This window comes from Micromonospora sp. TSRI0369 (assembly GCF_001905625.1).
In the GTDB taxonomy this organism is placed as follows: domain Bacteria; phylum Actinomycetota; class Actinomycetes; order Mycobacteriales; family Micromonosporaceae; genus Micromonospora; species Micromonospora echinospora_A.
On record NZ_LIVU01000003.1, the window covers coordinates 550,852 to 750,775 of the forward strand.

Here is a 199,924-nt window from a genome sequence, read left to right on the forward strand (position 1 = left end):
GCCAGCCACTCACTACCCGCCGGTACGCGCTACGGCGCCGGACCCGTGCGGGTCCGGCGCCGTGACGTGCCTGCGGTGCGGGCTCAGCCCGGGATGTCCCGGGGGTCGCGCTCGCGGGGGTACGTGTTCTTCTCGCCGATGGTGCCGTCCTGCTTCTTGATGACGTGCTCGGTGCCGCGCTCGACCGCCATCTCCCGGCCGGCCGCCTCCGCCTCCGCCTTGGTGTCGTGGCGGCTGCTCGCGCGCTCGTTGCCCTCCGGGCGGTTCTTCCACTGCCCGTCCTGCTGGTAGGTGTCGATGTCGCCCTTCGCCATGCCGTCAGCTCCCTGGGTCGCGTGACTGATGACAAATGTCTGCCCACGGGCGGGGTGCGCTAATCCTGCGATCGTTCATTGGTTTGCCGGAACGGCAAGGTTCCTTGCTGCCCGGCGGGGTGCGGCGCACGATGGTGGGGCCCGGGCGGGGAGACGCCCGGCAGCGAGGAGGCGGACATGACGGGGCACCACCACGAACACCCGGCGGCGGACACCGACCCGGCCCGGTTCTGGGACGAGCGGTACGGCCAGCGGGACCGGATCTGGAGCGGCCGGGTGAACCCGGTCCTGGCCGAGGTGGCCGCCGCGCTGCCCCCGGGCACCGTGCTCGACCTGGGCAGCGGCGAGGGCGGCGACGCGGTCTGGCTGGCGTCGCAGGGATGGCGGGTCACCGCCGTGGACATCTCGTCCGTCGCGCTGGACCGCCTCGCCGTCGAGGCCGAGCGGGCCGGGGTGGCCGACCGGATCACCACCGTCCGGCACGACCTCACCCAGGGCTTCCCGCCCGGCCGGTACGACCTGGTGTCCGCGCAGTTCTTCCAGTCGCCGCTCGTCCTGCCCCGGGAGAAGGTGCTGCCCCCGGCCGCCGAAGCGGTCGCGCCCGGCGGCCGGCTGCTCGTCGTCGAGCACGGCGCGCCGCCGCCCTGGGCCGGACCCGACACCGGCCACCACCGGTTCGCCGAACCGGAGGAGATCCTGGCCGCGATGAGCCTCGACCCGGACGGCTGGGACACCGAGCGGCTGGGCGCGGCGCGCCGTACCGCCACCGGCCCGGACGGCCGGACCGGCGAGCTGATCGACCACGTGGTGCTGGTGCGGCGGCGCTGACCGCCGCGCCGGTCAGGCCCGCGCGGACGGCCGGGTCAGCAGCAGCACCAGCAGCCCGGTCGCGCACAGCGCGGTGCTCATGCCGTACGCCCACCGGTAGCCGACCTGCGCGGAGAGCCCGAGCAGCGGCCCGGCGAGCATGGCGCCGATCGGGAACGTGTTGGTGAACAGCGTGGTGGCCCGGCCCGGCTCGCCCGGCAGCAGATCCTGCACGTAGGCGATGCCGACGCCGGACACCGCGGCGATGAACAGCGCGTTCACCGGCTGCGCGAACAGCAGGAACGGCACGCTCGGCGCCAGCGCGGCGCTCGCGTAGTAGGCGACCCCGCAGGCGCCGCCGACCAGGATCAGCGGCCGCAGCCGGACCCGCGCGGTCAGCACGCCCAGCCCGAGGATCAGCGGGATCTCCAACGCCGCGCACAGGCCCAGCACCAGCCCGGCGCGGGAGGGGTCGTCGTTCAGTTCGGTGTCGATGAACAGCGGCATCGCCTGCACGCCGACCGTCAGCGGGCACTGGAGCAGCACGAACGTGAGCGCCGTCAGCGCCAGCCGCAGCCGGGACGCGCCGCGCGGGCCGGGCGCGGCGCCGCCCGGATCGGCCGCGACCGGCCGCGCCGGCAGCGGCAGCTCCTCCAGCCGGAACGCGGCCACCAGCGCGGCCAGCGCGTACATGACGGCGGCCATGCCGTAGACCAGGCGGAAGCCGCCGACGTCGAGCAGCACCGCGGCCAGCGCCGGCCCGGCCACCCAGGCGAACGAGAACACGGTACGCATGAGGCTGACGCCGAACGCGGCCCGCGCCGGATCGTCCCTGTCGAACAGCGCCCGGGTGTACGCGAACGACTGCGGGAACAGCGAGTTCGCCAGTGCCGTGGCGGTCGCGGTCAGCCCCAGCAGGATCCAGTAGTCGCGGACGTACGCGGTCAGGCCCGCGCCCACCACGCCGGCCAGCGCGGCGCCGACCAGCAGCGCGCGCCGGATCGGCCGGCGGTCCGACAGCCGGCCGATCAGCGCGGAGGCGATCACCCCGGACAGCGGGGCGACGACCAGGAACACGGTCACCCGTATCGGACTGGCGTGGACCTCGCGGTCGAGGAACAGCGACAGGAACGGCAGCACCACGGCGGTGGACAGACCGACGGTCAGGAACACCACACCCAGCGGGAGCAGCCGGAATCGGCCGGCACGCACCGCCGGCCTGGTGTCCACAGCCATGCGGCGGACTGTACGCCGCGGCGGTGCGACGGCCGACCGAGTTTCCGCCGCCGGGACGGTCCCCGGCGCTCAGCCCGCCGGCCGGGGCGGTACGCCCGCCCGCTCACACGCCTCCCGGTACATGCGCACCACCTCCCGGCGGATCTGCGCCCGTTCGGTGAGCCGGTGGGCGAACGGGACGCGCACCGGGACGTCGGTGCCGCCGACGGTGACGGTGAAGTCGATGCCGTCGGCGTCCAGGCCGGTGGTACGGGCCGCTGTGGCGTCCGGCCGGCCGCCGAGCGTACGGCAGATCAGCAGCGAGTCCCCGGCGTGGTCGTCGTTCATGTGCCGGGCGACGGCGGCGACCACCTCCGGCGGGAAACCGGCGCTCACGCGGCGCCCTCCCGGCCGCTCGCCGCCAGCAGGCGGCCCAGGTCGGTGAAGACCGCGATGTTGTGCTCGTACGCCACCAGCACCTCGTCGCGCAGCGCGGTGCGGCCGGCCTCGTCCAGCGCGAGCGCGTCCAGTCTCGCCCGGTAGGCGTCCTTGTACGCCTTCGGCTCGGTGATGCGCGGGAAGCGGTAGAACGACGCCCCGGCGTCCGCTGTCACCCCGTAGTACCGGGTCACGCAGCGCCCGATGTGCCGCCCGCCGGACAGGTCGCCGAGGTAGCGGATGTAGTGGTGCGCGATGAACCGCTCGGGCGAACCGGCGCAGGCCGAGGCGATCCGCGCGGCGTACGCGGACGCGGCCGGAACCGGCTCCACCGCCTCCGGCCACCGCGGGCCGAGCAGGAACCGCAGGTCGGCGTCGAGCGCGGGCAGCCGGGTCAGCGCGTCGTCGACGAACGGGCCGGCCAGCGGGTCGTGGCGCATCGTCTCCGCGACGCCCTCCAGCGCCGCGTAGATGGCGTGGTGCGCGACGACGAGCGCGGTGTAGCCGGCCACGTCGAGTTGACCCGAGGTGAGCGCGGAGACGTACCGCTGGGACTCGGCGCTCTGGTGCGCGTCGCGGGTCTCGGCACGCAGCCGGGCCGCGAACGTCTGTGTATGCATCTGCTATCTCTCCTCGTCGACTGACGATCTGTCGGGCCGGCCGCGTCGGGGAACGATCAGCGGCAACGCGTCACGGGGGTGGGGGACGACCTCGATGTCGTACCGGTAGACCTCGCTGAGCAGCGGGGCGGTGAGCACCTCGCGCGGTGCCCCGGCGGCGCGGACGCGTCCGTCGCCGAGCAGGGTCACGGTGTCCGCGTACGCACCGGTCAGCGTCAGGTCGTGCAGCACCACGACCACGGCGTCCCCGGCGCGGGCCCGCTCCCGCGCGATGCGCATGACCAGTTCCTGGTGGCGCAGGTCGAGCGCGGCGGTCGGCTCGTCGAGCAGCAGCGTGGTGGCGCGCTGCGCCAGGACCCGGGCCAGCGCGGCGCGGGCCTGCTCGCCGCCGGAGAGCGCGGGATACGGCCGGGCCGCGAAGCGGGCGATGTCGCAGCGGTCGAGCACGTCGGCGACGACGGCGTCGTCCTGGTCCCGCTCGGGCCGCCCGGCCCACGGCGCCCGGCCCATCCGCACCACCTCCCCGACCGTGAACGGGAAACTCAGCGTGTTGCGCTGGGTGAGGACGGCCCGGCGCCAGGCCAGTTCCACCGGGCTCCACGACTCGCGGGGCAGCCCGTCGACCTCGATCCGGCCGGCGGCGGCCGGCACGTCCCCGCTGATCGCGCCGAGCAGCGTCGACTTCCCGGCGCCGTTCGGCCCGACCAGGGCGTGCACCTCACCGGCGCGTACCCGGAGGTCGATCCCGTCCAGCACGGTCCGGCCGGCGCGCTCGACGCGCAGCCCGGTTACCCGGATCCTCAGGTGCCCGGCGGGCGTCGTCTCCGGTGGGCGGGCCGCGGCGAACCGGCGCGGCGGACGCAGGCGGCTCATCCCCAGCCTCCGGCCCGGTCGCGGGTGCGGCGCAGCAGCCAGAAGAACGCCGGACCGCCGATGACCGCGGTGAGCACGCCGAGGGGCAGCTCCTGGTGCTCGACGAGGGTACGTGCCGCGAGGTCGGCGCCGACCACCACGACGGCCCCGCCGAGCGCGCTGGCGATCAGCAGCACCCGGTGGCCCGGACCGGCGACCATCCGGATCAGGTGGGGCACGACCAGTCCGACGAAGCTGATGATGCCGGTGAACGCCACAGCGGCGGCGCCGAGCAGCGCGGTGACCACGATCAGCCGCAGCCGCAGGCGTTCGACGTTGACGCCCAGGTGCCGGGCGGCGGGTTCGCCGAGGGCGAGCAGGTCGAGCCGGCGCGCGTCGGCGCAGGCGACGGCGAGGCCGACGAGCAGGCACGGCGCGGCGAGACCGACGGCCGTCCAACTGGCCTGGGCGAGGCTGCCGAGGTTCCAGAAGGCGATGGCCTGTACGCCGGACTGGTCGGTGACGAACATGAGCAGCCCGATCACCGATCCGGCGACCGCGTTGACCGCGACGCCGGTCAGCACCAGCGTCACCACCTCGGTCCGGCCGCCGGAGCGGGCCAGCGCGTACACCAGGTAGGTGGTGGCGAGGCCGCCGGCGAAGGCGGCGAGCGGCACTGTCCATCCGCCCAGGACGGTGACGCCGGTGACGATGGCCAGCGCGGCGCCGACGGCCGCGCCGGCCGACACCCCGATGACGCCGGGCTCGGCGAGCGGGTTGCCGAAGACGCCCTGCATCACCGCGCCCGCGCAGCCGAGGGCGGCGCCGACGACGGCCGCCAGCAGCACCCGCGGGAAGCGGACGATCCAGAGCGCGTTCTCGCCCTGCGCCGCCGACGGCAGCGGACCGAGGTCCAGGCCGAGGCGGTGCAGCACGGAGCCGAGCACCTCGGCGGGGGAGATCGCCACCTGGCCGCGCCCGGCCGCCAGCAGGGCGACGAGCACCAGGGCGACGCCGAGTCCGGCCAGCAGTACGGTGCCCCGCCGGCCGGGGGACCGGGGCGTGCCGGGCACGGGCGTCGGGTCGGCGGCGGGCGCGGGCCGCTTCCGTAGCGTGGTCACGACGGGTCCTCGCACGAGTAGACGGCGCGGGCCAGGGCCTGGACGACCCGGCCGGAGCGGACGCCGAAGGTGAGCAGCGTGCCGTCGGCCATGTCGACGACGCGCCGGTTCGCCCCGGCCGGCGTCTGCGCCACGCCGGGCAGCTTCACCAGCCCGTCCACGCCGCCGACGGAGGCGAGCCCGGCGCTCATCACCAGGATCACGTCGGGCGCGGCGTTGATGAGGCCCTCGCTGGTCAGCGGACGGAACTTGGACAGCCCGGCGGCGCTGCCGGCGTCGACGCCGCCGATCGCCTCGATCATCGCGTCGGACCCGGCGCCCCGGCCGCCGATCAGGTACACCCCGGCGGTGCCGCGCAGGTAGAGGAACGCGATCCGTGGCGCCCGGCCCGCCGGGGCCGCGCGCCGGGCGTCGGCGGTCTCGCTCTGCACGCGGGTCACCAGCCGCTCCCCGGCCTCGGGTACGCCGAGCGCCGCGGCGATCGCGCGGATGTGCGCCGGTACGCCGTCGAGGGTCGGCTCGGCCCGTACCCGCACGACCGGGATGCCCGCGGCGCCCAGCTGGCGCAGCACCTCGGGCGGCCCGACGCCGTCGTCGACGAGCACGACGCTCGGGTCGAGGTCGAGCACCGCCTCGGCGGAGAGGTCGTGCCCGCCCGGGGTGACCACCGGCAGGTGCGCGGCGGCGGGGAACGTGGTCGAGGTGTCCCGTCCGATGACGTTGCCGCCCAGGCCCAGGCCGAAGACGATCTCGGCGATCGAGCCGTGCAGGTTCACCGGGAGGATGCGGCTGACGTCGTCGACGGTGACCGTCGCGCCGTCGCCGGAGCGTACGGTGGCCGGCAGCGCGGGCGCGGGCGCCGGGCGGATCGGGTCGACGTCGGCGTCGTCCACTGTGGCGGTGACCGGCCCGCAGCCGGCGGCGGACGGCGTACCCGATCCGCCCGGCGCGGCGCATCCGGTCGCCGCCATGGTGGCCGCGAGCAGAGCGATCAGCGGTCCCCGGCGTGGCCGCCGGGGCCGGTGCGGGCGGCTCACCGGCCGGCACCGCGACGGCGCCGCCACCGGCCGAGGCCGATCAGGGCGACCAGGGCCAGCCCGACGGCGACGACCCCGACGGTCCATCCGCGTCCGGCCCCGGCGGTGTCGCTGACCCGGGTGACGTGGAGGTCGCCGGCCGCGGCCTGCGACGGCGCGGCGGCACCGGTCGCGGCGGGCGCCGCACCCGGTGCGGCGGGCGTGCTGCCGGAGGCGACCGGTGCCGGCGCGCCCTGGCGGGTGGTGGCCCGGGGCGCGGCTGCGGCGGGCGTGGTCGCCCTCGGCGCCGGGTCGGCCTTCGCCGGGGCGCTCGTGGCGCCGGCGGCGAAGGTGACCGGCACCCGCACGTCCTGGGACCGGTCGGAGGCCCGGGTGTGGTCGGCGCGGGTGACGACAGCGCAGCGCCGGACGGTGCAGTCGACATCGCCGATGGTGGGGGTCACCTTGACCGTCACCGAGAACGAGCCGCCGGGCCCGTACGGCTTGGGCAGGCCCTCGGCGTAGCTGGGCGGGTTCGACGAGATCCACTGCGAGGCGCCGAGGCTGCCGCTGGTGTCGGCGCCGCCGCCGCACGAGGTGGCCGGCACGCCCGGTCCGTTGTCGACGCAGTACGCGACGTAGATGCCCTTGTCGACGTCGTAGCCGCGCCCGGAGACGGACACGGTGGCGCCGGAGCGGCTCAGGCCGGTGCTCGGGGTGACTGTGAGCTTCTGACCGCCGCTGCCGGTGGCGGTGCCGGCGTGGGCCGGCGCGGGCGTGGCGGCGACGACGGCAACGGTGAGCAGAACGGTGGTCGGGATGGTGCGGCGCCGTGCTCGCATCGGGCTCCTCACACGACAGGTACGGCCGGGTCCCGGCCGGATGGCTACTTAGGTTTGGCTAACCTAAGCGGCAAATCAGCAGGTCGCAAGGGGTCCGTTTGGTTGAAGATCTTGGGACGGTTCGCGGATCACACGATCATCTTAGGTTTGCCTAACCTAATGCCTTCGCTTCCCCTCCCGAGAGGAACAGCATGTTCAGATCCAGAGCCGGAGCCCTCCGGTCGATGCGCTGGGCGGCGGTGCTCGCCCTCGGCGTGTCGAGCGCGCTCGTGGGCGCCGGACCCGCCTCGGCGGCCGAGGCCGAGATCACCAGCGGCAGTCTGACCTGGGGTTTCAAGGCCAGCTTCCGCAACTACGTCAAGGCCGGCAACGGGAACCCGCCGATCGCGGTCAGCAACGGCGCCGCTGTCAACGCCGACGGCACGTTCACGTTCCCGTCGACCGGCGGCACGCACGACGCCGCCGCCGGTACGACGAACGCCACCTACGGCGGCACGGTGCTCTTCTCCTACCCGGCGCACCTGCTGACCATCACGCTGGCCAACCCGACTGTCGCCGTCTCCGGCGGCACCGCCTCGCTGAAGGCGGACGTCGACCTGGCCACCACGATGACCGAGCCGGTCTCGGTCAAGCAGGCCACCATCGCCACCCTCACCGGCAGTCCCGCCACCAGCGGGAACACGGTGACGGGCAGCAACCTCGCCGCGGCGCTCACCAGCGCGGGAGCCGGCGCGTTCAACGGCTTCTACGTCGCCGGCGAGGCGCTGGACCCGGTGTCGTTCACGTTCGCCACCGGCGGCGGCACCGCGCCCGCCACCCCGGCGGTGACGGTCGACCCGGCCCAGGGCCTCGACCCGGCCGGCGCCACGGTCACCGTCCGCGGCACCGGCTTCGACCCGGACTTCAACAACGGCGCGGGCATCTACGTCTCGTTCGGACCGAAGGTCGACGAGCACTGGGCCAACGCCGGCGTGCTCCAGGTCACCAAGTGGGTGAACAAGACCAACGAGCCGACCGACGCCCGGGACCGGATGGCCGCCGACGGCAGCTTCACCACGACGCTGCCGATCAGCGCCGTCTACACCGACCGCAACGGCGACGAGGTGGACTGCACCGAGGTGCAGTGCTACGTCGTCACCTTCGCCGCCCGCGGTTCGGCCGACCGCCGCCAGGACACGTTCACCCCGATCACCTTCACCCGTACCGGCGCGGGTGGGAACTCGGCCCAGCAGCGGATCACCAGCACCGTGACCGACGGCCCGCTCAGCCTGAGCGTGGCCGGCGCGAACGTCGCCCTGCCGCCGGCCGGCAAGGGCGAGTACGCCCGGGCGCCGCTGAACACGGCCACGGTGGCCGACCTGCGCGGCGCCGGCACCGGCTGGAGCCTGGTCGGACAGGTCTCCGACTTCACCTCCGCCGCCGGTGGCGTCATCGCCGGGAACTACCTCGGCTGGGCGCCGACGGCGAACGTGGTGGACGACCCGCTGGGCGGCACCACCGGCGCCGTCACCCCGGGCGCGGTGGCCGCTCCCGGCGCCGGTCTCGGTGCGGCCCGTGCCCTGTGCACGGCCGGAGCCGGGACCAGCAACGGCGTCTTCGCCTGCGGCGCCGAACTCAACCTCGGTGTCCCGGCGTCCGCCGCGGCGGGCGACTACGTCGCCACGCTCACCCTGACCCTCTCCTGATTCACCGACCGGGTCGGACCTGGTGGGGCGCGGGCACGTCGCCCGCGCCCCACCAGCGGCGTCCGCCCGGCGACCACCTCGCAGCGGAGCACGGTATGCCCCTCCTCACGCCCTCCACCCGCATCCCGGCCGCCCGGATCGGCGCCGCGCTCGCCGCCGTGCTGCTCGCGGTGCTGCTCGGGCCACCGTCGCGCGGCGAGGCCGCCCCCCGGCCCGCGCCGTCCGCCGACCCCGGCGTCGTCCGCTGGGCGGTCCAGCCGTCCGGGTCCGGCGGGCCGACCGGGCGCAACTACTTCACGTACGACCTGGCGCCCGGCGACAGCGTCACCGACCACGTCGGCGTCACGAATCTCGGTGACCGGCCGCTCACCTTCGCGGTGTACGGCACCGACGCGTACACCACCACCGACGGCGCCTTCGCGCTGCTGCCCTCGGACCGGGCCGCCACCGACGTCGGCGCCTGGATCGGCGTCGACCGGCGAAGCTGGACCGTCCAGCCCGGGAAGCGCGCGGACATCCCGTTCCGCCTCACCGTGCCGCGCAACGCCACGCCCGGCGACCACACCGGCGGCGTGATCGCCGCGGTCGCCCAGGACGGCGTCACCGCCGACGGGCAGCGGGTCCGGCTCGACCAGCGGATCGCCGCCCGGGTCTACCTCCGTGTGGCCGGCGAGGTCCGCCCCGCCGTGACAGTCGAATCGGTACGCGTCGACTACGACACCCCGCTCAACCCGATCGGCCGCGCCGACCTCACAGTCACCTACCGGATCCGCAACAGCGGCAACGTCCGCGTCGGCGGCACCGGCGCGGTGGTCGTCGACGGCCCGGCCGGCTGGACGCTGTCCCGGACCAGTCCGGTCGACCTGCCCGAGCTGCTGCCGGGCGCCGAGTTCACGGTGACCGAGCGGGTCACCGGGGTACCGCCCGCGTTGCGGCTGACCGCGACCGTCGACCTCGCACCCACCACCGTCGACACCGCGCTGCCCCCGGTGCAGCGCACCGCGAGCGTGTGGGCGCTGCCCTGGCTGCTCCTCGCCGCGCTGGCGGTGACCGGAGCCTGGCTCTATCTGCGCCGACGTCGCCGCTCCACCGCGGCCGCGCCGCCGGCCGGGCCCTCGGCCGCGTCCGCCGGGCCGGGGGAGACGTCCGGAACGTCCGGCGCCGAGACGGCCGGGCCCTCGGCGGCCGGTGAGGTGGCGGGCGGCGCCGCGCCCCGCGTCCGGTGACGCCGTTCCTGCCCGCCGCCGCCGCCATCCTCGCGCTGGCCGTGCCGGCGCCGGTCCCGGCGCCGTCGTCCGCGTGGACCAATGTCGCGATGCTCGCGCAGGCCGCGCCGTCGCCGTCGCCGTCGTCCGCGGCCACGCGGCCTGCGATCGTCGTGCCGTCCGGGCCGCTGACGGTCGGACAGCGGGTCACCGTCACGCTGCGCGGCTGGCCGGCCGGGCCGGTCCACCTGACCGTCTGCGGCAACGACGCCCGCCGGGGCGCGCTCGACTGCGCCCACGAACAGGCCACCACCGTCCAGGTGCAGGCGGACACGGCGGCGGCGCCGATCCTGCTGGCGGCGCCGCCGGTCGCCTGTCCCTGCGTGCTGCGGGCCCATGCCCTGACCGGCGCCACGCAAACCACCGCCGCGCTGCCGCTGAGCGGCGTGACCGCCGTCCCGGCACCCGTGCCGGCCGCCGCGCCGCGCCTGCACCTCGACGAGCTGCGCGTCGCCGGCCGCGGCCCGCTACGGGCATGGTTCGGGCTGCCCGAGACGCTCACCGTACGCGTCGCGCTGCGCAACCCCGGCCCGGCCGACGTGGTCGATCCGCCGTTCACGCTGCTGTTCGGCCGGCCCGGACGGGCGCACACCATCGTCGCCGCCCCGCCTCTGGGCACCATCGGCGCCGGACAGGTCCGGACGTACGAGATCCCGGTGCCGGTGGACGTCGCGGTGCTCGGGAAGCACGAACTGCACGGCCGCGTCGACGTACCGGAACAGCCGGTGGCCTTCGTGGTCGAGACCCGCCGTCACCCCTGGGGACTGCTCGGCGCGGCGGCCGTCCTGGTGGTCGCGCCGATCGTGCTCCGCCCGCCGCGCCGCCGGGGGCGGCACCGCACCGCCGAGGGGACCGGCTAGCCGACGGCGGTGGGGGAGGGCGGCGCGCTGCCGCCCTGCGGGGCCTCGGCCGTCATCAGCCGGACGATCTCCGCCCGGTCCGCTGCCGACGGCATCCCCCACTCCGGCCGGTAGCCGAACGCCCGGTCCAGCGGGATCGACGAGGTCCGGCCGTCGAGGATCTCGACCGAGTCGGTGCCGATCAGCCCGGGATGCTCGACGCCGCACGCCTCGGCCACCTTGACCAGGTCGCGGCGCAGCGTACGGATGTAGTTCGCGGCCCGCACCGACTTGCGGGCCGGGTCCAGACCCCGGGCCAGCCAGGCGTTCTGCGTGGCGACGCCGGTCGGGCAGGTGTCGGTGTGGCACTTCTGCGCCTGGATGCAGCCGATCGCCAGCATCGCCTCCCGCCCGACGTTGACCATATCGGCGCCGAGCGCGAACGCCACCACCGCGTTGTCCGGCAGCCCCAGCTTGCCGGCGCCGACGAACACCACCTGTTCGTGCAGGTCCCGTTCGGCGAACGTCCGGTAGACCCGGGAGAAGCCCTGCTGGAACGGCAGCGAGACCGAGTCGCTGAAGATCAGCGGCGCGGCGCCGGTGCCGCCCTCGCCGCCGTCGATCGTCACGAAGTCCACGCCGCGCCCGGTGTCGCGCATCAGCGTGGTCAGCTCCTCCCAGAACCCGAGGTCGCCGACAGCGGACTTGATGCCGACCGGCAGGCCGGTCTCGGCGGCGAGCAGCTCCACCCAGTCCAGCAGGCTGTCGCAGTCGGAGAACTCGGCGTGCCGGGACGGGCTGACGCAGTCGAGCCCGGCCGGGATGCCCCGGGTGGCGGCGATCTCGGCGGAGACCTTCGCCGCCGGCAGCAGGCCGCCCAGGCTCGGCTTGGCGCCCTGGCTCAGCTTGATCTCCAGCGCCCGTACCGGCTCGGCCGCGACGAGGTCCTTGAGCCGCTCCAGGCTGAACCGGCCGCGCTCGTCCCGGCAGCCGAAGTACGCGGTGCCGAGCTGGAAGACCAGCTCACCGCCGTTGCGGTGGTACGGCGACAGCCCGCCCTCACCGGTGTTGTGCAGGCATCCGGCCAGCGCGGCGCCCCGGTTGAGCGCCTCCACCGCGTTGCCGGACAGCGAGCCGAAGCTCATCCCGGAGATGTTCACCACCGACTGCGGGCGGAACGCCCGCGCCCGGCCGCGCGCCGCGCCGAGCACCTTGGCGCAGGGCAGCGTCACGTCGTGCCCGGCGGTCGGCGTCGACGGTGGCACCGCCCGGCCGAACGTGCGGTGCTTGATGATCGGATAGCCGGAGGTGTGCTCGATGTCGTTGTCGGTGCCGAAACCGAAGTAGTTGTTCTCCTGCTTGGCCGAGGCGTACACCCAGCGCCGCTGGTCGCGGGTGAACGGCCGCTCCTCGTCGTTGCCGGCCACGATGTACTGCCGCAGCTCCGGGCCGATCGACTCGATCAGGTACCGGGCCCGGCCCAGCACCGGGAAGTTGCGGCGCAGCGCGTGGTCGCGTTGCAGCAGGTCCCGCGCCGCCAGCGCGGCGACGGCGGCGACGGCTGCGGGTACGGCTCTTCTCGCCCAGCTCATCCCGCCACTCTTTCCGGCACGGTCACCGGTCAAACGCCTGATGGAACCCGGCCGCCGCGGGCGGTGTCATGGAGGCGGACCGACGGCGGAGGTTGCCCTGGACGACGACGAGCTCGTCACCCGCGTACGCGCCGGCGACCGGGAGGCGTACGACACCCTGGTCGCCCGGCACACCGCGTCCGCGTACCGGACGGCGGTGCTGCTGGGCGCCGGGCCGGACGCCGAGGACGTGGTGCAGGAGGCGTTCGTCAAGGCGTACCGGAAACTGTCCCGCTACCGGGCCGAGGCGTCGTTCCGGTCCTGGCTGCTCGCGATCGTCGCCAACGAGACCCGGAACCTGCACCGGACGCGCAGCCGGCGCGACGGCCTGGTGTTGCGCGCGGCGGCGGCGGACCCGGTCGGGGCGAGTGGCGCCGGCGACGGGCTCGACGCGGTGCTGGCGGCCGAGCGCCGGGCCGAGCTGGTGGGGGCGCTGCGGCGGCTGCCCGCCCGCGACCGCGAGGCGATCGTCTGCCGCTACCTGCTGGACCTCGGCGAGGACGAGACGGCCACGGTGCTGGGGCTGCCCCGGGGCACTGTGAAGTCGCGGACCCACCGGGCGCTGGCGAAGCTGCGCGCCCTGCTGGACCGGGAGGTGGCGCGTCGTGGATGACCTGGAGCGGGAGCTGCGTGACCTGACCGGCTGGCTGGAGCCGGCGCGGACGCCGGACGTCACCGCGCGGGTCCGCGCCCGGCTCGACGCGCCGGTGCCGCGCCGCCGCCGGCGGTACGTGCTGGCCGCCGTGCTCGCCGCGCTGCTCGTGGCGGCGCTGCCGCCGGGCCGGGCCGCGCTCGCCGACGCGGTGACCGGGCTGCTGCGGTTCTCCGGTGTCGTCGTCGACTCCGCGCCCGCCCCGCCGCTGACCGGCACGCCCTCGCCGTTGCCGGCGCAGCGTCACGTCGCCCTGGCCGAGGCGCAACGCCAGGTCCGCTTCCCGATCCGGGTGCCGTCCCGCCTCGGCGTGCCGGAACTGGTCCTGGTGGCCGACCCGGACGGCACCGGCGGCCACCGGGTCGTCAGCCTGCTCTACCGGGGCGGCACGGTGCGCCTGGACGCGTTCGACGGCTCGCTCGACATCGTGTTCCACAAGCGGACCGCCGGCGCGGACGTGACGCTCACCCAGGTCGGCGGCGAGTTCGCGGTCTGGGTCGGCGGGCCGCACGCGCTGGCGTACGTGGACCGGTCGGGGACGGAACGGGTGGCGACCGCGCGGTTGTCCGCCGCCACGCTGATCTGGGAGCGGGCCGGGGTGAGCTACCGGCTGGAGGGCGACCTGACCCGCGAGCAGGCGCTGGACGTCGCGTCCTCACTGCAGTGAGCGCGGTGGAACCTCGGCGCGCCGGGCGGTGTCGGAGATGACGAGAGTCGTCGACGGGGGAGGGCGGATGTCCGTTCGGAGAAGAGTTCTGCTGGCGCCGGTCCTGCTGCTGGCCGGTTGCACCGGCCCGGTCACGGTCCCGGCCACCGGCCCGGCCACCACGCAGACCACGGTCCCGGCCGCCGGGCCGTCCGTGCCGCCGGCGTGCGCCGAACGGGTGGAGACCGGCCGGCTGCCGGACTGGGCGGACGCCGGGTTCACCGGCGACACGAGGGTGCGGCACGTCTTCGGCACCGGGGGCGAGATCGTGGCGATCCTGTTCGCGTACCCGCTCGTGCACGACCGCGGTGACGGCGCGAACAACAAGATCCTCTGGGTGGCCCGCGCCGAGGCCGGCCGGTCCGAACCGGCGCCACGGACGCCTCTGGTGATCACCGCGACGCGGGACGGGACGGGCGCCCCGGTCGTCCGCGAGGTGGAGGGCGGGCCCGGGCCGTCCATCGTTGACCTGCCGGCCGCCGGGTGCTGGCGGCTGCGGCTGGACTGGTCGGGCCGCACCGACACGATGGATCTGGTCTACCGGCCGGCGTCCGGCTGACCGGCATGGCCGCCGCCGGCGCGGGTAACGCTGCGTCATGGCGAAGTACACCGAGCCGGAACTGCGCGAGCGCCTCAAGGCCGAGATCCGCGCCTCCGACAAGGGCGGACGGCCGGGGCAGTGGTCGGCGCGGAAGTCGCAGCTGCTGACGAACGAGTACAAGAAGGCCGGCGGGGGATTCGAGGGCCCGAAGGACGCACGGCAGCGCTCCCTGCAACGCTGGGGCGGCGAGCAGTGGCAGACCCGCAGCGGTGACACGCGCGCCCGCAACGGCGGCGAGACCCGTCGTTACCTGCCCAAACAGGCGTGGGAGGAGCTGTCGGAGGCCGAGCGGCGCGACACCGACACCCGCAAGCGTCGCGCGTCGCGCTCCGGCCGCCAGTACGTGCCGAACACCGGCCCGGCCAGGCGGGCCCGCCGGGACGCCACCGCCGCCGAGCAGCTCGACGAGTTGCCGGTGACCGAGGCGGTCAAGCTGATCCGCGACCTCGACACCCGCCAGCTCGACGCGGCGCTGCGCCGGGAACGGCGCGGCAAGGCCCGCAAGACGCTCATCGGACGGCTGGAGTCGGAACTGGGCCGCCGCCGGGCGGCGTGAGCGCGGACCGGCCGCGCACAGGCGGCGGGGCCGGTCACCGGACCGGCCCCGCCGTGGTGCGCCAGTCGCCTAGCGGCGTGGCTGCTGGGGGATGCGCGGGAGCACGTAGGGCGGACCCGAGAAGATCAGGTCGGCCTTGAGCTCGTGGTAGGCGAGCTTGGGCTGGTAGTTCTCGTCGTACACGGTGGCCAGGCCCTCCGGCGGGTCGGAGAACGCGCCGGGCACCCAGGAGTGCTTGTCGGTGAAGCCCCAGAGGGTGAACGACAGGCAGTGCCGCTCGGCCAGGCAGGCCTGCATCAGCACGCTGAAGTTCGCCGCGGACGCCTGCAGGCGCGGGTTGATCTCGGCCGAGTCGCCCGCTTCCACCCCGTCGGTGATCTGGCTGCGCACGTCCACCTCGGTGAGCGCCGTGGCCAGCCCCAGCCCGGCGAACTTGCGCAGGGCCGCGACCACCTGGAGCGTGCTGAAGTTGCCGTACTGGGTGCCCAGGTGACCCTGCGCGCCCACGCCGTCGATCGGCACACCCTTGGCCCGCAGGTCACGGACCATGTTGTAGACGAACTGCGTCTTGTCGTCGGCCGGGTTGCCGGAGCCGAACGCCTCGATGTTGTAGTCGTTGTAGAACAGCAGCGCCTTCGGGTCGGCGGCGCGGGCCCAGCGGAACGCGTCGGCGAGGTAGCCGGGCCCGAGGTTCTGCGCCCAGAACCCCTTGTAGTGCAGGGTGGACGGGGTGTCCCAGGGGTCGCTGACCGCCTCGTTCACCACGTCCCACTGCCAGATCTTGCCCTTGAAGTGGGTGACCACGGCGGTGATGTGGTTGCGCAGGATCTGGCGCAGCTCGGCCTTGCTGATCGAGCCGTCCGCGACGCCGCTGGTCAGCCACGCCGGCAGCTGGTTGTGCCAGACCAGCACGTGGCCGCGGACCCGCTGGTTGTTCTTGCGGGCGAACTCGATCAGCTCGTCGGCCGGACCCCAGTTGTAGGTGCCACGGGTGGGCTCCAGGCTCTCCCACTTCATCACGTTCTCGGCGGTGACTGTGGAGAACTCGGACGCGGTGATCTGGCGGTACTGCGGTTCGGTGGCGTCGTTGAGCGCGGCCATGTCCACCGCGGTGCCCACGTACAGGCCGTGGCGCTTGGCCAGCTCGCGCAGGCTCTGCGCGGCCGGGTCGTACGGGCGTCCCGCCGTCGCGGGGACGACGTTGAGGGCGGTGGCGGTCACGACGGCGACCGCGCCGGCGGCGAGCCAGCGTCTCAGCTTCATCTCGTTCCTTCCGGGGAGGTGCGCTCGGCCCGAGGGCCGGCGGTGGCGGTGCCGGGGCTGCCGCGGCGTGGAACGGAGCGGCGGGTTGCCCGGGCGGGCGGTGCGCTTCCGAAACTTCCGGGGGATGTTCCGGAAGTAGCCCGAAACCTTACGGACCTCGATAGCCGCCCGTCAATCACCGTTCGGGAAGGAGCGCCCGGCCGGGCCGGACGCGGAGCGCGTCAGCGCAGGGGCCGGCAGGAGGCCCGGACGACCAGCTCGGTGGGCAGCTGGATGTGGGTGTCCCGCTCGACGCCGGCGATCAGGTCGATCAGCAGCCGCAGGGACTCGGCGCCCATGCGTTGCAGCGGCTGCCGGATCGTGGTGAGTGGAGGGTCGACGAGCGCCGACTCGGGGATGTTGTCGAAGCCGATGACCGACAGGTCGTCCGGTACGCGCAGGCCGAGGCCGCGGGCGACGTCCAGGGTGGAGATCGCCGACAGGTCGTTGCCGGCGAAGATCGCGGTCGGCCGGTCGGGGAGCGCGAGCAGCTCGGCGGCCGTGCTGGCGGCGGTCTCGGCGCGGAAGCCGCCCACCCGCACGAGCCGCTCGTCCACCGGCGCGCCCGCGTCGGCCATCGCCTTGCGGAACCCGGCCTCGCGCAGGCGGGCCGACTCCAGGTCGGGGCGGCCGCTGATGTGCGCGATCCGGCGGTGGCCCAGCGACAGCAGGTGGTCGGTGGCCAGCACGGCGCCGGCGAAGTTGTCGGAGTCCACTGTGGGCAGGCCGGACGGGCCGGTGTGCGGGTCGACGGCCACCACGTGGAAGCCGTGCTTGGTCTCGACCACCGTCGGCGTCACGATCACCGCGCCGTCGATGAGCGTGCCGGAGAGCCGCGCCAGCGAGCGCCGCTCCCACCCGATGGCCGCGCCCTCGCCGTCCCCGCTGGAGTAGGCGAGCAGCTGGTAGCCGCTGCCGGCGACCTCGCGGGACGCGCCCTTGAGCAGCTCGGTGGAGAACGGCTCGAACTCGGCGACCAGGATGCCCAGCACGTTCGTGCGGTGGCTGCGCAGGCTCTGCGCCCCCAGGCTCGCCTCGTAGCCGAGTTCGTGGATCACCTGCTGGACGCGCTCGACGGTGGCCTGTGCAACGCCGTACCGACCATTGACAACCTTCGATACAGTTGCCACCGAGACGCCGGCCGTACGTGCCACGTCCGACATCTTGACGCGCTGCGGGAACACCACGCCGACGATGATAGAGGGCCCTTCCGGGTGGATCGAAGACGATGTCGAAAACGTTATCGATACCGATTGACTTCACGTTACGGCCCTGTAAAACTCCCCGGCAGGTAACCCGGCTAAGTGGTCGAGGAGACATCTATGGCGATGAAGCGCCGTGCTGGTGCCGTCCTGGCACTGTTTGTGACAAGCGCTCTGCTGGCCTCCGCGTGCACCAGCGGTGGCGACGACGAGAAGGCCGCCGAGGGCGAGCTGTTCAAGAACCCGGTGACGCTGACCTGGTGGCACAACGCCTCGCAGGACGGCCCCGGCAAGACGTACTGGGAGAAGGTCGCCAAGGACTTCTCCGCGGCCCACCCGACGGTCAAGATCGAGATCGAGGCGATCGAGACGAACCAGCTCCAGCGCACCCGGCTGCCCGCCGCGCTGCTGAGCAACGACCCGCCGGACATCTTCCAGGCGTGGGGCGGCGGCGAGATGCGCGAGCAGGTCGAGGCCGACTACCTCAAGGACATCACCGACCAGGTGAAGAGCGAGGTGGCCGACATCGGCAGCGCCTCGGAGATCTGGCAGGTGGAGGGCAAGCAGTACGGCCTGCCGTTCCGGATGGGCATCGAGGGCATCTGGTACAACAAGGACATGTTCGCGAAGGCGGGCATCTCGGCGCCGCCGACCACCTTCGAGGAACTCAACGCCGCGGTCACCAAGCTCAAGGCCATCAACGTCGTTCCGATCGCCCTCGGCGCCGGCGACAAGTGGCCGGCCGCGCACTGGTGGTACAACTTCGCGCTGCGCGCCTGCTCGGTCGACACGCTGAAGAAGGCCTCCACGGACCGGACGTTCGACGACCCGTGCTTCGTCAAGGCCGGTCAGGACCTGAAGACCTTCATCGACACCAAGCCGTTCCAGAACAACTTCATCGCCACGCCGGGCCAGAACGACCCGACCAGCGCCAACGGCCTGCTCGCCAACGGCAAGGCGGCGATGGAGCTGATGGGCGAGTGGAACCGCGGCACCCTGGACACCGTTGCCACCGACAAGGCGGCCCTGGGCAAGTTCCTCGGCTGGTTCCCGGTGCCGGCGATCTCCGGCTCCGCCGGTGACCCGAAGGCGGCCCTCGGCGGCGGTGACGGCTTCGCCTGCTCCAAGAACGCCCCGGCCGAGTGCGTCGAGTTCCTCAAGTACATCGTCAGCCCCGAGGTGCAGAAGGGCTACGCCGCCACCGGCACCGGCCTGCCGGCCGTCAAGAGCGCTGCTGACGGCGTCACCGACCCGGCGCTGAAGTCCATCCTGGAGTCCACCGCGTCGGCCACCTACATTCAGCTCTGGCTCGACACGGCCTTCGGCAGCACCGTCGGCACCGCGATGAACGACGCGATCGTCGCGATCTTCGCCGGCAACGGGACACCTGAGAAGGTCGTCTCGGCCATGAAGGCGGCCGCAAGCAAGTGACGTCCGCATCGCAGACCCGTATGCCCGCCGACGGCGCTCTCGCGCCGCCGGCGGGCCTCCGGCCCGGCGCACGAGCCGCCTCACGCCGCGCCGAGACCCGCCGCAAGTGGTACGAGATCATCGGGCTGACCACGCCGGCGGTCCTCATCTACGTGCTGTTCGTGCTGGTGCCGATGGGCTTCGCGTTCTACTACAGCCTGTTCCGCTGGCGCGGGGTCGGGCCGCCCACCGAGTACGTCGGCTTCCGCAACTACACCCTCGCGTTCCAGGACCCGATCTTCCTCGACGCGCTGCGCAACAACGCCATCATCGTCTTCGGGTCGCTGCTCATCCAGGGCCCCGTCGCGCTCGGCATCGCCCTGCTGCTCAACCGCCGCTTCCGCGGGCGCTCCGCGTTCCGCCTCCTGGTCTTCGTGCCGTACGTGCTCGCCGAGGTCACCGTCGGCATCATGTGGAAGCTGATCCTGACCGACGGCGGCTCGCTCGACGCGCTGCTGCGGTCGTTGGGGCTGGGCGGGCTGGTGCAGGCGTGGCTGGCCGACCTCGACGTGGTGATCTGGACGCTGCTGTTCGTCCTTACCTGGAAGTACGTCGGCTTCGCCATCATCCTGCTGCTCGCCGGCCTGTCGAACGTGCCGCCTGAACTGAACGAGGCCGCCGAGATCGACGGCGCGAGCTGGTGGCAGATCCAGCGTCACGTCACGTTGCCGCTGCTCGGCCCCACCATCCGGATCTGGATGTTCCTGTCGATGATCGGCTCGTTGCAGGTCTTCGACATGGTCTGGGTGACCTCCGTGCCCGCGGTGCGCTCGCTCGGCGCCTCGGCCACCATGGCGACGTACATGGTGGACAACGGCTTCTTCGCTCGGCTGTGGGGCTACGGCAACGCGGTCGCCGTGATCCTGTTCGTCATCTCCTTCGTGGCGGCGCTGCTGTTCCAGCGGTTCCTGCTCAGCCGTGACATCGAGGGCGCCATCACCCGGAAGGGGAAGTGACAGTGGCCGTGAACTCCGCACCCGCCCCCTCGGCCGGGCGCCGCCCGGTGCAGTGGAGCTCGCCGCTGACGTACGCGATCGCGCTCGCGGTCGCGGCCGTGTCGATCGCCCCGGTCGTCTACGTCGTCGTCGGTGGCTTCCGGACCACGCCGCAGATCGTGAACGATCCGGCCGGCCTGCCCGACCCGTGGGTCTGGGACAACTACTACCGGGTGCTGACGCAGAGCGACTTCTGGCGGCAGGCGTTCAACAGCGCGGTGATCGCTCTCGGCACCACGCTCGGCGTGGTGGTGCTCGGCATGGCCGCCGCGTTCGTGCTCGCCCGGTACTCGTTCCGGGGACGTGAGTGGCTCTACACCTTCTTCACGCTCGGTCTGCTCTTCCCGGCCGGGGCGGCGATCCTGCCGCTCTACCTCCTGCTGCGTGACCTGAGCCTGATCAACTCCTACTACGCGGTGATCCTCCCGCAGGTGGCGTTCTCGCTGCCGCTCACCATCGTCATCCTGCGGCCGTTCCTGTCGGCCATCCCGCGGGAACTGGAGGACGCGGCCGCCATCGACGGCGCCGGCCGGCTCGGCTTCCTCTGGCGGATCGTGCTGCCGCTGTCGCGGCCCGCGATCGTCACCGTCGGCATCCTCGCGTTCGTGGCGAGCTGGAACGCGTTCCTCCTGCCGCTGCTCGTCCTCGGGGACGTCAACCTGCACACCCTGCCGCTGGGCGTGCAGAACTTCTCCAGCCAGTACACCACCGACACCGCCGGCGTCCTCGCCTTCACGTCGCTGGCGATGTTGCCGGCGCTGCTGTTCTTCACCCTCGCGGAGAAGCAGATCGTCGGGGGCCTCCAGGGCGCGGTCAAGGGCTGAGCGGCAGCGGTACCAGCACAACCAGTGGAAAGGCACACCATGACAGAGGTCCATGCGGTGGTGGACGGCCCGGCGCCGGCTCAGGCGGGTCCGGACCACGACCGGCCGGACGGGCACGACCCCGACGCGCGCGTACGGGAACTCCTCGCTCGCATGACGATCGAGGAGAAGGTCGCGCAGATCGTCGGGTTCTGGGAGAAGGAGGACGGTGAGGCGGTCGCGCCCCTGCAGGGCGAGTTCGCCGACACCGGCCGGCTGGACGACTTCTCCCGGCACGGTCTGGGCCACCTGACCCGCGCCTACGGCACCCGCCCGGTCGACGCGGCGGCCCGCGCGGCCTGGCTGTGGAGGTTCCAGCGGGAGCTGGTGACCGGCACGCGGCTGGGCATCCCGGCGATCGTGCACGAGGAGTGCCTGACCGGCCTGTCGGCGTGGAAGGCGGCCACCTTCCCGACGCCGCTGGCCTGGGGCGCCGCGTTCGACCCCGACCTCGTCACCGAGATGGCGGCGGCCATCGGGGCCTCGATGCGCGCGCTCGGTATCCACCAGGGACTGTCCCCGGTGCTCGACGTGATCCGGGACCCGCGCTGGGGCCGGGTCGACGAGTGCATCGCCGAGGACCCGTACCTCGTCGGCACCATCGGCACCTCGTACGTGCGTGGACTCCAGTCGCAAGGCGTGCTCGCGACGCTGAAGCACTTCGCCGGCTACTCGGCCTCACGGGCCGGGCGCAACTTCGGCCCGGTGCACGCAGGTCCCCGGGAACTCGCCGACGTGCTGCTGCCGCCGTTCGAGATGGCGATCCGCGACGGCGACGCGCGCAGCGTCATGCACTCGTACGCCGAGATCGACGGCGTGCCGGTGGCCGCCGACCCGACCATGCTCACCGACCTGCTGCGGGAGCGGTGGGGCTTCGACGGCACGGTGGTGGCCGACTACTACGGTGTCGCCTTCCTCAACCTGCTGCACCACGTCGCGGCCGACAACGCGGACGCGGCGGCGCAGGCGCTGGCCGCGGGCCTGGACATCGAACTGCCCACCGGCGACGCCTTCCTGACCCTGACCGAGTCGGTGCGGGCCGGCACTGTCGACGAGGCGCTGGTGGACCGGGCGGTGCTGCGCGTCCTGCGCCAGAAGCAGGAACTCGGACTGCTCGACGCCACGTTCGACGACGAGCCGCCGGGCGCTGTCGACCTCGACTCGCCGGAGCACCGGTCGATCGCGCGCCGGCTCGCCGAGGAGTCGGTCGTCCTGGTCGCGAACGAGGGCGTGCTGCCGCTGCCGGCGGGCCGCCGCGTGGCGGTGGTCGGCCCGAACGCCGACCGGCAGGGCGCGTTGTTCGGCTGCTACTCGTTCCTCAACCACGTGCTGGCCCACCACCCGGGCGTGGAGACCGGGATCGAGGTGCCGACCGTCCTCGAAGCGGTGCGCGCCGAGTTCGGCGCCGACCGGGTCACCTTCGCGGCCGGCTGCGAGGTGGACTCGGCGGACCGCTCCGGCTTCGACGAGGCGGTCGCCGCCGCGTCCGCCGCCGACGTGGCCGTCCTCGTGGTCGGCGACCACGCCAGCCTGTTCGGCCGCGGCACCGTGGGCGAGGGCTGCGACCGGGACGACCTGGAGCTGCCCGGTGTGCAGCGCCAGCTCGTCGAGGCGGTGCTGGACACCGGCACCCCTGTCGTCCTGGTGCTGCTCACCGGCCGCCCGTACGCGCTGGGCTGGGCGCTGTCCCGGTGCGCCGCGGTGGTGCAGACGTTCTTCCCGGGTGAGGAGGGCGCCGGCGCGATCGCGGGTGTGCTCTCCGGGCGGGTCAACCCGTCCGGCCGGCTGCCGGTCACCCTGCCCGGCTCGGCCGGCGCGCAGCCGTACTCGTACCTGCACCCGGAGCTGGGGGAGGGCATGAACGGCACCAACCTGCCGGCGACGCCGGTGGCGCCGTTCGGTCACGGGCTGTCCTACACCACGTTCGCGTACAGCGACCTGACCGTGCCGGCCGAGGCGCCGGTCGACGGGGCGCTGCGGGTGTCGGTGCGGGTGACGAACACCGGCGCGGTCGCCGGTGACGACGTGGTGCAGCTCTACGGCCGCGACCTGGTCGCCTCGGTGACCCGGCCGGTGGCGCAGCTGCTCGGCTACCGGCGGGTGCGTCTGGAGCCGGGCGCCTCGGTCACCGTCGAGCTGACCGTGCCGACCACGCGGCTGGCCTTCACCGACCGCGCGCTCAACCGTGTGGTGGAGCCCGGGGAGGTCGACGTCTGGGTGGGCACGAGCGCCCGGCGCGACGTCCAGGCGCGGACGACGCTGACCGGCGACACCGTCGAGATCACCGCCGCCTCGCCCCGCTGGACGACCACCGACGTCCGCTGAGTCGGGGTCCGCCGGTCGTCCACGGGGCGGGCGGCGGACCCTTTCATCTGATATTGGCGTTATGTCGGTTTTGGCTCAGTAGGCTCCAGGATGTCATCCAGCCCTGGCTGGATCCCGGTCGCCGGCACCCACAGGGATGCGTGAGTCACGATGATGGACGCGGACACCATGGTCCTGCCCCGGATCGGGGATGCCGCGATCGAGGACCCGTGGGGCGAGGACCGTCCGCGCCGCCTGACCGCCCGCGCCGCGACCGCCGCCGTGACGCGGTGGCGGATCGCGGCGTGGCTGTTGCCGGCGGCACTGGCCGGCGCGCTCGGCGCCGCCCGGATCACGACGTCGGGACTGAGCGCCGCAGAGCTGGCGGCCCGCCGGGCGGCGACGTCGCCCCGGCAGGGGATCGGGCTCACCGGCGACGACGTCGCGCTCGGGCCGTACCACCTGCTCCTGCGCGGCTGGGCGGAGCTGTTCGGCTCGGCGGACCTCGCGCTGCGCGTACCGTCGCTGCTGGCCATGGTGGGAGCCGCGGCGCTCGTCGGCGCGCTCGCCGCCCGGATCGCCACGCCCGCCGCCGGCCTGCTCGCCGGCATGATCTTCGCGGTGCTGCCGACCTCGATCCGGTACGCGCAGGAGGCGCAGCCGTACGCCCTGGCGGTGTTCGCCGCAGTGCTCGCCACCTGGCTGCTGGTGCCCGCGCTCGACCGGCCGGGCCCGCGGCGGCTCGTGCCCTACGCGGGCGCGGTGCTGCTGCTCGGCCTGTGCCAGCCGGTGGCGTTGCTGCTGCTCGCCGCGCACGGCTGGGTCGTGCTGGCGTTCCGTCGCCGCGCCGCCGTCCGGTGGCTGGCCGCCGTGGCCCTCGGGCTGCTCCCGGTCGCCGCGCTGCTCGGCGCGGGTCTGCGCGGCGGCGGGCACCTGGCGTCCGGTGTGGGACCGGGCGCCGCCGTGCTGGCGGCCACGCCCGGCGAGCTGTTCGGCGTCGCCGCGCTCGGTGGCGTGCTGGCCGGGCTGGCCCTGTTCAGCCTGCCGCTCCGGTACGCCGCCGCGATCTGCACCGCCTGGGCGCTGGTGCCGGCGCTCGCGCTGCTGGCGCTGGCGCAGGCCGTGCCGGTCTGGTCGGCGGTGAACCTGCTGTTCACGGCACCGGCCTGGGCGGTGCTCGGCGGGGTCGCCCTGTCCCGGGCGCGTGCCGCCGTCGCCGTCGCCGTGCTGGCGCTCGTCGTGTTGCTCGGGGTGGCGGCGCAGCTTCCGTGGTGACCGGTCGACGAACGGGCGATCTCTGCCTGATTCGCTCCTTTTGCGGTTGTTTGTCGGCTTAGCATTCGGGCGGCTCCTGAGCCGGATGCAGACCATGGGGGAAACGTGGCCGTCGCCGCCGATACACGCCTGTCCCGCGCCACGACGGCCGGGACGCCGGGCGACCGCCCGAGCGCGCCCGTCCCGCCCGGGGCACCCGCCGACCCGGACCGCCGGCAGCGCAACGTCAGCGCCCGCCTGGCGTACGCCCGGTGCGGCGCCGTCGCCGGTCCGCTACGCCCGCCTCGCGGCCCGGACGCGGCGGTCGAGTTCCGCCCCACCGCCTCGGTCGCCGCGCGGGTGATGCTGACGCTGCTGGTGCTCGTCAACAGCGCCGCCGGGCTGGTCTTCGTCGGCTGGCTGCTGCTGCCGCAGCACGTGCCCGGCCCCGGCGTCGTCGGGCTCGGCGGCTGGCAGACCGCCGCCGCCCGGCTCGCGTTCTGCGTCGTCGTCGGCGTCGAGCTGATCCGCCTGGCACAGAACGTGGTGGTGTGGGTCTTCGCCTTCCACGCCCGGGACCCGGTGCCGGTCGACCCGCCGGTCGGCCTGCGGGTCGCGCTGCTCACCACCATCGTGCCGAGCAAGGAGCCGCTGGACGTCGCGGAGCGCACGCTGCGCCGGCTCCGGGAGATCGTCTACTGCGGGCACGTCGACGTGTGGATCCTCGACGAGGGCGACGACCCGGCGGTGCGGGCGATGGCCGACCGGCTGGGCGTACGCCACTTCACCCGCAAGGGCCGGCCCGAGTACAACCAGCCCGGCGGCGAGTTCCGGGCCCGGACCAAGTCCGGCAACCACAACGCCTGGCGGGCCGAGCACGAGCACCGTTACGACGTGGTCGCGAACGTGGACCCGGACCACGTGCCGCTGCCGAACTTCCTGGAACGCACACTCGGCTACTTCCGCGACCCGGACGTGGCGTTCGTGGTGACGCCCCAGGTGTACGGCAACATGCACCAGAACTTCGTCGCCCACGGCGCCTCGGTGCAGCAGTACCTCTACAACGGCCTGATCGCCCGGGGCGGCAACGGCCTGGACGCGCCGCTGCTCACCGGCACCGGGCACCTCTACCGCCCGGCGGCCTGGCGGACCATCGGCGGCTACCAGGACTCGATCATCGAGGACCACCTCACCAGCATCCGGGTGCACGCCGCCGTCAACCCGGCCACCGGGCGCCGCTGGAAGGGCGTCTACACCCCCGACGTGGTGGCGCTCGGTGAGGGGCCGACCTCCTGGGCGGACTACTTCAACCAGCAGAAGCGCTGGGCCGCCGGCATCTGCGAGATCCTGCTCCGGCGCGAGATGCGTACGCCGCGTACGCTGCCCGGCCGCCGTCGCTGGCAGTACCGCCTGCTCCAGTTCTACTACCCGAGCGTCGCGGTGAGCCTGCTGCTGGGCAACGCCGCCACCGCGCTCTACCTGCTGACCGGCGTGGACGCCGGCCGGCTCGACCCGCAGGTGTGGGCGACGCTGTGGGGCACCACCGTCGGCACCTGGTTCCTGCTCTGGCTCTGGCTGCGCCGCTTCAACATCGCCCCGCACGAACGCGAGGAGGTGGGCATGGCCGGCATGGCGCTCGCACTGTTCGCCGGGCCGGTCTACGTGGCCGCGGCGGCCGGCGCGCTGCTGCGCCGCCGGCTCGGTTTCGTGGTGACCGCCAAGGGGGCGCTGCGCACCGTCGAGTCCCTGCGCACGTTCCGGCTGCACCTGTGCTGGGCGCTCGCCGCGGCCGGGCTGCTCGCGGTGAGCTTCGCGCTCGGTCACGACTACCCGCTGCTGCGGGTCTGGCCGGCGCTGACGATGCTGACCGGCCTCGCCCCGCCGCTGATCTCCTGGGCGGAGAGCCTGCGGGCCCGCCGGCACCGCTCGGCGGAGGCGGCGCGAACGCAGCCGGCGGCGGCGCGGGCGGCGGCTGAGGGCGGTGTCCCGTGCTGAGGCCGACCGCGCCCCGGGTGGGCCTCGCGCTGGCCGGGTTGCTGCTGCTCGCGTACGCCTTCGTGGTGGCGCCCGGCGCGTGGCGCGACCCGGGCACGGGCGCCGCGGCGCACGGTCGCGTCCCGGCGACACCGCAGGCGAGCGCCGACGCGCCGGGTGGCGGCCTGTTCCCCCCGGCCGGACAGGCGTTCTTCGGGGTGATGACCGACAAGGGACCGCACGACTTCGCGACTGTCGACCGGTTCGTCGAGGCGGCCGGGCGGTCGCCGCAGGTGATGCTCTTCGGCGCCGACTGGGTGTCGGCCGAGTTCGACCGGAGCCTGTTCGACCGGATCGCCGACCGGGGCATGATGCCCATGCTCGGCTGGGAGCCGTGGGATTACAGCATCGACCTGGCGGCCCGGCGCACCGGCCTGGCGGTCCGGCAGATCGACCGGCTCCGGGCCACCCAGCCGGACTACCGGCTGGACCGGATCGCGCGCGGCGACTTCGACGCCCACCTGCGGTCCTGGGCCGAGGGGGTCCGGTCGCTCGGCTACCCGGTCGCGATCCGCTTCGCGCACGAGATGAACGGCGACTGGTATCCGTGGTGCGAGCGGGCCAACGGCAACCGCCCCGGCGACTACGTGCGGGCCTGGCGGCACGTGCACGACCTGTTCGCCCGGGCCGGGGCCACGAACGTCACCTGGGTGTGGAGCCCGAACGCCCGCTGGGACAAGACGACCGCCGGGCTGACCGGGCTCTACCCGGGTGACGACTACGTCGACTGGGTCGGCGTCACCGGCTACTACGGCACCGGCGCGTTCACCAAGACGTACTGGTCGTTCGACCAGATCTTCGGTCCGACGATCGCCGAGATCCGCAAGGTCACCCGCAAGCCGCTGGTGGTCACCGAGACCGGCGCCGCCGACACCGCCGGACGCAAGGCCCGGTGGATCCGGGAGACGTTCGGCTCCCTGCCCCGGTACCCGGACCTGATCGGGCTGATCTGGTTCGAGGTGGACAAGGAGCAGGACTGGCGCATCGCCGGGTCGCCCGCCGCGGCGACCGCGTTCGCCGAGTCGGTGGCCGGCGAGCGCTACGACGTGACCTGGTCGGCGGCGTCGAGGCCGCGCGCCGGGCCGTGACCCCGTCCCGCGCCGGGCACACTCCATGTCGGACGGTGGAGCTACCCTCCACGATCATGAACGAGAGAGATCAATTCCGGCGGGCGGCGATCGAGCAGGGCGTGCCCGAGGACGAGGTGGCCCGCTTCGCGGAGCTGATCCGGTTCCAGCTCCACGCCTGTCCGCGCGAGGACGGCGTGCACGCCGGGCGGCGGGGCGGGCGGCCGCGGCTGCCGGCGGGCATGCCGTGGCCCACATGCTCGGAGGGTTTCCCGTTGCCGTTCCTGCTCCGGCTCGACTGCGCGGCGCTGCCCCGGGTTCCCGACCTCGCCCTGCCGGCCGACGGCACGCTGCTGTTCTTCCTCGACCAGGAGAGCGCACTGGACGCCTGCGGCATCGAGGCCGAGCAGGAGTTCGCACGGGTCGTGTACGTCCCGGCCGGCGCCGAGACGATGGACGGTGAGTACCTCGTACCGACCGGAACCGATCTGGAACCGTTCCTCGCCCCCGAGCACGAGATGTACGCCGGTCTCCAGGCGGAACTGCCGGACTGGCTCGACCGCTCGGAGAACTGGCTGAGCGCCACCCAGATCCAGCTCCTGCGCGACATGCCGCACCGCAAGGAGATGAGCGCGCTGCTCGAGCAGCTCTGGCCGGAGCGCCAGTGGTCCCTGCCGGAGGACGTCTTCGTCGGCGGCTACACCATCTCGGCGCAGGATCCGCCAGAGGTGATCATGATGGACAAGGAACGGCGGCGGCAGGCGAGGTCCCTGCCCCGCGCGGAGCGGATGGTGGCCCAGTACGAGGAACAGCAGCGGGTGATGCGCGAATGGGTGCCGCTGGCCCAGTTCGGCGTACCGGACGAGGAGTACGTCAACGCGCGGTTCCTGATCCGCCACGACGACCTCGCCGCCCGGCGGTTCGACAGGGTGCTGTCCTTCTGCGAGTTCACCGAGTGACAGCCGGGCCGGCTCACACCAGCGTGCGGACCGCCCGCAGCGCCGCCTCCACGTCCTGCTCGCCGTTGGCGATGGTCGCGCCGAAGCGCAGATAGGACGGCCGGTAGGGGGTGCTGCTGGCGACCACCCCGGCCGACCGGAGCCGGCCCACCGCCTCGCCCACCGGCACGCCCGGCACCTCGCAGCAGACCACACCGGCGGACAGGTCGGCGGTGCGCGGGGTGACCAGCCGTACGCCCCGGATGCCCGCGAGACCCTCCTTGAGGCGGTCGGCCAGCTCCCGGGTGCGTTCGGCGACCCGGGCCGGGCCGATCCGGCTGTGGAAACCGAACGCGTCGGCGAGCGCCCACCGGTGCTCGAAGCTGTGGTAGCCGCCGGGCGTGTGCGCCGCGCCCGGCGGCACGAGCGCCGCGCCGGTCCCGCCGGCGAGCCAGCGCCCGATGCTGCGTCCGTCGAAGCTGGGGATCACCGGTGTCATCCGCGCCCACGCGCGTTCGGCGGCCCAGACCAGGCCGGTGCCGCGCGGCCCGAGCAGCCACTTGTGGCAGCCGGAGATCAGCACGTCGCAGCCGAGTTGCTCCGGTGTTGACGCGTCGGCGCCGAAGCCGTGCACCGCGTCGAGGCAGAGCAACGCCTCCGGGCTGCGTTCGCGTACCACATCGACCAGGCGGCGCACCGGCAGCTTCACGCCGGTGCTGGAGTGCACCCAGGTCAGCGCCACCACGCGGGTGCGCGGGGTGAGCGCCCCGGCGAGACCGGCCACCATCTCGTCCACGCCGGCGGTGGCGGCGTCCCGGTAGAGGCGGGCCCGGCGCACCGTCACGCCGTCGCGGTCGGCGCGCAGCCGCAGCGACTCGTGCGTGGCGTAGAAGTCGTGCTCGGTGGTCAGCACCTCGTCGCCCGGCCGCAGCCGGATCGCGCTGTAGACGAGGCCGAGGCCCATGGTGGTGGAGTCGGTGAGCGCGATCTGGTCCGGCTTCGTGCCGAGGTGCCCGGCAGCCGCGTCGAGCACCGCGCGGTCCAGCCGTTCCTCGTTTGCCAGCAGGTAACCCGAGGCGTCCCGGTCCAGGCCGTCGCGGTGGGTGGCCACGGCGGCGCGTACCGGGGCGGGGTGCGGCGCGAACACGAAGGTGGCCAGGTGTGCCCGGGAGCGGTCCAGCGCGAACTGGGCGCGGACGCTGTCCCAGCTGCCCGGATCCAGGGCGGGCGGGTCGTCCGCCGCACCGTCCTGCGCCGCCGGGCGCTCCGGCTCGCAGCCGGTGGCCAGGCCGGTGACACCGGCCGCCGCGGTCGCGCCGAGCAGGTGCCGTCGGGTCAGGTGCATGAGGTCATCGTCCGCCGTGCATGTCACGGCCGGGTCACCACCGTCCGCGCGGACCGGTGATTTCACCGATGCGCGGCGCGCCGTAGCCATCGATGCTGACGCATGTCGATGTAATTCCGGCGCAAGGAGTGACCGACGTGCCCACCACCATCCGTTCCCGTACCCCCATCCGTGCCCTGGCCCGGTTCGCCGTGGCGGCGCTGCTCGCCACGGGCGGCGCCCTCGCCGTCCCGGCCGCGGCGAACGCGGCCAGCCCCTACGAGCGCGGCCCGGCGCCCACGAGCGCCATCCTGGAGGCCAGCCGCGGCCCGTTCGCCACCTCGTCGATCAACGTCTCCTCGTTGAGCGTGACCGGCTTCGGCGGCGGCGTCATCTACTACCCGACCAGCACCGCCGAGGGCACCTTCGGCGCGGTCGCCATCTCGCCCGGCTACACCGCCTCGTGGTCCAGCCTGAGCTGGCTCGGACCGCGGATCGCCTCGCACGGCTTCGTGGTGATCGGCATCGAGACCAACACCCGGCTGGACCAGCCGGACAGCCGGGGCCGCCAGCTCCTGGCCGCGCTGGACTACCTGACCGAGCGCAGCTCCGTGCGGGGCCGGATCGACTCCTCCCGGCTCGCCGTGGCCGGGCACTCGATGGGTGGCGGCGGCAGCCTGGAGGCCGCGGCGGCCCGGCCGTCGTTGCAGGCCGCCGTCCCGCTCGCGCCGTGGAACCTGGACAAGACCTGGTCCGAGGTGCGGGTGCCGACGCTCATCATCGGCGGCGAGACCGACAGCGTCGCGCCGGTGGCGACCCACTCGATCCCGTTCTACAACAGCATCCCGGCGTCGTCGGAGAAGGCGTACCTGGAGCTGGACGGCGCGAGTCACTTCTTCCCGCAGACGACGAACACGCCGACGGCGAAGCAGATGGTGGCCTGGCTGAAGCGGTTCGTCGACGACGACACCCGCTACGAGCAGTTCATCTGCCCCGGCCCGAGCGGCTCGGCGATCCAGGAGTACCGCAACACCTGCCCCAGCGCCTGAGCCCGTCCGCTGCCGGGGTGGTCGTCGCGACGACCACCCCGGCAGCATGTCTGCCTCTTTTCCGACGGGTTGCCCATCTGTGACACTGCACGCATGCTTTCTGCATCGACAGTGCATATAGACCTCCGTGGCCGGGACGACGAGTGCGACGCGATCCGCCGGCTCCTCGACCGGGACTCCGGCGGCGCGCTGCTGTTCCACGGGCCGCCCGGCGCCGGGCGCAGCGCCCTGCTGGCGTACGCCCGCCGGTGGGCCACGGGACGCACGGTGCTCACCGGCGCCGGCCTGGCCGACGAGGCGACGCTGCCCTACGCCGGGCTGCACCGCCTGCTCGACCCGGTGCTGGACGCGGACACCGCGCTGCCGGTGCGGCAGCGGCGGCTGCTGCGCCGCGTGCTCGGCGGCGACGGCTGCCCGGCCGACCAGCGGCTGGCCCTCGCCGCGGCGGTCCGCTCCCTGCTCGCCGCCGTGGCCGGGGACCGGCCGCTGCTGTGCACGGTGGACGACCTCGACATCGGCGACCGGCAGAGCGCCTGGACGCTCGCCGTGGTGGCGCGCCGGCTGCGCCGGCTGCCGGTGGCGGTGCTGCTGACCGCTACCGCCCCGGCCACGGTCGACGGGGTGCCGGCGCACCGGCTGCGCCCGCTGGACGCCGACGAGTGCCACGCGATGCTCGCCGACCGCGGCCACCGGCCACCCGCGCCGGTGACCGCCGCGCTGGCTGAGCTGAGCGGCGGCAGCCCGGCGGCGCTGGCCGACCTGGCCGGCGCGCTCACCCCGGCGCAGTGGCGCGGCGAGGCGCCGTTGCCCGCGACGCCGCCGGTGGACGGCGCGCTCGCCGCCGCGTACCGGGCCCGCCTCGACCGGCTGCCGGCGCCGACCCGGCGGATGGTGCTGCTCGCCGCGCTCGACCACGGCGACGACCCGGGCACGCTGGTGCGCGCCGCCTGGTCCGCCGGTCTGACGGTGGAGGCGCTCGCCCCGGCCGAGGCGGCCGGGCTGCTGCGGACCGGGCCCGGCGGGGTGACGTTCCCGCACCCGCTCGCCCGCACGATGATCACCGCCGTCGCGCCGCTGGCCGACCTGCGCGCGGCGCACCTGCTGCTGGCCGGCACGCTCGCCGGCGGCCCGCTGGGCCGCGCGCTGCGCCACGCCACCGCCTCCGACTGCCCGGCCGACGTGCTCGCCGCCGAACTGGCGGCGGCCGTGGACGGGGCGTCCGACCGCGCCGCCGCGGCCGCCGCGCTGCGCCGCGCCGCCGAGCTGACCGCCGATCCCGGGCGGGCGGCCGAGCTGACCGTGGCGGCGGCCCGCTGCGCCTGGACCGCCGGCGACCCGGACCAGGCCCGGGGGCTGCTGCGGCGCCTGACCGGCGGACCGGCGCACGGTCCGGCCGAACTGGTACGGGGCGACATGCAGCTACGGTGCGACGCGCCGGCCGACGCGGTCGCCACGCTGCTGGCCGCCGCCGACGCGGTCGCGCCGGCCGACCGCCGCTCCGCCCTGCTCGCGCTGGTCCGCGCCGGCGAGGCCATCTGCGTCACCGGCGATCAGTTCCGCTACGCCGAGGTGGCGCGCCGCGCCGAGGCGCTGCGGCGGCCCGGCGACCCGCCCGACCTGGACCTGCTGGCCACCTTCGCGGTGGGCGTCGGGGCGACCCTGCGCGGCGACCACGCCCGTGGCGGTCCGGCCCTGCGCCGGGTCGTCGTCCTCGGCGGCCGGCTGTCCGGGCCCGCGCTCACTCCGGGCGCGCTGGTCTGCGCCGCCGCGGCGGCGTTGCTGGTGGCGGTCGACGGCCCCGCGCACCGCCTCGCCGGCCGGGCGGTCGAGGAGGCCCGCACGCGCGGCGAGCTGTCCCTGCTGCCCCGGTCGCTGGAGCTGCGGGCCGTCGCCGAGTACTGGCTGGGCCGGCACGAGGCCGCGGCGGAGACCGCCCGCGAGGGCGTGCGCGCCGCCCGCGCAACCGGCCAGCACGCCTGCGCCCAGGTGCACCTCGGCATCCTCGCGGTGCTGGCCGCGGTACGCGCCGACCGGGCCGGCGCGCTGGCCCGGATCGCCGAGATCGGCGACGGGGCCGCGCCCGGGAGCCGGCCGGACGCGTACGCCAGGTGGGCGCTCGGCGTGCTGGACCTCATCGACGGCCGGTACGCCGACGCGGTCGCCCGGCTGTCCACGCTGGCCCGTACCGGCACCGGCCGGGGGCAGGTGCTGGTGCAGGTGATGGCCACGCCGTACCTGGTGGAGGCCGCCGCCCACGACGGCGGGCGCCCGGCCGCCGCGCTCGCCGTGTTCGACCACTGGGCCAGCAGCACGGCGAGCCCGTCGCGGCGGGCCCTGGCGGCGCGCTGCCGCGCGCTGCTCGCGCCCCGGGGCGGCCCGGAGGCCGAACGGGAGTTCCACACGGCGCTGCGGCTGCACCCGGCCGACACCGACCGGTTCGAGCGCGCCCGCACCGAGCTGCTGTTCGGCCGCGAGCTGCGCCGCCGGCGCCGCCCGCGCGACGCCCGGGCCCACCTGCACCGCGCGCGGGAGACGTTCACGCTGCTCGGCGCGACCGTCTGGGCCGACCGGGCGGGCGAGGAGCTGCGCGCGGCGGGGGAGTCGGTCGGGCCGGTGCCGGGCGGCCCGGAGCAGTTGCTGACCGGGCAGCAGCTGCACATCGCCCGGTTGGTCGCGCAGGGGGCGACCAACCGGGAGATCGCCACCCGGATGTCCCTGTCCACCCGGACCGTCGATCACCACCTGCGCAACGTCTTCCACCGGCTGGGCGTGCGCTCCCGCACCGAGCTGGCCCGCCTGCTGGCCTGACCACCCGCCGGGCGTGGGCCACCGCCCCCCGGGCAGGGCGCGCCGCCGGGCTCAGCGCAGCGCGGCCACCGCGGCGTCCCCGCCGCCCCGCCAGAGCACGCCGGCCTCGGCGAAGCCGGCCGCGCGCAGCGCGTCCAGGTGCCACGCGGCGGGTGGGCTCCACTCCGGGCTGTGACCGGTCGGGTAGATCTGCCGCCGCTTCTCCACCAGCGGGCCGAGCACCGGGTCGTCTGCCGCCCGCGCCCACCAGTCCGGCCAGGACAGCGCCGCGCCGGCCCGGTACCGGGCGTCCCGGCGCGCCCTCGCCCGTGCGCCGAGCCGCGCGGTGAGCGTCGGCATCGCGTCGTCGGGCATGTGGTCGGCGTTGACGAACACGCCGCCGGGACGCAGCACGTCGCGGATCTCGCGGTAGAGCTGCGCCAGGCGCGGGCCGTCCACCCAGTGCAGGGCGGTGGCGGTGAGCACTGCGTCGTAGTCGCGGTGCGGCAGCGCGGCGGCCCAGCCGGAGCTGTTGAGGTCGGCGGTGACCACTGTGGCCCGCCCGGCCAGCGCCGCCTCGGCGAGGGTGAGCAGCACCGGGTCGAGGTCGAGCACCGTCACCTCGGCGTCGGGCCGGCGGGCCAGCGTCCGCAGGCTGATCGAGCCGGTGCCGCCTGCGAGGTCGAGCACGCGCGGCGGCCGGTCGTCCGCGACCGCCTCGACGGCGTCGAGCATCGCGGTGAAGCGGTGCTCCCGGTCCGGCATGAATGCCTCCTGCTGCCGGTCCCAGCTCTCCTGCCAGGCGCGTACGTCCAAGTCGTAAGGAGTCATGCCGCTGACGATAGTTACCGACGGAGCACCTGTCGAGGCTTGTTGCCATACTTTTGCAACAACTGCTGAGCGTCGCGGCGGCGTCACCGGGACCGGACGTGCGACCGGGCGACGGTGACGACCGGGTGACGCGGGCTGCGGCAGGGTCGCGGCACGACGACGGCACGTTCGAGGGGGCTGCATGATCAGGACGATGCTCCGGCTGCGCGCGCGTCCGGGGTGCGAACCCGCCGTCGGGCCCGCCTTCGAGACCGTCGCCGGGCAGCTCGGCGCGCTGGCCGGCAACCTCCGGCACGAGCTGCTCCGCGACGCCCTGGACCCGCGCGGCTTCGTCGTCGTCACCGAATGGGCCGACGAGGCGGCGCTGCGCGCGTACCGGCGCGGGCCGGTGGCGGCCCGCCTGGCCGGCCTGCTCCAGCCGCTCACCGAACCGGTGGATGGGCCAAGCTATCCGCCGCTGCGCGAGACCGGCCACGGCGAGGGCCCGGTCTACGTGGACGTCGAGCTGACCGTGCCGCGCGACCGGCTCGCCGAGTTCCACAGGGGCTACCCCGAGGTGGTACGGCGGATGAGCGCGATACCCGGCTACCGCCGCGAGCAGCTGCTACGCGAACCCGGCTCAGACATCCACCACATCTTCGCCGAGTGGGACGGAGCCGCTCCGTTCCTCGCCTGGATCCGCGACCCGGCCCACGCCTCGGCGCAGGCCGGACCGATCGCACCGTTCCTTCTCGACATCCGGCGCCGCCTGTTCCACGTCGTGCCCGACGCGGACGGCCGCCGTCACGCCACCACGGGCTGGGAGGCCGACGTGCACAGGACAACAGACGTACTCGTCGTCGGGGCGGGGCCCACCGGGCTGACCGCCGCCGTCGAGCTGGCCCGGCGGGGCATCGACTGCCTGGTGATCGACAAGCAGGCCACCCCGCCCGGCCACGCCGACAAGGCGATCGGCGTGCACTGCCGCACCATGGAGATCTGGGAGGAGCAAGGCGTCGTCCGGGAGGCCATGGACGCCGGCATCTGGCTCACCGGCAACACGGTCTTCGTCAACGGCGCGCAGACCCACCGGATGAGCTGGGAGCTGCCCGGCCTGCCGTACGACCACCTCGGCCTGCCGCAGTACGAGACCGAGCGCATCCTCACCGACCGCCTGGCCACCCTCGGGGTGCGCCCGCAGCGCGGCGCCGAACTCGTCGACTTCACCCAGGACGCCGACGGCGTGACCGCCACCGTCCGCACCGCCGACGGCGGCACCGAGACGGTACGCGCGGCGTACCTGGTCGGCGCCGACGGCGCGCACAGCCGGGTGCGGGAGCGGCTCGGGCTCACCTTCACCGGCGGGCTGGGCCGGTTCCCGCAGCTGTTCATGCTGGTGGACGTCGACGTCGACTGGGACATGCCGGACGGGCACCTGCTGCGGTTCCTGCACGTGACCGACGGGCAGATGGACGGGATGCTCGTCTGCGTACCGCTGCGCGGCGAGCACCGCTACCGCATCGCCACCCTGGCCCCGCCCCGGTTCTTCGCCCAGACCGGCGGGCGCGACGCCCCGCCCGGGTTCAGTGAGGAACTCGACGAGCCGACGATCGAGGACGTGCAGGCCGCGCTGGACCGCCTCGCGCCACCCGGCACCCGGGCGAGCAACCTGCGCTGGTCGTCGGTGTTCCGGATCAGCCACGGCATCGTCGACCGCTACCGCGACGGCCGGATCTTCGTCGCCGGGGACGCCGCCCACCTGCACCCGCCCGCCGGGGGCCAGGGCATGAACACCGGCATCCAGGACGCCTGGAACCTGGCCTGGAAACTCGCGCTGGCGGTACGCGGGCTCGCCGCGCCCGGGCTGCTGGACAGCTACGAGACCGAGCGGCGGCCGGAGGGCGAGGAGATCGTCGGCCGGGCGGTACGGATGGCCGGCACCGAGGAGGTCGACCGCGCCGACCTGGAACGGCAGTTCCTCCAGGAGATGTCCATGCTGCTCAGTTACGCGAGCAGCCCGCTGGTCGGGGAGACCGTCGCCGACCCGGCCGCGCTCGGTGACGCGCCCCGCCCTGGCGACCGCGCGCCGGACGTCGACGGGCTGCTCCGGCGCGGCGTCGGCCACCCGCTGCGGCTGCGCGACCTGACCCGGGGTACCCGGCACACGCTGCTGCTCTACGCCGACGGCACGGCGGACGCGGCGGAGCTGGCCGCGTTCACCGGCCTGTGCGCCGACGCGCGCCGGCTGGCCGGCGGGGAACTCGACGCGTACCTGCTGCTCGACCCGGACGCCGACGAGCCGCGCCTGCTCGACCCACCGGTGGTGCGCGACGCCGAGCGCCGGTTCCGCGCCGGATACGGCCTGACCGGCACCGGCCTGTACCTGATCCGCCCGGACGGGCACATCGGGTTCCGGGGCGCGCCGGTCGACCCGGACGCACTGCGCAAGCACCTGCACCTGGTGTTCGGGGGCGCACGGTGAGCCGGGTCCGGACCGTGCTGGCGATGCGGACCCGGGAGGGCTGCGAGGAGCGCTTCGAGGCCGAGTGGCTCAGCGCCGCCGAGGAGATCCGCACGCTGGACGGCTGCCTGCACCAGGACCTGGTCCGCGACGCCGACGACCCGCGCAGCTACCTGGTCATCAGCGACTGGGCCGACCGCGAGCGGCTGGACGCGTTCGGCCGCAGCACGCACCGCGACCGGCTGCTGCGCGTGATCCGGGAGCTGCGCGAGTCCGCCGACCGGCACACCTACCAGGTGCTGCACAGCGTGGCCGGCGAGCCGGGGGAGGGGCGATGAGCGACGACGTGATGCCGGCGAGCGAGCTGTACACCGACGCGTTCGCTGCTGACCCGTACCCCGCGCTGGCGCGGCTGCGCGCCGAGCGGCCGGTCTGCCCGGTCGGCTCGCCGCGCTTCGACTCGTGGCTGATCACCCGCTTCGACGACGCCCGCACCGCGTTGACCGACCCGCGCCTGTCCAAGGACCTGTACGGCCCGGAGCAGCACTACCTGAAGATTTTCGGCCCGAACTCCGAGGGTCTGAACCGCAACATGCTCAACTCCGACCCGCCGGAGCACACCCGGCTGCGCCGGGTCGTGTCGCAGGCGTTCGCGCCCCGGCGGATCGAGGCGTTGCGCCCCCGGGTGGCGTCGATCGTCGACCAGCTCATCGACAAGATGGCGCCGCACGGCGAGGCGGACCTGATGCACGACTTCGCCATCCCGCTGCCGATGACAGTCATCTGTGAACTGCTCGGCGTGCCGCCGGCCGACCACGACCGGGTGCTCGACTGGACCCAGGTCATCCGCACCTCCGGCTCCACCAGCCGGCCGCCGGCGCAGGAACGGGCGGCGGTGCAGGAGGCCCAGCTGCGCCTGCACCAGTACCTCGCAGGCCTGGTCCGCGCCAAGCGCGACGACCCGGCCGACGACATCATCGGCGCACTGATCAAGGCCGTCGACCAGGACGGGACGCTGTCCGAGGCGGAACTGGTCACCACCACGTTCCTGCTGCTGTTCGCCGGGCACCAGACCACCGCCGACTTCCTCGGCAACGCCGTGCTGGCCCTGCTGACGCATCCCGAACAGATGGAACTGCTGCGTGCCACGCCCCGCCTGCTGCCCGCCGCCATCGAGGAGCTGCTCCGGTTCGACGGGCCGCTGCCGGTGGCCAGCCCGCGCATCGCCACCGAGGACGTCGACTACCAGGGCGTACGCATCCCGCGCGGCGCGATCGTCGGCGTCGCGATAAACGCGGCCAACCACGACCCGGCGCACTTCGCCGACCCGGACCGGCTGGACCTGCGCCGGGTCCGGGGCCCGCACCTCGGGTTCGGTCACGGCGTCCACTACTGCCTGGGCGTCTCGCTGGCCCGGATGGAGGCCGAGCTCGCGCTCGGCGCGCTCCTGCGCCGGCTGCCCGGACTGCGCCTGGGCGTGCCGCTCGCCGAGGTGCGCCGGCTCCCCGCCGCCTCACCGTTCCGCGGCCTGCTGGAACTGCCTGTCACCTTCACCGCCTGACGGCGCCGCCGCCTCGCGCCGCCGCCCCCGTCGCAATCATCAAGGAGCAGTCATGGTCTTCCGCAACGTGATCGTCTGTCACATGGTCCCCGGCAGCGAGCAGATCGTCGGCGATGTGTTCGGCCACTACGACCAGGCCACCCGGCCGCAGGACCTGGGCGTCATCGGCCGGTACCTGCTGTCGCACCACGACCTCTACCTCCACGTGATCGAGCGGGAGCAGGACCCGCGGATCTCCGGGCAGACCCGTGGCCTGCCCGCGTTCCAGAAGATCGCCGAGGAGATCGGCCCGTACGTCACCCCGTACCCGCGCTACTGGAAGAACCCGTCGGACTCGGTGGCCAAGGAGTTCTACCACTGGGCGCCCGAGGGCGAGCCGCCCGCCGACACCACGCTCACCGTCATCGTCGGGCGGATCAAGCCCGGCGCCGAGCCGGACGTGGCGCGGGTCTTCACCGAGTCCGACGCCGGGTCGCTCCCCACCGACCTCGGGGTCACCGGGCGCTGGCTCTACTCGATCGACGACGTCTACGTCCACCTGCTCGAACAGGAGTCGTCGGCGGCCGAGGCCACCCGGGACCAGCACGGCGACAAGCCCGCCTTCGGCAAGGTGATGCAGGACCTGGGCCCGTACATCGAGCCGTACCGGCCGGACCGGTGGCAGGGTCCGCAGGACTCGGTGGCCACCGTCTTCTACCGCTGGCAGGCGCAGGACTGAGCACGCCTCCGCGCTCCCGCCCTCCGGGTGGCGGGAGCGCGGAAACGCCGTCCCCGCCACCGGCCGTACGCGAGGCTGGTGCGGGGGTGCCGGGTGCCGACGAAGGAGATCGTCCAGCACGTCGGGGCGCTGCTGGACCTGGCCGGGGTGCTGGTGATCGCGGTCGGCGTCGCGGTCGCCACGGCGGTGTTCGTGGTGCGCTGCGCCCGGACCCGGCAGGTGGTGGCGCACTACCGCGCGTACCGGCAGGGGGTGGGCCGGGCCATCCTGCTCGGCCTGGAGTTCCTGGTCGGCGGCGACATCATCCGGACCGTCGCGGTGTCGCCCACGTTCACCAGCGTCGGCGTGCTGGCGCTGATCGTGCTGGTCCGCACGTTCCTCAGCTTCTCGCTGGAGGTGGAGCTGGACGGCCGCTGGCCCTGGCAGGGCCGCCCTCCGGCGGACCGGCCGAGCGTGGGCGCCCGACCGCAGCGCTGATCACCCGCCGCAGTATTACCCCCAGGGGGTATGGTGGTCGGCGGAGGTGACGCCCGATGGAACACTCACCCGGTCACCACGGCGGCCACGGCACCGAACACGACACCGGCCATGGCGCGCACGCCGGGCACGACCCGGAGCAGTTCCGCCGCCGGTTCTGGCTGAGCCTGGCGCTGACCGTGCCGATCGTCGTCACCAGTCACATGGTGATGGACTGGTTCGGCTACTCCCTGGACTTTCCCGGCGTGAGCTGGGTCGGGCCGGTGCTCGGCACCGTGGTGTTCGCGTACGGCGGCTGGCCGTTCCTCACCGGCGGGCTGCGGGAGCTGCGCGAGCGTACCCCCGGCATGATGCTGCTGATCTCGATGGCGATAGTGGTCGCCTACCTCGCGTCCGCCGCCACCAGCCTCGGCCTGTTCGACCTGGACTTCTGGTGGGAGCTGGCCGCGCTGGTCACCATCATGCTGCTCGGTCACTGGCAGGAGATGCGGGCGGTCGGGCAGGCGCGCGGCGCGCTCGGTGCCCTCGCGGCGCTGCTGCCCGACGACGCCGAGCGCCTGGACGACGCCGGGCGGCCGCATCCGGTGCCGGTCGCCGACCTGCGGGTGGACGACCTGGTGCTGGTGCGCCCCGGCGGGCGGGTGCCGGCGGACGGGCGGATCGTCGAGGGCGCCGCCGAACTGGACGAGTCGATGATCACGGGGGAGTCGCGGCCGGTGGCCCGCGCCGCCGGGGACCGGGTGGTCGCCGGCACCGTGGCCACCGACTCCACCCTCCGGGTACGCGTCGAGGCGGTCGGCGCGGACACCGCGCTGGCAGGTATCGGGCGGCTCGTGGCGCAGGCGCAGGCCTCCGGCGGGCGCGCCCAGGTGCTCGCCGACCGGTTCGCCGCGTTGCTGTTCTACCTGGCGGCGTTCGCCGGCCTTGCCACGTTCGCGGTCTGGGCGCTGCTCGGCGACCCCGACCAGGCGGTGGTACGCACCGTCACCGTGCTGGTGATCGCCTGCCCGCACGCGCTCGGACTGGCGATCCCGCTGGTGGTGGCGCTGTCCACAGCGCTGTCGGCGCGCGCCGGCATCCTGGTCAAGGACCGGCTCGCGCTGGAGCGGATGCGTACCGTCGACACCGTCCTGTTCGACAAGACCGGCACGCTCACCACCGGCCGGCACACGGTGACCGGCGTGGCCGCCACCGGCGGGCTGGACTCCGACACCGCTCTGGCATTGGCGGGCGCGGTGGAGGCCGACAGCGAACACCCGCTGGCCCGGGCGCTCGTGTCCGCCGCCGACTCCCGGGGCGCGCGTCCGGTCGCGCGCGGCTTCCGGGCGCTGGCCGGCCGTGGCGTGCGGGCCACCGTGGACGGCGTGGACTGGGCGGTCGGCGGCCCGGCCCTGCTGCGTGAGCTGGACGCCCCGGTGCCGGACGACCTGCGCCGCGCGGCGCAGGAGTGGTCGGGCCGGGGCGCCGCTGTGCTGCACCTGGTCCGGCTGCCCGAGGGCCGCCCGCCGGAGGTGACCGCCGCGTTCGCGATGGAGGACCAGGTCCGCCCGGAGGCGCGGGCCGCCGTGGCCGAGCTGCGCGACCTCGGTGTACGCAAGATCGTGATGATCACCGGCGACGCGCGTCCGGTGGCCGAGGCGGTCGCCGCCGACCTCGGGTTCCGGCCCGGCGTCGACGAGGTCTTCGCCGAGGTGCTTCCCGCCGACAAGGACAAGGCGGTGGCCGAGTTGCGCGATCGAGGGCTCACAGTGGCGATGGTCGGCGACGGCGTGAACGACGCCCCGGCGCTCGCTCGCGCCGACGTCGGGCTGGCCATCGGCGCGGGCACCGACGTGGCGATCGAGTCCGCCGGGGTGGTGCTGGCCGGCTCCGACCCGCGCGGCGTGGGCGGCGTGATCCGGCTGTCCCGCGCCTCGTACCGGAAGATGCGGCAGAACCTCGCCTGGGCGGCCGGCTACAACGTGGTCGCGATCCCGCTCGCCGCCGGTGTGCTGGCCTGGGCCGGGATCGCGCTCAGCCCGGCCCTGGGCGCGGTGCTGATGTCCGCCTCCACCATCGTCGTGGCGCTCAACGCCCAACTGCTGCGCCGGGTGCGGATCGCGCCGGCTGACTGATCCGCATTTCCCGGCCCTGCCCCGCCGGTCGGCTCGCGGGTGCGAGCGGATACGCCCCTTCCTGCTCGCACCTGCGCACCGCTAAGGTGAGCCGGTGACGGAGTTCCGGATCGGCGAGGCCGCCGAACTGCTCGGGGTCAGCGCGGACACGGTCCGCCGCTGGATCGACGCCGGCAGACTGCCGGCCACCCGCGACGAGCACGGCCACCGGGTGCTCGACGGCGCCGACCTGGCCGCGTTCGTCCGCGCCCCCGGCCACCCCGAACTGTCCTCGGCCCGCAACCGGCTGCGCGGCATCGTTACCGCCGTCGTCAAAGACACCGTGATGGCCCAGGTGGACATCCAGGCCGGGCCGTTCCGGGTGGTGTCGCTGATGAGCCGCGAGGCCGTCGACGACCTCGACCTCCAGGTCGGCTCCGTCGCCGTCGCCGTGATCAAGTCGACCACCGTCGTGGTCGAGCGAGCCACCCCCAGGGGAAGGACCAGCCCGTGACCGTACGGTGGATCCGCGCCGCCCTGGCCGCCGCGCTGGTGGCGGCGCTCGGCCTGACCGGCTGCGGCGGCGCGGACGAACCGGCCGGGCCCGACGGCGCCGGCCCGGTGACAGTGTTCGCCGCCGCCTCGCTCACCGAGTCGTTCACGAAGCTCGGCAAGGACTACGAGGCCGCCCACCCGGACCGCACCGTCAGGTTCAACTTCGGCGGCAGCTCCGGCCTGGCCACCCAGATCACCCAGGGCGCGCCCGCCGACGTGTTCGCCGCCGCCTCCCCGGCCACCATGAAGACGGTCACCGACGCCGGTGACGCGGCCGGCGAGCCGACCGTGCTGGTCCGCAACCAGCTCGTCGTCGCCGTACCCCCTGGCAACCCGGCCCGGGTCGGCGGCCTGGCCGACCTCGCCCGCCCCGGCGTCAAGGTGGCGCTCTGCGCCGAGCAGGTGCCCTGCGGCGCCGCCGCGCGCACCGCGCTGGACGCCGCCGGCGTGCGGCTCACCCCCGCCACGCTCGAACAGGACGTCAAGGGCGCGCTGGCCAAGCTGCGCCTCGGCGAGGTCGACGCCGCGCTCGTCTACCGGACCGACGTACGCGCCGCGCCCGGGCTCGACGCGGTCGAGTTCCCCGAGTCGGCGCGTGCGGTGAACGACTATCCGATCGTGGTGCTGCGCGGCGCCGCCAACCCGGCCGGCGCCCGCGCCTTCGTCGACTTCGTCCGCTCCGACGCCGGGCTCGCCGTGCTCACCGCCGCCGGGTTCCAGGCCCCGTCGGGCAGATGAGCCGCACCGTACGCCGGCAACGGGTGCCGATCGCGCTGCTCGTGCCCGCCGGGCTCGGGCTGGCCTTCCTCGTCCTGCCGCTGGCCGGCCTGCTGCTCCGGACGCCCTGGACCACACTGCCCCGGCGGCTGACCGAACCGGGCGTGCTCACCGCGCTGCGGCTGTCGCTGGAGACCGCCACCATCGCCACGCTGCTCTGCGTGGCGCTCGGCGTACCCCTGGCGTGGCTGCTGGCCCGCGTCGAGTTCCCCGGCCGGCGGCTCGTCCGCGCGCTGGTCACGGTGCCGCTGGTGCTGCCGCCGGTGGTCGGCGGCGTGGCGCTGCTGCTGGTCTTCGGCCGGCGCGGGCTGATCGGTTCCTGGCTGGACGAGACGTTCGGGGTGACGTTGCCTTTCACCACCGCCGGGGTGGTGCTGGCCGAGGCGTTCGTGGCCATGCCGTTCCTGGTCATCGCCGTCGAGGGCGCGCTGCGCGGCGCCGACCCCCGGTACGAGGAGGCCGCCGCCACGCTCGGCGCCGGACGGTTCACCACCTTCACCCGGGTCACGCTGCCGCTCGTCGCCCCGGGCGTGGCGGCCGGGGCGGTGCTCTGCTGGGCGCGCGCGCTCGGCGAGTTCGGGGCCACCATCACGTTCGCCGGCAACTATCCCGGCCGTACGCAGACCATGCCGCTGGCGGTCTACCTGGCGCTGGAGACCGACCTGCAGGCCGCGATCGTGCTCAGCCTGATGCTGCTCACCGTCTCCGTGGTCATCCTCGCCGCGATGCGCGACCGCTGGGTCGGAACGACATGAGTGGGCTGGACGCGCACCTGGTGGCGGACCGGGACGGGTTCGCCCTGGACGTGCGGCTGCGCATCGCCGCAGGTGAGGTGGTGGCGCTGCTCGGCCCCAACGGCGCCGGCAAGACCACAGCGCTGCGGGTGCTCGCCGGGCTGCACCCGCTCACCGCCGGGCACCTCACGCTCGACGGCGCCGACCTGGACCGGCCGGACCGCCGGGTGTGGACGCCGCCGGAACGGCGGCCGGTCGGCGTCGTGTTCCAGGACTACCTGCTGTTCCCGCACCTCAGCGCGCTGGACAACGTGGCGTTCGGGCCGCGCCGCCGGGGCGCCGACAAGCGCGCCGCCCGCGCCCGCGCCCAGACGTGGCTGGACCGGGTCGGCCTCGGCGACCAGGCCCGGCGCCGGCCCCGGCAGCTCTCCGGCGGGCAGGCGCAGCGGGTCGCGCTGGCCCGCGCGCTCGCCGTCGACCCGGCCCTGCTGCTGCTCGACGAGCCCCTGGCCGCGCTCGACGCGCGGACCCGGCTGGACACCCGCGCCGAACTCCAGCGCCACCTCGGCGCGCACCCCGGCGCGACACTGCTCGTCACCCACGATCCCCTCGACGCGCTGGTGCTCGCCGACCGGCTGGTCATCGTGGAGCACGGCCGGGTGGTGCAGGAGGGCGACGCGGCCACCGTCACGGCGCGGCCCCGCACCGACTACGTGGCCCGCTTGGTCGGGCTCAACCTGCACCGTGGACGCGCCGACGGCCACACCGTCACCGTCGGTGAGCTGACGCTCACCACCGCTGACACCGTCCACGGTGACGCGTTCGTCGCGTACCCGCCGGCCGCTGTCGCGCTGCATCCGTCCCGGCCCGAGGGCAGCCCACGTAACGTGTGGGCGGCCACGGTGACCGGAGTGCAACGACACGGTGACAACCTGCGCGTGCAGCTCGCCGGGCCGGTGGAGGTGGCCGCCGACGTCACGCCCGCCGCCGCGGCGCACCTCGGACTGACCCCCGGCCGACCGGTCTGGGCGGCGGTCAAGGCAGCCGAGACGCGCGCCTATCCGGCGTGACGAACACCGCTGGTCAGGACATGTGCGCAGGTGAGAGGTTTGACGTGCGCTCTACCGGTCACTGGGACGGTAGCGACGACGCAAAGGGGAACACGGTGCCCGACACGATGCGGATCAGGTCCAGTCAGGACGCCGCCCTGCCACGGGGCGTCACCGACCCGTTGCTGTGGCGTGCCGCCTACGACGTGGCCGCCGCGCACCAGCCGGACGACTCGGGCCGGTGCGAGAGCCTGCTGTGCGACGGACGGCCCGCGCCGTGCGACGCGCTGACCGCCGCCCACCGCGCCATGCGCCTGGCCGGGGACCTCGACGCCGAGCACGACGAGCCCGCGACCTGGCGTACGGAGGAGCGGCGGCGCGCTGCCTGAGATCACGTCGCGGGCGGTTCGAACCGTTGACGTCCCGCTTCCGTGTTTATGATCGACAACTCGGTCGGAATGCGGGGAAGAGGAGAGTTCGTGACGGTAGACGCCCACGCGTTCTGGCTCCGCGCCCCCGGCGAGGGTGAAATCCGGCCGGTCCGCCTCGCCCCGCCCGGCCCGGGTGAGGTGCTCGTGCGTACCCGCTTCTCCGGCGTCAGCCGGGGCACCGAGACGCTCGTGTTCACCGGCCGTGTCCCGGCTGACCAGCACGCCGCGATGCGCGCGCCGTTCCAGGAGGGCGACTTCCCCGCGCCGGTCAAGTACGGCTACCTCAGCGTCGGCACTGTCGAGGCGGGCGACGAGCGGCTGCTCGGCCGTACCGTCTTCTGCCTCTACCCGCACCAGAGCGCGTACGTGGTCCCGGTCGACGCCGTGACCGTCGTGCCGGACGGCGTGCCGGCGCAGCGCGCGGTGCTGGCCGGCACCGTGGAGACCGCGGTGAACGCGATGTGGGACGCCGCGCCGCTGGTCGGCGACCGGGTCACTGTCATCGGCGGCGGAATGGTCGGTTGCGCGGTCACCGCGCTGCTGGCCCGCTTCCCCGGCGTCCGGGTCGAACTGGTCGACGCCGACGCGGCCCGCGCCGAGGTGGCAGCCGCGCTCGGCGCCGACTTCGCCACGCCCGCCGACGCGGCCGGCGAGCGCGACCTGGTGGTGCACGCCAGCACCACCGCCGACGGGCTGCAGCGCGGCCTGGAGCTGCTGCGTCCCGAGGGCACCGTGCTGGAGCTGAGCTGGTACGGCGACCGGCCGGTCACGCTCGCGCTCGGCGGCGCTTTCCACTCGCGACGGCTGGGCATCCGCAGCAGCCAGGTCGGCACGGTGTCGCCCCGGCGGGCCGACCGCAGCTACGCTGACCGGCTCGCCCTGGCCCTGGACCTGCTCGCCGACCCGGCGTTCGACGCGCTGCTCACCGGCCGGTCCCACTTCGACGACCTGCCCGACGTGCTGGACCGGCTCGCCTCGGGCCGTCTGCCGGCGCTGTGTCATCTCATCACCTACGGCGAGGAGTGAACGTGTTCAGCGTGACCGTCCGGGACCACATCATGGTCGCCCACAGCTTCCGCGGCGAGGTCTTCGGCCCGGCCCAGCGGCTGCACGGCGCGACGTTCGTCGTCGACGCCACGTTCCGCCGCCCGGAATTGGACGACGACGGGATCGTGGTCGACATCGGGCTGGCCATCGAGCAGCTCAAGGCCGTGCTCGGCGAGCTGAACTACCGCAATCTCGACGACGAGTCCGCCTTCACCGGGGTGAACACCACCACCGAGGTGCTGGCCCGTACGGTGGCCGACCGGCTCGCCGACGCGGTGGCGGCCGGCCGGCTGGGGGAGGGCGCGCGCGGCCTGACCGGGATCACCGTCACCCTGCACGAGTCACACATCGCCTGGGCGAGCTACGAGCGGTCGCTCTGACCGGATGACAGTCGTCCACGTGGTGCTGCCGGGTGACATCGACGACCCGGCGGACCCCAGCGGCGGCAACGCCTACGACCGTCACGTCTGCCGTGGCCTGGCCGAACGTGGCTGGACGGTCCGGGAACACCAGGTGCCCGGCGGCTGGCCGCACCCGGGGTCACGGGAGCGCGCCGACCTGGCCGGACTGCTCGGCGGCCTGCCCGACGGCGCGACGGTGCTGCTCGACGGCCTGGTCGCCTCCACCGTGCCGGACGTGCTCGCCCCGCACGCCGCGCGGCTGCGCCTGGTCGTCCTGGTGCACCTGCCGATCGAGGGCGAGCCCGAGGCGCGGTCGCTGGCCGCGGCCACCGCCGTGGTCGCCACAAGCGAGTGGACCCGGCGCCGCCTGCTCGACCGGTACGCGCTGCCACAACGGGTGACTGTCGCCCCACCCGGCGTCGACCCGGCGCCGGTCGCCACCGGCACGCCCGGTGGGGGACGGCTGCTCTGCGTCGCAGCCGTCACGCCCGTCAAGGGCCACGACGTGCTCGCCGCCGCGCTCGCCGAGGTGGCGGACCTGAACTGGAGCTGCGACTGGGTGGGACCGCTGGACCGGGACCCGGGGTTCGCCGACCGGCTGCGCGGGCGGCTCGCCGCCACCGGTCTGGGTGGCCGGGTCCGGCTCACCGGCCCGCGTACCGGGCCCGACCTGGCCGCCACGTACGCCGCCGCCGATCTGCTGGTCCAGCCCTCACGGCGGGAGACGTACGGCATGGTGGTGACCGAGGCGCTGGCCCGGGGCGTACCGGTGCTGGCGAGCGACACCGGCGGCCTGCCGGCCACGCTCGGGCACGCCCCCGGCGGTGAGCGGCCCGGCCTGCTGGTGCCACCGGACGATCCGGGCGCGACCGCCGCGGCGCTGCGCCGCTGGCTCACCGATCCCGGCCTGCGGGACCGGCTGCGCCGCGCCGCCCGGCAGCGGCGGCACACCCTCACCGGCTGGCCGGTCACCGTGGACCGGCTGGCGACGGCGCTGAAGGAGGCGACAGCGGCATGACCACCTCACTCCCGCCCGGATTCGCGGACTGGCTGCGGCTGCGTGAGCCCGCCGATGCGGCGGCCCGCAGCGCCGAGCTGGCCGACGCGGTCCGCGACCGGTTGCCTGCCGGCCGGCCGCTCGTCGTGCACGACCTGGGCAGCGGCACCGGCTCGATGGCCCGCTGGCTGGCCCCCCGGCTGCCCGGCCCGCAACGCTGGGTGCTGCACGAACGCGACCGGGACCTGCTGGCGCTGGCCCGCTCGGCGCGGCTCACCGCCGCCGACGGGGCCGAGGTCAGCGTGACGGCGCTCGACTCGGACATCACCCGGCTGACCGCCGCCGACCTGGCCGACGCGCACCTGGTCACCGCGTCGGCGCTGCTGGACATGCTCACCGCCGAGGAGGTCGAGCGGATGGCGGCGGCCTGCGCCGGCCACCCGACGCTGTTCGCGCTCACCGTGACCGGGCGGGCCGAGTTCACCCCACCGGACCCGCTCGACGCCGAGCTGACCGCCGCGTTCAACGCCCACCAGCGGCGCACCGTCGACGGGCGGGCGCTGCTCGGGCCGGACGCCGTGGACGCCGCCGTGGCCGCGTTCTCCCGTCACGGCGTCGAGGTCGTGGCGCGCCCCACCCCGTGGCGGCTCGGCCCGGAGCAGGCGGAGCTGGCCGCGGAGTGGCTCACCGGCTGGGTCGGCGCGGCAGTCGAGGAACAACCGCATCTGTCCGGGCCCGCCCGGACGTATCAGAAGTGGCGGCTCGCCGAGGCCGCCGCCGGCCGGCTCGAGGTGGTGCTGCACCACGCCGACCTGCTCGCCGGCTGAACCGTACCGGCCGCCGGCGCGTGACAACCGGTGGGAACAAGGAGGACCGTTTGTCACACGTCGCCGTCGCCGGGCCCGTACCCGCCGTCACGTCCGCGCCGCCCCGGCCACGCCGGACCCAAACGGGTCGAGCGTGGTTGAGCCGGGCCTGGGTACGTCCGCTGCTCGGCCTGGCCGTGCTGGCCGTGCTCGTCGCGTCGGTGGGCACCGGCCCGTTCCTGGCCGGGCTGCGCCTGATCGACGCGCCGGCGCTGGCCGCCGCGCTCGGCATCGGCGTGGTCACCACCGTCTGCTGCGCCTGGCGCTGGTCGCTGGTCGCCGGCGGGCTGGGCGTACGGCTGCCGATGCGGGCCGCGGTGGCGCACTGCTACCGGGCGATCTTCCTCAACTCCACACTGCCCGGCGGTGTGCTCGGCGACGTGCACCGGGCGGTACGGCACGGCCGCGACGCCGGGGACGTGGCCCGGGGCGTACGGGCGGTGGTCTGGGAGCGCACCGCCGGGCAGGTGGTGCAGGTGGTCATCGCGGTGGCGTTGCTTGCCGCGTTCCCGTCGCCGGTGCGCCGGTACCTGCCGTGGCTGGCGGTCGGCCTGGCCGTGGTGGCGCTGGCGCTGGTGCTCGCCGCCCGCGCGGTGCCCCGCTCCGGGGCGTCCCGCTGGGCGCGGGCGGCCCGGACCGTGGTCGCCGACGTGCGCTCCGGCGTGCTGGGCCGCCGGACCTGGGCCGGTGTGGTGATCGCCTCGACAGTGGTGTTCGCCGGCCACCTGGCCACGTTCGTGGTGGCCGCCCGCACCGCCGGGACGGACGCCCCGCTGTCCCGCCTGCTGCCGTTGACGCTGCTCGCCCTGCTCGCCATGGCGGTGCCGCTCAACGTGGGTGGGTTCGGCCCGCGCGAGGGGGTCGCCGCGTGGGCGTTCGCCTCGGCCGGGCTGACCGCGGCGCAGGGTGTGGCGACCGGCACGGTGTACGGCGCGCTGGTGCTGGTGGCCAGCCTGCCCGGCGCGGCGGTGCTGCTGGCGCGGCGGCTGCCCCGGCGGGAGCCCGGCAACTGTCGGTGATCCCGCCTACGGTGGGGGAGCGAGGTGTGCGTCGCCGGGTCCGCCCGGCGACCGGACGACAGGAGAACCATGGACGAAACCCTGCCCACCGCGACGGTCCGGACCCGCGTGACGGTCCCGCTACGGTTCCCCGACGGATACGTGACCACCGCGCGCGTGCACACCTTCCACGGTCTCGTCGACGGACGCGAGCACCTGGCGTTCGGGCTCGGTGAACACGTCGACGCCGACCCGCCGCTGGTCCGCCCGCACAGCGAGTGCCTCACCGGGGACGTGTTCGGCAGCCAGCGCTGCGACTGCGGGCCGCAGTTGCGCGAGGCGGTCGAGCGGATCGCCGAGGCCGGTGGCTACCTGCTCTACCTGCGGCAGGAGGGGCGGGGCATCGGCCTGTACGCCAAGCTCGACGCGTACGCCCTGCAGGACGACGGCCTCGACACGTACGAGGCGAACCTGGCGCTCGGGCGCGGCGCGGACGAGCGCGACTACACGGTGGCCGCGCAGATGCTCGGCGCGCTGGGCGTGGACCGGGTGGCCCTGCTCAGCAACAACCCGGACAAGGCGGCCCAGCTCGAGCGGCTGGGCGTCACGGTGGCCGACCGGGTGTCCACGGGCGTGCACCTGTCGCCGGCCAACGCCGGTTACCTCGCGGCCAAGGTGACCCGCGCCGACCACGCCCTCGACCTGCCGTTCGTGCCGTGACCACCCGCCCGTACGTGCTGCTCAGCTGCGCGATGTCGATCGACGGCTACATCGACGACGCGACCACCGACCGGCTGCTGTTGTCCAACGACGACGACCTGGACCGGGTCGACGCGATCCGGGCAGGGTGCGACGCGATCCTGGTGGGCGCGGCGACAGTGCGCCGCGACGACCCCCGCCTGCTGGTGCGCAGCGAGCGGCGGCGCGCCGAGCGGGTGGCGCGCGGCCTGCCCCCGTCGCCGGTGAAGGTGACGGTGACCGGCAGTGGCGACCTCGATCCGGGGGCGCGGTTCTTCACCATGGGCGACGGGCTCAAGCTGGTGTACTGCCCGAGCGGCGTGGTGGAAAAGGCCCACGAGCAGGTCGGCGCGGTGTCCACGGTGGTCGACGCGGGCGATCCGGCCACCCCGGAGGCGCTGGTGGCCGACCTGGCCGGGCGCGGGGTGACGCGCCTGATGGTGGAGGGCGGCGGCTCGATGCACCGCCAGTTCCTCACCGCCGGCCTGGCCGACGAGCTGCACCTGGTGGTCGCCCCCTTCTTCGTGGGGGACCGGCGGGCGCCGCGCTTCGTCGGGGACGGCCGCTTCCCGTGGCACCCGGGCCGCCGGGCCCGCGTGGTCGAGGTACGCCAGATCGGCGACGTGGTCCTCACCCGCTACGCGCTGTCCGAGCGCTGCCCGGCCTGACCCGTCGTCCCGCCCGGTCCACCCTTGTGCAAGCTCACGGTCGTGATTAGTTTGTTGACCATCCATACGAACTAATCCACTGCGCATCCCTTCCCGAAGGGGGACCGATGACCGCGCACCACCCCGACCCGGGCTCCTCCCGCCGTCGCTTCCTCGGCCTGGTCGGCCTCGGCGTGGCCGCCACCACCGCCGGCCCGCTGCTCGCCGGCTGCTCCGAGAAGCCGGCCGGCTCCGGCGCCGCCCAGAACCTCGACGCCGTCTCCGGCGTGCTGCCCACCCACAAGGACCTGCCCGGCGGCGTCAAGCCCGACATCGTGGGCACCCGCCCGGTGCCCGACGGCTACACCCGCTACCCGGCCAGCCTCGTCGACGCCGTCACCGACAAGCCCGGCACCAGCGGCAAGCAGGTCACCGCGATGACCCCGGCCTGGGGTCCGGCGCCGCCCGGCGTCGCGCAGAGCGCCTACCTCCAGGCGGTGAACGCCGAGCTGGGCACCCCTGTCAACTTCACCATCCAGGACGGCAACACGTACGCCGACAAGCTCAACGCGATGCTCGGCGCGCGCGACGTGCCGGACCTGCTGTGCGTGCCGGGGTGGGAGGTGGAGAAGATCCCGCGCTTCGCCGACGCCATCAAGGTGCTCTTCGAGGACCTGACCGACCACCTCAGCGGCGACGCCGCCGCCGCGTACCCGATGCTGGCGAGCTTCCCCACCGGGGCCTGGCGGCGGGCGGTGTGGAACGAGCGGCTCATGTCCGTGCCCAACCCCACCGACGGGCCGTTCCCGTGGGCGCTGTTCACCCGCAAGGACGTGCTCGACGCGCGCGGCCTGGCCGTGCCGGCGAACCTGGACGACCTGCTCGCCGTGGCCAAGCAGGTGACCGACCCGGCGCGCAAGGTGTGGGCGTTCAACGACGTCTTCGCCATGATCCAGATGTTCCACAAGGTGCCGGGCCACAAGGGCGGATGGCGGGTCAAGTCCGACGGCACCCCCGAGTTCAAGTACGAGACCCCGGAGTTCCGCCGCGCGCTGGAGGTGATGGCCAAGATCTACGCCGACGGCCTGGTCCACCCGGACATCGTGGCCAGCAGGGGCGCGGACGCGAAGCAGCTGTTCGCCAAGAACGGCGCGATCGTGTTCCTCCAGGACGGCGTCGGCTTCTGGCAGGGCGCCCAGGCCGAGCACCAGAAGACCAACCCCAAGCTGAACATCCAGCCGGTGCCGATCTTCTCCGCCACCGGCGGCGACCCGCTGGTCTGGGGCGACGACGAGCCGATCTCCTACACGTTCGTCAAGAAGGGCCTCGGCAAGGACCGGGTCCAGGAGCTGCTGCGGATCATCAACTGGTGCTCCGCGCCGCTGGGCAGCCAGGAGGCGCAGCTGCGGGACTTCGGCGTCGCGGGCAAGCACCACAACCCGTCGCCGAACGGGCCGGTCAAGACCGACCTGGCGTTCAAGGAGATCGCCAACCAGTACTTCTTCATCAGCGGCCGCAACCCCACCATCGGGCCGTTCCCGGACACTCCGCGCTTCGTGCCGGACGTGCTCGCGTACTCCAACGAGATGGTCAAGCACATGCAGCCCAACCCCTGGGCCGGGGTGAAGCTGGAGATGCCCGCCGCCTACAAGGCCAACCAGGTGCCCACCGAGGACAAGTTCACCGACGTGCTGCGCGGCCGCCGCCCGCTGGGCGACGTGGAGGCCATCGTCGCGGAGTGGAAGGCGAACGGCGGCGAGGAGGCCCGCAAGCTGCTCGCCGACTCGCTGCCCAAGGCGGGCCGATGAGCGAGCCGGCCGTCCTGGCCGGGCCCGAGCGGGCCCGGCCGGACGCCCCGGCCCCACCGCCCCGCCGTCGTCCGTCCCGCAGCCGGGTGCCGCTGCGCACCCGGCTGCGCCGGGACTGGCAACTGCTCGCGATGGTGGCGCCCGGCTTCGGAATCCTGCTGGTCTTCAGTTACCTGCCGATCGCCGGCAACGTGATCGCGTTCCAGGACTACAACCCCTACCTGGGCGACAACCCGTGGCAGGCGTTCGTGCACAGCGACTGGATCGGCTTCGGTCAGTTCCAGTTGCTGTTCTCCGACCCGGCGTTCTGGGACGCGTTCCGCAACACGCTGGCGATCACCGCGTTCCAGCTCGTCTTCTTCTTCCCGCTGCCGATCCTGCTGGCCATCGCGCTGCACAACCTGCTGTCCAGCCGGCTGCGCGGGCTCATCCAGACCATCGTCTACCTGCCGCACTTCTTCAGCTGGGTGCTGGTGGTCACGTTCTTCGTGGCGATGCTCGGCGGCGCGGGGCTGCTCGCCCAGACCATGCGCGACGCCGGGATGCAGCCGTGGAACGTGATGACCAACCCGGACACGTTCATCGTGCTGGTCACCGTCGAGGCGGTGTGGAAGGACGTCGGCTGGGGCACCATCGTCTTCCTGGCCGCGCTGTCCACCATCGACCAGAACCTCTACGAGGCCGCCGCCGCCGACGGCGCCGGCCGGTGGCGGCGGCTGTGGCACATCACGCTGCCCGGCCTGCGGCCGGTGATCGTGCTGCTGCTCATCCTGCGCCTGGGCGACGCGCTCTCGGTCGGCTTCGAACAGTTCCTGCTGCAACGCGACGCCGTCGGCCGGCAGGCCGCCGAGGTGCTCGACACCTTCGTCTACCACTTCTCCATCGCCACCGGGAACTACGGGTACGGCGCCGCGGCCGGGCTGTTCAAGGCCGTCATCGGGCTGGTGCTGATCCTGGCCGCCAACCGGGTGGCGCACATGCTCGGCGAACGAGGGATCTACTCGAAGTCATGACCACGCTGATCCGCCGGGTCGCCGGCGACCGATCCCGCCGGCCGGTGTGGCAGGAGCCGCCCACCCCGGTCGGGCAGGGGCTCAAGGCCGTCGCGCTCACCGTGCTGGTGGCGGGCGTGCTGTTCCCGCTCTGGGTGATCCTGGTGACCAGCCTGTCGTCCCGGGAGACCATCGCCCGGGCCGGCGGCATGGTGGTCGTGCCCCGGGGCATCGACACGTCCGCCTACGAGACCATCTTCGCCGGTGGCGCTGTGACCCGGGCGCTGTGGATCAGCACGCTCGTCACAGTGATCGGCACCGCCATCGCGCTGACGGTCACCGTGCTCGCCGCGTACGGGCTGTCCCGGCCCGGCTCGCTGGGGCACCGCTGGCTGCTCGCGTACTTCCTGATCCCGTTCCTGGTCTACCCGCCGCTGGTGCCCCGCTACCTGGTGGTCACCGGCCTGGGTCTGAAGGACACCATCTGGGCGCTGGTGCTGCCGCCGGCGATCAGCGTGTTCAACCTGGTCGTGGTGCGCGGGTTCTTCCAGGGCATCCCGTCGGAGCTGCTGGACAGCGCCCGCATCGACGGCGCGAGCGACTTCCGTACGCTCGCGCGCATCGTGCTGCCGCTGTCCCGCGCGGTGATCGCCGTGGTCGGCCTGTTCTACGCGGTCAGCTACTGGAACGTCTGGTTCGACGCGCTGCTGTTCATCGACCGCAACGACATGTACCCGATCCAGCGGGTGCTCCAGAGCTACCTGCTGGCCGGGCAGGCCCCGCACACCTCCGGCAGCAGCAGCGGGGTGACCATGCCGCCGACCGAGGCGGTCAAGATGGCGGTCGTGGTGCTGACCGTCGCGCCGATCGTCGCTGTCTATCCGTTCATCCAGCGGCACTTCGTCAAGGGCGTGCTGATCGGCGCGGTGAAGGGCTGAGGCGGCGCGCCGATCTTTCCGCGCGTCAGAGCACCTGGGACAGGAAGCGCCGCAACCGCGGGTGCTCCGGCGCCTCGAACACCGCCTCCGGCGGGCCGGACTCCAGCACCACCCCGGCGTCCATGAACGCCACCGTGTCGGCGACGCTGCGCGCGAACCCCATCTCGTGCGTCACCACGACCATCGTCATGCCGGCCGCGGCCAGGTCCGCCATCACCGCGAGCACGCCCTTGACCAGCTCCGGGTCCAGCGCGCTGGTCGCCTCGTCGAAGAGCATCACCTGCGGGCGCAGCGCGAGCGCCCGCGCGATCGCCACACGCTGCTGCTGACCGCCGGACAGCTGCGCCGGCCGCGAATCGGCCTTGCCGGCCAGGCCGACCAGGTCGAGCTGGGCGCGGGCGAGCGCCACCGCCTCGTCCTCGTCGAGCTTCTTTAGCTTGCGCAGCGCCAGCGTGACGTTGCGCAGCACGCTCAGGTGCGGGAAGAGGTTGAACTGCTGGAACACCATGCCGACGCGCTGGCGCAGCGCGTCCGGGTCGTCGCGCAGCACGCTGCGGCCGTCCAGCAGCACGTCGCCCCGGTCCGGCTCGATCAGCCGGTTGATCGTGCGCAGCAGCGTCGACTTGCCGGAGCCGGACGGGCCGATCACGCAGGCGGCGCCGCCGCGCGCCACGTCCAGGTCCGCGCCGCGCAGCACGCGGTGCGCGCCGAAGGCCAGGTGCACGTCGCGGACGGCCAGGCTGACCGAGGTGGTGGTGGTCATCGCGGGTCCTTCCCGGACGGGGTGAGGTCGACCGGCTCGGCATCGGGCTCCGGCTCGGGCGGTGCGGCCGGGCGGCCCTGCCGCAGCCGCCGGTCCAGCCAGTTGACCGCGTGCGTCAGCGGCACGGTCAGCGTCAGGTAGAACAGCCCGGCCAGCAGCAGCGCGGACTGGTTGCCGGTGTTCGCCGCGTAGTCCTGCCCGACCCGGAACAGCTCCCGCTGGCTGGCCAGCAGGCCGAGGAAGTAGACCAGGCTGGAGTCCTTGATCAGCGAGATGAGCTGGTTGACCCAGGCGGGCAGCACCCGGCGTACGCCCTGCGGGATGATCACCAGGCGCATCGCCTCGCCCCAGGAGAAGCCGAGCGCCCGCGCGCCCTCCAGCTGGGCGGCCTCCACGCTCTGGATGCCGGCCCGGAAGATCTCGCCGAGGTAGGCGGCGGCGATCAGGGACAGCGCCAGCACGCCCAGCGGATAGGGGTTCGGGCCCCAGACCTGCATGCCCAGCGGCGCCAGGCCGACGCCGATGAGCAGGATGGTCGCCGCGGCCGGCAGGCCGCGGAACACGTCGGTGTAGATCCGCGCCGGCCACCGCAACCATCGGGTACGCGAGATGCCGGCGACGGCCAGCAGCATGCCCAGCACCGAGCCGAGCAGGGCGGCGGAGACCGCCAGGGTGAGCGTGTTGGGCAGCCCGACGGTCAGCATCTCGGGCAGCGCCTCGCGCATCGACTCCCAGTCGAAGAACGTCTCCCAGAGGGTGCTCAGTGGGTCCATGTCCGCTCCGTCCGCCCTGCTCGTGCTCGGTTACCGGCTCAGGAGGCGGCCGACGGCGCCGGCGCCGCCACCGACCCGCTGCCGGGCTTGAAGTCGGCCGGGATCGGCCGTCCCGGGTAGTACTCGGCCTGCAGACGGGTCCACGTGCCGTCGGCGATGACCTCGTCGAGGCCCTTGTTCAGCGCCTCGCGCAGCTTGTCGTTGCCCTTCGCCACGGCGAACGCGGTCGGGGTGGGGCTGAGCTGCTTCGCCGCGACCTTGATCTTGCCGTTGCTGTCCTCGGCGGACTTGTCGCCGATCTCCGCCGGGGCGATCCAGGCGTCCGCGGTGCCGGCCTTGAGCTGGTTGATCGCGCTGTTGTAGTCGGGCACGCGCACCGGGTCGAGGTTCTGCTTGGTGGCGTAGTCGTCCTGCACGGTGCCCTGCACCACCACCACGCGCTTGCCGGCGAGCTGGTCGAAACCGGTGAGCGCGGAGCCGGCCGGCACGTCCAGGCCGAAGTAGCCGAAGTCGTAGCCGTTGCCGAAGTCCACAGTCTTCTTCCGGGCCTCGGTGATCGTGATCGAGGAGCTGCCCACGTCGAACTTGCCGCTGTTGACCTGGGAGAGCAGGGCGGAGAAGTCGGTGCCGACGAATTCCACCTTCAGGCCGACCTTGCCGGCCACGGCACGCAGCAGCTCGTTGTCGAAGCCGGTGAACTTCCCGTCCTTGAGGAAGACGTTCGGCGGGGCGTCGGTGAGCGTGCCGGCGCGGATCACGCCGGGCTGCAGCAGGCCGTACGGGTTGTCGGCCGCGTCGGTGTCGTCGCCGCCGCAGGCGGTGAGCGCGGTGACGGCGAGCAGGGCCGCCGCGCCGACGGCGACGGCACGGGTCAGGACGGTACGGAAACGCACGATGTCTCTCCAGAGTGGATGGACGCGCGGGGTGCGCGTCGGCGCAGGCCCGCCGGACAGACGGCCGGGCCGGAGAAGGGTGGATCGGGAAGAGGGGGGTGGCGCTCGCTCAGCGCGCGAGGCGACAGGCGTCGCTGCACACCCGCATCAGGTCGACGTGGCGGCGCTTGACCAGCGCGAAGCGGGCCGGGTACGCGGCGACGTCGCCGGAGGGGGTGGAAGGTGGTACGGACATCGGTCTCCCTGGTCTGGTGCTGACCTGGGTGCCAGGCCACGCTTGCACCGGCGGCTGCCGGTGCCTGGTCTTCACCCGGGGCACCCCACCGCGGAGGAGGGTTGCCGGCCAGCGAGCCGGGGCTTGACGCTGGCGCTCATGACCTGCCCAGAAGGCTAGCAGCACCGCCGTGGCGCCCGTCCAGCGGTTATGACCACCCTCACGCCCAGTGCCTTACCGCCGGGCCGGGACGACCGGCGCGTCACGGCCGGTGCCGTGCCGCGACGGCCTGCGCTGCTCGTGGTAGTCCTGCTCCACGTTGACGGTCCAGACGTCGTGCTCCGCGCCGTGCGCGATGTTCTCCGCGGTCAGCATCGCGGTCAGCATCGAGTGGTCGGCGTTGTTGTACCGGTGCATGCCGTTGCGCCCGACCGGGTGCACGTTCGGCACATTCGCGGCCAGCCAGCCCCGGATCACGTCGACGTTGCGCTGGTACCGCTCGTCGTAGACCGGGTACGCCTTCGGCATCCGGACCACGTAACCGGCCTCCACGCAGCCGGGCTTGACCAGGCCCAGCCGCTCCAGCTCGGCGGTGGCGAACGCGACCAGGCCGGCATCCGGTGTCCGCCACATCTCGTCGCCCTCGAACACGAAGTACTCCAGCCCCAGGCAGGTCCGCCCGTCCTTGACCAGGTACGGCGACCAGGAGCCGAAGTTCTGGATCCGGCCCACCCGGGCCGCCGGGTCGTGCACGTAGATCCAGTTGTCCGGGAACGAGAACTCCTCCGGCACCACGAGCGCGACGGTCAGGAAGTCCCGGTACCGCAGGTCGTCGGCGGCGGCCCGCACCTCGGGCGGCGCCTCCGGGCGCATCGCCCGCACCAGCGCCGAGATCGGCATCGAGGAGATCACATGACCTGCGGGCTCGGTCCGCTCGCCGTCCGCGTCGACGAGCGTCACGGCTGTCGCCCGCCGGGCCGCCGGGTCCCGCCGTACCTCGGTCACCCAGGCGCCGGTGCGTACCGTGCCGCCGCGCCGGGCGACCTCCTCGGCGCAGCGTTCCCACATCATCCCGGGGCCGTGCTTCGGGTACTGGAACTCCTCGATCAGGCTGGTCACGTCCGTGCGGTCGCGCCGGGGCAGCAGCGCGTTGCGCATCGCGGTCGCCAGCGACAGGTTCTTGATCCGCTGGGCCGCCCAGTCGGCCTGCAACTGGTCCGCCGGCATCCCCCAGACCTTCTCCGTGTACGTCTTGAAGAAGATCGAGTAGAGCCGCCAGCCGAACCGGGCCGACACCCACCCCTCGAAGTGCGACTGGTCCCTCGGCGGTCGCAGCCGGGCCCGGCCGTACGAGGCCAGGCAGCGCGCCGCCTCCAGCAGGCCGAGGTTGCGCAACGCGTTGCCGGCGCTGAGCGGATAGTCGAACAGCGCCCCGCGGTAGTAGATGCGGCTCATCCGCGGCCGGAGCAGGAAGTCCTCGTCCGGCAGGATCTCGTGCCAGAAGTCCTCGACCCGGGACACCTTGGTGAAGAAGCGGTGCCCGCCGATGTCGAAGCGCCAGCCGTCGCGCTCCACGGTCCGGCTGATCCCGCCCACCACGTCGTCGGCCTCGTAGACCCGGACCGGCTCGCCGTGCCGCAGCAGCTCGTACGCGGCGGTCAACCCGGCCGGCCCCGCCCCGATGATCACGGTTCCGTCGCCGTCACCCATGCCGTCCGCGCCCCCCGCCGCCAGCTTCCCGATGCGGCACGGCGCATACCCGTCCTGCCGTCGTCCTCACCTGCGCGCCCACACCGATCCGCCGCCCGCCCACCCCCCTCCCCGCCCGCCCCGCCCCGCCCCGCCCCCACCCCGGCCCCGTCGATCATGAAGTTGACGGCGTTTGGTGTCCGATTTGTCGCCGCCAACCTCATGATCGCCCCGGCCGGGGCCGGGCCGGAGGGGCATGGGCGGGCCGGACGGAGGCGGGCTGGACGGGCGCGGGCGGGCTGAACGGGTGTGGGCGGGGCCGGATGGGGAATGCGGGCCGGGTTTCCGGCCGGGCACGTCGGCCAGGGGCCGACCGGTGGGAGCGCGATGGCGGAGGAGCGGCGGATCGATCCCGGCGGCGCGGCCGATCCTGGCGGCGCGGCCGATCCTGGCGGCTCGGTCGATCCCGATCGCGCGGCCGAACCCGATCGCGCGGCCGGCCCTGCCGACGGGGCGCGCTCCGGGCGTACCCGGTGGTGGTCGCGCGGGGCGCCGGTCGTCCGCCGGCTGCCCGAGCCGTGGGGATTCGTGTTCGCCGTCTTCGTCGGCTCGAAGCTCGTGCTCAGCCTGCTCGGCGTGCTGGTGCTGGCCGCCTGGGACGGGGTGCCCGGCGCGCCGCCGCCCGGCGAGACCGGGATGCGGGAGCAGCAGGACGCGATCTCGTCGCACCGCTGGTTCTCGCTCTGGTTCGCCTGGGACTCGTTCCTCTACGACCACCTGGCCCGGCTGCCGCTGGACCGGCCGTGGCCGGACTTCGGCTTCCCGCTGCTCTATCCGTTCCTGGCCCGGCCGCTCGCGCCGCTGCTCGGCGGGCACACCGCCTGGGCTCTGCTGCTGGTCAGCAACGTGGCGCTGCTGTTCCAGCTCTACTTCGCGTACCGCCTGGGGGGCCGGCTGCTCGGCGGCGCGGGACCGGCCGACGGCCGGCGAGCGGTCCGGTACCTGCTGCTCCTGCCGACGGCGTTCCTGTTCCAGGCGGCGCTCACCGAGTCGCTGTTCGTCTGCCTGGCGCTGGCCACCTTCTGGTACGCCGAACGACGCCGCTGGCTGGTCGTCGGCGTGGTCGGCTACTTCCTGGCGATGAGCCGCTCGGTCGGCTTCCTGGTGGTGGCGCCGCTGGCGCTGGTGCTGCTGCGCCAGCACGGCTGGCGGGCCGGCCCGCCAGCGTGGCCGCGCCTGCTGCGCGAGGGCTGGCCGCTGGTGCTGGTCCCGGCGGGCTGGCTGACGTTCATGGCGTTCTGCCGCTGGCAGAGCGGGGACTGGTTCGCCTACCAGCACACGCAGGAGACCGGCTGGGGGATCCGGTTGCAGAACCCCCTGGCGGTGGCCGGTTCCGCGCTGTTCGGCGGCAACTCCGCCGACGCCCTGCGGGTCTGGATCGCGGTGGCGATGCTGGTGGTGGCCGTCGTCGGGCTGCGCCGCCGGGCCGACTGGCCGTACCTGGTCTACACGCTCGTCGTGGTGCTGGTGCCGCTGTCGATGGGGCCGCCGGTGTACAAGAGCCTCCTGCGCTACCTGCTCGCCGCGTTCCCGGTCGCGTTCGTGCTGGCCCGCTGGGCGCGCCGGTCCGGCCTCGACGGCTGGCTCACCGCCGCGCTGGCGCTGCTGCAGGGCGCGTTGTTCGCGGTGTGGCTCACCTACTGGACCCACCTGATCATCTGACGCCCGCCCCGGCCCGCCGCGCCGTCGTCCGGCGCTCCGCCCGGGCGGGCCGCAGAATGGGCGGATGAGCCACCGGCGGGTGACAGTCGACGACCTCGGCGCCTGGCTGATCAAGGGCAACGCGGACGCGGTGGACCTGGCGGCCCGCTTCGCCGCCGACCCGCGCGTGACCGGCTGGTGCGTCCGCCCCGGCTACCGGGTACGCCTGATGCGCCCCGGCCAGACGGTGGTGTTCTGGGCCAGCGGCAGCAGGGGCCGGGCGCCGTACGGCGTCTGGGGCGTCGGGCGGATCGCCGCCGCGCCGCAGCCGGGCGCGCCGGGCGAGCCGTGGACCGCGCCGCTGGACCTGACGATCCTGGACGAGCCGCTGCGGGTACGCCGTGAGGTGCTGCGCGCCGATCCGCTGCTGGCCGGCGCCGAGGTGCTCCGGCAGCCACAGGCGGCGAATCCCTCGTACCTGACAGTGGCGCAGTTCGAGGCGCTGCGCGGATACCTGCCCGCCCGGCTGAGCCGCTGATCTCGATCCGGGGATCCGGACGGTTTCGGCTTCCCGGTCGCCGCAGGCGCGGAAGACTACGCCAACGGAGGTGTCAGTCATGGCCGGTTCTTCCCGCGTCGCCCGCAGCGCGCCCGCGTCCCCGGTACGCCGGGCCGCCCAGGTGGTCGGCATCGTCTTCCTGGTGGTGGGCGTGCTGGGGTTCATCCCCGGCATCACCACGAACTACGACACGATGATGTTCGCCGGGCACGAGTCCCGGGCGAAGCTGCTGGGCCTGTTCCAGGTGTCGGTCCTGCACAACATCGTGCACCTGCTCTTCGGCGTCGCCGGGCTGGCGCTGTCCCGGACGGTCTCCGGCGCCCGGGCGTACCTGATCGGCGGCGGCGCCATCTACCTGGTGCTCTGGCTCTACGGCCTGGTGATCGACCACAACAGCGGCGCCAACTTCGTGCCGCTCAACGGCGCCGACAACTGGCTGCACCTGTTCCTCGGCGTCGGCATGATCGCCCTCGGGGTGGCGCTCACCCGCCGCCCGGCGCGCCGCGCCTGACAACCCGCCGCCCGGCGCGCCGGGCCTGACAGCCGGGCTGGGGTGCCGTGCCTGACGGCGGGCCGGCGCGCGTCCGCGTACCGGCCCGCTGCCCGCTCGGGTGACGAGGCGCCGGTTCAGGCGGCCAGGGCGGCGGTGAGCCGGCGGGCCTCGGCGACCAGCCTGCTGCTGCCGCCCCGGGCCACCACGTCGGCCAGCCCGGGCACGTCGATCCGGACGCCGGTCGCGGTCGCCGCCTCCGCCGCCAGCGCGAGCAGGTCCGGCGTGCCCCGGGGTGACGTCGGCCCGGCCAGCAGCGGCGGCAACGCCGCGGCGAGCAGCCGCCAGACGCTCAGCCGGGCGCCCGCCGCCAGCGCGTCCCGCAGCGGCGTGACGGCCCGGGTCAGGATCACCTGCCCCTGCGCTCCGATCTCGCCCAGGTGCCCGCCGACCGCTGGCGCGTCCAGGTCACCGGCGGCGGCCAGGAGCAGCAGCGCGTCGAGCGCGGCGACCCGGTCCGCCTCGTGCCGGGCACACAGCCCGTACGCCACGGCCAGGTCCAGCGCCGGACCGCCCGCGCCTGTGCACTCGGCGAGCGTCAGCAGGACCGGCCCACGCCCGGCGAAGTCCTCCTGGGCGGCCATGGCCAGCTCGGGAAGGACCTGGGCGGCGACCACGCCCCGGTGACCGGGCAGGACGGCCGGCCACAGGTGCCCGGCGTCGAAGATCCGGCGGCCGATCGCCGCCGGCCGCACAGTGAGCAGGCCGAACCGGTCGTCCACGTCGGCCGGTGGGGTGAGCGCGACGAGCCGCCGTCGTTCCGGCAACTGGTCGTAGCTCCAGTCGTAGCGGCCGGACCGGTCCCGCCGGCCCACCGTCACCACCTCCTGCACCGGCGCCGGCACGCCACCGCCGCGCAGCCAGGCCGCCAGCTCGACGCCGCCCGGCGTGCCGAGCGCCTCGGCGCGGGCCGCAAGCGGCTCGTCGACCCCGACCGGCAGGCGCAACAACGCCTGCGTGTAGTCCCACCTCCAGTACGGCCGGTCGCCGAGCGCCGCCAGCCGCTCGTAGAGCACCTGCGGTTCGACCGCCCCGGTGGCCGAGGTGGGCGCGGACAACAGCCCTGGATCGTCACGGCCGTCCAGGCGCTGCCCGGCCTCGGCCAGCCGGAGGCGGTATAGCCACATCGGCGCGGGGCGGCCGGAGGCCACCGCGGCAGGCCCGCCACCGGCCGTAGCCAGCGTCGAGGCCCAGCCGTCGCGGCGCCGGGTGGCGTCCCCGATACGCGCGACGAACAGCAGCAGCCGGTCGATCTCGAACGAGGGGTCGGACCGGGCCCAGATGTGCTCGTACTCGGCCACCTGCTCCCGGCGCAGCACCGGCGCCAGCGCGACCTCGAGACGGTCGCGGTCACGGGTGCCCAGCCGCAGCAGCCCGTCCATGACCCGTTCCAGCACCGAGGCCGGCCACAGTCCGCGCAGTGTCGCCGCCACCTCCTCCACCAGCTCGTCCACGTCGGCGATCGGCGGTGGCGCGGCCGCTGCCGGCAGCGGCGGCGGCAGGTCGTCACGAGGCTCGGCCACGGTGGCGACCGCCTCTGGCCGGTGACCGTGCCGCGCCGCCAGCGTCAGCGCTCGCTCGCGCAGGCCGGCGTCCGGGTGGCCGGCCGCCACGGCGAGCACCGCGCCGATCTCGGCGGCCTGTTCCGGGAGCTGCCGGGCCAGCCGGTCGAGCCAGGACACCTGCGCCCGGACCAGCGCCTTCTCCGGCCGGGCCAGGACCGTCCGGGCGGCCTCCCACAACGCCTCCGGCTCGGCGGCGTCACCGGCCTCCCGCAGCGTCCGCTGGGCGGTGCGGGCCACCGGCCCGGGACCGTCGGCGAGCAGCCGCAGGTAGGCGTTGGAGCGCACCGCCACCTCGTCCGGGGTCGGCGCGAGCAGGTCGTGCAGCGCCAGGAACGGGCGCAGCGCACCCGGCCGGTCGCCGCGCAGCAGCCGGCCGAGCACGCCGTTGAGCAGGGCCGCCCGGTCGAGCCGGCCCTCCGCCGCCAGCGCCGCCAGCGCCCGGGGCAGCGCATGCGAGTCCGTGCCCGCGCCGTCGCCGCGGGCCAGTTCGGTACCCACGCCGTCCACCTCGAACAGACGCGGCAGCAGCGCGTCCAGGAACGGGTCCGCGCGTAGCCGGTCCACGGTCGGCAGGCGCGTCCCGCGCGGGGCCGGCCAGCCCTGCGCGGCGGCCCAGCCACGCACGAAGTCGTCCCCGGTCGGCGGCGGCGCCTTCTCCGCCAGCAGGAGACCGGCGACGAACGGCCAGCCCGCGAGCATCCGGTCCCGGGGTAGCCGGTCGGCCAGCCTGTACGCCACGTCCGCCAGCCAGGTCACCCCGCGTTCCCGGGCGACGTCGACCACCGGCGCGGCGTCGACGCCGCTCAGCCAGACCGAGCGGCGGCCGAGCAGCGCGGCCACCTTCGTCGGCGTGCTCAGCGTCCCCACCGCGGCGACCGCCAGCGTCGCCGCCTCGCCCTGCCACCACCAGGCGTCCCGCCGGCGGCGTACGTCGGCGACCAGTTCGTCGCCGAGCGCCCGCCGGGCCGGCTCGTCCAACCCGGCCAGGGTCGACCGGACCTCGGACATCCTGCCGCTCACCACCGCCTCGACGAAGCCGGTCACGACAGCGCCTCCACCGGCGCCGCGACCATCGACACGGCCAGCGCGTGCCGGCACGGCCCCCGCTGCCCGCGGTGCCGCGCCCACCAGCGGCAGGTGCAGGAGTACGCGCCGTCCGGGTGGCGGCGTACCCGGTAGACCTCGGCGTCGGCGCGTACCGTCGCGTCCTCGCCGTCGCGCTCGACCGCGCCGCGCTCGACCAGCGCCCGCGCGCCGAGCAGGCGCGGGTTGTCCCGTTCCGCGCGGCCCGCGTCGTAGGGCATCACCCGGTGGAAGTACGCCCCGTCCGCCACGTCGTACCCGACCCGCCCGGCTGTGCCCAGCTGGGCGAGCGCGGCACGCACCCGATCGTCGGGCAGCGCGGCGGCCTCGGCGAGCGCGGCCACGTCGATCGTCGGATCCCAGTTGAGCAGCGCGCCCACCAGTTCCGCGTCGTCGACCACGTCGTCACCGGCGAGCGCCGCCAGCGCCGCGCCCTCACCGGAGAACCCCCGGTACGGCTCGGGGGAGAGGGTGAGCGACACCCGCAGCGCCCCGGTGTCCAGCTCCCACGTGCTCGGCACGGCCGGTGATCCGGCCCGCACCGCCGGGCCGTACACCCGTAGCGTGCGGGCGTGGCGCAGCACGCCGCGCAGCGCCGCGAGCCGGCCCGCGCCGGCCAGGCAGACCGCGCCCGGGACCGGGCGGGAGGTCAGCCGCAGCGTACGCCCGGCGGGCACCGCCCACAGCACGCTGCGGTCGTTCGCGGCGGGCAGCCGGCGCAGGAACGCCGCCGCCTCCGTCGCCGGGATCTCGGCGCGCGGCTCGAAGCCGGCGGTGAGCACGTGCACCTCGGCGAAGCCGCGCAGCCAGCGGCCGGGCAGCGGCACCTTCCGCTCGACCACCGAGCCGTCCATGGTGGAGACCGTCAGGTCGTCCGGGCCGACCGCCACGTGCAGCGGCTCGATGCCGCCCACCCGGGCCAGCGCCTCCCGCAGCGGCGGGTTCACGTCCACGTTCGTGGTGCCGTGGCCGCTGATCTCGCCGTCCAGCCCGGCCGGCAGCACGTCCATCCGCGCGTACACCCCGCAGCAGCCGGAGAACGACTCGAACCGCAGGCGGCCCCGGCTGCCGGTCACCACCGGATCCAGGCTGGCCGGGTTGACCGGCTGGTGGTAGCGGGCGCGGGCCACCTCGGCGACGGCGAGCAACCCGGCCGCCGCCGCGGCCGGAGCGGTGAGGAACCCGGCGAAGAAGCGCGGGTTCGCCGTCGGGCCGCCGCAGGTCTGCAGATCGAGACCGGCGGCGCGCAGCGCGGACGGCTGAAGGTATCGGTACGTCTGAACGGCGTTCACGGCGCAGACCGTAGAGGGACCGACCGACAAAAGCGCGACGGTCCTGCTAGCTTCCTCGGATGTTCGCCCACGCCCTCACCGACGACGCCGAGCTGCGTCCACTGTCGCCCTGGCACGCCGACGAGTTCCTGGCCAACCTCGACCGCTGCCGCGAGCACATTTCGCCCTGGGTCGGCGCGTCCTTCGTCGCCACCGACGCCGAGTCGGCCCGCAAGGTCCTGCAGGCGTACGCCGACCGGTGGGCCCGCGACGACGGCGGCCTCTGGGGCATCTGGCAGCGCGGCACGCTCGTCGGCGGCGTGCTGTTCGTGTCGCTGAGCACCGCGCGCGGGGTGTGCGAGGCGGGCTGCTGGCTGGAACCGGGCGCCGAGGGGCAGGGCCTGGTCACCCGCGCCGCGCGCGTGATCATCGACTGGGCGGTGCGGGAGCGCGGCATCCACCGGGTCGAGTGGATCACGAAGGCCGGCAACGACCGCAGCATCGCCGTCGCCCGGCGGCTCGGCATGAGCCGCGACGGCGTCCTGCGCGGGGCCGCCGCGACGCCGGAGGGCCGCGCCGACATGGAGGTCTGGTCGGTGCTGGCGCCGGAGTGGACGGCCTGACCGCGGAAACTGTCGTACCCGGACGTGAACATGTGTCCATGGCTGTCCCCGCACTGGCCGACCGGTCCCCGCAGCCGCGCGCCCTGCCGCTGCGCGAGGTCCGCACCCGGCTCACCCAGCTCGTCTCCCTGGCCGAGCTGACCGACACCGTCACCCTCGTCACCCGCGACGGCGATCCCCGCCCGATCGCCGCGATCGTGCCCGCGCCGGCCGCCCGCACCGGGGCCCAGGCGCGTGCCGACGCCGACCGGGTGGCCGCGATCAGCGCCGGCTGGGCCCGCCGCCTGGAGGAGCTGCACCAGCAGTCCGGCCGGCGGCACGCCGCCGAGCTGCGGGCGCTCGCCGACGCGCTGGCCGAGGCGTGGGCCGAGCTGGACCGCCGCGCCCCGGCCGGCGACCCGGCGCTGATCCGGCTGCGCGCCGCGCACGCCGACCTGCTGCGTCGCTGACCCGCGGCGTCCCGCCCGGTGTACGCGGGACGCCACGGGCACGCGGTCAGCTGCGGCCGCGCTCGGCCCGGTAGCGGCGGATCAGCTCGGCGGTCGAGGTGTCCACGTCGGCCAGGTCCGGGTCCGGCCCGGTGAGCTTCGGCGCGAGCTGGTTGGCCATCACCTTGCCCAGCTCCACGCCCCACTGGTCGAAGGCGTTGATGTCCCAGACCGCGGCCTCGGTGAACGTGATGTGCTCGTAGAGCGCGACCAACTGGCCCAGCGTCGACGGGGTGAGCTTCGGCGCCAGGATCGACGTGGTCGGGTGGTTGCCCGCCATCACCCGGTGCGCCACCACCTCGGGCGCGGTGCCCTCGGCCTCCACCTGCTCCCGGGTCCGCCCGAACGCCAGCGCGGCGGTCTGGGCGAAGAAGTTCGACATGAACAGGTCGTGCATGTCGTCCAGGTCGTGGTTGGGCCGGCTGAACGCGATGAAGTCCGCCGGGATCAGCCGGGTGCCCTGGTGGATGAGCTGGTAGAAGGCGTGCTGGCCGTTGGTGCCCGGCTCACCCCAGAAGATCTCCCCGGTCGGGTACGTCACAGGCGAGCCGTCGACGCGTACCGACTTGCCGTTGCTCTCCATGGTGAGCTGCTGCAGGTAGGCGGGGAAGCGGTGCAGGTACTGCGAGTAGGGCAGCACCGCGTGGGTCTCCGCGCCGAGGAAGTCGGTGTACCAGACGTTGAGCAGGCCGAGCAGCGCCGGCACGTTGCGCTCCACCGGGGCGGACCGGAAGTGCTCGTCGACAGCGTGGTAGCCGGCCAGCATCTCGCGGAACCGGTCCGGCCCGATCGCCAGCATCACCGACAGGCCGACCGCCGACGGCAGCGAGTAGCGTCCGCCCACCCAGTCCCAGAAGCCGAACATGTTCTCCGGGTCGATGCCGAAGTCCCGGACCCGCTGCTCGTTGGTGCTGACCGCGACGAAGTGCCGGGCCACCGCGTCGTCGTCCGCGTCCAGCCCGGCGAGCAGCCAGCGCCGCGCCTGGTCGGCGTTGGCGAGCGTCTCCTGGGTGGAGAAGGTCTTGGAGACCACCACGAACAGCGTGCTCGCCGGGTCCAGGTCGGCGGTCTTGTCGTGGATGTCGGTCGGGTCGATGTTGGACACGAAGCGGCAGCTGATGCCCGCGTCCCGGTACGCCTTCAGCGCCTCGTACGCCATCACCGGCCCGAGGTCCGACCCGCCGATGCCGATGTTCACCACAGTGGTGATCCGCTCGCCGGTGTGGCCGCGCCACGAGCCGGAGCGCACGCGCTGCGCGAACGCCGACATGCGGTCCAGCACGGCGTGCACGTCGGCGACCACGTCCTGGCCGTCCACGGTGAGCGAGGCGTCCGAGGGCAGGCGCAGCGCGGTGTGCAGCACGGCCCGGTCCTCGGTGACGTTGATGTGCCGTCCGGCGAACATGGCCGCGATCCGGTCGGCCAGCCCGACCCGCTCGGCGAGTGCGCCCAGCAGCGCGATGGTCTCGTCGGTGACCAGGTTCTTGCTGTAGTCCACGTGCAGGTCGGCGACCTCACCGGTGAGCCGCTCACCCCGCTGCCCGTCGGCGGCGAACAGGTCACGCAGGTGCGTGCCGCGCATCGCCTCGGCGTGCTTGCGCAGCGCCTGCCATTCGTCCGTGGTGGTGACGTCCACAGCCATCGGGTCGATCTTCTCCTTCACGACGGGTGGTCGGCCGGCCTGCGCCGGCGAACCCCACAAGCCTGCCACCCGGACCGGTCGCGCGCGACGCGACCCGGCGGCGACCACCGTGCGGGCGGTTCTTTCCAGCTGCCGCCCTCGGACACGCCGTTGGGACGTCTGTACGACACGCCGATCACGCAATGACATCCTTCGATAGCGGACCGTAGTATCCAGCGTTGCTGCCCGAACGCGTCGAGGGGGTGCCATGGCCGGGGTGATCCATCCTCGTCCGCCGTCCGACCCGGAGGAGCCGGCCGGGGAGACGACCCTGCCCGAGCTCGTCGATCCGCACTGGATGCACCGGGCCACCGAACTGGCCCACACCGGGTTCTGGTCGGTGGCGCGCCGGTTGCCCGCGCTGATCCGCGAGGCCATCAGCCTCGCCTGGGCTACCAGCCGCCGGGACACCGCCGCCTCGCTGGGCCTCAACGTCGCCGCCGGCGTGCTCACCACGCTGGGCCTGCTCGCCACCACCGGGGTACTCCACCAGTTGTTCGCGGCGGGCCCGACACCGGACCGGATCCGGGCCGCGCTGCCCGCCCTGGCGGTGGCGGCGGCCGCCGTGGCCGGGCGCGGCGCGCTGACCATCGCCGCCGGATGGGCGCAGGCCCGGCTCGTACCGCAGATCAACTTCACGGTGGAGCGGCGGCTGTTCGAGACGACGTCCGCTGTGGAACTGGCGGCCTTCGACGACGCCGGTTTCGCCGAGGAGATGGACCGCGCCCGTGACCGCGGGCTGGCCGAGGCGGGCTCCCTGGTCAACGACACCGTCAACCTGGTCACCGGCGCGGTCGGCGTGATCGCCACTGCTACCGCGGTGACGATCATCCACCCGCTGCTGCTGCCCTGCCTGGTCGTCGCCGCCGCGCCGGAGGCGGTGACCGCGGTACGGATGGCCCGCCGACAGCACGTCGACTGGCTCGCCCGGATCACCCGGCGGCGACGCAAGTGGATGCTGGGCGACCTGATGGCCAACCGGCATACCGCGGCCGAGATCCGCGCCTACCAGATGCGCGACTTCCTGCTCTCCGAATACCACCTCATGACGCGCCTGGAGACCCACGCCGAGCTGCGCCTGGCCCGCGCGCAGACGGTCACCCGGGCGATCGGCCTGTCCATCACCGGCGTCGCCACGTTCGGCCTCTACCTGGTGCTGGGCGCGCTGCTGGTCAGTGGCGTGGTGGCGCTGGCGGCGGCGGCCACCGCGCTGCTCGCGCTCCAGTCCGCGCGTACGAGCCTGCGCACGGCGATCTTCGCCACCAACTCGCTCTACGAGGACGCCCTCTACTACCAGGACTACCGCGACTTCCTCGACCGGGCCACCCGGCGGATCCCGGCCGGCGGGCACCTGCCGGTCGACGGGTTCACGCGGATCGACGTCGAGCGGGTCAGCCTGCGCTACCCGGACACCGACACCGCGGCGGTAGACGAGGTCAGCCTGACGGTCCGGCGCGGCGAGGTGGTCGCGCTGGTGGGGGAGAACGGCTCCGGCAAGACCACGCTCGCGAAGCTGATCGCCGGCCTCTACCACCCCACCGGCGGCACGATCCGCTGGGACGGCGTGGACGCAGCCGAACTGGACCCACGGCAGACCGCCGCCCAGGTCGCGGTGATGAGCCAGGACTGGTGGAAGTTTCCCTTCACCGCCCGGCAGAACATCCGGGTCGGCCGCCACGACCGCGCCGACGGGCCCGGCCCCAGCGTGGAGACCGCCGCCCGGGACGCCGCCGCCCACGACATGATCAGCGAGCTGCCGTTCGGGTACGAGACACTGCTCGACCGGCAGTTCAAGGACGGTCAGGACCTGTCCGGCGGGCAGTGGCAGCGGCTGGTGGCCGCGCGCGGCCTCTACCGTGACGCCCGGCTGCTGATCTGTGACGAACCGTCCGCCGCGCTGGACGCGCGTGCCGAGCACGCCCTCTTCCAGCACCTTCGGCGGCACCCGGACCGGGCCGTCGTGCTGATCACCCACCGGCTGGCGAACGTGCGGCACGCCGACCGGATCTTCGTGATGGACCACGGCCGGCTCGTGCAGTCGGGCGACCACGACACGTTGATGGCCGAGGGTGGGCTCTACCGGGAGCTGTTCGAGTTGCAGGCGGCCGGTTACCTCGCCGGCAGCGCGGAGCCCGCCGCCGACGGTTGACCTCCAGCGCACTCGAACTCCTACCGTGGCTGGACCGCGCGCCACCCGGCCGACGCGGTGCACACCAGGGAGTTCACATGCGCTATCGCGTCCTCGGCGGCACCGGCATCGAGGTCAGCGTCCACTGCCTCGGCACCATGATGTTCGGCGCGGTCGGCAACCCCGACCACGACGACTGCGCCCGGATCGTCCACGCGGCACTCGACCGCGGGATCAACTTCGTGGACACCGCCGACATGTACTCGGCCGGCGAGTCGGAGGAGATCGTCGGCAAGGCCCTGCGCGGCCGGCGAGACGACGTGGTGCTCGCCACGAAGGTGCACTTCCCGATGGGGGAGGGGCCCAACCGGGGCGGCAACTCGCGACGCTGGATCGTCCGGGCGGTGGAGGACAGCCTGCGCCGGTTGGGCACCGACTGGATCGACCTCTACCAGGTGCACCGCCCCGACCACACCACCGACGTCGAGGAGACGCTCGGCGCGCTCACCGACCTGGTCCGGGCCGGGAAGATCCGCGCGTTCGGCTGCTCGACCTTCCCGGCCGAGGAGATCGTGGAGGCGCACCACGTCGCCGAGCGGCGTGCGCTGGGCCGCTTCCGCACCGAGCAGCCGCCGTACTCGATCCTGGCGCGCGGCATCGAGACGTCGGTGCTGCCGGTCTGCCGCCGCTACCGGATGGGCGTGCTGGTGTGGAGTCCGCTGGCCTCCGGGTTCCTGTCCGGCCGGTACCGGCAGGGCCGGCCCGTCGACCTCGGCGCCGGGCGCCCGGCGCTCACCCCGGCCCGCTTCGACCCGGCGCTGCCGGGCAACACCGCCAAGTACGCCGCCGTCGAGCAGCTGGTCGCGCTCGCCGACGAGGTGGGCTGCGCGCTGCCGCAGCTCGCCGTGGCGTTCACCGCCGTGCACCCGGCGGTCACGTCGACCATCATCGGACCGCGCACGATGGACCAGTTGGACGCGCTGCTCGCCGGGGCGGAGCTGACGCTCGACGACGCGGTGCTGGACCGCATCGACGAGATCGTCCCGCCCGGCACGAACCTCTACCAGCCCGACGGCGCCTGGTCCCCGCCCACGCTGACCGACCCGTCCCACCGCCGCCGCCCTCTCCCAGCCCGAGCCGCAGCCTGACCCCCTCGCTCCGCCCACCCGCCCTTCCGCTCGTCCCGCCCTCCCGCCCTCCAGCTCGCCGATCATGGGGTTTCTGCCCCGTCAAAAGCTTGTAAATCGGGCACCCGGGGGGCCGAAACGGCAAGATCGACGAGGCAGGGCGGGGCAGGGCGCGGCGGGGCGGGGGACCGGAACTGCGTCGACACAGGAAGGGTGCGGCTCCACACTGGGCGGGTGGAACATCGGGATCTTGTTCGGGTGAGCAAGCGGCTGTCGCTGGCGTTGCGGCACCGGCCCGACGCGTTCGGGCTGCGACTCGACCGGGCGGGCTGGGTGCCGGTCGCCGACGTGCTCGCCGGGCTGGGGATCAGCCGCGCCCACCTGGACGCCGTGGTCGCGGGCAACGACAAGCAGCGCTTCGCGGTGGAGACCGGCCCGGACGGGGTCGACCGGATCCGCGCCAGCCAGGGGCACTCGGTTCCGGTCGACCTCGGCCTCACCCCGGCCGCGCCGCCGCCCCGGCTGTTCCACGGCACCGGCGAGGCCGTGCTGGACGCGATCCGGGCGCAGGGGCTGCGCCGGGGCGGGCGGCACCACGTACACCTGTCTCAGGATGTGGCGACGGCCCGGCGCGTCGGGGCGCGCCGGGGCGGCGCGGTGGTGGTGCTGACCGTGGACGCGGCGGCGATGGCCGCTGCCGGTCACCTGTTCTACCGTTCGGCGAACGGGGTGTGGCTCACCGACAGCGTGCCGCCGGCCTACCTCGGCGCCACCTGAGCGGCGGTCAGCAGGCGGTGACCGGGTGGGCCACCACGGCGTCGAAGAGGTACGCGAGGTCGTTCACGGCGGCCCGGTCGGGCTGGACGGCGCCGGTGCAGTCGGTGGCGCGGGCGCGCAGGACGTGCCGGCCGGCGGCCGGCGGGCGCCAGCGGACGGTCCAGCGCTGCCAGGCGCTGCCCCGGTCCGCCTCGACCAGGTCGGCCGGGCGCCACCCGTCGCCGGTGTCCACCTCGACGTGCGCGATCGGGCCGTTGCCGGACCAGGAGCGGCCGGTCAGCAGCACCTCCTGGCCGGCCGGCACCCGGACGTCCCAGGGCAGCTCGAACGCGCTGCGCACGGGCTGGGCGGTGAGCGCGGTGCCGTCGTCGGGGTGGCCGGGGCCGAACATGCGGTAGAACTGCGTGTTCCACGGCGAGAACAGCGGGGTGGTGGAGACCTCGATCGCGCCCACCCACTTGATCGAGGCGATGCCGACCCAGCCGGGCACCACGACCCGCACCGGGAAACCGTGGTCGGCTGGGAGCGGCTCGCCGTTCATCTCGTACGCCAGCAGCACGTCGTCGAGCGCCTTCGCGATGGGCATCGGGCGGCGTACCCGGCCGAGGTTGACCCCGCCGGAGACGTAGTCCGGGTCGAGGCCCTCGGGCATCACGTCGACCGCCTCGTCGCGCAGCCCGGCCAGGCGCAGCACCGTGCCGAGCCGCACGCCGCGCCAGCGGGCCACGCCGACGCTGCCCAGCCCCCACGCCACGCCCGGGGCGGGGTCGTCCTGCTGCTCGGCGAAGTAGCGCCGCCCGTTGCCGGCGCACTCCAGCAGCGCCGCGTGCTCCTCGGCGGGCAGTCGGCGCAGTTCGTCGAGGTCGAACTCGACCGCGTTGTCCGGGGCCGGCGCGCCGCGCAGGCCGTCACCGAACAGGCGCAGCCGCCAGGTGGCCGCGTCCAGGTGCGGCGTGACCGTGTGGTTGCGGACGAAGAAGCGGTCGATCGGGACCACGTACCCCTGGCCGGCCATCGACGGCCAGCGCATCTCGGCGTTCGTGTCCAGCGGGCGCAGCAGGTCCGCCGGCAGCGGCTTGAGGATGGGCGCGCCGGGGTCGACGCCGACCGGCGCGGACGCCACCGCTACCGGCTCGCGCTCCGCGGCGGCGGCGGTCACCGCGGCCATCGCCGCGCCCACCTCCAGCAGCCGGTCGCGGTCGACGCCCGGCCCGTGGGCCTGCCCGGCGAGCCACTGCCGGCTCCGGTCGGCGTCGTGGACGGCTTCGGCGGGGGACGGGTGCTGACTCACGGCTGACCTCCGGGTGGGCGACGCTGCCTTTCCTATTCAACCAGTAGGACTTCCCGTCGATCCACCGCAGGTCGGCGACAATGTCACGCCGCGCCGAGCAGCGTCACCACACCGGCCGCCACGAGCACACCGGCCCACAGCCGGTCGACGTTGAACCAGGCCCGGCGCAGCACACCGACGCCGAGCACCTCGTACACGGCCACGGCCACGGCCAGCGCGACGCCGAGCATGGCGGCGGTGTGCACGGCCGCGGCGAACAGGCCGGTGAGCGCGCCGGCCGGCGCGGCGGCGAGGTGCCCGGCGTGCGGGCCGGCGCCGACCGCCGGTTCGGCGAGCAGCACCGGCAGCAGCATCAGGCCCGCGCCGTGCGCCGCCGACATCAGGAACGACCAGGCGGTGAGCTGCGCGGCCGACAGCCGCATCCCGGCCCAGCGGAAGTGCCGGTCGGACAGCAGCCGCCACAGCCCGAACCCGACCAGCAGCACCCCGCCGGTCACCGCGACGACGGTGCTCGCCGTCACCGACCGGGTGGCGCTGACCAGCGCGGCGACCACAGCCACCGACACCAGGTGCCCGGCGGCGATCGGCGGCAGGGCCGCCAGGAGCGCCGACCGGCGGCGCTCCTGCAGGCCCCGGGCCACCGCGAACAGCCAGCCCATCGCCGGGTTCAGGCCGTGGAACGCGCCGAGGCCGGCCAGCGCCGCCCAGGTCGCGCCGGTCACGGGAAGCAGTACGAGTCGGACGAGGCGTCGCCGCCCTGCAACCGGGTCTGGTGTACGCGCAGGCCGCGGAACTCGTCCCCGCGCGGGAAGAACCGCGGGTCCGGCACGAGGCCGCCGCTGTCCGGGTCGACGTCCAGCTTCGCCACCCAGGCGCCCACCCCGTCGGGGTAGAACTGGTCGTCCCAGGCGCCGTAGAGCGAGTTGCTGACGTAGACGCGGCGGCCGTCGCGGCTGATCTCGACCATCTGCGGGCCGCCGGCCAGCGGCTCGTCCGGGTACGCCGGGTGCGGCGTGCGGTTGACGATGCCGCCCAGGCGCACCGAGCCGACGCGTACCGGGTGGAACGGGTCGCTGACGTCGTAGCGGATCAGCTCGCCGGTGCCCCAGCAGGAGACGTGCAGGAACCTGTCGTCCACCGACAGGTCGATGTCGGTGACCAGCGGTGGGACCGCCCCGAACGGCTTGAGCAGGTCCGGCAGGTCGGCCGGGTCGGCCGGCTCGGCCGGGATGTCGATCACCTTGGTGACCGCCCAGGTGTCGCCGTCGCGGTGCCACAGCCAGATCGAGGCGGACAGGTCCTCGACGCTGATCACCACGCCGACGAAGCCGTACGACTTCGTCGGGTCGTGCGCGGGGCGCAGCTCCAGCGGCATCTGGTACTGGTCGCCGAGGTCGACGCGCTGCACGTGCCGGCGCTTCGCCAGGTCCCAGAAGTGGATCGCGTGCCCGTATTTGCGGCCCAGCAGCAGCTCGCCGACGATGCCGTCCTCGATCATCGACGGCGTGCCCCACTCGCTGGTGACCAGCACGTCCTGGGTGTAGTGCCACCAGAAGTCGTACGCCAGGAACTGCGGCCCCCGGTCGGCCTCCCACGCGCCGCGTACCTCGAACGTGGTGTGGTCGAGCACGGCGATGCCGCCGGGTCCCTCCTGCCCGTCGGCGCCGCCGAGCGCGGAGACGTAGATGCCGTCCGGCCCGCAGTGCACTGTGTGCGGGCGGGAGTACCCGGCGCGCCTGCCGAGTTCCTCCGCCTCGATGACCTTGACCAGGCTCGGCCGGCGCGGGTCGGGCTTGGTGTCGAGCACGTGGATCCGGGACGAGCGCAGGCCCGGCACGATCAGGTAGCGGCGCTCCACGTGCGGGTGCGGCGCGGTCGGGCAGAGCGCGCTGCTGCACGCGTTCCACCCGAAGTGGTGCAGCTCGTCGCCGGTGTTCGGCAGCTCGGTCCAGCCCACCACCCGGCCGTACGAGTCGGAGTCCGGGTCGGTGTCGAGCACCGCGATGGCGTCGGGGCGCTGCCCGGCCCGGTCGAACGCGGCGACGTACGCGAGCTTCTCGGCCGGCGCGGAGGCGGCGAGCGTGGGGGAGGGGTAGAAGGTCGGGTCGGGGGTCCAGCGGGTCATCGGTTCTCCCTCGCGGTCAGCCGGCGGGTACGCCGAGACGGTCGAGCAGGTGGCGGCGCAGCGCGCCGAGGGCCGGGTCGTCGGGGCTGGGCGCCGGTCCGAGGCCGACTGTCACCTCCTCGGCGATCACGCCGTCGTCGAGGAGCAGGACGCGGTCGGCCAGCAGCAGCGCCTCCTCCACGTCGTGGGTGACCAGCAGCGCGGCGAAGCCGTGCTGGGCGCGCAGCCGCCGCAGCAGCCCCTGCATGCGCAGCCGGGTCAGCGCGTCGAGTGCGCCGAACGGCTCGTCCAGCAGCAGCAGGTCCGGTTCGCGGACCAGCGCGCGGGCCACCGCGACCCGCTGCGCCTGCCCGCCGGACAGCTCGGCCGGCCAGGCCCGGCCCCGGTCGGCGAGCCCGACCTCGGCGAGCGCGCGGCCGACCCGGTCGCTCACGTCCGGCCCGGCCAGGCCGAGCGCCACGTTGTCGGCGACCCGCTTCCACGGCAGCAGCCGGTGCTCCTGGAACACCACGGCGGCGGTGCCGTGCACCGCGTGCTCGCCGCCCGCGTCGCCGTCGAGCCCGGCGAGCACGCGCAGCAGCGTGCTCTTGCCGGATCCGCTGCCGCCCAGCAGCGCCACCGTCTCCCCGGCGGCGATGGTCACGTTTACCCCGGCCAGCACCACCGCCGGGCCGAAGGACCGGGTCACCGCGCGTGCGGTGAGCACCGGCCCGGTCAGGTCGCGCGCAGTCCGCGTCGCCATGCCAGCGTCCTCCTCTCCGCGTACCGGATGAGCAGGTCGGAGGCGAGACCCAGCAGCGCGTAGATGAGCAGGCCGAGCACCACCACGTCGGTCTGGCTGAACTCGCGCGCCTCCATCATCAGGAAGCCGACGCCGGTCTGCGCGTTCACCTGCTCGCCGACGACCAGGCTGAGCCAGGCCGCGCCGATGGCCAGCCGCAGCCCGAGGAACAGCGCCGGCAGCGCGCCGGGCAGCACCACGTGCCGCAGCCGGGCCGCCGCGCCGAGACCGCAGGTGCGCGCCGCCTCCACCAGGCGTTCGTCGATGTCGCGGATGCCGGCGTACGTGTTGAAGTAGATCGGGAAGAACGCACCGAGCGCGACCAGCGTGACCTTCAGCGACTCGCCGATGCCGACCCAGATGATCAGCAGCGGCACCAGGCCCAGGTGCGGCAGCATCCGGGCCATCTGCACCGGCGGGTCGACCAGGTCGTCACCGAGGCGCAGCAGCCCCGCCGCCGCGCCGAGCACCAGCGCCAGGCCGCCGCCGATGAGCAGGCCGAGCGCGGCGCGGGTGAGCGAGTCGAGCAGGTGCACGCCGAGCGTGCCGTCGCGCGCCAGCCGCCACCCGGTCGCCAGCACCGCGCTGGGCGCGGGCAGCTTCTCCGCGGCGAGCAGCCCGGTGCGCGCGGCGACCTCCCAGCCGAGCACCAGCACGACCGGGCTCACCGCGCGCCGCCACCGCCGCGAGACGCGGGCCCGCGACCGCCGCGGCGTCGCCTGATCGGGTACGACAGGCGCTGTCGCCTCGGCCAGCGCCGGACCGCTCACTGGAACGCCTCGTTGAACCGGCCGTCCACCCGCCCGGCGATGTCGACCGGGCCGGGCACCAGCTTCAGCTCCACGAAGCTGTCCGCGATGGCCTGCAACTCCGCGCCGATCTCCGCTGTGACCGGGGCGAGCGGCTTGGCGCTGCGGGCCAGCGCCCGGGTGGTCACGTCGAGCGGGATCTTCAGCTCCGGGGCGAGGATGGCGGCCCGCTCGGTCGGGTGGGCGATGCCCCAGTCCGTGGTCTGCCGGTACGTGTTCAGGAACGCCTGCACGTCGGCGGTGCGGTTCTTCACCGCGTCCGGCGCGGCCAGCACGTACTCGCGGTTACCGGCCAGGCCGGTGGCGTCGGCCAGCACCCGTACGCCGGGCTGCTCGGCCAGCGCGAAGTAGGGATCCCAGATGATCCACGCGTCGACCTGCCCGTTGTCGAACGCGGGCCGGCCCTCGGCGGGCTTGAGGTACTTCACCTTGATGTCGGCGAGCGTCATCCTGTTCGCCTCCAGCAGCTTCACCAGCAGCCAGTGCACGTTGGAGCCCTTGTTCAGCGCGACAGTCTTCCCGCGCAGGTCGGCGAATCCACGATACGGGCTGTCCGCCTTGACCAGAACCGCCTCGCCCTGCGGGATCGGCTGGGACGTGCCGACCACGGAGAACGGGATCTTCCCGGCGGCGGCGAACACCGGCGGGGCCTCGCCGACCTGGCCGATGTCGATCGAGCCGGCCTTGAGCGCCTCGGTCAGGGCCGGGCCGCTCTCGAACAGCGACCAGGTGACGTTCTTGGCGTCGCCGCGCGCCTTGACCAGGCTGAGCCCGCCGAAGCGCTGGTAGCCGATCCGCAGCGGGCCGTCGCCACCGCCGCTGGCGTCGGCCGCCTCGCCGCCGCAGGCCGTCAGCGCCGTCGCGGCGAGCAGCGCGAGGGTGGTGAGCAGCGCGGCCACCGGGCGGCGGCGCGATCTGGGGGTACGCATGGCGACTCCTCGGGGAGGGGAAGGGCCCGGCATCGACGGGCGACAGCAACCTACCAACCCGATAGGTTTTATGGGTAGTGTGTCGGCGTGGTCGTCCCACCACTCAGGAGGCGGCCGTCCGACAGCGCACCGGAGGCACACCATGTCGCTCACCTTCCACTGGTTCCTGCCGACCTACGGCGACAGCCGGGACATCGTGGGCGGCGGTCACGGCGTACCGGTCGGCACCGCCGGCGGCGCGCGACCGGCCAGCGTCGCGTACCTGGGGCAGATCGCCCGCACCGCCGAGCAGCTCGGCTTCGCCGGGGCGCTCACCCCGACCGGCGCGTGGTGCGAGGACGCCTGGCTGACCACCGCCATGCTCACCGAGGTCACTGAGCGGCTGAAGTTCCTCGTCGCGTTCCGGCCCGGCCTGCTCTCACCCACCCTCGCCGCGCAGATGGCCGCCACGTTCCAGCGCCTGTCCGGCGGCCGGCTGCTGCTCAACGTGGTCACCGGTGGCGAGTCCGCCGAGCAGCGCGCGTACGGCGACTTCCTGGACAAGGACGCCCGCTACGCGCGTACCGACGAGTTCCTGCACGTGGTGCGGGCGCTGTGGCGCGGTGAGACGGTCGACCACGACGGCGCCCACGTACGGGTCCAGGGCGCCCGGCTCAGCCGCCTGCCCGACCCGGTGCCGCCTGTCTACTTCGGCGGGTCGTCCGGCGCGGCCGGGCCGGTGGCGGTCCGGCACAGCGACGTGTACCTGACCTGGGGCGAACCGCCCGCGCAGGTGGCCGGCAAGCTGGACTGGATCCGCGGGCTCGCCGCCGAGGCCGGGCGCGAGCTGCGCTACGGCATCCGGCTGCACGTGATCAGCCGGGACACCGCCGAGGAGGCGTGGGCCCAGGCGCGAAAGCTGCTCGACGGCATCCCCGAGGCCGACGTGCGGGCGGTGCAGGAAGGGCTGCGGCGCAGCGAGTCCGAGGGGCAGCGGCGGATGCTCGACCTGCACGGCGGCTCCCGCGACGGGTTGGAGGTCTCGCCGAACCTGTGGGCCGGATTCGGGCTGGTCCGCGGCGGCGCGGGCACCGCCCTGGTCGGCAGCCACACCGAGGTCGCCGACCGGATCGCCGAGTACCACGCGCTCGGCCTGGACGAGTTCATCCTCTCCGGCCACCCGCACCTGGAGGAGGCGTACTGGTTCGGCGAGGGCGTGCTGCCGATCCTGCGGCGGCGCGGACTGTGGCGGCACCCGGCCGGCGAGCCGGAGACCGAGGTGCCGGCCGCCGTGCCGTTCTCACCCCAGCCGGTCCCGGCCCGCGGCTGACCGTCGCGGCTTCGTGGCCGCCGCTGTGTGGTGTGGTGCCGGCGGCCACTGCCGTGCTCGGTTCGGTCAGCCGTGCTCGGTCCGGTCAGAGCGGAAGTTGCCCGGCCAGGAAGTCGGCGAGCACCCGGGTGTGCGTGGAGAAGGCCAGCTCGACCGGATCGCTGAGCACCAGCCACTCGGTGGCCTCCTCCGTCGGCGCCGACGGAGGCAGGTCACCGATCGCCCGCTCGGGCAGCACCCCGAAGACCATCATGGTGCCGCCCGCCGGAGCGCCGTGCACCGCGAACAGCCGCGCCTCGCCGGCCTCGGCCAGCAGCCCGGTCTCCTCACGCAGCTCCCGCACGAGCGCCTCGGACCAATCCTCGCCGTACTCGACGAAGCCGCCCGGGAGGGCCAGCAGCCCGCGCGCCGGTTCGATGTCGCGGCGTACCACGACCACGCCGAGCCCCTGCGGCGTGCGCACCGGCAGCACCGCCACCGCGACCGGTAGCGGGTTGCGCCACACCGTCTCGCCGCAGGAGGAGCAGACCCGCGGCCACCCGGCGCCCGCCGGGTAGGCCGCGCCGCAGAAGGAGCAGTGCGAGTACGGGGTCACGCCGCAGCACGTTACCCGCATCTCCGGCACGATTCAGGCGTCACCCCCTCGGGCCGGCGAGCTGGGCGCGCGCCTCCATCAGGGCGAACCCGAGCAGGTTGTCGCCCCGCCAGGTCGCCGGGTCGGCGGCGCGCGGGTCGGCGGCGGTCAGGCCGATGCCCCAGATCCGGTCCGTCGGGCTGGCCTCGACAAGCACCCGGTCGCCGGTGCCGAGCAGGAACCGTCGCAACGTCTCGTGCTGGGAGAACTTGGCCAGGCTGCCGGCCACCACGATCTCGTAGCGGCGGGCCACCCAGGTCGCCTCGTCGAAGTCGCGCACCTGCCGGCCGAGCGCCTTGGCCCGGTGCGGATGCCCGGCGGTCAGCACCCGCTCGGCGACCGCGTGGTCACTGAAGAGGGTGGCCTTGTGCCACATCATCCAGTGCTCGGCGGTGGCGAACTCGCGGCCGTCCACCGTGAACGCCGCCGGCCACCACTGGCTCAGGCAACCCGCGCCGACACTGCCGTCGCGTTGTGGCCGGTGACCCCAGAAGTGCAGGTACTTGAGCGTCTGACCGGCGTCGACGGCGGCGGTCAGGTCGGCGACGGAACGGATCGGCATGCCCCGCAGTCTGCCCCACCCCACCGACATCCCACCCCCGCATTTCCCCCGCGGCAGCGCGCGCCGTTGCCCACGCCGATCACCCGCGTCTCCCGCCGGGACGACCATGGACGTCCTGCCTGGAGAGAGCCGTGTTCCGCATCACGAGACGCGAAGAGATCTTGGAAGGAATCGGCCCCTATGGGGGCCCTTTCGTTCCAAGATCTCGAAGAGCCGGACCGAGGGCCGCGCCGAGGCGGCCGGCGAGCCTGTCGTGCGGTCCGAACCCGCCGATCTTGCGATTCGGTGCCCCGCAAAATCCGTCTACCGGACATTCTGAGGGCCCAAACCGCAAGATCGACGAGGAGAGGGTGGGGGAGGAGGGTAGGGGGTCAGGGCGTGGGGGTGGGGGTGTAGAAGGACCGCACTCGCTCGCCTGCGGCGTGCGCCTCGTCGGCGGGGGTGCCGGCCTCGATGCTTGCCGTTGTCCAGCTCTTGCTGGACTCGGTGACGAAACTGCGGCCCTCTTCCGAGGCCATCCACTCGGCTGCGGCGGCCGGGTCGACGCCAGTGCCGTCGGCCGCGAAGTGGGAGGCCAGCCCGACCAGCGCCAGGTCCCAGCCGATGCCGACCGCGCCCGGGCCGTACTCGGCCCACCGCTGGTCGTCGACGTGCGCGACGTGCTCCAGCTCGAATCGGGTACGCCCGGGGCCGGCCTCGCGCAGCCGCACCTCGATCCAGCTCACCTCGCCGCCGAACTCCCAGGTGGCGGCGAAGCCGTGCGGCGGGTCGCAGCGCTCGACAGTGCCGGCGGCGTTGCCCTCCAGCTGGTAGCGGCCGCCGAGGCTCAGGTCGCCGGAGACCGGCAGGAACCAGCGGGGTATCCGTTCCGGGTTGGTGCAGGCGTCGAAGACGTCGGCCACCGGCGCGTCGTACGTCTGGGCGATGGTGAGCACCCGCGCCTGCCCGGCGGGGAGCGTACGGTCGCCGATGCGGCGCTCGACGGCGCTGATCTGTCCGGTCACGTCGATCATGGGTCGGTCCTCTCGTTGGCGGTGTCGTCCTCGCGCAGCCGTCGTTCGCGGCGGCCCCGGGCCAGCTCGGTGGCGAGTGCCGCCAGTGGTGGCGTCCAGAAGCGGCGGAACCCGGCCAGCCACGCGTCGATCTCGCGCAGCGGGCCGGGGTCCACGGCGTAGAGCCGGCGGGTGCCCTCGGCGCGCACCGTGGTGAAGCCGTGTTCGCGCAACACCTTGAGGTGCTGCGAGACGGCGGGCTGGCTGATGCCGAACTCGCGCCGGACCGTCTCACCGAGCGTCCCGGCGGGCTGCTCACCGTCGGCGAGCAGTTCCAGGATCCGGCGGCGGACCGGGTCGCCGAGGACGTCGAAGGCGTGCACAACACCTTTGTATCAGAGCAGGCTTATATAAGCCAGGGCTGACGTACGCGGGACGCCCGTCGCACCCGGGCGCCCCACGTACCCCCGTGGTCAGCCGCCGAGACGAGCGGCGACGGTACGGCGCAGCTCCGGCAGGCGGTCGTGCAGCAGCCCCGGGCACTGCGTGTTGTTGAAGTCCTTGTGCCCGTAGATCTCGCTCGGCGGGATGCCGTACTGCTGGCAGGTGAACGCGCAGAACGTGACGAGGCTGTTCCAGAGCGCCTGGGGCGGCTGCACGTCCACGTAGATGCCGTCGTTCTCGATGCCGATGGCCTGGCTGTTCTGCCCGACGCAGTGCGCGCCCTGCACCATGGTCTGGCCGTGCAGCAGCGCGTAGAGGCTGCCGTGCCGGCCCTCGGTCAGGTAGCCGCCCCGGCTGTTGGTGAAGTGCTGCCCGGAGTCGAGCCAGCCGTTGCTGTCCATGTGCAGGTTCTGGATGTCGCGGGAGTTGCGGTACGCCTGGGCGAGGCTGTAGTCGGTCGTGTTCGGGAACGCGGTGTGGTGCACGATGATCTTGTTGGGCCGGCTGGCCACCACGCTCACCGGCGACGAGGGCGGGCGGGCGCCCCAGGTCGCGCAGTTGGCGATGGTCGGCTGGTCGACACGGGTGGCGGCGGCCCGCGCGTCGGGGCCGGAGCTGATCTGGGTCAGCGCGCCGACGCCGGCGGCGGCGCCGAGCAGGACCGCGCCACGCAGTACGGTCCGCCGGGGGACAGGAACAGACATCGCAGCTCCTCGGGAGAGAGGGACGGCCGGGCGTGGCGGGACCGGCACCGCCCGCCACGTCCGGGCCGGGGTCAGCAGGGTCCGTTGCAGGCCAGGACGCGCAGCCGGTCGAGCGAGCCGTTCCAGACGTTCTGGTCGCCGGGGAAGACACCGGAGGAGGACCACTGCCAGAACGAGTACGTGCCCCAGCCCGCCGGCAGCGTGCCGACGCTGCTGGAGTACCTGGCGATCCACAGGGGGTTGTTGGCGGCGAACTGCGAGGTGTTGCCGGTGCAGGTGCTCCACCAGTCGGTGGTGGTGTAGATGGTGGCCCACCGGCCGGTGCGGGCGTGGTACTGGTTGACGAACGAGGCGATCCAGCTGCGCATCGACGCCTGGCTCAGCCCGTAGCAGGTCGCGCCGTACGGGTTGTACTCGATGTCCAGTGCGCCGGGCAGCGTCCGCCCGTCCTTGGACCAGCCGCCGCCGTGGTCGACGAAGTAGTTGGCCTGGACGGCGCCGCTGGTGGTGTCGGGGCGGGCGAAGTGGTACGAGCCGCGGATCATCCCGACGTTGTAGGAGCCGTTGTACTGCTGGGCGAAGTACGGGTTGGTGTAGTACGTGCCCTCGGTGGCCTTGACGTACGCGAACCGGGCGCCGTTGGCCCACGCGCCGGACCAGTTCACGTTGCCCTGGTAGCTGGAGACGTCCATGCCTGGTAGTCCGGCCGGGGCGGCGGAGGCGGGGGCCGTCCCGGACAGGGTTGCGGCGGCGACGGTGACGGTGGCGAGCAGCGCGGCTCCGGCCGCGCGCAGCGCCGATCGGATCGATTCGTGCATCTGTCCTCCCTGGGGGTTGCCGCGCTCCGGCGGCGGGAGTATGACGAAAGGAACTGTCGTCATTAGTGCACAGGGCGGAGAAACTTTTCAATAGAACACATCGAAGAATCTCGCTGGACAGGGTGCTCAGCCGAGTTGGGCGAGCGCCTCGGCGGCGGCGCGCTCGCCGGCGGTCACCGCGCCCTCCAGGTAGCCGCTCCACCGGGTCGCGGTCTCGGTGCCGGCCCAGTGCACCCGCCCGGCCGGCGTCCGCAACTCCGGGCCGTAGTCGCGCCACGCGCCGGGCGGCAGGACGCCGCAGAAGCAGCCGCGCGTCCACTCGTCTGCCGACCAGTCGTACTCGACGAGGTCGTCGGGGCGCGCGGCGGCCGGGCCGAAGATCGCGGCGAGCGCGTCGCGCAGCGCGTCCCGGCGCGCGTCCTCCGGCAGCCGGCGCAGCGCCCGGGCCTGCGCGCCGTAGCTGAACGCGGTGAGGACCCCGCCCGACGCGTCCGGCAGCGAGTTGTCCACCGTCTCGGTCAGCGGTCCGGTGTCCGTGCTGGACACCCCGGAGCGGCCGTCGGCCCGCCAGAACGGCTCCGGGTAGAGCGCGTGGACCTTGAGCGCCACGCCCATCGGCATCCGCTGGGTCAGGCCGTCGCGCAGCGGCGGCAGCGGCGGATCGTACCGGATGCGCCCGGCCAGCGTCGGCGCCAGCGCGACCACCACCGCGTCGCCGTGGTGCGTCTCGCCGCCGGAGCGCACCCGCACGCCGCCGTCGTCCTGCGCGACGCCGTCCACCGGCGCGCGCAGGCGCAGGCTCCCGGGAGGCAGCGCGGCGGCCATCCGCTCGGCCAGCGCGGCCGGGCCACCGGCGATCCGGTCCTGCTGGGCACCGCCTGCCATGCGCAGCAGCGACCGGGTGCCGCCGCCGCTGCGCAGGTAGAACAGCATGTGCAGCAGCGAGACCTCGTCCGGCGAGGCGGCCAGCAGGCCACCGGCGAGCATCCGGCCCGCGTACCCGGCGGTGACCGGGTCGGCCCCGCTCGCGTCGAGCCAGCCGCCGAACGTGATCCGGTCCCACCGCGCCGCCCCGTCGGCCCGCCACGGCGCGGCCGGGTCGACACCGGCCGTCATCTCGTCCAGCGTGCCCAGCAGCCCGGACAGTCCCGGCGGCTCGCCGGTGGCCGGGCGCCCGCCGAGCAGCAGCGTCGGCGCGCCGTGTGCGGGGGAGGGAAACGTGGCCAGGCCGTACGCGGCGACGAGCGCGTACATCCGGTCCTGGGTGGGGCCGATCCACTGCGCGCCCAGATCGAGCCAGCCGCCGCCGGGCAACGGGCGGCTGAGCGTCCGGCCGCCCACCCGGTCCCGCGCCTCCAGCACCCGCACCTGCGCGCCGGCGGCGTCCAGCGCGAGCGCGCAGGCCAGCCCGGAGAACCCGGCGCCCACGACGACGACCCGGTGGCGGCGCACGCGACGGCGTACCCCGCTCCCGGCCGGATTCACCCGGCCCGGCGTGTCGAAACCGGCGTCAGTCGTTCGTGTGGAGGGTGAAGGGACGGCGCGGGGCCGTCCGACGGCGGTGAGGAGAAACCGATGAAGCAGTACCTGATCAGCATGTACCAGCCCGCCGGCGAGGGCCGCCCGGACCCGGAGTTCCTGGCCGGGGTGATGCGTGAGGTCGAGGCCATCGGCCGGGACCTGCGGGAGGCCGGGTGCTGGGTGTTCGGCAACGGCCTGCACGACCCGCAGACCGCCACCGTGCTGCGCCCGGCCGGTGACGAGGTGCTGGTCACCGACGGGCCGTTCGCCGAGGGCAAGGAGTACCTGGGCGGCGTCACCATCATCCGGGCGCCCGACCTGGACGCCGCGCTGGACTGGGGCCGCCGCTACGCGCTGGCCACCACGCTGCCGATCGAGGTCCGCCCGTTCCAGGGCGAGGGATGACCGAACTCGAACGGGTCTTCCGGGCCGAGTACGGCCGCGCGGTAGCCGTCCTGGTCCGTCTCCTCGGCGACATCGACCTCGCCGAGGAGGCGGTCCAGGAGGCGTTCACGATCGCCGTCTCGCGCTGGGCCGCCGACGGGCCGCCGCCCAGCCCGGCCGGCTGGATCATCACCACCGCCCGGAACCGGGCGATCGACAGGTTGCGCCGCGAGGCCACCCGGGCCGCCCGGCACGCCGAGGCCGCCCTGCTGCACGCCGCCGACCCGCCCGCCGAGGAGGGGCCCGTGCCCGACGACCGCCTGCGCCTGATCTTCACCTGCTGCCATCCGGCGCTCGCCGCGCCCGCCCGGGTGGCGTTGACGCTGCGCCTGCTCGGCGGCCTGAGCACCGCCGAGATCGCGCGCGCCTTCCTGGTGCCGGAGCGAACCATGGCGCAGCGTCTGGTCCGGGCCAAGGCGAAGATCCGTGACGCCGGTATCCCGTACCGGGTGCCGCGCGACGCCGACCTGCCGGACCGGCTGCGCGGGGTGCTCGCGGTGGTCTATCTGATCTTCAACGAGGGGCACACCGCGAGCGTGGGGGAGCGGCTGGGCCGCGCCGAGCTGGGCGCCGAGGCGATCCGGCTGGGCCGGCTGCTGGTGACGCTGATGCCGGACGAGCCGGAGGCGCTCGGCCTGCTCGCGCTGATGCTGCTCACCGAGTCGCGCCGGGACGCCCGGACCGGGCCGGACGGGGCGCCGGTGTCGCTGTCCGAGCAGGACCGTGGCCGATGGGACCGGGAACTGATCGCCGAGGGCCAGGATCTGGTCCGCCGGTGCCTGCGGCGGGACCGGCCCGGCCCGTACCAGATCCAGGCCGCGATCGGCGCGGTGCACGCGGACGCGCCCACCGCCGCCGCCACCGACTGGCGGCAGATCCTCGCGCTCTACGACCGGCTCGCGGCCGTCGCGCCCGGACCGGTGGTGGCGCTGAACCGGGCGGTCGCGCTGGCCGAGGTACGCGGACCGGCTGCCGCGCTGGCCGAAGTGGACCGGCTGGACCTGACCGGATACCACGTGTGGCACGCGATCCGGGCCGACCTGCTGCGCCGCCTCGATCGTCCGGCGCAGGCCCGGATCGCGTACGACGCGGCGATCGCCGGCACCGGCAACGCGGCGGAGCAAACGTTCCTGCGCCGTGCCCGCGACCGGATGGCGGGATGATCACACCGACAGTGCACGTTGGAGGCCGGTGAGCCCGGCAAATGAACCGTGATCGTGTGGGCATTGACGCGGCGGCAGAGAAAAGTACACTCCCGGTGTAATTAGTTTTCCCGCTCCGTCGACCGGCACGAGGTGACGATGAGCCCACCGGCCACCCCCGCCGACGATCAGGGCCTGACGCTGCACCACGTCGGCGTACGCTTCGGCGGCCTGGTCGCCCTCGACGACGTCTCGCTGCGCGTACCGCCCGGCCGGGTCGTCGGCGTGATCGGGCCCAACGGCGCCGGCAAGACCACGCTGTTCAACGTGGTCTGCGGCTTCGTCCGCCCGACCGAGGGTTCGCTCACCCTCGACGGCCGGCCGTTCCGGCCCCGCCCGCACGCCCTCACCCGGCTCGGCATCGCCCGCACGCTCCAGGGCGTCGGACTGTTCGGCGGGCTGACCGTGCTGGAGAACGTGGTGGCCGGCGCGAGCCACACCGCACGGGCCGGATTCGCCGCCGCGCTGTTCGGCCTGCCGCGCAGCGACCGCGACGAGCGGCGGCTGCGCGCCCGGGCTCTGGACCTGCTCGCCGAGTTGGGCATCGACAAGTACGCCGACGCCCCGCCGGGCACCCTGCCCTATGCGGTACGCAAGCGGGTCGCGCTGGCCCGCGCGCTGATCGCCCGTCCCCGGCTGCTGCTGCTCGACGAGCCGGCCGGCGGGCTCGGCGCCGACGACGTGGCCGAGCTGGCCGACCTGGTCCGCGCGTTGCCGGATCGGGAGGACGGCTGCGCCGTGCTGCTCGTCGAGCACCACATGGACCTGGTCATGTCCGTCTGCCACGACCTCGTGGTGCTCGACTTCGGCAAGGTGATCGCCGCCGGGCCCCCGGAGAGCATCCGCGACGACCCAAGGGTCACCGAGGCGTACCTGGGCGCCGAGGTGCCCGCCGAGGGGAGCGCGTCGTGACCGCCGTGCTGGAGGTGGAGGCGCTCAGCTGCGGCTACGGCCCGGTGCCGGTGCTGCGCGACGTCGCGCTCACCGTCCCGGCCGGCACCGTAACCGCCGTGCTCGGCGCCAACGGCGCCGGGAAGACCACGCTGCTGCGTACCCTCTCGGGTCTGCTGCGGCCCACCAGCGGCCGGATCCGGTACGCGGGGGAGGACCTGCGCGGCGTCCGGGTGGAACACCTGGTCCGGCGCGGACTGGCGCACGTGCCGGAGGGGCGCGGCGTGGTGACCGAGCTGACAGTGGCGGAGAACCTGCGCCTGGGCGGGCTGTGGCGGCGCGACCGGGCCGACGCCCGGCGCGCGCAGGACGAGGTGTACGAGCTGTTCCCGGCGCTGGCCCGCCGCCGCGACCACGCCGGACACCAGCTCTCCGGCGGCGAACGGCAGATGCTCGCCATCGGCCGCGCGCTCATCGCCCGGCCCCGGCTGCTGCTGCTCGACGAGCCGTCGCTCGGGTTGGCGCCCAAGGTCACCGCGCAGATCATGGCGCTGCTGCGGCGGCTGCGCGACGAACGGGGGCTCACCGTGCTGCTGGTCGAGCAGAACGTGCGCAGCGCGCTCTCCGTCGCCGACCAGGGCATCGTCATGTCGCTCGGACGCGTGGTCACCGCCGCGCCGGCCGCCCGGCTGCGCGACGACGACCAGCTCCGGCACGCGTACCTCGGATTCTAGGAAGGGGTCGCGGATGGAGCGGTTCTGGTTCCTCACCTTCGACGGGCTCGCCGGCGGGGCGGTCTACGCGGCGTTCGCGCTCGCGCTGGTGCTCATCTGGCGGGCCGCCCGGGTGGTCAACTTCGCCCAGGGCGCGATGGCGGTGGCCACCGCCTACGTCGGCTACGCGGTCGTCTCCGCCACCGGCTCGTACTGGCTGGGCCTGGCCGCCGCGATCCTGTCCGGACTGGCCCTGGGCGCGCTGGTGGAGCGGGTGCTGATGCGGTTCGCCGGCCCCGGCGGCCCGCTCAACCAGGTGATCGTCGCGCTCGGGCTGGTGCTCGTCATCCAGGCGGTGCTCGGCATGGTGTTCGGCAACGACTACCGGCCCGCCCCGGCGCCGTTCGACACCGACGCGCTCACCATCGCCGGGGTGGCCGCGTTGTCCCCGTACGACCTGTGGGTGCTCGGCGCGGCCCTCACAGTGGTGGCGCTGCTCGCGGTGCTGTTCACCCGTACCCCGGTCGGCCTGCGGATGCGGGCCGCCGCGTTCGCGCCCGAGGTGTCCCGGCTGCTCGGCGTCAGCGTCGGCCGGATGCTCACGCTGGGCTGGGCGCTCGCCGCCGGGGTCGGCGCGCTGGCCGGGATGCTGGTCGTCCCCACCGGACTCGGCCTGCACTCACACGCCATGGACCTGGTCTTCGTGGTCGCGTTCACCGCCGCCGTGGTCGGCGGCCTGGACAGCCCGGCCGGCGCCGTCGTCGGCGGCCTGCTGGTCGGGCTGATCCTGTCCTACGTCACCGGCTACCTGGGACCGGACACCACCCCGCTGGCCGTCCTGGTGCTGCTGCTGGCCGTCCTGCTGGTCCGCCCCGGCGGGCTCTTCTCCGCGGCGAGAGCGAGGCACGTGTGACGAGCACCCCCACCAAGATCGCGGCCGCGGCGCCGTCCCCGCTGCGGCGGCTGCTCCCCGGCGCACCGGCCGGACGCGAGGCGCGCGGCTCCACGCTGCTGCGCCACCTGGCGGTGGCCGTGTTCGTCGGCACGCTCGTCGTGCTGGTCACCAACCAGCTCGCGCCGTACCAGAACCTCCAGGTGGCGCGCGTCTGCGCGTTCCTCTGCGTCACCGCGGGGCACACCGTGCTGGTCGGGCTCAACGGCCAGCTCTCCCTCGGGCACGGCGCGCTGATGGCCACCGGCGCGTACACCATGGCCCTGACCCAGCAGGCCCTCGACGAGCGGGCCGTACGCGGCTGGTGGACGCTGCCCGCGTCGCTGCTGGTCGCCGTCGCGGTGACCGCGCTCGGCGGGCTCGTGGTCGGGCTGGCGGCGGCCCGGCTGCGCGGCCCCTACCTGGCCGGCGTGACGCTCGCCGTGGCGACGCTCGTCCCGGCGGTCACCACGATCTTCACCGGCGTGTTCAACGGCGAACAAGGTCTGTCGTTCCCGGCGCAGACGCCACCGGCGGCGCTCGGCGCCTACTTCCAGCCGGAACGCTGGCTGGCCTGGATCGCGCTGGCCGCCGCGCTGCTCACCATGCTGCTGCTGGCCAACCTGGTGCGCAGCCGCTTCGGCCGGTCCCTGCGTGCGGTCCGCGACGACGAGGTCGCGGCCCGGCTCGCCGGCATCCCGGTGGCCCGCACGCAGGTGCTCGCGTTCGTGGTCAGCGCCGCCTGCGCCGGCCTGGGCGGCGGCGTGTACGCCATGCTCACCGCCACCGTCGCGCCCGGCAAGTTCCCGCTGGACCTGTCGCTGTTCCTGCTCATGGCGATCGTGATCGGCGGGCTGGGCAGCCTGGCCGGCGCGGTCTGGGGAGCGGTGCTGCTGGTGGCGCTCCAGGACCTGCCCGGCCTGCTCACCGAACACCTCGACCTCTCCGCCGGGCTGGCCCAGCGGCTGGAGGGCAACCTCGCGCTGGCCGTGTTCGGCCTGATCCTCATCGTCGTCATGCTCGCCGCCCCGGGCGGCCTCCAGGGCGGGGTGCGTGCCGTCGGCACCCGGCTGCGCGCGGCCGTCCGCAGCCGTCGCGCGCCCCGCCGGTCGCCGGACCGCTGACCTCACCGGTTCCACCCACCGTTCGCACCGTCGCACCGGAATGGAGAACCATGCGCCCCACCACCCGCCGCGTTCTCGCGGCCGCCGCCGGCCTGGCCCTGCTGGCCGCGTTGCCTGCCTGCGCAGACGACGAGAAGCAGGCCGCCGAGAACGTCCCCGGCGTCAGCGACTCCGAGGTCGTCATCGGCACCCACCAACCGCTCACCGGACCGGCCGCACCCGGCTACTCGAAGATCTCCGCCGCCACGAAGGCGTACTTCGAGCACGTCAACAGCAAGGGCGGCGTACACGGCCGGAAGATCGTCTACAAGGTCATGGACGACGGCTACAACCCCGCCAACACCGAGAACGTGGTCCGCAAGCTGGTGCTCGACGACAAGGTCTTCGCGCTGCTCGGCGGCCTGGGCACGCCCACGCACACGAACGTGCTGGAGTTCGTCAAGACGCAGAAGGTGCCGGACCTGTTCGTCGCCTCCGGCAGCCGCAACTGGAACCAGCCGGACAAGTACCCGACCACGTTCGGCTGGCAGCCCGACTACACGGTCGAGGGCAAGATCCTGGCCAGCTACGTCAAGCGCGAGTTCCCCGGCGCGAAGGTCTGCCACTTCGGGCAGAACGACGACTTCGGGCGGGACTCGCTCGCCGGCGTCGAGCAGGTCCTCGGCCCGGTCGCGGCGAAGCAGACGTACACCACCACGAACCAGCAGGTCGGCCCGGCGATCGGCGCGCTGCGCGCGGCCGGCTGCCAGGTGGTCATCTCGGCGACCATCCCGGGCTTCACCGCGCTCGCCATGGGCCAGGCCGCCGGGCAGGGCTTCAAGGCGCAGTGGGTGGTCTCCAACGTGGGCGCCGACTACACCACGCTGGCCGCCCAGCTCGGTGACAAGAAGGTGATCCTCGAGGGCATGGTGGCCGACAACTACCTGCCGAACGTGAGCGACACCGCGAACCCGTGGATCCAGGAGTTCACCAAGATCCACCAGAAGTACAACGCCGGCAACCCGGTCGACGGCAACGCGATCTACGGCTACTCGATGGCGTACACGTTCGTCCAGGCGATGCTCGCCGCCGGGCCGGACCCCACCCGGGAGAAGCTGGTCGAGGCCGTGCGCAAGGGCGGCTTCCGCGGGCCCGGCCTGGTTCCCTTCCGGTACGCCGACGGCGTGCACGCCGGCTACGGCGGCGTGCGGCTGACCAAGGTGAGCAACGGCGCCCAGGCGTACTTCGGTCCCGCGTACACCACCGACGACGGTGACGGCGCGGTCACCGAGTTCACCGAGCCGCCGACCGCCCCGCCGGCGGACGCCGTACCGACCGCCTGACCTCGCTCGTGCCGCCGGGCAGCCGGGTGCCTGCTGCCCGGCGGCACGACCGTAGAGTGGCCGCCGGTACCCGAGCACAGGAGAACCCGTACCCATGATCGAGCTGGAGACCGACCCGCCGGAACGGGTGGACGGCCGGGCGGCACGGGCCGAGCGGACCCGGGCCGCGATCGTGGAGGCGCACCTGGCCCTGATCGACTCCGGTGACCTGCGGCCCACCGGAGAGCGGATCGCCGAGCGGGCCGGGGTGTCGCTGCGCACGCTCTGGACCAACTTCAAGGACATGGAGACGCTGTTCGCGGCGACCGGGCGGCGCGTCGGCGAACGGCAGGCAGCCGCCTGGCGGCCGGTGTCGCCGGAGCTGCCGCTGACCGCCCGGATCGCCGCGTTCTGCGACCAGCGCGCCCGGCTGCTGGAGCTGCTGGCGCCCTCGGCCCGCGCGTCGGCGCTGCGGGAGCCGTTCTCCCCGCAACTGCGCCGCAACCGGGAGGCGGCCGTCGCCCGGGTCCGCCACGAGATCGAGGCGGTGTTCGCCCCGGAGCTGGCGCAGGCCGGGCCGGACCGGGACCAGTTGCTGGACGCGCTCACGGTGGCCGGCACCTGGTCGGCGTGGTCGATGATGCGCGACTCGATGGGGCTCGACGTCGACGCCGCCCGCGCCGTGATGGCGCGCATGCTGGGCGCGCTGCTGGTCGACGCGATCGCCGCCGGCCTGCGCTGAACGCTCCCGGCTGCCTGCGCTGAGCGCCCCGGCGGCCGGTCAGGCGATCTCGCCGGTGGTGGCGATCTCGCCGAGCTGGCCCAGCGTGCTCAGGTAGGCGTCGTGCAGCTCGTCGGTGGCCGCCGTGCACGCGTCGGAGACGGTGACGATGCGGTACCCGTTGTCGACCGCCTGGTAGGCGGTGGAGGCGACGGCCAGGTTCGTCGCGACGCCGGTGAACACGACGGTCCGCACGCCCCGGCCGCGCAGGATCACGTCCAATTCGGTGCCGGAGAATCCGCCGAGCCGGGTGCCGGTGACCACGACGTCGCCGGGCTGCCGCGCGACCTCGTCGACGATCCGGGTCTTCGGGTCGCCCTCCAGGAACGCCCCGCGTTCGGCGATCATCACGAAGCTCGGGGTGTTGGCGATCAGGTCGGGGTAGCCGGGCCGGTAGGCCACGCGGGTGAAGACCACGAGGCCGCCCGCCGCCCGCGCGGCGGCGGCGACCCGGGCCGCGTTCGCCGCCACGCCGTGCCGGGCCACCTGGTCGGCGAAGAACGGGCCGAAGACGCCGTCCGGGCTGACCACCTCGTGTTGCCAGTGGACGCCCACGACCGCGGTGTCTGTCCAGTCGATGCGCTGCATGTCGGTCCCGTCACGGTGCGGAGAGCTGCTGCGGCGCCAGCTCGTAACGGCTCAGGCCGCCGGCGGCGGTGCTCCTGCCGAAGGCGTCCCGGCGTCCCCAGCGGCCGGGGACATCGAGCAGCGCCACGTAGTCGAGGCTAGCAGGCAGGGCGGGCCGGGCCACGAGATCGTCGCCGACCGGCCGGAGGCCGAGCATCGTCCGCAGGAGCAGCAGTGGCGCCCCGGCCGACCAGGCCTGCGGGCTGCACGCGGTCGGATACCGGATCGGGTAGCGGGTCTCGGACCGGGCGTGTCCGGCGAACGCCTCCGGCAGCCGGCCGTCGTAGAAGGCCGCCGCGTCCAGGATGCCGGCCGCGATGCGGGCCGCCTCGTCGGCGTAGCCGTAGCGCCGCAGTCCCCAGGCGATGAACGAGTTGTCGAACGGCCAGATGGTCCCGACGTGGTAGCCCACCGGGTTGTAGCGGGCCTCGCCCTCGGCCAGCGTGCGGACACCCCAGCCGCTGAACATCGCCGGTGACATCAGGTGCCGCACGAGGGCCTCGGCCTTCGGCTCCTCGACGATGCCGCTCCACAGCAGGTGGCCGATGTTCGACGGCGTCCACCTTGCTGCCGTCGCCGTCGAGCGCCAGCGCCATGTACTCGCCGTCGTCGATCCAGAAGTCGTGGTTGAAGCGGCGCTTGAGTTCGGCGGCGTCCCGCTCCAGCCGGTCCGCGTACGCCGGGTCGTGCCAGATCTCGCGGGCCAGCCGGGCGGTGCGCACCTTCGCGTCGTACGCGTACCCCTGGAGTTCGCAGGTGGCGCGCGGGAAGCCCGGCAGCCGGCCGTCGCGGTAGGAGATGCTGTCCCAGGAGTCCTTCCAGCACTGGTTCTCCAGGCCGTTCACCGGGTTGCGCCGCTCGTAGGAGACGTACCCGTTGCCGGCCCGGTCGGCGTAGTGGTCGATCCAGTCGACGGCCGCCCGCGCCTCCTGCTCCACCGCGCGGACGAGGGCGGCGTCGCCGGTCCACCGTTCGTACTCGTCGAGCAGCACGAGGAACAGGGGAGTGGCGTCCGCGCTGCCGAAGTAGGGGCTGTGCGGTGTCTCGTCGAAGACGGTCAGCTCGCCGTAGCGCATCTCGTGCAGGATCCGGCCCGGCTCCTCCTCCCGGAAGTCGTCGATCCGGCTGCCCTGCCGGAAGGCGAGCACGGTGAGCGTGGTGGCGGCGAGTTCGGGTGCGAACGGCAGCGCCTGGAGGCTGGTGAGGATGCTGTCGCGGCCGAACAGGCTCATGAACCAGGGCAGCCCGGCGGCCAGGACGCACCCGGTCCCGGCGAGGAACGGGCTGAACCGCAGCGCGGCCAGGTCGATGAGGCTCTGCCGGTAGGTGTTCTGCAACGGTCCCCAGCTGGTCTCCAGCCGCGGTGCCCGGTCCAGCCACTCCCGTAGCTCGGCGGGCTTGTTCCGGGCGTGGCCCTCGACCCGCCCGGGCAGGCTGAGCCGCTCCAGCCCTCGGGGCAGGGGGAGGTCCGGCTCGGCGGTCAGCCGGGTCTGCCACCGGCCGCGCGGCTCGATGTGCACGCGCAGCGTCAGGCCGCCCTCGTCCACCTCCGCCGGAGCCGTCGCCGACACGATGGTCTCGCGGCGGTAGCGTTCGCGCTGGTAACCCAGGACGAGTCGCGGGCCGTCGACCCTCCGGTAGTGCCGCCCCTCGCGGCTCGTCGTGCCCTCCTTGACCGCGAAGAGGTCAGCGAAGTCCGCGTCCACCTCGATCCGCACGGTCAGGTCGACGGGCCGCCGGTCGTTGTTGACCAGGACCAGGTCCTCCTGGAGTCCGCTGTTCAGCGTGTGGGTGCGGCGCACCTCGAGCGTGCTGTTGACGTAGACGTCCTGAGCGCCCGGGACCAGGTAGAACCGGTTCTCGAAGTACTGGATGTCGTCGATCGACAGCGTGCTGAGCCGCTCGCCGTCGATGGTGAGCTGCCACCGGGACAGCAGGCGGGTGTCGTGGGCGAACAGACCGTGGGTGCCGTCGGCCGCCGGGACGATGTCGCCCGCCCGGTCGCACACCAGGAAGATCGTCCCGTCGAAGATGCCGACGTGGTCGTCACCCATTGTCGTCCTCCCGGTGTGGTTCCGGGCGCGAGCCGGGCGGGGAGGGGAACAGCCGGCGTACGGTCGCGAACAGCCGCGGGCTGCCCTCCACCTCGGCCTCGCCGCGCAGGACGGTGGTCAGGAAGTACGCCTCGCCCCGGGCGATCCGGTCGAAGACGGCCCGGTCCGCCCGGACGACCGCGTCCCCGCCGGTGGCCTGCCGTGCCGCAGTGACCTCGCCCCGCGCGATGGAGACCAGCCAGTGGTCGACCGACCCGTCACCGGCGATGTCGAACCGGACGGTGCCCTCGTGGAGCGCTGTCAGCCCGCGCTGCCTGCGCTGCCCCAGGCTCCGGAAGAACTCTTCGGTGGCGTCGACCATCGGCCCTCCTCCCGATGGCGCTATTCCCCGCTACGGGGCCTGTCGCCTCACCCGGAACGGGTGAAACCGGGGAAGCCGGAGACCTAGTCCTCGCGCAGGCGGCGCAGGATCCGGGCCAGCTCAGCCTGGTCGCCCGGCGAGAGCACGCCGAAGAACCGTTCCGCCTCGGTGGCCCGCGCCTGCCGGATCGCGGTGCCCACCCGCTCGCCCTCGGCGGTGGGCGCGACGAGCGTGGCCCGCCTGTCGGCCGGATCGGGCCGGCGCTCGACCAGCCCACGCTCCTGCAATCCGTCGACCACTTCGGTGGCCGAGCGCGGCGCGATGCGCAGGTGCTCGGCGAGCGCGCCGGGACGCAGCGCGCCGTGGCGCATCAGCACGCCGAGCGCCCGCGCCTGCCCGGGGCTGATCTCCCACGGCGCAAGCGCACGCTTGGTCTGGTGCCGCAGCCGGCGGGTCACCGCCCAGAACGTCTCGGCCAGGCTCTCGTCGCTGCCGTCCACGGGGAATACGGTAACAGGCTTTCGTGTTGTTCCCTCATGTTGAGGTAACCTCAGCATTGTCCCCCATGAGGAGCACCCTTGGATCGCATCCCCGACGGCCGCCGCGACGGCCGAACCGTCTCCCCGGCCGAGAAGGCCCAGGCCCGCGACGTGTCCCTGCGCCGGATCGGCGGCCTGTTCACCGCCCACCGAGGCCCGCTCGCCACCGTGGTGGCGATCATCGTGGCGTCCTCGATCATCGCGATGGCCACGCCGTTCCTCCTGCGTACCGTGATCGACAGGGCACTGCCCGAGCGTGACCTGACCCTGCTGGCCTGGCTGGTCGCGGGCATGGTCGCGGTGGCAGCTGTCACCTCCGTGCTCGGCGTCGCGCAGACCTGGATCTCCACCCGCGTCGGCCAGGAGGTCATGCACCGGCTGCGCGCCGACGTCTTCGCCCACCTCCAGCGGCAGTCGATCGGCTTCTTCGTGCGCACCCGCACCGGCGAGGTCCAGTCGCGCATCACCAACGACATCGGCGGCATGCAGGCGGTCGTCACCTCCACCGCCACCTCGATCGCCGCCAACCTCACCACAGTCGTCGCCACCACCATCGCCATGCTGGCGCTGAGCTGGCGGCTCACCCTCGTCTCGGCGGTCGTGCTGCCGCCCGCGCTCTGGCTAACCCGCCGCGTCGCCCGGCTGCGCCGGGAGATCACCGCCCAGCGCCAGCGCGAGCTGGCCGACCTCACCGTGACCATCGAGGAAGGGCTGTCGGTCAGCGGCGTCCGGCTGGCCAAGACCCTCGGCACCGGCCCGGCCCTGGTCGACCGGTTCACCGCGTCCTCGGCCCGCCTGGTCGACCTGGAACTGCGCTCCGAGCTGGCCGGACGCTGGCGGATGGCCGCCATGAGCATCGTCTTCGCCGCCATCCCCGCCGTGATCTACCTCGGCGCCGGGCTGCCCGGCACCGCCGGCACGCTCACCATCGGCACGCTCGTCGCGTTCACCGCCCTGCAGGGCAACCTGTTCCGGCCGCTGATGGGCCTGCTCAACGTGGGCGTCACGCTCACCGCGTCCCTCGCGCTGTTCGCCCGCATCTTCGAATACCTCGACCTGCCCGTCGAGGTCGCCGAGCCGGCCCGCCCGGTCCCGCTCGACCCGGCCACCGCCCGCGGCCACCTGCGCGTCGAGGACGTCACCTTCAGCTACCCGGGCAGCGACACCGCCGCCCTCGCGGGCGTCAGCCTGGACGTCCCGGCCGGCACCAGCCTCGCCCTGGTGGGGGAGACCGGCTCCGGCAAGAGCACGCTCGCCGCGCTGATCAGCCGCCTGCACGACCCGGACGCCGGCCGGATCACCATCGACGGGATCGACCTGCGCGACCTGCGCCCGGCCGACCTGGCCGCCGTCGTGGGCGTGGTCAGCCAGGAGACGTACCTGCTGCACGGCACCGTGCGGGACAACCTGCGGTACGCCCGCCCGGACGCCACCGACGCCGACATCGAGGCCGCCACCCGCGCCGCCCGCATCCACGACCTCATCGCCGCGCTGCCCGACGGGTACGACACCATGGTCGGCTCGCGCGGCCACCGCTTCTCCGGTGGTGAGCAGCAGCGCCTGGCGATCGCCCGGACCCTGCTGCGCGACCCGCGCATCCTGGTGCTGGACGAGGCGACGAGCGCGCTGGACACCGAGACCGAACGCGCGGTCCAGCGGGCCCTGGACGAACTGGCCCGCGGACGCACAGTGGTGACCATCGCGCACCGGCTCTCCACCGTCCGCGACGCCGACCGCATCGCCGTGCTCGACCACGGCCGGATCGTCGAGTCCGGCACCCACGACGCGCTGCTGGACCGGCGCGGCCGCTACGCCGCCCTGATCGGCTGACGTACGCGCGCCCGGCCCGGCCACCGCCGGCGAGCGACGGAGATGTAGAAAACCTTTGCGCTGCCATTCATCTGTGTAGCTATTTACCCGACCCGGGCGGCGGCCCTAGCATCGATCTGCATCGTTGTCGATGAAGAGGAGAGGCGATGTCCCTGACGTTCGCCGCTGCCCGGATGCGCGTGCCCGCGATGCTCACTGTCGCCGTCGTGGCCGGTGCGATGCTCGGCGTGCAGCCCGCGCAGGCCGCCCGGCCGGGTTTCCGGATGCCGTTCCTGTGCGGCCAGACCTGGCAGGGCAACAACTGGAACGGGCACAGCCCGGCCCACGCCATCGACTGGAACCACTACGACGCCAACGGCAGCCCCGACGACCTCAACCGCCGGACGGTCGCAAGCGCCGCCGGCACCGTGCTGGAGTCGTACTACTCCACCACCTCCGGCTACGGCAACACCATCGTCATCGGGCACGGCGACGGCTGGCGCACCCGGTACGCCCACCTCAACTCCCGCGCGGTGGCCACCGGTGACACCGTGAAGCGCGGTGACGTCATCGGCCGGGTCGGCGCGACGTCGGCGAAGTACGACCTCAGCCCGCACCTGCACTACGAGCAGATCCACAACGGCAGCGTCGTGGTCGCCGTCGTCCAGGGCGTCACCTGGTCCGACGGGCTGAAGCGCAACCAGAAGAGCACCAACGGCTGCTGATCGCGGGCGGTGGGCCACCGGCCGAAACCCGATCTGCAAGACGTGATTTATGGCTCGCCAATAGGTAGAGTGGCGCGGTGCGCAGTGGGGTGCAGGCTCAGATGCCGGTGCTGTACGTCGGCGACGCCGACGCGGCCGGGAGGTTCTACGCGCTGTTCGGCTACACCGGGCAGCCCGGTGGGGACGGGCGGTTCCACCTGCGCTGCGGCGAGCTGACCCTGCTGCTCGTCGAGGCCACAGCGGTCCCGGCCGCGCTCTACCTCCACGTCGACGACGTCGCCGCGACCACCGACCGCCTCGTCGCGGCCGGCCACCCGGTCGACCAGGTGCCCGGCGGCGAGTGCCGGACCATCGACCCCGACGGCAACACGATCCTGTTCACCCGGTCGCCGGTCCGGCCCGCCCCGGCCCCGCAGGCCGAGCCGGACGGCCGACCCTCGCACGTCCGCCGGGCCGCCGCAGTGGCCGCCCGGCGCGACGGCGCGCCCGCCCGCTGTCAGATCGGCGGACCGCGCGGCGAGCCCTGCGCCGACCCGGCCGAGGTCAAGCTCGCCGACTCCTGGGGCGACACCGTCTGGGGCTGCCTGACCCACGCCGACGAGACGCTTGTCAACGCGCGTGGCGCGTTCCTGGCCAGCGAGGACGGCACCGGCCTCGCCGCGTACCTGACCGCCCGCCGGGCCCGCCCGGACGAGGTGGCCGTAGCAGGCTGACCGCCGCCGTCCGCGCGTGCGGCGCGGCGGACTGCCGCGTCAGACCGCCGGTGGCTGCGGCTCGCCGGGACGCGGTCGCTGCCCCGGGGCCGGGCGCGGCGCGGGCGGCGGGAGCAGCGGCTCCAACGGGAACAGGTCCGCCGGCCCGTCGGTGTTCGGCGCTCGCGGCGCGGGCCTCGCTCCCGCCGCCTCCGGCTGCCGGTCGCGCCGGTCCCGCTCGTCGGCGAACTCGGCGCGGCGGCGGGCCAGGTCGCGCTCGCACTCCAGCGCGATGCGCTGCTCCCAGTACGGCTGGAGCAGCCGGCGCACCCGCTCGTCCAGATGCACTGTGACGTCCGGCTCGCAGGCGAACGTCACCTCCCCCCGCGCGTACGTCCACGGCGGTGGATCGTCCGCGGCGAGCGCGGCGGTCAACGCGGCGTGCAGGTCACGCGGCCGGTGCGGCGGCACCTCGACCGCGTGCCGGACGGCCAGCCGGTGCAGCCGCTGCGTGGCCTGTTGCTGGAAGTAGTCGACGTACCAGCCGAACAGCTCCGGCCGGGCGGTCTCCGACGACCAGGTGTAGGTGGCCCGCACCAGGAACACGTACACCTGGCCCTGCGCCGGCACCACGAGCGGCTCCGGGGCGCGCCGGTCGACGGTGGTCACCGGCGTCTCCGGCTCCTCGGTCCACCAGAGCTGCCGCAGCGTGGGCTGCGCGCCGTCCCAGAAGCGCCGGGTCCGCAGCCGCGCCGCGTCGCCGAGCGCGCGTGCCCGTACCCGCCAGCGCCGCCAGCCCTCGCGCGGCGCGGGCCGCTGGTCGGCCGGCCCCGGGTCCCCCGGCACCGCGGTCATCGCACCCCCTCCATGCCGGATCGCGGCACCGCGTCCCGTGGCGTCACCGGGACGCGCGGGCCGTCGGGCGAGGGGTGGCGGACTGCCGTAGCGGTCCGCGATCCACGCTAACAACAGCGACCGGTGTACGCGCGCAGCCGCGCGGACGGCTCCGCCCCGCCGGTTGACCGATCGGACGAGCCGTCCCGTAGTCCTATCCGTGGGACTCGGGGCGGGTCGGTCCCGTTCACGGGACCGACCATCCAAACTCGATCGGCATACCTTGATCTGTTGTCGAAGCGCTTCGTAGCGTGAGGCTCCGCAATGCTTCGGGGGAGGGCCAGAACGCATGGGCGTAGACGCTCGCCACGACGCCGGCCAGACCGTGACATACGTGCGGTCCCTGGCCGAGCGGCAGTACGACAGGGTCTGGACTCCGGACTTCCTGCACCTCAGCCCCGACGTGCAGGGCTTCGCCGTCTTCCACCGCGGTGGCCTGGTGCTGGTCTACGGCGCGGTGTCGCCGGAGGACCCGGCCCGCTGGGTCTTCCGGATGGCCTGCGCGGCCGGTGCCGACGTGCCGGACATCTCCGGGGCCATGGCCTGGGCGAACATCCGCAACCGGCTGGCCGAGGCGGGACGCTACTACTGCGTCGTCAAGCCCGACCAGAGCGCCTGCCACGTGGTGTTCGCGCTGGATGTCCGCAGTCCGCTGCTCGACGACGCCACCGCGCCCGACGCGCAGGCGCTGCGGGAACTGTTGCACTTCTCGCTCGCGGTGTGCGTGCACAACGCCGTGGCGGACTTCCGCGACCTGGCGTCCTACCTGCCGGCGCGGCCCCTCGCCCCGACCGAGATCGACGCCTGGACCTTGTTCGCCGGCACGCAGGACTGACCAGGCGGCAGTGGTTCGCCGGCCCGGCGCAGCCCGGCGAGCTGCACGAAGATCTCCCGCTTCGCGGTCGCAGTGCCTCGACGGTTGAGCACGTAGCCGGTCAGCCAGATCCAGCCCATGCGTCACCTCGGCGCCGACCGACACGACCCGGAACGTCAGCGCCCGGTCGCCGCCGAACTGCACCGACGCTCGGCCATCGACTCGCAGCAGGTCACCGGGTTGCGGCGCACGCATCGCTACCAGTGGCCGTCGTTCGGCGGGCGGCACTCGCGGGCGTGCATGGCCTGCCAGTCACGCAGGGCGCGCTTCAACCTGTCGTTCTCCTGCGCGAGCAGGCGTACCTGCCGGTGCAGTTCCGTCAGCTCGTCGGCGACCCGGGCCTGGAACTCGCGTACCTGATCGGGGTCGACGCCCCGTCGATGCGGGTCGAAAGCGTGGGTGCGCACCTCGTGCGCGGTCATCCCGGCCGGTGGGCCGCTCAGGTGGGGCCGGCCGGATCGATTCTGCGTCACTTCGGTCCTTCCAGGATCAGCGGACAGGTGCGGTGGGTCTGGAAGGGCGGCCGTCCGCACGCCGGCCGCGGACGGCCCGCCCGCTCCGCCCTCGCAGCCCGGATCGGCGGTACGAAGGCGGAGCAGTCCGGAGGGTCGGGACGGGTACGCGCACCCGCCCCGACCGGGGGATGAGCCGAACTCGTTGCCACGCGAGGAACGGCCCGGAGCCAACGTATCTAGACATGTCAGATGAGTCAACGTTACTTGTTAGGCGCGTCGCGGTGTGATCGAATCGGGTCGCCACGCGAGGAGTGCCATGCGAGAAGTGCCGGATTACTGGCGCATCGCCGACGATGTGATCGCCGATGTCAGAGGGACGAAGCTGAAGCCGGGGGACAAGCTGCCCTCCATCGCTGAGCTGCGCGATCGCTACCGCGTGAGTCATGGGACCGTCCAGATGGCGTATGCACGTCTCGAAGCGTTGCGGGTGATCCGCCGTCAGCAGGGCAAGGGCGTCTTCGTGACGGACCCGAAGACCTGGATGCGCGAGCCCTGACCAATCCAGTCGGATTCGCGACCTCGCCGGGGGTAGCGGCAAGATCCATCGGTAATGCACGCTGGGCGGCGTGAAAGCCTTCGTCGGGGTCACGGACGAGAAGTGGTATCGGTTCCTGGCCGCGCGTCCCGACCTGAACGAAGTCAACTTCTGGCGCCCGTCGGGTGGCGCCTTCCGCGCGCTCACGCCGGGCGAACCGTTCCTTTTCAAGGCCCACTACCCGCTCAATCGGATCGTCGGCGGGGGCTTCTTCAGCGGGTTCACACAGTTGAAGATCTCGGAGGCGTGGGCCCTGTTCGGCGAGGGGAATGGCGTCGCGAGCCTGGACGACATGCGGCATAGCGTCGGGCGGTACCGGAGGCAGCCGATTGCGCCGGGGGAGGATCCCGTCATCGGCTGCGTCTTCGTCCGGGACAGCGTCTTTTTCTCGGACGGTTCCACAGCAGATCCGCCGCCCGGGTTCGCACCCAACGTCGTCCAGGGCAAGACGTACGACCTCGCTGAACCAGCTTCAGCGGGCTACTTCCGCCTGCTGCTGCACCGTCTTCTGGGCGGTGAAGTCGAGCTGGACCTCAGCGAGCCGTGGCATCGTCCCGGTCCGGTTTACGGCGATCCACGGCTCGTCCCGCAGCGACTCGGCCAGAAGTCCTTCAAGGCGGTGGTGCTCGGCGCCTACGGCCGGCGCTGCGCCATCACGGGCAACAAGGTGCAACCGGTGCTGCAAGCAGCACACATCCGGCCGCTCCCCGAGGGTGGTGAACATCGGATCGACAACGGACTGTTGCTCAAGTCCGACGTGCACATCCTCTTCGATCACGGATATCTGGGCGTGGACCCGAAGTATCGCCTGATGGTGAGCCCGCGCCTGCGTAGTGAGTTCGGCAACGGCGACCAGTTCTACGCCAAGGCCGGCTCTGTGATCGCGATCCCGGAGCGACGTGGTGAGCGCCCAGCGCCGAGTTCTTGGAGTGGCACCTGGACACCGTGTTCAAGGCGGCCTGAGCGCTGAGGAGCCACGGCTACCCGGTAGATCTTGGTAGCAAATGGCCCTCATGGGGGCCATTTGCTACCAAGATCTCCTGGCCTCTCACCCCGTGGACTGCGAATCCCGAAGGAGCGCCCTCCTGCACCGTCGGCGCCGCCGAGAAATCGACGCAACAACATTTATGGATGTTCGGATGGTGTCGGGGCGTCGATCGTGCTGGTCGGATGGCGGAACGGACATCGCCGTTCGACGATGACAGGAGGGACCGTGCGCACACCATCCCGTGCGTTGACGGGGACCACCGCGCTGCTGCTGGCAGCCGGTCTGGTCCTGACCGCCGCCGGCGGCGGCCAGGCGGCACCCCGGGAACAGACCCGTACCCAGGCGCCACCCGACCACCTGCCGGGCGACCGGCACGACACCAAGGCCACCGACAACCGCAAGGGCCGCGTCGCCGCCACCGAGCGGCAGCGGGACCGGGCCGCCGCGCTCGGCGCGCGCGTGCGCTGGACCGACTTCGGTACGCCCGCCACGCTCACCTCCACCGGCAAGCCCCTGGCCACCGGCCTGCCCGCCGACCCGGCCGCCGCCGCGCGCGCGTACGTGGCCGCCAACCGGGACGTGCTGGGGCTGACCGCCGAGGGCGCTGCCGCGCTGGAACTGCTCACCGTGGCGCCGATGGGGCAGGGCGCGACGGTGCTGTTCCGGCAGCGCTTCGGTGATCTGCCGGCCGGCGTCGACGGCATGCTGTCGGTCGGCGTACGCGACAAAGCGGTGTGGCACGTCAGCTCCTCGCTCGCCCGTGACGCCGGTCCGCCGGCCCCTGCGACGATCAGCGCCGAGCAGGCCCGCAAGGCGGCGATCGCCGACGCCGGCCGCGCCGACGCGCAGGTCGTGCGTACCTCATTGGTCGCGGTGCCCACCGCGGACCGTGGGCCGCGCGCGGCGTGGGAGGTGGTCCTCGGCGCGGACACCACCGGCGCGGACCCGGCCGCCTACTCCACCTACGTGGACGCCCGCGACGGCGCCGTGCTGGTCCGCGAGGACCTCATCGACCACGCCTCGGACCACCCGTCCTGGGAGGTCTTCCCGAACTCGCCCCGGGTCGACAGGGCCTCGGTCGACACCCGCAAGCGGTGGTGCGCCGTGCCGGCGCGCGGCTGCGCCGAAGTGGTCGGCGTGCCCGGGCACCCGGCCTGGGACGTGGACCCGGCGACCGGTGAGTCCACCAGCACGACCAAGGGCAACAACGCGATAGCCGTGCAGAACTGGTTCAGCAACGACCCGTTCAGCGTCGGCACCGAGACCGCCACGCCCCGGCCGGACCGCAGGTACGCCTACCCGTGGACGAACCAGTGGCAGGAGCAGCGCTGCAACCCGGAGGTGTTCACCTCGCCGCGCGCCAACGACATCGACGCGGCGCGGGCCAACCTGTTCGCGATGCACAACCGGATGCACGACTGGACGTACCACCTCGGGTTCACCGAGGAGACCTGGAACATGCAGCAGGACAACCTGGGCCGCGGTGGTCTCGGTAACGACCCCGAGCAGGGCAACGCCCAGGCCGGTGGCGTCAGCGGCGGCCCGCCGACGTTCCCGGCCCGCAACAACGCCAACCAGATCACCCCGCCGGACGGCGTCGCGCCGACCACGAACATGTACCTGTGGCAGCCCACCGCCGGCTCGTTCTACGCGCCCTGCGTCGACGGCGACTTCGACATGTCGGTGATCGCCCACGAGTACGGTCACGCGGTCACCAACCGCATGATCGCCGGCCCGAGCGCCGGGGTCAGCACGCCGCAGGGCATGAGCGAGAGCTGGTCGGACCAGCTCGCGATGGAGTACCTCTTCGAGCACGGGTACGCCGCGCCCGGCCGGCGCGGGTTCACCATCGGCGAGTACACCACGCAGGACCCGAACGCCGGCATCCGCAACTACAACATGAGCGACAGCCCGCTGAACTACAGCTCGCTCGACTACGACTTCGTCGGCCTCCAGGTGCACGCCTCCGGCGAGGTGTGGAGCGCCACCAACACCGACATCCGCGCGGCCATGATGCGCCGCTGGGGCAGCGGCACCCCGGCCGTGCAGAAGGCGTGCGCCACCGGCGCCCGCGACGTGACCGCCTGCCCCGGCAACCGGCGCTGGATCCAGCTGGTCTTCGACTCGTTCCTGCTGATGTCGGTCAGCCAGGTCAGCATGGTCGACGCCCGGGACGCGATGCTCGCCGCCGACCGGATCCGCTTCGGCGGGGCCAACCAGGACCTGCTCTGGAACGCGTTCGCCAAGCGCGGCCTGGGGGAGGGCGCGGCCAGCGTCGGCCACACCGACCCCGACCCCACGCCGGGCTTCACCTCCCCGTACGCCCGGGAGGGCTCGCTGCGGCTCCTGCCGGTGGGCGAGCGCGGGCCGGTGGCCGGAGCGCAGCTGTTCGTCGGGCGCTACCAGGCGCGGGCCGTGCCGGTCGCGGACACCGACGCGGCGACCCCGCTGACCGACCGGGTGGACATGGTGCCCGGCACGTACGAGTTCGTGGTGCGGGCCCCCGGCTACGGGCACACCCGGATCGGCCCGGTGACGATCAAGGCGGGCCAGAACCGGACGCTGCCGGTGACGTTGCGACCCAACCTGGCCTCGGCGACCACCGGCGCGACGGTCGTCGGTGACGGCATCAACCTGCCGCAGATCGCCGACGACGACGAGGCCACCAACTGGGCCTCGATCGGCGCGCCGGTCGCCGGCCGGCAGGTCACCGTCGACCTGGCCGGCGGCGTCCAGCAGGTACGCCGGGTGCAGGTCAGCGCGATGCTGCGCCCGCCCGTCACCGGTGACGCGGACGCCGGCACCCAGAGCCGGTACTCGGCGGTGCGGCAGTTCCGGGTCCTGGCCTGCACCGCGCAGGGGCCGGTGACGTGCGCCGACGCGGCGGACTTCCGGCCGGTCTACACCAGCAAGCCGGACGCCTTCCCGTCGGTGGCGCCGCGTCCCCGGGCGCCGGAGCTGATCATGCGGTCCTTCGGCATCCCGCGGACCACTGCCACGCACCTGCGCGTCGAGGTGCTGACCAACCAGTGCACCGGCGCGCCGGACTACGCCGGTGAGCAGGACGACGACCCGCGGGCGGCGACCGACTGCGCCACCGCCAGCCCGCAGGCGCAGAACGTGCGGATCGCCGAGTTCCAGGCGTTCTCGCACTAGCTCCACGCGGCGGGTGCGGACGGGCGGCTCGGGTCGTCCGTCCGCACCCGCCGCCTCATGTTCACGCGGGGTTCGGAGGGCTGTCGCCGGATCGGGGCTGTACCGCGGGCAGGATCCCCGACAGACTGAGCATCGACCGGCCATCAATGTCGGTCGATGCGCTGTCGTCCCGTTCAAGGAGGATCCCTTGACCCCGTTCCGCGCCGTCGTCACCCGAGTCCGCCGCGCCCTCGCCGCGTCCGCCCTGGTCGCCGCCGTGGCTGCCGCCGCGCTCGTCGCCCCCGCCACTGTCTTCACCCGGCTCGCCGAACCGGCCGCTGCCGCCGTCTACGGCTCCTGCACCCAGTCCCGCTGCGCCGACGCGCGCACCGCGCGGTCCGGCTGGTCCGCGAAGAGCTTCCCGACCAGCCGCGGCTGGTACTCGTGGAGCGGCGGCCAGTGCAACTTCGCCGGCGGCCGGTTCTACAACTACGAGGGACAGCTGCCCTCCGGCGCCACCTACTACGAGTACGACGTCTACCCGCGCGCCTGCAACGCCTCCCGGGACGCGTATCGGATCGTGGTCAACAAGAGCACCGGGGCGACCTGGTTCTCACCCGACCACTACGCCAACTTCTACCGGCTCTGAGCAGCCTCGACGCCGGCCGGGCCCGCGCCGCCCGGCCGGCGCCGTCGGGAAACGACGGATCATGGGTACGCGGTTGCCGGCCTGGCTCGTGTACGACTTTGCGCCGTCCGAGCCGGACGGAATGCCGGTCTCCGGTACGGCCGGCCGCACCCGGGCCGGGCTGCACGAGGCGCTGGCCGGGGCGCTGGAACTGCCCGGCTGGTACGGCCGCAACTGGGACGCCCTCGCCGACGCGCTCGCCGACCGCCTCGACGCCGGTCCGCTGACACTGGTCGTGACCGACGCGGCGGACCTGCTCGCCGACGAGCCGCCCGCCCAGCTCGGCACGCTGCTGGACGTGCTCGGCGCGGCCGCCGCCGGTGGCCACGAGACGCTGCGGTTGGTGCTGCGCGACCACCCGGACCGCCTGCCCGCCCTGCGCGACCGCGTCGCCGCCGCGCTCGGCGGACGGCTCGCCGGCCCACCTCCCGCAACCGCCTGACCGGCCGCCGATTCCCCACCACCTCCCCGAAGTGGCGACGTCGGACCCGCGAGCTCGGCGAGGTGGCGGGGCCTGGTGGGTGGGGATGCCACCACTTCGCCGTAGTGGTGGGCCGTGCGCCAGTTCGGGGAGGTGGCGGGGTCCGTTGGGTGGGGTTGCCGCCACTTCGGCGTAGTGGTGGGCCGTGCGCCAGTTCGGGGGAGTGGTGGGGTCCGGTGAGTGGGGATGCGGCCACTTCGGGGAAGTGGCGAGCCGGGCGCCAGGTCGGGGAAGTGGCGAGGTGAGGATGAGTGCGAGCCGGGTGGTGCGCGGGTGGCGTCAGCCCGGCTGGTCGAGGATGGCGCTGAAGCGCTCCTCGGCGAGGTCCAGCTGGGCGAAGATGTGCTCCTTGACCGACGCCGACAACGGCGTGTCCGGGCGGGCGACCAGGTCGCGGAAGACCGGCACCAGCGGGCGGTACTTCGTGGCGGCGCGGGTCACCTTCGGCCCGACCGTGTGGATCACGCCCACGCCGTTGTCGGTGAAGTCGGACACCTTGATCACCCGGGCCCAGGGCTCCCGTTCCAGGCTGGCCGCCACATGCTCCCGGTACTGCTCGTCGCGGTCCCGCCCCGGGTTGTACTCCGGGTTGGTGACCGCCGCGACCAGCCGGGCGACCCGCGCCCCGAACCGGTCGGCGAGCACGGTGAGCGCCGCCGGGGTCGCGTCCGAGCCGGTGTCGGGGCCGAGCCCTGCGAGTTCGGCGGGGTGGTCCTCGACCGCGTCGTGCAGCAGCCCGGCGATGATCACGTCGACGTCCCGCACCTGGTAGTGGTGCATCAGCCGGATCGACACCCGCAGCAGGTGGTTGAGGTACGGCTCGCGTACCCGCCGGTCGTCGCGGTGCAGGTCGGCGGCCAGGTCGAGCGCCTCGGTCAGCCGGTCGCGGTCGGCCTCGTCGAACGCCTCGATCTCCAGCCGGAACCGGGCCAGCAGGCCGGGCTCACCGTGGATCTCGGTGATCGCGTGCATCGGCATGGTGGCGAGGTACGCGGGGAACTCCATGCGTCCCTTATAGCTGATCTTCGCTAGATCCGGTGCCCGCCGGGCCGCTCACGTCGCCGGTGAGACGCTTGACCAGGCGTACGCAGGTGCCCTCCGGCGTGCCGACGATGGTGGCCTCGTCCATCACCCGCGCCATGATCAGCCGCCCGCGCCCCCGGTCGCCGCTCTCGTCGCCGTCGGCCGCCCGCCAGCCGCCGTGGTCGCGTACCTCGATCTCCAGCCGGTCGCCGCGCAGCTCGGCCCGCAGCGTGGTGATCCCCTCGGGAGCGAAGCGGTACCCGTGCTCGATGGCGTTGGCGCACGCCTCGCCGGTGGCGATGAGGACGGTCTCGATGTCCCACTCGCTGACGCCCTGGGCGTGCAGCCAGCCGCGCAGCCGCTCCCGGGTGGCGGCCAGCTGGCCCGGGTCGGCCGGCAGGTCGATGGTGAGGACCGGGCCGACGACCCCGGATGTCCCACCCGTCACGTCCGGTCCTCCGTCCCGCGCCCGTCCCCGGGCCTGGGCGCCCACTCGCGCTGCCACCGCCCGATTCTCACCCTGTTGTCCCCGGTGACCGCCGTTTCAATCCCCGGCGGCGCTGTCCGTCAACATGATCATTGCGCATCGAGGGCGGCGTGTCAGCCGGCGGCCCCGCGAGGCGGCAACGGCAGTGGGCCGGCGACCCCGGAGGGGACGCCGGCCCACGGACGAGCGGCCCGCGCGGGCGGCGGTCACCCCGACGGTGGCGAGGCGGTACGCGTGCGGGCCCGGGAGCCGGTCAGAGCGGCAGCCGCCCGGCGCCGGCGAAGGCGTCGACGGCGAGCGGGACCAGCGGGGTCGGCAGCGGCCGCGCGGCGCGCAGCGTGGGCGTCCACCCGGCGTCGCCGCCGAGGTCCGGGTCGTGGGCTGCGTTGTACGCGGCGAGCAGGCTCACCGGCCGGGGCAGCCGGTCGCCCTGGCGCACCCAGCTGCCCCGCTCGGTGAGCGCGGTGCCGCCCCAGTCGTACAGCAGGTCTGCGGGGCCGGTGTCGCCGGTGAGCGTGAAGAAGTTGTTCTCCGCGTACAGGGCGGACTGCACGCCGACGCCGAGGGCGTACGCGAAGCCGGGCCCGCCGAGCCGGTAGTGGTTCTCGTGCACGTCGACCCGGCCGAACCGCACGCGGGGCAGGCGTTGCAGCGTGCCGTCGAACAGGTTGTGCCGGACGGTGACGTCGAGCCGGCCCACGTCCGGCCCGACGGTGTTGGACGAGCCGATCAGCATCACCTTGTCCCGGCCGGTGAACCGGTTCCAGGAGACGGTGACGAGGCTGGCGGTGTGCGTGACGTCCAGCGATCCGTCGTGCACCTGCCAGGGCCGGCCGAAGTAGACGGGCTGGGCGCTGTCCGGGTTGTCGCCGTCGGTGAACGTGTTGTGGTCGATCCAGACGTGCTCGCTGCGCCGCACCGAGATCTGGTCGTACTGGGAGTTCCAGTTGCCGGTGTCCCCGTCGGTGGGGGACCAGGCCGGGAAGCAGTCCCGGGCGTCGGCGAACTCGATGTTGCGCACGATCACGTTGTCCACCCGGTCGATCATCAGCGTCAGGCCGGTGAGCCGGGCGCCGCGCAGGCCGATGATCGTGGTGTTGGAGCCGACGTTGATCTGGGTCTGGCGGGTCTGGTTGGCCACCGACCGCACCCGGGCGGCCTCCAGCGGCCCGCTCGGGTTCACCCGCCCCCAGGTCGCCGGGTCGTACGCGGCCAGGTAGGCGGGCAGCGAGTACTCCGGGTCGGCCAGGTCGGCGCAGTCCAGCGGCGTGCCGTCGGGCCCCTCGAAACCGTCGACGGTTCCGGCCACGTACACGATCTTTCCGGTGGCGTCGGCGGCGTTCGTGGCGTTGTCGCCGCCGAGTGCGGCGACCAGCTCGGCCCGGGTACGCACGACGTGCACCCGGTCCGGCGCGGCGGCCGACCCGCCGGTGGTGCCGGTGCCGATGGCGGCCCAGCCGTCGTTCGCGGCGAGGGCCTGGCGGCCGATCAGCTCGGCGGCCCGGGACGGCCGTCCGGTCGCGGCCGGCGCGGGCGCGGCGGTGGTGAGGACGAGCGCGGCGGTCAGCGCCGCGACGACTGCGGTTCGGGTACGCATGACTCGTTCCGTTCTCCTGGAGGGGCATTCACTGCGCGGGCAGGTCCACCACGTACGGCTTGACCGCCCACGGCACGCCCGCCTCGGACGGCAGCGCGCCGGTCTCCACGGCGGCCCGCAGCACCGCGCCGACGCCCCGCACCATCCGCACCCGCTGCGGGCCGTCGCCCGCCACGCGCACCAGGTCCCCGTCGAGCAGCGTCGGAACGGGCGCGTCCCGTAGCGCGTCCAGCACCGCGGTGAACGGTTCGGTACGCGCCAGCGGCGCGATCAGCGGCGTGCCGTCCGCGCGGTGGCCGAGCAGGTTCGCCAGCAGTCCTCGGCGGCCGGGCACCGGGCGTGGGGCGTCGTCGCCGGGCAGCCGCAGCCGGTCGGTCGGGTACTCCAGCACCGCCCGGCCCCGCTCGCCGGTGACCAGCACCTCCCCGGGGACGTGTTCCTCGGCGGCGAGGGTGAGCGCGGCCAGCACCGGCGGCCCGGCGTGCGGGGTCAGCCGCAGGGCTGCGGTGTCGTCCACCTCGATCGGACGGACGCGGTAGCGCTCCACCTCGACCCGGGCCGGGCGTACCGGCGCGCCGGTGACCGATTCGGCGACCGCCAGGCACTGCATGAGCGCGTGCGCGAGCGGGTTGGCGAGCGCGCCGTCCAGCGCCGGACGGCCGTCGACGGTTCGCCGTCCGGCCCAGGGGGAGCGGGCGTAGTAGGCGTCCGGTCGTTGCCAGGCGGCGAGCGTGGCGATGCCGGTGACCGCGCCGAGCCGCCCGAGCGCGCCGGTCAGCTCGGTCAGCGCGGCCGAGCCGAGCGCCTGGAAGTTGACCTGTACGGCCCGCCCGGCGGTACTCGCGGCGGCGGCGAGCGTCCGGTGTTCGGCGAGGTCGAGCACCGGAGGCTTCTCCAGCAGCAGGTCCGCCCCGGCGTCGAGCGCGTCGAGCGCGATCGGCAGGTGCGTGTGCGGCGGCGTGCAGATCACCACCACGTCCGGCCGGGACTCGGCGAGCATGGCCCGGTGGTCGGTGAACACGCCGGTCTCCGGCGGGACCGGCGCCTCCGGTTCGTCCTCCAGCGGGCGCACGTCGACCAGCGCGACCAGGCGCGCCCGCCCGGCGGCGTGCAGCTCGGCGATGGTCCGGCGGTGCCAGCGGCCGTGCCCGTTCGCCCCGATCAACGCCACCCGCGGCGGCCCGCCGCCGGTCACCGGGCGTCCGCCAGCGTGGCCCGGACGCCGTGGCGTTCCAGGGCGGTGAGCCAGCCGGTCACGTCGGCGCGGAACTCGTCGTCGTCGGCCAGGTCGGCCGGGAACACCTCGCGCAGCGCGAAGACCGCGTCCACCACCCCGGCCGGGGTGTGCGCTCCGGCGGCCAGCGCGGCACGCAGCCGGTCGGCGAGCGGGTCGTCCAGCGGCAGCGGTCGGCCGTCGTCGGCGTACCCGAGCAGGAACCGCAGCCAGGCGGCCACCACGAGCGCGCTCCACCGCGCCGACCGGCCGGCTGACCGCAGATCGGCGACGGTGGGCAGCACCCGCTGCGGCAGCTTTTGCGAGCCGTCCATGGCGACCTGCGTCGTCCGGTACCGGATCGCCGGGTTGGCGAAGCGGGCGAGCACCTGCTCGCCGTAGGCGCTCACGTCGACCCCGGGCGGCGGTGTGAAGCTCGGCGTGATCTCCTCGGCGACCAGCCGCCGCAGCACCGCTTCCAGGTGCGGCAGCGCCAGCGCCTCGGCCACCGTCTCCGCGCCGGCCAGCGCGCCCAGGTACGCGGTGGCCGAGTGCACGCCGTTGAGCGCCCGCAGTTTCAGTCGCTCCCACGGGCCGGCGTCGTCGGTGAGCACCGCGCCGGACCGTTCCCAGGCGGGCCGGCCGCCGGGGAAGTCGTCCTCGATCACCCACTGCGACCACGGTTCGGCGGCGATCGCTGCCAGGTCGGTCACGCCCAGCGCCCGCCGCGCGGTGTCCCGGGTCTCGTCGGTGCTGGCCGGCACGATCCGGTCGACCATGGTGCCGGGGCAGGTCACCGCCGTGAGCACCCGTTCGGCGCTCGCGTCCGGCACCCGGGCCAGCGCGAGGCACTGCTCCACCAGGCCGCGCAGCCGGCGCCCGTTGGCGGGCAGGTTGTCGCAGCAGACCAGCGCGATCGGCCCGGCGTCGGCGGCGGCGCGGGCGAGCAGCCCGCGCACCAGCAGGCCCGGCACGGTACGCGGAGGACGGTCGCTGGTGAGGTCGGCGGTCAGGTCCGCGTCCACTGTCAGCGCGGCGGTCACCGGGTCCATCCGGTAGGCCTTCTCGGTCACCGTCAGCGTGACCACCCGGATCGCCGGGTCGGCGAGCAGGCCGACCACCGCGTCCGGGTCGCTCGCGGCGTGCCGTACCCCGGCGAGCGCGCCGACCACCCGGGTGGCCGCGTCGTCGGGGGCGAGTGTGGTGACGCTGAACAGGCAGTCCTGCGCGGCCAGGGCGTCGACCACGTCGGTGCTGCGCGGCGCGACGCCGATGATGCCCCAGTCGCCGCCGGCCGCGCCGACCGCCGCCTCGGTGTGCACGGCCTGGTGGGCGCGGTGGAACGCGCCGACGCCGAGGTGGACGATGCCGGCCGGCACGGTGCCGGGGCGCAGCAGCGGCCGGCTGGCCTCTGGTAGGCGGCGCAGCGTGGCCAGGCCGAGCCGGTCGGTGGTCAGCGCCATGCCGGGCCGTCCGGGAAGCGGAACCGCGCGATCGACTCGGGGCGCATGGTGGCGCTGTAGCCGGGCGCGGTGGGCAGCAGGTAGCGGCCGTCCCGGGTGCGGACCGGGTCGGTGAAGTGCTCGTGCAGGTGGTCGACGTACTCGACCATGCGGCCGTCCAGGCTGGTGCCGACGCGCAGGTGGTCGAAGATCGCGAGGTGCTGCACGTACTCGCACAGGCCCACGCCGCCGGCGTGCGGGCAGACCGGCACGCCGAACTTCGCCGCCAGCAGCAGCTCGGCGAGCACCTCGTCCACGCCGCCGACGCGGCAGGCGTCGATCTGCATCACGCCGATCGCCTCGGCCTGGAGCAGCTGCTTGAAGATGACCTTGTTGGCGGCGACCTCGCCGGTGGCGACCCGGCAGCGTCCGCCGGTCAGCTCGGTGACCGCGCGGGCGATCCGGGCGTGGCCGAGCACGTCGTCGGCGTGCGTGGGCTCCTCGATCCAGTACGGGTCGACAGCGGCGAGCACGCCCATCGCGGCGATCGCCTCGTCCACGTCCCACACCTGGTTGGCGTCCATCATCAGCAGCGCGTCCGGGCCGATCTCGGCCCGGATGATCCGGGCCCGCCGCAGGTCGTCCTCGATCCGGCCGCCGACCTTCATCTTCATCGCGCGCCACCCCGCGGCGTACGCGTCGCGGGTCAGCGCGCGCACCCGCTCGTCCGGGTAGCCGAGCCAGCCCACTGAGGTGGTGTACGACGGGAACCCGTCGCGTTCCAGCCCGGCGAGCCGGTCGGCCAGGCCGTCGCGTCCCTTGTCGAGGATGGCCGCCGCCTCGTCCGGGGTGAGCGCGTCGGTGATGTGGTGGAAGTCCACGGTCGCCACCAGTTCGTCGGTGGGCGCCTCGGCGAGGAAGCGCCACATCGGCTTGCCGGCCAGCTTGGCGCGCAGGTCCCAGACCGCGTTGACGAGCGCGCCGGTGGCCATGTGGATCACCCCCTTCTCCGGCCCCAGCCAGCGCAGTTGCACGTCGGCGGTGAGCGAGCGCCAGAACGCGACAGGTTCGGCGGCGATCTCGGCGACGGTGCGTCCCCGCACGTGGTGGGCGAGCGCGCGGACCGCCGCGCAGGTGATCTCGTTGCCCCGCCCGTTGGTGAACGTGAACCCGGTGCCGGTCGGCCCGCCGTCGGTGGTCAGCTCCACGTACGTGGCCGAGTAGTCGCCCCGGTTGATCGCGTCCGAGCCGTCGCCGCTGGCGGCGGTGGGGAAGCGCACGTCGTGCACCTCGACGTCGGCGATAGTGGTCATGAAGGCCCACCTCCGAACTTGAAGACCTGCTTCGGCAGCCGGTACGCCAGGTCGACGATCGTCTCGGCGGCCTCGTCCCCGGTCATCCGGTGCTCGGCGACGAGGCGGGCGAGGAATCCGGCGTCGACCCGGCGGGCCACGTCGTGGCGTACCGGGATGGAGCAGAACGCGCGGGTGTCGTCGACGAACCCGGCGGTGTTGTAGAAGCCGGCCGTCTCGGTGACCGCCTCGCGGAACCGGCGCAGCACCTCGGGGGAGTCCAGGAACCACCAGGGCGCGCCGAGGCGCAGCGCCGCGTAGCCGCCCGCGAGCGGAGCGAGTTCCCTGGTGAACGTGTCCTCGTCGAGCGTGTAGAGCACCACTGTGAGCCGCGGGTCGTTGCCGTGCGCGTCCAGCAGCGGGGCGAGGGCGTGCACGTACTCGGTGGCCTGCGGCACGTCGCCGCCGACGTCGCGGCCGTGCCGGGCGTGCAGCCACCGGTTGTGGTTGCGGACCGCGCCGGGGTGCAGTTGCATCACCAGGCCGTCGTCCAGCGACATCCGGGCGAACTCCAGCAGCATGTGCGCCCGGAACGCCTCCGCGTCGGCCGCGTCGGCCAGGCCGCGCCGGCCCCTGTCGTAGAGCGCGGCGGCCTGCGCCGGACTGAGATCGAGGGTACGGGCGGTCGGGTGCCCGTGGTCGGACGAGGTGGCCCCGGCGGCGGCGAACGCCTCCCGCCGGGCCCGCAGCGCGGCCAGGTAGCCGGCGTACGTGCCGGTGTCCTCGCCGGAGACCTCGGCGAGGCGGTCCACGTTGACCGACCAGTTGCCGAACTCCATGTCCACCACGTCGTCGGGGCGGAACGTGGTGACCACCCGGCCGCCGGGCCCGCCCCAGCCGTCGGCGGCGAGCTTGGCGTGCCGGCCCAGGTCGTCCAGCGGCGACTCGGTGGTGGCGAGCACCTCGATGCCGAAGCGCTCGAACAGCGCCCGGGGCCGGAACCCCGGTTCGGCAAGGCGCGCGGCGAGCGCGTCGTAGACGGTGTCGGCGGTGGCGGGGCTCAGCGGCGTGTCGACGTCGAACACGTTGCGGAACGTCTGCTCCAGCCACAGCCGTGACGGGGTGCCGCGGAACAGGTGCCAGTGCGCGGCGAAGCGCCGCCAGACGGTCCGCCCGTCGGTCTCCACCGGGCTGCCGTCGACGCTGGGCACGCCCAGGTCGGCCGGGGGTACGCCCTGACTGAGCAGCATCCGGGTCAGGTAGTGGTCGGGTACGACGAGCAGCCGGGCCGGGTCGGGGAACGGCTGGTCCTCGGCCAGCAGCCCGGGGTCGACGTGCCCGTGCGGGGAGATGATCGGCTGCTGCGCGGCGAGCGCGTACAGCTCGCGGGCCAGGGCGCGCAGGCCGGGCTCGGCGGGCAGCAGCAGATCGCTGGGGGAGATGATCGGCACGGGGGCGGGCTCCTCGGTCAGGGCAGGGTGAGCAGGTCGGCGACCCGGACGGGCGCGCCGGTCTCCAGCGAGCGGTTGGCGGCCAGGCCGGTGAGCAGCGCCAGCGCGCCGTCGCGGGCGGTGGCGGCCCGGCCGAGCGGGTCGGGTTCGCCGCCGAGCAGCACCCGGGTCATCCGGGCGTCCGCGCCGCCGTGCCCGCGCCGGGTCCAACCGTCGACCGGGATCTCCACCGGCGGCGCCCAGAACGGGCGCAGCGTGAGCCGGGCCGCGCCCTGCTCGACGGCGGCCTCGTCGCCGTGCAGCGCCGCGCCCTTGAGTGCTCCGGCGACGGCCGGGCTGACGTGGTCGCTCTCGGTCACCTCCAGTTCGAGGCGGCCCCGGCTGCCGTTGACCATCACCCGGTAGCCCTCCCAGGGGGCGTACGCGGTCAGGTGGTAGGTCATTGTCGCGCCGGTGTCGTAGCGGGCCAGCAGGGCGAGGTCGTCCTCGATGGTCACGCCGGGGGCGAAGACGTTGCGGTCGCGGTGGTAGCCGTCCTCGGCCTCGGCGTCGAGGTACAGCTCACGCAGTCGCGGGTGGTCGGCCAGGCGCAGCGCGAACGGGTCGCCGTCGGCGGCGGGGGAGCCGTGCGCCCGGTCGTAGTCGCGGGCGTAGCCGTGCCGACGGCCGTCCGCGCCGTAGAAGAACAACCGGCCGTACGCGTGCACGTCGACCGGGCGCGCGTCGAGCCACCAGTTGACCAGGTCGAAGTGGTGGCCGGACTTGTGCACGAGCAGCCCGCCGGAGACGGACTTGTCGCGGTGCCAGCGGCGGAAGTAATCGGCGCCGTGGCGCACGTCGAGCAGCCACTCGAAGTGCACCGACCCGATCTCGCCCACCGCGCCGTCGGCCAGCAGCCGCCGGACCTGCTCGTGCAGCGGGTTGTAGCGGTAGTTGAACGCGACTGTGACGCGGCGGCCGGTCTCGGCGACCGCGTCCAGGATGCGCCGGCACCGTTCCGCGTCGACTGTCATGGGCTTCTCGACGATCACGTCGCAGCCGGCTCGCAGCGCCGCCGTCACGTACTCGTCGTGGGTGGCGTCCACGCTGGTCACCAGCGCCACGTCGACGCGCTCCTTGGCGAGCATGGTGGTGAAGTCGCCGGCGGCGTACGTGGGCACCGGCGGGTGGCCCAGCTCGGCCAGCCAGCGGTTGTGCGCGTCCATCCTCCTCTGGTTGACGTCGGCGAACGCGACCAGCTCGGCGGTGTCGGCGTGGTCGAGAGCGAGGGCGCGGACGAACATCTCGGCGCGCGCCCCGGCGCCCACCAGGGCGTGGCGGACCCGTTCCCGGGCCGGTGGTGACATGGCGTCGGCCTCCCCGGCAGTCGGCTGCAAAGGTTTGCAGCCGAAGAAACCACGACGATGGATACGTCGTCAACGGATGACGGCCAAGCCGCCCTATCCATCCGTATTGATGAGGTTTCACACGCCCACCGGGACCGTCGACGCAATCGAGCCGCAACAATGGACCGTTGACACGGGCGCAACCGTTTGCATTAATGGGCGGCACCCGTGACCCCCACCACATCGGACGAGGGAGCCCGCCGTGCCAGCCACCATCCGGGACGTCGCCCGCGCCTCCGGTGTGCACATCTCCACCGTGTCCCGTACGTTCTCGGCCCCGCACCTGGTCAACCCGGAGACCCGGGTCCGGGTGCTGGCCTGCGCGGAGGACCTCGGCTACCGGCCCAACCGGGCCGCCCGGGCCCTCATCACCGGCCGTACGCACAACATCGGCCTGATCGTGGCCGACATCGCCAACCCGTTCTTCCCGCCGCTGATCAAGGCGGCGGAGGGGCAGGCCCGGCACCGCGACTACCACGTGTTCGTGGCCGACACCAACGAGGACCCGGTCGCCGAGGAGGACCTGGTCCACGCCCTGGCCAAGCAGGTCGACGGCGTGCTGCTGTGCAGTCCTCGGATGAGCAACAGCCTGATCGAGCAGGTCAGCCGCGAGGTTCCGGTGGTGGTGATAAACCGCCAGGTCGCCGGCCTGCCCTGCGTGATGATGGACGTCGGGCAGGGCGCCCGGGCCGCGATCGAGCACCTGCTCGGGCTCGGTCATCGCCGGATCGCGCTGCTCGGCGGCCCGCGCGGCTCGTGGACCGCCCGGGAGATGCGCCGCGCCGCGACCGCCGCCGCCCGCAGCGGTTCAGCGGAGCTGACAGTCCTCGGGCCCAACCAGCCCACCGAGACCGGCGGCGGCGCGCTCGCCGAACAGGTACGCCGCAGCGGCGTCACCGCCGTGCTCGCCTACAACGACCTGATGGCGATCGGCCTGATCGAAGGGCTGGACGCGCTCGGGACGCGGGTGCCGCACGACGTGAGCGTCGTCGGCGTCGACGACATCGCGCTGAGCCGGCTCACCCGCCCCAAGTTGACGACGGTGGCCACGCCGACCGCGGCCGCCGGCCGGACGGCCGTCGACATGCTGCTGCAACTCGACTCCGACGCGCCACGCGGCGCCCGGGGCCGGGGCGCGGCGGCCGGCGACCGTCGCACCACCGCACAGGTAATGCTCCAGACCGAACTGGTCGTCCGCGACTCGACCGGGCCCGTTCCCGCGCCCGGCCGGGACGGCACCGGGGCCTGAGCAGGTGGCCCGGGCCCGCACAGCCCTGCGGACCCGGGCGGCCCGTGGACGGCCGCCGGTGACGTCGTCGCCTCCCACAGCCGAGGAGTGAGCGCAGATGCACCCCGCAACGTCCCCCACCGCCGGCGTACCCGCCGGGCGGCATCACCGTACCCCCATGACCCGACGCCGACTCGTGCGCGGCCTGGCCGCCGTCGCGCTCGCCGTGCCGCTCGCCCTGGGCGCGGCCGGCTGCGGCGACGACTCCGCCGGCGACGACGGCGGCCCGGTCAAACTCTCCGTCTTCTGGTGGGGCGGCGAGGCCCGGGCCAAGCTCACCGAGGACGCCCTGGCCCTCTACACCAAGAAGCACCCGGACGTGACGTTCGAGAAGACCTGGCAGGCCAACCAGGGCTACTTCGACAAGCTCGCCACGCTGACCGCCGGCGGCAACCCGCCCGACCTGTTCCAGATCGACGACAACTACCTGGCCGAGTACGCCGGCCGCAGCACCACGCTCGACCTGGGCAGCTACCAGGACTCCGGCAAGCTCGACGTGTCGAAGTTCCCCAAGAGCCTGCTGGAGTACGGCGTGGTGGACGGCAAGCTCGCCGGGGTCGCCGCCGGGGAGAACACCCAGGGCCTGGTCTACAACAAGACGCTGCTGACCAAGAACGGGCTGCCCGAGCCGACCACCGGGATGAGCTGGGAGGAGCACATCGCCTGGGCTGAGCAGGTGGCGAAGAAGACGAAGGTGCCCGGCACCCAGGACCCGAGCGCCGACTACAAGGCGCTCTGGGTGTGGCTGCGCCAGCAGGGCAAGGACCTGTACAACGGCAAGGAACTCGGTTTCACCGCCGAGGACGTGACGAAGTGGTTCGAGCTGTGGAAGGGCGCGCGGGACCGGGGCGCCACCCCGACGCCCGATGTCATCCACGAGGGCAACTCCAGCGACATCACCAAGCAACTCGTGGTCACCGGCAAGTCGGCCACCTCCTGGGTGTGGGTCAACCAGATGCCGGACCTGAAGAAGAACACCAAGGACGAGTTGGGCGTGGTCGCGTACCCGGGTGACCCGAGCGCGCAGTGGGCGCGCGCCTCGATGTACTGGTCGGTGTTCAAGGGCAGCAAGCACAAGGACGTCGCCGTCGATGTGATCAACTTCCTGAACAACGACCCGGAGGCGGTCGCGCTGCTCGGCACCGACCGCGGTCTGCCGTCGAACATGGATCTGCGCGCCAAGGTCAGCGAGACCGCCACCGACCCAGCCATGAAGCAGTCCATCCAGGTCGAGTCCGACCTGGCGCAGAAGTTCGGCGCCTCGCCCCAGGTCCCGATCAAGGGGCACAGCAAGGTCAAGTCCGAGCTGGTCAAGGCCGCCGAGAACGCCCAGTACGGCCGCGCCACCCCGGCCCAGGCGGCGGAGCAGTTCGTCACCGCCTGCAAGTCCGCGATCGCCTGACCCACGAAAGGACCGGTCCCGTGGCTCTCACCACGGCGCCCGGCCGGACCCCGCGCACCGGACCGGCCGGCCCTCGCCCCACGCGGCGTCGGGCCGGCCGGGCCCGGCTCGGTGAGGGCCTGGCGGGGTACGTCTTCCTCTCGCCCTGGCTCATCGGACTGATGGGCGTCACGGCGATCCCGATGCTGCTGTCGCTCTGGCTGAGCTTCACCGACTACGACATCCTCACGCCGCTGTCCGAGGTGCGGTGGGTGGGGCTGGCCAACTACGAGCGGATGTTCACCGCCGACCCGTCGTACTGGCACGCGGTGCGGGTGACGCTGACGTTCGCGCTGATCGCGGTGCCGCTGAAGCTGGCCGCCGCGCTCGGCGTGGCGCTGCTGCTCAACCGGGCCTGGCGCGGCGTCGGGCTGTTCCGCAGCCTGTTCTACCTGCCGTCGCTGCTCGGCGGCAGCGTCGCGCTGGCGATCGTCTGGGTCAACATGTTCAACCGGGACGGCGCGTTCAACTCGTTCCTCGCCCTGTTCGGCGTCGAAGGGCTGCCCTGGGTCAGCGACCCGGACTGGGCGCTGGAGACACTGATGGTGCTGGCGATCTGGCAGTTCGGGGCGCCCATGGTGATCTTCCTGGCCGGGCTCAAGCAGGTGCCCACCGAGCTGTACGAGGCGGCGGCGGTGGACGGCGCCGGGGCGTGGCGGCGCTTCCGCGCGGTCACCCTGCCCATGCTCTCCCCGGTGATCTTCTTCAACCTGGTGCTGGAGACGATCAACGGCTTCCAGGGCTTCACCGCGGCGTTCGTGCTCAGCAACGGCACCGGCGGCCCTGTCGACTCCACACTCATGTACACGCTGAAGCTCTACATCTCCGGCTTCACCGACCTGGAGATGGGCTACGCGTCGGCGATGGCGTGGGTGTTCCTGTTGGCGATCGGCGTGATCACCGCCGTCTTCTTCAGCACCGGCCGGTTCTGGGTGCACTACTCGGACGGAGACGACTCATGACGGTGCTCCCTGCCACCCGCCGGCCGGGCAGTGGCCGGAACGTGCTGCGGCTCGTCGTGCTCGTGGCGATCGTCGCGGTGGTGCTCTACCCGCTGTTCTGGATGCTCGGCACGTCAGTCAAGTCGCAGGCCGAGATCGTCAACAACGTCGGCCTGCTGCCGGAACGGTTCACCCCCGGCAACTACCTCGACGGCTGGACCAACTTCGACATCAGCTTCGGCCGGTTCTTCCTCAACAGCGCGCTGGTCAGCGGGCTCACCGTCGTCGGCAACGCGCTGTCCTGCCTGCTCGCCGCGTACGCCCTGGGCCGGCTGCGGTTCCGGCTGCGCAAGCTGTGGTTCACCGTCATGATCGGGACGCTGCTGCTACCAGGGCACGTGCTGATCGTGCCGCAGTACATCCTGTTCCGCAGCCTCGGCCTGGTCGGCGGCGACTGGCCGTACCTGCCGCTGCTGGTGCCGCAGTTCCTGGCCACCGAGGCGTTCTTCGTCTTCCTCATGGTGCAGTTCATGCGCGGCATCCCACGCGAGCTGGACGAGGCGGCCACCATCGACGGCGCTTCCCCGTACGGCGTGTTCCGGCACGTCATCCTGCCGCTGAGCCGCCCGGCGCTGGTCACCACGGCGATCTTCTCGTTCATCTGGACCTGGAACGACTTCTTCCGGCAGCTGGTGTTCCTGTCCAGCCTGGAGGACTACACCGTCCCGGTGGCGCTGACCCTGTTCATCGACTCGACCAGCCAGAGCGCCGTCGGCCCGATGTTCGCCATGTCGGTGCTGTCGCTGCTGCCGGTGTTCCTGTTCTTCCTGGCCTTCCAGCGGATGCTCGTCGAGGGCATCAACACCAGCGGGCTGAAGGGATGACCGCCGTGCCGGCCCACCCCGATGCCGTGCCGGCCCGTGGCGACTGGCGGGACACGCTGCGCGAGGCGACCGACCTGGCGCTGCTCGGCTTCGCCGTGGCGTTCGCCGCGCTGCCGGTGCTCACGCTCGCCCCGGCGCTCGCCACCGCCAGTGCCGCGCTGCACGACCGGTCGGTCACCGGCGCCTGGCCCGACGCGCGGACCAGCCTGGCCCGGTTCGGCCGGGCGCTGCCCGCCGGGCTGGCGGTCAGCGCCGTCGCGCTCGCCGCCGTCGCGCTGCTCGCCGCCGACCTGGTCGCGCTCGCCACCGGCCGGGTGCCCGGCGGCGGGCCCGCGCTCGCGCTCACCGCCGTGGTGGTGGCAGCAGTGCTCGGGTACGCGGGCCTGGTCGCCGTCGCGGTCGGACGCACCGGCGGCCGGGGCTGGCGGACGGCCGCCCGCCGGGTGGCGCGCTCCTGCCCGCAGCGCCCCGGCGTGTGGGCCGCCGCCTCCGGCATCTGCGCGCTGGCTGTGCTGCTGGGCGTGCTGGTCACGCCGGTCGCGGTGCCGATCCTCGGCGGGTACGCCCTCGCGGCGCTACACGCGCTCGACGCCCGCCGCCCGGTCCCCGCCCCGGACCCGACGTGACCGCCGAACCCCGTTCCGCCGCTGCCGGCTCTGACGACGCCGACGCCGAACCCCGGCTGGTGGTGGACGGCGCCGAGGTGGCCCGGTACCTGGTCCGCCCCGACCTGGACCTGCGCCACGGGCCCCGGCCGTACCTGCATCCGGTGCGGACCCGGGCCGGCACCCCGGTCACCGACGCGCTCCCGGCCGACCACGTCTGGCACCTCGGCGCGTCACTGACCGTGCAGGACGTGGACGGCGTCAACCTGTGGGGCGGCCGGACATACGTGCGCGGCACCGGCTACACCTGGCGCGACGACCACGGCGTCATCGCGCACACCGGCTGGCGGGAGCGGACCGCCGACCGGCTCGACCACGACCTGGAGTGGCGCGACCGGCACGGCCGGGTGCTGCTGCGCGAGCACCGGCGGATCACCGCCACCCCGGCCGGGGAGGACGCCTGGTGGCTGGACCTGTCCGCCACGCTCACCTCCGCCACCGGCGCCGACGTGCGTCTGGGCAGCCCGGCCACGAACGGCCGCCCGGGCGGTGCCGGGTACGGCGGATTCTTCTGGCGTGCCGTGGCCGACAGGGAAGCGCGGGTACGCACCGCCGAGGCGGCGGGTGAGGAGGCGGTGAACGGCTCGGCCGCGCCCTGGCTGGCGATGTCCGCCTCGGCGCCCGGCGGTGGCGCGTACACGTTGGTGTTCACCGGTCTGGGGCCGGGCGACAGGTGGTTCGTGCGCACCGCGATGTACCCGGGTGTCTGCGTGGCGTACGCGTTCGACAGCCCGGCGGTGGTCGCGGCCGGGCGGCCCCGGCACAACCGGCACCGGGTGCTGGTCGCCGACGGCCACCTCGACCCGGCCGACGTGTCGGCCCGCCTGGGGGTGACGCCGTGAGCCCGGCGGGCGGGCCGGAGGTGGTCTGCGTGGGCGAGACGATGGTGGTGCTCGCCCCGGATGACGGTGGGTCGCTGGAGCACGCCGCGCGACTGACTGTCGGCGTGGGCGGTGCGGAGTCCAACGTGGCGGCCGGGCTGGCCCGGCTCGGGCACCGCACGGCGTGGGTCAGCCGGGTCGGCGACGACCCGTTCGGCCGCCGGGTGGTGGCCGAGGTCGCCGCCGCTGGCGTGGACGTCAGCCTGGTCACAGTGGATCCGGCCGCGCCGACCGGGCTCTACCTGAAGGATCCGGGGCCGGACGGGACCCGCGTGCACTACCACCGTGCCGGGTCGGCCGCGAGCCGCCTCGGCGCCGCCGACCTCGCGCGTCCCGGGCTGGCCGGGGCGCGGCTGCTGCACCTGTCCGGCATCACCGCCGCGCTCTCCGGCACCTGCCGTGACCTGCTCGTGTCGGCGTTGAACGGGCGGGCGCTGCCCGGCGCCCGGGTCAGCTTCGACGTGAACCACCGCCCGTCGCTCTGGCCCGCCGACCGGGCCGGCCCGGTCCTGCGTGACCTGGCCGACCGCGCCGACGTGGTGCTGGTCGGCCTGGACGAGGCGGCAGTGCTCTGGTCGGCGGACGATCCGGCCGCTGTTCGTGCGCTGCTGCCCGGCCCGGAGCTGGTGGTGGTGAAGGACGGTCCGGTCGGCGCGACGGCGCTGCCGCGTACCGGGCCGGCGGTGTTCGTGCCGGCGCTGCCCGTGGACGTGGTCGAGCCGGTCGGCGCCGGAGACGCGTTCGCCGCCGGGTTCCTCTCCGGGCTGCTGCGCGGCCTGGACCTGCGAGCCTGCCTGCGGCTGGGGCACCTGACCGCGGCGCCGGTGCTGGCCGTGCCGGGCGACACCGCCCCGCCGCCGGACCCGGAGACGATCGCGCGGGCGCTGGCGCTGCCGGAGACGATGTGGACCGAGCAGGTCAGGGGAGGAAGCAGAGGATGAGCGGGCACGACTTCGAGGCCCTGTTCGGCGACGCGCGGGTGATGGTGATCCTGCGCGACCTGCCGCCCGGTGAGACGGTACGGCTGGCGGAACTGGCCTGGGATCTCGGCATCGCCGTGGTGGAGGTGCCCATCCGTACCCCGGAAGCGGTGCCGGCGCTGCGCGCCGCCGTGACGGCCGGGCGGCGGCGGGGCCGGATCGTGGGCGCGGGCACCGTGCGTACCCCGGCGCAGGTCCACGACGCGGTGGCCGCCGGGGCGGCGTTCACAGTGGCCCCGGGCCTGGATCTGGCGGTGGCCGACGCGGCGGCCGGTCTCGGCGTGCCGCACCTGCCCGGCGTGGCCACCCCGACCGAGGCGCAGCGGGCACTCGACCACGGCCTGGTGTGGCTCAAGGCGTTCCCGGCGGTCAGCCTCGGCCCGGCGTGGTTCCGCGCTGTCGCCGGGCCGTTGCCGGAGGCCCGGTTCGTGGCCACCGGCGGCGTCGATGCCGGCAACGCGGGTGACTTCCTCTCCGCCGGGGCGCGCGTGGTGGCTGTCGGGTCGGCGCTCACCGACCCGGCGCAACTGCCGCGCCTGGCCACGCTCGCGGCCGGCGGCGCGGTCACCTGACCGTACGGCCGGACGTCGTCGCCGTGGTCCGGACCGCCTTCACGATCGCCGGGATCGACCCGATCAGCAGCACCAGCGCCCAGATCAGCGCCACCACGGCGAACACCACGGCGCCGAGGTCGTCCAGGATGCTGACCAGGATCACCGGCACCAGGGCGTGCAGGAACTGCAACACCACTGTGCACAGCAGCGTGGTCAGCACCAGCGCGACGAGGCCCTTGTTGCGCAGGAACCGGGGCTGGGCGGCGAGCAGCAGAGCGGCCCAGACCAGTTTGAGCAGCAGCGCCAGCCCGAGCAGCACCGCCGCGTCGTCGACCGGGAAGAAGCCCCAGACCGCGAGGTACGCCAGTGTGCCGAACGGCGGCGCCAGGAACAGCGACACCATCACCGTCAGCTCGACGAACGCGACGATCAGCAGAACCAGCGACACCAGCAGCAGCACGATCGAGAAGACGAGCGTGGCCACGCCCTGCACCCGGCCCTGCACCCGGTCGGGCAGCACCAGGCTCAGGCAGAACAGCCCGGTCGTCCAGAGCGCCACCACGTCGATCAGCGCGAGATAGCCGATGCCGCGCCCGGACGGCTCGGACACCGCGCCGACGTCGCCGAGCTCGACGCCGAGCCGCCCGGCGCTGTCCCGCAGCGCGCCGCCGGCGTCGCCGCCGCCGGTCAGCGCCGCCGCGCCCAGCTCCACGCCGACCACGAGCGCCACCGCGAGCAGGGCCAGCAGCAGGAACGGCTTGCGCAACTCACCCATACCGCGTCTCCGTCCCGGTCAGGACCGGGCCAGCGTGACGGCGCATCCGCCACCTCCCGGACAGCGCAGAAGCACCTCGGTCTCCCGGTCCACGGCCACCTTCGCCACCGCCGGGCCGTTCGCGTCGGGGGCGACCTCGTCGGTGACCGTGACGTCCGCGTCGCCCGGCGCGCGGGCGGTCACCTGGAACGGTGTCGTGCCGCGCAGCACGAGCGTGCGCAGCGCGCCCGGGTCGGCGACCCGCAGCCGGCACACCGTCCCGAAGGTGAGCGTCACCCCGTCGGCGGTGGTGGCCGGTTCGGCGGCCGGCGGCAGGCACGTCACCGCCACCGTCGCCGGGTCGACCGTCCCGGATCCGCGCCCCAGGCGAGCCAGCGCGCCCGGCCCGGCCGCCGGGTCGCCCCTGTCGTCGCGGCGACCGGCCACCGCCACCACGTACAGCGCCACCAGCAGCACTGCCACCGCCACCAGCAGCACTTTCTGCCTGGTTGTCATGGCCGGACGACGGGCGTGAAGCGGATCTCGTCCACTCCGGCGAAGTACCTGTCGGTGCCCTGGGTTCTGCTCACCGCCACGAGCGTCAGCTTGTGCGGGCCGCGGGTCAGCTCCACGGTGCCCACGTCCACCTCGTCGGTGCGGACCACCGTCGGGCTGAACCCGAAGAACGTGTCGCCGACCTGCCGGCCGTCGACCAGCCAGATCGTGTTGGCGTAGTCGAACGACGTGGTCCGCACGGTGGAAAACCGCCAGGTGCCGCCGGCCGGCAGGTCCACCTGCACCGTCACCCGGTCGCCCACGGCCCGGCCCAGGAAGAACAGCTGCGCGTCACCGGACCACACCACGTCGCAGCAGTTCTTCTGCGCCACCACCTCCGCCTTCGCGCCGGTGGGGGACTGCACCGCCGCGCCGGAGACGAGCGACTCCGCCTCCACTGTCACCGCATTCGCCTGCGGCGGGGCCGGGGTGTCCGGTCCGCGGGTCACCAGCCAGGCCACCACCCCGGCCACGACCAGCACCAGCGCCGCGGCGGCCGCGATCCACGGCCACGGCGCGCGCTTCGGGGGTACGACGGCCCGCACGTCGTACGTGACCCGTCCGCTGGAGCGGGAACTCTCCTCCGGCGCGGTGTTCGCCGAGTACGCGAACCCGCTCATGTCGTAGCGCCGGGGCGGCGTGCCGGGCGGCACGGCGAGCCGGACCAGGAATGACACCGAGCCCTGCCCGGGCACCACCCGCTGCGGCTCGGCCACCGTGAACCAGGCCCGCTGGCTGCCCTCACCGGGCGCGACGTCGAAGACGACGGTGTCCGGCGCGGTACCCGGGTTCGACACGGTGAACGTCAGCTCACCGTTGTTACGGGCGTCCAGGGTGAACTGTTCGGCGGCGGCGACGACTGTCCATTCGGTGGTCATGACGGCTCCTCGGGCGGATCGTGGGGCAGGGGTGCTGGTACGTGGGCCCGGCCGACAGCGCGCACCGAAGCGACCCCGGCGGCGGGCTCGGCGACGTCCGGCTCGGGCGGCACCGGGTCCGGCGGCCCCAGGTCGGGCGGCACCGGGTCGGGTGGCGCGACGTCGGCCGGGGCGGCGACGACCTCGACGGTGACCGCGGCCGGTTTCTCCGCCTCGACGATGCGGGTGACCAGCGCGAGCCGGTCGGCGGCGGCCGGCGGCACCCGCACCACCAGGTGGAACGGCCGCTCGGGCGGCTCGTCCAGCACGAAGCCGGTCACTCCGGTGGCCAGCTCCAGCGCGGTCCGCATCCCGTACGGGGTGCCGCGCCACCGGGCCAGCAGCGCGCCGTGCGCCACCAGGTCCCGCAGCCGGCCCACCGGCAACGGCAGCGGCGCGTCGGCGCGGGGCGCGGCGACCACGTGGTCCATCGCCACCCAGCGGGTCAGGTAGGCCACGAACCCGTCCGGCGTCCGGTACGGCCCGAACAGCGCGTCGACGTCGGCGAGCACCGCCTCGTCCGGGGCGTGCAGCGCTTCCATCACGTCCAGCAGCGCGCCCAGCACGCTGCCCCGGCCGGCGGCCCGCTGGTACGCGGCGGGCAGCAGCCGCTCAATCGCCGCTCGGCGCATCCTGCCGCACCACCTCGATGTCGTGCTCGCCGGAGCAGAGCAGCCAGGTGCCGGGGACGGTGACCACGTCGGCGGTGGCCTGGTTGGCGCTCGCCGTCCAGTCCTCGCCGTCGCCGCTGCGGAACACGCCGCGCTCACCGCCGGCGAGCACCAGCCGCCCGGCGCCTGACGTGCCGGTGGGCGCGGTGGCGGCGATGGCGTCGACCGGGACGAACCGGGTCCGGTCCCGCAGCGGCAGCCCGCAGTTGACCATCACCGGCGACCACTGCGGCTGCCCGGCGAGCGTGTCGAGCCGGACCACGCCGCCGCTCTGCGTCGCGGCCAGCGCGAGCGGGCCGCTGAACGCCAGGTCCCGGCAGGTGCCGCCGATCCAGCCTGACGCCATCGACTGCCACTTCACGTCCGACTCGAACAGCCGGGTGCGGTGGCAGCCCTGCCCGGGCTTCTTCGGGTCCGGCTCGCCCGCGCCGCACCACAGCAGCGTGGCCGGGCCGTCGTACTGCACGGCGAGCACCCGGTTGTCGACGTTGGCGAGGCCGACGTGGGCGAACGTGCCGGGCCGTCCGGCCGCTGTGGACAGGTAGACCCCGAACCCGGCCTGCGCGGCCACCGCCACCCCCGGCGCGCCGCGCTCGGAGACGAACGCGCGCACCGCGTAGAAGCCCCGGTCCGCGTCGGCCGGGTCGACCAGGATCTGCAACGGCACCGCGCCGGGCAGCAGCGGCACCTCGTACAGGCCCGCGTCGGTGGCCAGCAGCAGCGCGCCGGTGCCGTCACGGTCGATCCAGGCCAGATCGCGGACGCCGGAGTCGAGGTCGGTCAGCAGCGTCCACGTCTCGCCCAGGTCGGTGCTCAGCCGGACCCGGGAACCTCCGGCGTCGCGGGTGGTCACCACCGCCACCGAACCGGCCCGGGGGACGACGCCGGGGCGTACCGGGGCGGGCGCGGGCACCACCCGCACCACGGTCTCGCCGTCGAACCGGCCGGCCGGTTCCCAGCCCGCCCCCGCGTTGGTGGAGCGGAACAGCACCGGGCCGCCGCCGGCGTACCAGGTGTCGGCCTGGTACTGGTCCACCGCCACGGTGCGCACCTGCGCGTCAGGGGCCTCGTCGACCACGAACCGCACCGACTCGACGTAGCGCACGCCCGGCTCGGCGTGCTCCAGCATCCGGTACACGTTCGAGGCGCGCAGCGGCTCGCCGAACGCCCAGCCGGCCGGGTTCAGCGGCGTGGGCAGCGGGCTGAGCGTCTGGTGCAGCCGGTCGTGGATGCGGCGGCGCACCGCGTCCACGTCCTCCTCGCGGCGCACCACCACCCGGGCCTGGATGGACACCGCCTTGTACCGGGCCCAGCCCGCCCGCACCGCCGTACCCAGGGCGCGGCGGCGTTCCAGGTCGGCCTCGACCCGGCGGCGGGCCTCCTCCACCTCGTGCTCGCGCAGCACCTCCACCGGCAGCCGTCCGCCGGGGCGGGCCGCGTCCGGCACGTACGGCACCAGCACCACCTCGACCTCGCCGGGCCGGGCGAAGCTGTAGACGGCGGCCCGGGTGAACGCCCGCGCCCGCGCCACCGCCCCGGAGCCGGTGGCCAGGATCTCGAAGTCCCGGGCGGTCACCGCGCGCTGCTGGGCGAAGAACTCGTACGGCCCGCGCGCCAGCACCGACTCCAGCGACTCCAGGTCCCGCCCGCCGGTGGCCGGCGCCGGGTTGTCCACCTTCACCCCGGGCAGCGGGTCGCGCAGGCTGGTCAGCACACCCGCTGCCACGTTCCCGGCCGGCCCGCCGCCGCAGCGGTACCAGAGCCGCACCTGCCGCCCGGCCGGCGGCACCGCCGCCACTGTGGTCGCCCCGGCCGCCCCCTCGACGGCCGCAGCGTCCACGACCGGGCGCAGGTCCAGCGCCGGGGCGAACGTGACCACCCCGGACGCCCGGTCCACCAGGTAGACCTTCGCCTGCGGGCCGACACCGGCGAAGCTGTCCACCGGCCGCCAGATCTCGTACGTGCGGCCCTCGTGCTCGCGTGCCGCCGCGCCCAGCTCCACCGAGCCCGCGGGCACCTCCACGCCGAGCAGCAGGTCCAGCGCCTCGGTGGTACGCGTCAGCGGCGCGCGGGCGGCCCGGAACACCTGACCGGGCTGTCCGGTGCCGGTGCCGAGCAGCTCCGCCTCGACCGGCTCGCAGTGGTGCACCCGTACCGTCACGGTGGTCTCCCCGGCGGGCAGCACCGCCGGTTCGGTGGTCACGAAGACGACCGGCCGGGGGTCCGCGCCGCGGGCCGCGGCGACCCGGGTGCCGGCCGGTACCCGCACCGGGCCTCGGTCCGGGCCGGTACGGGTCAGGCGCACGTCCGCCCAGGCCGCCGCCGGTGGGTGCCGGGTGACGCCGAGCAGGTTCAGGAACGCCACGTATGCCTTCTCCGGCAACTGGTTCAGCCGGTAGATCATCACCTCGGTCAGGTAGGCGAACGCCTCCACCAGCGCCATGCCCGGGTCGTGCGCGGACAGGTCGGTCCAGTCCGGGCAGGACCGGGCGATGCGGTCCCGTGCCTCGGTGACCAGGTCGAGGAAGGCGCGGTCGTCCAGGTGCGGCACCGGCAGCGTCATGACGTGCCCTCCTCGTCTGCGGTCTCCTCGTCGGCGGGGAGCAGGTCGACGGAGAACACCAGGTGGCCGGGGGAGAGGCTGGCCCGGACCCGGTAGTCCAGCCGGATCACCAGGCGCCACGGGTCGTCCGGGTCCGGGCCGGCGTCCACGTCGAGCACCTCGACCCGGGGCTCCCAGCGGCGGATCGCCTGCCGCACGTAGTGGATCGCCAGCCCGGCTGTGGTGTCGTCGTTCGGCGCGAACACGAGCCGGTGCAGCCGCGACCCGTACCCGGGGCGCATCAGCCGTTCCCCGGGCGTGGTGGACAGCAGCAGGTACAGCGCCTGGCGTACCGTCTCGTCGCCGTCGGTCATGGCGAGCCCGCCGGCGGCGGTGAGCGCGAGACCACCGGCGCGGCCGGCGTCGAAGCCGGCGCCGACGAAGCGGAAGGCCCTCATGCGTCCGCCCCGAGGAAGCTCTGCCGCACGTCGCGGACCTGGTGGTGCACGGTGCCCGGCGGGGTGCCGTCGGTGAGGCCGTCCAGGTGTGACAGCACCACCGGCTGCCGGTCCACCCGCACCCACGTGCTGTAACCCACTGTGACGGTCAGCGTGTGCAGGCACAGTTTGATCGTCGGGCCGTAGTTCGGGCAGGCGGTGATGTCGCGCCCCTCCGGGTCGGGGCGGGTCAGCACCGGCACGGCCTGGACCGTCACCCACTGCTGGGACGGGCGGTTGCTCACCCGCCCGTCGTGTCCGCAGGTGATCAGCGAGTCGCGGTGGATCCAGCGCATCAGCCACCTCCGGCGGAACGGGCGAGCGTACGGGCCTGGGCGGCGGCGGTCTCGGCGTCCTCGGCCGCCGGGGCGTGCAGGAAGTCGACGGTGCGCCCGCGCACCACGACGGCCCGGCCGGGCGCGGAGAGCACCAGGTCACCGGCGGCGTGCACGGTGGTCAGCTCGGGGCGCAGCTCGACGAAGCTGCCCGCGTCGGTGGCCAGCCGCAGCGTGCGCCCGTCGTCGTCGATCACGATGGACTGCCCGGTGCCGGTCCGCATCGACCAGCGGCGCGAGCGGCCGGACACGATCCCGGTGTCGTACGGCTCGACCGCGCCGAACAGCGAACCGAGCACCACGCCCGAGGCCGGCTCGCCGCCGGGCAGCGCCACCAGCACCGTGTCGTCCGGATCGGGCAGCGCGACGATGCCCTTGCCCCGGCCCGCGCCCGGGCAGAGCACCGCGAGCCAGCCGGCGTCCAGATCGCCGTACGCGGGCAGCGTCACCCGGGCCCGGCCCAGCCCGTCCGGGTCGTCGACGTCGGTGACGGTGCCGAGCGTGACAGTCGCCGCCGGGGGCGCGGCCGACGGCGGCGGGCCGGGCGGCGCCGTGGAGAACCGGGTCAGGTGCCCGTCGGCGTCCACCGTGTGCACCACCTCGGTGAGCACGTACACCCCGGCGAGCGGCTCCGGGACGCCGGCCAGCGCGATCCGCCGGCCGGGCCGCAGCGCCGGGTCGCCCTCCGCGGTGCCCTCGGCGGTGACCAACGCCGCCACCCGGGCGTCCAGCCCGGCCTGGGCGAGCGCGGCCAGCTCGTCGTCGCTGCGGCCGGGCTGGTCGACAGCGGTTCGGACGCCGTCCGCGCCCACGTCGCCCGGCTCGGGGCGCAGCGGGATACGCCGTCCGCTGCGCGCCTCGTCCGCGCGCTGGCTCAGCGCCTCGGCGCGCTGCGGGTGCCAGCCGAGTACGGCGCACTCCGCGCCCGCCCGGTCCAGGTTCTCGGTGATCCGCAGCGCGTGCACCGTCTCGCCGAGCGTCAATGGCAGCGGCTCCCCGTAGCCGTCCAGCGTGAACAGCCGCAACCGGTCACCGTCCACGCCCAGGTGCAGCCCGGCCCGGCCGGCCACCTCGCACAGCAGGTCCAGGTCGGTGTGCCGGTGCTGGAGCAGCCGGTCCAGGCGCGGCCCGTCGTCCTCGGCATCCACGCTCAACCCCAGCCCGGCGCACAGGTCGGCGGCCAGCTCGGCGGCGGTCACCGACTCGAACACCCGCAGCTCCTGCCGCTTGCGCAGCCGGTGCAGCGGGTCGTACGCCCGGATCCGCGCCAGCGGCACGCCGTCACCGGCGTACTCCCGCTCGACGGCTGTCACCTCACCGGTGAACAGCGCCTCCGCCTGCCCGTCGAGGCGCACGTCGACTGTGGCGCCGGGGCGTACCGGAGGGTCGAGGGGGCCCGCGCCCGGGGCGGCGGCGAACGTCAGCTCGCACTGCGCCGGGCGGTCGAGGCGGGCGGCGACCCGGACGGCGCGCAGCCGGGCGGGGTCGGCCAGCGGCCGGCCGTCGACTGTGACCAGGGCGGCCCGGCTCACGGCGTACCCCCTGTGGTGACGGCATCCGGCGGGACGGTGGCGGCGCCGACCGGCGGCACGGCCAGCGCCGTGCCGGCGGGCACCGTGAGCGGGTCGGTGATGCGGTTGTGCTCGGCGAGCAGCCGCCAGCGCAGCGGCGAGCCCAGCGCGTCGTGGGCGAGCAGGTCGAAGCGCACCCCGGACCAGCCCGGCTCGGCCGCGCCGTCGGCGGCGGCGACCACCGCCGAGCCGGGCGCGACGGCAGGGGTGCTCGCCGCGGCCAGTTCCTCCTCGAATCCGGCGCGTGCCGCTTCGGCGCTCTCCGCGGCCCGGACCAGCTTCAGCCGCAACCAGGAACGCCGGGGTGTGCCGGTGAGCGTGAACGCGTCGAAGCGTTCCGCGATCGCGGTGATCACGCCGGGGACGTTCCAGGTCTTGCCCCAGACCAGGCGGACCAGCGGCGGGCGCAGCCAGCCGTGCTCGACAGTCGAGTTCTCGGCGAGCATCCACAACGGCCGGGTCAGCGCGCGCACGTCCTGCGGCCGGGCCGGCGACTCCACGAAGTCGACGTCGAAGAGCAGATCGAGGACCAGTTCGGTACGGCCGCCGCCGGTGAAGACCAGCGGATCGTCGGCCAGCCCGGCACCGGTCAGCGGACCGTCCGGGCCGCCGCGCGGGCGTACCCCGGCCAGCCGGGTCACCTGCACGGTTTCCGGGTTGAGCAGGCAGTCGACCCGGGTGCCGGACTCGTCCACGAGGAAGGCGACGCGCTCCATCAGTCACCCGCCTGTTCCCGGTCCAGCCGGGCCGTGTCACTCCACGGCGTGGTGCGCGAGGGCTGCCACGCCGGTTCGGCCGGGAGCGCCGGCCACGGGTCCGCGCCTGGCCCGCCGCCCTCCGCCATCCCGGTCGACACCGGGCCCGTCGTGCGGATCGGGCCGGAGCTCTCCGGCAGCGCCGGCCACGGGCCGCCGTACGTGGGCCGTCCGGCCCGCTGCCCCTGCCTCGCCCAGGACTCGCCGCCGGACGCCGGGTCGTGCCCGTCCGGGTGCGGTGAGCCGGCGGCCCGCCCCGGGTACCGGGCGACGGTTCCGTCCCCGGCCCCGTCGCGACCGTTCGCCGATCCGGTTCGATCGCCCCTGGTGGGTGTGGCCGGTCCGGGAGGCGACGACAGTGGCGCAGCCGCGAAGACGAGCGGGAGCACGTCCCCTCGATCGGGCGGCACGTCCGCTCCGTCGTCCCGGTGCCGAGCCCGGCCCCGGTCGAGCTGTGCGAGGTTCCGGAGAGCGTCCACCCGATCGAGGTCGGGCCGCCGCTCGGACGGCGCCGGCCGGTCCGGTTCGCCGGAGCTTACGTGACCGGGCGATCCGACCGTGTCCCGGCTGCTGGCCGGGCCGGTGCGCCGGTCGGCGCTGGTGGGCGCGCCGGTGCCGGTGGACCTGTCGGTGCGGTTGCGATCACTGCTGCCGGCGCTACTGGTTGCTCCACCTGTTGTTCGTCCGGTGCCGGCGGATGCTGTGGGTTTTATGGCCGTGGCTCTGGTGCCGGTGCCCTTGCCGGTGGCCGGTCCGGTGCCGTTGCCGGTGGCCGGGGTGCCGTGGGTGCGTGGTCTGCCGAGGGCGTCCCGCGACCCGGATCCTTCGGCGAGGCACGCCGATCCGGCCGGGCCGCGTGACGTTACGCACCCGCACGCCGGAGCGTCCTCACGTGACCTGGCACCGTCCGGGCGTACCGCCTGGCCCGAGCGGCACCGAGTGTCCACCGCCGGCGGAAAGGTCTCCGCCCCCGCCGTGCCTTCCCCACCATCCACCCGTGTGGACGCCACTCCCGGCCCGGGCAGCGCCGCACCCCGTCCGACCCGCTCCACGGATCTCCCACCCTCCGAGATCCCCGTCCCACCCTCCAAGACCTGCGGAAGATCTTGGTAGGAAACGGCCCCTATGGGGGCCCTTTCGTACCAAGATCTCGGCGGGCCGTTGCGGGAAGCGGCGAGTCCGTTGATCAAGCGGGCCATCCAGCGCCACCGGCCCCTCTGGCGCCGTTCGACGGAGGTCGGGGAAGGAGCGGAGGGCGGGGAAGGGGCGGAGAGCGCGGGGGGATCGGCGGGCAGGGGGGGATCGGCGGGCGGGGGAAGGTCGCGCAGCAGTCCGGGGGCGTGCGCCGCCACCAGGCGCCGCCAGTGCTCGGGAGCCTGGCCGGGGGAGGGCGGCACGTCCGCGGCCGGGCCCGGACCGGACAGGCGGTCGGCGGTGGCCCGCAGCGCGCGGGCCAGCCGGTCACGCGGTCGCCGGGGCGGCGGCACCGCCGGCCTCCAGCTCCAGACCCTCGTACGCCAGGGTCAGCGCCTCGATGGCGATCTCCTGCGACAGGGTGTTCAGGTGTGCGCCCCGCCACCGGGTCGGCCAAGCGTTGATCATGTTCCAGCGCAGCACCTCGGCGGTGCCGGCCGGGTCCAGCAGCACCACCGACACGTTGCGCCGGTTGACGGTGCCCTTCGCCGCCGCGTTCACCCAGTCCCACAGCTCCCGTGAGCTGGTCAGGCCGAAGTGGAGAGTGACCGGGGCGTACTCCACCTGGCCGGGCACGGCCCGGATGCGCTCGTTGCCCGCCTCCCGGTACGACAGCGCCGGTATCGCCACCTCGAAGCCGCTGACCTCGGTGAAGTGCCCGTTGGTGACGCCGTTGATCAGCAGCTTGAAGTGGTACGCCCGGTACGGGTCGACGGGCGCTCCCGGCTGCGGCGTCGCGGTGGTGGGCATGTCAGCCTCCGATCGTCTCGGTCTCGGTGCCGCCGGCCCACTGGCTCAGCTTGAACACCACGAACTCCGCGGGCTTGACCACAGCAATGCCGATGTGGGCCACCACCATTCCGGCGTCGCGGACGTCGGCCGGGTTGGTCTCCTCGTCGCACTTGACGAAGAACGCCTCCTCGGGCGTACGGCCGAGCAGCGCGCCGTCGCGCCACACCCGGGTGAGGAACGCGCCGATGTCGCGGCGGATCGAGCGCCACAGCGTGAAGTCGTTCGGCTCGAACACCATCCAGCGGGTGCCGTTGGCGATGGCCTGCTCGATGGAGATGGACAGCCGCCGCACGTTCAGGTAGCGCCACTCGCTGGCCTCGGCGGCGAGCGTGCGGGCGCCCCACAGCCGGATGCCCTCCCCGGCGAAGAACCGGATCACGTTGACGCCCTTGGGGTTGAGCACGTCGTGCTCGGGGCGGGTGACCCGGTACGCGAGGTCGACGGCGCCGCGTACCGGCTCGTTGGCGGGCGCCTTGTGCACGCCGCGCAGCGCGTCGGTGCGGGCCCAGATGCCCGCGACGTGCCCGCTCGGCGGGGTGAGCACGAGGTCGCCGCTGAGCGGGTCGCGGACCCGGATCCACGGGAAGTAGAAGGTGGCGAAGTCCGACTGCCGGGGCCGGTCGCCGCCGGTGCCGGGCGGTTCGTCGTCGGCGTCGCCCGGCGTACCCTCCGGGGGTTTGTCGGCCGACGCGGCCGAGCCGGCCGACGCGGGCTTGGGCGGCTTGCCCGGGGTGGCGACCCGGGTGAGCCGGGAGACGTCGGTGACCTCGGGCGGCGGGTCGCAGATCGCCACCATGGTGCGCAGCCGCTCGGCCATGCTGATCAGCGCCTCGTGCGAGACCGGGTCGTGGTAGCCGGGGGCGGCCAGGATGGAGACCTCGTCGATCGCCTCCAGCAGATCCAGACCGCCGCGCCGCCCGCCGGTGCCGGTGAGCCGGCCGCCCTCGCCGACGTTCACCACCCAGCAGCGGGTGCCGCCGTTGTCCAGGAAGCCGAACACGGCGCGGGCCAGCGGGGTGCTCTCCAGGTGCTCGCCGTCGGCGTACAGCCGCAGGAACTCGGTCCAGCTGTTCACCGCCAGCGCCTCGCCGACGTGGGCGGTCCGGTTGGGCGCGACCCCGACGAAGGCGGCGGTGCTCATGCCGACCGGTCCGATCGGGCGGGCCCCGCTGGGCACCTCCTCGACGTAGATGCCGGGGGAGAAGTAGGTGGGCATCGGTCCTCCTCGGACGTCAGTCGGGGGCGCGGACGACGATCAGGTGGTCGCCGTCCGGGTCGAGTTCGGCGGTGTGGACACGGCCCGCGCCGATCAGCCGGATCCGCACCGGGGCGTCCGGCGAGTCGGGGTCGTGCGGCACGCCGGCCAGCCGGAACCGACCGGCGGCGTCGGTCTCGGTGGCCTGGGCGCTGCCCACCAGCTCCACCCGGACGGCGGCGAGCGGCTGGTCCTGCGGGCCGACCACCCGGCCGTCGAGCGTGCGCATGCCGAGCTGCCGCAGTCGCAGCGGGTGCCGCACCGGCGGCGCGATCGGGGCCGGCCGGTCGATGCGGGCCGGCACGTCCAGCAGCAGCGCCGGCCGGGGCGCCACGCCGAGCGCCCGCCACAGCGCCGGGTCGCCGGTGGCGAGCACCAGCTCCGGCCGGCCCGCCGTGGTGGCGGCGGCGAGCACCCGGTCCAGGGCTGCGAGGGCGGCCGGCCCGCCGCCCGCGACCAGCAGCCGGACCACGAACCGGTACGGCTCGCGCGCCGCGCCGCCGGTGGCGGTCTGCCGGGCCGGCCGCAGCTCCAGCGGCCAGAGCGTGAGGCCGCCGTCGGGGTCGTCGCGCGGCGGACCGACCGGTACGGGCTCACCCGCGGCTCCGGTCAGCCAGCTCGCGACGTCCGCGACGGCCGCCTCGATCGCGCCGGTCATCGCGGTGGCGTCCCCTGGATCCGGTACGCGATGGCCTCGTTCCAGACGTGCGGGTACACGCCGATCTCGAAGTAGCGGGTGAACCGGTTGATCGGCGCGTTGGTGTGGTCGTGCCAGAGCAGCCACACCGGGGCGATGGTGAACAGCACGTAGTTGAGCGCCACCAGCGGCAGGTAGAACGGGCCGAGCAGCCGGGCCTGGAACACGTGCACGTCCTCGTGGCGCTGGATGCCCGGGCTGGACCCGGCGCACACGGTGCCGATCGTGGTGGCGTACCGGGGGGAGACGCCCTCGATCACGTTGACCCGGCCGCTGCCGGCCGAGACGATCCGGTCGAGCTGGTGGCCGAAGACCAGGTGCAGGGCCAGGAAGAGCGCCCCGGCGAACGTGTTGAGCAGGCTCCAGGTGTGGTCGACCACGAAGAGGAAGATCCCCTTCGGGTCGGGGCCGTACGTGCCGGCGGAGGCGGACGCCCAGCCGAAGGGCGCGCCGAGGAGCAGCCCGACGACCGCGCCGACCAGCAGGCCGACGGTGCCGGCGGCGAGTTGCCCGAGTACGGCGCCGAAGACGACCTGGACGGCGGCGCTGAGGATGCCGAAGATCATGGGGGTCACCTCTCTCAGACCCAGGAGCGGACGTAGCGGGGCTCGCGGCCCTGGGCGAGCTGGGTCGGCGACGCCTGCGTCGCCTGCCGGTTGCCAGGGGGGAGCTGGTTGACGCCGAGCGCGGCGGAGAAGATCACCAGTCCGTTGAAGAACGCGATGATCCACTTCTCCGGGCCGGCGTCGGTGGCGAACACGGCGGTCAGGTAGGACAGCAGGAGCGCGAAGCCCAGCGCGATCCACTTGCGGGCCTTGTCGCCGCTCGGGCCGATCAGCCCGCCGATGACGTTCGTGGCGAGCAGGGTGGCGGCGCTGGCGCCGGTGAGGCTGCCCAGGGCGGCCCAGGTGAAGAGATCGTTCACGGCGATCCCCTTCTTTCCGATGGTGCGGTGGTGCGGTCGGGGTGGGATGGTGCGGCGGCGTTCCGGGTCACGTGACCCAGGGTCCGCCCGGTGTCCTGGTGGGCCGCCGGCGCGGACGCCGTCGGTGGTCGGTGGGGCTCAGGCCGGCGGACCGGCGGGTCGAGTCGGTGCGGCCGGCGCGTCGGGTGCGGCCGGGGCGCCGCTGGTGGCCGGGGCGGTGCCGGCGGGCGCGCCCGGGCCGGTGGTGGCGCCCGGGCCGCCGCGGGAGCGCCGTCGCCGCATCAGCAGCACGAGCGCCACGGCGGCGACCAGCAGCAGGACGACCACGGCGCCGACGACCGGCAGCCAGGGGAAGGAGCCGTTCCCGGTCACCACCGCGGCGGGGCTGGTGGCCGGCGGCGGGGGCGCCTGGGCGACGGCGCGCAGCTCGGCCGGCTTGGGCTGGTTGGCGACCACCTTCCAGCTGACCGAGCGCCCGGTGACCGTGCCGTTGGTGTCGAGCACCCGGCCGGGGAACGTCACCGAGATCTCGAACGCCATCAGGGTCATGAAGGCCTGCTGCTGGCGCGGATCCTGCTGCCCGATCATCCCGCCATATTTCTTCGGGTCCAGCGGCAGCGAGAAGCGATACAGATCATCGTCTCGAACAAGATTCACGCTTTCGCTCGTGAATTGCGCCAGCGGCGTTTTCCGGTACGTGATCTGAATGCCGTACGAGGTCGCGTCCTCGTACCGGCTCTCCGCCCCGGGCGGAAGTGAGGGAATGTTCGGCCGCAGTTGCGCGAAGGCGACCGCCGGGTCCGGGTTGCGCTGCCTGAGCACGGACTTCGGCGCGGTGAGCAGGAGCTGACCGGAGACGGTGTCGTCGTCGTTCACTGTCAGCCCGAGGTTGAGCTGCATGCAGCCGCTCAATATCGCCACGAGGGCGAGACACGCCGCGAGGCGGAATGCCCGGCTGCGGCGGAGTCTCGTATTCATGCGCTCAGTGTGAGCTGACGCCGGCCGCCGGGCAGTCCGGGATCGGTCGCAGTTCTGTCGCCGATCTTACCGGCCACCTCTCCCTTTCGGACGACCTCGAAAACGCGAGCGATCGATATTCTGAAGGATTGTCACGACTCCGATTCGCCGACGGTCCCGGGTCGGCCCGGCCGGTGGCCGGCGATCAGCCCGGCGGCTGCCAGTCGGCGTAAGCGTCGGCGCGGGCGCGCTCAGCGCCCCACCGCCCCACCGCCCGGCACCCCGGCCGGCCGGGACGACCTCAGAGCGGCGGTACGCACCCTGCTGCGCGCGTTCACCGGAGCGTGAGCCGCGGTCACCGCGCCGAGGGCTCCGCCGCGACGATCCGGAAGACCGGGATGCCGGCGGCGACCCGGGCGAAGTCGGCGAGCGGGGCGTGCCGGTCCACCGGCGCGTGCGGGCGCGCGCCGGGGGCGAGCGCGAGGTGCCGGCGCAGGATCGGTGGCCGCTGTGCCACCGGCACCTCGACCAGCCGGACCGGCTCACGGCGGCGACGGCGCAGCACCACCCGGCCCTCCGCGGCGCGCACGTTCGCCACCCAGTTGGCCCGCTCGCCCAGCATCGACACGACGTACCGCTCGCCGTCGTGATCGGCGACCACTATCGGCACCGAGACGATCCGCCCGGTGCGGCGGCCGGGCACCTCCATGGTCATCCAGTGCCGGGGAGCGAGGCCGGCGCCGTACTGCCACGCCGACAGCGTGTTCAACATCCGGGCCGGCCGGTTCGGCCGGCCGCCCCGGTACATCCACGTCATGACACCGCCCATCGGACCCCCTCCTTCGCCCGTACCCATTGACCGGCAGGCGCGCGGCGGCGGCCAGGGCCGACCGGCCCCTATCCGTCCACTCCCGTCCCCGCCGAGCTGGGCGACGCGCTGCGGACCCTGGGCCAGGCCGTCCGGGCCGCCGGTGGGCAACGACCGGCGCTCAGGCGCTCTCCCGGGCGACAAGCGTCGACGGGAACGCGGTGCTCGGGGCGACCGGCGCGCGCGTCAGCACGGCCGTGGCCGCCGCGGCGGCGATCCGGTCGACCGGATGGGTCGCCGTGGTCAGCGGCGGGCTGCTCACGGCGGCGTACGGCAGGTCGTCGAACCCGGCCACCGCCACGTCGTGCGGCACCCGCACGCCGCGCCCGCGCAGCGCGGCGATCACGCCGAACGCGGTGGCGTCGCTGGCCGCGTAGACCGCGTCGGCGTCCGGCCACCGGCGCAGCGCCTCCAGCGCGGCCCGGCCGCCCCGCGCCACGGTGAAGTCGCCGTTGACCAGCCGCTCCGGCGACCCGGACTCCCGCATCAGCTCCCGGTACATGGTCACCGAGCGTTCCGCGCAGCTCAGCCAGCGCGGCCCGGTGACCATGACGATGCGGCGCCGGCCGGTGGCGTACAGGTGACGCAGCACCTCGCCCGCGCCGCCGGCGTTGTCCACGTCGAACGACGGCACCGTCGCCGAGCCCTGACCGATCGAGACGACCCGGCCGCGCAGCCTCGGCGGCACCGCGTCCAGCGCGGCCTGGGTCGTGTTGACCAGGATCACGCCGCACACACCCCGGTCCGCGCCGAGCCGGGAGAGCCCCGACGGGTCGGCCAGCGGCAGCCACTCCAGCGCCACCCCGAGGCCGTGCGGCGCGCCCACCCGCGACGCCGCGCCCACCACCCGGTGCACGTACGGGTCGTCCAGCACCGTGTCGTCGCGGCCCACCACGGCCACCACCAGGCGTACTCCGGCCCCGCGCACGAGCGCCCGGGCGGTGACGTCCGGTACGTAGCCGAGGCGCTCGGCGGCGGCGTGCACCCGGGCGCGGGCGTCCGTCGAGGCGAACCCGTAGGCGCCGAGCACCCGGGAGGCGGTGGCCCGGGACACCCCGGCGTCGCGGGCCACGTCTTCGAGGGTGGCGGGCCGTGCGGTCGGCGTATCCATGTCCGCATCATGCCTGCTCGGGCGCGGATGGGCTAAGCCATAACCGCGCTTGTGGTGGAAGCGCTCTCAGGTGTGCGATTGTCGTCGGGAACCAGACGGGGGAAGGGACCACCGCACCGTGAGCAGGACCATCGACGCGCCGGCCGGGAAGCGGCCACCGGCGCCCCGGGCGGTGCTGACCGCCCGCAACGGCGTCGCCGTCGTCTTCGCCCTCAACGGGCTCGCGGTGGCGAGCTGGTTCTCCCGGGTCCCGGCGGCCCAGGAGGCGCTCGACCTCAACCCGGGGCGGCTCGGCCTGCTGCTGCTCTGCGCGTCGGCGGGCTCGCTGCTGGCCATGCCGACCGCCGGCCTGGTCACCCAGCGGCTCGGGCCGGCGCGCACTGTGGCCGTCTCGGTGGTGCTCGTCTCGCTCGGCCTGACCGTGGCGGGTCTGTCCGCCAGCCTGGCCGGCTCGGTCGTCGGGGTGGGATTCGGCCTCGCCGCGTTCGGCTTCGGCTCCGGCCTGTGCGACGTGGCGATGAACGTCGAGGGCGCGGCGGTGGAGAAACGCCTCGGCTACACCATCCTGCCCCGGTTCCACGCCGCCTGGAGCCTCGGCTCGGTGGCCGGGGCCGGGCTCGGCGCCGGCGCCGCGCACTTCGGCGTACCCGTCGGCGTGCACCTGCCGGTCCTGTCCGTGCTGATCCTGGCCGGCACGCTGCTCGGCGCCCGGGCTTTCCTCGCGGCCACGGCCGAGACGGCCGGGGCCGGGGAGCCGGCGGCCCGGCGGCAGGCGCTGCTGGCTGCCTGGCGCGAGCCCCGCACCCTGCTGATCGGGCTGCTCGTGCTGGTCATGGCGTTCACCGAGGGCAGCGCCAACGACTGGCTCGCGGTGGCGTTCGTCGACGGGTACGGGGTCGACGAGGCCGTCGGCGCCGCGGTGTTCGGCGTGTTCGTGGTGGGCATGACGATCGGCCGCACCGTCGGCACCGTCGCCATCGACAGATGGGGCCGGGTGCCGGTGCTGTTCACCACCATCGCGATGGCGTCCGCCGGCGCCGCGCTCGCCGTGCTGGCCGGGAACGGCCCCCTCGCCGTGGTCGGCGTCGCGCTGTGGGGGCTCGGCGCCTCGCTCGGCTTCCCGGTCGGGATGAGCGCCGTCGCCGACGACGAGGACAAGGCCCCGGCCCGGGTGAGCGTGGTCGCGGTGATCGGTTACACCGCGTTCCTCGCCGGCCCGCCGCTGCTCGGCTTCCTCGGCGACCACTTCGGCGTGCTGTCCGCGCTCGGCGTGGTGCCGCTGCTCCTGCTGCCCACGCTCGCGCTGGTGCCGGTGCTGCGGGAGCGCCCCGCCGCGCCGGACGCGCCGGCCGGCGCGCCAGGGGTCAAGGTCGGCTGAGCCGGGGGTGACGGTCGGCCGAGCCGGCCCAGTCGACTCCCACCGGGCTCCCAGCCGCCTGCCAGGCGGGCGTGCTGCACTGGGGCGAACGCCGAGGAGAGGAGGCGGGCATGGGCTGGTTCAGCCGCCGGGCCGCCGACCCGACGACCCCGACGAAGCTCGACCGCGAGGCGAACCGGGAGGACCTCGCGCAGCTGGAGGCGTTCGTCACCAGCCGGAGCGGAGTCGAGTTCTACCTGGAACCGGAGACCACCGCCACCGACACGACTGTGGTCGCCATCGCGCACGACGGCGAGTGGATCCGCCGCCGTACCGGCTCGCAGCGGGTCGCCGCGAAGATTGCGCAGAAGCACGCGCTGCCGCTGTACGAGGCCGCCCGCACCGGCTATCCGGAGCGGATGCGGGCGTGGAACCGGGCGCACCCGGAACGCCGGGCCCGCTGACGGTCCGCCCCGCTGACCGGCGCGCTCAGCCGGCCACCGCGGTCACGAGGGCGTAGCCGAGGAACGCCGCGCCGAGGCCCGCGGCCACACTGAGCGCCACATTCGCGTACGCGAGCCGGCGCTTCGCCGTGCGGGCCAGGCGCAGCGTCTCGTAGCTCAGCGTCGACCACGTGGTCAGCGCGCCGCAGAAGCCGGTGCCGACAAGCGCGGTCACCTCCGGGCCGACCGGCGCCGCGAGGAGCGCGCCGAGCAGCAGCGACCCGGCCACGTTCACGGCCAGGGTGCCCCACGGGAACGGTGAGCCGTGCCGGGACTGCACCGCCCGGTCGGTCAGGTAGCGCAGCGGGGCGCCGACGGCGGCGCCGATCGCGATCAGCAGGACGGTCACCGTCGCCTCCCGTCCCGGACGGCCAGCAGCCGCGCGGTCACCAGGTCCCCGGCCGCGACCGCCACCAGCGCGGCGAGCACCGTGGCGGCCAGGTACACGCCTGCGGTGCCGGCCGCGCCGTCGGTCAGCAGCCGCTGCGCGTCGACCGCGTACGCGGAGAACGTGGTGAACCCGCCGAGCACGCCGACGCCGAGGAACGGCCGGGTCAGCGGGTGGGCCGCACGGGCGGCGAGCACCGCCATCAGCGCGCCGATGAGCAGGCAGCCGGTCACGTTGACGGCGAACGTGGCCCACGGGAAGCCGCCCGGCTGGTGCGGCACGGCGGCCTGCGCGCCGGCCCGGGCCAGCGCGCCGCACACGCCACCGGCGGCGATCACGCCGAGCACCGCCGCCGGGTGCGCGGGCAGCTCCGCCCGGTCGGCCGGTACGCGCAGGTCGACGTCCGGATCGACGCGGGGATCGGACACGGCACCTCCCACCAGGACTCGTCACTGGCAGGGACCGTTGGCGACGTCGCGGTTCTCCCGGCACCCGCCGGAACGGCGGGCCCCACCGCCACCGAGAGCATAACCCCGGCCCTTGGCTTCCGGCGATCTTGCGGTTTCGGCCCCGGCATTGCGCGCGAAGGGGACACCCGAGGGGCGGCAAGTGCAAGATCGCGGGGGAGAGGGTGGCGGGGGAGGGCGGGGGAGGGAGGGCGGGCGTACGGTGGGCGCAGCGCCCGGCGTCCGGGGCCCGTCGCGCCAGGAGGTAGCCGTGCAGGACCGCACCCCTCGTCCGGACGAGCTGGATCCCGTCGAGCGGATCGGCGTCGACGAGCTGCGCGCCCTGCAAATGGACCGGCTGCGCCACTCGCTGCGCCACGCGTACGACAACGTGCCCCACTACCGCCGCGCGTTCGACGACGCCGGCGCGCATCCGGGCGACCTGCGCGAGCTGACCGACCTGGCCCGCTTCCCGTTCACCACCAAGGCCGAGCTGCGGGAGAACTACCCGTTCGGCATGTTCGCGGTGCCCCGCGAACGGATCGCCCGCCTGCACGCCTCCTCCGGCACCACCGGGCGCCCGACGGTGGTCGGCTACACCCGCGCCGACCTGGACACCTGGGCGAAGCTCATGGCCCGCTCGATCCGGGCCGCCGGTGGCCGCCGCGGCGACCGGGTGCACGTCGCGTACGGCTACGGCCTGTTCACCGGCGGCCTCGGCGCGCACTACGGCGCCGAGGAGCTGGGCTGCACTGTCGTCCCGGTCTCCGGCGGCATGACCGAACGCCAGGTGATGCTGATCCGCGACCTCGCGCCGGAGGTCATCATGGTGACCCCGAGCTACATGCTCGCCATCGTGGACGAGATGGAACGCCAGGGCGTCGACCCGCGCGCCACCTCGCTGCGGGTCGGGATCTTCGGCGCCGAGCCGTGGACCGAGGACATGCGCCGTGAGCTTGAGCAGCGCCTGGACATGCACGCGCTGGACATCTACGGGCTCTCGGAGGTGATGGGCCCGGGTGTGGCTGTCGAGTGCGTGGAGACCAAGGACGGCCTGCATCTGTGGGAGGACCACTTCTACCCCGAGATCATCGACCCGGTGACCGGGGAGGTCCTGCCCGACGGGGAGCGGGGCGAGCTGGTGCTGACCTCGCTGACCAAGGAGGCCATGCCGGTCGTCCGCTACCGCACCCGCGACCTGACCCGGCTGCTGCCCGGCACGGCCCGCCCGATGCGGCGGATCGAGAAGATCACCGGGCGGACCGACGACATGATGATCGTCCGGGGGGTGAACGTCTTCCCGACCCAGATCGAGGAGCTGATCCTGCGTACCCCCGCCCTGTCGCCGCACTTCCAGTGCGTGCTCGACCGGCGGGGGCGGATGGACACACTCGCCGTCCACGTGGAGCGGCGCGCGGACGCGGCAGCCGACGAGGCCGAGCGGGCCGGCGTGGCCCTGGCCGAGCAGGTCAAGAACACCATCGGCGTCTCCGTCGCGGTGCGGGTGATCGAACCGGACGGCGTCGAACGGTCGATGGGCAAGATGCGCCGCATCGTCGACCAGCGGCGGGAGTGCTGACATGGCCGGCGACGGCGGCCGTACCGCGGCGCACGACATGTTCGACGCCGACGTGGCGTCCAAGGGGCTCGGCATCGAGCTCGTCTCGGCCGGCGACGGCGCGGCCGTGGCGCGGATGCGGGTCACCCCGGCGATGCTCAACGGGCACGCGATCGGGCACGGCGGCTTCGTGTTCCTGCTCGCCGACACGGCGTTCGCGCTGGCCTGCAACAGTCACGGTCCGGCCACCGTGGCGGCCGGTGGCGAGATCAGCTTCCTGCGCCCGGTGCGCGAGGGCGACGTGCTGGAGGCGTACGCCACCGAGCGGGTCCGGCACGGCCGCAGCGGCATCTACGACGTCACGGTGCGGCGCGGCGACGAGGTGGTGGCGGAGTTCCGGGGGCGCAGCCGCACGATCGCCCGCGACTGACGCCCCGGCGCCTCCCGCGACCGTCGCCCTGGTGCTGCCCGGCTGGTGACCGTCCGGGCCGGAGTGGCCCCGTGCCCGCTCCGACCCGGACGTCACGCTCATGCGGCGAGCCCCGGCGCGTACCCGCCGGGCCCGGCTCGTCGCCGCGCGCGGCCCACCCCCTCGGGCCGCGCCGCGGCTCGGGGTAACGGGACGGTCCGCCACCCGGGCCACGCCGTGAGATCGCCGGGCGCCGCCGGGCCGGCCCGGGCCGGCAACCGGGGCACCGCCCGGAGCGCGTCGCCCCGGTCCGGCGGGACGGGCGCCGGTCGGGCCCCTCCACCCGACCGGCGCGACCGCCCCGCCCCGAGCGGGCAGATGCCCCGCTCGTCGGTGTCCCGTGTGGGGACACCGGTTCCCGCTGCCGGCGCGAAGCCGGCAGCGGTGTCCTCCGGGACGCGGGCCGGCTGCCGGCCCGCGTCCGCTCCGGCCGCCCGGGCGGCGGCGGGTCCGCCACCGGCCACCGCGCCCGGCGTTCCGGCCACGCCGACGGCCCGGAGACCGGCTCGCGCGGCGAGTCGATCGCCGTCGGCCACCGCGTCCGGAGCGCCGATGTCGCCGCCCTGCGACGCGGTGCGAAGGCGGCGGGCGAAGTCCGCTCGTACGGCCCGGGAGAGCCGGTGCGCGGCCACCCGCGCCACCAGCGGCTCGACCGTCCACCCACCCGTCGCGGCCGGGCGCAGCAGTCCGGCCACCGCCAGGGCGCGCAGCACCGGTGTCGCCCGGCCGGCGGGCCAGCCGAGCATCGCCTCCACCGTCGCGGCGGCCACCGGGCCACCGCGGGCGGCGCCGGCCATCAGCACCGCCCGGTGCGTGCCGTCGAGCCGGTCCATCCGGGCGTCCACCAGCCGGCGCACCGCGGCGGGCACGCCGGCCGGCTCGTCCGCCGGGTCGGTCAGGGCGTACGCGGCCGCGACGGCCGGGCTGCCGCCGGCCAGCGGGAGCAGCCGCGCGGCGAGCGCGGCGGGCCGGCCGGCGCGGCCGAGCAGGTGCCGCAGCAGCCGTCCGGTCTCCAGCGGGCCCAGCGGGCGCAGCGGGATCCGCCGGGTTCCCGGGGCGGGCAGCGGGTCGGCCGACCCGGAGCCGTACGTGGTGACCACCGCGAGCGGCAGCCCGCGGTCGCTCGCCGCGACGTGGAGCTGGCGCAGGAACCGGCGCAGCGCCGGCGCGGCCCGGTCCAGGTCGTCCACGGCCACCACCACGGGCGCCTCGGTGGCCAGGCCGAGCAGCGCCTCCCGGCAGGCCACCACGGCCCGCGCCGCCGCCGTGTCGTCGTGCGGCGCGGCCAGGAACGCGGCCAGCGCCCCGCCGCCCGGACCGTCGGCGACGGCCGCGCCCGGCAGCGGGTGGCGGGCCTCGACCCGGGTACGGAGCAGGTCGGCCAGCGGCGCCAGCTCGCCGGCCGGGTACGGCGGGCAGTACGCCACGCGCCGGCGCACCGGGACACCGTCCACCCGCGACACCGCGCGGATCACCTCGTGCAGCAGCCGGCTGCGGCCGCTGCCCGGCGGCCCGACCAGCGAGATCCACCGAGGGCGCCGCTGCCGGAGCGCCGCGGTCACCTCCTCGGCCGCGGTGGCCAGCTCACGCCGCCGCCCGACCAGCGGGGCGCGGTGCCGCGCCGGCCGGCGCCCGGCCGGACCGGTCACCCGCCACACGTCCAGCGGCAGCGACTTGCCGGCGAGCGTCATGGTGGCGAGTGGACGCTGCTCGATCAGGCCGGCCACCGCGTCGCGGGTGACCGGGCAGACCACCACACCACCGGGCGGCGCGTGCTCCTGGAGCCGGGCCGCGGTGGTGATGACCGCGCCGCTCGCCGCGCCGTGGCCCCCGTCGTGGGCGCCGGCCAGGTCGAGCAGCACCTCGCCGGTCGCCACGCCGACCCGTACGCGCAGCCGGATCCCGGCGGGCCGCCGCCGGTCCAGCGCGGCCTGGATCTCCAGCCCGGCCCGCACCGCCCGGTACGCGTCGAAGCCGTCCGAAGCGGACGCGCCGAACAACGCCATCACCGCGTCGCCGACGTACTTCTCCACCACGCCCCGCCAGCGGCGCAGCACCGAGGCGACGGTGCCGAAGTAGGCGCGCTGCAACGCCCGCAGGTCTTCCGGATCGAGCCGCTCGACAAGCCGGGTCGAGCCGACGATGTCGACGAAGAGGACGGTCACCGTGCGGCGTTCCTCCGGCAGTGGCCGGCACACCGCGACTACTGCTTCCCGGCTCCCCACGGGCGTGGTGATCAACATCGCACCCACCCTTTCCCTGGTCCGGTGCCTGACGACCTCCGAAGACTTTCACCACCGGGTTCTCGGGGGATCGGTAGGACGACGTATGTCGGCCACGCGCAACCATTAGTCGTGTAGTCGACGCGAGGAGTACGAGTCCGGCCCCGAGGCCGTAGAACGGTGCGGGCCCTGTGACTAGGCTGCGTCCCATGGCCAGCGAAGTGGACACCGCACCGCTCGTCGGCCGCACCGGCACCATGGCGACGCTGCGGTCGGCGCTCTTCGACGACCTGCGGCCCGGGCGGACCGGGGCGGTGTTCCTCACCGGTGAGAGCGGAGTGGGCAAGACCCGCCTGCTGACCGAGGTCGGTGAGCAGTTGCGGCAGGCCGGGGCCCTGGTGCTGACCGGCGCCTGCCTGGACATCGGCGACGCCTCGCCGCTGCACCCGGTACGCCAGGCGGTGCGCCGGCTCGACGCCGAGCAGGACCAGGCGCGTACCGCGTCGGCGATCCGCGGGTTGTTGCAGGTCTTCGACGAGGAGACGCCCGGCCCGGACGGCGCCGGGGCGCTGCTGGAGCGCGTCGCCCAGGGTCTGCACCTGGTGGCCGGCGGGCGGCCGCTGGTGCTCGTCCTCGACGATCTGCAGTGGGTCGACCGCAGCACGCGCCAGCTCCTGCTCTACCTGCTCGCCGGCCTGGGCGACCTCCAGCTGTCCGTGCTGGCCGCGATCCGGGCCGAGTCGCTGCGCGGCGCGCACCCGCTGCGCCGGGTCCTCACCGAACTGCGCCGGCTGCGCTCGGTGCGGGTGGTCGATCTCCTGCCGCTGGACCGGGCCGCCACCGACGAGCTGGCCGCCGCCGTGGTCGGCGCGCCGCTACCGCCGGAGGCTGCCGACCAGCTCTGGCAGCGCAGTGGCGGCAACCCGTTCGTGGCCGAGGAGCTGGCCCGCGACCGGCGCGACGGCCGCGACGGCATCTCCGACACCGTGCGCGAGGTGTTCCTCGACCGGGTCGACGCGCTGCCGCAGCCCGCGCACGCCGTGGTGCACGCGGTAGCGGTGGGCGTCGAGCCGGTCGCGCACTGGCTGCTGGCCCAGGTGGTCCGGCTGCCCGAGGAGGAGCTGCTCGACGCGGTCCGCGAGGCGGTGGCGCACCGCCTGCTGGTCGGCGCCGACGACGGCTACCGGCTGCGCCACCGGCTGGTCGCCGAGGTCCTGGCGGGCGAGCTGCTGCCCGCCGAGCGGGCCGCGCTGCACCGCCGCTTCGCCGAGGCGCTCACCGCCGCCCCGGGCGAGCTGCACCAGGCCCGGCTGGCCCACCACTGGCGGCACGCCGGCGAGCCGGCCCGGGCGCTGCCCGCCGCGATGGCCGCCGCCCGCGAGGCGGAGCGGCTGCACGGGTACGCCGAGGCGCACCGTCACTGGTCCGCCGCGCTGACGCTCGCCACCGAGCCGGCTGCCGTGCTGCCCGACGGCGGCCGGCCCGAGCCGGTCCAGGTGGACCGCGCCGAGCTGCTCAGCAACGCCGCCGAGGCCGCGCACCACAGCGGGGAGCACGCCCGCGCCCTGACTCTGCTGGAGGAGCTGGCCACCGACCCGTCCGGTCCGCCGGTCTGCGCGCTGCACATCCGGCGCGCCCGCTACCTGGCCGCGGCGGGCCGTTCCGCGCCGGCCGAGGAGGAGTACCGGCAGGTGCTGGCCTCGCCCGACTGCACGCCGTACGAGCGCTGCGCCGCCGCGGCCCGGCTGGCCGAGCTGCTGCTGCACCTGGGCCGCTACGCCGAGGCCGGTGAGCTGGCCCGGGAGGCGCTGGGGCTCGCCGCCGACGTGCCGGACTCCACCTCCGAGGTGGTGATGGCCAGCGCCGCGCTCGGGTTCAGTGAGGCGTTCCTGGAGGACCCGACGTCCGGCCTGGCGGTCATGCGCCGGGCGCTGGACACCGCCGAGCGCTCCGGCCACCCGGAGGACGTGGCGTGCGCGTACCTGCATCTGGCCGAGTTGATGACCGGGCCGCTGAACATCCTTGAGGAGGGTGTGGTGGTGGCCCGCCGCGGCGCCGAACGGGTCGCCGAGCTGGGGCTGGGCCGCACCTGGGAGACCCGGCTGCTGGCGGTGGCGACGAACGGGCTGTTCCGGGTGGGGCAGTGGGCCGAGGCGGAGAAGGTCGTCGCCGCCGCGCTGCGGCACCGCCCCTCCGGCGCCGACGCGGTCGAGCTGCTGCTGGCCCGGTGCCGGCTCTCCGTCGGGTACGGCGACGTCGAGGCGTCCGACCGGGACCTGGAGGCGGTGGCCACCATGCTGGCCGGCGGTGGCGCCCGGCATGTGCTGCCGATGCTCATCCTGCGCGCCGGCCTGTCGATGTGGCAGGGCCGGCACGACCTGGCCCGGCAGGCGGTGCAGCGGGGCCTGACCGAGAGCCGGTCGGACGACGTGATCGTGCTGGCCACGCTGGCCTGGCACGGGCTGCGCGCGGAGGCCGAGGCCGCGGCCGGCCGCACCATCGAGCCGGACCCGAACGCGGTACGCCGGCTGCGCGAGGCGGTCGACCGGGCGACCCGCAAGAGCGCCCGGGCGGGCGCGCCGGTGCGGTACGTCGCGGACGGATTCCTGGCGCTCTGCGACGCCGAGCTGAGCCGGCTCGACGACGGCCGTGGCGACCCCGCGCTGTGGGAGCGCTCGGCGCTCGAGTGGGACCGGCGCAACCACCCCTATCCGGCGGCGTACTCCCGGTTGCGGCAGGCCGAGGCGCTGCTGGCCCGGCGCAGCCGGGTGGCGACCGCGGGCAAGCTGCTGCGGCAGGCGTACGAGATGGCCCAGTCGCTCGGCGCGGCGCCGCTGACCGCGGAGATCCGCACGATCGCCTCGCGGGCCCGGGTGACTGTGGACGCCGCGCCCGATCCGGCGCCGGTGCCCCGGCCCCGGGCGGCCCCCGCCGGGCCCACCGTGGACGAGCTGGCCGCGCTCACCTCGCGGGAGCGGGAGGTGCTCGCGGCGGTCGCCGAGGGGCTGACCAACCGGGAGATCGGCCAGCGGCTGTTCATCAGTGAGCGGACCATCGGCGTCCACGTCTCGCACATCTTCGACAAGCTGCAGGTCCGTACGCGGGTGCAGGCCAGCGCCATCTTCCTGCGTAACCGTCCGGCATAGACGTACGTCGGCAATACGTCGTTCTACGGATCCGGCGGGCGGTCGCCGGCTGGCACGCTGTGCGCCGGAGCAGTGGCGCGTCGTGGGGGCGCCGACCATCGTGGAGGAAAGATGACCGAACCGGTCTGGGGTCCTGTGCACCAGGACATCGTCGGGTTGCTCGCCGATCACCCGGCCGACGTGCCCGCGGTCGTCGACCATCTCACCAAGCTTCAGGATCTGCTGGTCCGGCTCCCGCCGCTCGAGGAGAGCTGCCCCCTCGCCGACTTCAACAAGCTCTACCTGGTCATCACCAGCACCGTGCTCGACGGCCTGTACGAGGACCGGTTCCACGACCCGCCCTTCCTGGCCCGCCTGGACGTGGAGTTCGCGGCCCGCTACTTCGAGGCGCTGCGGTTCTGGACCGACTCCAGCCCGAGCACGCCCCGGGCATGGGAGTGCCTGTTCAAGCGGATGCGCGGCCCGGACGCCCGCCCGCTGCCCTCGGCCGCCGCGGGGGTCAACGCGCACATCAACTACGACCTGCCGTTCGCGCTGGTGACGACGTTCGACAGCCTGGACTCCGAGCCGATCGACGGCAGCGACCAGCACTGCGACTACCTGGAGATCAACAAGATCTTCGCCGAGCGGATCCCGCAGCTGCGCCGGGGCTACCTGGACAGGTGGCAGCTCATGATCGACATGGTGAACGGCGACATCGACGACTGGTACCAGGGCGAACTGGTGGAGTACACCCGGAACGTGGCCTGGCGCAACGCGCAGAAGATCTGGCGCTGCCGCCACGACCCGGAGGCCCGCGAGTGTGAGCGGACGCGGCTGGACGACAATGCCGCGCTGCTCGGCCGGCTGCTGCTGTCGCCCCTCGGGGCGTTCCTGCAGTAGCCGGGACGGGGGGTCCCCGCGTCCCGCCGTCCGGGCGCGGGACGCGGGGACGCCGCCGCCGGGTGTCGGCCCCGCCGGACCGGGTACGTCGCCGCCGTGCCGCGAGACGAACCGACCCTCCGCTTCCCGTTCCGCTTCGACCCGGCGTTCCGGCTGCCGCTGGCGCTGCTCCGGGTACGGCCCGCCACGGCCTGGGTCGACTGGGGCCCGGACGGCCTGCTCGTCCGGTTCGGCCCGTGGCTGCTGCGCACCACCAGGGACAACGTCACCGGCGCCGAGCTGAGCGGACCGTACCGCTGGTGGCGGGCGATCGGCCCGCACCTGTCGCTGGCCGACGGCGGGGTGACCTTCGGCGCCGGCGTGGCCGCCGGTGTCTGCCTGCGGTTCGCCGAGCCGGTGCCGGCGCTGGCGCCCGGTCCGTGGCTGCGGCATCCGGCGGTCACCGTCACCGTGGCCGACCCGGCGGCGCTGCGCGACGCGGTGACCGCCGGCGCAGCGGATCTTTGACCGGTTCGGCCGGGCCACGGCCGGGACAACCCCTACCGTCTTTGCCAGGGGGACGAAGGGGAGCAGATGGGGCAGGCGGGGGACGCGGAACAGCCCAGGCGTACGCGGGAGCGGCGCCGGGAGGCGCACGCCGCCGCGGCTGCCCGGGCCGGCCGGCACGGCGACCACGCCGAGCGGTCCGCTCGTCCCGTGCCGGAGCTGCCGGAACGGGTGGCCGCCCCGGCCCGTCCGGCCCCACCGCCCGGCCGCCTGCACCGGTGGTTGTTCGCCCACCGCGTCGAACCGGTCGGCCCGGAGGTCCGGGAGCACCAGACCCGGTCGCACCCGTGGTGGCAGGTGATGTGCCTGACCGGCGTCGACTACTTCTCCACGCTGTCCTACCTGCCGGGCATCGCGGTCGTGGCGGCCGGCGCGCTCAGCCCGCTGGCCACCCTGCTGATCGTGGCCCTGACCCTGCTCGGGATGCTGCCGATGTACCGGCGGGTGGCCCGGGAGAGCCCGCACGGGCAGGGCTCGGTGGCGATGCTGGAGCGGCTGCTGCCGTTCTGGCGCGGCAAGGTCTTCGTGCTGGTGCTGCTGGGCTTCGTCGCCACCTCGTGGATCATCACGATCACGCTCTCCGCCGCCGACGCCAGCGTGCACCTGCTGGAGAACCCGGTCCTGCCCGCCTCGTTCCCGCACGGGCAGACCGCGGCGGTGCTGGTCACCGTGGCGCTGCTGCTCGTGCTCGGCGGCGTGTTCCTGCTCGGGTTCAGCGAGGCGGTGCAGGTCGCCATCCCGCTGGTGGCGGTGTTCCTGGCGCTGAACGCGGTGGTGGTGGTCGCCGGGGTGGCCGAGCTGGCCGCCGACCCGGCGCCGCTGGCCGACTGGACCGGCCGGCTGGCCGACGCCGGCGGGCCCGGGGACGTGCTGGCCACCAGCGTGCTCGCGTTCCCGCTGCTGGTGCTCGGCCTGTCCGGCTTCGAGACCGGGGTGAGCATGATGCCGCTGGTGCGCGGCCGCGGCGACGATCCGGAGCAGCGGCTGGCCGCCCGCATCCGCAACACCCGTAGGCTGCTCACCGCCGCCGCGCTGATCATGTCGGTGTACCTGATCGCCACCACGTTCGTCACCACCGTGCTGATCCCGCCCGAGGCGTTCGAGCCCGGTGGGCCGGCCAACGGCCGGGCGCTCGCGTTCCTCGCCCACGAGCATCTCGGCCAGGCGTTCGGCACCGTCTACGACATCAGCAGCATCCTCATCCTCTGGTTCGCCGGCGCCTCGGCGATGGCCGGGCTGATCAACATCGTGCCGCGCTACCTGCCGTCGTACGGCATGGCGCCGGAGTGGGGTCGCGCGGTCCGCCCGGTGGTCCTCGTCTACACCGCGATCAGCGTCGCCATCACCATCGCGTTCTCCGCCGACGTCAACGCCCAGGCCGGCGCGTACGCCACGGGCATCCTGGCGATGATGGTCTCCGGCGCGATAGCGGTGACCATCGCGGCGCTGCGGGCCGGCAGCCGCGCGGCCGGCGCCGGGTTCGCGCTGCTCACCGCCGTGCTGCTGTACGCGCTGGCGGAGAACGTGGTGGCCAAGCCCGACGGGATCACGATCTCCGGGTTCTTCATCGCCGGGATCGTCGCGGTGTCACTGATCTCCCGGGTCACCCGGACCACCGAGCTGCGCGCCGAGCGGATCGAGTTCGACGAGACGGCCCGCCGGTTCGTCGACGAGTCGGTGGCCCGGGACGGGCGGCTGCACCTGATCGCCAACAAGCGGCAGCGCGGGTCGGTCAAGGAGTACCGGGTGAAGGAGCGGGCGCAACGGTCGATGAACCCGGTGCCCGGCGCCGCCGACGTGCTCTTCCTGGAAATCGACGTGAGCGACCCGTCGCAGTTCAGCCAGGTGCTGCGGGTGCACGGGGTGGAGGCCGGCGGCTACCGGATCCTGCGAGCCAGCAGCCCGGCCGCGCCGAACGCGATCGCCGCGATCCTGCTGGCGCTGCGCGACGCCACCGGGGTACGCCCGCACTGCCACTTCGAGTGGTCGGAGGGGAACCCGATCGCTCACCTGCTGCGCTACCTCATCCTCGGCCGGGGTGACACCCCGCCGGTGGTGCGGGAGATCATCCGCAAGTCCGAGCCGGATCCCACCCGCCGTCCCGGCATCCACGTCGGCGGCTGACCCGCCCGGCCTAGGACCCGAGGGCGCGGACCCGGGCGAGCAGGTCGCGGGCGCAGAAGTCGAGGAAGCCGTCCGGGTCCGGGCCGGCGTTCTGCAGCACGATGTGGTCGAAGCCGGCCTCGACGTACGCGCGGGCCTTCTCCACGTGCGGCCCGGCATCCGGGCCGACGGAGAACTGCCTGCGGATGTGGTGGTCCTCGACCCAGGTGGTGGCGGCGTCGAAGTTCACCGGGTTCGGCAGCTCGCTCATCACCTTCCAGCCGGTGACCGCCCAGCGGCTGGTCTCCTTCGCCGCGCGTACCGCCGACTCCTCGTCGGTGGCCCATGCCATCGGCACCTCCGCGTAGCGCGGGCCCTGGCCGCCGGCGTTGCGGTACTGGTCGACGATGGACGACTTCGGCTCGGTGGCGAACAGGCCGGTGCCCAGCTCGGCGGCCAGTCCGGCGGACTCCCGGCCGCTGGCCGCCACGGCGATCACCGGCGGATCGTCGGGCAGGTCCCAGATCCGGGCGTCCTCCAGCTTCAGGTGCCGCCCCTCGTAGGACCGGTAACCGCCCTGCCAGAGCAACCGGATGATCTCCAGCGCCTCGCGCAGCCGCTCGTGCCGCCCCCGTACGCTGGGGAAACCCTGCCCGATGACGTGCTCGTTGAGCCGCTCGCCGGCGCCCACTCCGAGCGTGAACCGCCCGTCGGAGATCAGCGCCATGGTCGCCGCGGCCTGCGCGACGATCGCCGGGTGGTAGCGGACGGTGGGGCAGGTGACGCCGGTGGCGAGGCCGAGCGTGCTGGTACGGGCGGCGATCGCGCCGAGCGCGCTCCAGGTGAAGCAGGAATGCCCCTGCGACTCCAGCCAGGGGTGGTAGTGGTCGCTCATCTCGACGAAGTCGAAGCCGGCCTCCTCGGCCCGGATCGCCTGCCGGATGAGTTCCTGGGGTCCGAACGCCTCCGAGGCGAGCTTGTAGCCGATCCGCATGCCCGGTTCTCCGTTCCCGTCGTCGGCGGACCGCTGCCGTTCCCACCCCTCCGCCCGGCAAACCCCGACCAAACCCAGCCTCCTAGGACGCGCTGGAGGTGGTGACGTGCCGCGCCCCGGGCACGGAACGGCCCGCGCTCGCCGGGCGGGCGCGGGCCGAGAGGGGAGTACGGGGGGTGGCGGCCTACTTGGACGGCTCGGGAAGCTTGCAGTCCACCTTCGGGTTGGCGCCGATGTAGTTCAGCGGGCCGGCCACGATGGTGACCAGGATCGTGCCCGCCTCCGCGCAGTTCGTCTCGTCGTTGCCGTAGTAGCCGCGCTGACCGGCGGCGATGGCACCGATGATGAGCCAGATGACGACCAGGACGCCGAATATCGAGGTGCCGCGCATCAGTTGCCTCCACTGGGGTTGTGGTGGATTCGAGGTGGAGGCCATGTACCCCGGGCGGGTGATCCGTCAAACGGCGCGCCGGTCCCGGCACGGCCGATTCCGATTACCGGCGGCGCCCGTCAGTGTGGCGCCCGTCAGTGCGGCGGCATCGGCTCCTCGGGCGGGCGGCCCCGGCTCCGGCGGTAGTCGGCGACGGCCACCCCGGCCAGGACCAGCATCGCGCCCGCGGAGGCGTAGACCGGCGCCAGGAACAACCCGGCCGGCGCGATCGTCAACAGCGCCAGCACCCCGCCGGGGCGGGACCGCGAGACTCGGCTGAACACCTCGTACTCGAAGGCGGCCCGACCGGTCAGGAACAGCGCCGGGCCGCCGAGGATCACCGCCAGCCAGGCCGGCGGGGTGTGGCCCGTCGGTTCCAGCAGGACCAGGTCGAAGCCCGCCGCGGTGGCCACCACGCCGGCCACCATCAGCAGATGGGTGTACGGCGCGGTGTTGAGGAACCGGCTCGGCTGGGCGGCCCGGGCGATGGCGTGCGGCAGCAGCTCACCGGACTTGTGCACGTAGATGCGCCAGAGCAGCAGCGTGGTGGAGAACGCGACGGCGAAGGCGGCCAGGTTCTCCACCTCCGAGTGGTGCGTGCTGAACACGGTGCCGGCGACCAGCACGGCGTCGCCGAGCGCGATGATGAAGAACTGCTGGTACCGCTCGGAGAGGTGCTCGGCGGTCACGTTGCGCTGGGCGTGCGGCACCGCGCCCAGCCAGGGCACCGGATACGCCAGCCGGAACCCGAGATAGTCGATGGCCAGGGCGCCGGCCCAGAACCACAACCGGGCGGTGCCGTGCGCGGCGAGCGCGCCGATCAACCAGGGCACCGCCGACACGGCGAACCAGACGAAGATGCGGATGGCCCGGCGGCTGCTCTGCGTATGTCGGCGCACGGCGGGCATCAGGAACAGGCCGCGTCCGAGATGGATCGCCACGTACGTGCCGCCGAACACCAGGCCGCGAGAGGCGAACGCCTCCGGGATGGCTGTGGTCATCAGCAGCGCGCCGAACATCACCGCCACGATCAGCAGCTTGATCTCGGTGCGCTGCGGATCGTAGATGTCGGTGACGAGCGTGGTGATCGCCCAGGTCCACCAGATCGCCATCAGCATGATCAGGGATTCGGCGGCCCGCTGCCAGCTGACACCGGCCACCAGGTTGCGCGAGATCAGCGCGAGCGCGACCACGTAGACCAGGTCGAAGAAGAGCTCCAGCAGCGTGACCCGGCGCGGTGCCTCCGGATCGCGGACCGGCGCTCGCCGGCCGGCGGGCTCCGGCGCTGCGGTGGGCACGACATGCTCCTGCGGGTGGCGGTTCGTGCGGCGGGCCGTGCCGGCCCTTCACCGACCGTAGTCATGCCCGCCCGCGTGCGGTCAGTTTTCCGACATACCGGGTCCGGGCCCGGGGGTGACGGGGTGGTGATGTCACCACGTCGGGGTGCTGGTGGGTTGGTGCGCGAGTTCGGGGAGGTGGCGGGGGTGGGGAAACGCGCCGGGCCGGTGGCGACCATCGTCACCACCGGCCCGGAATGCGGGGGAGCGTCTACTCGGCGGCGGCCGGGAGCACCCGGTCGGCGTCCGCGCCGGCACCCGCCAGCACCTTCGCCTGCTGTGGCCAGGTGGCCAGACCCGGCGCGGAGCGCAGGCCGGCGGCCTTCACCGTCTCCCGCAGCGCGGCTTCGTCCAGCTCGGCGAGCTGCCGGTAGGTGCGGATCCCGGCTTCCTGCAGAGCAGCGGCCAGCTTCGGCCCGATGCCCTGGATCCGCCGGAAGTCGTCCGGCGCGCCGGTGTCCGTAGCGGCCGGGACGTCGTTCTCGACCGAGGCACGCGGCGCGGGCACGGCGAGCGGCTCGGTGGCCTCGACCGGCGCTGCCTCGACGGCCTGCGCGTCGATGGTCGTGCCGACCACGGGCTCGTGCTCCGCGACCGGCTCGTCCTGCGCGGCGGTGGCCGGAACCGTCACCGGGTCGGAGTCAACGGTGGCCGGAGCCGTCACCGAGTCGGCGTCGGCCACGGGCACGGCAACCGGTTCGGTGGCCACCGGCTCGTTCTCGGCCGGGGCCGACACCGGCTTGGACACGACCGGCTCGGAGGCAACGGGCTCGGGCTCGGACACGGCCGGCTCGGAAACGACGGGCTCGGACACGACGGGCTCGGAGGCGACCGGCTCGGACACGACGGGCTCGGACGCGACGGGCTCGGAGGCGACCGGGTCGGAGGCGTCGAGGGAGGACTCGGCGGGCTCGTCGGCGGAACGGGCGGCGGTGGCGACGGCCGGCTCGGCGGTCGCGGACGCGGACTCAGCGAGGGCGGGCTCGGAAACGGTGGCGGCCGCCGGGGGCTCGTCGACGACCGCGGCCGGGCGCGGCTCGTCGATGGTGGCGGTCACCGCGGGGGTGGTCTCCACCGTGGGCGTCGCGGCGCCGGACCGGCGGCCGCTGACCACCCAGCCGACGACCAGTCCGATGAGCAGGGCCAGGATCACGAACAGCCACTGCCCGAAGCTCGACGGCATGGCCAACCTCCTTCTATGTACGTGCACGACGATGGCGAAAGACTCGGGGCAGCTTCGCACACGCGCGCCGCCGACGACAGGCAGGCCGGTGCCGGGCCGCGACGGCGGGACGGGCGGTGCCCGCCGGTGGCCGGAAAGTGACCGAGCGTGCGTCGGGCGACGGTGGAGGACCTGCCGGCGCACGGCCAAGCGGTCAGCGGGAATCGAGTCGTGGACGGCCGGGAGGCGCCCCGGAACCTGGGTGCCGTGCGTGGTTCCGGGGCGCCCCGTCCGTCGCCCGTGTCCGGTCAGTGGATCCGGTCGGGCGCAGGGGTGCCGGCGGCGGTCCAGCTGTAGAAGCAGCCGGCCACCGCGTCCCGGGGCGAGTCCCAGGTCGGCAGGTACGGCGAGGTGTGCGCGGACAGCCGCTTGTTCATCTGCTCGTAGAGCGGGTTGTCGCGCAGTTCCGCGGTCAGGTCGGGCGCCACGTCGACCGTCTCCATCAGATGGACGCACAGGTCGTGCAGGTAGTACAGGGACCGGTGCCGGACGCCGGTGAGGTGGGGCAGTTCCGTCGCGTCGGACTCGGCGAAGATCTGCGCCACCCGTCCCTGTGCGCCCGGCACGATCCGGCTGACCACCAACAGTCGACTCATCGTGACCCCCTCCGCCGCACCGGTGCTGGCCTCACCGTGTCGGTCGCGCTGTCACCTCGCCGTCACCGCGTACCCCGGGGTATTGATGGTGGTGCCGCCTTGGCGGCCCGGTCCGTGCGGCGCGGCGGCGGCGGTTCCGGACGGCTGGCGCGGCGGATCGGCGCGAGCGTGTCGTCCAGCAGCGCCGTCATGGCCGGGGAGGGTTCCAGACGCAGTTCGCGCAGGAGCAGGTCACGGTAGACGTAGAAGGAGTGGACCGCCTCGAACGCGTTGCCCTCGGCCAGGTGGATGCGGACCACCAGGCGGTGCGGGGTCTCCCGCAGCGGTTCGGCGGCCATTGCCTCCAGCGCCGCCTCCAGCGCCTCGCCGTGCCGGCCGGCGGTGAGGTGGTTGCCGGCGAGTTCCTCCAGCATGTGCAGGCGCAGTTGGCGCAGCCGCTCGCGTTCCAGCAGCACCCAGTCGTCGTACCAGCCGGGGAGCAGGTCGTGGCGGCCGGCGCCGGTTGCGCCGCGGGGGACGGCGCCCTCGCGTACCAGCGCCGCCGTCTCCACCAGGTCGTCCACGTCCAAGCGGACGGTCGGGCCGAGGCGGACCGTGTCGCCGTCGGTGCGCAGCGGGCAGCACGGGTCCTGCCGCAGCCGCCACAGCGCGGTACGCAGCGACGACAACGCGCGCTCCTCCGGGGTCTCGGGCCAGAGCAGCCCGGCGAGGTGGCTGCGGGTTGCGGCCGGGCGCAGGCCGATCAGGGCGATGACGCGTTGCAGGCCCCGGGGCACGACCACCGGTGTGTCGTCGTGCAGCAACTGGAATCCGCCGAGCAGGTGCAGTGCCACCCGTGGGGCGGGTTCGCCCGCCGTCGGCATCCTCGATCCACCCGACACGGCGCACCCCCCAGCACCGGAACCCTCGTCCCGACCTCGTCTCCCGGCCCGTCGCCCGCGACGCCGGTGTCGGAACGCCTCCGCCACGGTCGGGAACCTCCACCGTGGCCGGGCTGACCGAGACGGAGAATATCAACGCCTGTTACTCTCAGTCAACGGTCGGTCGTTCACCTGACTGCCCGCAGTAGGCTCCGTGACACGCCCGTGATCTGCGAATAAGTGTCGCCGCCGGAGCCCGGAAGGCGATCTTCCCATAGCTCGCGCACAGCTTCCGTCAACGCAGCGTCACCATGTTTGTGGCGCGATGGGGCGCGGTTGACGCCCGGTAGACGGCTTCGGCGGCACCGTGTGGCAATCCGTGCGGCGCGACCGGTTCGCCGCGCACCGGGACGTACGCAGGGAGGCCGCGAATGGACCGTTCGCTCATCGTCGCCAAGGTGGTGCCCACGGCCGAGGACCGGGTGGCCGAGATCTTCGCCGAGTCCGACGCGACCGAGCTGCCGGGCCTGGTCGGTGTCCGGCACCGTTCGCTGTACCGGCTGCACGATCTCTACGTCCATCTGCTGGAGACGGAGACGCCCGCGCAGGGCGCGGTGGAGGACAACCGTGGGCATCCGGAGTTCGTCCGGATCAGCGAACGGCTGCGGCCGTTCATCTCGCCGTACCTGCCGACGTGGCGCTCGCCCCGCGACGCGATGGCGCACTGCTTCTACCGGTACGACGCCCCGGCCCACCTGCACGACGCCGCCGGGCGGCCACAGTGACCACCACCGCCCCGCGCGACGAGCAGCTCTGGTCCCGGTGCGACGGGTGCGCCTCGCTGCTCTACCGCAAGCGGCTGCGCCGCAACCTGGACGTGTGTCCGGAGTGTGGCTCGCACGCCCGGCTCGACGCGCCGGACCGGGTGGCGCAGCTCGCCGACCCGGACTCGTTCACGCCGCTGCCGGACCGGGCGGTACGCGTCGACCCGATCGAGTTCGTCGACGCGCTGCCGTACCCGCACCGGCTCGGCGCGGCCCGCGCGAGCACCGGCCTGGACGAGGCGGTGCTCTGCGGCACCGCCCGGGTGGGCGGGCACCCCGTGGCGCTGGCGGTGATGGACTTCCGCTTCCTCGGCGGCAGCCTCGGCTGCGCGGTCGGTGAACTGATCACCCGTACCGCCGAGCGGGCGCTGGCCGACGACGTCCCGCTGGTGCTGGTGACCGCGTCCGGCGGCGCGCGGATGCAGGAGGGCGCGCTGTCGCTGATGCAGATGGCCACCGTCAGCCAGGCCCTCGCGGGGATGCGGGAGGCGGGTCTGCTGACGGTCAGCGTGGTCACCGACCCCACGTACGGCGGGGTGGCCGCCTCCTTCGCCACCAACACCGACCTGGTGCTCGCCGAGAGCGGCGCCCGGCTGGGCTTCGCCGGCCCCCGGGTGATCCGCCAGGTCACCGGTGCCACGCTGCCGGAGGGCTTCCAGACCGCCGAGTACCTGCTGCGCCACGGCCAGGTGGACATGGTGGTGCCCCGGCACGCACTGCGGGGCCGGCTCGCCGCGCTGCTCGCCGCCGCCGACTCCGGCCGCCGCGCGCCGGTGACCGCGCCCGCGCCGCGCCCGGCGCCCACCGTGACCGCCGCGCCCGCCGCGCCGGACCGCGACCCCTGGGAGACGGTACGCACGGCACGGCACCCGGGCCGGCCGACCACACTGGACTACCTGGAGACCGCGTTCGACGGGTTCGTGGAGCTGCACGGCGACCGGCTCGGCGCGGACTGCCCAGCCGTCGTCGGCGGCATCGCCCGCCTCGACGGCCGGCCGGTGATGGTGATCGGCCACCAGAAGGGACACACCACCGCCGAGCTGGTCACCCGCAACTTCGGCATGGCCAGCCCGGCCGGGCACCGCAAGGCGCTGCGGCTGATGCGCCTCGCGGCCCGGCTGCGGCTGCCGGTGGTGACGCTCGTGGACACGCCCGGCGCGGACCCGGGGGTGACCGCCGAGCAACAGGGCCAGGCGGCGGCGATCGCGGAGAACATCCTCGCGCTCACCGTGCTGCCCACGCCGGTGGTGGCGGTGGTCACCGGCGAGGGCGGCAGCGGCGGCGCGCTCGCGCTCGCGGTCGCCGACCGGGTCCTCATGCTGGAACACGCCGTCTACTCGGTGATCAGCCCCGAGGGCTGCGCCGCGATCCTCTGGCCGGACAGCTCGGCCGCCCCGCAGGCCGCCCGCGCGCTGCGCCTCACCGGCGCCGACCTGTGCCGCCTCGGCGTGGTCGACGAGCTGGTGCCGGAACCGCGTCCCGGCGCGCACGCCGACCCGGCCGGCGCGGCGGAGCTGCTGCGCCGCGCGGTCGCGGCGAACCTCGCCCCGCTGCTCACCGTCCCGTCGGCCACCCTGGTACGCCGTCGCCGGCAGCGCTTCCGCCGCTTCGGGGCGGCCCGCTCGGCCACTTCCGGCCCCGCCGCGGCCCCGCGCGCCGCCGAGCGGCCGGAGGTGGCGTGATGGCCGAAGCGGAAGCCGAGCAGGTGCTCGACGGGCTGCGCCGGCAGGCCCGCAAGCTCGTCGCCGACCTGGCCGGGCCGGTGCGCCGGGTGCGGCTGCGCAGCGGCGAGTCGGTGCTGGAGGTCGAGTGGCACGACCCGGCGCCACCGGCACCGCGCGCCGGGGCCGAACCGGTGGGCGTGCGGATCGAGGAGCCCGCCCGGCAGGCGGCGCCCGCCGACCGGCCGACCGTGCGGGCACCGGTGGTGGGCACGTTCTACCGGGCCCCCGAGCCCGGGGCCATGCCGTTCGTCGCGGTCGGCGACATGGTCCGCCCCGGCCAGGTGGTCGGGATCGTCGAGGCCATGAAGCTGATGAACGAGGTGACCGCCGGCCAGGCCGGACGGGTGGTCGAGGTGCTTGTCGACGACGGCAAGCCCGTCGAGTACGACCAGCCGCTGATCGCCCTGGAACCGGTCACCGGACAGGACGGCTGATGTTCGACAAGGTGCTGATCGCCAACCGGGGCGAGATCGCGCTGCGGGTGCTGCGCGCCTGCCGGGAACTCGGCGTGCGCACTGTGGTGGTGCACTCCAGCGCCGACGCCGACTCGCTGCCGGTGCGGCTGGCTGACGAGGCGGTCCGGATCGGCCCGGCGGCCAGCCGGCGCAGCTACCTCAACGCGGCGGCGATCGTCGAGGCGGCCCGGCAGACCGGCGCGCAGGCGATCCACCCCGGTTACGGCTTCCTGTCCGAGGACGCCGACTTCGCCGAGATCTGCGCCGGGAACGGACTGGTCTTCGTCGGCCCGCCGCCGCAGGTGATGGCCGCGCTCGCCGACAAGTCGACAGCGCGGGCGCTGATGAGCAGGGCCGGGCTGCCGCTGCCGCCGGGCAGCGTCCGGACGCTGGCGACGGCCGCCGAGGCGCAGGAGGTGGCCGCCGAGGTGGGCTACCCGGTCATCGTCAAGGCCGCGGCGGGCGGGGGCGGGCGCGGCATGACTGTGGTGCGCTCGGCCGCCGAGCTGCCCCGCGCGTACGCCCGCACCCGCGCGGCCGCGCAGGTCGCGTTCGGCGACGACCGGGTGTACGTCGAGCGGTACCTCGCCGACGCCCGGCACGTCGAGGTGCAGGTGCTCTGCGACGGCCAGGGCAACGGCGTGCACCTGGGCACCCGGGACTGCTCGGTGCAGCGGCGGCACCAGAAGCTGATCGAGGAGGCGCCCGCCCCGGCGCTGCGGCAGGCCACCCTGGACACCGTCGCCGAGGTGGCGCTGCGCGGCGCGCTGTCGGTCGGCTTCGTCGGCGCCGGCACCGTGGAGTTCCTGGTGGACGAGGCGGAACGCTGCCACTTCCTGGAGATCAACTGTCGGATCCAGGTGGAACACCCGGTCACCGAGATGATCACCGGCGTGGACCTGGTGCAGGAGCAGCTGCACATCGCCTACGGCACCCCGCTGCGCCTGCGGCAGTCCGACGTGCGGCTGAGCGGCGTGGCGATCGAGTGCCGGGTCAACGTGGAGGACCCGGACCGCGACTTCGCGCCCGCGCCCGGCCGGCTGGACCGGTTCCGGCCGCCCGGCGGCCCGTTCACCCGGGTCGACACCCACGGGCACACCGGCTACCTGGTCAGCCCGCACTACGACTCGCTGCTGGCGAAGGTGGCCGTCTGGGCGCCGGACCGGGACGCCGCGCTGGACCGGCTCGACCGCGCGTTGGCCGAGTTCGACGTGGCCGGTCCCGGCGTGCGTACCACCATCCCGTTCGCCCGGCGGGTGCTGCGCGACCCCGCGTTCCGCGCCGCCCGGCACACCACCGACGTCGTGGACCGCCTGCTCGCCCCGCCCGCCGAGGACGCCGCACGCGCCGCCGTGCCCGACCCGCGCGCCGAGGCCGACCCGGCCGGCCGCACCCCCGTCAGCGCCGCGCCCGCCGCCGGCCCGACCACCTGGAGGAACCGATGACAGTCGCCCCCGACCGCCCGCTCGCCCGCGAGATCACCGACATCCTGGTCACGCACTGCGGCCTGGACCCGGACGCCGCCGCCAGCACGCCCGCCGCGAGCCTGGAGGAGCTGGGCATGGACTCGCTGGCGCTGCTCGAACTGTCGGCGGTGGTGGCCGACAGGTGGCGGGTGAAGATTCCCGAACAGGCCGGGCAGCTCAGCATCGCCGGCGTCGCCGACCTGGTCGCCCGCAAGGCGGATCCGCCCGGGCACACCGAGAACGCCGTCGACATCGACGCGCCGCTGCCGCTGGTCTGGGAGATCACCAACGACGTGGCCGGGTGGCCCGAGCTGTTCACCGAGTACGCGGTCGCGGAGATCCTGCACCGCGACGGCGACACGGTCCGCTTCCGGCTCACCATGCACCCCGACGAGAACGGCGTGGCGTGGAGCTGGGTCAGCGAACGCACCGCCGACCCGGCCACCCGCGAGGTGCACGCCCGGCGCGTCGAGACCGGGCCGTTCGAGTACATGCGCATCCACTGGCGGTACGAGGAGATCCCCGGCGGCACCCGGATGACGTGGACGCAGGACTTCGCGATGAAGCCGACCGCGCCCGTCGACAACGCCGGCATGACCGACCGGATCAACACCAACAGCGCGATCCAGCTCGCCGTGATCAAGGAAAAGATCGAGCGGGCGCACGCGGGAGGCACGCGATGACCGACACGACCACCGCCCGGGTCTCCGTCCACGACGTACCGGCCGACCGCCGCCGCGGCGGGGAGCTGCGGGTGCTGCTCGGCCCGAAGACAGTCGGCAGCACCTCCGGTTTCATGGGCGTGGCCACGCTCGCGCCGGGGGAGCGGATCGCCGAGCACTACCACCCGTACAGCGAGGAGTTCCTCTACGTCGCCCGCGGCACGATCACCGTCGACCTGGACGACGTGCCGGTGCCGGTGGCCGCCGGGGAGGCGCTCTACGTGCCGAAGGACGTGCGGCACCGGCTGCGCAACACCGGCGACGAGCCCGCCGAGGTGGTGTTCCACCTCGGGCCCCTCGCCCCGCGCCCGGAGCTCGGCCACGTCGACACCGAGAGCGCGGCGCCGCCGCCACGGGAGCCGTCGTGACCGGCCGGCGCACGGTGGTCACCGGTGTCGGCGTCGTCGCGCCCGGCGGCGCCACCCGGGACCGGTTCTGGAAGACGATCACCGAGGGGCGCACCGCGACCCGGCGGATCAGCTTCTTCGACCCGTCGCCGTTCCGCTCGCAGATCGCCGCCGAGTGCGACTTCGACCCGGACGCCGCCGGGATCACGCTCGCCGAGCGGCAGCGCGCCGACCGGTACGTGCAGTTCGCGCTCGCCTGCTCCGCCGAGGCGCTCGCGGACAGCGGCCTGAGCCTCACCGACGCGCAGCGTGAGCGCGCCGGGGTGGTGCTCGGCACCGCGGTCGGCGGGACCATGGCGCTGGAGCAGGAGTACGTGCGGGTCAGCGACTCCGGTCGGCACTGGCTGGTCGACCACTCCCTCGGTGGGCCGTACCTCTATCAGGCGCTGGTGCCCAGCAGCCTGGCCGCCGACGTGGCGTGCCGGCACGGCCTGCACGGCCCGGCGCAGGTCATCTCCACCGGCTGCACCTCCGGCATCGACGCGATCGGGTACGCCCACCAGCTCGTCGCCGACGGCGAGGCCGACGTGGTGCTGGCCGGGGCGGCCGACTCGCCGATCTCCCCGGTCACAGTCGCCTCGTTCGACGCGATCGGCGCGACCAGCCCGGACAACGACGACCCGGAGCACGCCTCCCGGCCGTTCGACGCCGACCGGCACGGGTTCGTGCTCGCCGAGGGCGCCGCCGTGCTGGTGCTGGAGGAGGCCGAGCACGCCCGCCGCCGGGGCGCGCACGTGTACTGCGAGGTCGCCGGGTACGCCAGCCGCAGCAACGGCTTCCACATGACCGGGCTGCGCCCCGACGGCGCCGAGATGGCGGTGGCCATCAGCGACGCGCTGCGCCAGGCCCGGCTCGCCCCGTCAGCCGTGTCGTACATCAGCGCGCACGGCTCCGGCACCCGGCAGAACGACAGGCACGAGACGGCCGCGTTCAAACGCGCGCTGGGGGAGACCGCGTACCGGGTGCCGATCAGCTCGATCAAGTCGATGGTGGGCCACTCGCTCGGCGCCATCGGCTCGATCGAGATGGCCGCCTGCGCGCTGGCCATCGAGTACGGCGTGGTGCCACCCACCGCCAACTGGACCACCCGCGACCCGGAGTGCGACCTGGACTACGTGCCGAACGAGGCCCGGGAGGTGCCGGTGGACGTGGCGCTGTCGGTGGGCAGCGGGTTCGGCGGTTTCCAGTCCGCGATGGTGTTCCGCCGGCTCGCGGTGACGCCGGCATGACCGCGCGGGCCGTGGTGACGGGCATCGGCGTGGTCGCGCCCAGCGGCGTCGGCGCCGAGGCGCACTGGAACACCGTGCTCGCCGGCACCCGGCGTACCGGGCCGATCACGCTGTTCGACCCGGAGCGGTATCCGACCCGGGTGGCCGGGGAGGTGGCCGACTTCGACCCGGCCGGGTCCAGCGACACCCGGCAGCGGGTGCAGACCGACAGGTGGACCCACCTCGGCTTCGCCGCCACCAAGCTGGCGCTCGCTGACGCCGGGCTGCCCGAGGTGTCACCGGACCCGTACAAGTGGGCGGTCACGCTCGCCAGCTCCTCGGGCGGCAACCTGTTCGGGCAGCGGGAGCTGCAACGGCTCTGGGGCGGGCCGACCCGCACCGTCGGGGCGTACCAGTCGATCGCCTGGTTCTACGCGGCCAGCGTCGGGCAGCTGTCGATCCGCCACCAGTTCAAGGGGCCGTCCGGGGTGACCGTGTCCGAGTCGGCCGGCGGGCTGGACAGCCTGGCGCACGCGGTGCGCACCGTCCGCCGGGGTACGCCCGTGGTCATCGCCGGGGCCACCGAGTGCCCGCTGAGCCCGTACGCGCTCGCCTGCCAGCTGCGTTCCGGCCTGCTCAGCGACGTGGCCGACCCGGAGGGGGCGTACCGGCCGTTCGACGTCGCGGCCAGCGGCTACGTGCCGGCCGAGGGCGGCGCGGTCTTCGTGGTCGAGGAGCTGGGCCACGCGCTGGCCCGGGGCGCCCGCGTCTACGGCGAGATCACCGGCTGGGCCGCCACCCACGACGCCGCGCCCACCGACCCGGCCGTCGGCCCGGACCCGGCCCACTACGCCCGCGCGATGCGGCTGGCGCTGGAACGCGCCGCGGTACGCCCGCACGACGTGGACGTGATCTGGCCGGACGCGCTCGGAGTGCCCGCGTACGACCGGTCCGAGGCCGACGCGCTGCGCGCCGTGTTCGGCGCCCGGACCCCGCCGGTGACCACCCAGAAGCCGCTGACCGGCCGCGCCCATCAGGGCGGGTCGGCGCTGGACGCGGCCACCGCGCTGCTGGCGTTCCGCCGGGGGATGCTGCCCGCCTCCGCCGGCCCGGAGGAGCCGGCGCCCGGCTGCGAGCTGACGTTCCTGCGGCAGCCGCGTCCGCCGCGCAGCCGGATCGCGCTGGTCGGGGCGCGCGGCTTCGACGGCTTCAACAGCGCGCTGGTGCTGCGCGGCGCCGCGCCCCCACCGGCGGGTGACCGCTGACCGTCACGACGGCCGGGCCAGGTAGGCGGTCTTCGCGTCGCCGGAGAACCCGCAGGCCAGGTAGAAGGCGTGGGTCGCGGGCGAGCGTGACCCGGTCATGAGCATCGCCTTGTAGCAGCCCGCGTCCCAGGCGGCCCGCAGCGTGCCGGCCATGATCTGCCTGCCCAGGCCGGCGCCGCGCCGCGACTCGTCGACCACCACGTTCTCGACGACCGCGTAGGGCGACGCCGACCGGCTCAGGTTGGGGATCACGTTGAGGTACGTGGTGGCGACGACCGCGCCGTCCAGTTCGAGCACGAACAGGTGCAGCCCTTCGGTGGCCAGGATCCGCGCGAAGGCCCGTTCGCCGGAGCCGTCGCCGAGGTGCGGGTCGTCCGGGTTCAGTTGCCGGTAGAGGCGGATGACCGAGGCGAAGTCGTCGGGCCGGGCCGTACGGAACATAACGGGAGCGTAGTCGCCCGCCGTCCGCGCGGGGGCCCGCGCGCACAGCATGCGGCGGCCGGCGGGCTACCTTGCCGGCGTGCCCCGATCCTGCCTGTCCGATCGAGCCTGAGCAATCCACCCAGCCGCCGTTTTGGATCTAGCCATTTGCATCTGGCGATGCGGAGAAGGGGCGTCGTAGGGTTCCGTCCGTACCCGAACGACGTACCCGCTGGGCGGATCCGCCCAGTTCCTCAGTGGAAGTGGCTGGTCGTGACTGCACATCCCGTGGCGGAAGACCCTGCCTCGACGGTGGACTGGGTGGACGACATCCTCCTCACCGGACGCGACACCGACATCTGTCTCCGCCTGCCCCAGCCGGTCGACAAGGGCACGCTGCGCCGGCTCGTCGGCGAGGCGCAGAACCGGCTGACCGAGGCCGGGCTGCGCGCCGGAGGCGCCGCCGCGCTGCGCCTGCCGCCCTCGCTGGCGTACGTGGCGCACCTGCTCGCCACCTGGCGGACCGGGGCCCAGGCGGTGCTGCTCGACCACCGGCTCACCGACCACGAGGTCGACCAGGCCCTGCGCCGGCTCGGCCCGCAGGTGGTGGTCGCGCCGGTCCGCTCCGGCGGCGGCGCGCTGCGGATCTTCGTCGACGTCACCGCCGGGGTGAGCGCCTACTCCGACCGCCCGGCCGGCAGCCCGCACGCGGTGATCCAGCTCAGCTCCGGCTCCACCGGGCCGTCCAAGGTGATCGGCCGCACCGCCGCCGACCTGGTCGCCGAGGTGCACCGCTACACCCGCATCGACGGCGTCGCGCTGCCCGGCGAACGGATCATCCTGCTGCCCAGCATGGTGCACGTGCTCGGCCTGGTCGGCGGCCTGCTCTACGGGCTGCACGCGGGCGTCGAGCTGTGCCCGCCGGAGCGGCTCAGCGGCGACGCGATCCTCGCCGCCGTCGCCGCTCAGGACACCCCGGCCACGGTGCTCGGCGTGCCGTTCCACATCGGGCTGCTCGCCTCCACCACACCGGCCGGGCCGCTGCCCCAGCTCAAGCGCATGACCACCGGCGGCGAGCTGGTGAGCGCCGCCGTGGCGAACGCGTTCACCGACCGCTACGGCGTGCCGCTGGGCAACATGTACGGGATGACCGAGGTCGGCGTCATCGGCACCGACCTGTACGGGCGGCACCGGCCCGCCATCGCGCCGGCCCCCGGCATCCGCGTCCGCGAGCAGGACGGCGAGCTGTGGGTGAGCTGCCCGGACAACCCGTACGTGGGGCTGGCCGACCCGACCCGCTGGTCCGACGGCTGGCTGCACACCCGCGACGCCGGGGTGGTCGACCCGGACACCGGCCTGGTCACCATCAAGGGCCGGCTCGACTCGCAGGTGTCGGTGGGCGGCCTGAAGGTCGACCTGACCGAGGTGGAGGCCACTGTGGCCGGGCTGCCCGGCGTCACCGCCGCGGTGGTGGTCTGGGACGACGGCATCACCGCGTACGTCCAGACCGACGGCTCGCTGACCGAGGAGACGCTCGACAAGCTGATCGCCGAGCGGCTGGCCGGCTTCAAGCGTCCCCGCACGCTGCGTCTGCTCGACCAGATGCCGCGCACCACCACCGGAAAGCTGGTCCGGTCGGTCCCGGCCCTGCGGGACGCCGCCTCGTGACCGGCCCGCTGTCCGAGCACCACCGGCCGCCCGCCGGGCGTCCGGCCCACCCCGATTCCCACCCCGGTCCGGCCGGGCAACGCGCCACCAGCGCGCCCGAGCCGGCACCGCGTCAGCGTCCGCTGACCGCCGGTGACCCCGGACCACACGCACGCGGTGTCCCGACCGGGCACCGTCAGCTGGTTCACGGAAATGAGGTCTGAATCCATGCGAGACGAGGTCCGCACCTTCGTCGTCGAGCAGCTCGCCGACATGAACTACGACGTGGAGGAGCTCGACGACGACACCACGCTCGGCCCCTCCGGCGTCGACCTGGAGTCGCTGGCCCTGGCCGACCTCGCGGTCCGCGTCGAGGACCGGTACGGCCTGAAGTTCGCCGACGACGAGTCGGAGAAGCTGGCGTTGATGACGGTCGGCGAGTTCATCACGATGGTCGCCGACCGGGTGGCCGCGAACAGCGACAAGTCCTGATGTCCGGTCAGCCCGACCTGGGGCGAGCTGACCTGCTGAGCATGCTCGCCGAACTGACCGCGAAGCCCGTCGACCAGGTGCCGGACCGGCTCGGCTCGATGGAGCTGGCCTGGCTGGTGCACATGGTCGAGCAACGCTACGACCGCCGGCTGGACCTGAGCGACGACCAGCTCGCCGGCATCCGCACCGTCGACGACGCGCTCGCGGTGTTCCGCGGCTCGCTGACCGCACCCGCAGATGGCTGAGCGGGAAACCGTACGGATCACCGGCACGTACGCGCTCAGCGCCCTCGGCAGGGGCGCGGACGCGCTGCTGGCCGGGGTGCTCACCGGCGCCCCGGCGTTCGCGCCGGTGCGCCGTTTCGACACCACCGGCCGCCGGGTCACAGTGGCGGCCACAGTGCCGGACGTCGGCACGCTCGCCGACGAGCTGGCCGACGCCATCGACTCCGCCGCCCGGACCGCCGGGCTGGACCGGGCCGGGCGCGCGGAGTCGGCGCTGTTCCTGGCCACCCACGGCGGGCCGCACTCGCTGCCCGTACCCGAGGGGCGGGACGCGCCGACGGTGCCGGCGCTGGCCGGTCACCTGGCCGGGCGGTGCGGCCTGGGCGGCCGGACCCGGGTCTACACCACCGCGTGCGTGTCGGCGAGCAGCGCGGTCGCCGACGCCGCCGCGCTGATCCGCCGGGGTGACCTGGACCGGGTCGTGGTCGCGGCCGGCTACCTGGTCGAACCGGACCAGTACGCGCTCTTCGACGCCGGGCGGGCGCTCGCCGCCGACGGCGCGGTACGCCCGTTCAGCGCCGGCCGCAAGGGCTTGCTGCTGGGCGACGGGGTGGCCGCCGTGGTGCTGGAGTCGGCGAGTGCCGCCGCCCGGCGGGGAGCCGGGACGGTGGCGACGGTGGCCGGGTGGGGGCGGGCGGGGGACGCGTACCACGCGTGCCAGCCGCACCCGGACGGGCTGGGGCTGGCCCGGGCGGTCGAGGCGGCGCTGCGCCGCGGCGGGCTGCCCCCGGACGCGGTCGGCTACGTCAACGCCAACGCCACCGGCACCCCGTTCAGTGACGCCTCCGAGGCGGCGGCGCTGATCCGGGTGTTCGGCGACGGCGCCGGGCGGCTGCCGGTCAGCTCCACCAAGTCGGTGCACGGGCACGCGCTGGAGGCGTCCGGGCTGCTGGAACTGCTGGTCACCGTGCTGGCCCTGCGGCACGGCAAGCTGCCGGTCACCGCCGGCTGGCTCGGCCCCGACCCGCAGTGCCCGCTGGACGTCATCCGCGACGCCCCGCGCCCCGCGCGCACCGAGCACGCCCTGACCCTCAACGCCGCCTTCGGCGGCGCCAACACGGCCCTCCTGGTGAGCGCCGCATGACCGCCCCCACCCCCCACCCCGGTTCCCCGCGATCTTGCACTCATGGCCCCGGCGAATCGGGCACAACGCCCGCCGAGAGGGCACCAACCGCAAGATCGCGCAGCCAGGCGGAGGCGCGGTGGCCCGAGGACGGGGACGCGAGGCCCGCGGGGGTGCCGGGGTTCGTGCACTCGGCGTTCGCGCCGCTGGTGGTGGCGGTCGCCGAGCGGTGTCTCGCGCGGCGGTACGGCACCGGGCCGCTGCCGCCGGGCAACGCGACGGCTGTGGTGCTGGTCAGCGCGGGCGGGGACACGGCCAGCGCGGCGCACGTCCGGGCCGCGGTGGCCGCCGGTGACCGGATCGGGCCGCTGTTCTTCTTCCAGTCGGTGCCGAACAGCGTGGCCGGGCACGTCGCGGCGCGCTGGGGACTGGACGGGCCGGTGGTGTGCCTGAGCCCGACCGGCGACGCGCGGGCCGAGGGGGAGGCCGAGGCGGACCTGCTGCTGTACGACGGCGACGCCGCACAGGCGTTGCTGATCCTGATCGAACTGGCACCGGACGGTACGCCGGGCGAGGCGACCGCGGTGCTGCTGGGGGAGGGAACACGTCAATGAGGACGAAAGGACTGCGCGGCGCGCTCGCGGCCGACGTCGAACTGGGCGCGGGCAACGTGCTCGCCCGGGTGCTGGCCCACGGCGCCGACCCGGACGGGCCGGGGCTCACGTTCGACACCGAGATCGACGGCCACCCGGCCGAGACTCCGCTGACCCTGGGCCGACTCGACCGGATGGTCGCCGCCCGGGCGGCCTGGCTGCACGAACGCGGGGTGAAGCCCCGCGACCCGGTCGCGGTCTGGGCCGGCACGGCCGCCGACATGGTGCTGTCGTTCCTGGCGCTGACCCGCCTCGGCGCCATCCCGGCGCTGATGAACGGCAGGCTGCGCCCCGAGATCGCCGCCGAGTACATCCGCCGGCTGCGCGCCGCCGGGGTGCTCGCCGACGCCGCGCACGCCGAGGCGCTGGCCGGGCACGACCTGGGCGCGCCGATGCTCGGCGAACCCGCGCAGGCCGGGACCGGCGACCCGGACGCCGCGCCGGCGCACTACCGGCACCATCAGGACGACCCGATCGTGATCACCCACACCTCCGGCACCACCGGCGTGCCGAAGGCGGTGCTGCACTCGCACGCCAGCCTGTTCGCCGCCACCCGCCACCTGCTGTCCATGCCGCAGGCGCAGGGCACCACACGCATCCTCAACGCGCTGCCCGCCCCGCACACCGCCACCGTGCTCATGGTCAACCAGGCGCTGGGCAACCGTGCGGAGATGTTCCTGCTCTCCGAGCAGGGCGGCGAGCGGGTGCTCGACGCGATCCAGCGGTGGCGTCCCGACGGCGTGTTCGGCTTCTCGGTCACCTGGGCCGAGCTGGCCCGCTTCGACCTGTCCGGCTACGACCTGGACTCGGTGCGGCTGTGGTTCAACACCGGCGACTGCTCGCACGAGCCGCACGTCCGGCGGCTGGTCGCTGTCGGCTCCCGGGACGTGGTGACCCGCGGCGGCGTGACCCGGGTACCCGGCTCGGTGTTCATCGACGGCCTGGGCTCCAGCGAGATGGGCCACTCGATGTTCCACATCACCCACACCAGCGACACCGACAGGTACGGCCGCTGCGTCGGCCGCCCGTACCGGTTCGCCACGGTCGCCGTGCTCGACACCGAGGGCAACGAACTGCCGCCCGGGCAGGTCGGCTGGCTGGGCATCGACTCGCCGTCGCTGTTCCGCGGCTACTGGAACGACTCGGTCACCACGTACCGGTTCCGGCTGCGCGGCTGGTACCTCACCGGCGACCTGGTGTACGCCGACGACGACGGCCGCTACTACCACCTGGACCGGGCGGTCGACTCGGTCGAGGCGGGCGACGGGAAGTGGTTCTTCACCGCGCTGTCCGAGGAACGCATCCTCGCCGCCTGCGCCGACGTCACCGACTGCACCGTGGTGATCGTCAAGGCGGACGACGGCACCGTCACCACCGACGTGCTGCTGGAACTGGCCGCCGGGGCCGACCCGGACGCGGACCGCACCGAGCGGGTCCGTGCCGCGCTCGGCCCGGACGTGGCCGCCACGCTGCGCCGCATCGTCCCGGTACGCGCCGACGACATCCCGGTCACCGTCACCGGCAAGGTGCGCAAGGTGGCGCTGCGCGAGCGCTACCTGACCGAGGCGCCGTCGTGACCGCGGTCGTCACCGGCATGGGCCTGTTCACCCCGGCCGGGCGCGGCGTCGCGGACACGTTCGACGCGCTGCTCACCGGCCGCTCCGGGCTGCGCCGCCCGCCCGAGGGACACCCGGCGGCGGGCAGCCTGGAGGTGGCCGGCGTGCTCCCGGACATCGACCCGCGCAGCGTCGCCTCCGGACCGGAGACGAAGGTGCTCGACCGGGTGGTGCTGCTGGCCCTGATCACCGCCGCCGAGGCGCTCGCCGACGCCGGCATCGAGGTGGGCCGCGACGTCGACCCGGAGCGCATCGCGGTGATCGTCGGCGGCGTCGGCGGGATGTCCACCCTGGAGAGCCAGGTGCTGGCGCGGGCCGCCCGGGGCCGGGCGGCGGTCAGCCCGTACCTGCTCACCGGCATCCTGCCGAACATGCCCTCGGCGCGGATCGCCATCGCGCACGGCATCCGCGGCTACAGCTCGTCGGTCGGCACGGCCTGCGCCTCCGGCGCCCAGGCCGTCGCCGACGGGGTACGCCTCATCCGCTCCGGCGAGGCCGACGTGGTGGTGTGCGGGGCGAGCGAGGCGCCGCTGTTCGGCACGTTCGCCGACACGTTCGGCAACGCCCGGGCGCTGGCCCGGGGCTGGGACGAGCCCACCGAGGCGAGCCGCCCGTTCGACAAGCGGCGCAACGGGTTCGTGCTGGCCGAGGGCGCGGCGCTGCTGGTGCTGGAGCGCGCCGGGCACGCCGACGGACGGGGTGTGCGCGGCTACGCCGAGGTCGCCGGTTTCGGGGCGAACACCGACGCGTACCACCCGACCGCGCCGCGCCCGGACGGCGCGGGAGCGGCCGCGTGCATGCGCCAGGCGCTCGCCGCCGGCGGGATCGGGCCGGCCGACGTCGGCTACGTCAACGCGCACGGCACCGGCACCAAGCTCGGCGACGTCGCCGAGACCACCGCGCTGGCCGAGGTGTTCGGCCTCGGCGGCGTCCCGGTCAGCTCCACCAAGGCGCTCACCGGGCACCTGCTCGGCGCGTCAGGGGTGCTGGAGGCCGCCGCCACCGCGCTGGCGCTCGACAGCGGCCTGCTGCCGCCCACCTACCACCTGGACGACCCGGACCCGGAGTGCGAGGCGGACCACGTCCGCGCCGTGCCCCGGCCCACCCGGGCCGACCACGCGCTGACGAACTCGTTCGGGTTCGGCGGCCAGAACGTCAGCCTGCTCCTGCGCCGGCTCTCCGGGCCGGCCCGCCGGGGCGCCACCCCGGCTGCGGACTGACCGGACTCCAATCCCGGGCGTCGTCCGGGTCGTGATCACGGGGGGAACAGGGGAAGCCCATGACCATCAACGGGATAGACCATCTCGAACTGTACGTGGGAGACGCCCGGCAGGCGGCCTTCTACTTCGACAACGCCGTCGGCTTCCGGCTGCGCGGGCAGGGCGGGCCGGAGACCGGGCTGGACGGGCAGCGCTCGCTGCTGCTGGCCCAGGCCGGCATCCGGCTGCTGCTGACCACCGGACTGTCCGCCGAGCACCCGGCGGCCACGTACGTGCACCGGCACGGCGACGGCATCGCCGTGGTGGCGCTCGCCGTCGACGACGCCGCCGGGGCGTACGCGGAGCTGGTGGAACGCGGCGCGACAGCGGTGAGCCCGCCGCGCACCTTCACCGGCGCGGACGCCGAGGTGGTGGTCGCCGAGGTGGGCGGCTTCGGTGACGTCGTGCACCGCCTCGTCGAGCGGCGCGGCGACCCGGAGGTGTTCCTGCCCGGGGCGATCGAGCCGGTGGGCGCGCCGGACGGGGACTCGCTGCTGGCCGAGGTGGACCACCTGGCCGTCTGCGTGCCGCCGGGGCAGCTCGACGAGACGGTCGCGCACTACGAGAAGGTGTTCGGCTTCGCCGACATCTTCACCGAGCACATCGAGGTCGCCGGCCAGGCGATGAACTCCAAGGTGGTGCAGAGCCCGTCCGGGACTGTCACGTTCGTCCTGCTGGAGCCGGACACCGGCGCCCGGCCGGGGCAGATCGAGGACTTCCTGCGCTGGCACGCCGGCGCCGGGGTGCAGCACCTGGGGCTGCGCACCGACGACATCGTCACCGCCGTCGGCGCGCTCGCCGGCCGGGGCGTGCGGTTCGCCAGCACCCCCGGCGCGTACTACGACGGCCTGGAGCAGCGGGTCGGCCGGCTGGACGCGCCGGTGGACCGGCTGCGCGAGCTGAGCATCCTGGTCGACTCCGACCACGACGGGCAGCTGCTGCAGATCTTCACCGAGTCGATGCACGTGCGCCGGACCCTCTTCCTCGAACTCATCGAGCGACGCGGGGCGCGCACCTTCGGCAGCGGCAACATCAAGGCGCTCTACGAGGCCAAGGAACGCGAGCTGGCCGCGGCGGGGGCGACCCCCGGCGTCGCGGCCGGAGGGGTAGGGGCATGACCACCATCGATCCCGGGCTGACCGCCGAGGAGGAGGCGCTGCTTCCCTCCGACGAGGACGTCCGGCACTACGCCGAGCACGGCTGGTACCTGTCGAAGAAGCTGCTCACCGACGACGAGGTGGACGAGCTGGTTGCCGCCACCGACAGCTACTACGCCGGGGAACGCGACCGGCGCCTGCCGGTCCGGCCGCCGAAGCTGGCCTACTGGGAGCCGGCCAAGGGCGACGTGCAACGGCACAACGACTACGTCCACCACGAGCACGACGGCATCGCGCGCATCCTGCGCAAGCCGCTGATCGGCGCGGTCGCCGCCCGGCTGGCCCGGGCCGTCGAGATCCGCATCTTCCAGTCCACGCTGATCTGGAAGCCGCCGATCGCCGGTGAGCCGTCGAACATCGTGCCGTGGCACTTCGACAAGCACTACTGGGCGTCCTCGTCGTCGGAGAACATGCTCACCGCGTTCATCCCGTTCCACGACTGCGGCGAGGAGATGGGCACCATCACCATGGTCGACGGCTCCCACCGCTGGCGGGAGATCGGCGCCGACGACACAGTGGTGCGGCACTTCGCCGACCGGGACCGTGACCAGCTCGAGGCGATGCTCGCCGAGAACGCGGCGTACAACGGGGCAACGATCCGCAAGATCCCCATGGTGATCCCCAAGGGGCACATGAGTTTCCACCACTGCCGCACCTACCACGGCAGCGGTGCGAACGTCAGCGGGCGGCCCCGCCGGGCCATCTCGCTGCACCTGCAGGACGGCGACAACGCCTGGCGGGAGTACCCGCTCTCCGACGGCACGCTCGCCGCGTACAACCACGACGTGCTGGTCCGCCGCACCCACGAGGGCCGGCCGGACTACGCGGACCCCGATTACTGCCCGGTCATCTGGCGCGACCGCGCCCAGCAGGGAGGCTGACAATGTCACGGTACGACTGGGGTAAGACGCACCCGGGCATCGAGCGACTCGAGCGGGCGGTGACCGAGCGCCGCGACGTGGTGGTCAAGCACCCGCTCTACGCCAACCTCGACACCCACGACGCGCTGGTCACGTTCATGGAGCACCACGTCTTCGCGGTCTGGGACTTCATGTCGCTGCTGAAGTCGTTGCAGCGGCAGCTCACCTGCGTCACGGTGCCGTGGATCCCGACCGGCCCGACCGGCAGCCGCCGCCTGATCAACGACATCGTGATGGTCGAGGAGAGCGACGAGCTGGGCGACGGCTACATCAGCCACTTCGAGCTGTACGTGCAGGGCATGACCGAGGCCGGCGCCGACACCACGGCCGTGAACAAGCTCGTCGACCTGCTGCGCGACGGCACCCCGGTCACCGAGGCGCTCGGCGCGGCGGGCGTCCCCGCGGCCTCGGCGGCGTTCGCCGGCACCACCTGGCGGATCATCGAGACCACCCCGGTGCACTGCCAGGCGGCGGCGTTCGCATTCGGCCGCGAGGACCTGATCCCGGAGATGTTCACCCAGGTCGTCGCCGTCAACGAGCGCAGCAACCGGCTCAACAAGTTCGTCGACTACCTGGAGCGGCACATCGAGGTCGACGGGGAGCAGCACACCCCGATGGCCATGCAGATGCTGGCCGACCTGTGCGGCGACGACGACACGAAGTGGCAGGAGTGCGCCGACACGGTGAACGCCGCGCTGGCCGCCCGCGCCCGCCTCTGGGACGACATCCTCGCCGCCGTCAAGGAGGGCCGTCCGGCGTGACCGGCTCCGACCCGCTCCGGCTCTACCGGACGGTCCGGCTGATCCGCCGCTTCGAGGAGCGCGCGATCGAGCTGGTCCGCGCCGGGGAGATCGTCGGTGGCATCCATCCGTACCTCGGTCAGGAGGGGATCGCCGCCGGCGTCTGCGCGGCGCTGGACCGCGAGGACCTGGTCACCGGCACCCACCGCGGGCACGGGCACGTGCTCGCCAAGGGCGCCGACCCGGCCCGGATGCTGGCCGAACTGTGCGGCCGGGTCACCGGCCTCAACCGGGGCCGGGGCGGGTCGATGCACGCCGCCGATTTCGGCGTCGGCGTCCTGGGCGCCAACGCCATCGTCGGAGCCGCCGGCGCGATCCTCACCGGAGCGGTGTGGGAGCGCCGGCGGCGCGGCGCCGACATCGTCGGCGTCACCTTCTTCGGCGACGGCGCGGTCAACGAGGGCATGCTCCTGGAGGCGTTCAACCTGGCTGCGCTCTGGCGGGTGCCGGTGCTGTTCGTCTGCGAGAACAACGGCTACGCCACCACCATGCCCGTCGAGGGCGCGGTCGCCGGCACCATCGCCGGGCGGGCCGCCGCCTTCGGCATGCCGGCGGCCGCCGTCGACGGACAGGACCCCGAAGCGGTACGCGAGGTCACCGCCGCCGCCGTCGCGCGGATGCGCGCCGGCGGCGGCCCCGAGCTGATCGAGGCCCGCACCTACCGCTTCGACGCCCACCACACGTTCGAACATCAGGTACGCCTCGACTACCGGCCGCCGGAGGAGGTGGCGCAGGGCCGGTCCCGCGATCCGGTCGACATCGCCGGCGCGCGGCTGGACCCGGCGGTGCGGGCCGAGGTGGACGCCGCCGTCGAGGCGGAACTGGACGCCGCCGTCGCCTACGCGCTCGCCGGTCCGCACCCCGACCCGGCGACCGCCCTGGACCACCTGTACGCCAGCGGGCTCACCGCCCGGACCGGAGGTGGCTGATGCCCCGGCTCTCCTACCGCAGGGCGCTCACCCGGGCGCTCTCCGACGAGATGACCCGCGACGAGTCCGTCGTGGTGCTCGGCGAGGACATCCGGGTGGCCGCCGCCAACGTCACCACCGGCCTGCTGAAGAAGTTCGGCCCGGAACGGATCCGCGACACCCCGCTGTCGGAGCAGGCGTTCACCAGCTTCGCCACCGGTGCGGCGCTGGCCGGTGCCCGCCCGGTGGTGGAGTTCCAGATCCCGTCGCTGCTGTTCCTGGTCTTCGAGCAGATCGTCAACCACGCGCACAAGTTCCCGCTGATGACCGGCGGCCAGTGCGCGGTGCCGGTCACCTACGTGGTGCCCGGCTCCGGCTCCCGCACCGGATGGGCCGGGCAGCACTCCGACCACCCGTACGCGCTGTTCGCCCACGTCGGCGTGACCACTGTCGTACCGGCCACCCCGGCCGACGCGTACGGGCTGCTGGTCTCCGCTATCCGCTGCGACGACCCGGTGGTGGTCTTCGCCCCGGCCGGCGCCCTTGACCTGCGCGCCGACGTCACCGACCTGGCGCCGGTGCCGCTGGGCCGCGGAATCGTCCGCCGTCCCGGCGCCGACGTGACTGTGGTGGCGGTCGGGCACCTGGTGCACGACGCGCTCGCCGTCGCCGAGGAACTCGCCGGGCAGGCGTCGGTGGAGGTCTTCGACCCCCGCACGCTCTACCCGTTCGACTGGGACGGGCTGGTCGAGTCGGTGAGCCGCACCGGGCGGCTGGTCGTGGTCGACGACGGCAACCGCTCCTGCGGCATCGCCGGGGAGATCATCGCCACGGTGGTCGAGCGGGTCCGGCTGGCCGCGCCACCCCGGCGCGTCACCCGCCCCGACGGGGCGGTGCTGCCCTTCGCCCCGGCCCTGGACCGGGCCGTGCAACCCGGCCGCGACCAGCTCACCGCCGCCATCCAACTGACCCTCAAGGACGGATGAACGATGGACCCGAACTACACGTGGCCGCCACTCGGTCAGGCGTGGACCGACCTGCCCGAGTCCACCCGTGCCGCGATGGTGACCACCGGGGCCGCGGCGTGGGAGAAGATCTTCCACGGCCGGGCCACGTACAACAAGCAGTGGCGGCTGGCCCGCCCGCCGGTGTTCACCGCCGACGCGTTCGGCGAGCTGAACGATGTCTGCGACCGCATCGCCCAGCTCATCCTAGAGGCCTGCCGGCGCCGCGCGCGTACCGCCGGTGAGCTGCAACGGCTGCTCGACGTGCCGGAGGGGGAGACCCGGCTGCTCGACCCGGACGAGGAGCTGCACGAGGGGCTGCTCGCCGCGTACCGGCCGGACGTGCTGTTCTCCGGCGGCGTGCCGTGCATCGTGGAGTACAACATCGACAGCAGCCTCGGCGGCGGCTTCGACGCCGACACCGTGATCCAGCGGTACGCCGAGCTGTACCGCGCGCACGGCCTGCTCGACGGGGCACGGCCCGCGCCGTCCCTGCTGGACCAGCGGTTCGCCGCCATCCGGGACACGCTCGGCCTGGCCGACGGCGCCCGGGTGGCGCTGCTGATGGACTTCGAAGCCGACTACCCGGGCCTGGACGACCCGGAGACGTTCATCCGGATCCTGTCCCCGCTGATCGACCAGGCCCGCCCGTTCGGCATCGACCTGGTCATCGCCCCGGTCGCCACCGCCGGCCTGGACGAGCAGAGCCGGCTGGTCGTCGGCGGCGCCCCGGTGGACGCCCTGTTCCGGCTGTTCGTGCCCAACCGGGTCACCCCCAGCGCCGGCCTCGACGCGGTCGCCGCCGCGCTCGCCGCCGGCACGCTGCCGATGTTCGTCAGCAGCGCCGCCTGGCTGCTCAGCAACAAGCTCAACTACGCCTGGCTCTGGGACGACCTGGACCTTCTCCCGGAGGCCGACCGGACGCTGATCCGCCGGTACGTGCCGCACACCGTCGCGCTCACCGCCGACCAGCTCGACCGGGCGCTCGCCGAACAGGCCGACCTGGTCGCCAAGCCGGCCGGCGGATCGGCCGGGCACGGGGTGCTCATCGGCCGGGAGATGACGGCTGTGGCGTGGGCGGACGGGGTACGCGCGGCGATCGCCGAGGGCGGCAACATCCTGCAGCGCTACCACGAGGCGGACCGGGTGGCGATGGACTTCGTGCAGATCGAGACCGGTGAGACGGTCACCGCCGACGTCCCGTACAGCCTCGCCCCGTACCTGTTCGGCCGCACCGGCTCCGGCGCGCTCGCGCGGGTGGGTTACCCGGGCTGCGACGAGGTCCTCAACCTGGCCCGAGGCGTCCTCCTGACCGGCATCCTCCTAACCGACTGACCGCCCTCCCCGCCCGCCCCCTTCTCACCCTCGTTCCCAGCGTTGATCAAGGAGTTTGTGTCCTCACCGGGGCCCCTCGCCGACCCAAACTCCTTGGTCAACGGATTGGATCCGGCTGCAGGTTGACCGACCGGCGCTCCTGATCCCGCTGATCATGAAGATGGCGGGGACAAAATGGACACTCAGTGCCGTCAACTTCATGATCGTCGGGCAGGGCAGGCGCGTGAGGGAGAGGGCGGAGAGGGGGTCAGGGGTGGGGGAGGTGGGTGGAGAGGACCTTCAGGGTTTCGGCTGTGGCTATCGCGTCGCTGCGGGCGCTGCCGTGGCGGCCGTCGCTGCTGTACAACGACGGGTCGGCCACCAGCGGATGGTCGGTCAGGTGCACGTGCAGCGTGCCCAGCCGCTCGGCCACGCCCCGGGTGTGCCGCGACAGCCGGCGCATCCGCTCGCCCAGGCCCACGCGCAGCGTCTCCGGCACCGCCGGGCTGTGCGAGACGTCGAACATGCCCACAGTGATCACGTCCGCGCCGGCTTCCCGCAGCGCGGTGATCATGGCGGTCAGCTCGGCGTCGACCGCGTCCGGGTCGTAGGCGGACCGGAACGCGTCGTTGCCGCCGCACACCACGAGGGCCAGGTCCGGTCCGAAGGCCAGCGCGTCGGCCAGCTGGGTGGCCCGTACCTCGTGCGCGCGCAGCCCGCGCCGGCCCAGGTTCAGGTACGCCAGCTCCGGACGGACGGCCCGCAGCTCAGCGGCGATCCGGTCGGCCCACTGGAGGTCCGGGTAGCCGTCCACCGGCTCGCACAGTCCTTCCGCGACGCTGTCGCCGAGCACCACGAACCGGTGCCACGGGTGCCCGCGCAGCAGCTCGGTGGCCTCGCCCGGACGCAGGCACCACGGGTCCGTCGCCTCGGTCAACGTCGATGGCATGATCGGCAGGCTAGCCGAGCGTCCGGCGCGGCAAAAGAGGGCTCAGGCCAGTAGCGCCAGCAGTTCCCCGGGCCGGGACAGGCTGAGGTCGGCCGGTTCGGCGCTGTCGTACTGGTGCCCCCACGCGGCGGCCACCGCCACCGCGCCGCTGCTGCGGGCGGCGCGCAGGTCCAGCGGCGAGTCGCCCACGTACGCGGCCCGGCCGGCCGGCACGCCGAGCCGCCGGCAGGCCACCTCGACGCCCTCGGGCGCCGGTTTCGGCCGGCTGACCTGGTCGCCGCCGAGCACCACCTGGAAGTGACCGAGCAGGCCGACCCGGTCGAGCATGATCTCCGCCGCCCGGTGGCTCGCGCCGGTGAACACGCCCACCGGCACCCGGGCGGCGAGGTCGGTGAGCATCTCCGTGACTCCGGGGTAGACGCTCACCCGCCCGGCCGTCGCGGCCAGCTCGGTGTGGTAGCGGTCCAGGTCCGCCGCGGTGGCGGGGCGCCGGAGCAGGTGCGTCAGCAGGTCGGACGGTGAGCCGATCGAGTAGCCGGCGATGACCTCGGCGTCGGTGTACGACGGGCCGCCACCGGCCCGCACCGCCGCCCGGTACGCCGCCGGCACCACCTCGTGCGACTCGATGAGCGTGCCGTCCATGTCGAACACGACGGCGTCGACCGGGCGGCTCACGCTGCCCCGGCCCGGTGTGCGGCGGCGAGCCGCTTCGGCGCGCGGGCGTGCCACGCCTCGGTGATCAGCTCGGTCAGCTCCGCCACGGCGATCCGGTCGAGCCGGACCAGCACCGCCGGGTAGCCGTCGAGGTGTGGCGTGGTGAAGTAGACCGCCGGGTCGTCGGCGAGCAGCGCCTCCTTGGCGCCCAGGTCGGGCACCTGGGCGCCGAGGATCGGGCCGTCGGGCGCGGCGTCGCCGAGCGCCTCGAGGTCACTGCGGCGCAGCGGCCGGTCCCAGACGAACATCTTGTCGCGCACCCGCCAGGCGGGCAGGTCGTCGTACGAGCCGCGCTCGGTGGTCTCCGGCAGGGCCAGCGCGATGCGCCGCACGTCGTCCCAGGTCGCCATGGCCCCGACCCTACCGCCGCCCACCGACAAGGCCGGCTCAGACCGGCGTGGGGGTCGCCGGTTCCGGGGCCGGGCGGCGGGACGCGCGGGTCAGCAGCAGCGGCCCCACGGTCAGCACCAGGCAGACCACCGACATCACCAGCAGCGCCGGGGTCAGGTCGAGCAGCGCCACCGACCAGCCGCCGAGCAGCGCGCCCACGGGCAGGCCGAGGAACGCCACCGACCCGGAGATGCCGAGCACCCGGGTCTGCAGCTCGCCCGGCACCCGCTGGTAGAGCGACGCGCCGAGCAGCGGGTTCACCGCCGCGATGCCGATGCCGGACAGGAACGTCACCACGAGCACCACGACCAGGTCGTCGCTGAGCGCCAGCGCGAGCAGCCGGGGCGCGCCGCTGAGCGTCAGCCCCAGCGCGAACGTCGTCCCGGCGGGCAGCCGGGTGCCGAACATCGTGAACAGCACGTTGCCCAGCAGCGCGCCGGCCGAGAACACGCCGAGCAGCAGGCCGAAGCCGGCCGGGTCGCCGAGCACCTGGTTGACCCAGAGCGGGATCCAGACCGCGACGCTGGCGTTGGCGAACATGTTCGACACCGAGACCACCAGCAGCATGATCATCAGCGTCCGGTCGGTGCGCAGGTACGCGAAGCCGCCGCGCAGCGCCCGCAGGTAGGGCTCCCGGGGCGCGGGTTGCGCCGACGCGGGTGGCCGGACCAGCACGCCGATCAACAGCGCGCAGACCGCGAACGTGGCCGCGTCGATCCAGATGGCCCGGGTCAGCCCGACCCAGTCGATGAGCAGGCCGCCGAGCACCGCGCCGAACAGCGTCATGCCCCGGGCCAGGCCGTCGTAGGCGCTGGTGAGCCGGATCAGTGGCACCCCGGCCCGCTCGGCGGCCGGTTTGAACAGCACGTGCTTGACCCGGTCGCCGATGCCGCGCAGCCCGCCGGCGATCGCCACCAGCACCAGCAGCGTGCCGAACCCGAGCCAGGGCGCCAGCGCCACCACCGCCATCGCGACGGCGCTCGCCGCGTCCACGAACACGGAGGTACGGCGGACGCCGAACCGGTCCGCCCACGGGGTGGCCAGCGCGCTGGAGAGCATGTACGGCAGCGTCTCCGCCGCCGCGACGAGTCCCATCTTGGTGGGGCTGCCGGTGGTCTCCAGCACCAGCCAGGGGATGGCCACCACGGAGATCCGGGTGCCGAGGTTGGACAGCAGGTCGGCGCCGACCAGGGTGTACAACTCCCGGCGCGGGTTCATGCCGGGCTGCCGATCACGGTGCCCAGCGAGTCGGCGTCGGCGGGATGCGCGGCGGCGTACCGGGCCCGCAGCGCGCGTTTGTCCACCTTCGCGGACCGGTTGAGCGGCAGCGCGTCGACGAACTCCACGGCGCCGGGCGCCCAGGTCTCGCTCAGATCCCGCACGACCAGCGCGATCAGCTCCTCGCCGGTCACCGACGCGCCCGGCGCCGGCACCACGTACGCGTACGGCAGCTCCCCGGCCACCGGGTCCGGCACGCCGATGACGGCGGCGGCCCGCACCTCGGGGTGACCGGCGAGCACGTCCTCGATCGGGCGGGAGTAGATCGGCCAGCTGCGCGCCCGGGTGAGGATCCGGTCCTGCAACCGGTCGACCAGGTAGAGGTACCCGTCGGCGTCGAGGTGGCCGATGTCGCGGGTGCGGACCCAGCCGTCGACGAGCGTCTCCGCGGTCAGCTCGGGCCGGCCGTGGTAGCCGGCGAAGCTCAGCTTCGTGCGGACCCACACCTCGCCGTCGTCGCCGGGCGGCAGCACCCGGCCGTCGGTGTCGCGGATCTCCACGGTCACGTCGCCGTACGGGCGGCCGCAGGAACGCAGCCGCTCCGGGTGCTCCGGGTCCTCGGTCAGTCCGGGCAACGCGCAGATGACCACCGCCTCGCTGAGCCCGTACACGATGCGCAGGCACGGGCCGAAGCGGGCGATGGCCTGGCGCAGCCGGGCGGGCGCGGCGGGTCCGGCGCCCACGTTGAACATGAACATGGCGGAGAAGTCGGCGCCCGGCAGGTCGGGGTGGTCGAGCACCTCGTAGAGCATCGGCGGGGTGACGAACGTTGAGGTGAGCCGCTCGGCGTCCACGGTGGCGATGAACGCGGCCGGGTCCCACTGCTCGCGCAGGAACAGCACGCCGCCGGTGAACAGGTTGAACAGCGTGGTGATCTGGCCGCTGGCCAGCCACATCGGCGAGTGCGACAGGTGCCGCAGCAGCGGGAACCCGGCGCCCCGGAAGTCGGCGGCCAGGGCGAGGATCTGCCGGTAGAAGCTCTCCCTGTGGTGCACCAGTTTCGGCGTGCCGGTGGTGCCGCTGGTCTGCAGGAACGACTCCGGCGCGGGCGCCTCGGCGGGCAGCTCCGCGGCCGGCTCACCGGTCGCGGCGGTCAGGTCCGGTCCGGCGCCGCCGGGGCCGAGGCAGAGCACCGGTACGCCGGACAGGCCGGCCGCGATCTGGACCGCCTGCGGGTCACGCGGGTCGTGCACGAACGCCTGCGGCGCGGACAGCGCGACGAACTCGTCGACCTCCCGCCGCGAGGTCACCGGGGCGATCCACATGCTCCGGCAGCCCAGCAGGTGCAGCGCCAGTTGCAGCAGCGGGCCCTCGACCGTGTTGCCGAGCATCACCAGCACCGCCGTGCCGGGGCGTACGCCGTGCCGGCGCAGCGCGGCGGCCAGGCCGCGTACCTCGGCGGAGACCTGGGGGTAGGTGAGGCGGCGTCCGCCGCCGACGAGCGCCTCCCGGTCGCCGAAGCCGGCGAAGAGCTCCAGCGCCTCGTGCACGTAGTTCGGCCGGTCGGTCATCGGGCAGCCCCCATCATGGTCCGCGAGCGGCGTCCGGCCAGGTCAGGGCCGGGACATGACGGCAGGTGCCAGGTCGGCGACCGCACCGCCGCCAGCTCCGAGCCTAGGCAGCGGCGGTCCACGGCGGACAGAGCCGATCGTCGCTGCGTCCCGCCCCGCGGGCATTTGATCATGTCGATCAGGTTGATTGACGCTCGTCACCGCCGGAAGCTAGTTTCCGGTCCATCGCCCGGGCCGGTGCCGCCGACCGCGTCACGCCCGGGGCTGCCGACCATGGAGGATCGATGCCGACCCCGAAGAGATGGCACGTCATAGCTTCCGCCGTAACGCTCCTGATCGCCGCCACCCCGGCGGTCACCGCGAGCGCCGGCCCGACCGACACCGACCGCGCCGGGCACGGGCGCGCCGAGTGGGCCGGGACCTGGGCCGCGGCGGTGACCCGCGGGAACACCGTGGGCCTGACCGAGACCGGCCTGAACAACCAGAGCATCCGGATGACAGTGCAGACCTCGGTGGGCGGGCCGCGCCTGCGGGTGCGGCTGACCAACCTCTACGGCCAGCAGGCCATCCAGGTTGGCAGCGCCACCATCGCCCGGCCGAACACCGCCACCGCCGACGACCTGTCCGACATCGTCCCGGCCAGCATCCGGCAGCTGACGTTCTCCGGTGCCGGCTCGGCGACCATCAACAAGGGCGCCGAACTGCTCAGCGACCCGGTGGCCTTCCCGGTGGCGGAGCAGGAGGACCTGGTGGTCACCCTGTACTTCCCGGTGCTCACCGGACCGGTCACGTTCCACGGCCAGTCCAAGGTCACCAACTTCATCGGCGCCACCGACCTCACCTCGGCGGCCGAGGGCACCGGCTTCACCATCCGGCCCAACTGCTGCTGGATGTTCCTGTCCGGCATCGACGTGGAGCGCAAGGCCACGCCCGGCTCCGTGGTGGTGCTGGGTGACTCCATCAGCGACGGCAACGGCAGCACCGTCAACGCCGACCGCCGCTGGCCGGACTTCCTGGCCAAGCGGCTGATCGACGCCCGCCCGGAGCCGCGTACGCCGGGCGTGCTCAACCTCAGCCTGGCCGGCAACCGGCTCAACCACGAGGGCACCGAGCCCGGCGCGGGCGGCTTCCCCGGCTACTACGAGCTGGGCCCGAACGCGCTGGCCCGGCTCAACGAGGACGTGTTCCCGCAGACCGGGGTGCGTACCGTCATCACCCAACTGGGCATCAACGACATCTGGATGAGCGATGACAGCCCGGAGGCGATCATCGCCTCGCTGCGCCAGATCAACCGGCAGGTCCAGGCGCGCGGCCTGACCAGCATCGCCGGCACGCTCATGCCGTACGAGGGCAACGGCGGGCCGGGCGTGTGGACGCCGGAGAAGGACGCCACCCGGCAAGCCGTCAACACCTGGCTGCGCGGGCCGGGCCGGGCCGAGTTCGACGGCGTCGTCGACTTCGACGCGGTGATGCGCGACCCGGCGCAGCCCAGCCGGCTGCTGCCGGCGTACGACTCGGGTGACCACATCCACCCGAACGACACCGGAGCCGCGGCGATGGCGAACGCGGTGCCATTGAAGCTGCTCGGACTGTGACACCCGGGCGGGGGCGGCGGTCGACACGACGCCGCCCCCGCCGCCGTTTTCCTGGGGAGGAAGAGACAGTGGACGTCAGCGAGATCCTGACCGGCCTCTACAGCGAACAGGGCCGGCAGAACCCCTATCCCTTCTACGCGGCCCTGCACGAGCACGGGCCGATAAACGCCGTTCCGGCCCGTGCCGAGCACAGCACCGTCAGCGCGGTGGCCGGCGGGTACGACATGGTGGACCAGATCCTGCGCGATCCCGCCTGGTACAAGGGCTTCCCGCCCGGCTGGGAGGAACAGGAGATCCTGCGGACCTTCCTGACCTCGATGATGTTCGTCAATCCACCCGACCACACCCGGATGCGTGCGGTGTTCGCGAAGACGTTCACCCCGCGCCGGCTGGTAGCGCTGGAGCCGGTGATCGAGCGGATCGTCGCCGAACGTCTGGACCACATGGCCAAGGCGGGCGCCGACGGCGCCGAGGTGGACTTCGTGGCCGACTTCGCGTACCCGGTCCCGGCGCTGGTGATGGCCGAGTTCATCGGCCTGCCCGCGGCCGACCTGGCCTGGTACCGGCAGCGGGTCGACTGGATCGACGAGTACATGGACGTGTCCGGCAAGACGCCGGAGCGGCTGGCCCGGGCCAACCAGGCCGCCGAGGAACTGCGCGTCTACTACCGTGACCTGATCGCCCACCGGCGCCGCGCGCCGGGCCACGACCTGATCAGCGGGCTGGTCGAGGTGCTCGACGCGGGCGGCGTCGACCTGACCGAGGAGGAGTTGATCAGCAACCTGATCGTGCTGTTCAACGCCAGCTTCGTCACCACCGTCTACATGTTCAGCAACGGCCTGCCGCTGCTGCTGGAGCACCCGCACGTGACCGCCGCGCTGCCCGGCGACGACTCGCTGGCCCGGGGGTGCGTGGAGGAGGTGCTGCGGATGGAGAGCCCGGTGCACTTCCTGGCACGCTCCGCGCCGGCCGGCGTCGACCTCGGCGGCGTGCCGGTCGACCGCGACGACAACGTGCTGCTGCTGATCGCCGCCGCCAACCGCGACCCGGCCCGGTTCCCCGACCCGGACCGCTTCGACCCGCGCCGTCCCGGCCCGCCGTCGCTGGCCTTCGGCGTGGGGCTGCACTTCTGCCTCGGCTCGGCGGTATCCCGGCTGGAGGGCCGCCTGGCGCTGCCGCGCCTGTTCGCGCGCTTCCCCCGGCTCGCAGTCACCCAGCCGTACACCTACAGCGGGAGCCTGTTCCTGCGCGGCATCGACAAACTCTTCGTCACCACAGGGGAGGCCGGATGACACTCGATCCGCAGGTGGTCGCGTGGCGGGCCGCGCGGGCGGCCGGCGGCGCCGTGCCGCTCTACACTCAGACCCTGGCTCAGGCCCGCGCCGCCGACCTCGCCGCGATCCGCGCCGGCTCCGGCGCGGTCGAGCCGGTCGCCGAGGTACGCGACACGACGGTGCCCGGCCCGGCCGGGCCGCTGCCGGTGCGGATCCACCGGCCGGACGGCGACGGCCCGCTGCCGACTCTCGTCTACTTCTTCGGTGGCGGCTGGACGCTCGGCAGCGTCGACACCGCCGACGGGATCTGCCGCCGGCTGGTCAATCTCGGCGGCGTGCAGACCGTTACAGTCGGCTACCGGCTCGCGCCGGAGCACCCGTTCCCGGCTGCGGTGGAGGACTGCCACGCCGCGGTGCGGCACCTCGCCGCGCACGCCGCCGAGTTCCGCGTCGACCCGGACCGGCTGGCGGTGGGCGGGGACAGCGCGGGCGGGAACCTGGCCGCCGCTGTCACGTTGCTGGCCCGCGCCGACGGCGGTCCCCGGCTCGCCGCCCAGCTGCTGGTCTACCCGAACACCGACCAGCGGCCCGGGCACCGCCCCGGCGACGACGAGGACCCGATGCTGTTCAACAGGCACTCGGTGGGCTGGTACCGGAGCCACTACCTCCCCGACCCCGGCGACGCGGCGCACCCGCTGGCGTCGCCACTGCTCGCCGAGGACCTGGGCGGCCTGCCCCCGGCGCTCGTGATCACCGCCGGGTACGACCCGCTGTGCGCCGAGGGCCGGCGATACGCCGAGCGGTTGCACGAGGCCGGCGTGCCCACCGAGACGGCCCACTACCCGGGGATGGTGCACGGGTTCTTCGCCATGCCCGGCGTGTTCGACGCGGGCCGCCAGGCCCAGGAGCGGGCCGCCGCCTTCCTGCGCCGCTCATTCGGGCTGGACACGGCGTCCGGCGCGGGCGAGCCGGCGGCGGGCGTGGACCCGGCCGGGAGCACGGTGGGCGCGGGCGGCCATGGCTGACGCGGCCGCCGCCCCGGCGGACGGGTTCGTGCCGCCGGTCAGCCTGGCCGATTTCGCCGCGCTGGCGCGGGCGGTGCTGCCGCCCGACGTGTGGGACTTCGTCGACGGCGGCAGCGGCGCCGAGACCGCCCTGGCCGCCAACCGGGCCGCGCTGGACCGGTTGGCGGTGCTGCCCCGGATGCTGGCCGGGGTGGACGACCCGTCCACCGAGGCGACGCTGCCCGGCGGCCGGGCCGCGTTGCCGGTGGCTGTCGCGCCGATGGCGTACCAGCGGTTGCTGCACCCCGACGGCGAGCCGGCGCTCGCGGCGGCGGCCCGCGCGGCGGGCGTGCCGTACGTGGCGAGCACGCTGGCCAGCACGCCGATCGAGGAGATCGCGGCGACCGGCGCGACGGTGTGGTTCCAGCTCTACTGGCTGCGCGACCGGGCGCTGGTGGCCGACCTGCTGGACCGGGCGTCGGCGGCCGGTTGCGCCGCGGTGATGGTGACTGTGGACGTGCCGGTGCTCGGGCGGCGCCTGCGCGATGCCCGCAACGGGTTCGCGCTGCCGCCGCACGTCACCGCCGCGAACCTGCCCGGCGGCCGGGACGACCTGGCCCACCAGGGCACGCCCGGCGTGTCGGCGGTGGCGGTGCACACCGGCGCGGTGTTCGCCCCGGCGCTGAGCTGGGCGGACCTGGAGTGGCTGCGCGCGCGTACCCGGGTGCCGTTGCTGGTCAAGGGCATCCTGGACGCGCGCGACGCGGCCCGCGCGGCGGACGCCGGCGTGGACGCCGTGGTGGTCTCCAACCACGGCGGCCGGCAGCTCGACGCCGCCCCGGCCAGCGCGAGCGTGCTGCCCGAGGTGGTCGAGGCGGTCGACGAGCGGTGCGCGGTGCTGCTGGACAGCGGCGTCCGCGGCGGCGTCGACGTGCTGCGCGCGCTGGCGCTGGGCGCGGACGGCGTGCTGCTCGGCCGGCCGCTGCTCTGGGCCCTGGCCGCCGGTGGCCGGGCCGGCGCCGAGGCGGCGCTCGCGCTGCTCGCGGCGGAGCTGCGCGACGCCCTCATCCTCAGCGGCTGCCCCGACCCGGCCTCGGCCCGGCGGCTGCGCACCCGGATCGGAGGCTGACGTGGAGCCGGTCGACCTGGCCGTCACGGCGCTGCACGGCAGCGTCGGCGACCCGGCCCTGAACTCGATGAACTTCCTCAACGAGGTGGCGCAGCACTACCCGGACGCGGTGTCGCTGGCGGCCGGGCGCCCGTACGAGGAGTTCTTCGACTCGGCGCTGCTGCACGAGCACCTGGACCGCTTCCGCCGGCACCTCGCCGAGCACCTCGGGCTGGACCGGGCCGCCGTGGACCGGACGCTGTTGCAGTACGGCCGGACCAAGGGCGTCGTACACCATCTGATCGCGCGCAACCTCGCCGTGGACGAGGGGCTCACCGTCGACCCGGAGTCGATAGTGGTGACGGTCGGCTGCCAGGAGGCGATGTTCCTGGTGCTGCGCGCGCTGCGGACCGGTCCGGCGGACGTGCTGTTCGCTGTCGCGCCCACGTACGTCGGGCTGACCGGCGCGGCGCGGCTGGTGGACCTGCCGGTGCGCCCGGTGGCGGGCGGGCCGGACGGCGTCGACCTGGCCGACCTGCGCGCCGGGGTGCGCCGGGCCCGCGCGGAAGGGCTGGCGCCCCGGGCCTGCTACGTGATGCCGGACTTCGCCAACCCGTCCGGGGTCAGCATGACCACCGCACAGCGGCGGCGGCTGCTGGAACTGGCCGCCGAGGAGGACCTGCTGCTGATCGAGGACAACCCGTACGGTCTGTTCCCGGCCGACGGCACCGCGCGGCGGCCCACCCTCAAGGCGTTGGACACCGCGCGCCGGGTGGTCTACCTCGGCTCGTTCGCCAAGACGGTGCTGCCCGGCGCCCGGGTCGGCTATGTGGTCGCCGACCAGCGGGTGGGGGAGGCGGACGGCACCGTGGTGCCGCTGGCCGATCACCTCGCGAAGATCAAGAGCATGGTCACCGTGAACACGTCACCGATCAGCCAGGCGGTGATCGGCGGCGCGCTGCTGGCGCACGACTGCTCGCTGGTGGCCGCGAACGTGCGGGAACGGGCCGCGTACGCCCGCAACCTGCGCCACCTGGTCGAGGGCCTGGCCCGGCGTTTCCCGGCCGGCGGGCCGGTCTCCTGGACCGTGCCGGCGGGCGGGTTCTTCGTGGTGGTGAGCGTGCCGTTCGCGGTGGACGACGCGCTGCTGCACCGCTCGGCCTGCGAGTACGGCGTGCTCTGGACGCCGATGGCCCACTTCTACGACGCGGGTACGCCGGTGAATGCGTTGCGGCTGTCGGTGAGCGCTGTCACACCGGAATCCATCGATCTGGGGCTGGACCGGCTCGCCGCGCTGGTCGCGGACACCACGGCCGGGGTGGGCGCGCCGGCGTGACGTCGGAGTGTCAGGGTTACGGCACACTGCGTGTTTCCTGACGCCGTTCGTCTGTTGATAATGGACGAATGGTTGCCTGGGAGTACGCGTTGCTCGTTCGTCGGTATCAGGGTCAGGGACGCAATTTCCACGTCTCGTTCGTGTGGTACGGCCCGGACGGGTCACGCACCGACGTGACCGCGTACGGCGACACCGCCATCGCGCACCTGAACCGGGTCGGCCGGGAGGGCTGGGAACTCGTGTCCGCCGCCGAGGACGTGAACAACGTGCAGGGCAGCACCGAGGTCCACCGCTACCACCTGAAGCGCCCGCTGCGCTGACCCCCGTAATCGCCGGCACCCCGGGAGAAGGATCTCCCGGGGTGCCGCTTCGTGTCGGTCGGGCGCTCAGCCCAGGTCGACCGCCGGGTAGAGCGGGAACGGCGTGAGCAGGTCGGCGGCCTGCTTGCCGACCGACTCGGCGACGGCCGGGTCCAGCACGTACTTCGCCTTCGACGCGGCGCCGTCCGGGCCGGTGCCGGGCGTGGTCTGGCTGAGCACGGTGTGGATCAGCTCGGCGGTGGCGTCCATCTCGGCGGCGCCGAGGCCCCGGGTGGTCAGCGCCGGGGTGCCGATGCGGATGCCGGAGGTGTACCAGGCGCCGTTCGGGTCCTGCGGTACCGAGTTGCGGTTGGTGACGATGCCCGAGTCCAGCAGCGCCTGCTCGGCCTGCCGGCCGGTCAGGCCGTACCCGGACACGTCGATGAGCACCAGGTGGTTGTCGGTGCCGCCGGTGACCAGCGTCGCGCCCCGGCGCAGCAGCCCGTCCGCGAGCGCCTGCGCGTTGTCGACGATCCGCTGGGCGTAGTCGGCGAAGTCGGGGCGGCGCGCCTCGGCCAGCGCGACCGCCTTGGCGGCCATCACGTGCGGCAGCGGCCCGCCGAGCACCATCGGGCAGCCCCGGTCGACCTGGTCGGCCAGCTCCGGCCCGCAGAGCACCATGCCGCCGCGCGGGCCGCGCAGCGACTTGTGCGTGGTGGTGGTGACGATGTGGGCGTGCGGCACCGGGTCGAAGTCGCCGGTGAAGACCTTGCCGGCGACCAGCCCGGCGAAGTGGGCCATGTCGACCATGAAGGTGGCGCCGACCGAGTCGGCGATCTCCCGCATGATCCGGAAGTTGACCTTCCGGGGGTACGCGGAGTAACCGGCGACCAGGATCAGCGGCTTGAACTCGCGGGCCGCCTCGGCCACCCGGTCGTAGTCGATCAGGCCGGTGGCCGGGTCGGTGCCGTAGCTGCGCTGGTCGAACATCTTGCCGGAGATGTTCGGCCGGAAGCCGTGGGTGAGGTGGCCGCCGGCGTCCAGCGACATGCCCAGCATCCGCTGGTTGCCCAGCTCGCGGCGCAGCGCGAACCAGTCGGCCTCGGTGAGGTCGTTGACCTGCCGGGCCTGCGCCTTCTTCAGCGCGGGGGACTCCACCCGGTCGGCCAGGATCGCCCAGAACGCGACAAGGTTGGCGTCGATGCCCGAGTGCGGCTGCACGTACGCGTGGGACGCGCCGAACAGCTCCCGGGCGTGCTCGGCGGCGAGCGCCTCGACCGTGTCGACGTTCTGGCAGCCGGCGTAGAACCGGCGCCCGACGGTGCCCTCGGCGTACTTGTCGCTGAACCAGTTGCCCATGGCCAGCAGCGTCGCGGGGGAGGCGTAGTTCTCGCTGGCGATGAGCTTGAGCGACTCGCGCTGGTCGGCCAGTTCCGCGGCGATGGCGTCGGCGACCCGCGGCTCGACGCCGCGGACGACCTCCAGCGCGCTGCGGAAGGCGGTGGACTCGGCGTTGCGCGACATGCGACCTCCTGGTGACGTGCGGAAGGCCCAGGCGCTCGGCATGCGTCCTCATGACGAGGCCGCTCCCCGATGGTGCTCCATCTCCACGCGCCAGTCACGGCCTGCGCCGATCCTACCGGCCCGGCCGGGGCCTGCGGGGTTGGGCCGCCCGTCGCGGTTCGTCGAACACGGGTACGACGTGGTGGTCGCCGCCGAGGACGCGGCGATCGAGCGCGCGGCGGGCGACCTGCGGCGCGACGGCGGCCGGATCCGGGTGGCCGCCGGCAAGATCATCCCGAACCGGTTGAAGGCCGAGCAGCACCGCAAGATGGCCGAGCCCGGCTCCGGCGACTGAGCGCCGCAACGCGAGCGGGACCGCCCCTCTGCCTCGGGGCGGTCCCGCTCGCGTCGTGCGGCCGGTGTCAGGCGACCACGGCGTCCAGCGACTTCTTCAGCGCCTTCGGGGCGGTCGGCGTTTTCGGGGCCTTCGGGCGCAGGTCGAGCATCCGCTGGCCGATCTCCTGGAGCTGGTTACGGCCGAGCGCCTCCCGGACCTTCGGGAACCACTCCTGCTCCTCCTCCTCGACGTGGTGCAGCACGTTCTCGATCAGCACCGTCGTCTTGGCGTTGAACCGCTCGTCGTCGGCGTCCATGGTGAACAGCTCGAAGCAGAGCACGTCCGCGACGTGGTGCTCCTCGTACGACTCCAGGATGTCGTCCTCGACGTCGGGCACCAGCTTGCGGACCTCCGGGTACATTACCTCGTTCTCCAGGTAGGTGTGCACCGTCAGAGCCTCGAGGATCTGCTTGACGATCTTCCCGCGCTTGCTCGCCGGTCCCTCCTCGGCCTCCTGGAAGGCCTTGAACAGGCGGCGGATCTCCTTGTGGTCCTCCTTGAGCAGGACGATCGCGTCGGTGGACACCGGTTACCTCCTAAGTCGGCTGACGCTGCCCCCCTACCCGGCGCCCGACCAGGACAAACAGACCGGGCCCGGCAAGCGCGCCGGGCCCGGTCCACGTGGATCGCCGTCTACTTCACCGCGTTGTACGCGTCCACGACACCGGCGCCGTAGAACCCGTTGCGCTTCCCGCCGGAGCAGGTCGCGTCGTAGGCGTTCGGGCCCGCCGGGATCAGCGGCACCGGGTTGTACACGCCTGCCGGGCAGGACTTCGCCACCGCCGTGCGCTCCAGGAACGAGGAGAGCTGACCCGGCGTCATGCCCGGGTGCGCGGACAGCGCCAGCGCCGCGACGCCGGCGGCGTGCGGGCCGGACATCGAGGTGCCCTGCTTGTAGCCCCACCCGTTGGTGCGGGTGGCGGTGTTGAAGGTGGTGGACAGGATGCCGTCGGTGGACGTCGAGGTCGCGCCCCGGGTCCGGAACCGGGTGTCACCACCCGGCGCGGTCACGTCGATGACGCCCTGGCCGTACGAGGAGTAGTAGCTCTTGTCACCGGTCGGGCCGACGGCGGCGACGGTCACCACGCCCGGCGCCTCGGCCGGCAGGACCAGGCAGGCGTTGGTGAGGTTCTCGCGCTCCTCCGGCGTGCCGTTGTTCGGGCTGCCGGTGTCGGTGATCTTGTGGGCCAGGTCGAAGTTCGCGTTGCCGGCCGACGCCACGTGCAGCACGCCCTGCGACTGCGAGTAGCGCAGCGCCCGCTGCACGGCCTTCCACACCGGACGCTGGCGGGCGTCGTTGCGGCAGTTCAGCTGCCACGGGTCGATGTAGTAGCTGTTGTTGGTGAGCTGGAAGCCGTGCTCGGCGGCCCACATGAACCCGCAGACCGCGGCCTCCGGGAAGATGTAGCCGTCGTCGTTCACCACCTTCACGGCGGCGACCTTCACGCCCGGGGCGACACCGGTGACGCCGACGCCGTTGACCGCGGCGGCGATGGTGCCCGCCACGTGGGTGCCGTGGTCGCTGGTGGTCGGGTTCCACGCCGGCTCGGCGGTGTCGGTGACGCCGCCGATGCAGGACGTGCTCTTGTCCTTGGCGATCTGGGTCGCCAGGTCCGGGTGGCTGCTGGAGATGCCGCTGTCCAGCACGCCCACCACCACCGACGGGCTGCCGCCGGTGACCGCGTGGGCCTGCGGGACGCGGATCATGTCCATGTCCCACTGCTGGCCGTACAGCGGCTCGGCCGTCGGGTCGCCCGCGGCGCGGACCACGTCGGCGGCCGGGACCTCGACCGTCTCGCCCTCGTCGAGGGCGGTGCCCAGACCGGCGGTGGAGGCGACCGACTCGACGCCGGCGCCGGCCACCCGGGTGGCGAAGTCCGGGGCGGACGAGCGCGCGACGAGCACGCCGATCTTGTCGTACGCGGCGACGACAGTGCCGTCGGCGGCGGCCACCCGCGCCGCGGCCTTGGCGGTGCCGTTGCCCTGCGGGGCGAGGACCAGGTACGACGTCTCCGGTCCGGCGGCCGCCACCGGCGCCGGGACGCCGATCAGGGCGAGACCGGCGCCGAGCGTCACGGCGGACGCGGCGGCGAGTGTCTTGCGACGGAGATTGTTCACACAGACTCCCAGGGGGTTGGTGCGGCCGGGCCGCTCCCTGGACGGGGGTACGGCCCGGTGGAGACGCGCAGGCTGCACGCCTCGCCGCAACAGCGCCCACCGTTGGCGGGGTGTTACACACCTCACCCCGCCGAGCTGTGGATCGTCAGACCGTGGCGATCGTGTAGGGGATCTCGTCGAGCAGTTCCCGGGCGAGGAAGCCGATCCGCCCGTACCGGGGGACCAGCCGCTGCCCGCTCACCGCGTGCGCGAACGCGGCCCAGCAGGCGGCCTGCGCCGGGTCGGCGCCCCGGGAGAGCAGGCCCGCGAGCAGCCCGGAGCGCACGTCGCCGCTGCCCGAGGTGCCCAGCCCGGCGTCACCGCTCTCCTCCCGCCAGGCCCGGCCGTCCGGCGTCGCGATGTGCCCGTAGAGCGACACCACAGCGTCGTACCGGCCGGCCAGTTCCACCGCCTCGGCGTCCAGGTCGTCGCCCGGATCGCGATGCAGCAGGTGCTTCGCCTCGGTCAGGTTGGGGGTGAGCACCACCTTGCGGCCGGAGCCGACCAGCAGGTCCGGGGCGTGGCTGAGCGCGCCCAGCGCGTACGCGTCGAGCACCAGCGCGGTCTCCCGGCCGGCTGCGTCCAGGACCAGGCGCAGCAGTTCCCCGGTGGCGTCGATGTCCTTCAGACCGGGGCCGACCGCCACCACGTCCGCCTCGGCGACCAGGCCGCCGAGCAGGTCGCCCGGGTCGCCGCGGACCGCGCCGTCGGCGGTCTCCGGCAGGCCCACCACGAGCGCCTCGGGCACCTGGATGCTCAGCGACGCGGCCGTCGACTCGGCCGCGGCGAGCTGGAGCACGCCGGCCCCGGCCCGCAGCGCGGCCACCCCGGCCAGCAGCACCGCGCCCGGGGTGAACCGGGAACCGCCGACCACCAGCACGGTGCCGCGCGCCTCCTTGCCGCCGGTGGGCACCGGCAGCGCCCAGTCCCGCAGCAGCGCGGGGGTGATCACGTCAGACCGGCTCGGCATGGACCTCGTCCTCCCTGGTGGGTGTCGCCCCCTGCCGGTGCAGGTGGGCGACGTCGTTGAACACGTCCGGCACGAGCCGGCCCGTCTCGTCGGCGTGCCAGCCGGTGACCGAGCAGTTGGCGATCACGTGCTCGCGGGTCAGCGCCATCAGCTCCGCCTCGGCGAGCCCCTCCACGAGGTAGCGCAGCAGGAAGACCAGCGCGTCGTGGCCGAACAGCAGCACCCGGCCCCCCTCGTGGTCGCGGCGCAGGTCGCCCAGCAGCGCCCGCAGCCGCAGCGCCACGTCGGTCCAGGACTCGCCGCCGGGCGGGCGGTAGTAGAACTTGCCGAGCCGGGTACGCCGGTCGGCCTCGTCCGGGTAGCGCCGCCGTACGCCGTGGCCGGTGAGCCCGTCGAGGATGCCCAGCTCCCGGTCGCGCAGCCGCTCGTCCACGCTCGTCGGGATCCCGGTGCCGTCCAGTGCCAGCTCGGCGGTCCGCACCGCCCGCAGGTACGGCGACACCACCGCCACGTCCGGCCGTTGCGGGTCCGGCAGCCCGGCCAGCCAGCGGCCGGTCGCCCGCGCCTGCTCCTCGCCGGTCGGTGACAGCGGCACGTCGGCGTCCCGGTGGGTGAGGTCGATCAGCTCGGCGCCGGACGTCTCGGCCGCCGTGGCCGCGACGTTCGCCGTGCTCTCACCGTGCCGGACGATCCAGAGCGATGCCAACTCCGCCATGCGGCTCCCGGTACCCGGGCTCGACCGGGGATAACCGTGCCGGACCGGCCCGGCGCGGGACTGCGTGACAGTGCATCGACCCGGCACAATGTCCCACGACGCGGGACGAACGGCCGGGTCCGGGGGAGGCGTACATGGCGACGGTGGTGCGGGGTCTGCGGGAGGCGCTGCTGCTCTTCCTG

General features: G+C 74.1%; 194 protein-coding genes, 1 pseudogene and 2 riboswitches. Of the genes and pseudogenes, 109 read left to right on the forward strand and 86 right to left on the reverse strand.

The window, feature by feature from the left end; all coding sequences use genetic code 11:
* Positions 1 to 83: 83 nt before the first annotated feature.
* Positions 84 to 314, reverse strand: coding sequence for a DUF2188 domain-containing protein (locus tag AMK25_RS11265; RefSeq protein WP_043323386.1), 231 nt, complete (start codon positions 312 to 314; stop codon positions 84 to 86).
* Between the two features lie 177 nt (positions 315 to 491).
* On the opposite strand from AMK25_RS11265, the gene AMK25_RS11270 reads away from it, so the two are divergent.
* Entirely contained in the window at positions 492 to 1,142 is a 651-nt protein-coding gene (locus AMK25_RS11270) for a class I SAM-dependent methyltransferase (RefSeq protein WP_073828233.1), read from the forward strand.
* Between the two features lie 12 nt (positions 1,143 to 1,154).
* Here AMK25_RS11270 and AMK25_RS11275 read toward each other — a convergent pair whose 3' ends face one another.
* From AMK25_RS11275 to AMK25_RS11305, 7 genes are all read right to left on the reverse strand, one after another.
* The gene (locus AMK25_RS11275) at positions 1,155 to 2,357 is read right to left on the reverse strand and encodes a sugar efflux transporter (RefSeq protein ID WP_241826327.1); all 1,203 of its coding nucleotides are present in this window, start codon (positions 2,355 to 2,357) and stop codon (positions 1,155 to 1,157) included.
* A gap of 69 nt (positions 2,358 to 2,426) precedes the next feature.
* Entirely contained in the window at positions 2,427 to 2,732 is a 306-nt protein-coding gene (locus AMK25_RS11280) for a DUF2470 domain-containing protein (protein ID WP_073828235.1), read from the reverse strand.
* A complete protein-coding gene (locus tag AMK25_RS32685; RefSeq protein WP_073828237.1) occupies positions 2,729 to 3,394 on the reverse strand; it encodes a biliverdin-producing heme oxygenase in 666 nt (221 codons plus the stop codon). The genes AMK25_RS11280 and AMK25_RS32685 overlap by 4 nt, the downstream gene beginning before the upstream one ends.
* A gap of 3 nt (positions 3,395 to 3,397) precedes the next feature.
* Positions 3,398 to 4,267, reverse strand: a complete 870-nt coding sequence (locus tag AMK25_RS32690; RefSeq protein ID WP_073828239.1) for a heme ABC transporter ATP-binding protein — start codon at positions 4,265 to 4,267, stop codon at positions 3,398 to 3,400.
* Positions 4,264 to 5,367 carry a FecCD family ABC transporter permease gene (locus tag AMK25_RS11295; RefSeq protein WP_073828241.1) on the reverse strand — a complete coding sequence of 368 codons (1,104 nt, stop codon included), beginning with the start codon at positions 5,365 to 5,367 and terminating at the stop codon, positions 4,264 to 4,266. Before AMK25_RS11295 ends, AMK25_RS32690 begins: the two co-directional genes overlap by 4 nt.
* Positions 5,364 to 6,404, reverse strand: a complete 1,041-nt coding sequence (locus AMK25_RS11300; protein WP_241826328.1) for a heme/hemin ABC transporter substrate-binding protein — start codon at positions 6,402 to 6,404, stop codon at positions 5,364 to 5,366. Before AMK25_RS11300 ends, AMK25_RS11295 begins: the two co-directional genes overlap by 4 nt.
* Complete coding sequence (locus AMK25_RS11305; RefSeq protein WP_073828243.1) at positions 6,401 to 7,225, reverse strand: hypothetical protein; 825 nt, start codon at positions 7,223 to 7,225, stop codon at positions 6,401 to 6,403. The genes AMK25_RS11300 and AMK25_RS11305 overlap by 4 nt, the downstream gene beginning before the upstream one ends.
* Positions 7,226 to 7,416: 191 nt before the next feature.
* On the opposite strand from AMK25_RS11305, the gene AMK25_RS11310 reads away from it, so the two are divergent.
* The 3 genes from AMK25_RS11310 (at position 7,417) to AMK25_RS11320 (ending at position 11,035) form a co-directional block, all read left to right on the forward strand.
* Complete coding sequence (locus AMK25_RS11310; RefSeq protein WP_073828245.1) at positions 7,417 to 8,910, forward strand: HtaA domain-containing protein; 1,494 nt, start codon at positions 7,417 to 7,419, stop codon at positions 8,908 to 8,910.
* Positions 8,911 to 9,005: 95 nt separating this feature from the next.
* Positions 9,006 to 10,136, forward strand: a complete 1,131-nt coding sequence (locus AMK25_RS11315) for a WxL protein peptidoglycan domain-containing protein (RefSeq protein WP_073828247.1) — start codon at positions 9,006 to 9,008, stop codon at positions 10,134 to 10,136.
* A complete protein-coding gene (locus tag AMK25_RS11320) occupies positions 10,133 to 11,035 on the forward strand; it encodes a hypothetical protein (protein ID WP_073828250.1) in 903 nt (300 codons plus the stop codon). Before AMK25_RS11315 ends, AMK25_RS11320 begins: the two co-directional genes overlap by 4 nt.
* On the opposite strand, the gene AMK25_RS11325 is transcribed toward AMK25_RS11320, so the two are convergent.
* Positions 11,032 to 12,606, reverse strand: a complete 1,575-nt coding sequence (locus tag AMK25_RS11325) for an FMN-binding glutamate synthase family protein (protein ID WP_073828252.1) — start codon at positions 12,604 to 12,606, stop codon at positions 11,032 to 11,034. The two genes, AMK25_RS11320 and AMK25_RS11325, sit on opposite strands and share 4 nt — an antisense overlap.
* A 40-nt stretch (positions 12,607 to 12,646) precedes the next feature.
* Here AMK25_RS11325 and AMK25_RS11330 point away from each other — a divergent pair, with 40 nt between their 5' ends.
* The 4 genes from AMK25_RS11330 (at position 12,647) to AMK25_RS11345 (ending at position 15,160) form a co-directional block, all read left to right on the forward strand.
* Entirely contained in the window at positions 12,647 to 13,258 is a 612-nt protein-coding gene (locus AMK25_RS11330) for an RNA polymerase sigma factor (protein ID WP_073828254.1), read from the forward strand.
* A complete protein-coding gene (locus AMK25_RS11335; protein WP_073828256.1) occupies positions 13,251 to 13,964 on the forward strand; it encodes a hypothetical protein in 714 nt (237 codons plus the stop codon). The genes AMK25_RS11330 and AMK25_RS11335 overlap by 8 nt, the downstream gene beginning before the upstream one ends.
* Positions 13,965 to 14,031: 67 nt before the next feature.
* Positions 14,032 to 14,562, forward strand: a complete 531-nt coding sequence (locus AMK25_RS11340) for a hypothetical protein (RefSeq protein WP_073828258.1) — start codon at positions 14,032 to 14,034, stop codon at positions 14,560 to 14,562.
* A 37-nt stretch (positions 14,563 to 14,599) separates the two neighbouring features.
* Positions 14,600 to 15,160, forward strand: a complete 561-nt coding sequence (locus AMK25_RS11345) for a DUF5872 domain-containing protein (RefSeq protein ID WP_073828260.1) — start codon at positions 14,600 to 14,602, stop codon at positions 15,158 to 15,160.
* A gap of 69 nt (positions 15,161 to 15,229) precedes the next feature.
* Here AMK25_RS11345 and AMK25_RS11350 read toward each other — a convergent pair whose 3' ends face one another.
* On the reverse strand, positions 15,230 to 16,423 hold the full coding sequence (locus tag AMK25_RS11350; protein WP_073828262.1) for an endo-1,4-beta-xylanase: 1,194 nt from the start codon (positions 16,421 to 16,423) through the stop codon (positions 15,230 to 15,232).
* A gap of 221 nt (positions 16,424 to 16,644) precedes the next feature.
* A complete protein-coding gene (locus AMK25_RS11355; protein WP_073828264.1) occupies positions 16,645 to 17,649 on the reverse strand; it encodes a LacI family DNA-binding transcriptional regulator in 1,005 nt (334 codons plus the stop codon).
* 135 nt (positions 17,650 to 17,784) lie between these two features.
* Here AMK25_RS11355 and AMK25_RS11360 point away from each other — a divergent pair, with 135 nt between their 5' ends.
* The 8 genes from AMK25_RS11360 (at position 17,785) to AMK25_RS11395 (ending at position 28,610) form a co-directional block, all read left to right on the forward strand.
* On the forward strand, positions 17,785 to 19,095 hold the full coding sequence (locus tag AMK25_RS11360; protein WP_073828266.1) for an ABC transporter substrate-binding protein: 1,311 nt from the start codon (positions 17,785 to 17,787) through the stop codon (positions 19,093 to 19,095).
* Positions 19,092 to 20,090, forward strand: coding sequence for a carbohydrate ABC transporter permease (locus AMK25_RS11365; protein ID WP_073828269.1), 999 nt, complete (start codon positions 19,092 to 19,094; stop codon positions 20,088 to 20,090). Before AMK25_RS11360 ends, AMK25_RS11365 begins: the two co-directional genes overlap by 4 nt.
* Positions 20,087 to 20,953, forward strand: a complete 867-nt coding sequence (locus tag AMK25_RS11370) for a carbohydrate ABC transporter permease (RefSeq protein ID WP_073828271.1) — start codon at positions 20,087 to 20,089, stop codon at positions 20,951 to 20,953. Before AMK25_RS11365 ends, AMK25_RS11370 begins: the two co-directional genes overlap by 4 nt.
* A gap of 39 nt (positions 20,954 to 20,992) precedes the next feature.
* A complete protein-coding gene (locus tag AMK25_RS11375; RefSeq protein WP_073828274.1) occupies positions 20,993 to 23,317 on the forward strand; it encodes a glycoside hydrolase family 3 N-terminal domain-containing protein in 2,325 nt (774 codons plus the stop codon).
* 150 nt (positions 23,318 to 23,467) lie between these two features.
* On the forward strand, positions 23,468 to 24,571 hold the full coding sequence (locus AMK25_RS11380; protein ID WP_073828276.1) for a glycosyltransferase family 39 protein: 1,104 nt from the start codon (positions 23,468 to 23,470) through the stop codon (positions 24,569 to 24,571).
* Positions 24,572 to 24,676: 105 nt separating this feature from the next.
* Entirely contained in the window at positions 24,677 to 26,545 is a 1,869-nt protein-coding gene (locus AMK25_RS11385; RefSeq protein WP_073828278.1) for a glycosyltransferase family 2 protein, read from the forward strand.
* Positions 26,539 to 27,672 carry a glycoside hydrolase family 26 protein gene (locus AMK25_RS11390; RefSeq protein ID WP_073828280.1) on the forward strand — a complete coding sequence of 378 codons (1,134 nt, stop codon included), beginning with the start codon at positions 26,539 to 26,541 and terminating at the stop codon, positions 27,670 to 27,672. Before AMK25_RS11385 ends, AMK25_RS11390 begins: the two co-directional genes overlap by 7 nt.
* Positions 27,673 to 27,728: 56 nt before the next feature.
* Positions 27,729 to 28,610: a DUF1963 domain-containing protein gene (locus AMK25_RS11395; protein ID WP_241826329.1), complete on the forward strand. Its 882-nt coding sequence runs from the start codon at positions 27,729 to 27,731 to the stop codon at positions 28,608 to 28,610.
* 13 nt (positions 28,611 to 28,623) lie between these two features.
* Here AMK25_RS11395 and AMK25_RS11400 read toward each other — a convergent pair whose 3' ends face one another.
* Positions 28,624 to 29,934, reverse strand: a complete 1,311-nt coding sequence (locus tag AMK25_RS11400) for an aminotransferase class V-fold PLP-dependent enzyme (RefSeq protein WP_073828283.1) — start codon at positions 29,932 to 29,934, stop codon at positions 28,624 to 28,626.
* Positions 29,935 to 30,071: 137 nt separating this feature from the next.
* Between AMK25_RS11400 and AMK25_RS11405 the strand changes: the two genes are divergently transcribed.
* Together AMK25_RS11405 and AMK25_RS11410 are read left to right on the forward strand one after the other, a co-directional pair.
* Positions 30,072 to 30,962, forward strand: coding sequence for an alpha/beta hydrolase family protein (locus AMK25_RS11405; RefSeq protein ID WP_073828641.1), 891 nt, complete (start codon positions 30,072 to 30,074; stop codon positions 30,960 to 30,962).
* Between the two features lie 93 nt (positions 30,963 to 31,055).
* On the forward strand, positions 31,056 to 33,770 hold the full coding sequence (locus AMK25_RS11410; RefSeq protein ID WP_073828285.1) for a helix-turn-helix transcriptional regulator: 2,715 nt from the start codon (positions 31,056 to 31,058) through the stop codon (positions 33,768 to 33,770).
* 51 nt (positions 33,771 to 33,821) lie between these two features.
* On the opposite strand, the gene AMK25_RS11415 is transcribed toward AMK25_RS11410, so the two are convergent.
* On the reverse strand, positions 33,822 to 34,580 hold the full coding sequence (locus AMK25_RS11415; RefSeq protein WP_073828288.1) for a class I SAM-dependent methyltransferase: 759 nt from the start codon (positions 34,578 to 34,580) through the stop codon (positions 33,822 to 33,824).
* A 181-nt stretch (positions 34,581 to 34,761) separates the two neighbouring features.
* Here AMK25_RS11415 and AMK25_RS11420 point away from each other — a divergent pair, with 181 nt between their 5' ends.
* The 21 genes from AMK25_RS11420 (at position 34,762) to AMK25_RS11520 (ending at position 54,847) form a co-directional block, all read left to right on the forward strand.
* Positions 34,762 to 37,041 carry an FAD-dependent oxidoreductase gene (locus AMK25_RS11420; protein ID WP_073828291.1) on the forward strand — a complete coding sequence of 760 codons (2,280 nt, stop codon included), beginning with the start codon at positions 34,762 to 34,764 and terminating at the stop codon, positions 37,039 to 37,041.
* The gene (locus AMK25_RS11425; RefSeq protein WP_073828293.1) at positions 37,038 to 37,358 is read left to right on the forward strand and encodes a putative quinol monooxygenase; all 321 of its coding nucleotides are present in this window, start codon (positions 37,038 to 37,040) and stop codon (positions 37,356 to 37,358) included. The genes AMK25_RS11420 and AMK25_RS11425 overlap by 4 nt, the downstream gene beginning before the upstream one ends.
* On the forward strand, positions 37,355 to 38,581 hold the full coding sequence (locus AMK25_RS11430) for a cytochrome P450 family protein (protein WP_073828295.1): 1,227 nt from the start codon (positions 37,355 to 37,357) through the stop codon (positions 38,579 to 38,581). Before AMK25_RS11425 ends, AMK25_RS11430 begins: the two co-directional genes overlap by 4 nt.
* Before the next feature lie 52 nt (positions 38,582 to 38,633).
* On the forward strand, positions 38,634 to 39,299 hold the full coding sequence (locus tag AMK25_RS11435) for a TcmI family type II polyketide cyclase (RefSeq protein ID WP_073828298.1): 666 nt from the start codon (positions 38,634 to 38,636) through the stop codon (positions 39,297 to 39,299).
* 93 nt (positions 39,300 to 39,392) lie between these two features.
* Entirely contained in the window at positions 39,393 to 39,776 is a 384-nt protein-coding gene (locus AMK25_RS11440; RefSeq protein WP_073828301.1) for a DUF1622 domain-containing protein, read from the forward strand.
* 56 nt (positions 39,777 to 39,832) lie between these two features.
* Positions 39,833 to 41,890, forward strand: a complete 2,058-nt coding sequence (locus AMK25_RS11445; RefSeq protein ID WP_073828303.1) for a heavy metal translocating P-type ATPase — start codon at positions 39,833 to 39,835, stop codon at positions 41,888 to 41,890.
* 94 nt (positions 41,891 to 41,984) lie between these two features.
* Positions 41,985 to 42,383, forward strand: a complete 399-nt coding sequence (locus AMK25_RS11450) for a TOBE domain-containing protein (RefSeq protein WP_073828305.1) — start codon at positions 41,985 to 41,987, stop codon at positions 42,381 to 42,383.
* On the forward strand, positions 42,380 to 43,162 hold the full coding sequence (modA, locus tag AMK25_RS11455) for a molybdate ABC transporter substrate-binding protein (RefSeq protein WP_073828307.1): 783 nt from the start codon (positions 42,380 to 42,382) through the stop codon (positions 43,160 to 43,162). Before AMK25_RS11450 ends, modA begins: the two co-directional genes overlap by 4 nt.
* Positions 43,159 to 43,956, forward strand: coding sequence for an ABC transporter permease (locus AMK25_RS11460; RefSeq protein ID WP_073828309.1), 798 nt, complete (start codon positions 43,159 to 43,161; stop codon positions 43,954 to 43,956). The genes modA and AMK25_RS11460 overlap by 4 nt, the downstream gene beginning before the upstream one ends.
* Complete coding sequence (locus AMK25_RS11465) at positions 43,953 to 45,005, forward strand: ABC transporter ATP-binding protein (RefSeq protein WP_073828311.1); 1,053 nt, start codon at positions 43,953 to 43,955, stop codon at positions 45,003 to 45,005. The genes AMK25_RS11460 and AMK25_RS11465 overlap by 4 nt, the downstream gene beginning before the upstream one ends.
* Before the next feature lie 95 nt (positions 45,006 to 45,100).
* Positions 45,101 to 45,373: a hypothetical protein gene (locus AMK25_RS11470; RefSeq protein WP_073828313.1), complete on the forward strand. Its 273-nt coding sequence runs from the start codon at positions 45,101 to 45,103 to the stop codon at positions 45,371 to 45,373.
* A gap of 48 nt (positions 45,374 to 45,421) precedes the next feature.
* Positions 45,422 to 46,441: a dehydrogenase gene (locus tag AMK25_RS11475; protein WP_443189907.1), complete on the forward strand. Its 1,020-nt coding sequence runs from the start codon at positions 45,422 to 45,424 to the stop codon at positions 46,439 to 46,441.
* Positions 46,442 to 46,443: 2 nt separating this feature from the next.
* Entirely contained in the window at positions 46,444 to 46,842 is a 399-nt protein-coding gene (locus AMK25_RS11480; RefSeq protein WP_073828318.1) for a 6-pyruvoyl trahydropterin synthase family protein, read from the forward strand.
* Between the two features lie 4 nt (positions 46,843 to 46,846).
* Positions 46,847 to 47,881, forward strand: coding sequence for a glycosyltransferase family 4 protein (locus tag AMK25_RS11485; RefSeq protein ID WP_073828321.1), 1,035 nt, complete (start codon positions 46,847 to 46,849; stop codon positions 47,879 to 47,881).
* Complete coding sequence (locus AMK25_RS11490) at positions 47,878 to 48,687, forward strand: class I SAM-dependent methyltransferase (RefSeq protein ID WP_073828323.1); 810 nt, start codon at positions 47,878 to 47,880, stop codon at positions 48,685 to 48,687. The genes AMK25_RS11485 and AMK25_RS11490 overlap by 4 nt, the downstream gene beginning before the upstream one ends.
* A gap of 137 nt (positions 48,688 to 48,824) precedes the next feature.
* Positions 48,825 to 49,745, forward strand: a complete 921-nt coding sequence (locus AMK25_RS11495; protein ID WP_198937506.1) for a lysylphosphatidylglycerol synthase transmembrane domain-containing protein — start codon at positions 48,825 to 48,827, stop codon at positions 49,743 to 49,745.
* Between the two features lie 69 nt (positions 49,746 to 49,814).
* Positions 49,815 to 50,444 carry a GTP cyclohydrolase II gene (locus AMK25_RS11500; protein WP_030499246.1) on the forward strand — a complete coding sequence of 210 codons (630 nt, stop codon included), beginning with the start codon at positions 49,815 to 49,817 and terminating at the stop codon, positions 50,442 to 50,444.
* A complete protein-coding gene (locus tag AMK25_RS11505) occupies positions 50,441 to 51,130 on the forward strand; it encodes a RibD family protein (protein ID WP_073828327.1) in 690 nt (229 codons plus the stop codon). The genes AMK25_RS11500 and AMK25_RS11505 overlap by 4 nt, the downstream gene beginning before the upstream one ends.
* 107 nt (positions 51,131 to 51,237) lie before the next feature.
* Positions 51,238 to 52,917: an extracellular solute-binding protein gene (locus tag AMK25_RS11510; protein WP_073828329.1), complete on the forward strand. Its 1,680-nt coding sequence runs from the start codon at positions 51,238 to 51,240 to the stop codon at positions 52,915 to 52,917.
* Positions 52,914 to 53,930, forward strand: coding sequence for an ABC transporter permease (locus AMK25_RS11515; protein ID WP_073828330.1), 1,017 nt, complete (start codon positions 52,914 to 52,916; stop codon positions 53,928 to 53,930). Before AMK25_RS11510 ends, AMK25_RS11515 begins: the two co-directional genes overlap by 4 nt.
* Entirely contained in the window at positions 53,927 to 54,847 is a 921-nt protein-coding gene (locus tag AMK25_RS11520; protein ID WP_073828332.1) for a carbohydrate ABC transporter permease, read from the forward strand. Before AMK25_RS11515 ends, AMK25_RS11520 begins: the two co-directional genes overlap by 4 nt.
* 25 nt (positions 54,848 to 54,872) lie before the next feature.
* On the opposite strand, the gene AMK25_RS11525 is transcribed toward AMK25_RS11520, so the two are convergent.
* The 5 genes from AMK25_RS11525 to AMK25_RS11540 form a co-directional block, all read right to left on the reverse strand.
* On the reverse strand, positions 54,873 to 55,610 hold the full coding sequence (locus AMK25_RS11525; protein ID WP_073828334.1) for an amino acid ABC transporter ATP-binding protein: 738 nt from the start codon (positions 55,608 to 55,610) through the stop codon (positions 54,873 to 54,875).
* Positions 55,607 to 56,383 (reverse strand): amino acid ABC transporter permease, encoded by a 777-nt coding sequence (locus tag AMK25_RS11530; RefSeq protein WP_073828337.1) that lies wholly within the window; start codon positions 56,381 to 56,383, stop codon positions 55,607 to 55,609. Before AMK25_RS11530 ends, AMK25_RS11525 begins: the two co-directional genes overlap by 4 nt.
* A gap of 38 nt (positions 56,384 to 56,421) precedes the next feature.
* Positions 56,422 to 57,276 carry an ABC transporter substrate-binding protein gene (locus AMK25_RS11535; protein WP_073828339.1) on the reverse strand — a complete coding sequence of 285 codons (855 nt, stop codon included), beginning with the start codon at positions 57,274 to 57,276 and terminating at the stop codon, positions 56,422 to 56,424.
* A gap of 109 nt (positions 57,277 to 57,385) precedes the next feature.
* Complete coding sequence (locus AMK25_RS32975) at positions 57,386 to 57,511, reverse strand: hypothetical protein (RefSeq protein WP_255358569.1); 126 nt, start codon at positions 57,509 to 57,511, stop codon at positions 57,386 to 57,388.
* Between the two features lie 33 nt (positions 57,512 to 57,544).
* Positions 57,545 to 57,655, reverse strand: a riboswitch (SAM riboswitch).
* A 69-nt stretch (positions 57,656 to 57,724) separates the two neighbouring features.
* On the reverse strand, positions 57,725 to 59,200 hold the full coding sequence (locus AMK25_RS11540; RefSeq protein ID WP_073828340.1) for an NAD(P)/FAD-dependent oxidoreductase: 1,476 nt from the start codon (positions 59,198 to 59,200) through the stop codon (positions 57,725 to 57,727).
* Between the two features lie 366 nt (positions 59,201 to 59,566).
* Between AMK25_RS11540 and AMK25_RS11545 the strand changes: the two genes are divergently transcribed.
* The 3 genes from AMK25_RS11545 to AMK25_RS11555 all read left to right on the forward strand — a co-directional run bounded on the left by AMK25_RS11545 (position 59,567) and on the right by AMK25_RS11555 (position 61,950).
* The gene (locus tag AMK25_RS11545) at positions 59,567 to 60,901 is read left to right on the forward strand and encodes a hypothetical protein (protein WP_073828642.1); all 1,335 of its coding nucleotides are present in this window, start codon (positions 59,567 to 59,569) and stop codon (positions 60,899 to 60,901) included.
* 64 nt (positions 60,902 to 60,965) lie between these two features.
* On the forward strand, positions 60,966 to 61,418 hold the full coding sequence (locus tag AMK25_RS11550) for an EVE domain-containing protein (protein WP_073828341.1): 453 nt from the start codon (positions 60,966 to 60,968) through the stop codon (positions 61,416 to 61,418).
* Between the two features lie 79 nt (positions 61,419 to 61,497).
* The gene (locus tag AMK25_RS11555; protein WP_073828342.1) at positions 61,498 to 61,950 is read left to right on the forward strand and encodes a DUF4383 domain-containing protein; all 453 of its coding nucleotides are present in this window, start codon (positions 61,498 to 61,500) and stop codon (positions 61,948 to 61,950) included.
* 116 nt (positions 61,951 to 62,066) lie between these two features.
* Here the strand turns inward: AMK25_RS11555 and AMK25_RS11560 are convergent, their stop codons facing one another.
* Together AMK25_RS11560 and AMK25_RS11565 are read right to left on the reverse strand one after the other, a co-directional pair.
* Complete coding sequence (locus tag AMK25_RS11560; RefSeq protein WP_073828343.1) at positions 62,067 to 64,598, reverse strand: hypothetical protein; 2,532 nt, start codon at positions 64,596 to 64,598, stop codon at positions 62,067 to 62,069.
* Positions 64,595 to 65,929 (reverse strand): SWIM zinc finger family protein, encoded by a 1,335-nt coding sequence (locus tag AMK25_RS11565; RefSeq protein ID WP_073828344.1) that lies wholly within the window; start codon positions 65,927 to 65,929, stop codon positions 64,595 to 64,597. Before AMK25_RS11565 ends, AMK25_RS11560 begins: the two co-directional genes overlap by 4 nt.
* A gap of 59 nt (positions 65,930 to 65,988) precedes the next feature.
* On the opposite strand from AMK25_RS11565, the gene AMK25_RS11570 reads away from it, so the two are divergent.
* Positions 65,989 to 66,531, forward strand: coding sequence for a GNAT family N-acetyltransferase (locus AMK25_RS11570; protein WP_073828345.1), 543 nt, complete (start codon positions 65,989 to 65,991; stop codon positions 66,529 to 66,531).
* Positions 66,532 to 66,569: 38 nt separating this feature from the next.
* A complete protein-coding gene (locus tag AMK25_RS11575; RefSeq protein ID WP_030499260.1) occupies positions 66,570 to 66,980 on the forward strand; it encodes a hypothetical protein in 411 nt (136 codons plus the stop codon).
* 46 nt (positions 66,981 to 67,026) lie between these two features.
* On the opposite strand, the gene pgi is transcribed toward AMK25_RS11575, so the two are convergent.
* Positions 67,027 to 68,661, reverse strand: coding sequence for a glucose-6-phosphate isomerase (gene pgi, locus AMK25_RS11580; protein WP_073828643.1), 1,635 nt, complete (start codon positions 68,659 to 68,661; stop codon positions 67,027 to 67,029).
* A gap of 247 nt (positions 68,662 to 68,908) precedes the next feature.
* Here pgi and AMK25_RS11585 point away from each other — a divergent pair, with 247 nt between their 5' ends.
* The 3 genes from AMK25_RS11585 (at position 68,909) to AMK25_RS11595 (ending at position 72,732) form a co-directional block, all read left to right on the forward strand.
* Entirely contained in the window at positions 68,909 to 70,849 is a 1,941-nt protein-coding gene (locus tag AMK25_RS11585) for an ABC transporter ATP-binding protein (RefSeq protein WP_073828346.1), read from the forward strand.
* A gap of 77 nt (positions 70,850 to 70,926) precedes the next feature.
* Positions 70,927 to 71,976: an aldo/keto reductase gene (locus AMK25_RS11590; RefSeq protein ID WP_073828347.1), complete on the forward strand. Its 1,050-nt coding sequence runs from the start codon at positions 70,927 to 70,929 to the stop codon at positions 71,974 to 71,976.
* Between the two features lie 213 nt (positions 71,977 to 72,189).
* Complete coding sequence (locus tag AMK25_RS11595; RefSeq protein WP_073828348.1) at positions 72,190 to 72,732, forward strand: RNA 2'-phosphotransferase; 543 nt, start codon at positions 72,190 to 72,192, stop codon at positions 72,730 to 72,732.
* Positions 72,733 to 72,739: 7 nt separating this feature from the next.
* Here the strand turns inward: AMK25_RS11595 and AMK25_RS11600 are convergent, their stop codons facing one another.
* The 6 genes from AMK25_RS11600 to AMK25_RS11625 all read right to left on the reverse strand — a co-directional run bounded on the left by AMK25_RS11600 (position 72,740) and on the right by AMK25_RS11625 (position 78,667).
* Positions 72,740 to 74,023 (reverse strand): sulfite oxidase, encoded by a 1,284-nt coding sequence (locus AMK25_RS11600; RefSeq protein WP_073828349.1) that lies wholly within the window; start codon positions 74,021 to 74,023, stop codon positions 72,740 to 72,742.
* An 83-nt stretch (positions 74,024 to 74,106) separates the two neighbouring features.
* Positions 74,107 to 74,745 (reverse strand): hypothetical protein, encoded by a 639-nt coding sequence (locus tag AMK25_RS11605; RefSeq protein WP_073828350.1) that lies wholly within the window; start codon positions 74,743 to 74,745, stop codon positions 74,107 to 74,109.
* On the reverse strand, positions 74,742 to 76,148 hold the full coding sequence (locus AMK25_RS11610; protein WP_073828351.1) for a selenium-binding family protein: 1,407 nt from the start codon (positions 76,146 to 76,148) through the stop codon (positions 74,742 to 74,744). The genes AMK25_RS11605 and AMK25_RS11610 overlap by 4 nt, the downstream gene beginning before the upstream one ends.
* Positions 76,149 to 76,164: 16 nt before the next feature.
* On the reverse strand, positions 76,165 to 76,890 hold the full coding sequence (locus AMK25_RS11615; RefSeq protein ID WP_073828352.1) for an ABC transporter ATP-binding protein: 726 nt from the start codon (positions 76,888 to 76,890) through the stop codon (positions 76,165 to 76,167).
* A complete protein-coding gene (locus AMK25_RS11620) occupies positions 76,863 to 77,699 on the reverse strand; it encodes an ABC transporter permease (RefSeq protein WP_073828353.1) in 837 nt (278 codons plus the stop codon). The genes AMK25_RS11615 and AMK25_RS11620 overlap by 28 nt, the downstream gene beginning before the upstream one ends.
* On the reverse strand, positions 77,696 to 78,667 hold the full coding sequence (locus AMK25_RS11625) for a sulfonate ABC transporter substrate-binding protein (protein ID WP_073828354.1): 972 nt from the start codon (positions 78,665 to 78,667) through the stop codon (positions 77,696 to 77,698). Before AMK25_RS11625 ends, AMK25_RS11620 begins: the two co-directional genes overlap by 4 nt.
* A 142-nt stretch (positions 78,668 to 78,809) precedes the next feature.
* Between AMK25_RS11625 and AMK25_RS11630 the strand changes: the two genes are divergently transcribed.
* Positions 78,810 to 79,976 carry an LLM class flavin-dependent oxidoreductase gene (locus AMK25_RS11630; protein WP_073828355.1) on the forward strand — a complete coding sequence of 389 codons (1,167 nt, stop codon included), beginning with the start codon at positions 78,810 to 78,812 and terminating at the stop codon, positions 79,974 to 79,976.
* Positions 79,977 to 80,061: 85 nt separating this feature from the next.
* On the opposite strand, the gene AMK25_RS11635 is transcribed toward AMK25_RS11630, so the two are convergent.
* The 7 genes from AMK25_RS11635 to AMK25_RS11665 form a co-directional block, all read right to left on the reverse strand.
* Positions 80,062 to 80,571 carry an NUDIX domain-containing protein gene (locus tag AMK25_RS11635; protein ID WP_073828356.1) on the reverse strand — a complete coding sequence of 170 codons (510 nt, stop codon included), beginning with the start codon at positions 80,569 to 80,571 and terminating at the stop codon, positions 80,062 to 80,064.
* Between the two features lie 40 nt (positions 80,572 to 80,611).
* Complete coding sequence (locus AMK25_RS11640; RefSeq protein WP_443189905.1) at positions 80,612 to 81,172, reverse strand: NADAR family protein; 561 nt, start codon at positions 81,170 to 81,172, stop codon at positions 80,612 to 80,614.
* Between the two features lie 371 nt (positions 81,173 to 81,543).
* Complete coding sequence (locus tag AMK25_RS11645) at positions 81,544 to 82,185, reverse strand: SRPBCC family protein (RefSeq protein WP_073828358.1); 642 nt, start codon at positions 82,183 to 82,185, stop codon at positions 81,544 to 81,546.
* On the reverse strand, positions 82,182 to 82,547 hold the full coding sequence (locus AMK25_RS11650; RefSeq protein WP_073828359.1) for an ArsR/SmtB family transcription factor: 366 nt from the start codon (positions 82,545 to 82,547) through the stop codon (positions 82,182 to 82,184). Before AMK25_RS11650 ends, AMK25_RS11645 begins: the two co-directional genes overlap by 4 nt.
* Positions 82,548 to 82,637: 90 nt before the next feature.
* A complete protein-coding gene (locus AMK25_RS11655) occupies positions 82,638 to 83,312 on the reverse strand; it encodes a peptidoglycan recognition protein family protein (RefSeq protein WP_073828360.1) in 675 nt (224 codons plus the stop codon).
* A 71-nt stretch (positions 83,313 to 83,383) separates the two neighbouring features.
* Positions 83,384 to 84,130 (reverse strand): lysozyme, encoded by a 747-nt coding sequence (locus AMK25_RS11660; RefSeq protein WP_073828361.1) that lies wholly within the window; start codon positions 84,128 to 84,130, stop codon positions 83,384 to 83,386.
* 126 nt (positions 84,131 to 84,256) lie between these two features.
* The gene (locus AMK25_RS11665) at positions 84,257 to 85,615 is read right to left on the reverse strand and encodes a flavin monoamine oxidase family protein (protein WP_241826330.1); all 1,359 of its coding nucleotides are present in this window, start codon (positions 85,613 to 85,615) and stop codon (positions 84,257 to 84,259) included.
* Between the two features lie 90 nt (positions 85,616 to 85,705).
* On the opposite strand from AMK25_RS11665, the gene AMK25_RS11670 reads away from it, so the two are divergent.
* From AMK25_RS11670 to AMK25_RS11705, 8 genes are all read left to right on the forward strand, one after another.
* Complete coding sequence (locus AMK25_RS11670; protein ID WP_013286726.1) at positions 85,706 to 86,056, forward strand: YciI family protein; 351 nt, start codon at positions 85,706 to 85,708, stop codon at positions 86,054 to 86,056.
* Positions 86,053 to 87,258, forward strand: a complete 1,206-nt coding sequence (locus AMK25_RS11675; protein ID WP_073828363.1) for an RNA polymerase sigma factor — start codon at positions 86,053 to 86,055, stop codon at positions 87,256 to 87,258. The genes AMK25_RS11670 and AMK25_RS11675 overlap by 4 nt, the downstream gene beginning before the upstream one ends.
* 138 nt (positions 87,259 to 87,396) lie before the next feature.
* Complete coding sequence (locus tag AMK25_RS11680; protein ID WP_073828364.1) at positions 87,397 to 88,209, forward strand: ABC transporter ATP-binding protein; 813 nt, start codon at positions 87,397 to 87,399, stop codon at positions 88,207 to 88,209.
* On the forward strand, positions 88,206 to 88,922 hold the full coding sequence (locus tag AMK25_RS11685; protein ID WP_073828365.1) for an ABC transporter ATP-binding protein: 717 nt from the start codon (positions 88,206 to 88,208) through the stop codon (positions 88,920 to 88,922). Before AMK25_RS11680 ends, AMK25_RS11685 begins: the two co-directional genes overlap by 4 nt.
* Positions 88,923 to 88,935: 13 nt before the next feature.
* A complete protein-coding gene (locus AMK25_RS11690; protein WP_073828366.1) occupies positions 88,936 to 89,814 on the forward strand; it encodes a branched-chain amino acid ABC transporter permease in 879 nt (292 codons plus the stop codon).
* Positions 89,811 to 90,956, forward strand: a complete 1,146-nt coding sequence (locus AMK25_RS11695) for a branched-chain amino acid ABC transporter permease (RefSeq protein ID WP_073828367.1) — start codon at positions 89,811 to 89,813, stop codon at positions 90,954 to 90,956. Before AMK25_RS11690 ends, AMK25_RS11695 begins: the two co-directional genes overlap by 4 nt.
* A gap of 50 nt (positions 90,957 to 91,006) precedes the next feature.
* A complete protein-coding gene (locus tag AMK25_RS11700; RefSeq protein ID WP_073828368.1) occupies positions 91,007 to 92,278 on the forward strand; it encodes an ABC transporter substrate-binding protein in 1,272 nt (423 codons plus the stop codon).
* 94 nt (positions 92,279 to 92,372) lie between these two features.
* Positions 92,373 to 92,999 (forward strand): TetR/AcrR family transcriptional regulator, encoded by a 627-nt coding sequence (locus AMK25_RS11705; RefSeq protein WP_073828369.1) that lies wholly within the window; start codon positions 92,373 to 92,375, stop codon positions 92,997 to 92,999.
* 39 nt (positions 93,000 to 93,038) lie between these two features.
* Here the strand turns inward: AMK25_RS11705 and AMK25_RS11710 are convergent, their stop codons facing one another.
* The 4 genes and pseudogenes from AMK25_RS11710 to AMK25_RS11725 all read right to left on the reverse strand — a co-directional run bounded on the left by AMK25_RS11710 (position 93,039) and on the right by AMK25_RS11725 (position 96,580).
* On the reverse strand, positions 93,039 to 93,626 hold the full coding sequence (locus AMK25_RS11710) for a cysteine hydrolase family protein (protein WP_073828370.1): 588 nt from the start codon (positions 93,624 to 93,626) through the stop codon (positions 93,039 to 93,041).
* Positions 93,627 to 93,636: 10 nt separating this feature from the next.
* Positions 93,637 to 95,719: pseudogene (locus AMK25_RS11715) on the reverse strand (amylo-alpha-1,6-glucosidase).
* Positions 95,712 to 96,080: an SCP2 sterol-binding domain-containing protein gene (locus tag AMK25_RS11720; RefSeq protein WP_073828371.1), complete on the reverse strand. Its 369-nt coding sequence runs from the start codon at positions 96,078 to 96,080 to the stop codon at positions 95,712 to 95,714. The pseudogene AMK25_RS11715 and the gene AMK25_RS11720 overlap by 8 nt, the downstream one beginning before the upstream one ends.
* Positions 96,081 to 96,163: 83 nt before the next feature.
* Positions 96,164 to 96,580, reverse strand: coding sequence for a MarR family winged helix-turn-helix transcriptional regulator (locus AMK25_RS11725; RefSeq protein WP_073828372.1), 417 nt, complete (start codon positions 96,578 to 96,580; stop codon positions 96,164 to 96,166).
* Positions 96,581 to 96,667: 87 nt separating this feature from the next.
* Between AMK25_RS11725 and AMK25_RS11730 the strand changes: the two genes are divergently transcribed.
* The 3 genes from AMK25_RS11730 to AMK25_RS11740 all read left to right on the forward strand — a co-directional run bounded on the left by AMK25_RS11730 (position 96,668) and on the right by AMK25_RS11740 (position 99,866).
* On the forward strand, positions 96,668 to 98,449 hold the full coding sequence (locus tag AMK25_RS11730) for an ABC transporter ATP-binding protein (RefSeq protein ID WP_443189908.1): 1,782 nt from the start codon (positions 96,668 to 96,670) through the stop codon (positions 98,447 to 98,449).
* Positions 98,450 to 98,595: 146 nt separating this feature from the next.
* On the forward strand, positions 98,596 to 99,153 hold the full coding sequence (locus tag AMK25_RS11735) for a M23 family metallopeptidase (protein ID WP_083664708.1): 558 nt from the start codon (positions 98,596 to 98,598) through the stop codon (positions 99,151 to 99,153).
* A 77-nt stretch (positions 99,154 to 99,230) separates the two neighbouring features.
* Entirely contained in the window at positions 99,231 to 99,866 is a 636-nt protein-coding gene (locus AMK25_RS11740) for a VOC family protein (protein ID WP_073828374.1), read from the forward strand.
* A gap of 39 nt (positions 99,867 to 99,905) precedes the next feature.
* On the opposite strand, the gene AMK25_RS11745 is transcribed toward AMK25_RS11740, so the two are convergent.
* Positions 99,906 to 100,700: a hypothetical protein gene (locus AMK25_RS11745; RefSeq protein ID WP_073828375.1), complete on the reverse strand. Its 795-nt coding sequence runs from the start codon at positions 100,698 to 100,700 to the stop codon at positions 99,906 to 99,908.
* Between the two features lie 328 nt (positions 100,701 to 101,028).
* Between AMK25_RS11745 and AMK25_RS11750 the strand changes: the two genes are divergently transcribed.
* The gene (locus tag AMK25_RS11750; RefSeq protein WP_073828376.1) at positions 101,029 to 101,574 is read left to right on the forward strand and encodes a hypothetical protein; all 546 of its coding nucleotides are present in this window, start codon (positions 101,029 to 101,031) and stop codon (positions 101,572 to 101,574) included.
* 236 nt (positions 101,575 to 101,810) lie between these two features.
* On the opposite strand, the gene AMK25_RS11755 is transcribed toward AMK25_RS11750, so the two are convergent.
* The gene (locus AMK25_RS11755) at positions 101,811 to 102,086 is read right to left on the reverse strand and encodes a DivIVA domain-containing protein (RefSeq protein ID WP_073828377.1); all 276 of its coding nucleotides are present in this window, start codon (positions 102,084 to 102,086) and stop codon (positions 101,811 to 101,813) included.
* Between the two features lie 298 nt (positions 102,087 to 102,384).
* Here AMK25_RS11755 and AMK25_RS11760 point away from each other — a divergent pair, with 298 nt between their 5' ends.
* From AMK25_RS11760 to AMK25_RS11780, 5 genes are all read left to right on the forward strand, one after another.
* Positions 102,385 to 102,624, forward strand: a complete 240-nt coding sequence (locus tag AMK25_RS11760) for a winged helix-turn-helix domain-containing protein (RefSeq protein WP_073828378.1) — start codon at positions 102,385 to 102,387, stop codon at positions 102,622 to 102,624.
* Positions 102,625 to 102,694: 70 nt separating this feature from the next.
* On the forward strand, positions 102,695 to 103,633 hold the full coding sequence (locus AMK25_RS11765) for an HNH endonuclease (protein WP_073828379.1): 939 nt from the start codon (positions 102,695 to 102,697) through the stop codon (positions 103,631 to 103,633).
* 264 nt (positions 103,634 to 103,897) lie between these two features.
* Positions 103,898 to 106,807, forward strand: coding sequence for a M36 family metallopeptidase (locus AMK25_RS11770; RefSeq protein WP_241826331.1), 2,910 nt, complete (start codon positions 103,898 to 103,900; stop codon positions 106,805 to 106,807).
* A gap of 187 nt (positions 106,808 to 106,994) precedes the next feature.
* Positions 106,995 to 107,435, forward strand: a complete 441-nt coding sequence (locus AMK25_RS11775) for a ribonuclease domain-containing protein (RefSeq protein WP_073828381.1) — start codon at positions 106,995 to 106,997, stop codon at positions 107,433 to 107,435.
* Between the two features lie 61 nt (positions 107,436 to 107,496).
* A complete protein-coding gene (locus AMK25_RS11780) occupies positions 107,497 to 107,916 on the forward strand; it encodes a barstar family protein (RefSeq protein ID WP_073828382.1) in 420 nt (139 codons plus the stop codon).
* Between the two features lie 318 nt (positions 107,917 to 108,234).
* Here AMK25_RS11780 and AMK25_RS11785 read toward each other — a convergent pair whose 3' ends face one another.
* The 8 genes from AMK25_RS11785 to AMK25_RS11820 form a co-directional block, all read right to left on the reverse strand.
* Positions 108,235 to 108,960 (reverse strand): HD domain-containing protein, encoded by a 726-nt coding sequence (locus AMK25_RS11785; protein ID WP_073828383.1) that lies wholly within the window; start codon positions 108,958 to 108,960, stop codon positions 108,235 to 108,237.
* Between the two features lie 7 nt (positions 108,961 to 108,967).
* Complete coding sequence (locus tag AMK25_RS11790; protein ID WP_073828384.1) at positions 108,968 to 109,426, reverse strand: ATP-binding protein; 459 nt, start codon at positions 109,424 to 109,426, stop codon at positions 108,968 to 108,970.
* 292 nt (positions 109,427 to 109,718) lie between these two features.
* The gene (locus AMK25_RS11795; RefSeq protein WP_073828385.1) at positions 109,719 to 111,062 is read right to left on the reverse strand and encodes a pectate lyase family protein; all 1,344 of its coding nucleotides are present in this window, start codon (positions 111,060 to 111,062) and stop codon (positions 109,719 to 109,721) included.
* A gap of 28 nt (positions 111,063 to 111,090) precedes the next feature.
* The gene (locus AMK25_RS11800) at positions 111,091 to 112,257 is read right to left on the reverse strand and encodes a Gfo/Idh/MocA family protein (RefSeq protein ID WP_073828386.1); all 1,167 of its coding nucleotides are present in this window, start codon (positions 112,255 to 112,257) and stop codon (positions 111,091 to 111,093) included.
* A complete protein-coding gene (locus AMK25_RS11805) occupies positions 112,254 to 113,738 on the reverse strand; it encodes a mannitol dehydrogenase family protein (RefSeq protein WP_073828387.1) in 1,485 nt (494 codons plus the stop codon). Before AMK25_RS11805 ends, AMK25_RS11800 begins: the two co-directional genes overlap by 4 nt.
* Positions 113,729 to 115,030 (reverse strand): enolase C-terminal domain-like protein, encoded by a 1,302-nt coding sequence (locus tag AMK25_RS11810; protein ID WP_073828388.1) that lies wholly within the window; start codon positions 115,028 to 115,030, stop codon positions 113,729 to 113,731. Before AMK25_RS11810 ends, AMK25_RS11805 begins: the two co-directional genes overlap by 10 nt.
* On the reverse strand, positions 115,027 to 116,460 hold the full coding sequence (uxaC, locus tag AMK25_RS11815; RefSeq protein WP_073828389.1) for a glucuronate isomerase: 1,434 nt from the start codon (positions 116,458 to 116,460) through the stop codon (positions 115,027 to 115,029). Before uxaC ends, AMK25_RS11810 begins: the two co-directional genes overlap by 4 nt.
* 17 nt (positions 116,461 to 116,477) lie before the next feature.
* Entirely contained in the window at positions 116,478 to 117,806 is a 1,329-nt protein-coding gene (locus tag AMK25_RS11820) for a Gfo/Idh/MocA family protein (protein ID WP_073828390.1), read from the reverse strand.
* 241 nt (positions 117,807 to 118,047) lie between these two features.
* Between AMK25_RS11820 and AMK25_RS11825 the strand changes: the two genes are divergently transcribed.
* The 8 genes from AMK25_RS11825 to AMK25_RS11860 all read left to right on the forward strand — a co-directional run bounded on the left by AMK25_RS11825 (position 118,048) and on the right by AMK25_RS11860 (position 125,497).
* Complete coding sequence (locus tag AMK25_RS11825) at positions 118,048 to 119,094, forward strand: LacI family DNA-binding transcriptional regulator (RefSeq protein ID WP_043323558.1); 1,047 nt, start codon at positions 118,048 to 118,050, stop codon at positions 119,092 to 119,094.
* Between the two features lie 97 nt (positions 119,095 to 119,191).
* On the forward strand, positions 119,192 to 120,535 hold the full coding sequence (locus AMK25_RS11830; RefSeq protein WP_073828391.1) for an ABC transporter substrate-binding protein: 1,344 nt from the start codon (positions 119,192 to 119,194) through the stop codon (positions 120,533 to 120,535).
* Between the two features lie 20 nt (positions 120,536 to 120,555).
* Positions 120,556 to 121,536: a carbohydrate ABC transporter permease gene (locus tag AMK25_RS11835; protein WP_073828392.1), complete on the forward strand. Its 981-nt coding sequence runs from the start codon at positions 120,556 to 120,558 to the stop codon at positions 121,534 to 121,536.
* Positions 121,533 to 122,399 (forward strand): carbohydrate ABC transporter permease, encoded by an 867-nt coding sequence (locus tag AMK25_RS11840; RefSeq protein WP_073828393.1) that lies wholly within the window; start codon positions 121,533 to 121,535, stop codon positions 122,397 to 122,399. Before AMK25_RS11835 ends, AMK25_RS11840 begins: the two co-directional genes overlap by 4 nt.
* Positions 122,396 to 123,025: a hypothetical protein gene (locus tag AMK25_RS11845; RefSeq protein WP_073828394.1), complete on the forward strand. Its 630-nt coding sequence runs from the start codon at positions 122,396 to 122,398 to the stop codon at positions 123,023 to 123,025. The genes AMK25_RS11840 and AMK25_RS11845 overlap by 4 nt, the downstream gene beginning before the upstream one ends.
* The gene (locus tag AMK25_RS11850) at positions 123,022 to 123,906 is read left to right on the forward strand and encodes a PmoA family protein (RefSeq protein ID WP_073828395.1); all 885 of its coding nucleotides are present in this window, start codon (positions 123,022 to 123,024) and stop codon (positions 123,904 to 123,906) included. The genes AMK25_RS11845 and AMK25_RS11850 overlap by 4 nt, the downstream gene beginning before the upstream one ends.
* A gap of 29 nt (positions 123,907 to 123,935) precedes the next feature.
* Positions 123,936 to 124,886, forward strand: a complete 951-nt coding sequence (locus AMK25_RS11855; RefSeq protein WP_241826332.1) for a sugar kinase — start codon at positions 123,936 to 123,938, stop codon at positions 124,884 to 124,886.
* Positions 124,883 to 125,497 (forward strand): bifunctional 4-hydroxy-2-oxoglutarate aldolase/2-dehydro-3-deoxy-phosphogluconate aldolase, encoded by a 615-nt coding sequence (locus tag AMK25_RS11860; RefSeq protein WP_073828397.1) that lies wholly within the window; start codon positions 124,883 to 124,885, stop codon positions 125,495 to 125,497. Before AMK25_RS11855 ends, AMK25_RS11860 begins: the two co-directional genes overlap by 4 nt.
* Here the strand turns inward: AMK25_RS11860 and AMK25_RS11865 are convergent.
* The 18 genes from AMK25_RS11865 to AMK25_RS11950 all read right to left on the reverse strand — a co-directional run bounded on the left by AMK25_RS11865 (position 125,490) and on the right by AMK25_RS11950 (position 141,875).
* Positions 125,490 to 126,254, reverse strand: coding sequence for a hypothetical protein (locus AMK25_RS11865; protein WP_073828398.1), 765 nt, complete (start codon positions 126,252 to 126,254; stop codon positions 125,490 to 125,492). The two genes, AMK25_RS11860 and AMK25_RS11865, sit on opposite strands and share 8 nt — an antisense overlap.
* A gap of 18 nt (positions 126,255 to 126,272) precedes the next feature.
* Complete coding sequence (locus AMK25_RS11870) at positions 126,273 to 126,749, reverse strand: hypothetical protein (RefSeq protein ID WP_073828399.1); 477 nt, start codon at positions 126,747 to 126,749, stop codon at positions 126,273 to 126,275.
* A complete protein-coding gene (locus tag AMK25_RS11875) occupies positions 126,746 to 127,666 on the reverse strand; it encodes a hypothetical protein (RefSeq protein WP_073828400.1) in 921 nt (306 codons plus the stop codon). The genes AMK25_RS11870 and AMK25_RS11875 overlap by 4 nt, the downstream gene beginning before the upstream one ends.
* A complete protein-coding gene (locus AMK25_RS11880; RefSeq protein WP_073828401.1) occupies positions 127,663 to 128,337 on the reverse strand; it encodes a phage tail protein in 675 nt (224 codons plus the stop codon). Before AMK25_RS11880 ends, AMK25_RS11875 begins: the two co-directional genes overlap by 4 nt.
* A complete protein-coding gene (locus AMK25_RS11885; RefSeq protein ID WP_073828402.1) occupies positions 128,318 to 130,939 on the reverse strand; it encodes a putative baseplate assembly protein in 2,622 nt (873 codons plus the stop codon). The genes AMK25_RS11880 and AMK25_RS11885 overlap by 20 nt, the downstream gene beginning before the upstream one ends.
* On the reverse strand, positions 130,936 to 131,376 hold the full coding sequence (locus tag AMK25_RS11890; RefSeq protein ID WP_073828403.1) for a GPW/gp25 family protein: 441 nt from the start codon (positions 131,374 to 131,376) through the stop codon (positions 130,936 to 130,938). The genes AMK25_RS11885 and AMK25_RS11890 overlap by 4 nt, the downstream gene beginning before the upstream one ends.
* Complete coding sequence (locus AMK25_RS11895) at positions 131,373 to 131,711, reverse strand: hypothetical protein (protein WP_073828404.1); 339 nt, start codon at positions 131,709 to 131,711, stop codon at positions 131,373 to 131,375. Before AMK25_RS11895 ends, AMK25_RS11890 begins: the two co-directional genes overlap by 4 nt.
* Positions 131,711 to 133,282: a phage baseplate assembly protein V gene (locus AMK25_RS11900; protein ID WP_073828405.1), complete on the reverse strand. Its 1,572-nt coding sequence runs from the start codon at positions 133,280 to 133,282 to the stop codon at positions 131,711 to 131,713. The genes AMK25_RS11895 and AMK25_RS11900 overlap by 1 nt, the downstream gene beginning before the upstream one ends.
* Entirely contained in the window at positions 133,279 to 134,037 is a 759-nt protein-coding gene (locus AMK25_RS11905) for a CIS tube protein (protein WP_073828406.1), read from the reverse strand. Before AMK25_RS11905 ends, AMK25_RS11900 begins: the two co-directional genes overlap by 4 nt.
* Positions 134,037 to 134,486, reverse strand: coding sequence for a hypothetical protein (locus AMK25_RS32700; protein WP_241826333.1), 450 nt, complete (start codon positions 134,484 to 134,486; stop codon positions 134,037 to 134,039). Before AMK25_RS32700 ends, AMK25_RS11905 begins: the two co-directional genes overlap by 1 nt.
* Before the next feature lie 1,051 nt (positions 134,487 to 135,537).
* Positions 135,538 to 136,020 carry a phage tail protein gene (locus tag AMK25_RS11915; RefSeq protein WP_073828408.1) on the reverse strand — a complete coding sequence of 161 codons (483 nt, stop codon included), beginning with the start codon at positions 136,018 to 136,020 and terminating at the stop codon, positions 135,538 to 135,540.
* A 1-nt stretch (position 136,021) separates the two neighbouring features.
* Complete coding sequence (locus AMK25_RS11920) at positions 136,022 to 137,278, reverse strand: phage tail sheath family protein (RefSeq protein WP_073828409.1); 1,257 nt, start codon at positions 137,276 to 137,278, stop codon at positions 136,022 to 136,024.
* Positions 137,279 to 137,294: 16 nt separating this feature from the next.
* Complete coding sequence (locus tag AMK25_RS11925; protein ID WP_073828410.1) at positions 137,295 to 137,975, reverse strand: carboxypeptidase-like regulatory domain-containing protein; 681 nt, start codon at positions 137,973 to 137,975, stop codon at positions 137,295 to 137,297.
* Positions 137,972 to 138,580 carry a glycine zipper family protein gene (locus AMK25_RS11930; protein ID WP_073828411.1) on the reverse strand — a complete coding sequence of 203 codons (609 nt, stop codon included), beginning with the start codon at positions 138,578 to 138,580 and terminating at the stop codon, positions 137,972 to 137,974. Before AMK25_RS11930 ends, AMK25_RS11925 begins: the two co-directional genes overlap by 4 nt.
* A gap of 14 nt (positions 138,581 to 138,594) precedes the next feature.
* Entirely contained in the window at positions 138,595 to 138,939 is a 345-nt protein-coding gene (locus tag AMK25_RS11935; protein ID WP_073828412.1) for a hypothetical protein, read from the reverse strand.
* 138 nt (positions 138,940 to 139,077) lie between these two features.
* A complete protein-coding gene (locus AMK25_RS11940; RefSeq protein ID WP_241826334.1) occupies positions 139,078 to 139,917 on the reverse strand; it encodes an LppM family (lipo)protein in 840 nt (279 codons plus the stop codon).
* Between the two features lie 334 nt (positions 139,918 to 140,251).
* Positions 140,252 to 140,725, reverse strand: coding sequence for a nitroreductase/quinone reductase family protein (locus AMK25_RS11945; RefSeq protein ID WP_073828414.1), 474 nt, complete (start codon positions 140,723 to 140,725; stop codon positions 140,252 to 140,254).
* Positions 140,726 to 140,885: 160 nt separating this feature from the next.
* Positions 140,886 to 141,875 (reverse strand): LacI family DNA-binding transcriptional regulator, encoded by a 990-nt coding sequence (locus AMK25_RS11950; RefSeq protein WP_073828415.1) that lies wholly within the window; start codon positions 141,873 to 141,875, stop codon positions 140,886 to 140,888.
* A gap of 118 nt (positions 141,876 to 141,993) precedes the next feature.
* On the opposite strand from AMK25_RS11950, the gene AMK25_RS11955 reads away from it, so the two are divergent.
* Positions 141,994 to 143,253 (forward strand): MFS transporter, encoded by a 1,260-nt coding sequence (locus AMK25_RS11955; protein WP_073828416.1) that lies wholly within the window; start codon positions 141,994 to 141,996, stop codon positions 143,251 to 143,253.
* Positions 143,254 to 143,363: 110 nt separating this feature from the next.
* A complete protein-coding gene (locus AMK25_RS11960) occupies positions 143,364 to 143,696 on the forward strand; it encodes a hypothetical protein (RefSeq protein ID WP_073828417.1) in 333 nt (110 codons plus the stop codon).
* Positions 143,697 to 143,721: 25 nt separating this feature from the next.
* Here the strand turns inward: AMK25_RS11960 and AMK25_RS11965 are convergent, their stop codons facing one another.
* Both AMK25_RS11965 and AMK25_RS11970 read right to left on the reverse strand, forming a co-directional pair.
* Positions 143,722 to 144,084 (reverse strand): fluoride efflux transporter FluC, encoded by a 363-nt coding sequence (locus AMK25_RS11965; RefSeq protein ID WP_073828418.1) that lies wholly within the window; start codon positions 144,082 to 144,084, stop codon positions 143,722 to 143,724.
* Positions 144,081 to 144,563 carry a FluC/FEX family fluoride channel gene (locus AMK25_RS11970; protein WP_241826335.1) on the reverse strand — a complete coding sequence of 161 codons (483 nt, stop codon included), beginning with the start codon at positions 144,561 to 144,563 and terminating at the stop codon, positions 144,081 to 144,083. Before AMK25_RS11970 ends, AMK25_RS11965 begins: the two co-directional genes overlap by 4 nt.
* Positions 144,564 to 144,840: 277 nt before the next feature.
* On the opposite strand from AMK25_RS11970, the gene paaK reads away from it, so the two are divergent.
* On the forward strand, positions 144,841 to 146,148 hold the full coding sequence (gene paaK / locus AMK25_RS11975) for a phenylacetate--CoA ligase PaaK (protein WP_073828420.1): 1,308 nt from the start codon (positions 144,841 to 144,843) through the stop codon (positions 146,146 to 146,148).
* Position 146,149: 1 nt separating this feature from the next.
* Positions 146,150 to 146,557, forward strand: coding sequence for a hydroxyphenylacetyl-CoA thioesterase PaaI (gene paaI / locus AMK25_RS11980; protein WP_073828421.1), 408 nt, complete (start codon positions 146,150 to 146,152; stop codon positions 146,555 to 146,557).
* 98 nt (positions 146,558 to 146,655) lie between these two features.
* On the opposite strand, the gene AMK25_RS11985 is transcribed toward paaI, so the two are convergent.
* On the reverse strand, positions 146,656 to 148,839 hold the full coding sequence (locus tag AMK25_RS11985; protein WP_073828422.1) for an AAA family ATPase: 2,184 nt from the start codon (positions 148,837 to 148,839) through the stop codon (positions 146,656 to 146,658).
* A 188-nt stretch (positions 148,840 to 149,027) separates the two neighbouring features.
* Between AMK25_RS11985 and AMK25_RS11990 the strand changes: the two genes are divergently transcribed.
* The 4 genes from AMK25_RS11990 to AMK25_RS12005 all read left to right on the forward strand — a co-directional run bounded on the left by AMK25_RS11990 (position 149,028) and on the right by AMK25_RS12005 (position 155,516).
* Positions 149,028 to 151,964 carry a helix-turn-helix transcriptional regulator gene (locus AMK25_RS11990; RefSeq protein WP_073828423.1) on the forward strand — a complete coding sequence of 979 codons (2,937 nt, stop codon included), beginning with the start codon at positions 149,028 to 149,030 and terminating at the stop codon, positions 151,962 to 151,964.
* 111 nt (positions 151,965 to 152,075) lie between these two features.
* Positions 152,076 to 152,846: a DUF5995 family protein gene (locus AMK25_RS11995; protein ID WP_073828424.1), complete on the forward strand. Its 771-nt coding sequence runs from the start codon at positions 152,076 to 152,078 to the stop codon at positions 152,844 to 152,846.
* A 96-nt stretch (positions 152,847 to 152,942) separates the two neighbouring features.
* Positions 152,943 to 153,353 carry a hypothetical protein gene (locus tag AMK25_RS12000; protein WP_073828425.1) on the forward strand — a complete coding sequence of 137 codons (411 nt, stop codon included), beginning with the start codon at positions 152,943 to 152,945 and terminating at the stop codon, positions 153,351 to 153,353.
* Between the two features lie 66 nt (positions 153,354 to 153,419).
* Entirely contained in the window at positions 153,420 to 155,516 is a 2,097-nt protein-coding gene (locus AMK25_RS12005) for an amino acid transporter (protein ID WP_073828426.1), read from the forward strand.
* Positions 155,517 to 155,526: 10 nt separating this feature from the next.
* Here the strand turns inward: AMK25_RS12005 and AMK25_RS12010 are convergent, their stop codons facing one another.
* The 6 genes from AMK25_RS12010 to AMK25_RS12035 all read right to left on the reverse strand — a co-directional run bounded on the left by AMK25_RS12010 (position 155,527) and on the right by AMK25_RS12035 (position 160,937).
* Positions 155,527 to 156,489: a TIGR03557 family F420-dependent LLM class oxidoreductase gene (locus AMK25_RS12010; RefSeq protein WP_073828427.1), complete on the reverse strand. Its 963-nt coding sequence runs from the start codon at positions 156,487 to 156,489 to the stop codon at positions 155,527 to 155,529.
* Positions 156,490 to 156,673: 184 nt separating this feature from the next.
* Positions 156,674 to 156,880 carry a hypothetical protein gene (locus tag AMK25_RS12015; RefSeq protein WP_030504423.1) on the reverse strand — a complete coding sequence of 69 codons (207 nt, stop codon included), beginning with the start codon at positions 156,878 to 156,880 and terminating at the stop codon, positions 156,674 to 156,676.
* A 134-nt stretch (positions 156,881 to 157,014) separates the two neighbouring features.
* Entirely contained in the window at positions 157,015 to 158,217 is a 1,203-nt protein-coding gene (locus AMK25_RS12020; RefSeq protein ID WP_073828428.1) for a low temperature requirement protein A, read from the reverse strand.
* A gap of 250 nt (positions 158,218 to 158,467) precedes the next feature.
* Complete coding sequence (locus AMK25_RS12025; protein ID WP_073828429.1) at positions 158,468 to 159,439, reverse strand: helix-hairpin-helix domain-containing protein; 972 nt, start codon at positions 159,437 to 159,439, stop codon at positions 158,468 to 158,470.
* Positions 159,440 to 159,726: 287 nt separating this feature from the next.
* On the reverse strand, positions 159,727 to 160,074 hold the full coding sequence (locus AMK25_RS12030) for a TcmI family type II polyketide cyclase (RefSeq protein WP_073828430.1): 348 nt from the start codon (positions 160,072 to 160,074) through the stop codon (positions 159,727 to 159,729).
* Between the two features lie 62 nt (positions 160,075 to 160,136).
* Positions 160,137 to 160,937 carry a BTAD domain-containing putative transcriptional regulator gene (locus AMK25_RS12035; protein WP_143194724.1) on the reverse strand — a complete coding sequence of 267 codons (801 nt, stop codon included), beginning with the start codon at positions 160,935 to 160,937 and terminating at the stop codon, positions 160,137 to 160,139.
* 428 nt (positions 160,938 to 161,365) lie between these two features.
* Between AMK25_RS12035 and AMK25_RS12040 the strand changes: the two genes are divergently transcribed.
* Genes AMK25_RS12040 through AMK25_RS12075 form a run of 8 tightly spaced genes read left to right on the forward strand, consistent with a single transcriptional unit; the run spans position 161,366 to position 169,005 of the window.
* Complete coding sequence (locus AMK25_RS12040; RefSeq protein ID WP_073828432.1) at positions 161,366 to 161,719, forward strand: TcmI family type II polyketide cyclase; 354 nt, start codon at positions 161,366 to 161,368, stop codon at positions 161,717 to 161,719.
* A complete protein-coding gene (locus tag AMK25_RS12045; RefSeq protein ID WP_073828433.1) occupies positions 161,716 to 163,440 on the forward strand; it encodes an acetyl-CoA carboxylase carboxyltransferase subunit alpha in 1,725 nt (574 codons plus the stop codon). Before AMK25_RS12040 ends, AMK25_RS12045 begins: the two co-directional genes overlap by 4 nt.
* Positions 163,440 to 163,916 (forward strand): acetyl-CoA carboxylase biotin carboxyl carrier protein, encoded by a 477-nt coding sequence (accB, locus tag AMK25_RS12050; RefSeq protein WP_073828434.1) that lies wholly within the window; start codon positions 163,440 to 163,442, stop codon positions 163,914 to 163,916. Before AMK25_RS12045 ends, accB begins: the two co-directional genes overlap by 1 nt.
* Positions 163,916 to 165,382: an acetyl-CoA carboxylase biotin carboxylase subunit gene (locus AMK25_RS12055; RefSeq protein WP_073828435.1), complete on the forward strand. Its 1,467-nt coding sequence runs from the start codon at positions 163,916 to 163,918 to the stop codon at positions 165,380 to 165,382. Before accB ends, AMK25_RS12055 begins: the two co-directional genes overlap by 1 nt.
* Entirely contained in the window at positions 165,379 to 166,086 is a 708-nt protein-coding gene (locus AMK25_RS12060; RefSeq protein WP_073828436.1) for an SRPBCC family protein, read from the forward strand. Before AMK25_RS12055 ends, AMK25_RS12060 begins: the two co-directional genes overlap by 4 nt.
* Positions 166,083 to 166,493 (forward strand): cupin domain-containing protein, encoded by a 411-nt coding sequence (locus AMK25_RS12065; RefSeq protein ID WP_073828437.1) that lies wholly within the window; start codon positions 166,083 to 166,085, stop codon positions 166,491 to 166,493. Before AMK25_RS12060 ends, AMK25_RS12065 begins: the two co-directional genes overlap by 4 nt.
* Positions 166,490 to 167,761, forward strand: coding sequence for a beta-ketoacyl-[acyl-carrier-protein] synthase family protein (locus AMK25_RS12070; RefSeq protein ID WP_073828438.1), 1,272 nt, complete (start codon positions 166,490 to 166,492; stop codon positions 167,759 to 167,761). Before AMK25_RS12065 ends, AMK25_RS12070 begins: the two co-directional genes overlap by 4 nt.
* Complete coding sequence (locus tag AMK25_RS12075; RefSeq protein ID WP_073828439.1) at positions 167,758 to 169,005, forward strand: beta-ketoacyl synthase N-terminal-like domain-containing protein; 1,248 nt, start codon at positions 167,758 to 167,760, stop codon at positions 169,003 to 169,005. Before AMK25_RS12070 ends, AMK25_RS12075 begins: the two co-directional genes overlap by 4 nt.
* 3 nt (positions 169,006 to 169,008) lie before the next feature.
* Here AMK25_RS12075 and AMK25_RS12080 read toward each other — a convergent pair whose 3' ends face one another.
* Positions 169,009 to 169,497: a GNAT family N-acetyltransferase gene (locus AMK25_RS12080; protein WP_073828440.1), complete on the reverse strand. Its 489-nt coding sequence runs from the start codon at positions 169,495 to 169,497 to the stop codon at positions 169,009 to 169,011.
* A gap of 240 nt (positions 169,498 to 169,737) precedes the next feature.
* Between AMK25_RS12080 and AMK25_RS12085 the strand changes: the two genes are divergently transcribed.
* The 13 genes from AMK25_RS12085 to AMK25_RS12145 all read left to right on the forward strand — a co-directional run bounded on the left by AMK25_RS12085 (position 169,738) and on the right by AMK25_RS12145 (position 182,563).
* Positions 169,738 to 171,093 carry a class I adenylate-forming enzyme family protein gene (locus AMK25_RS12085; protein WP_443189909.1) on the forward strand — a complete coding sequence of 452 codons (1,356 nt, stop codon included), beginning with the start codon at positions 169,738 to 169,740 and terminating at the stop codon, positions 171,091 to 171,093.
* Between the two features lie 207 nt (positions 171,094 to 171,300).
* A complete protein-coding gene (locus AMK25_RS12090; protein WP_073828442.1) occupies positions 171,301 to 171,564 on the forward strand; it encodes an acyl carrier protein in 264 nt (87 codons plus the stop codon).
* Complete coding sequence (locus AMK25_RS12095) at positions 171,564 to 171,809, forward strand: hypothetical protein (RefSeq protein WP_073828443.1); 246 nt, start codon at positions 171,564 to 171,566, stop codon at positions 171,807 to 171,809. Before AMK25_RS12090 ends, AMK25_RS12095 begins: the two co-directional genes overlap by 1 nt.
* On the forward strand, positions 171,802 to 172,932 hold the full coding sequence (locus AMK25_RS12100; RefSeq protein ID WP_073828444.1) for a beta-ketoacyl-[acyl-carrier-protein] synthase family protein: 1,131 nt from the start codon (positions 171,802 to 171,804) through the stop codon (positions 172,930 to 172,932). The genes AMK25_RS12095 and AMK25_RS12100 overlap by 8 nt, the downstream gene beginning before the upstream one ends.
* A 152-nt stretch (positions 172,933 to 173,084) precedes the next feature.
* The gene (locus AMK25_RS12105) at positions 173,085 to 173,525 is read left to right on the forward strand and encodes a beta-ketoacyl synthase chain length factor (protein WP_073828445.1); all 441 of its coding nucleotides are present in this window, start codon (positions 173,085 to 173,087) and stop codon (positions 173,523 to 173,525) included.
* Positions 173,522 to 175,141: a class I adenylate-forming enzyme family protein gene (locus AMK25_RS12110; RefSeq protein ID WP_073828446.1), complete on the forward strand. Its 1,620-nt coding sequence runs from the start codon at positions 173,522 to 173,524 to the stop codon at positions 175,139 to 175,141. Before AMK25_RS12105 ends, AMK25_RS12110 begins: the two co-directional genes overlap by 4 nt.
* Positions 175,138 to 176,400: a beta-ketoacyl-[acyl-carrier-protein] synthase family protein gene (locus tag AMK25_RS12115; RefSeq protein WP_073828447.1), complete on the forward strand. Its 1,263-nt coding sequence runs from the start codon at positions 175,138 to 175,140 to the stop codon at positions 176,398 to 176,400. Before AMK25_RS12110 ends, AMK25_RS12115 begins: the two co-directional genes overlap by 4 nt.
* 59 nt (positions 176,401 to 176,459) lie before the next feature.
* Positions 176,460 to 177,557 carry a 4-hydroxyphenylpyruvate dioxygenase gene (hppD, locus tag AMK25_RS12120; protein ID WP_073828448.1) on the forward strand — a complete coding sequence of 366 codons (1,098 nt, stop codon included), beginning with the start codon at positions 176,460 to 176,462 and terminating at the stop codon, positions 177,555 to 177,557.
* Positions 177,554 to 178,477, forward strand: a complete 924-nt coding sequence (locus AMK25_RS12125) for a phytanoyl-CoA dioxygenase family protein (RefSeq protein ID WP_073828449.1) — start codon at positions 177,554 to 177,556, stop codon at positions 178,475 to 178,477. Before hppD ends, AMK25_RS12125 begins: the two co-directional genes overlap by 4 nt.
* 2 nt (positions 178,478 to 178,479) lie before the next feature.
* Positions 178,480 to 179,277 carry a DUF3050 domain-containing protein gene (locus tag AMK25_RS12130; RefSeq protein WP_013286631.1) on the forward strand — a complete coding sequence of 266 codons (798 nt, stop codon included), beginning with the start codon at positions 178,480 to 178,482 and terminating at the stop codon, positions 179,275 to 179,277.
* Complete coding sequence (locus AMK25_RS12135) at positions 179,274 to 180,245, forward strand: thiamine pyrophosphate-dependent dehydrogenase E1 component subunit alpha (protein ID WP_073828450.1); 972 nt, start codon at positions 179,274 to 179,276, stop codon at positions 180,243 to 180,245. The genes AMK25_RS12130 and AMK25_RS12135 overlap by 4 nt, the downstream gene beginning before the upstream one ends.
* Positions 180,245 to 181,210, forward strand: a complete 966-nt coding sequence (locus AMK25_RS12140; RefSeq protein WP_073828451.1) for an alpha-ketoacid dehydrogenase subunit beta — start codon at positions 180,245 to 180,247, stop codon at positions 181,208 to 181,210. The genes AMK25_RS12135 and AMK25_RS12140 overlap by 1 nt, the downstream gene beginning before the upstream one ends.
* 3 nt (positions 181,211 to 181,213) lie before the next feature.
* Positions 181,214 to 182,563, forward strand: a complete 1,350-nt coding sequence (locus AMK25_RS12145; RefSeq protein WP_073828452.1) for a hypothetical protein — start codon at positions 181,214 to 181,216, stop codon at positions 182,561 to 182,563.
* 247 nt (positions 182,564 to 182,810) lie between these two features.
* On the opposite strand, the gene AMK25_RS12150 is transcribed toward AMK25_RS12145, so the two are convergent.
* The 5 genes from AMK25_RS12150 to AMK25_RS12170 are packed head-to-tail and all read right to left on the reverse strand — an operon-like array spanning position 182,811 to position 187,384.
* Positions 182,811 to 183,491 (reverse strand): SGNH/GDSL hydrolase family protein, encoded by a 681-nt coding sequence (locus AMK25_RS12150; RefSeq protein WP_073828453.1) that lies wholly within the window; start codon positions 183,489 to 183,491, stop codon positions 182,811 to 182,813.
* 42 nt (positions 183,492 to 183,533) lie between these two features.
* A complete protein-coding gene (locus AMK25_RS12155; RefSeq protein ID WP_073828454.1) occupies positions 183,534 to 184,166 on the reverse strand; it encodes an HAD family hydrolase in 633 nt (210 codons plus the stop codon).
* Positions 184,163 to 184,555 carry an MmcQ/YjbR family DNA-binding protein gene (locus AMK25_RS12160; protein WP_073828455.1) on the reverse strand — a complete coding sequence of 131 codons (393 nt, stop codon included), beginning with the start codon at positions 184,553 to 184,555 and terminating at the stop codon, positions 184,163 to 184,165. The genes AMK25_RS12155 and AMK25_RS12160 overlap by 4 nt, the downstream gene beginning before the upstream one ends.
* A 37-nt stretch (positions 184,556 to 184,592) precedes the next feature.
* On the reverse strand, positions 184,593 to 185,813 hold the full coding sequence (locus tag AMK25_RS12165) for an MFS transporter (RefSeq protein WP_073828456.1): 1,221 nt from the start codon (positions 185,811 to 185,813) through the stop codon (positions 184,593 to 184,595).
* Positions 185,810 to 187,384, reverse strand: coding sequence for a class I adenylate-forming enzyme family protein (locus AMK25_RS12170; protein ID WP_073828457.1), 1,575 nt, complete (start codon positions 187,382 to 187,384; stop codon positions 185,810 to 185,812). Before AMK25_RS12170 ends, AMK25_RS12165 begins: the two co-directional genes overlap by 4 nt.
* Before the next feature lie 284 nt (positions 187,385 to 187,668).
* On the opposite strand from AMK25_RS12170, the gene AMK25_RS12175 reads away from it, so the two are divergent.
* The 6 genes from AMK25_RS12175 (at position 187,669) to AMK25_RS12200 (ending at position 194,021) form a co-directional block, all read left to right on the forward strand.
* Positions 187,669 to 188,979, forward strand: coding sequence for an SGNH/GDSL hydrolase family protein (locus tag AMK25_RS12175; protein WP_073828458.1), 1,311 nt, complete (start codon positions 187,669 to 187,671; stop codon positions 188,977 to 188,979).
* 68 nt (positions 188,980 to 189,047) lie between these two features.
* Positions 189,048 to 190,271 (forward strand): cytochrome P450, encoded by a 1,224-nt coding sequence (locus AMK25_RS12180; protein ID WP_073828459.1) that lies wholly within the window; start codon positions 189,048 to 189,050, stop codon positions 190,269 to 190,271.
* A complete protein-coding gene (locus AMK25_RS12185; protein ID WP_241826337.1) occupies positions 190,268 to 191,278 on the forward strand; it encodes an alpha/beta hydrolase in 1,011 nt (336 codons plus the stop codon). The genes AMK25_RS12180 and AMK25_RS12185 overlap by 4 nt, the downstream gene beginning before the upstream one ends.
* Positions 191,271 to 192,386 carry an alpha-hydroxy acid oxidase gene (locus AMK25_RS12190; RefSeq protein ID WP_073828460.1) on the forward strand — a complete coding sequence of 372 codons (1,116 nt, stop codon included), beginning with the start codon at positions 191,271 to 191,273 and terminating at the stop codon, positions 192,384 to 192,386. The genes AMK25_RS12185 and AMK25_RS12190 overlap by 8 nt, the downstream gene beginning before the upstream one ends.
* 1 nt (position 192,387) lies before the next feature.
* Positions 192,388 to 193,701 (forward strand): aminotransferase-like domain-containing protein, encoded by a 1,314-nt coding sequence (locus AMK25_RS12195; RefSeq protein ID WP_073828461.1) that lies wholly within the window; start codon positions 192,388 to 192,390, stop codon positions 193,699 to 193,701.
* Positions 193,702 to 193,769: 68 nt separating this feature from the next.
* Complete coding sequence (locus AMK25_RS12200) at positions 193,770 to 194,021, forward strand: hypothetical protein (protein ID WP_013286617.1); 252 nt, start codon at positions 193,770 to 193,772, stop codon at positions 194,019 to 194,021.
* 66 nt (positions 194,022 to 194,087) lie between these two features.
* Here the strand turns inward: AMK25_RS12200 and AMK25_RS12205 are convergent, their stop codons facing one another.
* Complete coding sequence (locus AMK25_RS12205) at positions 194,088 to 195,524, reverse strand: glycine hydroxymethyltransferase (protein WP_073828462.1); 1,437 nt, start codon at positions 195,522 to 195,524, stop codon at positions 194,088 to 194,090.
* Between the two features lie 18 nt (positions 195,525 to 195,542).
* Positions 195,543 to 195,632, reverse strand: a riboswitch (ZMP/ZTP riboswitch).
* Between the two features lie 31 nt (positions 195,633 to 195,663).
* Between AMK25_RS12205 and AMK25_RS32380 the strand changes: the two genes are divergently transcribed.
* The gene (locus AMK25_RS32380; protein WP_073828463.1) at positions 195,664 to 195,858 is read left to right on the forward strand and encodes a hypothetical protein; all 195 of its coding nucleotides are present in this window, start codon (positions 195,664 to 195,666) and stop codon (positions 195,856 to 195,858) included.
* Positions 195,859 to 195,925: 67 nt separating this feature from the next.
* Here AMK25_RS32380 and AMK25_RS12215 read toward each other — a convergent pair whose 3' ends face one another.
* From AMK25_RS12215 to AMK25_RS12230, 4 genes are all read right to left on the reverse strand, one after another.
* On the reverse strand, positions 195,926 to 196,426 hold the full coding sequence (locus tag AMK25_RS12215; RefSeq protein WP_073828464.1) for a hemerythrin domain-containing protein: 501 nt from the start codon (positions 196,424 to 196,426) through the stop codon (positions 195,926 to 195,928).
* 107 nt (positions 196,427 to 196,533) lie between these two features.
* Complete coding sequence (locus AMK25_RS12220) at positions 196,534 to 198,018, reverse strand: S8 family peptidase (protein WP_073828465.1); 1,485 nt, start codon at positions 198,016 to 198,018, stop codon at positions 196,534 to 196,536.
* 145 nt (positions 198,019 to 198,163) lie between these two features.
* The gene (locus AMK25_RS12225; RefSeq protein WP_073828466.1) at positions 198,164 to 199,027 is read right to left on the reverse strand and encodes an NAD(P)H-hydrate dehydratase; all 864 of its coding nucleotides are present in this window, start codon (positions 199,025 to 199,027) and stop codon (positions 198,164 to 198,166) included.
* A complete protein-coding gene (locus tag AMK25_RS12230) occupies positions 199,011 to 199,742 on the reverse strand; it encodes a histidine phosphatase family protein (RefSeq protein WP_073828467.1) in 732 nt (243 codons plus the stop codon). The genes AMK25_RS12225 and AMK25_RS12230 overlap by 17 nt, the downstream gene beginning before the upstream one ends.
* Positions 199,743 to 199,924 lie beyond the last annotated feature (182 nt).

Excerpts from the sequence above, each read along its gene's own strand:
- AMK25_RS12190 (WP_073828460.1), top strand. The coding sequence starts at position 191,271 with ATGGCTGACGCGGCCGCCGCCCCGGCGGACGGGTTCGTGCCGCCGGTC.
- AMK25_RS12175 (WP_073828458.1), top strand. The coding sequence starts at position 187,669 with ATGCCGACCCCGAAGAGATGGCACGTCATAGCTTCCGCCGTAACGCTC.
- AMK25_RS11820 (WP_073828390.1), bottom strand. The coding sequence starts at position 117,806 with ATGTCACCACCGGCCCGGGAACGGGTCCGCCACGCCCTGGTGGGCGCC.
- AMK25_RS32690 (WP_073828239.1), bottom strand. The coding sequence starts at position 4,267 with ATGAGCCGCCTGCGTCCGCCGCGCCGGTTCGCCGCGGCCCGCCCACCG.
- AMK25_RS11870 (WP_073828399.1), bottom strand. The coding sequence starts at position 126,749 with ATGACAACCAGGCAGAAAGTGCTGCTGGTGGCGGTGGCAGTGCTGCTG.
- AMK25_RS11400 (WP_073828283.1), bottom strand. The coding sequence starts at position 29,934 with ATGCACCTGACCCGACGGCACCTGCTCGGCGCGACCGCGGCGGCCGGT.
- AMK25_RS11520 (WP_073828332.1), top strand. The coding sequence starts at position 53,927 with ATGACCACGCTGATCCGCCGGGTCGCCGGCGACCGATCCCGCCGGCCG.
- AMK25_RS12185 (WP_241826337.1), top strand. The coding sequence starts at position 190,268 with ATGACACTCGATCCGCAGGTGGTCGCGTGGCGGGCCGCGCGGGCGGCC.
- AMK25_RS11865 (WP_073828398.1), bottom strand. The coding sequence starts at position 126,254 with ATGGGTGAGTTGCGCAAGCCGTTCCTGCTGCTGGCCCTGCTCGCGGTG.
- AMK25_RS11315 (WP_073828247.1), top strand. The coding sequence starts at position 9,006 with ATGCCCCTCCTCACGCCCTCCACCCGCATCCCGGCCGCCCGGATCGGC.
- AMK25_RS12040 (WP_073828432.1), top strand. The coding sequence starts at position 161,366 with ATGGACCGTTCGCTCATCGTCGCCAAGGTGGTGCCCACGGCCGAGGAC.
- AMK25_RS11785 (WP_073828383.1), bottom strand. The coding sequence starts at position 108,960 with ATGGAGTTCCCCGCGTACCTCGCCACCATGCCGATGCACGCGATCACC.
- AMK25_RS11830 (WP_073828391.1), top strand. The coding sequence starts at position 119,192 with ATGCACCCCGCAACGTCCCCCACCGCCGGCGTACCCGCCGGGCGGCAT.
- AMK25_RS11810 (WP_073828388.1), bottom strand. The coding sequence starts at position 115,030 with ATGACCACTATCGCCGACGTCGAGGTGCACGACGTGCGCTTCCCCACC.
- AMK25_RS11550 (WP_073828341.1), top strand. The coding sequence starts at position 60,966 with ATGAGCCACCGGCGGGTGACAGTCGACGACCTCGGCGCCTGGCTGATC.
- AMK25_RS11885 (WP_073828402.1), bottom strand. The coding sequence starts at position 130,939 with ATGACGCTGCCGGTGCCGCACCTGGACGACCGCGCCTTCCTCGACCTG.
- AMK25_RS11985 (WP_073828422.1), bottom strand. The coding sequence starts at position 148,839 with ATGTTGATCACCACGCCCGTGGGGAGCCGGGAAGCAGTAGTCGCGGTG.
- AMK25_RS11630 (WP_073828355.1), top strand. The coding sequence starts at position 78,810 with ATGTCGCTCACCTTCCACTGGTTCCTGCCGACCTACGGCGACAGCCGG.
- AMK25_RS12055 (WP_073828435.1), top strand. The coding sequence starts at position 163,916 with ATGTTCGACAAGGTGCTGATCGCCAACCGGGGCGAGATCGCGCTGCGG.
- AMK25_RS11930 (WP_073828411.1), bottom strand. The coding sequence starts at position 138,580 with ATGATCTTCGGCATCCTCAGCGCCGCCGTCCAGGTCGTCTTCGGCGCC.
- AMK25_RS11410 (WP_073828285.1), top strand. The coding sequence starts at position 31,056 with ATGCTTTCTGCATCGACAGTGCATATAGACCTCCGTGGCCGGGACGAC.
- AMK25_RS11780 (WP_073828382.1), top strand. The coding sequence starts at position 107,497 with ATGGGTACGCGGTTGCCGGCCTGGCTCGTGTACGACTTTGCGCCGTCC.
- AMK25_RS11700 (WP_073828368.1), top strand. The coding sequence starts at position 91,007 with ATGCGCCCCACCACCCGCCGCGTTCTCGCGGCCGCCGCCGGCCTGGCC.
- AMK25_RS32975 (WP_255358569.1), bottom strand. The coding sequence starts at position 57,511 with ATGTCCGTACCACCTTCCACCCCCTCCGGCGACGTCGCCGCGTACCCG.
- AMK25_RS12065 (WP_073828437.1), top strand. The coding sequence starts at position 166,083 with ATGACCGACACGACCACCGCCCGGGTCTCCGTCCACGACGTACCGGCC.
- AMK25_RS11340 (WP_073828258.1), top strand. The coding sequence starts at position 14,032 with ATGTCCGTTCGGAGAAGAGTTCTGCTGGCGCCGGTCCTGCTGCTGGCC.
- AMK25_RS12090 (WP_073828442.1), top strand. The coding sequence starts at position 171,301 with ATGCGAGACGAGGTCCGCACCTTCGTCGTCGAGCAGCTCGCCGACATG.
- accB (WP_073828434.1), top strand. The coding sequence starts at position 163,440 with ATGGCCGAAGCGGAAGCCGAGCAGGTGCTCGACGGGCTGCGCCGGCAG.
- AMK25_RS12015 (WP_030504423.1), bottom strand. The coding sequence starts at position 156,880 with ATGCGCGGCACCTCGATATTCGGCGTCCTGGTCGTCATCTGGCTCATC.
- AMK25_RS11890 (WP_073828403.1), bottom strand. The coding sequence starts at position 131,376 with ATGAGGGCCTTCCGCTTCGTCGGCGCCGGCTTCGACGCCGGCCGCGCC.
- AMK25_RS12170 (WP_073828457.1), bottom strand. The coding sequence starts at position 187,384 with ATGACCGACCGGCCGAACTACGTGCACGAGGCGCTGGAGCTCTTCGCC.
- AMK25_RS12035 (WP_143194724.1), bottom strand. The coding sequence starts at position 160,937 with ATGCCGACGGCGGGCGAACCCGCCCCACGGGTGGCACTGCACCTGCTC.
- AMK25_RS11350 (WP_073828262.1), bottom strand. The coding sequence starts at position 16,423 with ATGAAGCTGAGACGCTGGCTCGCCGCCGGCGCGGTCGCCGTCGTGACC.
- AMK25_RS11925 (WP_073828410.1), bottom strand. The coding sequence starts at position 137,975 with ATGACCGGCGCGATCGAGGCGGCCGTCGCGGACGTCGCGAGCTGGCTG.
- AMK25_RS11940 (WP_241826334.1), bottom strand. The coding sequence starts at position 139,917 with ATGAATACGAGACTCCGCCGCAGCCGGGCATTCCGCCTCGCGGCGTGT.
- AMK25_RS11325 (WP_073828252.1), bottom strand. The coding sequence starts at position 12,606 with ATGAGCTGGGCGAGAAGAGCCGTACCCGCAGCCGTCGCCGCCGTCGCC.
- AMK25_RS11490 (WP_073828323.1), top strand. The coding sequence starts at position 47,878 with ATGACCACCTCACTCCCGCCCGGATTCGCGGACTGGCTGCGGCTGCGT.
- AMK25_RS12130 (WP_013286631.1), top strand. The coding sequence starts at position 178,480 with ATGTCACGGTACGACTGGGGTAAGACGCACCCGGGCATCGAGCGACTC.
- AMK25_RS12075 (WP_073828439.1), top strand. The coding sequence starts at position 167,758 with ATGACCGCGCGGGCCGTGGTGACGGGCATCGGCGTGGTCGCGCCCAGC.
- AMK25_RS12150 (WP_073828453.1), bottom strand. The coding sequence starts at position 183,491 with ATGCCATCGACGTTGACCGAGGCGACGGACCCGTGGTGCCTGCGTCCG.
- AMK25_RS11265 (WP_043323386.1), bottom strand. The coding sequence starts at position 314 with ATGGCGAAGGGCGACATCGACACCTACCAGCAGGACGGGCAGTGGAAG.
- AMK25_RS11750 (WP_073828376.1), top strand. The coding sequence starts at position 101,029 with ATGGGCGTAGACGCTCGCCACGACGCCGGCCAGACCGTGACATACGTG.
- AMK25_RS32685 (WP_073828237.1), bottom strand. The coding sequence starts at position 3,394 with ATGCATACACAGACGTTCGCGGCCCGGCTGCGTGCCGAGACCCGCGAC.
- AMK25_RS11570 (WP_073828345.1), top strand. The coding sequence starts at position 65,989 with ATGTTCGCCCACGCCCTCACCGACGACGCCGAGCTGCGTCCACTGTCG.
- AMK25_RS11880 (WP_073828401.1), bottom strand. The coding sequence starts at position 128,337 with ATGCGCCGAGCGGCGATTGAGCGGCTGCTGCCCGCCGCGTACCAGCGG.
- AMK25_RS11845 (WP_073828394.1), top strand. The coding sequence starts at position 122,396 with ATGACCGCCGTGCCGGCCCACCCCGATGCCGTGCCGGCCCGTGGCGAC.
- AMK25_RS11345 (WP_073828260.1), top strand. The coding sequence starts at position 14,600 with ATGGCGAAGTACACCGAGCCGGAACTGCGCGAGCGCCTCAAGGCCGAG.
- AMK25_RS11990 (WP_073828423.1), top strand. The coding sequence starts at position 149,028 with ATGGCCAGCGAAGTGGACACCGCACCGCTCGTCGGCCGCACCGGCACC.
- AMK25_RS12205 (WP_073828462.1), bottom strand. The coding sequence starts at position 195,524 with ATGTCGCGCAACGCCGAGTCCACCGCCTTCCGCAGCGCGCTGGAGGTC.
- AMK25_RS12125 (WP_073828449.1), top strand. The coding sequence starts at position 177,554 with ATGACCACCATCGATCCCGGGCTGACCGCCGAGGAGGAGGCGCTGCTT.
- AMK25_RS11945 (WP_073828414.1), bottom strand. The coding sequence starts at position 140,725 with ATGGGCGGTGTCATGACGTGGATGTACCGGGGCGGCCGGCCGAACCGG.
- AMK25_RS12145 (WP_073828452.1), top strand. The coding sequence starts at position 181,214 with ATGGACCCGAACTACACGTGGCCGCCACTCGGTCAGGCGTGGACCGAC.
- AMK25_RS11540 (WP_073828340.1), bottom strand. The coding sequence starts at position 59,200 with ATGGGTGACGGCGACGGAACCGTGATCATCGGGGCGGGGCCGGCCGGG.
- AMK25_RS11525 (WP_073828334.1), bottom strand. The coding sequence starts at position 55,610 with ATGACCACCACCACCTCGGTCAGCCTGGCCGTCCGCGACGTGCACCTG.
- AMK25_RS11645 (WP_073828358.1), bottom strand. The coding sequence starts at position 82,185 with ATGATCGACGTGACCGGACAGATCAGCGCCGTCGAGCGCCGCATCGGC.
- AMK25_RS11915 (WP_073828408.1), bottom strand. The coding sequence starts at position 136,020 with ATGCCCACCACCGCGACGCCGCAGCCGGGAGCGCCCGTCGACCCGTAC.
- AMK25_RS12010 (WP_073828427.1), bottom strand. The coding sequence starts at position 156,489 with ATGCGGATCGGCTACAAGCTCGCCTCGGAGGCGTTCGGACCCCAGGAA.
- AMK25_RS11415 (WP_073828288.1), bottom strand. The coding sequence starts at position 34,580 with ATGACTCCTTACGACTTGGACGTACGCGCCTGGCAGGAGAGCTGGGAC.
- AMK25_RS11420 (WP_073828291.1), top strand. The coding sequence starts at position 34,762 with ATGATCAGGACGATGCTCCGGCTGCGCGCGCGTCCGGGGTGCGAACCC.
- AMK25_RS11660 (WP_073828361.1), bottom strand. The coding sequence starts at position 84,130 with ATGCACGAATCGATCCGATCGGCGCTGCGCGCGGCCGGAGCCGCGCTG.
- AMK25_RS12200 (WP_013286617.1), top strand. The coding sequence starts at position 193,770 with ATGGTTGCCTGGGAGTACGCGTTGCTCGTTCGTCGGTATCAGGGTCAG.
- AMK25_RS11745 (WP_073828375.1), bottom strand. The coding sequence starts at position 100,700 with ATGACCGCGGTGCCGGGGGACCCGGGGCCGGCCGACCAGCGGCCCGCG.
- AMK25_RS11795 (WP_073828385.1), bottom strand. The coding sequence starts at position 111,062 with ATGCGTACCCGAACCGCAGTCGTCGCGGCGCTGACCGCCGCGCTCGTC.
- AMK25_RS11530 (WP_073828337.1), bottom strand. The coding sequence starts at position 56,383 with ATGGACCCACTGAGCACCCTCTGGGAGACGTTCTTCGACTGGGAGTCG.
- AMK25_RS11840 (WP_073828393.1), top strand. The coding sequence starts at position 121,533 with ATGACGGTGCTCCCTGCCACCCGCCGGCCGGGCAGTGGCCGGAACGTG.
- AMK25_RS11515 (WP_073828330.1), top strand. The coding sequence starts at position 52,914 with ATGAGCGAGCCGGCCGTCCTGGCCGGGCCCGAGCGGGCCCGGCCGGAC.
- AMK25_RS11575 (WP_030499260.1), top strand. The coding sequence starts at position 66,570 with ATGGCTGTCCCCGCACTGGCCGACCGGTCCCCGCAGCCGCGCGCCCTG.
- AMK25_RS12140 (WP_073828451.1), top strand. The coding sequence starts at position 180,245 with ATGCCCCGGCTCTCCTACCGCAGGGCGCTCACCCGGGCGCTCTCCGAC.
- AMK25_RS12165 (WP_073828456.1), bottom strand. The coding sequence starts at position 185,813 with ATGAACCCGCGCCGGGAGTTGTACACCCTGGTCGGCGCCGACCTGCTG.
- AMK25_RS11510 (WP_073828329.1), top strand. The coding sequence starts at position 51,238 with ATGACCGCGCACCACCCCGACCCGGGCTCCTCCCGCCGTCGCTTCCTC.
- AMK25_RS12025 (WP_073828429.1), bottom strand. The coding sequence starts at position 159,439 with ATGCCGTCGAGCTTCGGGCAGTGGCTGTTCGTGATCCTGGCCCTGCTC.
- AMK25_RS11585 (WP_073828346.1), top strand. The coding sequence starts at position 68,909 with ATGGCCGGGGTGATCCATCCTCGTCCGCCGTCCGACCCGGAGGAGCCG.
- AMK25_RS11615 (WP_073828352.1), bottom strand. The coding sequence starts at position 76,890 with ATGGCGACGCGGACTGCGCGCGACCTGACCGGGCCGGTGCTCACCGCA.
- AMK25_RS11950 (WP_073828415.1), bottom strand. The coding sequence starts at position 141,875 with ATGGATACGCCGACCGCACGGCCCGCCACCCTCGAAGACGTGGCCCGC.
- AMK25_RS11710 (WP_073828370.1), bottom strand. The coding sequence starts at position 93,626 with ATGCAGCGCATCGACTGGACAGACACCGCGGTCGTGGGCGTCCACTGG.
- AMK25_RS12030 (WP_073828430.1), bottom strand. The coding sequence starts at position 160,074 with ATGAGTCGACTGTTGGTGGTCAGCCGGATCGTGCCGGGCGCACAGGGA.
- AMK25_RS11375 (WP_073828274.1), top strand. The coding sequence starts at position 20,993 with ATGACAGAGGTCCATGCGGTGGTGGACGGCCCGGCGCCGGCTCAGGCG.
- AMK25_RS12230 (WP_073828467.1), bottom strand. The coding sequence starts at position 199,742 with ATGGCGGAGTTGGCATCGCTCTGGATCGTCCGGCACGGTGAGAGCACG.
- paaI (WP_073828421.1), top strand. The coding sequence starts at position 146,150 with ATGGCCGGCGACGGCGGCCGTACCGCGGCGCACGACATGTTCGACGCC.
- AMK25_RS11555 (WP_073828342.1), top strand. The coding sequence starts at position 61,498 with ATGGCCGGTTCTTCCCGCGTCGCCCGCAGCGCGCCCGCGTCCCCGGTA.
- AMK25_RS11875 (WP_073828400.1), bottom strand. The coding sequence starts at position 127,666 with ATGACCACCGAATGGACAGTCGTCGCCGCCGCCGAACAGTTCACCCTG.
- AMK25_RS11905 (WP_073828406.1), bottom strand. The coding sequence starts at position 134,037 with ATGGAGCGCGTCGCCTTCCTCGTGGACGAGTCCGGCACCCGGGTCGAC.
- AMK25_RS12160 (WP_073828455.1), bottom strand. The coding sequence starts at position 184,555 with ATGGCGACCTGGGACGACGTGCGGCGCATCGCGCTGGCCCTGCCGGAG.
- AMK25_RS12100 (WP_073828444.1), top strand. The coding sequence starts at position 171,802 with ATGGCTGAGCGGGAAACCGTACGGATCACCGGCACGTACGCGCTCAGC.
- AMK25_RS11655 (WP_073828360.1), bottom strand. The coding sequence starts at position 83,312 with ATGTCTGTTCCTGTCCCCCGGCGGACCGTACTGCGTGGCGCGGTCCTG.
- AMK25_RS11500 (WP_030499246.1), top strand. The coding sequence starts at position 49,815 with ATGGACGAAACCCTGCCCACCGCGACGGTCCGGACCCGCGTGACGGTC.
- AMK25_RS12080 (WP_073828440.1), bottom strand. The coding sequence starts at position 169,497 with ATGCTGTGCGCGCGGGCCCCCGCGCGGACGGCGGGCGACTACGCTCCC.
- AMK25_RS11670 (WP_013286726.1), top strand. The coding sequence starts at position 85,706 with ATGAAGCAGTACCTGATCAGCATGTACCAGCCCGCCGGCGAGGGCCGC.
- AMK25_RS11805 (WP_073828387.1), bottom strand. The coding sequence starts at position 113,738 with ATGGCGCTGACCACCGACCGGCTCGGCCTGGCCACGCTGCGCCGCCTA.
- AMK25_RS11305 (WP_073828243.1), bottom strand. The coding sequence starts at position 7,225 with ATGCGAGCACGGCGCCGCACCATCCCGACCACCGTTCTGCTCACCGTT.
- AMK25_RS11465 (WP_073828311.1), top strand. The coding sequence starts at position 43,953 with ATGAGTGGGCTGGACGCGCACCTGGTGGCGGACCGGGACGGGTTCGCC.
- AMK25_RS11270 (WP_073828233.1), top strand. The coding sequence starts at position 492 with ATGACGGGGCACCACCACGAACACCCGGCGGCGGACACCGACCCGGCC.
- AMK25_RS11545 (WP_073828642.1), top strand. The coding sequence starts at position 59,567 with ATGGCGGAGGAGCGGCGGATCGATCCCGGCGGCGCGGCCGATCCTGGC.
- AMK25_RS11430 (WP_073828295.1), top strand. The coding sequence starts at position 37,355 with ATGAGCGACGACGTGATGCCGGCGAGCGAGCTGTACACCGACGCGTTC.
- AMK25_RS11395 (WP_241826329.1), top strand. The coding sequence starts at position 27,729 with ATGAACGAGAGAGATCAATTCCGGCGGGCGGCGATCGAGCAGGGCGTG.
- AMK25_RS11590 (WP_073828347.1), top strand. The coding sequence starts at position 70,927 with ATGCGCTATCGCGTCCTCGGCGGCACCGGCATCGAGGTCAGCGTCCAC.
- AMK25_RS11735 (WP_083664708.1), top strand. The coding sequence starts at position 98,596 with ATGTCCCTGACGTTCGCCGCTGCCCGGATGCGCGTGCCCGCGATGCTC.
- AMK25_RS11360 (WP_073828266.1), top strand. The coding sequence starts at position 17,785 with ATGGCGATGAAGCGCCGTGCTGGTGCCGTCCTGGCACTGTTTGTGACA.
- AMK25_RS11675 (WP_073828363.1), top strand. The coding sequence starts at position 86,053 with ATGACCGAACTCGAACGGGTCTTCCGGGCCGAGTACGGCCGCGCGGTA.
- AMK25_RS11435 (WP_073828298.1), top strand. The coding sequence starts at position 38,634 with ATGGTCTTCCGCAACGTGATCGTCTGTCACATGGTCCCCGGCAGCGAG.
- AMK25_RS11920 (WP_073828409.1), bottom strand. The coding sequence starts at position 137,278 with ATGCCCACCTACTTCTCCCCCGGCATCTACGTCGAGGAGGTGCCCAGC.
- AMK25_RS12225 (WP_073828466.1), bottom strand. The coding sequence starts at position 199,027 with ATGCCGAGCCGGTCTGACGTGATCACCCCCGCGCTGCTGCGGGACTGG.
- AMK25_RS11760 (WP_073828378.1), top strand. The coding sequence starts at position 102,385 with ATGCGAGAAGTGCCGGATTACTGGCGCATCGCCGACGATGTGATCGCC.
- AMK25_RS11610 (WP_073828351.1), bottom strand. The coding sequence starts at position 76,148 with ATGACCCGCTGGACCCCCGACCCGACCTTCTACCCCTCCCCCACGCTC.
- AMK25_RS11995 (WP_073828424.1), top strand. The coding sequence starts at position 152,076 with ATGACCGAACCGGTCTGGGGTCCTGTGCACCAGGACATCGTCGGGTTG.
- AMK25_RS12060 (WP_073828436.1), top strand. The coding sequence starts at position 165,379 with ATGACAGTCGCCCCCGACCGCCCGCTCGCCCGCGAGATCACCGACATC.
- AMK25_RS11310 (WP_073828245.1), top strand. The coding sequence starts at position 7,417 with ATGTTCAGATCCAGAGCCGGAGCCCTCCGGTCGATGCGCTGGGCGGCG.
- AMK25_RS11895 (WP_073828404.1), bottom strand. The coding sequence starts at position 131,711 with ATGCGCTGGATCCACCGCGACTCGCTGATCACCTGCGGACACGACGGG.
- hppD (WP_073828448.1), top strand. The coding sequence starts at position 176,460 with ATGACCATCAACGGGATAGACCATCTCGAACTGTACGTGGGAGACGCC.
- AMK25_RS11640 (WP_443189905.1), bottom strand. The coding sequence starts at position 81,172 with ATGCCGATCCGTTCCGTCGCCGACCTGACCGCCGCCGTCGACGCCGGT.
- AMK25_RS11275 (WP_241826327.1), bottom strand. The coding sequence starts at position 2,357 with ATGGCTGTGGACACCAGGCCGGCGGTGCGTGCCGGCCGATTCCGGCTG.
- AMK25_RS11720 (WP_073828371.1), bottom strand. The coding sequence starts at position 96,080 with ATGGTCGACGCCACCGAAGAGTTCTTCCGGAGCCTGGGGCAGCGCAGG.
- AMK25_RS11445 (WP_073828303.1), top strand. The coding sequence starts at position 39,833 with ATGGAACACTCACCCGGTCACCACGGCGGCCACGGCACCGAACACGAC.
- AMK25_RS11475 (WP_443189907.1), top strand. The coding sequence starts at position 45,422 with ATGATCGACAACTCGGTCGGAATGCGGGGAAGAGGAGAGTTCGTGACG.
- AMK25_RS11380 (WP_073828276.1), top strand. The coding sequence starts at position 23,468 with ATGATGGACGCGGACACCATGGTCCTGCCCCGGATCGGGGATGCCGCG.
- AMK25_RS11860 (WP_073828397.1), top strand. The coding sequence starts at position 124,883 with ATGAGCGGGCACGACTTCGAGGCCCTGTTCGGCGACGCGCGGGTGATG.
- AMK25_RS11485 (WP_073828321.1), top strand. The coding sequence starts at position 46,847 with ATGACAGTCGTCCACGTGGTGCTGCCGGGTGACATCGACGACCCGGCG.
- AMK25_RS11680 (WP_073828364.1), top strand. The coding sequence starts at position 87,397 with ATGAGCCCACCGGCCACCCCCGCCGACGATCAGGGCCTGACGCTGCAC.
- pgi (WP_073828643.1), bottom strand. The coding sequence starts at position 68,661 with ATGGCTGTGGACGTCACCACCACGGACGAATGGCAGGCGCTGCGCAAG.
- AMK25_RS11330 (WP_073828254.1), top strand. The coding sequence starts at position 12,647 with ATGGAACCCGGCCGCCGCGGGCGGTGTCATGGAGGCGGACCGACGGCG.
- AMK25_RS11690 (WP_073828366.1), top strand. The coding sequence starts at position 88,936 with ATGGAGCGGTTCTGGTTCCTCACCTTCGACGGGCTCGCCGGCGGGGCG.
- AMK25_RS12095 (WP_073828443.1), top strand. The coding sequence starts at position 171,564 with ATGTCCGGTCAGCCCGACCTGGGGCGAGCTGACCTGCTGAGCATGCTC.
- AMK25_RS12110 (WP_073828446.1), top strand. The coding sequence starts at position 173,522 with ATGAGGACGAAAGGACTGCGCGGCGCGCTCGCGGCCGACGTCGAACTG.
- AMK25_RS11960 (WP_073828417.1), top strand. The coding sequence starts at position 143,364 with ATGGGCTGGTTCAGCCGCCGGGCCGCCGACCCGACGACCCCGACGAAG.
- AMK25_RS11625 (WP_073828354.1), bottom strand. The coding sequence starts at position 78,667 with ATGCGTACCCCCAGATCGCGCCGCCGCCCGGTGGCCGCGCTGCTCACC.
- AMK25_RS11460 (WP_073828309.1), top strand. The coding sequence starts at position 43,159 with ATGAGCCGCACCGTACGCCGGCAACGGGTGCCGATCGCGCTGCTCGTG.
- AMK25_RS12005 (WP_073828426.1), top strand. The coding sequence starts at position 153,420 with ATGGGGCAGGCGGGGGACGCGGAACAGCCCAGGCGTACGCGGGAGCGG.
- AMK25_RS11705 (WP_073828369.1), top strand. The coding sequence starts at position 92,373 with ATGATCGAGCTGGAGACCGACCCGCCGGAACGGGTGGACGGCCGGGCG.